The following is a 219,111-nucleotide window of genomic DNA, read 5'->3' as shown; positions in this document are numbered from 1 at the left end:
ATCCTCGCCGATCCGATCGCGATGTTCTTCGTCCGCACTCGCTGGGTCTGGTACGGGATGTCGGCCGTCTTCATCCCCGGCTTCATCGGCTACGTTTTCGGCGGCGTGCACACCATGATCGGCTGCGTGCTGTTCTCCGGCCTGCTCCGGGCCTATCTGCTGATCCTCGTCAGCCAGCTCACCGGCTCGGTCTGCCACGCCTACGGCTATCGCCGCTTCGAGGTCGACGACGCCTCGACCAACGAGTTCGTGACCACGATCCTCACCTTCGGCGAGGGCCTGCACAACAACCATCACCGCTTCCCGCGGGACGCCTATATCTCGCACGCCTGGTGGGAGATCGATCTCAACGGCCTGATCATCTTGGGCATGGAGAAGATCGGCCTCGTCCACGACGTCTTCCACGCCTCGCACCGGCAGCTGGAGCGGGCGTCGGAAGCGCAGGCGGCCTCGACGCGCTGACCGGCAGGCGGCGGCCCTCCGGGGCCGTCTTGCCTCCGCATCTCTGCCCTATCGCGGCCCCATTGCGGGATCAACTTTTGAGGGTCTGTGCCTCGCGCCGGACCTCATTTGCAGATTTGCGATCGGGGGACCGAATGGCAGTCGACAAGATCACCTGGGACAGGGTCGGCCGGGTTACCGAGCCCGGACGCTACATGTACACGTTCGGCTGGCTCACCATCACCGCCGGCGATCTCGAGATCTGGAAGCAATACCCGCAGGCCGCGTTCACGCTGCTCGCGCAGCACGCCGAGCCGGACGAATCCATCGGGGAGGAATTCCATCTCGGCGCCTTCGACATCGCCCCCGAGGCGGCGCCGCCGTTCACCACGCACTGAAGGCTGGCAGCGGCAGCCCCGATCGCCCTGCGCCAACGCGCCGATTCGAGCCTCCGCAAGCAACGCCTGGTAGGAGGCGCGGTCGCGCCGAGCGCAGGCCGCTGCAGGAACGCATGGCATGCACGTTGCTTGGCTATCGCCATGATCCATGTCGCCGCCGTCGATCAAGCCTTCCTGCTGCTGTTGATCGTGTTCTGCCTGGGCTCGTGCCTCGTGCGCGTCTTCTGGCAGCTGGAGCAGGTGCGGGCTCGCCGTACCGCCACATCGCCCCGCCGGCGCACAAGGAAGCGTGACTAGGCCGATCTACCCGGCCGCGCGTTGTTCTGGCGGACGGCACGCCTGCCAGACTCGCCGCCGGGAGACGTGCATCGTGAATCGAAGAAACCGGTGCATTTCCTTGATTTGGCTTGCCAATCGCGGCCCGATCCTGGACATGCGATCGCGACCATCCAGGACCAACAGGCGCGTTGATGACCAACAGGCCCGATACGCAAATGATTGTCCCTGCATTCGGTCCCAGCGGTGCGGATGAACGGGAGCTGTCACGCCCGTTAAGCGAGGCGACAGCAAGCGCATGACACATGGTCGCAGCGGTGATTGTAGATAAGCGGATCAAGGGAACCTATTTTCGGCGCCGATGTATCTGATTGAAGCTTTACCCACCGTCATCGGAACTGCCGCCATCGCCCCGGCGCTGCTGATGCTGTGGCTCGTCATTGCCGCCGAAGAGCGCCCGGGACCACCGGCCCAGGTCTGGACCGCGTTCCTGCTCGGCGCGGCCAGCATCTCGCTGCTGGGCCTCGCCCGCGCCCCCTTCGCCAAGATGGTTGCAGCCCCCGACAATCCCTGGGCGGCGCTGGCGATGCATTCGATCTTCGGCGTCGCGCTGCCCGAGGAGGCCGTCAAGGTGGTCGCCATCGTGCTGGTCTCCTCGACCAAGCGGCGGACCTTCGCCAATCCGATGGACACCGTGGTCTATGGCGCCGCGGTCGGCCTCGGCTTCGCCGCCTACGAGAACCTCGCCTATCTCGTCCAGCATGCCGAGATGTGGCGCTCGCTCGCCGCCTTGCGCAGCGTCCTCACCGTGCCGTTCCACGGCGCGCTCGGCATCATCGCCGGCGCTTACCTGACGATCGCCCGTGCCGGCACGGCGCTGGGCGCAAACCGGCACCATCGCGACTGGGCCCGTCTCTCCAGCCGCCTGCTGATCTTCGCCGGCCCGCTCGCGCTGCATTCGGCCTTCGACTTCCCGCTGCTGACCCTCCAGCGGATGCCGGATCTGGACCCAACGCTGCGGATGTGGCTGGGCGCCGCGAGCCTCCTGGTCGGCTTCAGCTCGATCGCCTTCGCCATCCGCCTGGTGCGGCGCGTCGCGCGCCACCACGCGCCCCGCACGGACGTTGCGCGGGAGCGGCTCAGCCAGTTGCGCCGGATGTGGGCGCTGCTGCTGGCCGGCGGCGGCGTCGGCTTTCTCGGCCTCGCCTTCGTGCTGACCTCGATCCACCACTGGCTGATCAACCCCGAGCGCAATCTGACGCTGGCCCTGATCCCGATCGGCTTCGTCTCGATCCTGCTCGGCCTCGCGCTTCTGATTGTCACAACGGCGATCTATATTCTCGGCCGCAACCGCATTCGCACCAGCGGCGAAGGTTTTTCGTCCGCGCACGGCGGCGGTTGAGCCGCGGGATGGCAAGCCCGCTGCGCGCATACTAGATTGAGCACACACCCTTCGATCCGGAGCCTGCCGATGACATCGCCTGAAGATCTTTCACGGCTGCAATCCGCGATGAGCAAGACTGTGAAGGCGCATTGGAAGGCCTTCCTGTTCGAGGGCATCCTGCTCGCCGTTCTCGGCGTCGCCGCACTGATCCTGCCACCGCTCGCAAGCCTTGCCATCGCGATCTTCCTCGGCTGGATGTTCTTGATCAGCGGCATCGGCGGGCTGATCGTGACCTATTGGGCGCGCAGCACGCCGGGCTTCTGGTGGTCGCTAATCTCGGCCGCGCTGGCCGTGCTTGCCGGCATGCTGCTGCTGGCGCGGCCGATGCAGGCCGTGCTGACGTTGACCATCGTGCTCGGTGCCTATTTCCTCGCCGAGGGCGTCGCCACCATCATGTACGCACTCGAGCACCGCCGCGAACTGAGCGGCCGCTGGTCGTGGCTCCTGATCTCCGGTCTCGTCGACATCGCGATCTCGTTCATGGTGATCACGGGGCTGCCGAGCTCGGCGGAATGGGCGATCGGCGTGCTCGTCGGTATCAACCTGCTGTTCGGCGGCGCCACCCTGATCGGCATGGCGCTGGCGGCACGCAACAGCAACACCTGAGGGGTCTCGTCGCCCGCCAAGCCGATTGGGGGGTGACAACCCGCCAATGGCACGCTATATGGCCTGCCATGATCACCGTTGCCACCAGCTATTTTTGGTACTTTAGCTACGACAGCTCGCTGGCGGCAGGAGGATCGCGCTCAATCTGAAATATTGAAGCAAACGTCCGAACAGCCGCCAGACCTGGCGGCTTTTTTATTGGCCGGCAGGTTCAAACAAGCAGGAGCCCGCCGTGCTGAGCACGACTGACGATCTTCGTATCCGTGAACTGAAAGAGCTGAGCACGCCGGATGAGGTGATGCGAGAGGTCCCGCGCACACTCACCGCAACGCGTGTGGTGATGGCGGCGCGCAACGCCATCCATGCCATCCTCACCGGCCAGGACGACCGCCTGCTGGTGGTGGTCGGCCCGTGCTCGGTGCATGATCCCCGGGCCGCGCTCGACTACGCTGAGCGTCTGACAAAACTGCGCGAGGACCTCGCCGACCAGCTCGAGATCGTAATGCGGGTCTATTTCGAGAAGCCGCGCACCACCGTCGGCTGGAAGGGCCTGATCAACGACCCCGATCTCGACGGCAGCTTCGACATCAACAAGGGCCTGCGGCTGGCGCGCAACGTGCTGTCAGCGGTGAACAATCTCGGCCTCCCGGCCGGCGCCGAATTCCTGGACATGACGACGCCGCAATACATCGCCGACCTCGTGTCCTGGGCCGCGATCGGCGCGCGCACGACCGAGAGCCAGATCCATCGCGAGCTGGCCTCCGGGCTGTCCTGCCCGGTCGGCTTCAAGAACGGCACCGATGGCAATGTGCGGATCGCGGCGGACGCGGTGAAGTCGGCCTCGCATCCGCATCATTTCATGGCGGTGACCAAGCTCGGCCGCTCGGCGATCGCCTCGACCGCGGGCAACGAGGACTGCCACATCATCCTGCGCGGCGGCAGCACGCCGAACTACGATGCGGCAAGCGTCGCGGCGGCCTGCAACGAGCTGGCGAAATCCGGCGTCGCGCCGCTGGTGATGGTGGATGCGAGCCACGCCAATTCGGGCAAGAAGCCGGAAAACCAGCCGCTGGTCATGGCCGACATTGCCGGCCAGATTTCCGGTGGCGAGAACCGCATCATGGGTGTGATGATCGAGAGCAATCTCGTCGCCGGCCGCCAGGACGTGGTTCCAGGCAAGCCGCTCACCTACGGCCAGAGCATTACCGACGGCTGTATCGACTGGGCGACCACGGCAACTGTGCTCGAGCAGCTCGCCGATGCGGTCGAAATCCGGCGCAACGCCCAGCGCGCGGGGCTGCACGAGCGCTCGGCGTAAGGCCAAAGCAAACGCGGGCGGGGCGAGCTGTCGCGCCCTGCCCGCACCGACGCGGCCTAGCAGCCGCGGCAGATGCTCTTGATCTTCTTGTCGAGCGCCTGGTTTTCCTTGCTGAGGGGATCGTTCGGGTCGCTCAAATTCTTCTCGTTCGGCACGTCGCCGGCGCGCGGCTGCCGATGACCGACGGGTGCAGGCGGCAAATTGCCCGCCGACGGTCCCGACGTGGTGGTCGATCCCTTGCTGCCGGTCTGCGCCACTGCCGCGCCGCCGAGCAAGATCACGAGCGACACGGCCACGATGATCCTCTTCATTTCCGTTCCTCCATGCTCAAACCGGCGTCCACTCCGTCACCACTCACGTCTCGGGCGGATAGAGATGAACGTCCCCGCAATAGTCCACGATACGATAGCGCGTTTCCGTCGCCGCTTCACGTGCGTCGGGTGCGGTATTTTGTGCCGCCAACACATAGTTCGGCCCCACCGGCGACTTGCCGGCCCCCCCGGGAATGTCGATGACGTAGTCAGGCTGACAAAGTCCTGACACCCGTCCGCGCAGCTGCCGCATCAGCTCCTGCCCCTCCGCCAGCGTGGTGCGCAGATGCGCAGTGCCCGGTGCGAGATCGCCGTGATGCAGATAGTACGGCTTGATCCGGCATTCGACGAAAGCTCGCATCAAATCCGACAAGGCCGTGACGTTGTCATTGACGCCGCGCAAGAGCACGGACTGGCTGACCATGGGAATCCCGGCATCGACGAGCCGCGCGCAGGCTGCGCGGGCGCCTTCCGTGAGCTCGCGTGCATGGTTGGCATGCAGCGCAACCCAGGTGGTCGCGCCCGCAACCTTCAGCGCTGCGACCATCTCGTCGCTGACGCGCGCGGGGTCGGCGACGGGCACGCGGGTGTGAAGGCGGATGATCTTGACGTGATCGATGCCGGCGAGATCGGCCATGATCTCGCTCATGCGGCGCGGCGACAGCATGAGGGGATCGCCGCCGGTCAGGATCACCTCCCAGATCTCGTCGTGCGCGCGGATGTAATCAACGGCAGCACGATAAGCGCTGTCCGAGAGCGCGTTGTCCTTGCCGGGTCCGACCATCTCGCGGCGGAAGCAGAAGCGGCAATAGACCGCGCAGACGTGAACGAGCTTGAACAGCACGCGATCGGGATAGCGGTGCACGATGCCCGGGACCGGCGAATGCGGGTGATCTCCGATCGGATCGGCGCTCTCGCCCGGCTGCATCTCGAGTTCCGCGGCGGTCGGCACGAACTGGCGGGCGATGGGATCGTCAGGATCGGATGTGTCGATCAGCTCGACCAGCGCCGGCGTGATCGCGACCGCATAGCGCGCGGCAACGCGCTCCAGTGCGGGCAGCGCCGCGGCAGGCGCGAGGTGCTCGGCCACGAGCTCGGCCGGCTCGCGCAAGGTGCGTGCAAGATTGGTCTTCGTCATGTTTCACTTAGCGTTTCATTTGCGGGCGGCGTCCACACCACCTGATCAATCCGCGTTGCGCCGCTGGCCAGCATCACCAGCCGGTCGAAGCCGAGCGCGACGCCGCTCGCCTCCGGCATTGCGGCGACCGCGGCCAGAAAGTCCTCGTCCAGCGGATAGGCTTCGCCATAGCGGCGCTGCTTCTCCGCCATCGATTCGGTGAAGCGCCGGCGCTGCTCTTCGGCGTCGGTCAGTTCGCCAAAACCGTTGGCGAGTTCGACGCCGCAGGCATAGACCTCGAACCGTTCGGCGACCCTGGGATCGCCGGCCTTCACGCGCGCCAGTGCCGCCTCGGGAGATGGGTATTCGAACAGAATGGTCAAACGTCCCTGTCCCAGATGCGGCTCAACATGCTCGACCAGAACCTTGCTGAAGATGTCCGACCAGGTGTCGTCCCCGGCCACGCGGATCTTGCCGCCGGCCATTTGGGCGAGCGCGGCACGGTTACCCTCGTCACCCGAGATTGTCGACAGCAGATCGATGCCGGCGAACCGTTCGAAGGCGCCTGCGACCGTCAGGAGCTCCGGCTCGGCGAAGGGATCGGCGGTCCGGCCGCGGAAGGAGAAGGTCCCGATCCCGGTCGCCTGCGCCGCGCGGGCGATGACCACGACGGTGTCGGCCATGATGGCGTCATAAGGCGCACCGGCCCGGTACCATTCCAGCATGGTGAATTCGGGCAGATGCAGGTCGCCGCGCTCGCGGTCACGGAACACCCGGGCGAACTCGAAGATTCGGGGCTCGCCGGCCGCCAGCAGCTTCTTGCAGGCAAATTCCGGGGAGGTCCGCAGGTAGCGGCTGGCCCGGCTGCCGTCGGGCCGCACGATCTCGGTCCGGGGGGCGTGCAGATGGGTCTCATTGCCCGGGGAGACCTGAAGAACGGAGGTTTCGACCTCCATGAAGCCCTGCTCGGCGAAAAAGCCCCGTAAAGCCCCGGTCACGGCTCCCCTCGCCTGGAGGAACGGCCGCCGGTCGAGGTGGCGCTCGGGCGACCAGAACGGCGAAATCGGCTTGTCCCCAGCCATTAACCGACCACCCCAGCCATCAGCAAAGTGCTGGCATCCAACGGCAAAATCAGTATGTTGCGGCCCGAAACGGGCGCCGAGGTCTGATTTGAGGCCCCAAGTCCCCCATCAATTTGACCACGTCCTGGCCGGAGCCGGGCCAAGCAAGCAGGAAATACAGCTTTGAGAGTCATCGCCAGTTCTATTCGCAAGGGCAACGTGATCGAGCAAGACGGCAAGCTCTATGTCGTCGTGAGCGCCGAGAACATCCATCCCGGCAAGGGCACCCCGGTCAGCCAGATCGAAATGCGCCGAATCTCGGACGGGGTAAAGATCTCCGAGCGCTACAAGACCACCGACCAGGTCGAAAAGGCGACGATCGAAGAGCGCAACTTCACCTTCCTCTATGAAGACGGTGACGGCTACCACTTCATGAACCCTGAGACCTACGACCAGGTCCAGGTCTCCAAGGACGTGGTCGGCGACGCGGCCGCCTATCTTCAGCCAGACATGACCGTCAAGCTGTCGACCCACGACGTCAACGTGGTCTCGCTCGCGCTGCCGCAGCGCGTGACGCTGGAAGTGGTGGAGACCGAGCCGGTGACCAAGGGCCAGACCGCCTCGTCTTCCTACAAGCCCGCGGTGCTTTCCAACGGCATCCGCACCACCGTGCCGCCGCACATCGCCGTCGGCACCCGCATCGTGGTGATGACCGAAGACGGCTCCTACTCCGAGCGCGCCAAGGACTAAGCCAGGGATCGAGGATCGGAACAGGTGCCGCCGGGGGGCGAGACAGTGGATAGGAAGAGTTTCCGCTTCGTCTCGCTTCTTTTGGCGTCGCTGTCGCTCCTCACCGCCACTCCGCTCGCTGCGGACGAATTCCGCAGCCCCTCGCTCACGGCCCTGCGCGTCGATTGGCGCGCAGCGCTCGACCAGCTCCGCACCGAGATCAACAGCCACCCCCGGGCCGCGGACGATTTCATCTTCGTGCCTCGCCGTTCCGTGCCGCGCTACGATCCGCGCGCGATGCCGGCGCTGGTGCAGCTCAACGCAATCTCCTCCCAATTCTTCACCGGCATTGCCCGCAGCTCCGTGCCCGTGCTGCTGCCGTTCGACGCCGGCGCCTATCGCGAGGCCCAGCGCAACGGCGCGCCGCCGAGCCTGTCGCTGTCGCGCTATCAGGCTGATTTCAACCCCGTCGATATGTTCGACGCCGGCCCCGCCGGATATAGCGCGAGCTTCTCGCTCGAACCCGGCGCCGGTGACGGCATGCCGACGCGTGTCTTCGCAAGACCCGTCGAGGTGCAGATCACGGGCTCTGCGCTGCTCTATGACATCGCCGATCCCGCCGGCGGCAAGGGTGAGCCGGTCAAGCCGCTTGCAGCCCATTATCCGGACCTGCGCAGGTTCATCCGCGAAGGCTATGTGCGCTACGCCTTCACTCGGTTCGGCGTCGCCTATGTCGTCTCCATCCAGTGCCTGGACAGTGTCGCAAAACCGCGGCGGCTTGCCTGCAAGGAGGCCTATCCGGTTGCCGAACGCTTCCTGAAGGCGCTGCGCGTCGCCGGCGGCCAGCGCATGCGGCCGCTGATGGACGTTGCCTCCGACATCGTCGATCGTCCTTCAGGGCGCTCGGCCGATTTCAGCTACCGGCCGAGCGGCGACATCATCCCGAACACCGGCTACCGCAACAAGAGCGGCCATCCGGACGTGATGGCCTATGCGCAGATCCGCTTCCCGCTGGAGAAGGCGCCCGCTTTCGTGCGCTCGCAATCCTACGGCAGGCGCGACAAGAACGAGAGTCCGACGGCCTACCCCTGGCGCGACAATTTCTGCGAGTCCCGCAGCTTCGAAGTCGGGCAATGCGGCGGCGGTTACGGCCACCAGGGCGAGGACATCCGCGCCGCCGAGTGCCCGCCGCCCGGCGAAGGTCGCGCCCCCTGCGATCCCAAGCAGCGCGCCGTCGTCGCCGTGCGCGACGCCATCGTGATCCGCGCGTCCAAGGACCAGGCCGCGACGCTCGAGATCAACAGCCGCACCGAGCACATGCGCTTCCGCTACATGCACATGAACCCGCAGGTGATGAACGCCGACGGCGTGCTCAACGGCCGCATCGTGACCGAAGGCGAGAAGATCGGCGTGGTCTCGAACTATCTCGACCATCCCGCCGGCACGTCGATGCATCTGCATTTCGACGTCCAGGTGTTCACCCGCGACGGCTGGATCTGGGTCAGCCCCTACGTCACGCTGGTCTCCGCCTATGAGCGGCTGATCCGTGCCCGCGGCCGCGAGGTCGGCCCGGAGATCGCGGGCGGCCCGCAGCCTGTGGCACATGCGCTGCCTGAGGACGTGATCAAGCCGGATCAGCGCGAGGGCTCAAGCAGCGAGGAGAATTGAGGCAACTCGCGCCTCACCGCGCGGCGCGCCTCGATGACGATCTCATGACGCCCCTTTCCCATGACGACCCTTTCGGCGAATGAGGCTCGACCGGATCGGCGTCCGGCCCCCCCGAACGACCCGGCCTTCTCTGGCCCCAGAATTGCTTGGCTTGCCGCAAGCAAACTGGAGAAAGGGAAGCACATGCGTTGTCTTACCACGGCGGTCATCGTGGCCGTCGCATTCGCCGTGCCGGCTCATGCGCAGGAATTGACCGGTACGCTGAAGAAGATCAAGGAGACCGGCGCGATCACGCTCGGGGTGCGCGACAGTGCAGTGCCCTTCAGCTATATCGACGAGAAGCAGAAGACCGTCGGCTACGCCATCGACATCTGCATGAAGATCGTCGAGGAGATCAAGGCCGAGCTGAAGCTGGACAAGCTCGCGGTCAACGAGAACCTCGTCACCTCGTCCAACCGCATTCCACTGATGGCGAACGGCACCATCGACCTCGAATGCGGCTCGACGACCAATAACGCCGACCGCCAGAAGCAGGTGTGGTTCACCAACACGCATTTCCTCACGGCGAGCCGCTTCGTGTCGAAGAAGGCTTCGAAGCTCGATCAGGTCGATGACCTCAAGGGCAAGGCCGTCGTCTCGGTCGCGGGCACCACCAACATCACCCAGCTCAACAAGGCCAACGCCGCGCGCGCGCTCGGGATCAACGTCATGAATGCAAAGGACGTCCCCGAGGCGTTCCTGATGGTCGAGACTGACCGGGCCGAGGCCTTCGTCATGGACGACATCCAGCTCGCGGCCATGATCGCCTCAGCGAAGGATCCGTCGCTCTACGCCATCAGCTCCGGCGCCTTCTCCGATCCGGAGCCCTACGGCATCATGCTGCGCAAGGACGACGCACAGTTCAAGGCCGTGGTCGATCGTGCCACGGCAAAACTCTACAAGAGCCCGGAGATCGAGAAGATCTACAACAAATGGTTCATGGAGCCGGTGCCGCCGCGCGGCCTGAACTTCCACGTGCCGATGCCGGTGTCGATGAAGAAGTCGTTCGAGCACCCGTCCGACAATCCCGATCCGGCGTCGTATGGTGGCTGACGAGATCGCGGAGCACGCCGATCGTATAGTCGGGATGCGCGAAGCGACATCCGGGATGTTCACGACAACTGTTCCCGGGTGTCGCTTCGCTCGCCCGGGCTACGAACTAGTCCAGAAACGTCGTTAGCTGCGCGCCCTCGTCCGCCACGAACACCGCGATCAATTCCGCCGGCTGCGTGGCGCTGGCATTCGCCGACACCAGATGCGTCGCGCCGGGCGGCTCGAAGAAGGACTGGCCGACGCCAAACGTCTCGACCGGGCCGCCACCGAGCTGGGAGCGGATCTCGCCCTTGGTGACGTAGGCGGTCACCGAGCCCGCGTGGCGATGCGGCCGCGTAAATCCGCCGGGGCCGTAGAAAACGCGCACGATGGTCACGCGCTTGCCCGGCACATTCGGCAATGCATAGGAGCCGATCGGCTCGACCTTGTCGAGCGGCGAACTCTCCGCGGCTGTCGCGCAGAGCGGCGCGAGCGCGCCGGATACGGTCTCCATCGTCAGCGGCAGCGCCTTGCCGATCGCGAGTGCGCAGGCGAGCCCGCCGACAACGGCCAGCGCCATTGAACGCGACGGCACCGGGCGTTGCGTGGTGGCCAGACTCATTGCTGTCATGACAACCTCCCCTTTTTCCCTGATGGCAATCAGGATGCGGCGGCATTCGTTGCGACCGGCCGCTTCGCCGGCGTCCAGCGATAGGCCGCGCCAAACCGGTTCCAGACGTTGATCGAGGCGACCGCCGAGGTCAGGTACATCAGCTCGGACTCGGAGAATTCGCTGGTCACTTCCGCGTAGACCTCGTCGCTGACGCCGTCGGGCAGGAAGGTCAGGGCTTCGGTCCAGGCCAATGCCGCACGCTCGCGCGCCGAGTAGATCGGTGCCTCGCGCCAGACCGCGACCAGATTGAGCTTGTCCACGGGCACGCCGATGCGCTCCGAGAGCAGGATATGATGCTGCACGCAGAAGGCGCAGCCGTTGATCTGCGAGGCGCGCAACTTGACCAGCTCGAGAAGCTGCTTGTCGAGGCCGGCCTTGGCCGCAGCCTGGCCCAGCGCCAGCACCAGATCATACGCATCGGGCGCGATCCGCTTGAAATCCTCATATTCGCTGCGGGCGTGTGACATTGCCGTGCACCTCATGTTATTGTAAGAGTACTTATACTGTATAAGAGCTCTTATATGCCGCGCAAGGCCGCTGACTTCACAAGATCGAAAAGCCCGCGGAAGGCCTCCGCCGCTTCCGACGGGAGTGCGGTCCGCGTGCCCGCCCCGGGGGAAGGCAAACGCGGCGAGCAAGGCTATCTCGGCTATCTGCTGCGCCAGGCCCATGCCGCGGTCCGCCTGACGATGGAACGGACGCTCGCCGATCTCGGCGTGACCTCGCCGCAATTTGCCGTGCTGACAATGCTGAACGCCTATCCAGGCCTGTCGGGCGCCGACGTCGCCCGCCTCACCTTCCTGACGCCGCAGACGGTCGGCGTCATCATCCGCAACCTCGAACGCGACGGCGCGATTGCGATGACGCCTCATCCCGTCCACGGCCGCATCCAGCAATGGACCCTGACGCCGCGCGGCGCGACGCTGCTGAAGGCCTGCCGGGATCGGGTGATCACGCTGGAGAAGCGCATCGCCCGGAATCTGGATAGCAAGGCGGAAACAACGGTCCGGCGCTGGCTCGCCGGAATCGCGGCCGATTTGCAGGACGACTAGACCGCGCCGGGACTAGCCCTGGTCGCCGAAGCCTCCGTCGCCGCCATCGGCATCCGACAAGTCGCCGACGGCGCCATCGCCCTGAATGCCTCGGCCAAAGTTTTCCGCAATGATCATCAGGATCACGACGAACAGCCCTGCGCCGAACGGCCAGGGATTGGCACGGATGATGTCGAACAGCTCCCGCATGCGCGCATTCTGCATGACAAGAGCGAACCGACCGTAAAGCGGCTGACCGAAAAATCGGGGAACGTGCGGCGGGGCGCCTGTTCCCTACGTTCCAGGAACCGGCTCACAGGAGCCTTGTTTCCCGCTACAATGTGTCCATGAAACAAGCTGATTCCTCGCCCACCCGCCGCACCTTGCTGAAATCCGCGCTCGGCGCGGCAGCCTTCGCCGCGTCACCCACCTACGCCCTCGCCACGCCGCCAGGCTTCGACGAATGGCGCGAGTCTTTTCGCGCACGCGCAATGGCGAAAGGCATTTCGGCCGCGACCTGGCAGCGCGCAATGGCGCGGGTCGAGCCCGACATGAGCGTGTTCAAGCAGATGCGCAACCAGCCCGAATTCCACGAGCAGGTCTGGCAATACATCAACCGCCGCGTCTCCGACTGGCGCATCATCAACGGCAAGATCGCGCTGAAGAACAACGAGGCCCTGCTCGCGCGCATCGAGCGCGACTTCGGCGTCGAGCGCGGCACGCTGCTGGCGCTGTGGGGCGTCGAGTCCGCTTATGGCGATCCGCTGGTGCAGCAGAACCACATGACGCCGGTGTTTCCCTCGCTCGCCGCGCTCGCCTGGAACGAGCCGCGCCGCAAGGCCTATTGGGAGACCGAGTTGATCAACGCGCTACGCATCGTCGACAAGGGCTGGAGCACGCCGGAGGAGATGAAGGGCTCCTGGGCCGGTGCGATGGGGCATTCGCAATGGATGCCCGAAGTCTGGCTCAATGTCGGCATCGACTATGACGGCGACGGCAAGGTGTCGCCATTCGGCAAGCCCGACGACGCGCTGGGCTCGACGGCAAAGTACCTGGTCAATCGCGGCAAGTGGCGCCGCGGCGAGCATTGGGGCTACGAGGTGCGCGCATCCGGCGACGTGAGCGGCAGCCGGACCTATGCGGCCTGGGCGTCAGCCGGCGTCACCCGCGCCGATGGCCAACCGTTCCCGCAGCCCAATGCATCGGCGCAGATGTGGACGCCGGTTGCGGGCGGACCGACGTTCCTGCTGGGGCCGAATTTCTACTCGGTGAAAAGCTACAATCCCTCGATGAACTATGCGCTGGCGATCTGCCATCTCGGCGACCGCTGCCTCGGCGCACCGCCCTTCATCCAGCCCTTCCCCGGCTCCGAGCGCGCGCTGACGCTCGCCGAGGTCCAGGAGATGCAGACGCGACTGACCAAGGCCGGGTTCGACACCGGCGGCACCGACGGCCGCGTCGGCAACGACACCATGAAGGCGATCAAGGATTTCCAGCAACGCGCGGGGATCACGCCGGCGGACGGCTATGGCGGGCTGAAGGTGCTGGCGAGGCTGCGGCAAGGGCCGTAGGAGCCGGTCATTCCGGGGCGCGCCACTCGGCGCGAGCCCGGAATCCATTCCTCCACGTCGCTCGCTGCGCGATGGATTCCGGGCTTGCGCTTCGCGCGCCCCGGAATGACGGCCCCAAGAGATCAGTGCCTGTACTGCGGCTCCTCAGCATCAAGCTGTCTACGGATCGCAGCCAGATGCAACCGCGCGGATTCGGAATCGCCCTCGCGCATCTGCTTGTAGGTCTCGGCCGCAATCGCGGGATCGACGGCCAGCACCTTGCGTCCCGTCGACATCGCCAGCACCTGCACCTCGGCAGCGCGCTCGAGGTAGTAGAGATCGTCCCAGGCTTCCGCGATGGTCGGCGCCAGCACCATCACGCCGTGATGCTTCATGAAGACGATGTCGGCATCGCCGACGGCGGATGCGATCCGCGCGCCTTCGCGGTTGTCGAGCGCAAGGCCGTGGTAGTCGCGGTCGACCGCGGTGCGGCCGTAGAATTTCAGCGCGGTCTGGCCGGCCCAGATCAGGGGATCGCCCTCGGTCATCGACAGCGCGGTGGCGTAGGGCATGTGGGTGTGGAACGCGACCTTGGCGCGCGGCAGGCGCTTGTGCATCTCGGCGTGGATGTAGAACGCCGTCGCCTCGGGCACGCCCTCGCCGTCGAGCACGTTGCCTTGGAAGTCGCAGATCAAAAGCTTTGACGCGGTCAGCTCGCGGAAGGCGTAGCCGTAGGGGTTGACGAGGAACAGGTCGTCGTGGCCCGGCACCACGGCCGAGAAGTGGTTGCAGATGCCCTCCTCAAAGCCGTTGCGCGCAGCCATGCGGAAGCAGGCGGCGAGATCCTCGCGCGCGGCGCGGATCGCGTCGGTGGCAAGGTCCGGCCGGTTCGAGCGGAATGGCGCCGGCGTGGATGACGAGGAGTGAAGGCTGTGCGCCATGGCGAAGGACACCTTTGTCGGTCGAGAGCTGCCCGCCTTGTACAGGGCCGACGCCTGCGCGTCAGCCCCCGCGGGCGCCACCCTGCCCTTCGCAGCCCGCGCGGCGGCTTATTGCCGCCGCGGCACGCCGCCGGCGTTCATACCGCCGTCGATCACGAGCTCGCTGCCGGTGACGTAACGCGAGGCATCTGACGCCAGATACAGCACGCCGCTGGCGATCTCGGCGGCCTGCCCGGCGCGGGCAAGCGGCGTGACGACCCGGGCCCGTTCCTCCGGATCGATCGGCGCATTGCCCTGGTTGCCGGTCGCGCCCGTCGGGATCTTGCCCCAGATCGGGGTGTCGATGATGCCGGGATGAACGGAATTGACGCGAATGCCATCGCCCACGGCCGCGCACTCCATCGCGATCGATTTCGCAAACAGCCGCACGCCGCCTTTGGTCGCCGAATAGGCCGACAACCCCGGCGCGCCGCGCAGGCCCGCGAGCGAGGACATCATGACGATCGAGCCGCCGCCGGTCTTGCGCATCAAAGGCAGGCAATGCTTGACCGAGAGAAACACGCCGTCGAGGTTGATCGCGTTCTGCTTGCGCCAGTCACCGAGCGTCATGTCGACGATCGAGGGCACGGCAATGCCGATGCCGGCATTGGAGACCATGATGTCGAGCCGGCCGTAGCGCTTGGCGATCTCGGCGACGATCTCGATCCAGCGTTCCTCGCTGGTGACGTCCTGCTCCAGGAAGATCGCCTTGCCGCCGGCCTTTGTGATGCGCTTGGCGAGCTCGGGGCCGCGCAACTCGTCGACGTCGGTTGCGATGACGGTGGCGCCCTCGCGCGCGAACAGCTCGACGATCGCCTCGCCGATGCCGGAGGCGCCGCCCGTCACCAGCGCGACCTTGCCCTCAACCTGCCCTGCCATGTTCACTCCCTTTTCTTGTTGTTTGAGGCCGCTACTTAATCACGGATGGCCCCTGGTCCGGTAGCGCGACGTCGATGACGCGGAACTGCACGCGCTCGGCGCCCTGATAGCGGTCGACCGACAACGATCCCGCGACATGCAATTGCTGACCGCGATTGGCGAGGAGCGCATTGCCGAGTTTTTGTCCGACCGAACGGAAGGCGATGCCGTTGACGATGGCGCCATCGCCGGACTTGAAGCGCAAACGCAGATGCGCCTGGCCGACCTCATCGGCATAGACGAGCTGATGCGCCGGCAGCGCCAGCACGGCTTCCGGATTGCCGCTGCCAAAGGGCCCTGCGCGGTTGAGCGTCGCCGCAAGCTCCGTCGTCACTGCGCGCGCAGAGACGGCGCCGTCGATATAGAGCTCGTTGACGTGGCGCGCCTCCGCGACGTCGCGCGCCAGCGCATTTTCGAGATAGGCGCGGAATTCGGCGAGCTTCTCCTTGCGCAGCGTCACGCCCGCGGCCATCGCATGGCCGCCGCCTTTGAGCAGGATGCCGTCGGAGACCGCCTGCCGCACCGCCTTGCCGATGTCGACGCCGGCGATCGAGCGGCCCGAGCCGGTGCCGATGCCGCCGGGCTCGAGTGCAATCGCAAAGGCGGGCCGCGAAAACTTCTCCTTCAGACGGGAAGCGACGAGGCCAACCACGCCGGGGTGCCAGCCTTCGGACGCCGTGACGATGACGCCGAGCTTGTCCTCCAGTCCGATCGAGGCCAGCGCCTCGGCCTCGGCTTGCGCTTCCGCGGCCTGCTCGATGACACGGCGTTCGGTGTTGAGGCGATCGAGTTCAGCCGCGATCCGCGCGGCTTCGACGCTGTCGCCTTCGAGCAGGAGCCGCACACCGAGATCGGCGCGGCCGATCCGGCCGCCGGCATTGACCCGCGGCCCCAGCATGAAGCCGAGATGCCAGGCCTCCGGCGGGCCGTTGAGCCGCGCCACGTCCATCAGCGCGGTGTGGCCGACATGATCGCGCCGCCGCATCGCGATCAGCCCCTTGGCGACGAAGGCGCGGTTGAGTCCGATCAATGGCGCGACATCGGCGACCGTGCCGAGCGCGACGTGATGCAGCATGCCGAGCAGATCGGGCTCGGGCATCTCCGCATTCCAGAAGCCACGCTGGCGCAGCTCGCGGTTCACCGCGACCAGCGTCACCAGCACGAGGCCCACGGCGGCGAGATGGCCAAGGCCCGAGAGATCGTCGAGCCGGTTCGGATTGACCAGTGCGTCGACCACCGGCAGCTCCGTGCCGGCCTGATGATGATCGATCACGACCACGGACATGCCGAGGCGCTTGGCCTCAGCCAGCGGCTCGATGCTGGTGGTGCCGCAATCGACGGTGACGAGCAGCGTGGCGCCCTTCGCCGCCAGCCCCCGAACGGCTTCGACGTTCGGGCCGTAGCCCTCGAAAATCCGGTCGGGAATGTGGATCAGCGGATCGAGCCCGCAATGGCGCAGGTGCCAGGCCAGCAGCGCCGCCGAGGTCGCGCCATCCACATCGTAGTCGCCGAAGATCGCGACCTTCTCGCCCTTCGCCGCGGCATCGGCGATGCGCTTTGCGGCGGCCTCCATCTCCGTCACCGTGAAGGGGTCCGGCATGAGCTTGCGGATGGTCGGGTCCAGGAAGTCCGGCACCGCGTCGATATCGACCCCGCGCCCCGCCAGAACCCGCGCCAGCAGTTCCGGCAACTGGTGCCGCTGCACAATGGCGAGCGCCTGGGCCGCCCCGCGGGCGTCCAGCCGGTCGCGCCAGAGCTTGTCGGTGAGCGAGCGCGTCACCCCCAGGAACGCCTGGGGCGCTTCGACGGGCAAGGCAGTGGTAGGCGGCGTCATGACGAGCGGCAATCTGTTGGGAACTCGAGGTTCGGGCGAACACGCGAGGCGCCCGGTCACTGGCTTAAGGGGATTGGCCAGGAAACCCCGGCGATTTGCAACGGCCGGGCTGCACAAAGCGGTGGATGGCCAGCCGACGGGCCGGAGTGACTATCATTTGGGCATTCCACCGAACAGCAAATTAAGCAGGCGTTAGGCGGAATCCTCGAAAAAGAATCGTATTCGATCTGTAAGCGATTGTTCCGGGTTCATTGCAGATCAGGCCTCATTGCCAAGGGAACTCCCCGATGTCTGCTGCGCTGGGTCTGAAAGCCAAGCCGATTGCCGCCGAACCCGCTGAAGACGATTCCGACATTTCCGCGCTGATCAACCGCCTCACCGCGGAGGTCAACCAGATCGCGGTCGACAAGACCAAGGCGATCCAGCAGATCACCAACCAGATGAAGATGCTGGCGCTGAACGCGCTGATCGAGAGCTCGCGCGCCGGCGCGCAAGGCGCGGGCTTCGCGGTGGTGGCGCAGGAGGTGCGCGGCGTCGGCCAACAGGTCGAGAGCATCGCGCGCGAGCTCGAAACCCAATTGACGAAACGCACCGGGGATCTCGTCGCCTCGATCGACCGCATGAGCCAGCGCTCGCGCGGCGAGCGCATGGTCGATCTGTCGCTCAATGCGGTCGAACTGATCGACCGCAACCTCTATGAGCGCACCTGCGACGTGCGGTGGTGGGCCACCGACTCCACCGTGGTGGATTGCGCGGCCTCGCCCGCTCCGGCGGCAGTCACCTACGCCTCGCAGCGCCTCGGCGTCATCCTCGGCGCCTACACCGTCTATCTCGACCTCTGGCTCTGCGACCTCGACGGCAACGTCGTCGCCAATGGCCGCGCCGACCGCTTTCGCGTCGTCGGCCAGAACATCGCCCACACCAAATGGTTTCGCGAGGCGCGGACGTTGCGCTCCGGCGACGACTATGTCGCCGGCGACGTCGAGAACCAGCCGCTGCTCGGCAACGCGCAGGTCGCGACCTATTGCGCCAGCGTCCGCGCCGGCGGCCAGGCCAACGGCTCGCCGATCGGCGTGCTCGCCATCCATTTCGACTGGGAGCCGCAGGCCCGCGCCATCGTCCAGGGCGTACGCGTCGGCGACAGCGACAAGGCGCGCGTGCTGCTGGTCGACTCCAATTTCCGCGTGATCGCGGCCTCCGACGGCCATGGCATTTTGAGCGAGCGCATCTCGCTGTCGCTGAACGGCCAGCGCTCCGGCTTCTATCACGACCGCTCGGGCATGATGATCGCGTTCCATGCGACACCCGGCTACGAGACCTATCGCGGCCTCGGCTGGTATGGCGTGATCATCTGTGGAGCCTGAGGCCAGGATCCGTCCGCTCGATAAAAAATCGCAAAACAACCCCATACACAGTAGCCGGGCGTTGTTTTCATTAGTGTTTTCCTGCAGCTCAAGCTGTTTTGACACGTCGGGCAAAACAGTTGCATTATGCGACTATTCCGAAATCCGAAAACGCGCTCGTTGCCTTGGGCCGGCGACCGCCGTGTGAGCGCCCCTCACTTGGCGCCCTCCACAAAGGCGACCGGCGTGCCTTTCGCGACGCTCCCAGCGACGCGTTCGGCGTCCCAGTTGGTGAGACGCACGCAGCCGTGAGATTCCGCTTTGGAAATCTTGTCCGGCGAAGGCGTGCCGTGAATGCCGTAGCCTTCGGCGGACAAGTTGATCCACACCGTTCCAACCGGATTGTTCGGACCTGGCTTGATGGTAAAGGGCTTGCGCGAACGGACGCCCTTGAAGTGATAGGCGGGATTGTAGCGATAGAGCGGATTCTTGCTGACTTCGGTGACCTTGAGCGTGCCTGAGGGCGACGGCTTGTCCTCGCTTCCCACAGTCGCCGGATAAAATCCGATCAGCGCATTCGACTTGTCGAACAGTTTGACGGTCTGCCTGACCTTGTCGACCTCGACCCTGTCCGCCTTCGCAGGCGCACCCTCTCCCGCACTGGCAGTGTCCACCACGACGATGGTGTCGCCGGCGCGATCAAAACGGCGCCCGGGGTTGAGCGCCGCCAGAAGCTGCTCGCTCATGTGAAATTTCTCGGCCAGGGCTTCGCGCGGACTGGTGAAGCCGAGCTTCGGGATGTCCTTCATGTCCTCCATCTTCGACGGCAGCTTGTTCAGGAAAGGACCCGCCGCGTCCCGCTCGGTGATGGTGTAGGTCAGCGTGACCGGCCGCTCGTCCGCCCGCAGCGCCTTCCAAACCTCCTCCGTCGGAGCCTCCGAGCCCGGCAACTGCCGGGCTTCCGCATAGGCGCGTAGCGCCTTCTTCGCATTCTCCCCGAACCTGCCGTCGATCTCGCCGGGCGAGAAATGCGCCCTGTCCAGAAGCACTTGCAACCGCACGCCCGCCGGAGTCGGCTTTTCGTTCGAGAGAGTCTTCTTCGATGGCTCGGCGGACTCGATGACGGCCGGGCTGATCTCGGCCGCGAACGCGGGTGCTGCCGCCAGAACAAGGATCAGAACGATGCAGAATACCTGGGCGCGATCGACCGACCGGGCGCTCGTCATCGTCCTTCGCGACCCGCGATCGCCCATGTGCCAGCTCCGGGATGGAGACATTCACCGAATTGGCAACTCGGAGCGACCACGGAAGTTTCTAGTTTTTCCCGAGGGCGACTGGCGCAGCCGACGGGCTAGTGCCCGTGGTCGATCACCCAGCACGGCGCCCGGCCATCTCCGCCGCGAGCAGCAGCGCGGCGCAGCTGGCGCCGATCGATGCGATGCCCTGGCCTGCGATGTCGTAGGCGGTGCCGTGCGCGGGCGTGCAGATCGGGAATGGAAAGCCGCCGAGCAAGGTCACGCCGCGATCGAAGCCCATCAGCTTCATCGCGATCTGGCCTTGGTCATGATACATCGTCAGCACCGCATCGAAGGCGCCGCCCTTGGCACGCAGGAACACGGTGTCGGCCGGGAACGGCCCCTCCGCGGCAATGCCCTCGCGCTGGCCGGCCGCGACCACCGGCTCAATCATGTCGATCTCCTCGCGGCCGAAATTGCCGCCGTCGCCGGCGTGAGGATTGAGACCCGCAACCGCAATGCGCGGGCGCGCAAAGCCGGCGTTGCGCATGCAAGCATCGGTCAGTTTCAGCGCGCGGTGGATGCGTTCGCTGGACAGCTTTGCAGCCACATCCCTAAGCGGGATGTGGGACGTGACCCGCGCGTTCCAGAGCCGGTCCAGCACGTTGAACTCGCTGGCCGGCGTCTGGAGGCCGACCACCTCCGCGGAAAACGCGATCTCGTCGTCATACTCGGCGCGGGCAAGGCGCATCGCCTGCTTATTGAAGGGGGTGAAGCAGACCGCATCGACGCGGCCGTCGCGGCCGAGTTCGAGCGCGTGCCGGTAATTGGTCAGCGCGAATTTTCCGCCGGCAAGCGTCGCGGTCTTCGGCTCGACGTCCCTGGGGTCGAGGTGGCGAAGATCGACAAACAGCGCGTCGCCCTGCGCCGATCGAAGGTCGGCCCCCTGCTCCACCATGGTCAGGTCCGGCTTGACGCCCGCAACGTGCGCGCCCTCGTCGAAGATGCGGCGGTCGCCGATCACCACGAGCCGGCAGCTCGCGCGGATGTCGCCCTCCACCACGAGCTTCGCCGTCAGCTCCGGGCTGATGCCGGCGGGATCTCCCATCGCCAGTGCAATGAGCGGCTTTGCGGTCATATGATCACCTTCTCCTGAGCTGTCGTCTCATTCCTGTCGGATGGCGTGGGCTTGCGCAGCAAACGCGCGAGCTGCAACGCGAGCGGAAGCAGCAGCAGCGCGATGCCGGCCACGATCAGGCACGTCACCAGCTTGTTCGCAAAGAAGATCCCGAGCGATCCCTTCGACATCAGCATCGACTGCCGGAACGCATCCTCGGCCTTGTCGCCGATGACGATCGCGAGCACCAGCGGCGCCAGCGGATAGAACAGCTTCTTGAAGAGATAGCCGACGACACCGAAGCCAAGCATCATCACCACGTCGAGATAGGAGTTCGACACCGAATAGGCGCCGACGACGCAGATGATCACGATCAGGGGCGCGATGACCACGAACGGGATTCGCATCAAGGCGGCGAAGACCGGAACGGTCAGCAGCACCAGCGCAACCGCGACGATGTTGCCGACATACATCGAGGCGATCAGGCCCCAGACAAAATCCTTCTGGTCGACGAACAGCATCGGCCCTGGATTGAGGCCCCAGATCATGAGCCCGCCCATCATGACGGCCGCGGTCGCCGAGCCTGGAATGCCGAGCGAGAGCATCGGCAGCAGCGCGCTGGTGCCCGCGGCATGATCGGCCGTCTCCGGCGAGATGATGCCTTCGACCTCGCCGGTGCCGAAATATCGGCCGCGGCGCGAGAAGCGGCGGGCGATGCCGTAGCTCATGAAGGATGCGGCGGTCGGGCCGCCCGGCGTGATCCCCATCCAGCACCCGATCGCGGCGCTCCGCAGCAGCGCAACGCTATGCCGCGGCAGGCGGCCGACTGCGCGAAACACCTCGCGCCAATCGATCTTCGAGGAGACGGCGCGGGCATGGAATTCCTCCTCGACGGCAACCAGCAGTTCGCCGATGCCGAACAGACCCATCACCGCGACGACGAAGTTCACCCCTTTGACCAGCTCGTCGATGCCCATGGTCAGCCGGACGCTGCCCGAGACGGTGTCGATGCCGATGGCGGCGATCGCAAAGCCGATCGCGAGCGCCACGACGGTCTTGATCGGGGCCGCCCCGCCCATGCCGACGAAACTTGCAAAGGCCAGGAAATAGACCGCAAAATATTCCGCCGGCCCGAAGGCGAGCGCGACCTGCGCCACCCAGGATGCGAGGAAGGTGATCAGGATGACACCGACCAGCGCGCCGAACGCAGCCGACCCGAAGGCGGTCGCGAGTGCCGTCGTCGGCCGGCCGTCGCGCGCCATCGGATAGCCGTCGAAGGTGGTTGCGACAGAGGACGGCTCGCCGGGAATGTTGAACAGGATCGAGGTCACCGAGCCGCCGAACAGCGCGCCCCAGTACATGCTGGAGAGCAGGATGATCGCCGACACCGGCTGCATGCCGAAGGTCAGCGGCAGGAGCAGCGACACCCCGTTCGGCGCGCCCAGCCCCGGCAGCACGCCGACGAGAATGCCGAGCAGCACGCCGACCGCCATCAGCAGCAGATGCGGCACGGTGATCGCGATGGTGAAGCCGTGCAGGAGTTCCCCAAGATTGTCCATCGGCCTCTCCGTCAGATGCCGAACGCGGCGGCGAGCGCGCCATGCGGCAGGCTGACCTGGAACATGCGCTCGAACACGACGTAGAGCGCGAGCGCCGTTGCCGCCGCCATCGCCAGCGCGCGTGGCACGGATTGGTGCCTCGGGATCGCCAGCACGGCGAAGACGTACAGGCTTGAGGCGATGTACATCCCGACCAGCGGGATCGCGGCAACGAAGATCGCGGCCGGCACGAACAGGCCGGCAAGCCGGCGCAGCTCGAGCGGTGTGATCGCGATGGGAACGCTTGCGAGCGTCGTCGCCGGCAGAAGACCTCTCACCAGATTGTAGAGGCTTCCGAGCACGATGATGATTCCGGTCAGGAACGGGAACGTGCCGGCATCCACGCCAGCGCTCGACCAGCCGATGCCGTTGTCGAGGCTGGAGACGACGACGGCCACACCAAAGCTGCCGGTGAGGATAGCGGTCGCAAGCTCAAGCGCGCGGCGTGAGATCATCGAGAGCTCCGTTCGAGCGGCGTGCCACGGCCAGTGAATGACGCACGCGTCTTCCAAGCCATCAAGTGTCGTCCCGGCGAAAGCCAGGACCCATAACCCCAGGGAGAAGTTTGACGAGGCCTGGAAGCCAAGTCGGTACCACCACCAACGCTCCGCGATAGATCACGCGGTGTGGGTCCCGCCGTTCGCCGGGACGACAGTGGAGATTGTGGCACGATGGTCGCCTCACTTGACCAGCCAGCCCTGCTCGCCCGCAACCTGCTTGACGTGCTCAAGGTCCTCCTTGATGAACTTGTCGAGCTCGGCGCCGGTCAGGAACGTGTCGACCTGGGAGGTCTTCTCGATGTAGTCCTTCCATTCCGGCGTCGCCTGCACCTTCTTCATGAGGTCGACATAGAACGCGGCCTGATCCGGCGTGACCTTGCCGGGCAGCCACACCGTCCGCGGCTGCTCATATTGCTTGATGTCGAGCCCCTGCTCGGCGCAGGTCGGAACGTCACTCCAGCCTTCAGTCGCGGTGACCTTGGGACCCTGCGGCAGCCGTTTCGGGCTGAAAACGCAAAGCGGTCGCTGCGTGCCGCCACGCCATTGCCCGAGGCTCTCGCTGGGATTGTTGACGTGGGAGTCGAGGTGTCCGCCGGCGAGCTGCACGGCGGTCTCGGCGCCGCTCTTGAAGGGGATGTAGGTCAGCTTGACCTGACCGGCCTTCTCGATCATGCGGGTCAGCACCTCGTCGGTGTCCTTCGACTGCGCGCCGCCCATCTTGAATTCGCCCGATGCGGCCGCCTTCAGATAGTCCCCTGCCGTCTTGTAGGGCGCATCCTGCTTGACCCAGAGCAGGAACTCGTCCTGCGCCATCGCCGCGATCGGGGTGAGATCGGTGTAGTTGAAGGCGACCTTGGAGACGAGCGGCTGCTGCCAGGCGTTCGACGTTCCGAAGATCACCTTGTAGGGATCGCCTGCGGACGCCTTGCCGTAGACATAACCTTCGGCGCCGCTGCCGCCGCCCTTGTTGACGACGACGATGGGCTGCTCCGTCAGCTTGTACTTGGTGACGATGTTCTGCACCGCACGGGCGAGATTGTCGGTGCCGCCGCCCGGTCCGGCGGTGGCCACGAACTCGATCGGCTTTTGCGGTTGCCAGGCCGCAAACGCCGGGACCGTGCCGGCGAGCACGGTCGCGGCTGCGGAAAGCAGAAGTGTTGACGTCCGACCCATGATTTCCTCCAGCTCTTATGTTCTGTTTTGTTTGTTGTATCGAACCGGTCAGGCGACGCGTTCCTCGCGTCTGTCTGCGGCTGAAACGATTGCGCCTTCTTGCTCGAGCGCTTCGATCTGCTTCTGGTCGAACCCGTGCTCGGCCAGCACCTCGCGGGTATGCTCACCGTAGACCGGGGCGCCCGAGAGCACTTTGCCTGGGGTCTCCGAAAACTTGACGGGAAGCCCGATCGTCTTCACCGGGCCGAGCGTGGAGTGCTCGACCTCGACGACCATCTCGCGCGCCAGCGTCTGCGGATCGCGGAGCGCCTCCAGCATGTCGTGCACGGGGCCGCACGGCACGCCCTTCTCGTCGAGTGCCGCAAGCCAATACGCCCGCGACCGGGTGCGGAAACGCTCGCTCAGGACGGCCTCGAGCTCCTTCAGATGCGCCATGCGGTCGGCTCCCGTGACGAAGCGCGGATCGGAGGCGAGCTCGCTGGCACCGAGCGCTTCCAGCATCAACAGCCAATGCTTCTTGTTGGCGCCGCCGACCACCAGCCAGCCGTCCGAGGCCTCGAAGGCCTGGTACGGCGCGTTGAGCGGATGCGCCGAGCCCATCGCGCGCGGCGCGGTGCCCGCGGCCAGCGCGATCGTGGACTGCCAGTAGGTCTGCACCAGGGCCGCCTCGTAAAGCGAGGTCTCGACCCACTGCCCTTCGCCAGTCTTGAGGCGATGCGTATAGGCGGCAAGGATACCCATGCTCGCGAGCAGGCCTGCGGTGATGTCGGACAGCGGCGGGCCGCACTTGACGGGCGGACCATCCGGGCGTTCGCCGGTAAAGCTCATGATGCCACTCATCGCCTGCGCGACGAGGTCAAAGCCGCGGCGGTGCTTGTAGGGGCCGGTGCGGCCGAAGCCGGACAGCGAGCAGTAGATCAGCGTTGGATACTGCTTGTGCAGCTCCTCGTAGCCGAAGCCGAGGCGCTCCATGGCGCCGGGAGCGAAATTCTCGACCAGCACGTCGGCGTCCGCGATCAGCCGCCGCAGCACCTTCTTGCCGCCATCGGTCTTGAGGTCCAGCACGATGCCGCGCTTGTTGCGGTTCATCATCAGGAAGGAGGCCGCCTCATCGCCGATCTTGGGCGGCACCGAATGGCGGGTGTCGTCGCCGTTAGGCCATTTCTCGATCTTGATGACGTCCGCGCCCATGTCGGCGAGCATCAAGGCGCAGGTCGGCCCCGCCATGACATGGGTGAGATCGATGACCTTGAGGCCGGCAAGCGGTCCCGAATGGCGAGAGGTGGATTGCGATCGATCGCTTTGCATCGGCCCGTCCTATTGGCCGCGCCATTGCGGCGCGCGCTTGTTGAGGAAAGCATCGAGCCCTTCGCGAAAATCCTGGCTCGTGTAGCACATCAGGATGAGGTCTTCCCCCTCGTCCCGGGTCAGCCGCCTTTGCAGGCGCGCCACTGCCTGCTTGGTCGCGGTCAACGTCAGCGGCGCGTGGCTGGCCAATAGCCGGGCGACCTCGTCGGCGCGCCTGTCCAGGGCCGCAAGATCCTCGACGACCTCGCCGAGCAGCCCGACGCTGGCGGCTTCAGCGGCGTCAATGAGGCGCGCGGTGAAGATCATATCCTTGACGCGCGCGGCGCCGATGAGCGCGGTGAGACGGCTGACATTGGACATCGACAGGCAATTGCCGAGCGTCCGGGCGATCGGAAATCCGATTCTGGCGCTGTTCGTGCCGATGCGCAGGTCGCAGGCCGCGGCAATGCCCGCCCCGCCGCCGGTGCAGAACCCGTTGATCGCGGCGATGGTCGGGACCCGGCACTGCTCGAGCGTGGTGAGCACGCGGTCGATCCGGTTCTCGTAGTCGATCGCGTCCTGTGGCGTCTTGAACTCGCGGAACTGGTTGATGTCGGTGCCGGAGGCGAAGGCCTTGTCGCCGGCCCCGCGCAGCACCAGCACCTTGAGCGAATGATCGCGGTCGGCCTCTTCGCAGATCGCCGCAAGCCGTTCGTACATGGCGAAGGTGAAGGCATTGCGCGCCTGCGGACGGTTGAAGGTGATCCGCCCGATGCCGTCCTGACGTTCAAAAACGAGGTCGTCCGCCTCCGCCGGTAGGTCCATTTCCTCATATCCTCTTGTTTTTTACATTTTTGAATGCAGAATCTGCGACTAGCAAGCTGGAACTTGCCTATTTCGACTGATTACTGAGCTTTTGCATTCAAATTGGAGCCGCCTGCCATGCTTCATGAGGAGGTCGTTGGCCGCATCCGCGCCATCCTGCTCGACGGCGAAATCCCGCCGGGCGCGCGGATTCCCGAGCGCGAGCTGTGCGACCGGCTCCAGATCTCGCGCACGCCGCTGCGGGAAGCGCTCAAGGTGCTCGCCGCCGAAGGTCTCGTGCAGCTCCTGCCTCATCGCGGCTCGCGCGCGGCGAAGCTGACCGACAAGGACATGCGCGACCTGTTCGAAGTCTGCCAGGGGCTCGAAGCGCTTGCCGGCGAGCTCGCCTGCGAGCGGATCAGCGACGCCGAGATCGACGAGATCGCCGCTGCGCACACGGACATGGTGCGGCACTATCGCGAGGGCGACCTGATCCAGTACTACCGCGGCAACCGCGCCATCCACGAAGCCATCGTCGCCGCGGCCGGAAATCCCGCACTGACCGGGCTCTACGCCTCCGTGACGGCGCGCATCCGCCGCGCGCGCTACGTCACGCCGATGACGCCGCAGCGCTGGGCGTTCGCCGTGAAGGAGCACGAGGCGATCCTGAACGCGCTGCAGCGGCGCGACGGCGCCGGCCTCTCCCACATCCTGCGTGCGCATCTCCGCCACAAGCGCGAAGAGGTCTTGCAGGCCGGCTTTGCCGAGACGGAAGCAAGCGACCTCGCGCTGAGGATCACGTGAGGCATTCGGCTTCTGGCCATCGCGCCGTTTCGCTGCGATAACCGCCTGGCACGTCGATCACGCCATCAGGCCCGCCGCAATGAACACGCCGCTGCTCTCAGACCCCGGCGCTCGCGCCAGCTCCGACAGCACCGGAGGCGCGCCGCAAGGCGGCTTTGCCGACCTGGTTCCCGAACTCAGCGTTTCCGACATTCAGGAGAGCCTGTCGTTCTGGCGCGACCTGCTCGGGTTCGAAGTCGCCTATGACCGCCCCGATGCGCGGTTTGCGTATCTCGTCAGAGGGCGATTGCAGGTGATGCTCTGCGAATTGAACGGACGCTGGGAGACGGCCGAGATGCAGCGGCCGTTCGGGCGCGGCATCAATTTTCAGATGGCTGTCGATCGCATCGAGCCGATGCTGAAGGCTCTCGACGATGCCAGATGGCCCCTCTACGAGCAGCCGAACGAAGTCTGGTACCGGGTCGGCGACCTCGAAGTCGGCCAGCGTGAATTCCTCGTGCAGGATCCGGACGGCTACCTGATGCGCTTCGTCGAACGCCTGGGGACACGCGTGCCGTCGTGACGCGAAAAGATTCCTGCAGTCCTGCCGCGTCGGGCGGTCAGGAGACACAATCGCGACACAATCATTGATTGCATTGCGGCACCGCGTGGCTGGATCGTGCTGACGAAAGCAACGTCGGCAACCGGTGTCTTTTGTCGCGCGCCGGAATTGCATCGCGCACTTTGACAAGCCGCGCTGACCCGCAAATCAATTCCACTTGCTAGCTTGTCTGAACCGGCGCAGCATTCCACCGCTGGCCTCAGGCCGAACACAACGCGCGAGACAATCGCGCAGCTCAAAAGAAGAATGGAGGAAACGAATGACACTCGATGTCTCACGTCGATCCCTGCTCGCACTCGGCGCCGGCCTTGGCGCCAGCGCAATGCTCGGCAGCAGTGCGATGGCACGCGCTCCCAAGCTCGGCACCCAGACTCCCTATTGGCACCGCTTCATTCTCGGCGACGCCGAAGTGACCGTCGTCTCCGACGGACCGTTGCCGCTCGGCGATCCCTCCGGCACCTTCACCGGCGTTTCCAAGGAAGAGGTGAAGAAGATGCTCGCCGACAATTTCCTGTCGCCGGACAATGTCGTGCTCGAGCAGAACTCGCCGATCGTGAACACCGGCGACAAGCTCATCCTGTTCGACACCGGCATGGGCAGCTCCAAGATGTTCGGCCCCACGACCGGCCGGCAGCAGAAGAGCATGATGGAGGCCGGTATCAAGCCGGAGGACATCGATGCCGTGGTCTGCTCGCACGCGCATATCGATCACATCGGCGGCATCGTGGATGCCAACAACAAGCCGCTGTTTCCGAACGCGCAGATCTACATCTCCCAGACCGATTTCGATTTCTGGACCGATGAAGGCAAGATGGGGAGCCCGGCAAAGGACTTCGTCGTGCACGCCCGCAAGAACCTGCTGCCGGTCCGCGACCGCATCGTGTTCTTCAGGGACGGCCAGGAATTCCTGCCCGGCGTGCAGGCCATCTCCGCGCCCGGCCACACCGTCGGCCACACCATCTTCATGGTCAGCTCGGCCGGCAAGTCCTTCGCCTTCCTCGGCGACCTCTCGCACCATTCCGTGCTGCTGCTGGAGCGGCCGCGGATGGAATTCTCCTACGACACCGACCCGAAGCAGGCAGCCGAGTCGCGCGTCAAGCTGCTCACCATGCTCGCGGCCAACAAGACGCCCGTGATGTCCTATCACTTCGCCTGGCCCGGCTACGGCCACGTCGCCAAGGCGGGTGACGGGTTCCACTACTATCCCGAACCGATGCAGATGACGTTGTAGCCGGTGATACCAAGCCCGGGTCGCGCATGTGCGGCCCGGGCCGTTCGCTTGATCTGACCGACAGAGGGGAATGATCCCTGACCGGTTCCTGTCGCGTCGCAACGACACTTCTGGAGCATTTTTCGGCAAGGCAGGCCCGTTCCAGGCAAGAGCTCGCCTCACTGCTCGGATAAGAGTCCCCTCGCATCACTTTCGTCGACGAGAGCTCGTGACGCCCCTTTGGCCTGACGCCGCTCACGCTCGCAAAATGCTCAGGAGACATGCCATGAAGATCGTCGTGATCGGCGGCAGCGGATTGATCGGATCCAAGCTCGTGTCGAGACTCAAGCAGCAAGGCCACGAGGTCATAGCGGCCTCTCCAAAAACAGGCGTGAACGCCGTGACCGGGGAAGGCCTCGCTGCCGCGCTGGCAGGCGCGGATGTCGTGGTCGACGTCGCCAACGCGCCGTCCTGGGAGCCCGCCGCCGTGCTGGAATTCTTCCAGCGTTCGAGCCAGAACCTCGCCGCGACCGAGGCCGCAGCAGCCGTCAAGCATCATGTCGCGCTGTCGATCGTGGGAACCGATCGCTCGCCCGACATCGCCTATTTTCGTGCCAAGCTCGCGCAGGAGACCATCGTCAAGGCATCTCCGGTCCCCTACTCGATCGTTCGCGCCACGCAGTTTTTTGAATTCCTCGGGGCCATCGGCGAAGCGGGAGCGATTGACGGCAAGATCGTCGTGCCATCGGCGTCGTTTCAGCCGATCGCATCCGACGACGTGGTTGCTTCCCTCGCGGAGGTCGCGACGGGACGGCCGCTCAACGGCACGATCGATATCGCGGGACCGGAAAAAGCTCCCTTTAACGAGTTCGTTGCGCGCCGCCTGAAAGCATCCGGCGATAGCCGTCCGGTGGTGGGTGACGCCAAGGCAGGATATTACGGCGCCCCCATCGAGGACACCTCGCTGGTCCCGCTCGGCGAGGCGCGGCTCGGGAAAACGTCGCTCGCAAAATGGCTCGCGACGGCTTGAGGATCTGCGATCCCAAGGTCGCTGCAACCACGGCAATGAAGGAAATCCCATGCGCAGATTGCTGATCGCAACGGCGGCTTACGCCGCATTCGTCCTGGCGGCCCAGGCAGCCGAGACGCAGCCCGCAGCGAAGTCGGCCAAGGTGACTGTCGTGTTTGACCAGGTCCTGCCGAATGCTCCCGGCAAGAGCATGAAGGGCGTGCTGGTCGAGTATGGTCCCGGAGGCTCCTCACCGGCCCACACCCACGCGCGCTCCGCGTTCATCTATGCCACGGTGCTCGAGGGAGCGATCCGCAGCCAGGTCAATGACGAGCCTGCCAAGGTCTTTCACAAGGGAGAGAACTTCTCCGAGAAGCCCGGCGATCGCCATGCCGTCAGCACCAACGCCAGCGATACCGAGCCGGCGAAGCTGCTGGCCGTCTTCGTGGTGGACACAACCGATACCGAGCTGACAACGCCGATCGCGAAGTAGCGCGCGGGCCAAGGCGCTTCGGCGCAAGATGTCAGCAGCCGAGCCTGTCGGCGATCCCGCCGAAATCCTTGGCGACGATGTCCCAGTTGCCGGTGGCTTCGAAGTCGACCTTCTGCAACGGCCCGTACTCCGTCGGCCGCGCCACGAACGCGGTCTTCAGGCCGTTGTTCTGCGCGGCGGCGAGATCGCCGTTGTGGGCGGCGACCATCATCACCTCGCCCGGCTTGAGGCCGAGCAGGCGCGCGGCGCCGAGATAGGTCTCGGGATCGGGCTTGTAGTGCTCGAACAGCTCGGCGGACATGACGAGGTCCCACGGCAGGCCGGCGAACTTCGCCATGTTGGTGAGCAGCGCGACGTTGCCGTTCGACAGCGGCGAGATGACGAATTTCGACTTCAGCCGCGTCAGGCCAGCGACGCTGTCGGGCCAGGGATGCAGGCGATGCCAGCCCTTGGTGAGGTAATCGAGATCGGCTTCGGTGAGGCCCTTGATCGAGAATTGCGCGACCAGCTTTTCCAGCGAGCGGCGGTGCAGATCGTCGAGCATCACATAGCCGCGCTCGGGATGTTTGCGCACGTCGTCCATCGAGGCCATGTACATGCCGCGCCAGCCGTCGACCAGGGCGGTCCAGTCGGCGCTGATGCCGCGCTGCCGGCTCCACCACATGAAGTCGGTGATCAGGCTGGTCCGCCAGTCGACGACGGTGCCGAACACGTCGAAGACCAGGGCTTTGACGGCGGAGAGATCGGACATGGGCGCTTCCTCTTTTTGCTTTTGTCTTTGTCATTCCGGGGCGCGCGGAGCGCGAACCCGGAATCCAGAGGTTGTCGGCGCGAGATTCCGGGTTCTCCGGGCCGCGCTTCGCGCGGTCCCGTTCGCCCCGGAATGACGGCAAACGTCAGTCCAGGTGGAACTTCGCCAGCTCGCGGTGCTCGGCCTTGATGTAGCGGACGGTGCCGGTGACGGAGCGCATCACCACCGTCTCGGTCTCGATCACGCCGTCCTTGCGGAACTTGACGCCCGACAGCAGCGAGCCCGTGGTGACGCCGGTGGCGGCGAACAGGCAGTCGCCGCGCGCCATGTCCTCGATGCCGTAAATCATCTTGGGATCGTTGACGCCCATCTTGGCGGCGCGCTCGCGCTTCTCGTCGGAATCGAGGATGAGGCGGCACTGCATCTGGCCGCCGATGCATCGTAGCGCCACGGCCGCGAGCACGCCTTCCGGCGCACCGCCGGTGCCGAGATACATGTCGACGCCGGTGTTGTCGGGGTCGGCGCAATGGATCACGCCGGCGACGTCGCCGTCGGTGATGAGGCGCACCGCCGCGCCGGTCGAGCGCACGCTCTCGATGATGCTGGCATGGCGCGGGCGGTCGAGCACGAGAACGGTGATGCCGTCCGGTTGGACACCCTTGGCCTTGGCGAGGCGGCGGACGTTGTCAGCCGGGCTCGCATCGAGATCGACGACACCCTTGTCGTAGCCCGGTCCGATCGCAAGCTTCTGCATGTAGACGTCGGGAGCGTGCAGCAGCGTGCCGCCGTCGGCCATCGCCATGGTGGCGATCGAGCCCGGCATGTTCTTGGCGCACAGCGTGGTGCCCTCGAGCGGGTCGACCGCGATGTCGACCTGCGGGCCGGCATTCATGCCAACCTTCTCGCCGATGAACAGCATCGGCGCCTCGTCGCGCTCGCCCTCGCCGATCACGATGGTGCCCTCGATCGGCAGCTTGTTGAGCTCGCGCCGCATCGCGTCCACGGCGGCCTGGTCGGCCGCCTTCTCGTTGCCGTGGCCGCGCAGCCGCGCCGAAGACACCGCCGCCCGCTCGGTCACCCGCACGATCTCCAGCGTGAGGATGCGCTCGAGCAACGCGTGCGGCGGGACTGAAATATGGGTCGACATCGGCTAACTCCTTCGAAACGGTTCTGGACGGAAATCTCCGCCCGCATCAACTCGTAACACCCACAGTTCGTTCGAACCGTGTCATTGCTTGAGCCTGCTCTTTCCGGAAAACCGCTTCACACTTTTGCGCGGGCGCGGCCCTCCGGGTCTGGAGCATGCTCTAGTTCTTCTCGATCCGGATCACCTGCGGCCGTCCGCTGATCACCTTGTCGCGCTGCACGGCGGCGAGCGCGCGGCGCACCGCGTCCTCGTGCGTCGCATAGGTGATCAGGATGACGGGCACGGGGACCGCCTTGCCGTTCGCCGACGCAGTGCCGCCATTCGGATGACGCTGCACGATCGACTCGATCGAAATCTTCTGTTCTGCCAGCCGGGTCGCGATTGCCGCCGCAGTGCCCGGGAAATCGCGCGCCAAAAGGCGGATGTAGTAGCCGCCCTCGTGGCGCTCCATCGGCGCCTTTTTGGTGTCGCGCAAATGCGAGATCGGCCGGCCGAACGGATTGGCGCGGATACCGCGCGCGACGTCGGCGATGTCGGCGACAACGGCGGATGCAGTCGCGGCACCGCCTGCACCGGGGCCGACCAGCGTGATCGGCGGAATGCCCTCGCCATCGATCGTGACCGCATTGGTGACACCCATCACCTGCGCGATCGAGGAGGATTTCGGAACCATGGTCGGGTGCACGCGCTGCTCGATGCCCTTGGCGGTGCGAACGGCAACGCCGAGCAGCTTGACGCGGTAGCCGAGATCGGCGGCCGCGCGAAGATCTTCCGGGGCGATGGAGGAGATACCTTCGACATACACCGCGCTTTGAGCAACTTTCGTGCCGAAAGCGAGGCTGGCGAGAATGGCGAGTTTTTGCGCGGTGTCGTGGCCGTCAACGTCGAAGGACGGATTGGCCTCGGCATAGCCCAGCCGCTGCGCGTCCTTGAGGCATTCGGCAAACGACAGCCCCTCCTGCTCCATCCGCGTCAGGATGTAATTGCAGGTGCCGTTGAGGATACCGTAGACGCGGTTGATGCCGGTTCCCGCCAGGCCCTCGCGCAGCGTCTTGATGACGGGAATCGCGGCGCCGACGGCTGCCTCGAAATTCAGCGCGCCGCCGTGCTTTTCGGCGGCCTTGGCGAGCTTGAGGCCGTGCTTGGCCAGCAGCGCCTTGTTGGCGGTGACGACGGACTTGCCGGCATTGAGCGCAGCCTCGACCGCGGAGAGCGCGGGATCGCCGGCGCCGCCCATCAGCTCGACGAAGCAGTCGACCTCCGGATGGGTGGCGAGCGCCATCGGATCCTTCACCCATTCGACGCCGCGCAGGTCGACAGCGCGCTTCTTGGCCTTCGAGCGCGCGGTGACGGCGACGACGCGGATGCCGCGGCCGCTGCGGCCCGCGAGCACGCGTCCCTGCGTTTCAATCAAACGGACAACTTCGGCACCCACGGTGCCGAGCCCCGCTATGCCCACTTTCAGGGGTGCGACCATGATGCTTATCGAAAACCTGTCGAAGAGAATTAGCGCCGATTGGCGAGCGGAACGACGTTGTGCAACGTTTCGATGCCGCTTTCAAGGAAGCGGCGCACGCCGCGCGCGGCTTGCCTGATCCGTTGCTCGTTTTCCACCATGGCGATGCGGACATATCCTTCACCATGCTCGCCGAAGCCGACGCCGGGCGACACCGCGACGCCGGATTTCTCCACCATCAGGGTCGCGAACTGCATGCTGCCGACGCTGCGGAACGCTTCCGGCAGCGGCACCCAGGCGAACATCGAGGCCTCCGGCGGCGGAATCTCCCAGCCGGCGCGGCCGAACGACTCCACCAGCGCATCCCGGCGCTTGCGGTAGGTGTCGCGCATCTCCTTGATGCAATCGTCGGGGCCGTTCAGCGCCGCGGTCGCGGCGACCTGAACCGGGGTGAAGGCGCCGTAATCGAGATAGGATTTGACGCGGGCGAGCGCCGCGATCACGCGCTCATTGCCGACCGCAAAGCCCATGCGCCAGCCGGCCATCGAATAGGTCTTCGACATCGAGGTGAACTCGACGGTGACGTCCATCGCGCCCGGCACCTGGAGCACCGAGGGCGGCGGGTTGTTCTCGTCGAAATAGACCTCGGCATAGGCGAGATCGGACAGGATCAGGATCTCGTGCTTCTTCGCGAAGGCCACAAGGTCCTTGTAGAAGTCGAGGCTCGCGACATAGGCGGTCGGGTTCGAGGGATAGCAGACGACGAGCGCCAGGGGCTTGGGGATCGAATGCACGATCGCCCGTTCCACCGCCTCGAAGAACTGCGGAGTCGGCTCGGAGGGTACCGAGCGGATCACGCCGCCCGCCATCAGGAAGCCGAAGGCGTGAATCGGGTAGCTCGGGTTGGGGCACAGGATGACGTCGCCCGGCGCGGTGATCGCCTGCGCCACGTTGGCGAAGCCCTCCTTCGAGCCCAGCGTCGCCACCACCTGGGTGTCGGGATTGAGCTTCACGCCGAAGCGGCGGGCATAGTAGCCGGCCTGGGCCCGGCGCAGGCCGGGGATGCCTCGGGAGGCCGAGTAGCGGTCGGTGCGCGGCTTGCCGAGCGTCTCCTTGAGCTTCTCCAGCACGTGCGGCGGAGCCGGCAGGTCCGGATTGCCCATGCCGAGGTCGATGATGTCGGCGCCGGCGTTCCGCGCGGCCGCCTTGGCCCGGTTGACCTGCTCGAACACGTAAGGCGGAAGGCGGCGGATGCGGTAAAACTCTTCCATGGCTCTCTGGGCTCCGGGCACCCGGTCAGGACAGAATCGACAGGCTAGAACGGCCGTTCGGAGACGCGCTCGCCCCCTTCGCAAAAATTGCTCAAAATCAAACGTTTAGAGCAACTTCCGACGACGGGGGCTGAAGTCGTTCGCCCTGACTCTCGGCTGAACTGAGGTCTTTTTAGCACGCCAAGGCGGTCGCGCCAGCGATTACCTTGCACCGCCTCATTTGGCGTCCTTGGCGGCGACCGCCTGGCGGTCGCGCGCGGCGGCAAGCTCGGCCTCGATCTTGGCGCGCTGGTCCGGCGGGATGACCGCCTGATCGCGCTCCGGCGGCAGATCATGCACCGGCAAATAGGTGCCGGGCTCCCTGGAATGCGCCTGCGCATCCGCAGGCGTCATATCCGCGAGCTGACTCGAGCAGCCGCCCAGCGCGAACGCCACGCTCAGCAGCGCGCCGCAGATCAGCAGCGACTTTTGCAGGTCCCTCAACGCCAACACTTGGGAAAATCCCCTACTCGTCCCAAAGCACGGCCCCGGGCAACCTTACCCAAGACCACGCCCAAGCTCAAACCATTGCTGCCCAAATGGTCCGAGCGAGAAAACACCCCGGCACTACCAAACCGAGCGGTGCGGCTCGATTGTGACGGAACCAAGAAAATTTGTCGCAGTGCAACACATCTTCGAGAGTGTTTAACGTCAAACATGCGAGCTTCGCGGTGACGAATACGGAATGAATCGTTACTGTTCTGCTCATGAGTATGGCCACGACCGACACGCCCAAACCCGACACGAAGTTCGATGCGGAAGCCTTCGCGATGAATGTCGCGCGGGCGATGGAGAGCGGCGGCAAGGCGCTGGCCGCCTTCCTCAAGCCGCGCGAGAGCGGCGAGGTGCAGGACCGTCCGCCGGCCGAGCTTGCCGAAGTCATCAAGGCCTTCACATCGGTCGCCGAATACTGGCTGTCGGACACCTCGCGCTCGTCCGATCTCCAGACCAAGCTCGCCAAGGACTATCTCGACCTCTGGGGCGCGGCGGCGCGCCGCATGGCCGGCCAGGACGCCCCGCCCGCGATTGCGCCCTCGCCGCGCGACAAGCGTTTCGCCGATCCGGAATGGAAGTCGAACCAGTTCTTCGATTTCGTGATGCAGCTCTATCTGCTCACGACCAAATGGGCGCAGGAGCTGGTGCGTGACGCCGAGGGGCTCGACCCGCAGACCCGCCGCAAGGCCGAGTTCTACGTCCAGCAGGTCACCAACGCGCTGTCGCCCTCGAACTTCGTGCTGACCAATCCGGAAGTGCTGCGCGAGACGGTGGCGAGCAGCGGCGAGAATCTGGCGCGCGGCCTGAAGATGCTGGCCGAGGACATCGCGGCCGGCAAGGGCATGCTGAAGATCCGCCAGTCCAACCCGGACAATCTCGTCGTCGGCGTCAACATGGCGACGACGCCGGGCAAGGTGATCTACCAGAACGAGATGATGCAGCTCATCCAGTATTCGCCGACCACGGAGAACGTGCTGCGCACCCCGCTCCTGATCGTGCCGCCCTGGATCAACAAGTTCTACATTCTCGATCTCAAGCCGGAGAAATCCTACATCAAGTGGTGCGTCGACCAGGGCATCACCGTGTTCGTGATCTCATGGGTCAATCCCGACAAGCGGCTCGGCAACAAGAGCTGGGAAGACTACATGAAGGAAGGCCCGCTCACCGCGATGGACGTGATCGAGAAGGTCACCGGCGAGATGAAGGTGCACACCGCCGGCTATTGCGTCGGCGGCACGATGCTCGCGACCACTCTGGCCTGGCTCGCCGAGAAGCGCCGCCAGCGCGTGAGCTCGGCGACGTTCTTCGCGGCACAGGTGGACTTCACCCATGCCGGCGATCTCCTCGTGTTCGTCGACGAGGATCAGATCGCATCGCTCGAGCACGACATGAAGACCGCCGGCGTGCTCGAAGGCTCGAAGATGGCGATGGCCTTCAACATGTTGCGCTCCAACGATTTGATCTGGTCCTACGTCGTCAGCAATTACCTGAAGGGCCAGCAGCCGAGCGCGTTCGACCTGTTGCACTGGAATTCGGATGCGACGCGCATGACCGCGTCGAACCATTCCTACTACCTGCGCAATTGCTATCTGGAGAACCGGCTGTCCACGGGCACGATGGTGCTCGACAACACGCTGCTCGATCTCTCCAAGGTCAAGGTGCCCGTCTACAACCTCGCCACCCGCGAGGACCACATCGCGCCGGCCGAGTCGGTGCTGTACGGCTCGCAATTCTTCGGCGGCCCGGTGAAATACGTGCTGTCCGGCTCGGGCCACATCGCCGGCGTCGTCAACCCGCCCGCCTCGAACAAGTACCAGTACTGGACCAACGATACCATCAAGGACGTCAACGTCGCCGAGTGGATGAAGGGCGCGGTCGAGCACAAGGGCTCGTGGTGGCCGGACTGGCGGCAATGGCTCGGCGAGCTCGACCCCGAGGAGGTCCCGGCGCGCGCAGTCGGCAGCGAGGCGCTCCCCCCGATCGAGGATGCACCCGGCAGCTATGTCAGGGTTCGCGCATAGCGGAATCTCCTGCGCTTGTATAAGCTCGCCTTCAGCACAGTGATGAATGAGGGGACCGGGTTATGACGCGTGAATTGTTCTGGCTGACACTGACGGTGATTTTCACTGGCATCCTGTGGGTCCCCTACATCCTCGACCGCTGCCAGGTTCGCGGGCTGTCGGGCGCCATGGCAAACCCCTCCCGCAGCGACAAGCCGCAATCGCCCTGGGCGACGCGACTCATGTTCGCGCATGACAACGCCGTGGAAAATCTCGTGATCTTCGCACCGCTGGTGCTGATCCTGAACGCGATCGACTATTCGTCGAAATGGACCGTTCTCGCTTGCGCGGTCTATTTCTGGTCGCGCGTCGCACATCTGATCGTCTACGCGATGGGAATCCCGGTGTTCCGCACCCTGGCCTTCACCGTCGGCTTCCTCGCGCAGGCCGTGCTGGCGCTGGCGATCTTCAAGGTGCTTTGAGCATCCGAAAAGCGGGCGCAGGCCCCTGCGATCTGCGATATTGTCACGCGGGCTGAGGCAGCCGAAGCGAGGATTCCGGATGCGGACCCTTCTTTCAGCCATCGCGATGATCGCGCTCGCCGGATTTGGCGGCGAGGTGCAGGCGCAATGCTCCGAACTGATGCGCCTGCGCAGCGAAGCCATCGAAGCCACCAAGCCGATGAACCGTGGATTGATGCCGGACCGCTGTAACGCTTACATCCGCGCATCGCTCGCCTGGAGTTCCCTGCACACCTACGCGCAAGACCATCAGGAGGCGTGCGACATCTCCAGCCGCTCGCTCGGTGAAATCGAAAAGTCTCACCACGACGCGGTGGCGGCGCGTGACAATGTCTGTGCCGGCCGTCCCGTTCGGCCGTTTCCGGCGGACGTGATTTTGCGCTGAGTTTTGGCGCGGCACGAAGAGCCCCTGCAGCCGCGTAGCTTGCTGCCGAGCATTCCCGGCGTCATGGCGAGGCGCGAAGCAATCCAGACTGTCGCCGCGGAAAGATTCTGGATTGCTTCGCTTCGCTCGCGGCGACGGTGGAGAGAGAGCCTTGCCCCTACGCCTCCGGCAGGCCCAGCATCAGCCGCATGTTCTGCACGGCCGCGCCCGAGGCGCCCTTGCCGAGATTGTCGAGCCGGGCGACCAGCACGGCCTGGTGATATTTGTCGCTGGCGAAGACGTAGAGCTCGAGCATGTTGGTCTCGTTCAGCGCTTCCGGCTCGAGCCGGCCGCCCCTGCTCGCCTCGTTCTGGAGCGGCATCACCGAGACGTATTTCGAGCCGGCGTAGCGTTTCGCCAGCGCGGCCTGGAGATCGGCACCGCTGGGCTTGCCCGGCAGCATGTCGAGCTGGAGCGGCACCGAGACCAGCATGCCCTGCCGGTAGTTGCCGACCGAGGGAATGAAGATCGGCCGCCGCGTCAGGTTCGAATAGAGCTGCATCTCCGGCAGATGCTTGTGCTCGAAGCCGAGACCGTAGAGCTCGAAGGACGGCGCGCTGCCGTCTTCGAAGCTCGCGATCATCGACTTGCCGCCGCCGGAATAGCCGCTCACCGCGTTCACCGTGACGGGATAGTCTGATGGCAACAGCCCGGCATCGACGATCGGCCGCAAGAGCGCGATCGCGCCGGTCGGATAGCAGCCGGGATTGGAGACCTTCTTCGCGGCCTTGATCTTGGCGGGCTGATCCGGCGTCAGTTCCGGAAAGCCGTAGGCCCAGTCGGGCGCAACCCGGTAGGCGGTCGAGGCGTCCAGCACCTTCGGGCCCGACGGCCCCATGCTGTCGATGAGCGCAACCGTCTCCTTGGCGGCCTCGTCGGGCAGGCAGAGGATGACGAGATCGACCTCCTCCATCAGCGCCTTCTTCACCGCGGGATCCTTGCGCTTGTCGTCGGCGATCGTCTTCACCGCGACGTCGCTCTGGAGCTTCAGCCGCTCGTTGATGCCGAGCCCGGTGGTGCCGGAGCCGCCGTCGACGAAGACGGTGGCGAGCTTCTTGGCCGCGCCGGTGGTCGGGGCTTTGCTGGTTTCCGTGAGGCTCATGGCACGCTCCTTTCGAGCTTGTGGGTTTCGGCCGCGAAGGCTTCCGGCCTCACGTCCTGCATCAGTTGCGCGATCTCCCTGGCGTCGGCGGCGGGTTGCGCACCGAGCGCGTTGGCGATCGCCGTATAGTCGGCGTCCGATTTGTGCTGGTTGAGCTTGAAGCTGCCTTCGACCTCTTCAACCGTCATGACCAGGCCCACGATCCCCTTCTTCATTGCCTCGAGCCGGCCCGCCGTCATCTTGCCCGACGTCCACGGCTTCTTCGGCAGCAGCCAGCTCTCGAACTTGTCGCTGAGCGTATCGATCTGCACCGACAGCTCGTCATCCGACAGCAGCCGCACCGCCCCGGTCAGATGCACCGACTGGTAGAGCCATGTCGGCACCTGGTCCGGCGAGACGTACCAGTCCGGCGATACATAGGCATCGGGGCCGTTGACCACGAGCAGCCAGGAGGTCGCGCCGTCCGCAAGCTTTAGCAGCGGATTGTGACGGGCGACATGAAAGGCGGCCTGCGGCGTGCCGTCGGCGGCATAGGTCAGGTAGAACGGCAGCGGCGAGGCGACCGGCTTGTGGCCGTCGAAGGCGCACATCGTGCCGAAGCCGCGCTCCTCAGCGAATTTCAGGCTCGCGGCGCGGTCCTGCTTGAAAAAAGGTGGGGTGTACATCGTGGTCTCCTGCTGGGCCTCCTTGGGGGGCCGCCGGATCAGATCGCGCTGACAGGAGAAAGAATGCCGCGGATCGGGTCCAGCGGCAAAGACGATGATCTCAAACGCGATCGACCGCCCAAACCGCTAAAGAGCGGCGGCGGCGACGGGCGAACAGGATGGTCGCGGCGTTGATCATGGCGCGGGGCTATAGGGCCAGATCCGGTTCCCGTCAAGGTTCAGGCGTCAGATCACGCGCCAGATCCATTCCATGATCTTCGCGATCACGTCGCCGAACAGCAGCAGCGCCGCCGACCAGACCAGCGCCGAGACGAAATTGGCGGCCTGGAAGCTCCAATAGGGCATCTCGAAAATGCCGGCAGCAAGCGGCACGGACGCGCGCAAGGGGCCGAAGAACCGGCCGATGAAGATGCTGGGCACGCCCCAGCTCCGCACGAAGGCCTCGCCCCTGGGCAGAAGTTCCGGAAAGCGCGAGAGCGGCCACATCTGCGCGACATGCTCCTTGTAGCGATAGCCGAACCAGTAGGAGACCCAGTCGCCGAGCGCCGCGCCGAGGCCGCCGGCAATCCACACCGGATAGAAGCTGATGCCGCTGACCCCGATCAGCGCGCCGATCGCCACCAGTGCGCCCCAGGCCGGAATCAGCAGCGAGATGAAGGCGAGCGACTCCCCGAACGCCAGCAGGAACACGATCGGAGCCGCCCAAGCCTCGTGAGCACGCACGAAGTCGGCCAGTGCGTGCGCAAACTGCTCCATGCCAGAATAGCCTTCCCGCCCCGTCTCAAGGTCCTGCTCAGTGAAAAAGACTGGTAAGCCAGGGACTTGTGTGACATCAAGTCACAAAACCCGGCTGAGCGTCGACCTCACCGTCAAATTGCCGGGAACGGAGCGGCCCGCGGCGTAAAATCGCCGGGATTAGCTCCCAATCCCAGCCCCCGCCGGCCCTGCGGTGACCTTTCCAGGCCAGCCGTGTCATAGTCGCCCGAACCGATTCGCCGCCCGCGCGGCCCTCAAAACACATCAAAATTCATGTCCAAGCAGTTGAAACCAAAAGCAAAAGACGACTTTTTCGGCGGCAACGAGCCGAAGCCCCGCGCCGCCGCCAAGGCGTCGCCACGCGCGGGCGGCGCGGAAGCCGACTACACCGCGGCCGACATCGAGGTGCTCGAAGGCCTGGAACCGGTGCGGCGCCGACCCGGCATGTATATCGGCGGAACCGACGAGAAGGCGCTGCATCACCTGTTCGCCGAAGTCATCGACAACTCGATGGACGAGGCGCTCGCAGGGCACGCGACCTTCATCGGCGTCGAGCTCAGCGCGGACGGCTTTCTCACCGTCACCGACAACGGCCGCGGCATCCCGATCGATCCGCATCCGAAGTTTCCGAAGAAGTCGGCGCTCGAAGTCATCATGTGCACACTGCATTCGGGCGGCAAGTTCGACAGCAAGGTCTACGAGACCTCGGGCGGCCTGCACGGCGTCGGCATCTCCGTCGTGAACGCCCTCTCCTCCCTTCTCGAGGTCGAGGTCGCGCGCAGCCAGAAACTCTACCGCATGACGTTCGAGCGCGGGCACCCCAAGGGCAAGCTCGAGGATCTCGGCAAGATCAACAACCGCCGCGGCACGCGCGTGCGCTTCAAGCCCGATACCGACATCTTCGGCGCCAAGGCCGCGTTCAAGCCGCAGCGCCTGTTCAAGATGACGCGTTCAAAGGCCTATCTGTTCGGCGGCGTCGAGATCCGCTGGAACTGCGCGCCCGAACTGCTCAAGGGCATCGACGACGTGCCGGCGGAAGCGACTTTCCACTTCCCCGGCGGCCTGAAGGATTATCTCGCCGCCGCGATCCACGCCGACACGCTGGTGCATCCCGACATCTTCTCCGGCAAGTCGGGCCGCAACGGCGCGCATGGCGCCTGCGAATGGGCGGTCGCCTGGACCGCGGATGCCGACGGCTTCCTCTCGTCCTACACCAACACGGTGCCGACGCCCGATGGCGGCACGCATGAATCCGGCCTGCGGAGCGCGCTGCTGCGCGGCCTGAAGGATCACGCCGAGCGCGTCGGCCAGGGCAAGCGCGCCTCCTCCATCACGTCGGAAGACGTGATGGTGGGTGCGGCGGTGATGCTCTCGGTGTTCGTGCGCGAGCCTGAATTCCAGGGCCAGACCAAGGATCGGCTCGCTACCGCCGAAGCGCAACGCATCGTCGAGCAGGCAATGAAGGATCCGTTCGACCATTGGCTGTCGGGCAATCCGAACCAGGCCAACAAGCTGCTCGACTTCGTGATCGACCGCGCCGAGGAGCGCCTGCGCCGCCGCCAGGAGAAAGAGACCGCGCGGAAAACCGCGGGCAAGAAGCTGCGCCTGCCCGGCAAGCTCGCCGACTGCAGCGACGCCGGCACCGAAGGCTCCGAGCTGTTCATCGTCGAGGGCGACTCGGCCGGCGGCAGCGCCAAGCAGGCACGCGACCGCAAGACCCAGGCCGTGCTGCCGCTGCGCGGCAAGATCCTCAACGTCGCCTCCGCCGGCAAGGACAAGCTGACGGCGAACGCCCAGCTTTCCGACCTCGTGCAGGCGATCGGCTGCGGCACGCTCGCGCAATATCGCGAAGAGGATCTGCGCTATCAGCGCATCATCATCATGACCGACGCCGACGTCGACGGCGCCCATATCGCCTCGCTGCTGATCACCTTCTTCTACCGGCAGATGCCGCGGCTGATCGACGAGGGCCACCTCTTTCTCGCGGTGCCGCCGCTCTACAAGCTCACCCACGGCTCGAAGTCGGTCTACGCCCGCGATGACGCGCACAAGGAGGCGCTGATCAAGAGCGAGTTCAACGCCAACGCCAAGGTCGAGGTGAACCGCTTCAAAGGCCTCGGCGAAATGATGCCGGCGCAGCTCAAGGAGACCACCATGGATCCGGCCAAGCGAACCATGCTGAAGGTGGTCCTGCTGGCGGACGACCGCGACACGACCGCGGATTCGGTCGAGCGTCTGATGGGCACCAAGGCCGAGGCACGGTTTGCCTTCATCTCGGACAAGGCCGAATTCGCGAACGAGGATCTGCTCGACGTCTGAATCCGCGCCCCGACGTCGTATCGCGCGTCCGACAAAGGCCCCGGCATCGTCCGGGGCTTTTTTCGTCAGGCCCAGGCCCTTTCCAGCGACGCCTCGGCCGATTCGGGCGGGCGACTCGCGGGTACCAGGACCGAAGCACACGTTGCCTTCATTTCGGACGACCTTGAATTCGCCAAGGGAAGCGTCGCTGGACATCCGAGCGACATCCTCCGAGGATATTGTAATTCCAAGAGAATTTCGCCTTTATCGCTTTGTCGGCCAAGGTGTGTCTGTCGTACAACTACGGAGGCTTTTCAGGCGATTGTGTCCGCGCAGCAACAGCTTTTCGGCAGGAAGCGGCTATAGTCCGGGCATCAGATGACTCGGACTTCAGTGCGCTCGCGTCTGCCACACAGACCAAAGGTTGGGGATTTCAACATGAAGAAGTTTTTGCTCGCTTTGACCGCCGTGGCGGCGATGACGGGATCGGCCTCGGCGGCCGACCTCGGTGCGCGTCCCTACGTTAAGGCCCCGGCCCCGGCCCCGGTTGCCAGCTGGACCGGCTTCTACATCTTCGGCGGTGCCGGCGGCGGTCTGTGGAATGCCGACAGCAGTGTCCAGACCTTCCCTGGTGCTGTTCTCTCCTCGCGTGACCAGCGGCTGGGCGGCAGCGGCTGGTTCGGAACCGTCGGCCTCGGCTATGACTGGCAGTTCAACGGACGCTGGGTGGCTGGCCTCTTCGCCGACGGTCAGTTCGGCGACATCCGCGGCTCGCTCAGCGATCCCAACTTCGCAACCGAAGGTCGCGAAAAGCTGCGCACCAGCTACGCAGCGGGCGCACGGTTGGGCTACCTGGTCGCTCCGAATGTTCTTTCCTACGTGAATGCTGGTTACTCAGGTTCGGAGTGGTCGGGCACGACCCAGTCGTCCCTGTTCACCCCGTTCGCTGCGGTTGATACCACGAAGTCATTCCGTCGCGACGGCTGGTTCATCGGCGGCGGCGTCGAGAACAATCTCGACCTTTTCGGCATCTCGGCACCGGGCTGGTTCATGAAGACCGAATACCGTTCGGCTTTCTACGATCGCGTGACGCTGCCCCAGACCTTTACCGCTGCCAACGGCGGTGGTCCGACCGGCACCGCCCTCACCTTCAAGCCGTGGGTCCAGACCATCAGCACGTCGCTGGTCTACCGCTTCAACTGGAGCGGCCCGGTCGTCGCCAAGTACTGATCCGAACGCAAGTTCAGACGTCAAAGCCCCGGCATCGTCCGGGGCTTTTTCGTTGCGGGAATGCCCGCGGCCGACGACCGCCTTCAGCGACTTGCAGGCGCAGGCGAGCTGACTTCGATCTCCGCCCGGTCCGTATTGGTGATCGCCCTACCCCGAGCAGCGCGCATCGCCGTGGCTCCCGCTTACGCCGGACGCTTGTGCGAGCGCCGCCGTTGTATCCGAACCGCAGCTACGGTTACTGTGCGCCCAAGTTTTCGTGGCCGCGGCAGTCGTTCATGCCTTAGGCCGCGGCGGAACCAGACCAACGGGGAGGAATGCATGCGCAGATTTCTGCTGATCGCAGGCCTGTTTGTCCTCGCCGTCGGGCTGCTCTGGATCGGACAGGGCACGGGCACCGTTCCCTGGCCGCGATCGAGCTTCATGGTCAACCAGCTGCAATGGGCCGGCTATGGTGCTGCCATGGCCGGGTTCGGGCTGGTCCTGATCTGGCAAAGCAACCAATAGAAGAAACCAGGAAGTGAAAGCATGACATCCAGCCGGTTCGATCTCCGCGGCAAGGTCGCGATCGTCACAGGAGGCAATGGCGGCATCGGGCTCGGCCTGGCGCACGGGCTCGCCGATGCCGGCGCCAATATCGCCGTGGTCGGGCGCAACGAAACCAAGTCGGCCACCGCCGTTGCCGATCTCAGACAGCGCGGCGTGAAGGCAATCGCCGTCACCACCGACGTGACCGACCAGGCGGCGGTCGCAGCCATGGTCGACCGCGTCGTCAAGGAGTTCGGCCGCATCGACATCCTCATCAACAATGCCGGCATGAGCATCCGCAAGCCGCCGCACGAGCTCGAGCTCGACGAGTGGAACAAGGTGATCGACACCAACCTCACCAGCGCCTTCGTGTGCTCGAAGCTGGCCTATCCGGCGCTGAAGGCGTCCGGCAACGGCAAGGTGATCAACATCGGCTCGATGATGTCGATCTTCGGCGCCAGCTTTGCGACGGCCTATGCGGCGAGCAAGGGCGGCATCGTGCAGTACACGCGCGCCTGCGCCAATGCCTGGGCGCCCGACAACATCCAGGTCAACGCCATCCTGCCGGGCTGGATCGACACCGACCTCACCCGCGGCGCGCGGCAGCAGGTGTCGGGCCTGCACGAGCGCGTGCTGGCGCGGACTCCTGCGGGGCGCTGGGGCGAGATCGACGACTTCGCCGGCATCGCGGTGTTCCTCGCCTCACCCGCCTCGAACTTCGTCACGGGTACCGCGATCCCCGTTGACGGCGGGTTCTCGGTGATGGCCTAAAACGCACGCTCGCTGCACGAAAAAAAGAGCCCCGGCAATGCCGGGGCTTTGAATTTGTCGGTGATCGTCTTTTTTGCTGCTTGGTCGTTCGTTGCTCAGTAGCGCGCGATGGCCGGCGCGTCGAACTTGTAGCTCGCGCGCACGACGGCCCACTGGATGTCGCGCGGCTTGGCATCGAAGGTGTAGTTGCCCGCGAGGCCGCCGAGCTGATAGGTCTGGCTGCCGAAGGCCGCGTAGTTGTATTCGAGGCCGACGATCCAGTTGCGGGTGACGCCGTATTCCCAGCCGGCGCCGACGGTCCAGCCATTGGCCCAGTGAGTCTGGCCGCCTGTAGCCGTCACAACCGGGTCGGTGACCGAGAGCCGATTGTTGACGCCCGCGTAGCCGCCCTTGATGTAGAAGAGGTTGTTCTGCACGGCAAAGCCCGCGCGACCGACGACCGTCGTCAGCACATTGGCACGCCAGGAGAACACGTCGTTCGCCGGGGCGAACGCGGTGTTCACGACGGTGCCCTTATTGTCGAGGCCGGAGATGGTGCCTTCCATGCCGAACACATAGTTGTTGGCCTGCCAGTTGTAGCCGATCTGGGCGCCGCCCATGATGCCGGAGCCGCGCTGACGATAACCCTCTCCCGGGAGCAAATCGCCGAACGCCGCGCCCGTCCCGTTGTTGATGAACTGCTCGTTGGTCCAGGCGCCACCGATGTGGCCGCCGACATAGAAACCGGTCCAGTTGAACAGCGGCTCGACATAGGCGGGCGCCTTCGTGTAGCGCGCACCGAGATCGGCGGCGGCAGCGCCGGTCGAAACCAGCGCGGTCGTGCAGGCGAAGGCGGCAATCAATTTGTTACGCATGGTACACCCCGTGTCCTTTGATGGGCGCACGCTCACATGCAGGTCTTACTCAAATTTGAATCAACAAAGTTAAGACGCCGGATTGGCAGGTTGCGGTGCTTGAATCCGTCTGCGCTGTTGCACGCCCGCAACGCGCCGCGCGCGATTTAACGCGAAATTATCCCTACCCGATTACAGCGCTACGATGCCGGCGCGGCCTTGGACTGAACGTGCTCGGGCCGCACGCCGAGCGCGATCAGGCGCGCCGGGATGCCCTGGAGCCATGGCAGCGCGGTGATCAGGCGCACGATCAGCGGCACCTTCAACGGCCGGTCGCCGCCCTGCAGGGCGCCGCTGATGATGTTGTTCTGCACGATCACCTGCATGGCTTGCGTCATCTTCACCGGGAACTCGCGCCGGCGGCGCACGGCGTCGAGCTCATCCTCGGACGGGCAGCCGTGCTGAAGCTTGTCCGCGAGCAGGTTGGCGGTCGCGACCGCATCCTGCACGGCGAGATTGACGCCGACGCCGCCGACCGGCGACATCGCATGCGCGGCGTCGCCGATGAGAAGCAGGCCCGGCCGCGTCCAGCGCGCCAGGCGGTTGATCGCAACGGTGAGCAGCTTGATGTCGTCGAAGCTCTTCACGTCGGCAATGCCGCTTCGGAGGATCGGCGCCATGCGCACGACGTCGTCGAGCAGCGCCTGCAATCCCCTCGCCTTCACCGCATCGTGCTGCCCCTTGGCGATGACGTAGGCGCATTGCCAATAGTCGCCGCGGTCGAAGGTGATCATCATCTTGCCGGGCTCGACGCGCGCGAACACACTTTCCGTCTCGTCCGCCTTGCGGCCGGCGCGAAACCACAGCACGTCCATCGGTGCGCCGATTTCCACGACCTCGAGACCGGCGCGCTCGCGCACCGTCGAATGCCGGCCGTCGCAGGCGATGGTGAGATCCGCCTCGATGTCGATCGGTCCCTCCGGCGTCTTTGCCCGCACGCCGGCGAACGTCTCACCGCGGCGGATCAGGTCGACGGCTTCCGTGTTCATCATCACCCTGAGCGAGGCGAAGCGCTTGCCGGCCTCGCGCAGGAAGTTCAGGAAGTCCCATTGCGGCATGAAGGCGATGAACGGGTACTTCGTGTTCAGCCGGCTCAGATCGGCGATGCGCACCGGCGTACCGCCGAACAGGCCGTCCATCTTCTGCAAGCGCTGGTGCGGCAGCTTCAGGAAACCGTCGATCAGGCCGAGCTCATCCATCACCTGGAGCGTCGATGGATGCACGGTGTCGCCGCGAAAGTCGCGAAAGAAATCCGCATGCTTCTCCAGCACCACGACGTCGATGCCCGCGCGCCCCAGGAGATAGCCGAGCATCATGCCGGCGGGTCCGCCGCCGACGATGCAACACCGGACTTTTACGGAGGAACTCGGGTTCAAGGCCGCCCCTCATTTACGACTTAAGTTTTCTGTGCGGTGCAGCAAGCAAGTTTAATTTGCCGCAGCTGTGAATGCCCGTTAGCGTTGCAACGAATTTCGATTTCTTTCAGGAAATTGCGGTGCGGACTATCCTCATACTGCTCGGCGTCTGGATCCTGATCAACGTGCTTTTCGTCGTGATCATGATCCCGCCGCGGAAGTCGCATCGGCGGCAGACCGGCACGCTTGCGCCGGTGCCCATCGACCAGAACGGCTATCCGTTCGAGGAGCCGGAGAAGCTCCTGCTTCGCCACGTCATCATTTCGATCGCGATGGGCGCGCTCTTCTCGCTCGCTCCCCCCTTGATCGAAGCCGTCGAGTCCATCAAGCGCCGCATCAGGAAGCGCCGCGCGTAGCGGCGGCGGACGCCGCCTGCGCGACACCTCAGTTGTTGCTGCGGTTCGCCGCGCGAAAACTCTTGATCTCCGATACGCTGCCGTCGCGATAGGTCAGCTCCACCGAGACGAACTGCGTGGCCGGAGCGAGCTTCATGTAGAGCGGCATGCCGGCGGTGATCGCGCTGGGGTCGCGCATGTCACACCCCGGCATCTTCAGCACCTGATTGGGTACCGCGGTGTCGATGCCGATGCGCACCTCGCGGATGGCACAGCGGTAGGACACGAGGTGCGTGTAGTAGACGAGCAGCCCGTTGAACTCGCGGAATGACAGCCAGCTCGTCGCGGTCATGTCGAGGATCTTGCGCTGGTCGCGGATCAGCGCGGCCTCGGGATCGAACCTGATCGGGAAAGGGCCCTGCATGTCGCCCGACTGATCGACATAGCGGACCTCGATGGTGCCGGCCTGTGCATCCGGTGGCAATTCGATCGACGGGTTCGGCATCCGCTTGCGCGTGCGCGGATCGAGCGTGTCGATGAATCCGGTCTCGCGGAAATCGCCATTGCCGGCCATGCGCCAGGAAATGCCGAGCGTCGGATCGGCGAAGGAGAACACCACGCTCCAGCCGCCATTGTGGCGCGAGAAGCTCGCGATCGGCGCGTTGGTGGTTTCCTCCTTCTGCACGCGCGGCACCGACACCGGCGGCAGCGCCGCAAGCTTCTGCGCCGGCGGATCGGCCGGCCGCGCAGCCGCGTCTTTCGCGATACCGCTCAAGAAGACGTCGTCGACCATCTGGTCGAAATAGACCGGCACCTGCCTGTGCTTGACGGTGTCGGCCATCTCGCTGACGAGACGGCGGGTGCGCTGCGCCACCTGCACGAGGTTCTCGCCGGGTTGCAGCAGCTCCTTGGCGAAGGTGCGCGTGAACACCGAATTGGGATCGGCGTCGTCGTTGGAGAGGCGATCGAGCGCGGTCTGGCGGGGACCGGCCGAGAACACGGAGAACACGCCTTCGGGCAGCTGCATCATCGGCGCGAGCCCGCCGCCGCCGGCGACCGCGCGGGTCCCTTTGCGCTCGAACGGATTGTTGCGGCAAGCGTCGAACACCAGGATCGAGGTCCGCGCCTTCTTGTTCTGAAGGCGCTCGACGATGCGGTCCGCCAGGATGGAGGCGTCGCGCACCAGCTCTTCCTGCCCTTCCGTCGCCGCCGGCACGTCGGTCGGCAGCAGGTAGTTCTGGCCCGCGATCTCGAAACCGTGGCCGGCATAGAAAAAGAAGGCGGTGTCGCCGGGCTCGATCGCCCGGTCGAACGCGAGCAGCGTCTCGGAGAATTGCTGCCGGCTCTGGTTCTCCGCGACCATCACCGAGAAGCCGAGCTGCTTCAGCGTGTCGCCCATGGTGCGGGCGTCGTTGACCGCCTTGAGCAGTTTCGGGACGTTCCTGTAGTCGTTGTTGCCGACGACGAGCGCGACGCGCTTCTCGGCGCAGGCGGGAAGCGCGAAGCCGCCAAGGCTCGCCGCGAGGCCAAGGGTCGCCAGAATTCTGAAAAGCCGACGCGTCATCGAAAAATTCCCGTTGCAGGACGGCTTACCGCCGGCGCCCCTCGTACAGTCCATTGGCGACCTTCGGCCGTTGTTGTCATAGTCGGTCCAGCCATAGCGGCGGTTCAACCGGCACAGCCACCGGTTCCATCGTCTGGGCCTATGGCAAGAACAGCTGGAATCTGCTTTCTCTTAGGCGCAATTCCGTTCGCGGACGAGGGGCTATCGTGTATCGCTGGTGCACTGACGAGGTCGAGCCGCAGGAGCGCTTCGACTATTGGCGCGAGGTGCGCGCCAAGGGCCTGTTCGGCGTCACCGCCGAGCTCGAGCGCGAACGGCGCGCGGACTTCTTCGGCGAATTCTCGCTGCGCCAGCTCGGCGGTGGCGGTCTCGTCGAGCTGAAGGCCTCGCACTACACGGTCGAGCGCAGCACCTCCGACATCGCCTACACACCCGGCGACAGCATCTGCGTCTATCAGCAGCTCGGCAGCGGCGGCTGGTTCGGCGGCATGCGCGGATCCGACTTCGCGATCGCCAATGGCAGCTTCGCCACCAGCCATACCGACCTGCCCTATCGCACCGCGCCACTCGGCGCCGGGGGCTTCCACCTGCGCATCCTGAAGATCCCGGTGAACCACATCCCGGCGCAGGACAGGCGCATCCGCGAACTCACGCCGAAGACCTTCAATGACCATGCGCTGGCGCCCCTGCTCGCGGCCTGCTTTGCCGATCTCGGCGAGGCCGCCGCTGGCGATGACAGTGCTGCCGATGCGACCTCCCTTGTCCAGACCTCCTTGGTTCAAGCGCTGGCCCATCTGGCGCTGATCGAGCGCGGCATCGTGCGCCCCGGCAGCCGGCTCGGACAGGCTGCGCTGCGGACCGCCCGTCTCTCGCAGGCGCGGCGCCTGATCGCGCGCCAGTTGCAAAACCCGGATCTGGCGCCGGCGATGGTGGCCGATCTGCTCGGCGTTTCCGTGCGCCACCTGCACATGCTGTTCGAGGCCGCCGAGAAGAGCTTTTCGCAGACCGTGACCGACGAGCGCCTGAAGAGAAGCCGCCGCCTGCTGCGCGAGGCGCCGGAGCGGTTGATCGCCGACATCGCGACCTCCTGCGGCTTCGAGAGCCTGGCGACCTATTACCGGGTCTTCAACGCCGCCTATGGCATGGCCCCCGGCGACTTCCGGGCCCGGGTCCCAGAAGGGCATTAGGCGCTCGCTCCGCCCGGCCAACGGCCGAGGCGGAAAACCCCAGCCACGCCCGCTATTTGGGTAAAACCTCAGGGTTTTTAGGGCCTTCCCGCGCCTGCTCCATTGACTTTGGCCAATTCCCGCCTATGTTCCGGTGCGACGCAGCTCGGATCGAAGAGCGATTCCTGAGCCTTGCGCTTTGTTCGCGTGAGTCAGCACCCCCAGCTTCCTAGAGAGCGCGCCGTTTCGGGGTGGAACGCGACCAGCCTTATTACCCTCGATTCCGAACGGCGGTTTCGACCAGAGGCTCAATGTCCTTTTCAAATCTCGGACTATCCGAAAAAGTCCTCGCCGCAGTGGCGGCCACCGGTTACACCACCCCCACCCCCATTCAGGAACAGGCGATCCCTCACGTCCTCGCACGCAAGGACGTCCTCGGCATCGCCCAGACCGGCACCGGCAAGACCGCGGCCTTCGTGCTGCCGATGCTCACCATCCTCGAAAAGGGCAGAGCCCGGGCGCGCATGCCGCGCACCCTGATCCTGGAGCCGACCCGCGAGCTCGCGGCACAGGTCAAAGAGAATTTTGATCGCTACGGCGCCGGCCAGAAGCTCAACGTCGCCCTGCTGATCGGCGGCGTCTCGTTCGGCGACCAGGATGCCAAGCTGACGCGCGGCGTCGACGTGCTGATCGCAACCCCGGGCCGCCTGCTCGACCACACCGAGCGCGGCGGCCTGCTGCTCACCGGCGTGGAACTGCTCGTCATCGACGAAGCCGACCGCATGCTGGACATGGGCTTCATTCCCGACATCGAGCGCATCTGCAAGCTCGTCCCGTTCACGCGGCAGACCCTGTTCTTCACCGCGACCATGCCGCCGGAAATCCGGCGCATCACCGAGACCTTCCTGCACAACCCGCAGAAGGTCGAAGTCTCCAAGCCCGCCACCACCGCCGTCACCGTCACGCAGTCCCAGGTCCCGGCCGGGCGCGAGGCGCATGAAAAGCGCGAACTGCTCCGCCGCCTGCTGCGCGAGGCGAAGGATCTCAAGAACGCGATCATCTTCTGCAATCGCAAGCGCGAAGTTGCGATCGTTCACAAATCGCTCCAGAAGCACGGCTTCAGCGTCGGCGCGCTGCACGGCGACATGGACCAGCCGGCCCGCATGGCCGCACTCGAGCAGTTCCGCAAGGGCGAGCTGCCGTTGCTGGTCGCCTCCGACGTCGCGGCCCGCGGCCTCGACATTCCCGAGGTCAGCCACGTCTTCAATTTCGACGTCCCTCACCATCCCGACGACTACGTCCATCGCGTCGGCCGCACCGGCCGCGCCGGCCGCAGCGGTACGGCGATCTCGATCGTCACACCGCTCGACCAGAAGTCGATGGTTGCGATTGAAAAGCTGATCGGCCAGAGCATTCCGCGCGCTGAAGGCGACTACGAAGTCCACGCAGAAGCCGGCGATGCGACCGACCGTCCGCGCGAGCAGCGCGGCCGCGAACGTTCACGCGGCGGACGCGGCAAGCCGCAACGCGGCCGCGACCGTGAGCGCAGCCACGAGCCGCGCGAGGCGCGTGGCGAGGCGCGGCCTTCAGCCGAAGCACGCCCCGCCCCCGAGGCGAGGCCCGCACGCGAGCCGAGACCTCCGCGCGAAGCCAGGCCATCACCCGAGCCGCGTCACGGCTCGCGCCCGCAGGCCAATGCGTCGCATGTGCCGTCGATCGGCCGTCCCGAACCGCGCCGCCAGCGCGAGGCCGACACCGAGCCGGGCGATCATTCCCACCTTCCGGCGTTTCTGTTGCGCCCGGTCCGCTCCCCCGCCGGCGCCTGAAGCGCGACGCGCTTCAGGCTGGTTGAGACAGAGCGCCGCACACGTTTTCAGACGCATTCGTGAACGTATATTTACGGGTCGTTCACGATCGTCCGTTAGCCTACGAACATAATTTAAGCATTGCTGCGGTCGACGATGCATTGGCCGCCGTGGGGTATGTTCCGTGGTCAAGGTGCTCGACGAACACGAACGCACGATGGCGTTCGCCGAGGTGGCGCTCGGTCAGATCCGATCGCTTCGGCAGACGGCAATTCCCCGCAATTACGAGATCTGGTACGGTTACGCGACCGGCTACAACGCACCGCTCAACAAGATCATCAACGAGACGCTGGCCCGCCACGGCAAGCTGACCGAAGCCGATCTCGAGCAGATCTACGAGACCTATCTCTCCCACATCAAGACCACCGACCGCATCGACAAGGTCGGCGCGCGCGTCATCGGCGAGATCGATGACGTGATGAAGGTTCTCGGCGATGCGCTCGGAATGACCGGCTCCTACGACGCCAGCCTGTCGGGCGCGACAGAACGGCTGTCGTCGGCCAAGAGCCGCGAGCAGATCAAGGCGATCGTCGAGACGCTGGTGCGCTCGACCAGTGAGATGCGCGAGACCAACAGGGCGCTGGAAGACCGGCTGACGCTGTCCAGGAACGAGATCAGCAATCTCCAGCAGAGCCTGGAGGCGATCCGTGCCGAGAGCCTGACCGACCCGCTCACGGGCCTCGGCAACCGCAAATATTTCGATCGCATGATCGGCATGGCGGTACAGAGTGCGCTCGCATCGGGCGAGCCGCTGTCGCTGCTGCTGTTCGACATCGACCACTTCAAGTCGTTCAACGATTCCTACGGCCATCTCACCGGCGACCAGGTGCTGCGCCTGGTCGGCCTGTCCATGAAGCAGACCATCAAGGGCCAGGACATCACCGCGCGCTATGGCGGCGAGGAGTTCGCCGTCCTGCTGCCCAACACCGCGCTGCGCCAGGCCCTCACGGTCGCCGACCACATCCGCCGCGCCGTGATGGCAAAGGAGTTGAAGAAGAAGTCCACCGGCGAGATTCTCGGCCGCGTCACCATCTCCGTCGGCGTCTCCATGCTCAAGCCGGGCGACGACACCGACGCGCTGATCGAACGCGCCGATGCCTGCCTCTACGCCGCCAAGCGCAACGGCCGCAACCGCGTGATCTGCGAAGCGGATCCGGAATTCGCGGTGGAGACGCACAGCCGGGTGGCGTGACGGAAGCACCGCGCCGAACCGCGCGCGCTTGACATTCTTTCCTGACGGGCGACATCTTCCGCGCTGGCTCAACGCGCCTGACGCGAGGACATGTCGCCTTGCCCAACCCTCATGATTTCCACACGCCGCAACCGTCCTACACCAGGGACGAGCTGCTGAGGTCGAGCGAAGGCGGCTATTTCGGTCCGGGCAACGCGCAATTGCCGGCACCGCCGATGCTGATGATGGACCGCATCTCCGAGATCAGCCTGGACGGCGGCGAGTTCGGCAAGGGCCATATCGTCGGCGAGCTCGACATTGTACCGGGCCATTGGTTCTTCGACTGCCACTTTCGCGGCGATCCGCTGATGCCGTCCTCTCTCGGGCTCGACGCCATGTGGCAGATGATCGGCTATTGGCTCGGCTGGTCGGGCTCACCGGGCAAAGGCCGCGCCATCGGCGTCGGCGAGGTGGAATGTACGGGCGAGATCACACCGACCGCGCGACGCGTGCGCTACGAGGTCGCCATGCGCATGGTCCGGCGCGGCAAGCTGGTGCTCGGAATTGCCGACGGCCGGGTGCTTGCCGATGGCGCCTGCGTCTTCACGGCCAAGGACATGCGGGTAGGCCTGACCAAGGCGGTGGAGTGAAGTCCTGTAGGGGTGGGCAAAGGCGCGCAGCGCCGTGCCCACCATGTCTCTCCGCACCAGCACCTCAACGGTGGGCACGCTTCGCTTTGCCTACCCTACGAACCGCTTTCTTGGCTGGCCGCTTCCTCGCAACGGGCTTCTTCGGCGCGACCTTCTTCGACGCCTTCTTGCCCTTGGGCCGCTGCTTCACCTTGGCGCGCTGGGCGGCGGCGAGCGCCGCCCTCGCCCATTGCGCAAGCTCCTGGGAATCGTCGAACAAGCGCGCGGGCAGCTCCCAGTAGGAGTTGACCGTCACGGTCTTGGCGCGGGTCGAGTACTGGAACGGCTTTGAGCCTTCTGTCTCGAAGTCCGGGATGGTCAATTCGTCGGCACGCAAGAACAGGCCCGCGCGCAGGGCGAGCGCGAAGTTGGTACCGTCGGCGGAGATGCCGTAGCCGGAGAACATCTTGCGGATGGTGACAGGGCCGAAATCGGCGAACAGGTCGATCAGGAATTCGCGGTCCATGGCCCCCCTCTCCTCATCGTCGTCCTGGCCTAGCGCGCAATTGCGCACGGGAGCCAGGACCCATTACCCAAGGAGGAGTTTAGCGAAGACTCGAAGTCACGCTACGCGGCACCGGCACTTCCCACAATCGAGAGATCACGCGGTATGGGTCCTGGCTTTCGCCAGGACGACGGCGGAGTGAAACGAGAGAGCCGGGCCTACCCGTCGATCTTGGCCGGCCGCAGCTCGACCGATTCGCCGCAGCCGCAGGCGGAGACCTGGTTGGGGTTGTTGAAGACGAACTGGGCCTGCATCTTGTCGGCCTTGTAGTCCATCTCGGTGCCGAGCAGGAACAGCACGGCCTTGGGATCGACCAGGATCTTGACGCCCTTGTCCTCGACGACCTCATCGGTCGGGCGGACATCATGGGCGTACTCGACGGTGTAGGACTGACCGGCGCAGCCGCCGTTCTTCACACCGACGCGCAGGCCGACGATCTCGGAATCGGCGCGCTGGGTCAGCTCGCTGATGCGCTGGGCGGCGGCATCCGTCAGCCGCATCACCTGCGGGCGCGGCCGCCGCGGCTTCGGAGTGGAGGATGCTGGTGTTGCCTGTGTCATGTCAGTGATGTGGTCCGTTGCGGAGCAAATTCAATGCCAGGAATGAAAAGCAGAACGTACGCGTCACCACATGTTGAGCACGAGGCGGGCCTCGTCGCTCATGCGTTCGGGCGTCCACGGCGGCTCCCAGACGACCTTGACGTCGACCACGCCGACGCCGGGGACGCTGGCGACGGCGTTTTCGACCATGGTCGGCAGCTCGCCGGCGGCCGGGCAGTTCGGCGTCGTCAGCGTCATCTGCACGTCGACGGAGCGGTCGTCCTTGATCTCGACCTTGTAGATCAGGCCGAGCTCGTAGATGTCGGCCGGAATCTCCGGATCGAACACGGTCTTGAGGCCCGCGATGATCTCGGTGGTCAGCCGCTCGGTTTCCTCCGGCGGCAGCGCCGACCGGGTTTCCATCGGATTGGCTTTGATTTCGGCCGTGTCACTCATGCGAACAAATCCCGCGCCTTCAAAAGCGCCTGTGCCAGATGATCGACTTCTTCCCGCGTATTATACATGCCGAACGAGGCCCGGCATGTAGCCGTCACGTTGAACCGCTCTAAAAGCGGCATCACGCAATGGGTGCCGGCGCGCACCGCGATGCCCTGGCGGTCGATCACGGTGGCGACGTCGTGGGCATGCGCGCCCTTGAGCTCGAAGGAGATCACCGGGCCCTTGCCGCGGGCGGTGCCGATCAGCCGCAGCGAGTTGATCTCGCGCAGCTTCTCCTGGGCGTAGGTGACGAGATCGTGCTCGTGCGCGGCGATGCGCTCCTTGCCGATCGAATTGACGTAGTCGATCGCGGCGCCAAGGCCGACGGCCTCGACGATCGCGGGTGTGCCGGCCTCGAACTTGTGCGGGGGATCGCCGTAGGTGACGACATCGCGCGAGACCTCGCGGATCATCTCGCCGCCGCCGTTATAGGGGCGCATCGCGACGAGATGGTCGTACTTGGCCCAGAGCACGCCGATGCCGGTCGGGCCGTAGACCTTGTGGCCGGTGAAGACGTAGAAGTCGCAGCCGAGATCCTGGACATCGACGGGCATATGCACCGCGCCCTGGCTGCCGTCGACCAGCACGGGGATGCCGCGGGCGTGGGCGATCTTCACGACGTCCTTGATCGGGACGATGGTACCGAGCGCGTTCGACATCTGCGTGATCGCAACCAGCTTGGTCTTCGCCGTCAGGAGCTTCTCGAACTCCTCGATGAGGAAATTGCCCTCGTCGTCGACCGGCGACCATTTGATCACCGCGCCCTGTCTTTCCCTGAGGAAATGCCAGGGCACGATGTTGGAGTGGTGCTCCATGATCGAGATGACGATCTCGTCGCCCTCTTTGATGTTCGGCCCGCCCCAGGACGAGGCGACCAGGTTGATGGCCTCCGTCGCGTTGCGGGTGAAGATCACCTCTTCGGTGCGGCCGGCGTTGATGAACTGCGCGACCTTGGTGCGGCCGCCCTCATAGGCTTCGGTCGCGGCGTTGGCGAGGTAATGCAGGCCGCGATGCACGTTGGCGTATTCGCTCGTATAGGCCTGCGTCATGCGGTCGAGCACGACTTGCGGCTTCTGCGCGGAGGCGGCGTTGTCGAGATAGACCAGCGGTTTGCCGTAGACCTGCATGGCCAGCGCCGGGAAATCCTGGCGGACGCGGGCGACGTCGTAGGAGCCGTTCCTGACTGCCGGATGCGTGCTCATGACCGCCGCTCCAGCCAGCGCTCGGCAATGCCGATCACGTGCTCGCGCAAGCCGTCATCGGCGATCTGCTCGATCGCCTCGCCCACGAAGGCCTGGATCAGCAGCGCCTGGGCCTGCTTCTCAGGCAGGCCGCGCGCCTTCAGATAGAACAGCAGGCTGTCGTCCAGCGCGCCGGCGGTGGCGCCGTGGCCGCAGGAGACGTCGTCGGCAAAGATCTCGAGCTCGGGCTTGTTGTCGGCCTCGGCTTCGTCCGAGAGCAGCAGCGCCCGCGTCATCATCTTGCCGTCGGTCTTCTGCGCATCGGGACGGACGATGATGCGGCCCTGGAACACCGAATGGGCGCGGTCGTCGATCACGGCGCGGAAGATCTCGCGGCTGACGCAATTCGGCACGGCATGGTCCACCACCAGCGTGGTGTCGCCATGCTCGGTCTTCTGCAACAGGTTCACGCCATTGATCGCGAGATCGCTGCCCTCGCCCGCCAGCGTGATGAAGCCCTGGAGGCGGCTGACGGCGGCGCCGCTGGTCATGTTGAAGAAATTGACCTTGGTGTTGGCGCCGACGGTGACGAATTGCGAGGTGATGTTCACCGCGTCAGGCGCGTCGTCCATCAGGCGGATATGCGCGACGTCGGCGTTGTCGCCGATCGTCACGATCACGGCGTCGCTGACCTGGTAGGCCTTTGCACCGGCCGCAACGAAGCTTTCGATGATGGTGGCGCGCGCGCCATTCCCGACCGCGACCTGCGAGCGGGTGAAGGCCGAAGCGGAAGCCGCGGTCGCGATATGAATGATCTGGATCGGCGCGGACAGCTGCGCGCCATCGGCAATCGACAGCACGACGCCGTCGGTCGCCAGCGCCGCGTTCAGTGCGATCACGGCGTCGATGGACGCCGTCATCAGGAGAGCGGCATCCTTCTCCAGCGTCTCCCGGAGCGTCTTGAAGCCTACCTCGGAGGCAAGCGCCTTGACGTCGGAAAGGTCGGCCGCGAACACGCCATCGACCAGCACCAGCTTGCGCGCGCCTTCGATCGCGTGCGCCTTCACGGCGTCCGCAGCGCGCTTCAGCGCGGCCGCATCGGGCGCTGCCGCAAGCGGCAGCACCTCGCCGACCAGCGCGCGCAGGTCGGTGTATTTCCATTCCTCGATCCGGCGGTGCGGCAGGCCGAGACGCTCATAGGTCTCGAACGCCTCGCGGCGCACCGCTACAACCGCCGGCGAACCCGGCAGGCGGCCTTCGGCGCTGGCGAAGAGATCGCTCACCGCGCGGCCGTTTCCGGTCTTTGCCACAGCAACGTTCATCTCCAACAATCCTTACGCGTCCTCGAACTGGGCGTAGCCGGAATCTTCCAGCTCCAGCGCCAGCTCCTTGCCGCCGCTCTTCACGACGCGGCCCTTCGACATCACGTGCACGAAATCAGGCACGATGTAGTTCAGCAGCCGCTGATAATGGGTGATGACGACCATCGCGCGCTTGGGCGCGCGCAGCGCGTTGACGCCGTCGGCCGCAATCCGCAGCGCGTCGATGTCGAGGCCGGAATCCATCTCGTCGAGAATGCACAGGCTCGGCTCGAACAGCGCCATCTGAAGCACCTCGTTGCGCTTCTTCTCGCCGCCGGAGAAGCCGACATTGACGCCGCGCTTGAGCATGTCCTGCGGGATGTTCAGCGACTTCGAGACTTCGCGGACCTTCTTCAGGAAGTCCGGGGTCGAATATTCGCTCTCGCCGCGCGCCTTGCGCTGCGCGTTCAGCGCGGTGCGCAGGAAGGTCATGGTGGCGACGCCGGGGATTTCCACCGGATACTGGAACGCCAGGAACACGCCCTTCGCGGCGCGCTCGTCCGGGGCCATCTCCAGGAGGTCCTCGCCCTTGAACAGGATCTGGCCGCCGGTGACTTCATAACCGGGCTTGCCGGCGATGACGTGGGAGAGCGTCGACTTGCCGGAGCCGTTCGGCCCCATGATCGCGTGCACCTCGCCTTCGTTCACGGTCAGCGTCAGCCCGTGGAGGATCTCACGCTCCTCGACACGAACCTGCAGGTCTTTCACTTCAAGCAAAGCCATTTTGGTGTCCAGTCTATTCAAATGATGCATGGAGCGCCGAAGCGCACCCGCGAGGGTCGGTGTTAACCGACCGACCCTTCCAGCGAGATCGAGATCAGCTTCTGCGCTTCCACCGCGAACTCCATCGGGAGCTGCTGGAGCACGTCCTTGACGAAGCCGTTGACGACGAGGCCGACGGCTTCCTCCTGGGAAAGGCCGCGCTGGATGCAGTAGAACAGCACGTCCTCGGAGATCTTCGAGGTCGTCGCCTCGTGCTCGAACGTCGCCGAGGAGTTCTTCGCCTCGATATACGGCACGGTGTGCGCGCCGCATTTGTCGCCGATCAGCAGGGAATCGCAGGCGGTGAAGTTGCGCGCGCCGGTCGCTTTGCGATGCGCCGTCACGAGGCCGCGATAGGTGTTCTGCGATTTGCCCGCCGCGATGCCCTTGGAGATGATGCGGCTCGATGTGTTCTTGCCGAGATGGATCATCTTGGTGCCCGAATCGACCTGCTGGAAGCCGTTCGAGATCGCGATCGAGTAGAACTCGCCGCTGGAATTGTCGCCGCGCAGGATGCAGCTCGGATACTTCCAGGTGATGGCGGAGCCGGTCTCGACCTGGGTCCAGGAGATCTTGGAGCGGTCGCCGCGGCAGTCGCCACGCTTGGTGACGAAATTGTAGATGCCGCCCTTGCCTTCCGAATTGCCGGGATACCAGTTCTGCACCGTCGAATATTTGATCTCGGCGTCATCGTGCGCGACGAGCTCGACCACGGCCGCGTGCAGCTGGTTCTCGTCGCGCTGCGGCGCGGTGCAGCCTTCGAGATAGGACACGTAGGAGCCCTTGTCCGCGATGATCAGCGTGCGCTCGAACTGGCCGGTGTTGCGCTCGTTGATGCGGAAATAGGTCGACAGCTCCATCGGGCAGCGCACGCCCGGCGGCACGTAGACGAACGAGCCGTCGGAGAACACCGCCGAGTTCAGCGTCGCGTAGAAGTTGTCGGAGGTCGGAACCACCGAGCCGAGATACTTTTGCACTAGCTCGGGATGCTCGCGGATCGCCTCCGAGATCGGCATGAAGATCACGCCGGCCTTCTTCAACTCCGCCTTGAAGGTGGTGGCGACCGAGACCGAATCGAACACCGCGTCGACCGCGATCTTGCGCCGCGCCGGGTCTTCCTCGCCCACCTTGGGCTCGACGCCTTCGAGCATGGCGACTTCCCGCAGGGGAATGCCGAGCTTCTCGTAGGTCTTCAGGATCTCCGGATCGATCTCGTCGAGCGAGGTGATCGACTTCTTCGGCTTCGGCGCCGAATAGTAATAGAGGTCCTGGAAATCGATCTTGGGATAGTCGACGCGCGCCCAGGTCGGCTCGGTCATGGTCAGCCAGCGCCGATAGGCCTCGAGCCGCCACTGGAGCATCCAGGCGGGTTCGTTCTTCTTTTCGGAGATGAACTTGACGGTCTCTTCCGACAACCCCTTGGGGGCCTTGTCGGACTCGATCAGGGTCTCAAACCCATAACGATACTGATCGACGTCGATGCGCTTCACGCGCTCGACCGTCTCTTGCACGGCTGGCATTCTATCCTCCGCTCGCGGTTTCAAGGACCGCGGTGGATCAAACTCGGACGAGTATTACGATGTTTTCTGGCCGAAAGCACGCGCTTAGAACCGTTCAAGCCGTGTTTCGTCGCTTAGTCTCTAAGTAGGGTATTACCGAGCTTTCGCCAAGCCTCTAACGCCCTATTGATGTCGTCCGGTTCTGTAGACCAGCCCAGACTGAGGCGCACCGCTCCCTGGGCCACGGCTGGATCGAGTCCCATGGCGGACAGCACGTGGGACGGCTGGACCTTGCCCGAGGAACAGGCGGAGCCGGAGGAAACAGCGATGCCTTCGAGGTCGAAGCCGATCACCGCGGTTTCGGCCTTCAGGCCGTGGGCGGTGAACAGAATGGTATTTGGTAACCGCTCTGTGTCGTCAGAGAAGATCGTCGCTCCAGCAATCGCCCGGATGCCATTTTCCAAGCGATCTCTGAGGGTTGCCATCCGCTTCGCATCCTCCGGCAAAGCCTGAAGCGCAGCCTTCACCGCCGCGCCGAAGCCGGCAATGCCCGCGACATTCTCGGTTCCCGCGCGCCGGTTGAGCTCCTGCCCGCCGCCGCGCAGCACCGGCTCCAGGCCAGCGAGCCCTTCGGACACGACCAGCGCGCCGATACCCTTGGGGCCACCGATCTTGTGTGCAGAAAAGGTCGCAAGGTCCGCGCCTACCGCGTTAATATTGAACGGAATTTTGCCCAGCGCCTGGATCGCGTCGATATGCAGAAGGCCCCCGGCGTCGTGAACGATCCGGGCGGCTTCCGCGACCGGCTGGAGCGCGCCGGTCTCGTTGTTGGCCGCCATGATCGAGACCAGGGCCGGCGGGCCGTCCTTCAGCAGCGCCTTGAGGTGGTCGAGATCGACCACGCCGGCGCGGGTCACCCTGATATGACCGACCTTGTCCGCCGGGAACCGGCCACCCGCCAGCACCGAGGCATGCTCAACGGCGGAGACCAGAAGCCGCTCGACAGGGCCGCCGGATGGCCCCCGCAGACCGGGCGACAGCGCCAGCGCATTGGCCTCGGTTCCGGCGGAGGTGAAGATGACGTTCCGCGGCAACGCCCCCACCGCCGCGGCAAGCGTGACGCGAGCCTCCTCGACCAGCCGCCGCGCCTGTCGCCCCTCGGCATGAACCGAGGACGGATTGCCGATCAGGTCGAAGGCAGCGACCATCGCCGCCCGCGCCTCGGGGCGCAGCGGCGTGGTCGCATTCCAGTCGAGATAGACGCGGCTTGGCATGGCGCCCTCTTAGCACCTTTTATCATCGCGCCAATCGCGAGCCGTCGCAGATCAGGCCGGCTGTTGCCGCGCAATCCCCGCCGCGGAACGGGACTCCATTCGCAATCCGAACAGCGGCCGTAGCCAGGCGATCCGGCGCGCGATCTCGTAGCTGACCAAACACGTGAGCGCGGTGCCGGCAATCACGATTGCGGCCTCGCTTCCGGCTGACAGCCCGCTGTCCCGCAGCGCGTGCGCAATCACGATAATCGCGGTCTGATGTACGATGTAATAGGGAAAGATCGCATCGGTCAGATAGCGGCGCACGGGGCTGTCGGCCGTCAAATGGCGTCGGGCAAAGCCGAGCACCGCCGCCATCGCCAGCCATTGGTAGCAGCCATAGACCGAGCCGGCGAACCAGCTCAGCATCGGCGACCGCGGGAACAAGCCGGCATAAACGAGGACGAAGGCGGCGAAGCAGGCGGCTGCAAGCGTCAGCGCCACCCACCGTTGCCGCTCGATGTCGCGCCAGGTGCTGTTCTCGCGCGCGAGCAGGAAGCCGATCAGAAACGCGGTCGCATAGTCTGCGTGATTGTACCAGTCGCCGAACAGCGCATGGGTCGACGGGAAGATTGGCGAGAGAAACAGCCGCCAAGCTGCAAACAGCAGGCACGGCAGCAACAGCAGCCATGGTCCGGCGAGCGCGGCCGCCACCCTCTCGCCGATCCAATCCGCGGCTGCCGGCCACAACGCCAGCACGCCGACCGAGACCATGGTGTAGATCCAGAGATAGACCACGAACCAGAGATGGTTCCAGGTCGGCTGTACGATGCAGGGGTTCGGACAGAATTGCGAGCTGAACGCGAGGTAGTGCCGGATGTAGAAATCGACGAAGCCTTCTGGATAGCCGAGGCTCTCGACGATCTGGAGGTAGGATTGCGGCGACACGATCACGAGCATGCCGAAGATCAGCGGGATCAAGAGCCGCGCCGACCGCGCGCGGGCGAAGGCGGCGAGCCGGTACTTTCCCAGCATGAAGCGGCTGGCGACCCCGGAGACCAGGAACAGCAACGACAGCCGCCAGGGATTGAGGAACAGCATTACGGGCTCGAGCCAGGTCAGCCGATGCACGCTCTTGATGTGAAATCCCCACGACACGTAGAGCATGCCGACGTGGTAGAAGATCAACAGCCCGAAGGCTAAAATCCGCACCCAATCCAGATCGATGCGCCGTTCCGAGATCGAAATTTGCTGCGGTGTTGACATGGTGTTCTGCTCCTTCACGGGACGACAAACGCGGTTTTCGGGCCATGGCTGACGGCCAAAATGCCCCCGAAACGAAGCGCGTCGAGACGGTTTGGGATCAGGACCGGGCGCGCGGGGACGAGGCGTCGGCGCCCGGGACAAGCGGTTGGCGCGGCGGGATCAGCGGCGGCGATTGGACGATTTTCGGTGCGATCGCGGCCGTCGCGTTCGCCATCGGAATCGTCAATGCACTCTCCGGCGCGCAGGACGCCGCCTGGCGCGGCGACAGCTATGACATTGGCCGGCGACTGTTCTGGGAACTGTCGAGCATCATCGTCATCCTGCTGCTGGTGCCGATCCTGGTGCTGGCCGTCCGGCGCATGCGCCAGCCACGGGGGCTGGCGATACGCATCGCAATCGCTGCGGTCGCCCTGCTCGGCTTCTCGGCCCTCCACATCACCGGAATGGTCTGGGTCAGGAAGCTCGCGCTCTGGCTCGCGGGAAGCGCCTACGACTTCCATTTCTCGCTCGCGGTGATCCTGTACGAGTTCCGCAAGGATGCCGTGACCGCTTCGCTGCTCGGAGCAACACTCTGGCTGATCGAAAGCCGACGAGAGCTGAGGAAGGCCGCGCGCGCGGCGATGTTTATGCCTGCCGCTCCACTGGAGCAGCCGCCCCCCGGTTTGATCTGGCTCCGGGACGGCGCCAGCCGTATTCGCGTCGCACCGCGCGACATCCTGTGGGTCGCCTCCGCCGGCAATTACATCGAATACAGCCTCGCCGACGGCACCCAGCGCCTGATCCGCGGCACGCTCGCCGCGACCGAAAACGACCTCGCCCGCTTCGCCATCGTGCGCGTTCACCGGACAAGGCTCGCCAATCTCGACCGGGTGCGTGGCGTGGAGTTCAAGCCGTCAGGGGATTTCGAGCTCACCTTCGACACCGGGCAGACGCTGGGAGGCAGCCGCCGCTACCGGCCCGCGGTCGCCTCGCTCGGAGACCGCACCGCCTTGTGTGAATCGCCTCCGAAGGCGCCCGACAGCCGATAAACAATCGTGATTCCAATTGGTTGTCGGCGCAATGGCGCTCCCCGTCATCACCTTGTTCGATCTCGGCCGCTGTTGGCGTGACATGCGGACGACAGGTTAAGCTCTTGAGCCCATTGCGATATGTCGAAGATGCTTGCTTTTTGACCCACGCCTCATGTTAGAACGCGCGCGTCAGTTCACCGCGCGCCGCTCGCGCATCATCCGAGGGCGCCACCGCTTCCTTCCATTCGCGCTTTCGTCGGCATCACTGTCGATGAGGCCACAATCGGTTGATTGCCAAGGACCGCTTCTCCACGGAATCAACCAAGAGATCATCGATGCCTGAAGTTATTTTCGCCGGCCCCGCCGGCCGTCTCGAAGGCCGCTACCACCCGGCCAAGCAGAAGAACGCGCCGATCGCGATGATCCTGCATCCGCATCCGCAGTTTCACGGCACGATGAACCATCAGATCGTGTACCAGTGCTACTACGCTTTCGCGCACCGCGGCTTTTCGGTGCTGCGCTTCAATTTCCGCGGCGTCGGCCGCAGCCAGGGCTCGTTCGACCACGGCACCGGCGAATTGTCGGATGCGGCGGCAGCGCTCGACTGGGCGCAGACCATCAACCCCGAAGCGCGTGCCTGCTGGGTCGCCGGCTTCTCCTTCGGCGCCTGGATCGGCATGCAGCTCCTGATGCGCCGTCCCGAGGTCGAGGGCTTCATCTCGATCGCGCCGCCCGCCAACCTCTACGACTTCTCCTTCCTCGCGCCCTGCCCGTCCTCGGGCCTGATCGTGCATGGCGAGAAGGACGCGGTGGTGCCGCCCAAGGACGTCAACACGCTGGTCGAGAAGCTGAAGACGCAGAAGGGCATCGTGATCGACCAGCAGGTCATCCCCGGCGCCAACCACTTCTTCGACGCCAAGCTCGAGCCGCTGATGGAAACCATCACGGCCTATCTGGACATGCGTCTGGCGAACGTGCGCTGAGGCCCCAAATGGGCTCGTTCGTCGCCTTGCTGCGTGCCGTGAATGTCGGCGGCACCGGCAAGCTGGCGATGAGCGAGCTCAAGGCGATGTGTGAGGATCTCGGCTTTGCCGCCGTGCGCACCTATATCGCCAGCGGCAACGTCGTCTTCACCAGCCGCAAATCAGAAGCTGCGATCAAGAGCGCACTCGAACAGCGCCTCCATGCCTACGCCGGTGCGCCGGTTGGCGTGCTTGTGCGCAGCGCCGCCGAAATGGCGCAAGTCGCGACCGATAATCCCTTTCCGAAAGCCGCGCCCAACCGCACGGTTGCGATCTTCCTCGACAAGGCTCCGCCCGCGGATGCGCTGTCCGGGATTCGCGGCCAGAAGAACGAGGAGCTGCGCCTCGGCCGCCGCGAGATCTACGTCCACTATGGCGACGGCATGGGGACATCGAAGCTCGTCATCCCCGCCGCGAAAACCGGCACCGCGCGTAACATGAATACGATCGCGACGCTGGCCAGGATGGCCGCGGAGCTCTAGGCCAGCTTCAGCGCGGCGATCCCTGTCAGCACCAGCACGATACCGGCGATCTTCATTGCACTCAGGGTCTCGCCGAACAGCACCACGCCCATGACGAAGGTGCCGGCAGCACCAATGCCGGTCCAGACCGAATAGGCGACGCCGACCTCGAGCACCTTCAGCGCGCGTCCGAGCAGGAACACGAAGGCCGCGAGCAGCGCGAGCGACGCGATGCTCCAGCCCGGCCGCGTGTAGCCTTCCGCATATTTCATCGAGATCGCCCAGCCGACATCGAGCACGCCGGCGATCACCAGCATGAGCCAGGCCAATGATGGTGACATCGGTGCGGGCTCAGGCCGCGAGCTTGAGCAGGTGCGCGTCGTGGCGCACGAGGAAGGCGCGGAGCAATTGCGGATAGTCCGCGCCGACCGCGCTCCGCACGCTCGGACGCTTCGTAAGCTCAGTCCGCCACGCCCGCACCTTCGGCACATCTCTGAAGATGCCGAGCTCGGTCAGGTCGTCGAACACGTCGAAATAGCGGAAGATCGGGGCGAACACCGCATCGACCAGGCTGAACTGCGCGCCGGCGAAGAACGGACCTGTGCCGAGCGCAGCCTCAACCCGTGCGAACTTCGCGGCAAGCGCCTGACGCTTGCTCTCGAACGTCGCGGGATCGGTCGTCGTCTCCAGCCCCCAGAGATCGCCGAGGATCGCCGAACCGAACTCCATCCAGGCGCGGTGCTCGGCACGGCTCAGCGCATCCGCCGGATGCAGCTTCGCGCCCGCTTGCGTCTCCTCGATGTATTCGCAGATCACGTTGCTCTCGAACAGCGCGACCTCGCCCTTGTCGGTCGTCACCACCAGCACCGGCACCTTGCCGAGCGGCGACAGCGTGAGAAACCAGTCGGGCTTGTTGGCGAGATCGATGTCGACGCGCTCGAACGGCACGCCCTTCTCTTGGAGCGCGATCACCGCGCGCTGCACATAGGGGCAAAGCTTGTGGCTGATCAGTTTCAGCGAAGCGGTCATGGCCAATCCCGGCGGTTGGATGCAACTGCACCCATAATAGATGCATCTGCATCTATCCGTCAAGATCCATGCACTTGCATTAACCGACCTTGTTCTTTGGGCCTGGACCTCAGGGCCGCGCGATCACCCCGCCCGTCATCGGCATCGGCACGCCCGTGGTAGCCGGATAGGACAGCGGCAGGCCCTTCAGGCCACGCGCGGCGAGGAAGCCGAAGGCTTGCGCCTCGATGGCGTCGGAGGCCCACCCGAGGGCCTCGGCGGCCTCGACGGTGGCCGACCCCACCCGCTCCCGCAACATCCGCAGCATGGTGAGGTTGCGTGCGCCGCCGCCGCAGACGATCCAGCTCCGCGGCCGCCGCGGCAGCAGCGGGATGATGCGGGCGATCGCCGCCGCGGTAAAAGCTGTCAGCGTCGCGGCGCCGTCGGCCGGCGGCACGTCGCCAAGTTTCAGCGCGGCAAAATCGTTACGGTCGAGCGATTTTGGCGGCGGCAGCGCGAAGAACGGTAATTCCAGCGCCCGCGCGATCCAGGCCTCATCCGCCGTGCCGAGCGCGGCGAACTTGCCCTCCGTGTCGAACGCCTGGTTCATGGTGCGGTACATGAAATCGTCGAGCAGCGCGTTGCCGGGCCCGGTATCGCAGGCGATCAACGTGTCGTTGCCGTCGATATAGGTGATGTTCGAGACGCCGCCGATATTGACCACGACGATTGGTCCCTCGCGCTCCAGCGATTGTGCCAGCGCCCGGTGGTAGACCGGCACGAACGGCGCGCCCTGCCCGCCGGCCTCGACGTCGGCGGCGCGGAAGTCGTGCATCACGGGGATATGGATCGCCCTGGCCAGCGCCGGCGCGTCGCCGATCTGCACCGTCAGCCGCTTCTCGGGCCGATGCAGCACGGTCTGGCCGTGAAAGCCGACGATGTCGATGTCCTCCGGCCTCATCCGGTTCTGGGCCACGAAGGCGGCGACGGCTTCGGCATGCGCCTGCGTCACTGCGCGTTCGGCCTCGGCCAGTATCCCCGGCCGGGCATCGCGCCGCGTCAGGTGCACGGCCTCGCTCAGCGCCTGGCGCAGCAGGTTGCGCTCGACCGGGCTGTAGGGCCGGTAGCCGGACGGACCGAACGCCTTCACTTGCTTTCCGTCGGTTTCGATCAGCGCGACATCGACCCCGTCCAGCGAGGTGCCGCTCATCAAACCGAGTGCCGTCAACATCATGGATCAGCGTCCTCAGTACCCCCCTCTGGCATGCCGATCTTGTGCCAGAGGGACACATCTTATAATGCCACAGCGCCAAGTGGCGGGCAGCAATCGAGTTCCCACGGAAGACCGTTAAATTGCTCCCGAAACAGTAAACCAAGAATTGTCAGGCACGCCGACAGATGACTGCATTTAAATCGGATTTCCTCAATATCCTGCAGGAACGTGGATTCATCCATCAATGCTCCGATTTCGAGGGGCTGGACGCGCTCGCCGCCAAGGGCGAGGCCACCGCCTATGTCGGCTACGATTGCACCGCCCGCTCGCTGCATATCGGCAACTACCTGACCATGATGATGCTGCACTGGCTCCAGCAGTCCGGCAACAAGCCGATCACCCTGATGGGCGGCGGCACCACCATGGTCGGCGATCCCTCCGGCAAGGACGAGACGCGTGCGATGCGCACCGTCGCCGAGATCGAGGCCAACAAGGAATCGATCCGCGGCGTGTTCGCAAAGGTGCTGCGTTACGGCGACGGCAAGAGCGACGCCATCATGCTCGACAATGCGGAGTGGCTGACCAAGCTGAACTGGATCGAGATGCTGCGCGACGTCGGCCGGCACTTTTCGGTCAACCGCATGCTGACCATGGACTCCGTCCGGCTGCGCCTCGAGCGCGAGCAGGAGATGAGCTTCATCGAGTTCAACTACATGGTCTGCCAGGCCTACGACTTCGTCGAGCTCGCCAAGCGCACCGGCTGCAAATTGCAGATGGGCGGCTCGGACCAGTGGGGCAACATCATCATGGGCGTCGACCTCGGCCGCCGCATGGGCACGCACCAGTTGTTCGCGCTGACGACGCCGCTGCTGACGACGGCCTCCGGCGCCAAGATGGGCAAGACCGCGCAAGGCGCGGTGTGGCTCAACGCCGACCAGTTCTCGCCGTACGACTTCTGGCAGTACTGGCGCAACACCGAGGACGCCGACGTCGGCAAATTCCTGAAGCTGTTCACGACGCTGCCGATGAGCGAGATCGGCAAGCTCGAGGCGCTCGGCGGCTCGGAGATCAACGAGGCCAAGAAGGTGCTTGCGACTGAGGCGACCGCGCTCTTGCACGGCCGTGACGCAGCGAATGAGGCGGCTGAAACCGCGCGCCGCACCTTCGAGGAAGGCGCGCTCGCCGAAAGTCTGCCAACGGTGGAAATTCCGCGCGGCGAGCTCGACGCCGGCTTCGGCGTGCTCAACGCCTTCGTCAAGGCGGGCCTCGTTACGTCCAACGGTGAGGCGCGGCGCCAGATCAAGGGCGGCGGCCTGCGCGTCAACGACGAGCCCGTCACCGACGAGAAGATGGCGCTCTCGGCGGCCCATCTGACGCCTGAGGGCGTGATCAAGCTGTCGTTCGGCAAGAAGAAGCACATCCTCATCAAGCCTGCATAGGCGTATGAGCTTTTCGCTGCTTGTCAGGGCGCGCCGAAGCGCGCTCCCTGACCGGCAATGGATCAGAACACGCCCAGGGAGTCGCGCAAGGATGGCGTCGCGGCGACGCCGGAAGGCGCCGTGCGCGTCGCACTCACCGTGCTCGCACTCTGCTTCACGCTGGCCGTGCTGGGCCGTGGGCTCGGCGACAGCTTTACGGTATTCCTGAAGCCGATCTCGGAAAGCTTTGGCTGGGACCGCGCACAGATCGTCTCGGTCTATTCGCTCACATGGCTCGCGAGCGGTCTCACCGCCCCCTTCGTCGGACGGCTGTTCGACCATTCCGGACCGCGCATTGTCTATGCGCTCGGACTATCGCTGCTCGGCGCGGCATTCCTGATTGCGGCGCACGCACAGCACTTGTGGCAGTTCCAGCTCTCGATCGGCCTCTGCGTCGGCATCGGCGTCGCCTTCATCGGCATCGTGCCGAACTCGATCCTGCTCGGCCGCTGGTTCGGGCCGCGCCTGCCGACCGCGATGTCGGTGGTGTATTCGGCCATGGGCGGCGGCGTGCTGGCGCTGCTGCCGGCCTCGCAGCTGCTGATCGATCACATCGGCTGGCGCGACACCTACCAGCTGTTCGGCTTCGCAGCATTGGGCCTGCTGGTGCCGCTGCTGCTGCTGCCGTGGCGGCTGTTCGCCACGGGCTCGCCGCATGTGGTGAAGAGGACCGATCCTGACTTCATCGACAACGGCTGGACGCTTCTCGGCGCGATGCGCCATCACGCCTTCTGGGCGCTGTTCTCGACCTTCTTCTTCACCGCCGTCGGCATGTACGCGATCGCCGCGCAGATCGTGGCCTATCTGATCGACGCAGGCTTCCCGCCGCTCCAGGCCGCGACGGCCTGGGGCTTCTCCGGCGTCGTGCTTGTGTTCGGCATGTTGGGGGTCTCCGCGCTCGACGGCCTGATCGGGCGCAGGCCTTCCGTGCTGTTGAGCTACGCGATCTCGATCCTCGGCATCGCCCTGCTCTGGCTGCTGCAATACGTCCCCAACATCCTGGTGCTCAGCGGATTCGTCGTCTGCTTCGGCAACATGATGGGCTCGCGCGGCCCGCTGATCAGCGCGACCGCGATGCGGATCTTTCAGGGCAAGCGGGTCGGCACGATCTACGGCACCATTTCGATCGGCAGCGGGCTGGGCTCGGCGTTCGGCTCCTGGAGCGGCGGCCTGATCCACGACGCGACGCACGGCTACAACGCGTTGCTCGCCTTCGCACTTGCGAGCGTGGTGCTCGGGATGATTCCATTCCTGGTTGTCCCCGCCTTGCGGCGGTAGGTATGTCCGAGGTAACCTGCACCCCTCCGCGCCACCGGGAAATTACGGGCTCGCGCGACATGGCCACCCGCGAATAATCCGAACTCGCCGGGCTCTGCGGCGTTTTGTCCGACATGACGAAAAAGTCAGCGCGGATTCCGCGCCTACAGCTTGCAGGGTGGAACCGAATGCGATTCAAGTCGCTTGGGAATTGGATGGAAGGGCGCAAATCATGAACTTCAACTATCTCTCTCGCTATCAACCGGCTCTGCTGAGCCTGTTTCGTTTCATCACCGGACTGCTGTTGTTCCAGTACGGCATCGCAAAACTGTTCAAGTTTCCGGCGCTTCCCTACTTCGCCGACATTCCGCCGCTGATCTACGCGGCCGGCGCGCTTGAGCTGGTGCTCGGCGCGGCCCTGATGCTCGGCCTGTTCACGCGGATCACGGCGTTCATCCTGTCGGGCGAAATGGCCTTCGCCTACTTCATGGGCCACATGCTCAAGACCGGCTCGCCGGTGTTCCTGCCGCTGCTCAATGGCGGCACCGCCGCGATCCTGTTCTGCTTCGCCTGCCTCTATCTCTCGGCAGCCGGGGGCGGCTCGATCAGCGTCGATGCCGTCATGGGCAAGGAGAGCGACGCATCCGGCGAGGCCTACGCCCGGCGCTGACGCGCCCGCGGATCAATCCGCAAGCAGGACGGCACCCGCAGATCTGCCGGTGCCGTCCTAGCGCGCTCCCAGCACGTTCCAGATGAGAACGAGGGCCGCGACGAGCAGCACGGACATGATGATGCGATGAACGAATCGATTCATTGCAGGTCCTGCCAGGCTCCGTAGCCACCAAAGTCCAAGATCGATTTTTTCCAGCGCATGAACCGGTGCCTCCCGGCGCGTGGCGGTTTGCCTGCACGGTTGCGCACAAGCCTGCGAATGCCGTTCCGCGCGGCAGGCCGCCGCATGCCTCCATTCATGATTGGTAAGAACTTCATGCTACCGATGCGAGCAATAATAACCATTCCGTAGAGGCTGCGATGAAGCTGCTGAGTCATCTGAAGATCCGCACCAAGCTGGCCAGCATGGTCTGCCTCGCGGCGCTCACGGTCACGGCCATCATCGGGGTATCGACCGTTCTCAGCAAGAGCCGCATGATGGAGGACCGCGTCCAGCAGATGCGGACCGCGGTGGAGCTCCTCCACAACTACGCGCAATCGCTCCAGGACGAGGTGACCGCCGGCAAGCTGACGCAGGCCGAGGCCAAGGCCCTGTTCCACCAGCGCGGCCGTCGCATGAGCTTCAATAGCGGCCAGGGCTATCCGGTGGTCTACAATCAGGACACGTCCCTGATGGTGAACGGCGCCAATCAGCAGCTCGAAGGCAAGATCACGGGCGCCAAGGACTCCAATGGCGTGCTGATCGCCGACGCCATCCTCAAGGCTGCCGACCAGGCCGCGCCGGGCGGCGTGACCTCCTATCTCTATCCCCGCCCCGGCCAGACCGAGCCGGTCCGCAAGACCGTGTTCGCGCGCAAATTCGCGCCCTGGAACGTGACCATCAGCTACGGCCTCTATGTCGACGACATCGATGCCGACGTGCGTGCCTTGACGCTGGAGCTCGCCGTCATCGGCGTCGGCCTGATGCTGCTGATGGCGACACTGTCCTGGCTGATCGCCCGCGACGTGCTCGGCGCGCTCGACCGCCAGAAGAACCGCATGCAGGCGATTTCCGAGGGCGCCATCGACAAGCCGGTCGAGGAGACCGGCCGCGGCGACGAGATCGGCCGCATGGCCGAGACGCTCGAAGTGCTCAGGCAGACCGCGCTCACGGCGCGCAACCTCGAGGCCGAGCAGGTCGCCGCCAAGACCCGCAACGAGCAGGAGAAGCGCGACGCCCTGATCGCACTCGCCGACCGCTTCGATGCGTCCGTCGGCCAGCTCGTCGGCCTGATGGCCTCGGGCTCCGGTGAACTCGAGACCACCGCCAAGTCGATGTCGTCCACCGCCGAAGGCACCAACCGCCGCGCCGCATTGGTCGGCTCGGCCGCCACCGAAGCCAGCCAGCGCGTCCAGACCGTCGCGGCCGCCGCCGAGGAGCTCTCCTCCTCGATCACCGAGATCAGCCGCCAGGTCGCGCAATCGGCCGAGGTCACCGGCCGCGCCGTGGACAACGCCCGCCGCACCGACACCATCGTCCGCGCACTCTCGGACGGTGCTCAACAGATCGAGCATGTCGCCGAGCTGATCTCCAGCATCGCGGCGCAGACCAATCTGCTCGCGCTCAACGCCACCATCGAGGCCGCGCGCGCCGGTGAAGCCGGCCGCGGCTTTGCCGTCGTCGCCTCCGAGGTGAAGTCGCTGGCAAGCCAGACCGCCGAGGCCACCCGCGAGATCGGCGACAAGATCGCCCAGATCCAGGGCGCGACCAAGGAGGCCGTGGACGCCATCGGCGGCATCACCGCCACCATCGAGGAAGTCAGCCGGATCGCCACCTCGATCGGCGCGGCCATCGAGGAGCAAGGCGCCGCCACCGCCGAGATCGCGCGCAGCGTCTCGCAGACCGCGGAGGCGACCAAGGAGGTCACCACCAATATCGGCGGCGTCAGCACCGCGGCGAACGAGACCGGCAACGCCGCCGGCATGGTGCTCGCGGCGGCCAGCAGCCTCTCCAAGCAGGCCGAGCAGCTCTCGGGCGAGGTCGGCACCTTCCTGGCAGGCGTGCGCGCGGCGTAAGTTTCCGGACGCCTAAACCTCCGCATTCGTCATGGCCGGGCTTGTCCCGGGCATAACGAGCTATTCAAGCTTGTCGCTAGCGCCGCGCGAGGCTGCAACCGCTCGACAGCGGCCTTGCTGACCCCGTCGGGCTGTCGCCGGATTGTGCCGACGGCAACTGCTCGTCGAACGGCGTGTTCTGCTTGCCGGTGTTGAATTCGAAGATCTTGCGGAACAGGCCGGGCGCCATCGCCGAGATTGGATTGACGCGCATCACGGGCGCGGCCGGCGTGCCGACGACCTCATAGGTCACGCCTATCAAGCCCTCGTTGTTGCCGCCGCCGAGGAAGATGCCGAACAACGGGATCTGGCCGAAGATGTTGTTGACGCCGTACATCGGCACGAAGGTGCCGCTCATGCAGACCTGGTTGCCGGGATAGTCGATCGAGCCTTCGATGGTGCCGCCGATCATCGGTCCCTTGACGACGCCGTCGCGGATCGTGAGCGCGCCGTTCTGCCGGGTGAACTCCGCTCGCAGCGCCGTGAAGGACACGCCGCTCTGCGCGCCATTGGGACCGCCCGCCGCCACGCGATCGAGCTGATCCATTCCCTTGACCGTGAAGTCGCGCACATTGATCAGGCCTTCCCTGGTCGTAGGCTCTGACGTCGGCGGCTCCATTGCCACCACCATCTGGCCGCCGAAGACCTTGTTGGTGGTGTCGGTGAAGCGCAGCAGCGCGCCGGCATCGTTGGTCTGGAGATAGATCACCTCGCGGGCACCCTGGGCGCGGCCGCCGCGCAGATCGGCCGCCACCGGCGTGTCGCGGCCGATCTTGCCGCTCAGCGTGAAGGCTTTGACGGCGCCGCTGCGCCGCGACATCTTGGCATCGACGCTGCGCATGGCCTCGCCGTTGAATCCGGCGACGGCGCCGAGCTTCACGTCGATGTCGAAATCGACGTTCTTCATCTTGCTCTTGGCATCGTCCTTGGAATTGCCTGAGATCGCCGACTTCAGGAAACCGCGGCCGTCGAACACGTCGCCGCGCATCGTGCCGCGCACCACGCCGTCCTGGCTGCGCTCGACCTTCAACGACGCCTTGTCGCCGTCGGATGGCGCGTAGATCGGGAAGTTCGCGTTCATGAGGTCGCCGTTCGGGTCCACCTCGAGCGAGCCCTTGATCGAGGCGCCGCCGCCTTCGATGACGATGTCCTCGAAGCGCGTCGATTGCGCGGTCGGCACCACCTTGAAGCTGGCCTTGCCCGACTTGCCCGGCAGCTTGACCCAGCCAGGCAGGATGTTGTCGAGCTTGACCGAAGTCAGGTCGGCCTCGACGCCGAGCTTGGTGGTCTGGTCCGCGCCGCCCGCGATCTTGCCCGAGAGCTTGATCGGCAACGAGCCACTGACGGCCGGGCTGAGATCGAAGCCGAGACGCGCGCGGCTCGCATCGTCCAGCGTCGCCTGCAGGCGGACGTCGGCATCGCCCTCGGCCTGCTTGCGATAGTCGAGCGAGGCCGCCTGCCCGTTGATCTTGACGTCGCCCTTGACCTGGTAGCCCTGGTTGCTCGCGACGATCTTCAGATTGTTGGCCTCCAGCTTCTGGTTCATCACCAGCTTGTCGGCGGCAAAGCCGTTGAGATCGGCGGTGACGGCGTAGGTGGTGTCGGCCTTGGTCAGCTCGCCCTTGACCGGCAAGCCGAGCTGGATGTTCGCCGAGAACGTTCCCTTGCTGGTGTTGGGATCGACGACGGTCGCCGACAGATCGCTCAGCCGGTCATTGGCGAGCATTTCGGCCGCCGCAGGCACGGGTCCGTCGACGCGAAACCTGGTGCGCGAGGGCGAGGGTTTGGGTGCCATGTCCGGCACCTCGAAGACGAAGTCGGAGATCGTGACCTTGCGGCCGGCGGGCGTGTCGGCAATGCCCTGCCCGATGCTCACGGTGGCGGTGCGCCCGGTCACGCGCGCCTTCAAATCGGCATCGTGCACGACAGGCATGCCGTCCACCGGGCGGACCGCGACGCCGCTCGCCACGATGTTGACCGAGAGGCCGTCGTCGGGAATGGGCGGGCCCTTCCGTGGAAGGTTCCTGGTCGGCGAATTGACGCCGATCTCGATGCGCTGGAGCGTGCCGCGCTCGATCCGCTCGATCACCCATTCGCGCAATTCCGGAACGACGAGCGTCGGCCACATCCGCTTGAGCGCGGAAGCCGACATCGGCGTTCCCGCAAAGCCCAGCGTGAGCCGCGGCTCGCCGGAATAGTCGATGGCGCCGGTGCCGGCGACGCCGATCTCGCCATTGCTGATATCGGCCTGCGTCAGCAGGAGGCGCTTGTGGTCGGTATCGAAGCGAAGACCGATCGCAATGCGGTTGAAGACGAGCGGCGGCTCGTTGTCGATGCCGCCCAGGAGGATCGAGCCGCCGCTGAAGCCGAGCTGCCAGTCGTTGATGCTGCCGTTGGGCGGCTCCAGATGCGCCAGCAGCGTCAGGCGGTTCGCACCCGAGAGAATCTTGAACGGTGCGACCAGCACGCGCCGATTGGAGTCCCACTCGACATTGATCTCGGCCGAGTCGATCGCCATCGGATAATCGGGCGTGTCGGTGTCGATGATGTTGCCCGCGCCGACCGTGATCTTGCCGCGGAAGAAGGTCGGCACGCCGTCGCGGCCGAGCTCGCCCTTGAGCTCGCCGGTCAGCGGCAGGTCGGCGGTATAGGTGAGATCCTTGACCCGTAGCGCCAGCAGGATGTTGGCGGTGGAAACCTTGTCGGCGCGGATGTCGACCGAGCGCACGCCGTTCTCGGCGGGACCGATCGTGGCACGCAGCGACCATGGACGCGCGCCCTCCTCGCCGAGGCTGAGCGCGACGCCGCCGCGGCTCGGCCGGCGCAGGCTGAGCGTGATGTTCTCGAACGTCCATTTGCTGCCGCGCTGCTGATCGTCGACGATCAGATTGCCGTTCTTCAGACCGATCTCGTTGAGGTTCTGGCCGTCGAGGCCGGTCATGCTCAGGCTGTCGAGCCAGTCGAGGCCCTGGAGAATGCCGCTCTGCGCAGTCGCCTGAGGTGCCGCCTGGGATGCGTCGGGGCTTGCAGGCGCGGTCGCGAACGGCGGCGGCGGGACACCGTTGCGCGGGAATGTCGGCGGCAGGCCGGCATCCTTCTTGGAGGCCACGCCGGTTGCCAGCGGTTTTGCGGTATCACCGGCCGACACCGTGACGGTCCCGTCGGGCGCGATGCGGATCGCAAGCTCGGCGTCGACGAGATTGAGGCTTTCGGCGCGCAGGTGCCCCATCAGCAGACCCGCACCCGACAGCTTGACCTCGGCCTTCGGCGCAGTGGCGACGATGGCGTGGTCGTGGTCGCGAACGACGATGTCGCGGATGCGCACGGCGATACGGATCCGCCCGGCCCGCTCGATCTGTGTGCCGCCGACCTCCACGGTATTGCCGTGGCCGATGTTGTCCTCGATCGCCGCTGCAAGCCAGGGCGTTGCGATGTCGAGATTGATCGGACCGGTCCCGAGCCGCCACCACAGCGCGCCGAAACAGCCGACGAAGATGACGGCCAAGGCGCCGACGACGATAGCCAGCCGCTTCAGCCAGCGATCGGCCGCCAGCCAGCGGCGCACCGCCCCAAACCCGTCACCGAAGCGATGGAAGCCCGAATTGGAACGCGACAACAGCCGGCGCGCACGATAGCCCGCCGCCGCTTCCTGATCAGGGTCCCAGTCGGCATCGTCCCATTCCTGCGGCTCCGAATGACCGCCGCGCCGATCGAAATCCCGATTGTAATCCTGGGGCGACTTATTCCTTGCCATTGCCTCTCGATACAGGCGCCCATCGTGGGATTGAGCGCCGCCGGGACCGCAGCCGTCGACCGGGAGCGAACGCCCCTGCGCCGGCGTTGCCGCCATACCTCGAATATTCCTGCTGTTCGTCATTTCGCCCCGGGAGCGCGTTCAACGAGCAGTGGGGTGGTGCGTGGAATTCCTTGTAACCATACTCCGGCGTCGTCAGACTTGCCCAGCCGAGGGCGCGAGTCCGGTACACCGGACGAGAGCTGCAATACCGCTTTGGTTGACCCGCCGAAAGCGTCGAAAGGAAGGCGTATGTCCAAGAAATCCCAAAAGAAATCGTCCAAAACGCCCTCCGGCACGACAGCGGCAAAAAAGAAGGCCTCGAAAACCCGGGCAGCGACTCAAACAAAGTCCGCGAAAACACAGCGGACACCGGCGAGCAAATCAACCGGGAGCATAGCAAAAGCAGCATCGCATGGCGCCGCATCGAAACAGTTAAATTCCTCCAGATCGGCCCCTGCGTCTGCGGCCAAGCAGGTCCTGGCCGAGGGGCAGAAGGCCCCAGCCTTCCGCCTGCCCCGCGACGGCGGCGGCGCGGTCACGCTGTCGGATTATGCCGGCCGGAAGCTCGTCCTGTTCTTCTACCCCCGCGCCGATACGCCCGGCTGCACCAGGGAGGCCATCGACTTCACGCGCCTGGCCGACGCCTTCACCGCGGCCGGGACGGCCGTGATCGGTATTTCCGCGGATTCGTTAAAGGCCCAGGAGAAATTCCGCGACAAGCACAGCCTCGGCATTCCACTGATCTCGGACGAGAAGCACGAGATGCTGGAAGCGTATGGCGCCTGGGGCGAAAAATCCATGTATGGCAAGAGCTTCCTCGGGATTCTTCGCACCACGGTGCTGGTCGGAAGCGACGGCAAAGTGGCCAGGATCTGGCGTAACGTCCGGGTCGACGGCCATGCCGACCAAGTGCTGGAAGCGGCAACAAGTCTTTAACCAGACCTTTAAATACGACTGTTCCCGTTTCCGGAAAATTAACCATGACCGGCCCAGATTGCTGCGGCAATTAGGCCGTACGGACTCATCCGACCGGCGCGGGAGTGCCGATGTCGAAAAGTTCTGCCCAATACTCGCAGTACCCCCAACATCATCCTCACGACCACGGACGGGCCCTCCATCGCCGTCCAGCCGCCGCAGCAGCGGCAATTGCGATTCCCCTGCCCGCGACCGACGACGCCTACACCATCGTCCATGCCGGCAAGCAGGTGCGCTTCGGGCCCGTGGTGTTCTGGATCGTGGTCGGCACGGTCGTGCTGCTCGGACTCTGGTCGGCCGCGACCGCCACCTACTTTGCCTTTCGCGACGATGTCCTGACCCGGCTGATCGCCCGCCAGGCCGAGATGCAGTACGCCTATGAGGACCGCATCGCCGAACTGCGCGCCAAGGTCGATCGCACCACCAGCCGGCAGCTGCTCGACCAGGAACAGTTCGACCAGAAGCTCGACCAGATCATGAAGCGCCAGACGGCGCTGGAGTCCCGGGCCACGGCGCTCGGGGCCATGCCTGACGTGACAGGCTCGATTCCCCGTTCGACCCCGCAGCGTGGCGACGCCGGCCAGAGCACGACGCAGGGCACGCCAAAGCCGTCGCCGATCAGCGACACCGTGATCTTCGTGGCGCCGCCGGATCGCGAAGCGCGGCTCGAGTCGCGCGCGCCGGCGGTCATGGCCCCACAGGCCAATCAGTTCGCCAAGAACCAGGGTTTCGACAATGTCCTGGTCCGCCTCACCACCTCGCTCGATCAGGTCGAGCGTCGTCAGATGGCGGCGCTCAGCGCCGTCGAGGACGGCATGGATTCGCGCATGCGCCGGATGCGCGGCGTGGTCAGCGATCTCGGTTTGAACCTCGCCAGTCTCGAAGCCGCCGTGCCGCGGACCGCGATGGGTGGGCCGTTCGTGCCCGTCAAGCTGACGCCCAATGCCGGGCCGTTCGAGAAGCAGCTCAATCGCATCAACGTCACCCGCGCCGAGATGGACCGGCTCAATCGCACGCTGGCGCTGGTGCCCTATCGCAAGCCCGTCATCGGCGAGGTCGAGTTCACCTCCGGATTCGGCGTGCGCAGCGATCCGTTCCTGGGGCGGCCTGCAATGCATACCGGCCTCGACTTCCGTGCCGCCACGGGCGATCCGGTACGCGTCACCGCCAACGGCAAGGTGGTCTCGGCCGGCTGGTCCGGGGGCTATGGCCGCATGATCGAGGTCGATCACGGCAACGGACTTGCGACCCGCTACGGCCATCTCTCCGAGATCAACGTCAGGGTCGGCGAGATCGTGAAGATCGGCCAGGTCGTCGGTCTCGTCGGCTCGACCGGCCGTTCCACCGGTCCGCATCTGCACTACGAAACCCGCATCGACGGCGAAGCGGTCGATCCGCAGAAGTTCCTGCGCGCGGGCGTGCGTCTCAGCGCGGGCTAGAACGCGCCCCTGCCCTCATTGAACATTCGTGAGCGCTTCAGGCGCGAGGCTGACACGCCTTCAGGAAGAATTTGAGTCCTGCTTCGATCTCCTGCTCGATCGCCTCCTCCGTGAGATCGCTGAGGCCCAGTACAATCAGCAGCGGTAGTTCGCCGCGGACCAGGCTCAGGAATTGTTTGGCGGCTTCCATCGGATCGTCAAACTCCAAGACCTTCGCAGCCCTGGCTTCTTCGAGGAATTGAGCGAGCCGCCGAATCGTCGCCTCGGGTCCGCTTTCATAGAAGAGCCGGGCGAGCACGGGAAACCGACCGCTCTCGTTGGCTATGATGCGGACGAAGGCAACGTCCTTTCGATGGATGAAGGTGTGGAGGTATTGCCTGGCGAAATCCCGCAGCGCCTCAGACAGTCCGGCGGACAGTTTGGGCACCTGCAAATCGCGTTGCAGGCTCTCGCACTCCGCCACGATCAGCGAGGCGAACAAAGCCTCCTTGCTCGGGAAATACGCGTAGAGCGTGGCCTTCGACACGCGGGCGGCTTTCGCGATGGCGTCCATACTGGTTGCGGAAAAGCCCTGCTCGAGAAAAAGCTGCCACGCCGCTCGGATGACGATGTCCATCTTGCGGCCCGCTGGTGCGCTCTCCTTCTCGTGAACAGGATGGGCGATCGTTTCGATCAAGGGTGACTCTCCGTCGGCTCGCGAATCGGTGTCGTAGGCGTCAACGCGCACAATGGCTGCGTCTCAACAGCTTGAAAGAACTAAAGAGACGCCCTGAGCACGACACAGGTAGCAAAACTTCTTTACGGTACACAACGAAACTAAACAGTTCAGTACCATTGACAACACCTGCTTGCTCGGTCAAGTACTGAACGGTTCAGTTTCGATATGAGCCTTGGATGCCGTTCAGAACATTCCTCCGTAGAGGCGCCATAATACCGTTAGCCCAAGCCGCGATCGCCCTCGCCGGCTGTGCCGTCGGCCCGAATTTCGAGGCGCCGGACGCCCCGCCGGTCAGCGGCTACACTGCGGGCGGATTCTCCGCGACCAAGGGCGCAGACGGGCCTGGCGGAACGGCACAGCGGATCGTGAACGGCGCGGACGTGCCGGCGGTCTGGTGGCAGGTGTTTCGCTCACGGCAGATCGAAGCCTTCGTCCGGGAAGCAATCGACAACCATCCGGACCTTGCCGCGGCGCAAGCGGCGCTGCGCCAGGCTCGCGAAGTTGCGGCGGCAGACACCAGCGCCCTGATGCCGTCGATCACCGGGGAAGGCAGTGCGACGCGCAGCCAGGTGCCGCTGGCACAGTCCGGGCAGACCGGACCGTCATCGCTGTACACCCTCTACAAGACCTCGGTCCCGGTTTCGTTCACGCCGGACATCTTCGGTGGCAAAGCGCGCGGGATCGAGGCGGATCTCGCCAATGCGGACTATGAGCGCTTCCAGCTCGAGGCGACCTATCTCTCATTGACGGCAAACGTCGTGACGACCGCGATCAGCGATGCGTCCTACGCGGCGCAGATTCGCGTGACCCAGGAACAGATCGACGGTCAGCGTCAGCTGGTCGCGTTGCTCGAACAGCAGTTTGCCCTCGGCGCCGTCGCCAACAGCGATGTCCTGACTCAGAAGGCCCAGCTGGCGCAGACGCTTGCGACGCTGCCGCCGCTGCAAAAGTCGCGCGCGCAAAATCGCAACCAGCTGATGGCGTATCTCGGCAGACTGCCGAGCCAGGACAGAGGCGAGGCCGTGCCGCTGGCAAACCTGCGCCTGCCGCGCGATCTGCCGGTCAGCGTACCGTCGCTGCTGGTGCGGCAGCGTCCGGACATCCGAGCTGCCGAAAGCCAGATGCATCAGGCCAGCGCGAATGTCGGTGTTGCCACGGCCAACATGCTGCCGAACGTGACGCTGTCAGCTTCGGGCGGCAGCTCTGCGCTGGCGCTGTCGGGACTCTACGGCCCGCAATCGGCGGCCTGGAGCGTGGCGGCAAGTGTCACCGGCCCGATCTTCGATGCCGGCTCGCTGTTCCACACCAAGGAGTCCAAGGTCGCTGCACTGGAGCAGAAAGGCGCGCAATATCGCTCGACCGTGATCACCGCGTTCCAGAATGTCGCCGACGCGCTCCGCGCCATCCAGTCGGATGCTGATCTGCTGAAGGCCCAGATCGAGGCGGAGAAGACCGCCGCGGAGAGCCTGAAGATGTCGCAGGCCCAGTTCAAGGCCGGCTCCACCACGTTCATCTCCGTCATCAACGCCGAACAGACGCTGCTGACCGCGCGCATCAACCGCGTGAAGGCGCAGGCCTCGCGCTATGCCGACACCGTCTCGCTGTACCAGGCACTCGGCGGCGGCTGGTGGAATCGCGTCGATGAGTCCCCCGCCTCCGAAGTAAAGCCCGCGGGCGTTGCCGCGATATTCACCCCCGCGGGGGCCCTGCCGGCTCAGCCGACCCCGCCCGCCAACTGATGCGAAAGCCCGAAGCCATGTTGAAGCGCATGATTATCATGTTGTGTGTCGTCGGTGCGGTGTTCGCCGCCCTCGCCTGGTTCGTCAGCTTCCGCGCCGGCATGATCAAACAGGCCATGGCCGCGCTCGCCGATCCCCCGCAGACGGTGTCGACGACCGCCGCGCAGCTCAGCGACTGGCAATCCGCATTGACCGCCATCGGCACGTTTCGCGCGGTGAACGGCGCCGATCTGTCGCTGCAACAGTCAGGCATCGTGGACGGCATTCATTTCGAATCCGGCAAGGATGTCGGCGCCGGTGACGTGTTGCTCGACCTGCGCAAGCAGGACGACGTCGCCAAGCTGCAGTCGTTGCAGGCCACCGCCGACGGCTACGCCATCACGTTGCGGCGCGACCAGGGTCAGCTGAAGATCAATGCGGTCAGCCAGGCGACGGTCGACAGCGATGTCGTGAACGAGCGCAACGCGCTGGCGCTGGTCGCCCAGCAGCAGGCGCTCATGGACCAAAAGACGCTGAAGGCACCTTTTGCCGGGCGTCTCGGCGTGCGTCAGGTCGATGTTGGCCAGTATCTGACCGCGGGCACCACCATCGTCACGCTACAGGCGCTCGACCGGCTCTTTGTCGACTTCACGCTGCCGCAACAGGCACTCGACCAGGTCAAAGTCGGACAGGAGGTCACCGCTCGCATCGACGCCTTTCCGGACCGCAGCTTCAAGGGCGTGGTGCAGGCGTTCAATTCCAAGGTCGATCAGGCCAGCCGCAACGTTCAGGTCCGCGCGATTTTCGACAATACGGATCGCAAGCTCCTGCCCGGCATGTTCGCGCGGATCGATGTCCGTGTCGGACACCCCACGAGCTATCTCACGCTGCCGCAGACCGCCATCGTCTACAACACCTATGGAGAGTCGGTATTCCTCGCCGTCAAGAGCGACGCACCGGACAAGCAGGGTTTGATAGCCCGCCAGACCTTCATCAAGACCGGCGCCACCCGTGGCGATCAGGTGGCGGTGATCTCGGGTCTCGATCAGGGCGCAACCGTCGTCACCGCGGGCCAGGTCAAGCTGCGCAACGGCACCCTGCTGAAAGTCGACAACTCCATTCCCCTGGCGAACGATCCCAATCCGGCACCTGCCGATCAGTGAGGAACGAGAACGTGTCCTTTACCGACATCTTCATTCGCCGGCCGGTGCTTGCGATCGTCGTCAGCCTGATGATCCTGGTGCTGGGTCTGAAGTCGATGACCTCGCTGCCGATCCTGCAATATCCGCGAACCCAGAACGCGATCGTCACCGTGACGACGACGTACTACGGCGCCGATCCGGCGGTCGTTGCCGGGTTCATCACCACGCCGCTGGAAAACGCCATCGCCCAGGCCAATGGCATCGACTACATGACGTCGACCAGCCAGCCCAGCACCTCCACCATCACCGTCAACCTGCGGCTGAACTTCGACTCCGGCAAGGCGCTGACCGAGATCAACACCAAGGTGAACTCGGTGCTCAATCAGCTGCCGAGCGGCGTCCAGCAGCCGGTGCTGACGGTCAAGGTCGGCCAGACCATCGACGCCATGTATCTCGGCTTCAGCAGCGACGTGCTGGCGCCGAACCAGATCACCGACTACCTGATCCGCGTGGTGCAGCCCAAGCTGCAGGCCGTATCCGGCGTGCAGACCGCGGAGCTGCTCGGCAACAAGACCTTCGCGCTGCGCGCCTGGCTCGATCCGATCAAGCTTGCCGCCTACGGGCTGACCGCATCCGACGTATCGACCGCGCTGTCCAGCAACGACTACATCGCCGGGCTCGGCACCACCAAGGGCCAGATGGTGCAGGTCAATTTGACGGCCGCGACCAACCTGAAGTCGTTGCAGGAGTTTCGCGACCTCGTCGTCAAGCAGGCCGGCGCTTCCAACGTCAAGCTGTCCGACGTGGCGAACGTTACGCTGGGCTCCGAGGATTACGACTCGTCGGTCGGCTTCAACGGCAAGCGCGCGGTCTATATCGGCATCCAGGTGGCGCCAAACGCCAACCTTCTCGACGTCATCAAAGGCGTCCGTGCCGTCTATCCCGACATCAAGGCGCAGCAGCCGGAGGGGCTGAACTCCGAGATCATCTACGACTCCACCGATTTCGTGAACAGCTCGATCGACGAGGTGATCCATACCCTGCTCGAAGCGCTTCTGATCGTCACCGTGGTGGTCTTCCTGTTTCTCGGATCGTGGCGTTCGGTGCTGATTCCGGTGATCGCCATACCGCTGTCGCTGGTCGGCACCTTCACGATGCTGCTGGCGCTAGGCTTCTCGATCAACCTCCTGACGCTGCTGGCGCTGGTGCTCGCGATCGGCCTCGTGGTCGACGACGCCATCATCGTCGTCGAGAACGTCAACCGGCATCTGGCCGAGGGCACAAAGCCGTTGCAGGCCGCGATCATGGCCGCGCGAGAGCTTGCGGGTCCGATCGTGGCCATGACCATCGTGCTGATCGCGGTCTACGTGCCGATCGGCTTCCAGGGCGGCTTGACCGGTGCGCTGTTCACCGAGTTCGCCTTCACCCTTGCCGGTGCCGTTGCCGTGTCGGCCGTCATTGCGTTGACGCTGACGCCGATGTGCTGCGCCTTCATCCTGAAGCCGGCGAACACCGGCAAGCCGACGCTCAACGACCGCATCGTCGGCTTCATCGATGCACGCATGGAGACGTTGCAGCATCGATATCGGCGCCTGCTTGCCGGCAGCCTGACAACAATTCCGGTCACGGTCGTATTCGCTGCCCTGGTCTTGAGCAGCATCTACTGGCTTTATTCGAACTCAAAGAACGAGCTGGCGCCGGAGGAGGATCAGGGTGCGATCCTGATGCAGTCGACGCTCGCGCCGAATGCGACCTTACAGCAGAAGTTGCTGTATTCCGCCGAGGTCTACCGGCGCATCTCCGCCTATGCTGAAACCGCCGGCGTGTTCCAGCTCGATCTCACGGGCAGCTCGATCGCGGGCTGGGTGCTCAAGCCCTGGGACAAGCGCGACAAGACTGCGGCCGAACTACAGCCGGTGCTTCAGCAGGAGATGGCGGGAGTTGCCGGCGCCAAGATCGTGGCGTTCCAGCTGCCGCCGCTGCCCGGAGCGAGCGGCCTTCCGATCCAGTTCGTGATCCAGACCACGGACCCGTTCGACCGGCTCGATGGCGTCGCGAAAGCGTTCACCGCCGAGGCCCTGAAGAGCGGTAAGTTCATCTTCCTCGACAACGACCTGAAGGTGGACCAGCCGCAAACCACGGTGCTGATCGATCGCGAAAAGACCGCTCAGCTCGGGTTGAAGCTCAGTGACGTCGGCGGTGCGCTCGGCAACATGCTGGGCGGCGGGTATGTCAACTATTTCGGCCTGGACGGCCGCTCCTACAAGGTCATTCCCCAGGTCGAGCAGCGCCAGCGACTGAACGCCGATCAGGTGCTGAACTACTACATCAAGACCTCGGACGGCACGTCTGTTCCGCTGTCGACGGTGGCGTCGCTGAAGACGACCACCGTTCCGCAATCGTTGAACCATTTCCAGCAGGTCAATGCCGCCACCATTTCCGGCGTGGCCATGCCCGGTGTGATCACCGGCGAAGCGCTCGCGACGCTGAAGGAGATCGCGGACCGGACCCTGCCCAAGGGCTACACCATCGACTATGGCGGTCAGTCACGGCAGTTCATCCAGGAATCATCCGGATTCGCCGCCACCTTCGGGTTTGCCCTGATCATCATCTTCCTGGCGCTGTCGGCGCAGTTCGAGAGTTTCCGTGATCCCCTGATCATCCTGGTCTCGGTACCGATGTCGATCGCGGGCGCGCTGATCTTCATCATGCTGGGAATCAAGGGCGCGAGCCTCAATATCTACACCGAGGTCGGCCTCGTGACTCTGATGGGGCTGATCAGCAAGCACGGCATTCTCATCGTCGAGTTCGCCAACGAGCTGCAGCATGCCGGCCGCTCCAAGCGCGATGCGGTCATCGAAGCAACCGCGATCCGGCTGCGCCCGATCCTGATGACGACAGCGGCCATGGTGATCGGCGTGATGCCATTGATCACCGCTACCGGTGCGGGCGCAGCCTCACGCTTCAACATGGGGCTGGTCATCGCCTCGGGACTTTCGATTGGAACGTTGTTCACCCTGTTCGTGGTGCCGGCGTTCTACATTCTGCTTGCGGCCGACCATTCCGCGGCGACGGGCGACGACGCGGTGAAACTCGATGCGGCCGGACTCGGAACGAACGGCGAGCCGCGCGCCGCCCTATGATGAAGCAAGGCTCGCCGCACCATGCGCTCCACCTGGGTTCCTTTAGCGCCGGCCACCGCCCATCCCGCCTCCGGGACCACCGAAGCCGCCACCACCCATTCCACCGCCAGGTCCCATGGACCCGCCGGGGCCCATGGGACCAGTGGGCGAGCCAAGACCGCCGGGGCCCGACGGACCGCTCGGTCCCGTCGGTGCAGAGCCGGGCGCCGGACCGGGGCTCGATCCCGGCGCAGGCGCACCGGGGGCGCCGGGCTGGCCGCCGCCCGGAGTCACGGTGCCGCGATCCGGATGCATGATAGAGCCGCCGGGCGACCGGTTGGGATTGCCGGCACCACCCGGCCCCTGCGTCGGCGATCCCGGGAATTGGCCGACAGCCTGTGCGGAGTCGACCTGAAGGCCGCGCGCGCGATCGAACGCGCCGTTGACCACCATGCGGGCTTCGCCGGCCGCGGGCCCGAAACGCGAGCCGTCACGGGCGACGAGCCCGGAGCCGAGCTGGAGGTTTGCGCCCATCCGCTGCACATAGGCCTCGATCGACAGGCGGCTTGCGCCGACGAGATCCGAAAAATCATCGATACGGGTGCGCGCGGCCTGCATCGCGCCCTGGTTTGCGCTGCCTTCGATCTGGACGCGGTGGCCGACGAGCAAGGGATCGACACCGTTCAGCCTCAGCCCGCCGATATGCAGACCGTCAGGGCCGCGCTCGACCAGGCCCGTGACGCGCGCAGCCGCATCGCGTCGCGGCTCGACCAGGCTTGCGACGATCACGCCGTCGGTACGGCGCAAGCCGTAGACCGCGACCTGCGCGCCCGCATGGAGCTTGCTCTCCTTGCCGCTGGTGACGATCTTCTGACCGAGCACCGTCAGCTCGTTGCCCTTCACCTGTTCGATCGGACCCGAGACCTCGCTCGCGATCGCGATGCTGCGCGTGACCAGCGTGCCGTCAGCCCGACGGGTCGCGACCACGCGCGCAAGCTGGCCGATGCGCAGCGAATTGGCGCTGGCCGCCTCGCCGTCGATTCGGACCGGAACGTCGCTCGCATAGGTGATGCGCTCGCCATTGACGTAGATACTGCCGAAGCGCTGGATCACGCCGACGATGCCGGTGCCGCCGATGCCGTGATCATCGCCTCGCGTGATCCCGGTGCCGCCGATGCCCTGATCGGTGCCGCGCCTGACCTGCGCGTGGGCAATGGCCGTGCCGGCGAGCCAGAATCCCGTCAGCAGCAGACGGCGGGAGATGAGCGGCGCCCGGCTCATGAAGAACCGCCTTCTTTGCCGCTATCCTTGGCGCTTTCCTTAGCGTTTTCCTTGGCCTCGCCCTCTTCGTCGGCGTCCTCGCAATAGATGTAGATGCCGAAATTCCAGCGGGCGTCGCCGCCCTTGTCCTTGGCGAGCGCGCGGTTGGCTTCGCGGTTGGCGGTCTTCAGCGCGTCCATGGCGAGTTCGCGCGAGCGCGCCTCGAGGCGCCGCGCCAGCTTCGGCGAGATGTTGTTGTAGTGCACTGCGCGTTCGAGGAAGCGCGGCGCGGCGCCTGAGACGTTCTGCGCGGCGGCCGCGATGTGGTCGTGCAGGTTGCGGCCGAGATAGTGCCATTTGCTGTCGTCCTCGCCGCTCGGAACGAAGGCGGCCTCGACCAGCTCGATCTCGTCAGCCTCGTTGATGGTGACGAGCTTGCGGTCGACCCATTCGTCGAGCACCGCACGCGGGCGCACGTCCTTGGTGACGGAGGCGACGAGCTGCTCGAACGACGGCGCATCGCCCTCGGCCGTACGCGGCAGCGCGAGCGGCTCGCCTTTCGCGTCGGTGAACTCCGGCGCGGCGAGCCAGCGCGCGATCACGGCGCTGGTCAGCGACACCGCCGCCGGGGCTTCGTGCACCGGCGCGCCTGCGCCACGCAGCCGCGCCACCTCCTTGCGATGGATGCCGGTGAGCAGGCTGACCCGGCTGTCGGTCTGCTCCTTTCCCTCGAGCGCGAAATCGTGCTCGGCGACGTTGACGAAAAGCTCGCGAAGCAATTGCGCCAACGCCGGAAAGGTCATGCCGCTGCGGATGCACAGCCGCACGAGCGGGCGCAGCAGCCGCGCCAGCGGGGCGTGCAGCTTCCCCGCAGCATTCGGCTGTGGCGCGCTCGACCTGTCAGCCGCCTTGGACCCGGACTTGGCATTCATGTCTGAATTGTACCGATGCATCACGTGGGACACAATCCCACTCTTTTCATTCTCCAATTGACGTGGTAAATTTTCCCACATATACGAGACGCCACTGAGGGCGCGACGTAAAGGGACTCACACCCATGGCTGACCGCTTGGTCCGCAATTTCATTTCGCTGCGTGCTATGCCGGCCCCCGATCGGGGGCGCGGCGTCATCGAACCGATGCTGCCGGCGCTTCTGCGCGGCGTCATCTTCATCTCGGTGCTGGCCGCACCGTTCGTTGCCGCGCTACTCGCAGGCTGACCGCTGCCATGCATCACATCAGCGAGTCCCCGCGCCGTCCGTCGGTGCTGCACATCTTCAAGATCTACTATCCCGACCTGTTCGGCGGCACGCTCACGGTGATCCGCGACATCTGCGCCAGCCTGAAGGACGCTTTCGCCTCCGCCGTGCTGGTCTGTTCGCAATCGGCCGAGCGGCGCGAGATCGTCGTCAACGACATTCCGGTCGAGCGCGTCCGCTCGTTCGGCAACGTGCTGTCGCTGCCCGCGGCTCCCACCTATCCCTGGCGGCTATGGCGCAAGATCGCCGAGCACGACCTGCTCGCGCTTCACGCCCCCTTCCCGCTCGCCGACCTCGTCTTCGCCTTCGGATTCGGCGCCAAGCGGCCCCTGGTGGTGCATTGGCACGCCGACATCGTCACCCATGCCGGCCTGCGCTGGTTCATCGACCCCCTGATGCGGCGAACGCTGCGTCGCGCCAAGGCGATCATCGTCTCGGACCGCGTGCTGGTCGACAACACGCCGCTGCTGCGCGAATTCGAGGACAAATGCCATGTCGTGCCGTTCGGCATCGACATCACGGGTTACGACTGGCCGAAGATCGAGCCGCACCATGTCAATGATCGCGGCCGGCTTGTGCTCGCCTGCGGCCGGCTGGTGCCCTACAAGGGCTTCGACGTGCTGATCCGCGCCGCGGCGGCACACAATTTCGAAACCTGGATCATCGGTGAAGGTGTCGAACGGCCGCGGCTCGAGCAACTGATCCAGGAGCTCGGCCTCGGTGACCGCGTCCGCCTGCTCGGCTCGGTGGACGATTGCGAACGCATCAAGCTGATGTGCCTGGCCGACGTCTTCGTGATGCCGTCGGTGACCAATGCCGAGACCTTCGGCCTTGTCCAGCTCGAGGCCATGGCCGCCGGCCGGCCGGTCGTGAACACGGCGCTCGACACGGCGGTGCCGCACGTCGCCCGCCACGGCATGGAGGCGATCACCGTTCCGCCCGGCGATGCCGAGAAACTGGGTGAGGCGATCGACACCCTGATCCGCGACCCCGAGCGCCGCCGCAGCATGGGACTTGCGGCGCGCACGCGCGCCCTCACCCGCTATTCGGCCACGGCCTTCAAGCAGGGCATGGAGACCGTCTACCGCGACGCTGTCGCCGCCCCGAGCGAGGAGCGATCGGCAATCTCCGAGCCGCCGCAAGCTGCCGGCTGGCTGGACACGGTCCGGATCGCGGCGGCGCTGGCCTGGTCCGACATGCGGCACCGCTACGTCCGCTCGCTGCTCGGCCCGTTCTGGATGTCACTGCAGATGGCGATCGTGGTCGCCGTGCTCGGCTCGGTGATCGGCCAGATGTCGAATGGCAACATGATGACACGCCTGCCGATGCTGGCGCTGTCGATGACGGCCTGGACCTTCCTTAACGGCGTGGTACTCGATGCGACTACGGCGCTCCAGAACTCCGCGAGCCTGATCCGCGACCGCGCGCTGCCGCCCGTCATCTTCCTCCTGCAATGCACCTTCCGCCAGGCGCTGTTCGCACTCCACAACGCCTGTGTTCCGCTGGTGCTGTGGCTCCTCCTCTCGCCCCACGACCTCTCTCACGCGCTGGCGGCACTGCCCGGTCTGCTGCTGTTCGTGGCCTGCACCTTCGCCCTGAGCCTCGTTCTCGGCGCCATGGCGACGCGCTATCGCGACCTCAAGCCGATCATCGAATCCACCCTGATGCTCGCCTTTCTCGCTTCGCCCGTGATCTGGTCGTCGGACATGATCAACCACCGCTCGACGGTGATGCGGCTCAATCCGCTGACGCATCTGTTCGCGGTGTGGCGCGAGCCGCTGGCGGGCGGCGCTGTCGATCCGGTCAGCATCGTCTACGTCCTCGTCGCGCTGGCGCTCCTGGTCTTTGCGAGCGTGCTGACGCTGGTCCACCTGCGCAAAGCCGCATTCTGGATCTGACGCATGGTCTCGATCAACCTTCGCAACGTCTGTCTCGACTATCCGCTCTACGGCGCCTACGACTTCTCGCTGAAGCGGCGGCTGCTCGGGCACATCATCCGCGAGCCGGGCGAGATGCGGATCATCCGCGCCGTCGACAATGTCACGATCAAGGCCGAAGCAGGCAGCCGCATCGGGCTTGCCGGTCCCAACGGCTCCGGCAAGTCGACGCTCCTGCGACTGATCGCCGGCGTCTATCCGCCGAGCAGCGGCAGCGTCTCGCTCCAGGGCAACGTCGTGCCCCTGCTCGGCCTCAACGCCGGGGTCAACCTGGATTTCGTGGCCGAGGACAACATCGCGCTGCTGCTGCGGATCAGCGGCCGCAAGCCGACCCGCGCCGTGATCGACGATATCTGGGCTTTCACCGAGCTCGAGGCGCGCATGCAGCGGCTGCCGCTGCGGATGTTCTCCTCGGGAATGCTGATGCGGGTGTTGTTTGCGACCGCGACGGCCTTTCCGGCCGACATCCTGCTGCTCGACGAATGGCTCAGCGTGGTCGACGAGCACTTTGCGGAGAAAGCACAGGAGCGGCTGCTGCACATGGTGTCGCAGGCGGCGATCGTAATCATCGCCTCGCACGACCAGCCGCTGCTGCGCCGCACCTGCACCAGCATCATCAACCTCGATCACGGCCGCATCGCCTCGACCGTCACGGTCGAGCCGCCGGCAACGCACTCTTTCGAGCTCCGCGAGAAACGCGCATGAAACAGAACATCCTGGTCGTCTCCGAGTCGCTCGGACAACCAAACCACAAGCGCGGCATCTTCCATTTCACCCGGGAGTTGGTGCGTTCGCTCGCCTCGGAGGGCCACGAACTCACGCTGTTGGTCGAGACCTCGAAGCGCTACCGCAAACTGTGCCGGCGCGAGCGACGCACAAAGCTGTTCGCGGCGCAGGCGCGCAACATCGAGCTGCTGGCGCTTTATCGCTTCCTTGACGAGATCAACGTGAGCGGGCCGGTGACGCTCAGCGGCACGCGCCGCAAATTCGACTGGCTCCGCCAAAGGGGCGGCATGTTGCTGTCGCGGGACAACATGCTCTGCCTCCTGCGCGCGATCGGCCTGCGCAGCCTGAACGCGCGACTGATCGAGAACCGGCCCGCCGCGCTCGAATACATTCCGCCGGATCTGAGCCACCTCGAACTGTTCGGCGACTTTCAGCTCGAGCCCGGATTCTTCAACTATCAGGATTCCTCGGCCTTCTTCCTGCTGCCGCCGCCGCGGATAGATGCGCGCGACTACGACGTGATCGTCGTGGACACCCCGACCCGCGTGACGATCAAGCGCAGGCCGGACGCCAAGGTGATCTGCGTCGTCCACGACCTGTTGCCGCTCACCGATCTCAAGCTCAGCGACATCGCCACGCGGCAGTTCCTGGCGCGAATCCGCACCAGCCTGCGCCAGGCCGACGAGCTCGCCTTCGTTTCGAACTACAGCATGATGCGGTTCAGGGAACTGTTGCCGCAATTTGCGCACCTACCGGCGCGGGTCGTGTATCCCCGCACCCGGTTCGACGCCCCGGATGTCCTGCACCTCCCAGCCCCGTCGGGGCGTCCGGGGCGGCCGAGCTTCGTCGTCATCGTCTCGAACGAGCCGCGCAAGAACGTCGCCGCCGTCATCCGTGCCTTCCGTGGTGTGCCCCAGGCCGATCTCGTCGTGATCGGCTATGCCGGCGAGATCAGCCGGATGCGCAACCTCCCGCCGAACGTCCGCTTCGCCGGCTATGTCGACGAGCACGAGAAGGCCGCCCTGATCGCGGAGGCGCATGGCCTGATCATGCCGAGCCTTGCCGAAGGCTTTGGCGTGCCGATCATCGAGGCGCTGGCCGCGAACACGCCGGTGCTGTGCTCGGATATCGCAGTGTTCCGCGAAGTCGCGGGCGAGCTCGCCGATTATTTCGACCCGTTCTCGACCGACTCGATCGCCGCCTCCGTCACCCGCGTGCTGACGCGGCAGGAGGAGTGGCGCGGCAAGATCCGCGCGAGGCGCCACGAGCTTGCCGAACGCTTTGGCTATGAGACCCAGGCCCGCGATTTCCTCGGGCGCGAGATGCGCACGGAAAGCCTCGTCGCCGCACCGCTCGCATCGTACGGATGACGGCCGAATCCGCTGCGTGGTCCGGGCCTGCCGATCGGCAAGGCGGCCGGAAAGGATGGCAGAGCTGGCGCAACTCGGCTGCGCTGCTCCGGGCGGCAGATGTGCTCGTCATCCTGATCGCGGCATCGCTGCCGTGGTCCACAACGGCACCTTCGATCTTCGTCGGGCTGTGGCTGCTGGCGGTCACCCCGACCGTCGACTGGCGCGACTATGCGTACGAGCTCACGCGGCCGGCGTTTGCCCTGCCGTTCGCGCTCCTGCTGCTCGCACTCCTCGGCGTGCTGTGGTCGGACGGCGCCTGGCCGGACCGGCTGCATGCGATCAAGCCGGTCGCAAAGCTCGTGCTGATTCCGCCGCTGCTCTACCATTTCAGCCGGTCCGAGCGCGGCTTCCAGGTTTGCCTTGCTTTTCTCGCCTCCTGCGCGCTGCTGGCGGTATTCTCCTGGGTCGCGCTGCTCAATCCGGCCTGGAAGATCGCCGCGACGGCGTCGGCAGGCGTTCCCGTCAAGAACTACATCGACCAGAGCCAGGAATTCACGCTCTGCGCCTTGGCACTTGCACTGCCCGCGCTCACGTTCTGGCGCAGCGGGCGCGCGATCGCGGCGACCGCCTGCCTCGCATTGATCCTGCTGTTCGCGACCAACATGGTGTTCGTGGCCTCGGCCCGCACGGCGCTGCTCTACATCCCGGTGCTGCTGGCCCTGTTCGCCTGGAAGCATCTGAGCCGGCGGGCAGCGCTGGTCCTGCTCGCGGGCGCGGTCGCCGCGAGCGCGCTCGCCTGGACGACCTCGTCCTATCTGCGCCAGCGCATTACCGACATCGCCGTCGAATATCGCCACGGCCATGAGGACATCAGCCGCGCCTCGACCGCCCAGCGGCTGACCTATTGGCGCAAGTCACTTCATGCCTTTACCGAAGCCCCTCTGATCGGCCATGGCACCGGCGCGATCAAGCGTCAGTTCGAACGCGCCGCCACGGGCGAGAGCAGCCTCGACGCGGAGATCGTCAGCAATCCGCACAACCAGACCCTCAACGTCGCGGTGCAATGGGGCCTCTTGGGCGTCGTCCTGCTCTACACGATGTGGATCGCGCAGCTTCGCCTGTTCCTGGGCGAAGGGCTTGCCGCCTGGATCGGCCTTGCGGTCGTCGCGCAGAACATCGCGAGCTCGCTATTGAACTCGCATCTGTTCGATTTCCACGAGGGATGGATGTATGTGCTGGGCGTCGGCGTGGCCGGGGGCATGGTCCTAAAGGTTCAGGCCCGCAGCCGGCCGTGACTATGGGCTGCGCTCGTGGCCGACTTCGCCGGTGATGACGTCGCCGAACAGCTCCCAGGCCTGCCCGTTGAAGCGCATCAACTGCATCTGCTCGATCGGGAAGTAATCATCGGGCGAGGTGTTGACCATGATGCCCGGCAGCATCAGGTCGGTGTGGAAATCCTTCAGGTTCGCGGCCTGCTTCATGACGTTCTCGCGGGTGAGATTGTCGCCGCACTGCTTCAGGACCTGCGCCATCGCCTCGGCCTGCACGTAGCCGTAGATGTTGTTGGAGTTGGCCTTGTCGCCATCGGGATAATATTTGTCCATGAATTCGCGCCACTTCACCACCGCCGGGTCCTTGTCCCAAGTCGGATCGGTCGGGTCCTTCAGATAGACGGTCGAGATGATATCCTTGGAATAGTCGAGCCCGGCGGGCTTGAGCACTGAGGCAACCGAGGTCGCGGTGTTGGCCAGGAAGAATTTTGGCTTCCAGCCGAGCTCGCCGACCTTGCGGATCGCCTGCGCCGACCCTTTCGGCGCCGCCCACGAGAAGAAGATATCCGCGCCGGAATCATGCAGCGCGACGATCTGCGAGTCGATCGAGGGATCGCTGACCTCATAGGACTTGTCGGCGATGATCATGCCGGCCTTGTCGCCGAGCCCGTCCTTCAGACCCTTGAACTGGTCCTTGCCGGCGTCGTCGTTCTGCCAGAACACCGCGATCTTGCCGTTCGGAAAGTTATCGCGGATGTATTTGGCGTAGATCCGGCCCTCGCTCTGGTAATTCGGCTGGAAGCCCATCGTCCAGGGAAAGTTCCTGGGATCGCCGAACTTGGTGCCGCCGGACGCGACGAAGACCTGCGGCACCTTCTTGGCGTTCATATATTTCATGATCGCGGAGTTCGAGGGTGTGCCGAGCGGCTGGAAGATCAACAAAACCTCGTCGCTCTCGACCAGCTTGCGCGCCTGCTCGATCGCCTTCGGCGGCGAATAGGCGTCGTCATAGCTGATGAAGTTGATCTTGCGGCCGTTGATGCCGCCCTGGTCGTTGATCATCCTGAAGAACGCGGCCTCAGTCTTTCCGATCACGCCATAGGAGGACGCCGGCCCGCTATAGGGCATGATGTTGCCGATCTTGATGTCGGTGTCGCTGGCGCCGGGGTCGTATTTCTTCTGCGCCGAGGCCGGTGTCGTGGCCAGCACTCCGGCAGCAAGCATGGCGAGGGCAGCAAGGCTCTTGCGACGACCCGGCATCGTTCTCTCCCCTGTGTTTGTAGTCCTGTTTTGCAGAGAGTGTCGCAAGCAGGCTTGCCGCTGGCAAGCGCCGCAATTTTCCGCGAGGTGAAACGGTGGAGCTAGAACTTACGCGACGCGCTGCAGCATTCTCAGAACGCGCCCGTCGATCACGAGCAACGCACTGCCAATGACAATGGCGCCTGCGATCTCGCGCATGGAGATCGGCTCGCCCAGCAGCAGCCATCCCAGCAGAATGGCGGTGACGGGAATTAGCAGCGTCACCAGCATGACATTGGTCGCGCCCGAACGGCGCAGGATCTGAAAGAAGACGATGTAGGCGAGCGCCGTCGACAAGCCGGCAAGTCCAAGCACCGCGAGCCAGGTTGTAAGGCCCGGCGCCGGCAGATGCCATGGCTGTTCCATGACGGCGGCGACGACCGCCATCATCACCGTGGACGCCATCAGTTGAAAAGTCGCCGTTCCCAGCGGAGCTGAGTCCTTCAACAACCGCCGCGCCGCCAGCGCCGCAAAGCCATAGCTGCACGCGCCACCGAGGCAGAGCAGAATGCCGAACCCCTGCCCCGGCCGCGTCTCGATGCCCCATCCGCGCAGGATGACCACGCCGACGACGCCCAGAACCACGCCGGCGACCCGCCGCATCTGCAGGGCTTCCTCGCCCGCCATCGCCATGACGGTCACCGTGAACAGCGGCGTGGTGGCATTCAGGATCGAAGCCAGCCCGCTTGGAATGAAGGTCTGGCCGATCACGATCAGCGAGAACGGGATGACGTTATTGAGCAGCCCGATCGCGAAGAACGGTTTCCAGCCCAACTTGCCCCTGGGAAAGCCGATACCTTGAACACGGAGCAGCGGCAAAAGAATGGCCGCACCCAGCGCGACGCGCAGGAGCACCAGCGTCAACGGCGGCAATTCCCGCAGCGCCGCGCCGTTGAAGAAGAACGAGCCGCCCCAGAGGATCGAGAGCACGGCAAGCAGCGACCAGTCTCGCGCGTCGATCCGGTTGTCGTTCGGGGGCATGGCGTCTCACATCGGCAGTTGACCTCCGCCTAGTATGGCGCGACGCGCTTTGCCACCCGATTTCCGAAAAGCGAAGACTGAGAAAGCGCGGCTCGCCGTCAGTCGGAGCGCAGCTTGTGAATCAACGCATTTTCCGGAACAGGTTCGAGAGTCCATTCAGCGGCAATGCACTCGAACGTCATCGCGAAAATAGAACAAGAAGTGACGCGACGAGGTCGACCCCCCGCTCGCAATCCTCCAATCTAACGGATCCATCAAATGGGGATCAGGACCTGCGATCTCGTAGAATTCGCCCCACGCCGGCACCAGCTTGCTGTAGCGGCATTGGCCGCGATACCAACCTTCGTCATTGGTTGCTCCGAGGCGATACCGAACGCAATTCACGAAGCGGAGGACACCTTCATCGTCCTCTGCAAACGATGTGAAGCGAAAGGGGTTCAGCAGGAAGCGAAGAACGACATCATGACCTGATACGGCTACGTGCGGATACGGGGCGTTCGGCTCCGCATTCCACCCCTCGTTCAACTTTCGAAATGACAACCGCCCCGACATGTCGCCTCAGACAGTAGTGAATGAGCGAGAACACCGGCTTAAGACGGCTTCTTCGGCCGCGACACCAGCTCGATCATCTTGCCTTCGTCGTCATCAGGCATCGCAGCTTTCGCCCGCGCATAGGATTCGACCGCCGCGCGCGCCACCAGCGGCTTGTCGGCGAGCAGGCTCTCGGCGAGCTTCACGGCGTAGGCGGCATCCTTGTGCCGCAGCGCCGAGGTGAAGGTCGCGCCGCTGAAGTCGCGGGCGACCATGCGCTTGGAATGACGCTGGACCTGCGGGCTCGCAGCAACGCTGGCCTGAATCGATTCCAGCACCAGGGTCATGTCGAGCCCAGCCTGCTCGGCGATCGCGAGCCCTTCGGCGAGTCCGGCAATCTGGATCGCGCCCATCAGATTGTTGATGAGCTTGTAGACCGTGCCGGAGCCGACCGCGCCGAAATGGCGGATGGTCGAGCCGATCGGTTCGAGATAGGGCCGCGCGCGTTCGAGGTCGGCGGCATCAGCCCCGACCAGCAAGGTCAGCTTTCCGGCGGCCGCGGCATCCGGCAATCCCGTCACGGGACAATCGATGTAGATCAGCCCGCGCGCGTTGAGTTCGCGGCCCATCTCGCGCGCGTGGTCATAGGAGACGGTGGAGCATTCGATCGCGATGGTGCCGGCCTTCGCCGTCTTGGCCGCGCCCTTCGGCCCCAGCCAGACCGCGCGCGAGGCCTCGTCGTCGGCGACCATGGTCACGACCGCATCGGCATCGATCGCGGCATCCTCAGGCGAGGTCGCCCAATGCGCGCCGCGCGCGATCAGGTCTTCCGCTTTTGTCTTGCTGCGATTCCACAGCGTCACCGTGAAGCCGGCATCGAGATAGCGGCCGGCCATGCCATGGCCCATCCGTCCAAGCCCGATGAAGGCGACGCGGGGCATGGCTAGTCCACATCCTCGATGTCAGCGCCGGTGGTTCCGAAGGCGCGCTGCGCCAGCGTCGCGGCCATGAAGTCGTCGAGTTCGCCGTTGAGCACGCCCGAGGTGTCGGAGGTCTGCACGCCCGTGCGCAGATCCTTCACCATCTGATAGGGCTGCAGCACGTAGGAGCGGATCTGGTGGCCCCAGCCGATATCGGTCTTGGCGGCCTGGTCGGCGGCGGCCTTCTCCTCGCGCTTCTTCAACTCCATTTCGTACAACCGCGCGCGCAGCATGTCCCAGGCCTGCGCCCGGTTCTTGTGCTGCGAGCGGCCGGCCTGGCAGACCACCGCGACACCGGTCGGGATATGCGTCAGGCGCACCGCGGATTCGGTCTTGTTGACGTGCTGGCCGCCGGCGCCGCCCGACCGCATGGTATCGACGCGGACGTCGGATTCCTTGATGTCGATCTTGATGCTGTCGTCGATGACCGGGAACACCTGCACGCTGGAGAAAGACGTGTGCCGCCGCGCGTTGGAATCGAACGGCGAGATGCGCACCAGACGATGCACGCCCGCCTCGGTCTTCAGCCAGCCATAGGCATTGTGGCCCGAGACCTGGATCGTCGCCGACTTGATGCCGGCTTCTTCGCCCTCGGACTCTTCGAGATACTCGACCTTGAAGCCGTGCGTCTCCGCCCAGCGCGTGTACATGCGCAGCAGCATCTGCGCCCAGTCCTGGCTTTCGGTGCCGCCGGCGCCGGCGTGGACCTCGAGATAGGAATCGAAGCGGTCGGCTTCGCCCGACAGCAGCGCCTCGAGCTCGCGCCGCGCGACTTCCTTCTTCAGGGCCTTCAGCGCAGCTTCGGCTTCGGCCACGACGCCGTCATCGCCCTCGGCCTCGCCGAGCTCGATCATGCCGATGTCGTCTTCGAGCTCCTGCTCGACCTTGCCGATGCCCGACAGCGAATCCTCCAGCGAGGTCCGCTCCTGCATCAGCTTCTGGGCCTTCTGGGGATCGTTCCAGAGGTTGGGATCTTCTGCGAGCTTGTTCAGCTCAGCGAGGCGCGCCGTCGATTTCTCGACGTCAAAGATGCCTCCTCAGCAGCCCGACTGACTGCTTGATCTCTTCTACCAACCGTTCGATTTCGGCGCGCATGTCGTTCTCGTGTCTCGCGGAATTGGTTCCGCGTGCAATTCAAGATCGGGATGTAGCGGCGACGGCTGCAAAGCGCAACCGCCGCCGCGACAAACGTCTGCCTTGTCCTAAGCCTTAGTACAGCCCGCCGGTGCCCGGCCGCATGAAGAAGCCGGAATCCGGCTGCTGCTGCTGCGACGCCGGCACGCCACCGCGTCCGTCGGCGTCGGCAACGCCGATGACCGAATAATTGTCCGGCGGCGCCGTGCCCGGCTTGAAGGCTTCGAGGATGGTGCCGCCGGTCTCACCCGGGCCGGCGCGCATGCCGGTCTTGGCGACGACGCGCACGAGCTTGATGCCGGCCGGCACCTTGAACGGAACGGCGGGCTTGTCGGCGAGCGCGAGCTTGAGGAAATCGCGCGCGATGGGAGCAGCCAGATGGCCGCCGGTCGCAGCGTTGCCTTTGCCGAGCGCACGCGGCTTGTCGTAGCCCATATAGATCGCGACGGCGACGTCGGGCGAGAAGCCGACGAACCAGGCGTCCTTGGCCTCGTTGGTCGTGCCGGTCTTGCCGGCGATCGGCTTGCCGACCTCCTTGACCACGGTCGCGGTACCGGCCTGGACCACGCCCTCCATCAGCTCGGTGATCTGGTAGGCGGTCATGGAATCCAGCACCTGCTCGCGGCGGTCGATCAGCTGCGGCTCGTTCTGGTTCTTCCAGCCGCCCGGCGCGTCGCAGCCGCGACATTCGCGCTGGTCGTGCTTGAAGATGGTGCGGCCGTAGCGATCCTGGATACGGTCGATCAGCGTCGGCTTCACGCGGCGACCGCCATTGGCGAGCATCGAGTAGGCCGTGACCATGCGCATCGCCGTCGTCTCGCCGGCGCCGAGCGCGTAGGAGAGATAGTTCGGCAGCTCGTCATAGACGCCGAAGCGGCGGGCATATTCGCCGATCAGCGGCATGCCGATGTCCTGCGCAAGGCGCACCGTCACGGTGTTGAGCGATTGCCGCAGCGCGTTGCGCAGCGTCACCGGCCCCTGGAACTTGCCCGAGGAGAAGTTTTCCGGCCGCCATACGCCGGCGCCCTGGCCCTGGTCGATTTCGATCGGCGCGTCGAGCACCACTGTCGAGGGCGTATAGCCGTTGTCGAGCGCGGCCGAATAGACGATCGGCTTGAACGACGAGCCTGGCTGCCGGTAGGCCTGGGTGGCGCGGTTGAACTGGCTCTGGTCGAACGAGAAGCCGCCGACCATCGCGAGCACGCGGCCGGTCCACGGGTCCATCACCACCATCGCGCCGGACACTTCGGGGATCTGGCGCAGCCGGTACTGTCCCTCGACCGGATTGCCGTCCTTGTAGAGCGGATCGGCGTAGATCACGTCGCCGGGCTGGAGCACCTGCGACACCGCCGTTGCCGCCCTGCCCTTCGCAGGGCCGATCGCCGCCCTTGCCCATTTGATGCCGTCGAGCGTGATCAGGCCGGTCTCGCGCTGCTTGCTGACGGCGCCGCCGAGCTCGCGGCTCGGCTGGAAGCCGATGCGCGCCGACTGGTCGCTGGTCTCCAGCACCACCGCCATGCGCCACGGCGAGATGTCGGAGAGCGACTTGATCTCGGCGAGCTTGACGCCCCAATCGCCCGAAATATCGAGCTTGCTCATGGCGCCGCGATAGCCCTGCTGCTCGTCATAGTTGACGAGGCCGGCGACCATGGTCTTGCGCGCCATCACCTGGATCTTCGGATCGAGCGTGGTGCGGACAGACAGACCGCCCTCGTAAAGCTTCTTCTCGCCGTAGCGCTCGAAGATGTCGCGGCGGACTTCCTCGGCGAAATATTCGCCGGCGAAGGTGTGGGCGCCGTTGGACCGGTTGGTGACGGCCAGCGGCTCCTTGCGCGCCTTGTCTGCGTCGGCCTGCTTGATCCAGCCGTTCTCCTGGAGGCGGTCGATCACGTAGTTGCGGCGCTCGATGGCGCGGTCGCGGTTACGCACCGGATGCAGCGTCGCCGGCATCTTCGGCAGCGCCGCCAGATAGGAGGCTTCCGCCACCGTCAGCTCGTTCACCGACTTGTCGAAATAGACCAGCGAGGCGGCCGCGATGCCGTAGGCACCGAGGCCCAGATAGATCTCGTTCAGATACAGCTCGAGGATCTTGTCCTTCGAGTAGGTCTTCTCGATCCGCATCGCCAGCAAGGCTTCCTTGATCTTGCGGGCGAAGGAGACCTCGTTGGTCAGAAGGAAGTTCTTGGCGACCTGCTGGGTGATGGTGGAGGCGCCCTGCGGACGCCGGTTGGAGCCGTAGTTCTGGATATAGACCAGACCTGCGCGCGCCATGCCGGTGTAGTCGATGCCGCCGTGCTCGTAGAAATTCTTGTCCTCGGCCGCGAGGAACGCGTTGATCACGAGCTTGGGCACGGCCTGGATTGGCAGATACAGCCGTCGCTCCTTGGCGTACTCGCCGAGCAGCGAACCGTCGACCGCGTGCACACGCGTCATCACCGGCGGCTCGTAATCCTGAAGCTGAGAGTAGTCCGGCAAGTCCTTGGAGAAATGCCAGATCAGGCCTGCCACGGCCCCGACACCGACAAGGAACACCACCGTTCCCGCGGCGAACAGGAAGCCCATGAACCGCACCAGCAAGCGCATTATCTGTTTATCCGTTCAAACTCTGGATCAGCCCAGTATCAGCCCCTTGGCGCTCAAAAACAGGCGCCAACCTCACGTCGCGCATTCACCGGCCTACTCAATTACGTCAGGGCCGGACCTAAGACGCTCGCCGAACGGGATTCTCGCCGATTCCGGAACCCCCTGCGGCGTTTTTATAAATCGCCCGCTGTGGCCAAACTAGGGCTTTTGCGGCGGGACGGAAAAACCCTTTGTCAATTCTCTCAATTCGACGCCCCCCCGGTCGTCAATTCGACGATCCGGCGGTCGCCAGCCGCTTGGCCAGGAACCCGTCGATGGCTTGCGCCATCGCGCCCACGGCACGGGATCGCCATCCCTCGGAGACCAGATGCTCGAGATCGCCCTTATTGGAGACATAACCGATCTCGACCAGCACCGACGGCACGTCGGGTGCCTTCAGCACCCGGAAACCGGCCGATTTCAGCGGATGCTTGTGCATCCGCACAGTCGACTTCATTTCGCCCATCAGCACATGCGCAAAACGGTTTGAAAACGTGCGGGTTTCCCGCTGCGTCAGATCGATCAGGATGTCCGCGACGTCGGTCGGCTCCTCCGCGAGATTGAAGCCGGCGATCGCGTCCGCGCGGTTTTCCGCGTCCGCCAGACGCTGGGCCTCGGCGTCGGACGCCTTGTCGGACAGCGTATAGATGGTGGCGCCCTGGGCATCCCCCTCGGCGCGCGGCAGCGCATCGGCATGAATCGAGACGAACAGCGCCGCCTTGATGTTGCGGGCGACTTTGACCCGGTCATTGAGCGGGATGAACGTGTCGTCGTTGCGCGTCATCACGACACGGTATTTGCCTGCCTTTTCCAGCCGGTCGCGCAGCGCCAGGCCAAAGGCCAGCACCAGGTTCTTCTCGCTCTCGCCGCTCGACTGCGTGCCGTTGTCGATGCCGCCATGGCCGGGATCGATCACCACGATCGGCCGGCCATCGGCCTTCTGCTGCGCCGTTTCCGGGCCCGCCGTCGCGGGGACCGTGGCGGGCGGCGCATCGGCGATCGCGGGCCGCAGCTCGGGGCGGTTTTCCGGGGCGAGCGATTGCACGAAGGCGGCGCGGTCGACCTCCTCCAGCTCGAGCACGAGCCGGGCCGGCTGGCCGTTGGCCGCCTCCAATACGTAGGAATTGGCGATCTTGGCCGGCCCCGTCAGGTCGAACACGATTCGCGAGCCGCCGGGCATGACGAGCCCGTAGCGGAAGGCCTTGACCAGTCCCCGCCCGCCGGACCCGGTCCCCGCGGGCAGCTGAAAATTGACCTGGGGCACGTCCACCACCACCCGGTACGGGTCGGCGAGCGTGACGGCGCGGAAGCTGACGGTCCGGTCGATGTCGAGGATGAAGCGGGTCTGCTTGCCGTCGCCGGCCAGCCGAGCGGCCGAGGCGGTTGGAAAATTCGCTACCGCAGCAGAGGGTTGCGGCTGGCTTTCCGCGGCGCTCAGGCGGGAGGAATCAGCATATGGCAATGCCGCGGCGCACAGAAGCACGCATCCCAGCAGGACTCTTTGTTTTGCGCGGCTCGCCACCGATTTCGTGCCTCCGAGCAGCTTGTTTAACGCAATAGAACCACAGGGTTAATCGATCCTTAATGACAGGCGCGCGAAACTCGCTGACTGTGACCGCCGTGCGACGCTCCCTTGCACGGATGGCCCATTCCTCGTATGTACGGAATGCTGACGGCCGATATTTTCGGTTGTGTCGCATTCAGCCTCCCGGTGCAGCGCCGGAACTCTCAAGGTTTGGGAATTCCAGCGTTTTCCGTTCTCCTCTAAGACCAGCGCGGTGCGCGGCAGCGAGGTGGAGCGGGCCAAGCCCCGGCGGCGGACGGTTCCCGGGTACCACGTTTCCGGGACAGTTCGGACAGCGACGTAACCCATTACCCGGTCCCTTGATCCCAAGGGAGCGGTTCGTGATCCCCAAGGCGAGCGCGCTCGCGCCATGCCTGGCCAGCAGCAACTGATTGAGGGGCGGCCCCGCCGCCCAATGTTTCATACGGGCCGACGCTTGATGCGCCAGACTGTGCCGACGAATTCTGAAGGACCATTCGCGACGCTGCGGAGTGATAATCCCGCGCGCCGCCACGGCCCTGAGGCTTCCGGTCCGGCAAGGCGCGAGAGACGGCGTTTCGGCCTTCCCCTCACCCCCGAATCAGGTGGACCGTCGCGTCTCCCGGCGGCGCGATACGCGCCCACGGTGAATCGCGCCCGCCGCCGCCAAGAGTTAAGACATGCCCAACAAGATGTTGATCGATGCCACCCACCCGGAGGAGACCCGGGTCGTCGTGGTCCGCGGCAATCGCGTCGAAGAGTTTGATTTCGAGACGGCGCAACGCAAGCAACTGCGCGGGAATATCTACCTCGCCAAGGTCACCAGGGTCGAACCCTCGCTCCAGGCCGCCTTCGTTGAATATGGCGGCAACCGCCACGGCTTCCTCGCCTTCAGCGAAATCCATCCCGACTACTACCAGATCCCCGTTGCCGACCGGCAGGCGCTGATCGAGGCCGAGGAACAGGCCCATCGCGAAGCCGAGGAAGAGAGCGAGAACCGCTCGCACGGCCGCCGCCGCTCGCGTCACCGCAACGCCCGCCGCCGCGGTCACGGCGAACGCGTCCGCAGCGACATCGTCGAAGGCCTCGACGCCGGCGCCGATCCCGCGGCGCAGCCGGTCGAGGGCCAGATTCTGCCTGAGCACGCCGAGGGCGCTCCGCAAGAGGGCGAGCATCTGCACGCCGACGCGGAGCATCACGGCGAGCACGATGCCCATGATCACCACGAACATGATCACCACGATCATGATCATCATGAACACGCGCACGACGACCATCATCACGATCACGCTCACGATCATGACGACCATGGCCATGACGGCGGGCACGATCATCACGACCACGATCATGCCGACGAGACGCCCGCGCCTGTCGCGGCCTTTGGCGCCGAACCGGTGGTCGCGGCCGAGGCCGTTGCCGAACCGCAGGAGGCGACCTCCGAAGCGCACGCAGAGGCTCTGGCCGAAGCCGTAACCGCCGCCGCTGAACCGGCTGATGCCGTGTACGCTGCCGGCGAAAGCACCGAAGCTCCGCATCACGACGCTGACGCGGCGGCCGAGGACGACGACGACGAGGATGACGACGGCGAGGAAGCCGAAGAGGAAGTCGTCGAATCCGTCGGCGGCGACGACGTGATGGAGGAAGTGCCGGAGCGCACCTTCCGTCCGCGCCGCCAGTACAAGATCCAGGAAGTCATCAAGCGCCGCCAGGTGATGCTGGTGCAGGTCGTCAAGGAAGAGCGCGGCAACAAGGGCGCGGCGCTGACGACCTATCTGTCGCTCGCCGGCCGCTACGCCGTGCTGATGCCGAACACCGCGCGCGGCGGCGGCATCAGCCGCAAGATCACCAGCGCCCAGGACCGCTCGCGTCTGAAGGAAGTGGTGCAGGATCTCGACGTGCCCGAGGGCATGGGCATCATCCTGCGCACAGCCGGCGCCGCCCGCACCAAGCCCGAGATCAAGCGCGACTTCGAATACCTGATCCGGATGTGGGAGACGGTGCGCGACCTGACGCTGAAGTCGCAGGCCCCGACCCTCGTCTATGAGGAAGGCTCGCTGATCAAGCGCTCGCTGCGCGACCTCTACAACAAGGAGATCGACGAGATCTCGGTTGCCGGCGAATCCGGCTACCGCGAAGCGCGCGACTTCATGAAGATGCTGATGCCCGCCAACGTCAGCGCGGTGAAGCAGTATCGCGACGGCCAGCCGCTATTCTCGCGCATGGGCGTCGAAAGCCAGTTGGACGCGATGTTCTCGCCGACCGTGCAGCTGCGCTCCGGCGGTTACATCGTGATCAACCAGACCGAGGCGCTGGTCTCGATCGACGTCAACTCCGGGCGATCGACGCGCGAGCACCATATCGAGGACACCGCGCTCAAGACCAATCTGGAAGCGGCCGAAGAGGTCGCCCGCCAGCTCCGCCTGCGCGACCTCGCCGGCCTGATCGTCATCGACTTCATCGACATGGACGAGAAGCGCAACAACCGGGCGGTCGAGCGCAAGCTGTCCGATTGCCTCAGGCAGGACCGCGCCCGCATCCAGGTCGGACGCATCTCGCATTTCGGCCTGCTCGAGATGTCGCGCCAGCGCATCCGTGCCAGCGTGCTGGAATCCTCGACCGATCCCTGCCCGCATTGCGGCGGCACCGGCCATGTCCGCTCGGTGTCCTCGGTTGCGCTCCAGCTGCTGCGCGGTCTCGAAGAGATCCTGATGAAGGGCGCGACCCACAATCTCGTGGTCCGTACCCGCACCGACGTCGCGCTCTACGTGCTGAACCACAAGCGCGGCCATCTGCGCGACCTCGAAAACGGCTTCAAGGTCACCCTGGCGGTCATCGCAGACCCGAGCGTCAGCGGACCGCAGGCCTACCTCATCGATCGCGGCGAGCAGGTGCATACGCTCGAAGCCGCCAAGGCGCTGCTCGCGGCGCAGGCCGCGGCAAGCCCGCCCCCGGTGGTTGAAGAGGCCTATGACGACGAGGAGTTCGATCCGGAGCTGGAATCCGAGATCGAGTCCGAGGAGACCGAAGGTCTCACTGAAGAGCAGGCTGCCGGCGAGGCGGCCCCCGAGCAGGACGGTCAGCGCCGCAAGCGCCGCCGTCGTCGGCGCGGCCGCGGTGGCCAGCGCGACGGCGAGTTGCGCGAGGATAGCGCGCCCACGCTTCCCGAGCCGGCAATGGTCGCTGGCGAGTCCGAAGAGGACGCCGAGTCCGAGCAGGACGGCGAGGAAGGCGAGGAACAGGCAGCCCGTGGCGAGCAGCAGGGCGGCGGTGAGCGCCGGCGCCGGCGTGGCCGCAGAGGCGGACGCCGTCGGCGTGGGGGCGGCGAGGAAGGTCTTGCCGGCTCCATCGGCGACGAGCTCGGCACCCAATCACCATCGGAAGCGACCGAAGCGGTGGCCGATTTCGACGGCTTTGGCGGCGAGGCTGCGCCTTCGATCGCGCAGGCCGAGCACACCGCCGAGCCGCAAATCGCGCCGCCTGAGTTGCGTGCCGAAGTGCAGGCCGAGGCGCCGGCTCAGCCGGAGCCAGCTCCTGCTGTCGTAACGGCGGAAGAAGAGCCCGCTGACGAGAAGGCCGCGCGGCGGCGCTCCACCGTCAGGGAAAAGGTGAGCTTCCTGTCGAGCAGCCCGAGCGAGCCCGCAACGCCGGTTGCGCAGGCGAGCGAGCCGGTCGCGTCGCCGGCACCTGCGCCCGCACCCGAAGCGGCCAGCGAAACGCCGGCCGCCCCGCGCCGCGCCGGCTGGTGGTCCCGCCGTTTCGGCGGCGGCGAATAAAGTCGGACACAGAATAAAAAACGCCCGGCCAAGCCGGGCGTTTTTCGTTTCACCGCTCGCCAATCCGCTATGGCGGCAGCTCGTCATTACCGAGCGGCGCCACATCGCGCGAGGCGATCTGGCGGAGCTGGTCGTAGAGATCGGGCGCCTCGCTGGTGCAGAGGCAAACGCCTTTTGCGGAAGCTGCCTCGCCGGCGTTGAGGTAGGCGTGGCCCATGGTGCTGTCGAGATAGATGCCGTCGCCCTCACCGAGGATCTCCGGCGCGTAGAACTCGGTGTGGACGGCGACGCGTCCGCTCGTCACCAGGAAATATTCCTCGCCGCCATGGCGCAGCAGCGGGCCGAACTCCTCCAGCGAGCGCGCACGAACCTCGGCCACGATCGGCACCATGCGTTTGCCGATCAGATCGGTGCATTGATAGGTGTAGGTGTAGAATTTCGTGGTGATCACCTGCCCCTGCCCGGCCCGGCTGATGCTCCGCCGCGCGGTGACCGGCCGGCCCTGCACAGGCGCCGCGACCGCTGGATTGAACAGCTCGGCGATCTCCATCTTCAGGCCGGAGGTGAGCTGGAGCAGCTTGTCGTAGGTCAGCGACATCAGGCCGTTCTCGACCTTGGACAGGGTCGACAGCGCCATGCCGGTGCGCTCCGCGACCTGCTTGAGCGTCAGGCCGCGGGCCTGACGGGCCGCCTTGAGGCATTGGCCGAGCTGGGAATTGGCACCTTCGGGCGTCGTTATCTCGCTCATGCAGCAATCCTACCACGGCGATGGAAATATTGTTGGCCTATCCATCTAATCTTTTCGGCCAAGACGCCCCTTGAGGGGCCCATTTGACGACCCGTTGGGCAGCAGCGCCAGCATTTGGGCACGAAATGCCCCGCTTTGACGATTATTGGTGCGTCGCCTTCACTTTCCGATATGCTAAATTGTTTTCATAATTTGAAAGGGGATTGGCATTGTCCGGACTTTGCGATTCCAGCGCCGTTGAGCTGCGCCGCCTGCTGGCCGCGCGGGCGATCTCGCCCGTCGAGCTGCTGGAGGCCTGCCTGTCGCGCATCGCCACCATCAATCCTGCCGTGAATGCCGTCGTGACGTTGGACGTATCAGGCGCGCGCAAGGCGGCAACGGCCGCCGAATCCACCATCCTGCGCGGCGAGGATCGCGGCGCACTGCACGGCCTTCCGGTGCTGATCAAGGACACCCAGGACACTGCCGGGCTGCGCTCCACCTATGGCAGCCCCCTGTTGCGCGACAATGTACCGGTCGCCGACCAGGGCTCGGTCGCGCGGCTGCGCGCAGCCGGCGCCATCATCTTCGGCAAGACCAACACGCCGGAATGGGCGGCCGGCGGCAACACCCGCAATCCGGTGTTCGGCGCAACCGGCAATCCCTTCGATCCCATGCGCTCGGCAGCCGGCTCCTCCGGTGGCTCGGCGGTGGCGCTCGCCTGTGGCATGGCGCCGCTCGCCTCGGGCTCGGACACCGGCGGCTCCTTGCGCAATCCGGCAGGCTTCTCCGGCATCGTCGGCATGCGCCCGTCCTACGGTCTCGTGGCCAGCGAGAAGCGCGCCTTCGGCTGGTCGAACCTGTCGACCGACGGACCGATGGCGCGCAATGTCGCCGACACCGCGCTGATGCTGTCGGTGATGGCGAGCGACGATGTCCGCGATCCCCTGGCCTATACGCTGCCCGGCGAGCCGGTGCGCAGTCGCGCCGAACGCTGGGCCGCACCGCGTCCCGCGAACCTTGGCAAGCTGCGCCTCGCCTTCACGGAGGACTTTGGCTTCGCCCCGACCGAGCAGGCCATCCGTCGCGTATTCCGCGATCGTGTGGCGAGGCTCGCGCCGCTGTTCGCCGACTGCCGCGAGGCGACGCCGGATTGCTCCGGCGCCGACGACGCGTTCGCGGTTCTGCGCGCCGGCCTGTTCCTGGCGATGCACGGGAAGAACTACAAAGAGCGTCCCGAAATGCTCGGCCCGAATGTCCGCGCCAATGTCGAGGAAGGCCTGAGCTACACGCTCGAGGATCATGGGCGCGCCGCCACGACGCAGACGCGGATCTATCGCGCCTACCAGACCTTCTTTGAAACTTGCGATGTGCTGATCAGCCCGACCATTACGCTGAGCCCGCGCCCCTGGTCGGAGCTCTATCCCGCCGAGATCGACGGCGTGCCGACCAAATCCTATTTCCACTGGCTCGCGCTCGCTTATGCCGTGACGCTTCCCGGCCACCCCGCGATCAGCATTCCGCTCGGCCTCGATGAAGCCGGCCTGCCGTTCGGTCTCCAGATCGTCGGCCCGCGCGGCGGCGACGCCATCGTGCTTTCGGTCGCCGCGAGCATCGAGGCCGCGTTCGCGGGCGATGCGCAATTGTGCCGGCCGGTGCCCGACCTGGCGCGGCTCGCCGCAGCGCCGCCGCTGTCGGCCGCGCCCGGTTTCCTCACCTGGGAATAACCCGACACCAGCCCTGGATGCACCGCCGGCGCAACGGAGACGAGCATGACGGAACTGCCGAGGAAAACCAGCGTCATTGCCTTCGTCCTGCTCTACATCGCCTACTGCATCTCCTACATCGACCGCGCGGCGATCTCGCTGGCGCTGGCGCAGATCGGCAAGGACTTCAATCTGCAGGCCGCCGATCTCGGCATCGTCATCAGCGCATTCTTCCTCGGTTATGCCGCGATGCAGGTGCCGGGCGGATGGCTCTCCGACCGCTTCGGCTCGAAATATGTGGTGATCGTCACCATCGTGATGTGGTCGCTGTTCACGGCGTTCACGAGCCTTGCCTGGTCGCTGACATCGCTGATCGCGATCCGCTTCATCTTCGGCATCGCCGAGGGCGGCTTTCCGCCGGCGAGCATCCGCGCCATCGCCGAAGTGTTCAAGAAGGACAGCCGGCCGAAGATGTCGGGACTGCTGCTGTCGTCGAACTATGCCGGCAGCATGGTCGCGCCGCTGATCATGGCCCCGCTGATCCTCTGGCTCGGCTGGCGCCATGCCTTCAACGCCATCGGCATCGCGGGCATCGTCTTCGCGGTGGTCTATTTCGTCTTCGTCCCCTATCTGGGACGCCCGGGCAAGGCCGATGCAGGCGCGCCAGTGAAGGCCGAAAGCCGCGCGCCGATGCGCGAGCTCATGAAGAATCCGCTGCTGTGGCAGTTGATGGTGGTGTGGTTTGGTCTCAGCTGCGTCAACAAGGGCCTGGATTCCTGGATGCCGCTCTACCTGCTCCAGCAGCGCGGGCTCGACCTCAAGACCGTCGGCGTCCTGGCGCCGATCCCGTTCGTGATGGCGACGATCGCGACCGCGATGGGCGGCTGGATGATGACGACGTTCTTCTCCGAGCGCGAAAAATACCTGCTGATCGGCAGCTCCGCATTGACCGGCATCTTCCTCTACGCCATGTACAAGTCGGAGACGATCACGATGCTGATCGCGTTCCAGTCGCTGGTCTACTTCTTCAAATCCTTCGTGCTGGCCTCGGTGATTGCGCTTCCGACCAAACTGCTCCGCGACGACCAGATCGGATCAGGCGTCGGCATGGTCAATCTCGGCGGCCAGAGCGCGGGCTTCGTCGCCCCCGTCGCGATCGGCTTCATCGTGACCGGAACCGGATCGTTCGATGCCGCCTTCGGCTTCCTGGTGGCGATGACGGCGTTGTCCGTCGTGGTCGCGGCAACCATCAGCACGGCGCAGCCGAAGCTCGTAGCACAACCGGCCTGACAGGAGCATTCTGCCCATGCAAAGCGCGATCGTTCTCGGCGGCGGCATGATCGGCGTGAGCGCGGCGCTGCACCTGCGGCAGCGCGGCTGGACCGTCACGCTCGTCGACCGCAGGGAGCCGGGCCGCGAGACCAGCTACGGCAATGCCGGGATGATCCAGGCGGAAGCTGTCCGCCCCTATCCGATGCCGCGCGACCTCGCCTCGCTCCTGAAGATCGCGACCGGCCGCACCAACGACGTGCGCTACAGCCTGTCGTCGCTGCATCTCCATATCGAGCCCCTGCTCCGCTACTGGTGGCATTCGGCGCCGAAGCGGCATCGTGAGGCGATCGACGCCTGGGCCAGGCTGATCGCCTATGCGACGGCAGAGCACGACATTCTCATTCGCGAGGCCCACGCCGACAATCTCATTCGCCGCGCCGGCTACCGGGCGCTGTATCGCGACGCCGCTGCATTGGATCTCTCGATCAAGGCCGCCGAAGAAGACCAGCACGAGTTCGGCGTGAACTTTCGTGTTCTTTCGGGCAGCGAGCTCGCCAAGGCCGAGCCGGTCCTGCGCGACGATCTTCCGGGCGCGATCCATTGGCTCGACACCTGGACCGTGTCCGATCCCGGCGCGCTGGTGACAGCCTATGCCGAGCTGTTCGAGCGCCTCGGCGGCAGGATCGTGCTCGGTGATGCGCAGTCGCTGCAGCAGACTGCAGCCGGCTGGTCGGTCGATACCGATCAGGGACGCATCGATGCCGCGACGGCCGTCGTGACACTCGGGCCGTGGTCGCCCGATCTGTTGCACAAATTCGGCTATCGCATTCCGCTGGTGCGCAAGCGCGGCTATCACATGCATTACAGCGGCGGCGCTTCGCTCGACCTGCCGCTGATCGACAAGGCCGGCGGCTATGCCATGGGGCCGATGGCCAAGGGCATCCGCATCACCACGGGTGCGGAGCTGACGAGCCCGGACGCACTTGCAACGCCGGTTCAGCTCGCCAGCGCCGAAGCCTCCGCGCGGGAGCTGATCGACCTCGGCAAACGCGTCGAGCCCGACCCGTGGTTCGGCACCCGCCCGTGCACGCCCGACATGCTGCCGGTGCTCGGCCCCGCCCCGCGTCACCCCGGCCTCTGGATGAATTTCGGCCACGGCCACCAGGGCTTTACGCTTGGCCCTGCGACCGGGCGCCTGCTCGCCGAGATGATGAGCGGCGAGACGCCGGCAATCGATCCGACGCCGTACCGGCCGGAGCGGTTCTAGCTGCCGGCGTTGCGTCGCGCAGGGCGAGCGCGGCTGAGATGCGCAGCAGCGGGCCAGATGCAGGTTAAACGCGAAGCGGCAAATTCCATCAGTCGGCGCGCTCGGCCAGCAGCGTCCTGATGCGGTCGGCATCCTCAGGCGTCGCCGGATTGTAGACGATCATGCTGAGATCGGAGCGGCCCTCGACATTGAAGCTCGAATATTCGAACGACATGGTGCCGTGAACGGGATGCCGCAGCCGCTTGGTGCCATCGCCATGATGGCGCACGTCGTTGTCGCGCCAGAGCGCCGCGAACTCGGGACTGGTGCGGCAGAGCTCGTCGACGAAATCGGCGACATGCGAGACCGCGCCCGCGCGGGCGGCGTCCGCCCGAAACGCCGCCACCACGAAGCGGGCCACACTGTCCCAATCGTACTGCGCGGCACGCACGCGCGGATCGCAGAAGATGAAGCGCAGAATGTTGCGCTGTCCCGGCGGGATCGCGCCATAGTCCGTCAGCACGGCGGTCGCGGCCCGATTCCAGGCGACGACATCCCAGGTCGCGGTCCGCACCAGCGCCGGGCTGAATGCGAGTGCATCCAGCACGCGCTGCAGCCGCGGTGAGACGCCGTCGCTCGCCTGGTAGCGCACCTCGGGCGGGCGGCCGAGGCCGATCAGGAACAGATGCTCGCGCTCGACATCGGTCAGCATCAGGGCGCGGGCGATGCGGTCGAGCACGTCGGCCGATGGCGCGCCGCCGCGGCCCTGCTCAAGCCAGGTGTACCAGGTCGGACTGATATTGGCGCGCTGCGCCACCTCCTCGCGCCGCAGCCCGGGCGTACGCCTGCGGCTGCCACTGAGGCCGAACGCGGCCGCATCCAGCCGGGTGCGGCGATCCTTCAGATAGGCCCCGAGCAGGTTTTCGGCCGAAGCGGTTTCGCTCATCCTGTTAGCTATTATACCCCGATAAGGTCACTACTTTACCCGGATAACCCTAGCGCAGATGGTCCTCTCCACCAACCCTATTCCGATCCCTGGAGACTGCTTATGCGTGTATTCGTCACTGGCGCCACCGGCTTCGTCGGCTCCGCCGTCGTTCGGGACCTGATCGCCGCCGGCCACAGCGTCACCGGTCTTGCCCGAACGGATGAAGGAGCGGCCGCCGTCACCGCGTTGGGAGCCGAGGTCCATCGCGGCTCGCTGGAGGACCACACCTCCCTGCGCGGCGGTGCGGCCGCCTCCGATGGTGTGCTCCACCTCGCCTTCAATCACGACTTCTCGAAATTCGCAGACAATTGCGAGCTCGACCGCCGCGCCATCCTCGCGCTCGGCGAGGCGCTGAAGGGCTCCGAGCGTCCGCTCATCGTCACGTCGGGCGTGGCATTGCTTGCGCCCGGGCGGCTCGCGACCGAGGACGATGCGGCGGCCCGCAACTTTCCGCGCGTCTCGGAAGCGACCGCCGAAGATCTCAGGGAACGCGGCGTCCGCGCCGGCATCGTGCGGTTGCCGCCCACGACCCATGGCGAGGGTGATCACGGTTTTGTGCCGCGCCTGATCGCGATTGCTCGCGAGAAAGGAGCCGCAGCCTATATCGGCGACGGCATGAACCGTTGGCCAGCCGCCCATCGCGTCGACGCCGCACGCGTCTATCGGCTCGCGCTGGAGCACGGTGTATCCGCTCGCCGCTATCACGCGATCGCCGAGGAAGGCGTGCCGTTCAAGGTGATCGCGGAGGTGATCGGCAAACGGCTCGGCGTGCCCGTGGTCTCGAAATCCGCTGATGAAGCCGAGCAGCATTTCGGCTGGTTCGCGCGATTTGCCGCCATCGACGTTCCGGCCTCGAGCGCGAAGACGCGCGCCCTGCTCGGCTGGGCGCCGCAAGAAAAAGGGCTGATCGAGGATCTCGACCAGCCCTATTATTTCCAGGCCTGACGGCGCTCAGCGCCGCCGTCAGCAGCCTGCAGATCAGTCCGTCGTAATTGCGGTTTCCATGTCGGTCGGATCGATCTGCCGGCTCAGCCCCGCGTTGAGCTTGTCGCGGTCGAGCTCACCCTCCCACCAGGCGACGATCACGCAGGCCACGCCGTTGCCGCAGAGATTGGTCAGCGCGCGGCATTCGCTCATGAACTTGTCGATGCCGAGCACGATCGCCATGCCCGGCACGAGGCGCGGGTCGACCACGGCAAGCGTCGCGGCCAGCGTGATGAAGCCCGCGCCGGTGATGCCGGAGGCGCCCTTCGACGTCAGCATCGCCACGACCAGGATCGTGAGCTGCTGGCCGAAGGAGAGATCGAAACCGAGTGCCTGCGCGATGAACAGCGTCGCCAGCGTCATGTAGATGTTGGTACCGTCCAGATTGAACGAGTAGCCCGTGGGCACCACGAGGCCGACCACCGACTTGGAGCAGCCGAGCCGTTCCAGCTTCTCCATCAAGGACGGCAGCGCGCTTTCCGACGACGAGGTGCCGAGCACGATCAGGAGCTCGTCCTTGATGTAGGCCAGGAACTTGAAGATCGAGAAGCCGGCCAGGCGCGCGATGATGCCGAGCACGACGAACACGAACAGCGCGGCCGTGACGTAGAAGGTCGCGATCAGCCCGATCAAATTGAGGATCGCACCGGTGCCGAACTTGCCGATGGTGTAGGCCATCGCGCCGAACGCACCGATCGGCGCCGCGCGCATCACGATGGAGATGACGCCGAACACCGCGTGCGCGGCATCGTCGATGAACGAGCGGATCGTGTGGCCGCGCTCACCGAGGCTCATGATCGCGAAGCCGAACAGCACCGAGAACAGCAACACCTGGAGGATCTCGCCTTGGGCAAAGGCGCCGACCACGGTGTCCGGAATGATGTGCAGCACGAAGTCGACGGACTTCTGGCCGGCTGCCTGCTTGGCGTAGGTCGCAACGGCCGCCTCGTTTGCCGCCGCATTGCCGAAGCCCGCGCCCGGCCTCACCAGGTTGCCGATAATGAGTCCGATCACCAGGGCGAAGGTCGAGACGACCTCGAAATAGACCAGCGCCTTGACGCCGATGCGTCCGACCTTCTTGGCGTCCTGGATGTGGGCGATGCCCGAGACAACGGTGCAGAAGATGATCGGGGCGATCACCATCTTGATCAGCTTGATGAAGCCGTCGCCGAGCGCCTTGATCCAGTCGTTGGTGGCAACCGTCGGCCAGAGCCAGCCGACGATGGCGCCGAGCACGATGGCGATCAGCACCTGGACGTAAAGAACCTTGTACCACGGCTTGGCAGCGGCCGGCGCGACCGGCGTCCCCGCCATCGTTGTCGTTGTCATTGTTTCACTCCCCCTCGAAACGCCGGGCCAGCCAAGATCAACTTGGCCGGCCCTGTCAATTGGAACTGCTCGTTCTTGCGCGCTTTACCCGCGGCGATCGACAATCCGGCGAGCCGCCGGCATCAGCGTCGCGCCCAGCGCGTTCTTGACCAGCGAGGCCGCGATGAACGGCGCAAGCCCGACCTGCCAGGCCTTGGACGCGCCAAGACCGAGGCCAAAGGCCAGCCAGCCGAACCCGGCGGCCAGAATGACGATATGGCCAACGGCCATCGCGGCAAACAGCAACACCACGCTGCGATCCCAGCCGCGCTCGGCGAGCCAGCCGGTCACAAAAGCCGCAGCGATGAAGCCGAACAGATAGCCGGCGGTCGGGCCGACCAGCGGCGCAATTCCACCCACGGGACCTGCGAATACCGGCAGGCCGAGCGCGCCCTCGGCGAGGTAGGCGATCATGGTTGCGCTGCCAAGGCGCCAGCCATAGGCCGCGCCGATCATCAGCACCACCAGCGTCTGCAACGTCATGGGGACGTAAGGCAGCGGCAGGTTCACCTTGGCCGACAGCGCCAGCAGCGCCGTGCCGAGCGCGACCAGCACGAAGGCGCGCAGTGCCCCCACGGTTTCACCCGGCCGGGTTGGCCACATCAATGCGGCGAGAGAAGAATGCGGTGCAGCAGCGGACGGGACGGATCGGTCAGACAAGATGAACTCCGGAGGTGGGACGAAAACTTCCGGCTATTTAAGCCAGTGAGCGATCCGGTCAACGGCCTCCCGCATCTCCGCCGCCGAACGCGCATAAGAGAACCGGATGAACGAGCGGCCATGGATGGGATCGAAATCGAGGCCCGGCGTTGCCGCGACATGGGCCTGTTCCAGCATCTGCTTGGCGAACTCGAAACTGTCGGAGGTGAAGTCCGAGACATCGGCATAGAGATAGAAGGCGCCGTCGGCCGGCAGGAACCTGGTGAGGCCGGCCTTGGGCAATCCCTCGATCAGGATGCGCCGGTTTTCCTGATAGCCGTGCTTGATCTCCTCCATTTCGGCCGCGCCGTCGAAGGCGGCCTCGGCCGCGATCTGCGACAGCGACGGCACCGAGATCGACAGGTTCTGCTGCAGCCGCTCGATCGGCCGCACCAGGATCTCCGGCACGACCATCCAGCCGACGCGCCAGCCCGTCATGCAAAAATACTTCGAGAACGAGTTGATCACGAGTGCGTGGTCCGACAGCGCCGCCGCCGTCACCGCCGGAAACGCATAGTCGAGCCCGTGATAGATCTCGTCCGAGATGAAGCGGATCTTGGCGTCTTCGGCCGCCGCGATCAGGCCGGACAGCGCCTCGCGGGACATCATCGTTCCCGTCGGATTGGCGGGGCTGCCGACCAGCACACCCTTCAGCGGCGCCTTGCGATGGGCGGCAAGCAGCGCCTCGCCGGTGAGCGCGTGACGCGTCTCGTTCGTGGTCTCGATCAGCACCGGCTCGCAGCCGAGCGCGGTGAGGATGTGGCGGTACGGCGGATAGCCCGGCACCGTCACGGCGACGCGGTCGCCAGGCTCGAACATCGACAGGAAGGCGAGGATGAAGCCGCCCGAGGAGCCCGTCGTCACCACGATCCGCTCGGCGCTGACGTCACAGCCATGGGCATCGCGATAGTGCCGCGCGATGCGCTCGCGCAGGCTGGGGATGCCGAGCGCGGAGGTATAATCGATCCGTCCCGCCTCGAGCGCCGCGTGAGCGGCCGCAATCGCGGTCTTCGGCGCGCCGGCCGCGGGCTGGCCGACCTCCATATGGATGACATGGCCCCCGGCGGCCTCGATTCGGGCCGCCGCGGCCATCACGTCCATGACCATGAACGGGGGAACATCGCTACGGCGGGAGGGCTCGAGCCACTGCCCCAACCGGTTCCTCAATGTCGCATCGTGCATCGATTTCTGCTATTTCGCTGGCGGACCGGCCCGTCCGGTCCGGGAAACGGGGCGCTTGCGCCCCAGACTGGCCGCATTGTACGGCTCATAAGGGGTAAGGCTCATAGGCCATATCGCGTATCCGGTCCGCCGCCAATCGCCAAAACCAATCACGAAACTGCTTGCCAAGATCTCTTGCCAAGACCGCTTGACCAAGACCGCTTGATGTTGCTCCAGATCGCATTGCGCAAAAAGGCCTCCGCCCTCACCGCCGTCGTCACCGCCGCGGCGATCGCTTTGCTGCCGCTCCCGGCGGCGCAGGCACAGCAGAAGGGCCCGCCGGTCCTGCGCGACACCGAGACCGAGCAGTTGCTGCGCGAATATACCCGCCCGATCCTGCGCGCCGCCGGTCTGGAGAAGCAGAACATCCAGATGGTGATCATCAACGACGGCTCGTTCAACGCGTTCGTCGCGGACGGCCGCCGCATCTTCGTCAATTACGGCGCGATCCTCCAATCGGAAACGCCGAACCAGATCATCGGCGTGCTCGCGCACGAGACCGGGCATCTGGCCGGCGGCCATCTGTCCAAGCTGCGTGAGCAGCTCGCCAGCGCGCAGACCCAGATGATCATCGCGATGCTGCTCGGCGCCGGCGCGATCGCCGCAGGCAGCGCCCGCGGCGGCAACGCCGGCAACAACGGTCTCGCCAATGCCGGCGCGGCCGCGATCGCCGGACCGCAGGAGATGATCCGCCGCACGCTGTTGTCCTATCAGCGCCAGCAGGAGGAGAACGCCGACCGCGCCGGCGTGAAATTCCTGACCGCGACCCAGCAGTCGCCGAAGGGCATGTACGAGACGTTCAAGCGCTTCACCAGCGAGAGCCTGTTCGCGGCGCGCGGCGCCGATCCCTATCTCCAGTCGCACCCGATGCCCGCCGAACGCGTCGCCTCGCTCCAGGAGTTCGCCAGCTCCAGCCCCTATTGGGACAAGAAGGACGATCCCGCACTCCAGCTCCGCCACGATATGGTGCGCGCCAAGATCTCCGCCTTCATGGAGCGGCCGGAGACGGTGTACCGTCGCTATCCCCAGACCAACGACAGCTTGCCGGCACGCTATGCCCGCGCCATCAGCACCTATCTGCACGGCGATCTGCGCAGCGCGCTCGCCCAGGTCGACGCACTGATCCAGGTCCAGCCGAACAACCCGTACTTCTACGAGGTGCGCGGCCAGGCCCTGCTCGAGAGCGGCAAGCCGGCCGAGGCGATCCCTGCCCTGCGCAAGGCCGTCGCGCTATCGAGCAATTCACCCCTCATCGAGATGTTACTTGGGCAGGCTCTGGTTGGAACCGATAATAAGGCTTACACCGACGATGCCGTTCGGATTCTCCGCGCCGCGGTGGCGCGGGAGCCCGAGGCGCCGCTCGGCTATACCCAGCTCGCGATGGCTTATGGCCGGAAGGGAGATTATGCCGAGGCGGATCTCGCGTCGGCGCAGGCCGCCTACTTGCGCGGCGACAACAAGACCGCCCGCGAGCTCGCCACGCGCGCGAAAACCCGTTTCGCCGTCGGCACGCCCGGATGGGTCAAGGCCGACGACATCGTGGCAGCCAAGCCGCCGCGCAACTAGCCAGAACGACGCCAGACACCACGACGTCACGACACCGAACTTTGAGCCCGCCGGGACGTTTTCCGAAACCTGCTTTGGATAAGAGGATTTGCCTATGCCTTCGCTGCGTCTGCTTGCTCCCGCGCTGTTTGCGCTCGCCATGTTCGGCGCAGCCGCGCCCGCGTCGGCCGACAGCTTCTCCGATGCCCAGCGCACCGACATCGAGGCGATCATCAAGAACTACCTCGTCACCCATCCCGAGGTGCTCGAGGAGGCGATGACCGAGCTCAGCAAGCGCCAGGCCGCGGCCGAAACCCAGAAGCACGAGGCCAGCATCGCGCAGAACGCGGACGCGATCTTCAACTCGCCGCGCCAGGTCGTGCTTGGCAACAAGGAGGGCGACGTCACCTTCGTCGAGTTCTTCGACTACAACTGCGGCTACTGCAAACGCGCGATGGGCGACATGCTCGATCTCATGAAGAGCGATCCGAAGCTGAAGGTCGTGCTGAAGGAGTTTCCGGTGCTGAGCCAGGGCTCCGTCGAGGCCGCCCAGGTCGCCGTCGCCGTGCGCATGCAGGATCCCACCGGCAAGAAATATCTCGACTTCCACCAGAAGCTGCTCGGCGGCCGCGGCGCGGCCGACAAGGCACGCGCGCTGCAGGCGGCCAAGGAGGCCGGACTCGACACCGCGAAAATCGAGAAGGATCTCGCCAGCCCCGAGGTGCGCGCCACCATCGAGGAGAACTTCAAGCTCGCCGAGGCGATGGGCATGAACGGCACGCCGAGCTACGTGATCGGCAAGCAGATCGTGATTGGCGCCATCGGTCTCGAAGGCCTCAAGGAGAAGATCGGCGTTGCCCGCTGCGGCAAGGCAACCTGCTGATCACGCGCTTCACAACTCACGCACGCAACGAGGCCGGCTGAAAAGCCGGCCTTTTTGCTGCGCCAAACAATGGCGCGATCCGGCACAATCATTCATCCGGCGTTCAACAAACAAATGCCGCGGAACCGCCGATGTTCCGGAACAACCGATATCTCCTTTCGTTGTTGGCGCGGGCAATGACGCAAATAAACACGTGAGGAGAATCTAAATGTTGAACCGCTTTATGATCTCTGTTGCCGCGCTTGCACTCGTCGCCGGCACCGGACTGGCGAACGCACAGGGCACCATGAACCGCGAGAGCGGCGGCGCCGGCGCGCAGCCCGCGCAGCAAACACAGCCGTCGGGCGGTGCGGCCGAGCGCGGCGCCACGGGCAAGGACTCCGTGACGAAGGAAAAGGGCACCGTTGGTCAGGCTGGCGGCGCCAGCGCCTCGAAGCCGGGTGCAGCCGCGGAAGACAAGGCGTCCGGGGCGATGAAGGACGAGCGCCCGGGCGGCGCGATGCACAAGAACGCCGCCGAGGACAAGGCCGGCGCGACCAAGGGCCAGCGTACCGACGAACGCGCGCAGGGTCAGATGGACAAGTCGCAGCAGGACAAGTCCAAGAGCATGAGCCAGGATACGACCAAGTCCGGCACCAAGGACCACAAGGACATGAAGGCTGAGGACAACAAGGCCGGCACGTCCACCAAGAGCAACGCCGAGAACCGCCCAGGCTCGGGCACCTCGACCGACATGAAGGCCGAGGGCAAGAGTTCGACCTCGTCCTCGACGACGGTCGGCCAGGCCGGCGCTGCCGCCAAGCTCTCGACCGAGCAGCGGACCCAGATCACGTCCGTGATCCGCGAGGAGCGCGTGGCCCCCGTGACCAACGTGAACTTCTCGATCGCGGTCGGCACCCGCGTGCCGCGCGAGGGTATCGAGCTGCATGCCCTGCCGTCCCGCGTCGTGTCGATCTATCCGGAGTGGCGCAGCTACCGCTACGTGCTGGTCCGCGAGCAGATCGTGATCATCGATCCGAATACCTATGAGATCGTCGCGATCCTCGACGTCTAAGGCCGGATGACGGCAACCTCAGGGGCGGGCAGCGATGCCCGCCCCTTTGCGTTCGGCCGACAGCCATGCTTTTGACTGGTTAACAAGCAATTTCCATAGCTTCCGCACAGGTTTTTGCACCCCGGATGAGGTGCCTGAAGGCCTCTGGGAGGTCCTTCAAGGCTTCCCCTAGGGCGCTTTGTTACCTATAACCCCGCCACGCCGAAACACCTCTTACGGGATTGGAATGGCCGAACCAGCAACCGACACGATCCTCGTTCTCAACGGGCCGAACCTCAACATGTTGGGGACGCGCGAGCCCGAAAAGTATGGTCACGCGACCTTGGCCGACGTCGAGGCGCTGTGCCGGGAGACGGCGGCATCATTCGGTCTCAAGGCCGACTGCCGTCAATCCAACCGCGAGGGCGAGTTGATCGACTTCATCCACGAAGCGCATGCGCGCAAGATGAAGGGCATCATCATCAATGCCGGCGGCTATTCGCACACCTCGATCGCCCTGCACGATGCGCTGCTCGCTGTGCAGATCCCGACGGTCGAAGTGCACGTGACCAACATCCACGCCCGCGAGAGCTTCCGTCATCACTCCTACACCGCGCGCGCGGCCTTCGCCTCGCTCTGCGGTTTCGGCATCGAGGGCTACCGCCTCGCCATCCAGGGCCTTGCCGCCAAGCTCGGCCTCAAGCCCAAAGCCTGACGCTCCCTCCCCACACAGAACATTCGGATCAAGAACATGGCGCGCCAGCCAGACGACAAAGCAGCCGCAAAGTTTTCCAGCGAGGATTCCGCGCTCGTCCGCGAGCTCGCCCTGCTGCTCGATGAGACCAGCCTCACCGAGATCGAGATCGAGCGCGCGGGCCTGCGCCTGCGCGTCGCCCGCAACATCAGCGTTGCCGCGACCATGCCGATGCCGGTCGCTGCCGCTGCCGCCGGCCTGCCGGTGGCCACGGCCGCGCCCGCTGTTGCCGCGGCGGCCGACCTGTCGAAGCATCCCGGCGCCGTCACCTCGCCGATGGTCGGCACCGCCTACTGGGCGCCGGAGCCCGGCGCCAAGCCGTTCATCGAGGTCGGCAGCAAGGTCTCGGTCGGTCAGACGCTGCTGATCATCGAAGCCATGAAGACCATGAACCAGATCCCCTCGTTGCGCGCCGGCACGGTGACGCAGATCCTGGTCGAGGACGGCCAGCCGGTCGAGTTCGGTGAGCCGCTCGTCATCATTGAGTAACGGCCAGGGCAGCTCAGCTGCCCCCGTCGCATTTCGCGCGCCAGTCCCTTAAGGACATCATGTTCGACAAGATCCTCATAGCCAATCGCGGCGAGATCGCCCTTCGCATCCTCAGGGCCTGCAAGGAGCTCGGGATCGCGACCGTCGCTGTGCACTCCACCGCCGACGCCGACGCGATGCATGTACGCCTGTCGGATGAGAGCGTGTGCATCGGACCGCCGCCGTCCAAGGACAGCTATCTCAATGTGCCCGCGCTGCTCGCGGCCTGCGAGATCACCGGGGCGGACGCCGTGCATCCCGGCTACGGCTTCCTGTCCGAGAACGCGCGCTTCGCGGAAATCCTCTCCGAGCACAATCTGCATTTCATCGGCCCCAAGGCCGAGCATATCCGCCTGATGGGCGACAAGATCGAGGCCAAGAAGACCGCCAAGAAACTCGGCATCCCCGTGGTGCCCGGCTCCGACGGCGCGGTCGGTCCCGACGACGATGCGGTGGGGATCGCCAGGAAGATCGGCTTCCCGGTGCTGGTGAAGGCGGCGGCGGGCGGCGGTGGCCGCGGCATGAAGGTCGCGCACAGCGAGGCCGACCTCCTGATGGCGCTGTCGACAGCGGCCAATGAGGCCAAATCCGCCTTCGGCGATGCGTCCGTCTACCTCGAAAAATATCTCCAGAAGCCGCGCCATATCGAGATCCAGATCCTCGGCGACGGCCGCGGCGGCGCGATCCATCTCGGTGAGCGCGATTGCTCGCTGCAGCGCCGCCACCAGAAGGTCTGGGAGGAAGGCCCCTCGCCCGTCCTCTCCGCCGCCGCGCGCGCCAAGATCGGCGAGACCTGTGCGAAGGCGATGCGCGAGATGAAATATCTCGGCGTCGGCACCATCGAGTTCCTGTTCGAGGACGGCGAGTTCTACTTCATCGAGATGAACACCCGCATCCAGGTCGAGCATCCCGTCACCGAGAGCATCACCGACATCGACCTCGTGCTGGAGCAGATCCGCATCGCCGCCGGCGGCGAGCTGCCGGCGAGGCAGGAGGAAGTCCAGGTCATCGGCCACGCGATCGAATGCCGCATCAACGCCGAAAATCCGGTGACCTTCCGCCCCTCGCCCGGCCGGATCCTGCAATATCATCCGCCAGGGGGCCTCGGCGTCCGGATCGATTCCGCCGTCTACCAAGGCTACACGATCCCGCCTTATTACGACTCGCTCGTCGGCAAGCTGATCGTGCACGGCAAGACGCGCGCCGAATGCCTGATGCGGCTGCGCCGGGCGCTGGACGAAATGGTGGTCGAAGGCATCGAGACCACGCTGCCGCTGTTCCGCGCGCTGGTGCGCGAAGACGACATCATCAACGGCGACTACCACATCCACTGGCTGGAGCAGTACCTGGCCGGCAAGGCGGAACCCGCTGCGAAATAGTCTTCCCGCCCCGTGGAACCCTCTCGCCCCAATCGCGTTCTGGACGGTTGGGCAGTTCCAAGGGGGCGTTTTGAACTCCACCGGCGTAACAGGGCGAGACCGTCGTGACCGCTGAGGCGCAGCGGCGGCGCGCATTTTGGCAGATCCTGCTGTTCGCTGCGGGCCTTCTGGTGCTGACCGTGATCAGCGCCGGCTCCGTCTATCTCGTCAACAAGGCGCGGGAAGACAGCAAATCGGTCGTCCACACCATCGAGGTGGAGAACCAGATCAACACCCTGCTGCTCGAAGTCCGACGCGCCGAGAGCAGCGCCCGCGGCTTTCTCCTGACGCAGGGACCGGATTTCCAGTCGGATCACGAGAAGGCCGTCGCGGCGATCATTCCGGCGCTCGACAAGCTCACGCGCCAGATCGGCGACAATCCGGCGCAACGCGACAGCATCGAGAAGCTGAGCGCGGCGATCGAGACCCGGCTCGACCAGTTCTCGCGCGAGATGAATTTCGTGAAGCAGGGTCAACCCGACAAGGCCACGGCGCTGATCCGCGAGGCCGCCGCCGGCAACACTACAACCACGATCAGCAACCTGGCCAACGCGATGACCCGCGAAGAGGAACGACTGTTCCGGATTCGCACCGCCAACTCCGACCAGAGCCAGACGCTGGCCGCGTCGATGACCGGCATCGGCTCCGGCCTCGTCGTGGTGCTGGCCCTGATCTCGATCTGGCTGGTGCGGCGCTCGGCCCGCGCCCGTGACGAGGCCGAAATGCGCCTGCGCGATGCCAACGTCAACCTGGAGACCGTCGTCGACGAGCGTACGGCAGACCTGCGCGAGGCCAACAACGAAATCCAGCGCTTTGCCTATATCGTCAGCCACGATTTGCGCTCGCCGCTCGTCAACATCATGGGCTTCACCAGCGAACTCGAAGAGCTCGGCGGCGACATTTTCCGCCGCATCGGCAGCCTTACCCGCGTCCCGGCCGACGGGCCCCCCCTGGCCCCGGGCGAGATCGCGCTCGAAGGCCCCGACCAGCAGCTTTCAGCGGACTTCTCCGAGGCGCTCGGCTTCATCAAATCGTCGATCGCCAAGATGGACCGGCTGATCTCGGCGATCCTCAACCTCACCCGCGAGGGCCGGCGCGAATTCCAGCCGGAGAAGATCGACATCCGCGAGTTTGTCGAGGCCATCGTGTCGACACTGGCGCATCAGGCGGTGGAAGCGCAGGCCGAGATCCACATCGCGCCCCTGCCGAATATCGTCAGCGACCGCCTTGCGCTGGAGCAGATCTTCTCCAATCTGATCGACAACGCGATCAAATATCTCAAGAGCGGGGAGCCCGGAGAGATCAGAATTCGCGGGCGCACCAAGCTCGGCTACGCTATCTTCGAGATCAGCGACAACGGCCGCGGCATCGATCCAAAAGATCATCAGCGGATTTTCGACCTGTTCCGGCGCGCGGGAACCCAGGATAAGCCCGGACAGGGCATAGGTCTTGCACATGTGCGTGCACTTGTGCGCCGTCTCGGCGGCACCATGTCGGTATCGTCGGAACTGAACGCGGGCAGCACATTCACGATCACGCTGCCCGTCGCCTGGAACGCCAGCAACCGGAACGTAGATCGATGACGCAGCCTGTTACCATCATCATGATCGAGGACGACGAGGGGCACGCCCGGCTGATCGAGCGCAACATCCGTCGCTCCGGCGTCAACAACGAGATCATCCCGTTCGGCAACGGCACCGACGCGATGAGACACCTGTTCGGCGCCGACGGCAGCGGGCTTTCCCAGAAGGGAAATGCCCTCCTGATCCTGCTCGACCTCAACCTGCCCGACATGAGCGGGATCGACATTTTGAAGCAGATCAAGGAAAACAGTCATCTCAAGGCATCGCCCGTAGTCGTCCTCACGACCACAGACGACTCCCAGGAGATCAAGCGCTGCTACGAGCTCGGCTGCAACGTCTACATCACCAAACCCGTCAACTACGAGAATTTCGCCAACGCCATCCGGCAACTCGGGCTGTTCTTCTCGGTCATCCAGGTCCCGCCCGCCGCCACATGAACCAGAGAACGCCGACACTGCTGTATATCGACGACGACGACGCACTCGCGCGCCTGGTCGACCGCGGCCTGACGCGGCGCGGCTACAGGGTCGTTCATGCCGCGAGCGGCGAGGAAGGCCTCGAGCACATCCGCCGCGCCGGCGCCCAGGACAGCATCGAAAGCGGCATCGACGTCGTTGCGCTCGACCAGTACATGCCGGGTCTCGACGGCCTCGAGACGCTGGAGCAGATCATGGCGATCCCGGGCGCCCCACCCGTGGTGTTCGTCACCGCCTCGCAGGATTCCAGCATCGCGGTCACCGCGCTGAAGGCGGGCGCGGCCGATTACCTCGTCAAGGACGTCAAGGGCGACTTCATCCCCCTGCTTCACGTCGCGGCGGAGGGCGCGCTGCGCCAGGCCGAATTGCAGAATGCGCGCGAGGAGGCCGAAGCCGAGATCCACGCCTCGCGCGACCGCTATGCCGCGCTCGCCGCCGAGCGCGAGATGCTGCTGCGTGAGGTCAATCACCGCGTCGGCAATTCGCTCCAGATCATCGCCTCGCTGCTGCATCTTCAGGCGAGCTCCGCCGGGCAGGAAGAGGTCAAGGCCGCGCTGACCAACGCGATGGGCCGCGTCGCCGCGGTCGCGCAGGTGCACCGCCGCCTCTATACCTCGCAGGATCTCAAGAGCGTCGTCCTGAACCAGTACCTGGACTCGCTGCTCGAGGACCTGCGCCGTTCGGCCGAAGGTAACCGGATGTCGCGCCTGACGCTGAAGGCCGAGCCGATCGAGATCGATCCGGACCGCGCGGTCGCCGTCGGCATCATCGTCAACGAGCTGGTGATGAACGCGGTGAAATACGCCTATCCCGACGGGGCCGGCCCGATCCATGTCGAGCTGACCCTGCAGGGCGAGAATCTGCTGCTGGCGATTGCCGATGACGGCGTCGGCGACAACGTCAAGGCCGATCCGCGCTCCACCGGCATGGGCCAGCGCATCGTCGCGGCCATGGCCACCAAGCTCGACGCCTCGGTCGAGCGCGACCCCGCCCACAGCGGAACCCGCATCTTGCTGAGGTTCCCCCGCGTGCCCGTCGCGCCCGGCACGAGCAACAGCGCCGCCGCGAGCTGACCCGCGCCCCCATCGCAACCGCATTGCGATCCTGCTATTGTTGCACCATGACTTCGCGCGACTCCGCTTCGTCTGAAATTACGCCGGCCGTGCTGCTGCGCGCCTATGCCTGCGGCATCTTTCCGATGGCCGAGAGCGCCGACGATCCGACCCTGTTCTGGGTCGAGCCGGAATTGCGCGGCGTCATCCCGCTCGGCGGATTCCGCGTGGCCTCGCGGCTCGCGCGCACCGTGCGCTCGGATGGGTTTCGCGTGACCGTCAACACCGCGTTCAAGGCCACGATTGCCGGCTGCGCCGCGCCGCAGGCCGGGCGCGAGGACACCTGGATCAACAAGCGCATCCGCGACCTCTATGGCGGCCTGTTCGAGCTCGGCCATTGCCACAGCGTCGAGGCCTGGCAGGGCGACGACCTCGTCGGCGGACTCTACGGCGTGAGCCTGGGACGCGCCTTCTTCGGCGAGAGCATGTTTCACACCGCGCGCGATGCCTCGAAGGTCGCGCTGGTGCACCTGGTCGCGCGGCTCATCCATGGCGGTTTCGAGCTGCTCGACACGCAATATGTCACAGAGCATCTGAAGAACTTCGGTGCGGTCGAGATTCCGCGGCGGCGCTACACCGCGCTGCTCGACAAGGCGCTGGCGGGCGAGCCCGGCGATTTCCTCAAGCTCTCGCCCGGCGAGGCGATCCCCGGCGCTCGCGCGCTCGAGATCATCGCCTCGCGGCAATAGTCGATAGCCGGCTTAGCGGCCGAATCCGGGGATACCGAACAGGCCTGGCCGCTGCTCCGGTGGCGGGGGCGGCGGCGGTGCCGGTTGCTGCTGCTGGATCGGCGGCAATGGCTGCGGCGGACGCTGCTGCACGGCCTGCTTGGGCGCGGCCTTCTTCTGCGCGGGCGGCGGCGGCGCAGCCGGCTTGGTCGCGGGATCCGGTGCAGCCGTCGCAATGGTCTGCTGCGGCTCTTTGCAGTCGGTCAGCCAGATGTCGTAGATCGGATGCTCGACGCCGTGCAGGCCGGGGCTTGCCGCGTACATCCAGCCCGAGAAGATCCGCTTCACCTCGCCCTGCAAGGTGATCTCGTCGACCTCGACGAAGGCGTCGGTGTTGGCGGCTTCCGTCGCCGGCCTAGTGTAGCAGGCATCGGTCTTGACGCGCAGCGCGCCGAACTGGACGGTCTCGCCGATATCCTCGTCGAAATTGATGATGCGTCCGGTGATCTTGTCGAGGCCGGAGAAGGTCGCCTTCTTGTTCACGATCTTCTGGGCCGGCGGCTCGGTCACGACCTCGTCGCCCGGCTGCAGGCTCGCCGGCGTCTGCGGCACGGCACCGCCCGGCCCGCCCTTCTGCTGGGGCTGGCGCTGACCGGGCGCGCCCGGCTGGGGGGCGCCTGGCGGCGCGACCGCCACGGGCGGCGGCTGGTTCGGCGGAGCGACGGTGGAGCCTGGCGGCGGCGCCAAAGGCTGGGTCTCGACCGGCCCCGGCATGACATTGCCCTGACGTCCGGGCGGCGGCGCCATCGGACGCGATGGCAGCACGCGGCCCTGCGGCGGCAGCTCGGGGACCTCCTCGTCGTCGTCGGGCACCTGCGGCTGCGGCTGTCCGCGCGGAATGCTGCCGGGCGGCCGCAGCGGCGGCGGATCGGAGAAGATCGTGCCGATCTGCGCCTGTGAGGGCGTCGCAGCCGTGAGCGCAGTGGCGGCAAGAAGCGCCGCAAGACCTGTCAGGGTAAGGGTTCGAACCATCTTCTCGCGCGGCTTCAACAGCGAATCGGGCTTGCTGGACATTCTACAGGGGATACCGCCGCTCGCAGGCCATCCGGTTAACACGCCGAATACGGCGGGGAAAGGGCGGCATCCCTGCCCTGCCCGGCCCCGGCTGGCCAGACCACCGGCCGAATGGGATAGTCGGACGACCCTTCCCTGGGGGCCGAGGCAGGTCCCGCCCCCCGAACATGCCGTCCAACGATAACCAGAAGCCCCAAGGTCGCCCCCCCATGCCCGTTGTGCTCGATCCCGATGCCGCCGCCGTCTACATGGCCTTCCAGGAGGCCGGCCGCCCCGCCTACGAGACCCTGACCGCAGCGGAAGCGCGCGCCTATTACGCCCAGGCGCGCTTTGCCACCAACCCCGAGCCGCCCGAACTTGCCCGCGTTGCTCCGCTGGCGATCCCGGCGCCGCACGGCACCATCCCGGCCCGCATCTACGTGCCGAAGGACCCGCGCCGGCACGACGGCCTGTCGCCGGCGCTGGTGTTCTTCCATGGCGGCGGCTGGGTGATCGGCGATCTCGACTCCCATGACGTCGTCTGCCGCCAGCTTGCCGTCGAAGCCGCGCTGATCGTGATCTCGGTCGACTACCGCCTCGCGCCCGAGCACAAATTTCCCGCCGCGGCCGATGATGCGATCGCCGCGACCAAATGGATCGCCGCGAATGCGCGCGAGCTCGGCATCGACGCCTCCCGTCTCTCGATCGGCGGCGACAGCGCCGGCGGCAATCTCGCCGCGGTCGTCGCGCTCGCTGCGCGCGATGGCAACGGCCCTGCGATCGCCGGCCAGATCCTCATCTACCCGGCCGTCGATTTCGCCATGACGCACGGCTCCCACAGCGAGCCCGAGACCAGCGTGCTGCTGACCCATTCGGTGATCCGGTGGTTCCGTGACCATTACCTCAACGGCGCCGCCGACATCCACGACTGGCGCGCCTCGCCTGCGCGCGCGGAAAACCTTGCCGGCCTGCCGCCCGCTTATGTGCTGACCGCCGGCGCCGATCCCCTGCGCGACGAAGGCGACGAATATGCCGCGCGCCTGAAGCAGGCCGGCGTCAGCGTGACCTACAAGCACTTTCCCGGCCAATTCCATGGCTTCTTCACCATGGGCAAGTTGTTGCGAGAGGCCAATGTCGCGGTCAGCGAGATCGGCGCGTGGTTGAAGGGATTGGGCTGACGACGCCGTTGCGCATGGCTTCCAATCTTCAAACGATCTTCGCCATTCCCCTGCGCGGGCTGACATGGCTCGGCGACCAGGGCACGCGCGCCGTGGCGGCCATCGCCTTCATCGCGGTTGCGGTGCCGCCGCTCGGCGCGCTGCTGCGCCCCTACGTCACCGAAGCGATCTTCCTTCTGCTCTGCATCTCCTTCATGCGGGTCGACCTGGCGGCGCTCTACGGACATCTGCGCCGGCCGGCCCTGGTCGCGGCAGCCACGGCCTGGACCACGATCGGCGTGCCGCTGATCGTCGGGCTGCTCGCACATGTAAGCGGGCTCGACAGAAGCTCGCCCGGCCTCTTCCTCGCGCTGATGCTGCAGGGCATGGCCTCGCCGATGATGGCCGCCCCGGCGCTCGCAGCGCTCATGGGTCTCGATGCGACGCTTCCCCTGGTCGCGCTGGTGACCGCCACCGCGCTGGTGCCTTTCACGGCCTCGTTGTTCGCAAGCCTGTTTCTCGGCGGCATGCTCAGCATCTCGCCGCTCACGCTCGGCCTGAAGCTGCTCGGCATCCTCGCGGCATCGCTGCTGGCCGCGACCGTCATCCGCCGCTTGTTCGGCACTGAGACGATCCAGCGCCACAAGCGTCCGATCGACGGCATCAACATCGTCATCCTGCTGGTGTTCGCCTCGGCGGTGATGGGCGACGTCGCAACCGACTTCCTCGCCGCCCCCCTGTTCACGATCGGTGTCGCGCTGCTCGCCTTCGCGGTCTATTTCACCCTGCTCACCGTCACGACGCTGATCTTCCGCCGCGTCGGCTATGAGCGCGCCTTCGCGATCGGCCTGATGGTGTCACAGCGCAATCTCGGGCTGATGCTGGCCGCGACCGCGGGCGCACTGCCGGCCACAACCTGGCTCTACTTCGCGCTCACGCAGTTTCCAATTCATCTTGCGCCCTACCTCCTGACGCCGATCGCGCGCCGGCTGACGGCACACGCCGGTACCTCCGGCCGGGCAGCTGCAGATAGCCCGACCTAGGCATGTGCTCATAAATCCGGGGATGTCTGCTTTCGAGGGTGAACGGGACAGGCGGTCCCACTCTCGGAACTTCACACCCTGTGCCCCAGAGCGGCCATCAAGGAGACGACCCCAAAGTGGCTGGAGGAGTGGCGGCTTACGCTCGCTGGCGCTCAGGCGGGGTACTCCCGCCAACATGCGTCAATCCGCCACATAACCCCGGAGGATGATTCTCCCCGAGCGATGCGAACGCTATCCAACGTTGCCTGCGGCTTGGTCGTCGCGTGCCACCTAGAGGCGGGTTTGGAGGAAGTCGTGTTCCGTCCCGATGCTCATGGCATCGCACATTCTCAGCTCACTGCTTTCGGCCAATGGTGTGAGGCCCGAACGGGGCAGCAGCTGAGCGATCACGCTGCGATGGACCGCTTCTCGGTGGAGGATTTCCACAGCTTCTGGCGTCTGTTCCTTGAGTGGTCCGACGTGCCGCGGGACGGTGCAGCCGAGCCCGTCTGCGTCGGCGATGCCTGCGAGACCGCGCGCTTCTTCCCGGATCTTCGTCTCAACTACGCCGAGTGCCTCCTCGCCGGCAGTCCCGGCCAGCCGGTCCTGACAGCCTGCCACGCTGACGGCAGCCGCGACCGGTTCACGCGTGGCGCGCTACGCGTCGCGGTTGATCGATTGGCAAAGTCGTTGCAGCGGCTCGGTGTGCGCCGCGGCGACCACGTCGTGGCAATCGCACGCAACAATGCCGAGGCGGTCATTGCCTGTCTGGCGACCGCCGCGATTGGCGGGACGTTTGCCAGCTGCTCGCCGGAGATGGGCGTACCCGCTATCCTGGCGCGGTTCGCCCCTCTCGAGGCCGTGGTGCTCTTCGGCTGCCTTCGAGCGGAGCGATGGGATGCGGGAATTCCGGTCGCCGAGCGCGTCCTCGAAACGGCGGCCGGCCTGCCGAGCCTCGCGGCGATCATTGCGCTGGACGATGGCTCGCTGGACGTCGATGAGGGGACGGCACCTCTGCACAGGCTTGCCGATCTGCTCGGTGATGATGATGGTGGCGAGATTGGGCCAGGCTGGCCTCGTCACCCGTTCAACCATCTGCTGTTCACGATGTTCTCTTCGGGCACCACGGGCCCGCCAAAATGCATTCAGCACGGCGCCGGGGGCACCTTACTGGAGCATCTGAAGGAGCACCGGTTGCACTGTGATCTCAGCCACGGCGACAGGCTGTTCTTCCAAACCTCCTGCGGTTGGATGATGTGGAACTGGCAGCTCTCGGCGCTGGCGTCCGGCGTCGAGATAGTCCTCTACGACGGGCCGCTCGCAGCGGCGGACACGTTCTGGCGGATTGTTGCCGAGGAACGTGTGACCGTGTTCGGCACCAATCCCGCCTATCTGCACTTCTGCGAGGAGAAGAGTTTCTCCCCGGGGCGGGTGCTCGACCTTTCTGCCCTGCGCACCATGCTCTCGACCGGCTCGATCCTCTATCCCCGCCAGTACGACTGGGTCAGCAGCAAAGTGAAGTCGTCGATGCCGCTGCAGTCGATCTCAGGCGGCACGGACATCATCGGCTGCTTCGTCCTTGGCAATCCGAATCTGCCGGTCCATCGCGGCGAGGCACAGTGCCGCAGCCTCGGCCTCGATGTCCGCTCGCTGCCACCGCCCGACGATCCGCGGGCGAAGATAGGCGAATTGGTCTGCGCCAACCCTTTCCCCTCGCGGCCCCTCGGCTTTCACGGCGATGCCGACGGCACCCGCTTCCACGCCGCCTACTTTGCTCAGAACCCCGGCTATTGGACCCATGGCGATCTGATCGAGGCCACGCCTCATGGGGGCTGGCGCTTGCATGGTCGTTCAGACGGCGTCCTCAACGTGCGCGGCATCCGCATAGGGACCGCGGAGATCTACCGCATCCTCGATGACGTCGGCGGGATCGTCGAGGCGATGGCGGTCGAGCAGCAAGCGGAAGACGAGCCAGGCGGCACACGCATGGTTTTGTTGCTCGTGTTGCGCGAAGGCGTGGTGCTCGACAGCGCTCTCGCCAAGCACATCCGCTCCGAGCTTGCACGCTGCGGCTCGCCGGCCTTCGTGCCGGCGCGTATCGCACAGGTCGACGCGCTTCCTGTCACCTTTAACGGCAAGCGGTCCGAAATCGCAGCGCGGGATGCGGTGAACGGCCGCCCTGTACGGAATCGCGACGCCCTGCAGAATGCCGAATGCCTTGAGGCCATTGCCAACCATCCGGTTCTGCGAGCGCCTCCGACCGCCAGTGTGTCTCGGGAGCCGACCCCGGTCTGTGGAGTGCTCCCAGACGTTGAGCAGCTGCGGAAAGACCTGCAGGCGATCTGCCAGCGCGTGCTGGACCTGGCTCCCATCGGCTGGTCCGATAATCTTCTGGACCTCGGCGCGGACTCGCTGGCCATAGTCAGCCTGCTCCTGGAGATCGAGAGCTATGCAGGGCATCCGGTGCCACTTTCGGCCTTTCTGCGGGCGCCGTCGATCGAAGGCCTGATCGCGGTCCTCTCCGGCGCGGAGGCAATGACGGCCCAGCAGCTTGGCCGGTCGGGCCTGCACGTCCGTGCCCTCGGTCCGGAGGACGTGGAGCCGGTCTGCCGCTTTCTTGAGGAATCGTTTCGCGGGGCGGGCATCGATGCCACGAGATGGCGCCGTCTGTTCGATCATGGCTGGTCGGATCACACCCGCGGCTTCATGCTTTTCGACGGCAACGCCTTGGTTGGATTCATCGGGGCAGTTGCTGCCCGGCGGCAGGTGAACGAGGAGGCAGTCCTCGTCTGCAATCTGTCCTCTTGGGTTGTACGCGCGCAGTACCGCGGCTGGGGCATGGCGCTGCTCGCATCAATGCTGGATGACGCAAACGCCACATACACGTGCTTCACTCCACAGCCGTCGTCTTGGGCCGCCCTCATCGCACAGCGTTTCAAACCGCTGGACTCGCAGCGCATCGCCATACCGCCACTGCTACAGGCCGCGACCTTGTTCGGCTCGACCCGGCCGATGATCAGCTTCGATCCGGCCGTGGTCCGCGAGAGACTGACCAGCCACCAAAGGCAAATCTTCGACGATCACGCGGCGTATGATTGCCTGCAGCTCATCGTCGTCGACGGGCCTGATTACGCCTATCTCGTGGTGAAGCGCCGCGATCAGCGTCTTGCAGCAAGTCGATTGGGACGACTGGCACGGTTTCTGCCGCTCAAAATCCCCTATTCGGACATTCTGCATTGTAGTGCGCCGGTTCTGTTGTTGCGGCATCTCGAGCGCGTCAAGCTGGCGATCTTGCGCCGGCAGCGAACGGTGGCGCTCGTCGCGGAGGCGCGAATCTTTCCGGTCCCACCACGAGGCATGATGCTCCCGATGATCACGTGCTTCCGTTCCCCGTTGATCGCCGACGGCGAGCTCGACAGGCTGTATTCGGAAATCGTACTCCTGCCCATCTGAAGGCGGACATTCGCTTTGCGCATTGTCGACGTCCGCTTTCGTGGCAACGCTGATCTCGCTATCACGCACGCGCGCGGCACATTTACGAGCACACCACCTACCCCGCCCGCGCCGCGCGCCGCAACGCCTGGGGCGGCTGGCCGAACGCGCGGATGAAGGCGCGCCGCATCCGTTCGGGGTCGCGGAATCCGGTCGCCTCCGCAACGAGCTCGATCGCCTCGCGCGAGGATTGCACGCGCTCGCGCGCGACCTCGATCCGCAGCCGCTCGATCGCTTTCGACGGCGTCGTGCCGGTCTCGGCGGCAAAGGCGCGGGCAAAGTGCCGCGCACTCATGCCGGCGCGATCGGCGAGCTCTTCCACTGTGAGCGGCGCGTCGAGATTTTCGCGGGCCCAGGACAACAGCGCACCGAACCGGCCGTTCGGCGCCTTCAACTCCAGCAGCGATGAGAATTGCGACTGGCCGCCGCTGCGGCGATGATAGAGCACGAGCTGGCGCGCGGCCGCCTGCGCGATCTCCTCGCCATGGTCCTCCGTGACCATCGCCAGCGCGAGGTCGATGCCCGCCGTGATGCCTGCCGACGTCCACACATTGCCGTCGCGGGTAAAGATCTGGTCCGGCTCGAACTTCACCTTGGGATAGCGCGCGACGAAATCGCGCGTGCGGCCCCAATGCGTGGTGGCGCGGCGTCCGTCGAGCAGACCCGCTTCGGCGAGTACATAGGCGCCCGAGCAGACGCTGGCGACCCGAACGCCGCGCCGAGCCAGCCGCTGCACGAAGGCACGCGTGACCTCGCAGCGCGCGGCATCCGCCACACCCGCACCGCCCGCGATGACGAGTGTCGTGATGGCGTTCGCCGATTTGAAATCACGCGCCATCATCTCGACGCCCGAGGAGCTGCGCACCGGCCCCGCATTCATCGCCAGCACCCGCAGCGCAAGCGGCTTGCCGGCGCAGCGTGCTGCGACCTCGAACACCGAGATCGGGCCCGCCGCATCGAGCAACTGGAAATCCGGGAAGATCAGAATGCCGATCATGGTTATGTCCGAAATTGAGGGAATTATGCCATTTTGGACAGAAGGGCATCATGCCAGTGTGCCCGCGTCAAGCCCATGATTGGAGGATCTCCCAATGTCGTCCCCGCTCCAGATCGGACTTCTGGTGTTTCCGCGCGTCACCCAGCTCGACTTCACCGGCCCCTTGCAGGTGTTCTCCGCCGTTCCCGGCGCCAAGCTGCATCTGATCTGGAAGCGGATCGAGCCGGTGCCGAGCGATTCCGTGCTGACATTGACGTCCACCACGACATTCGCCGACTGCCCGCAGCTCGACGTGATCTGCGTGCCCGGCGGCGGCGGCACCAACGATCTGCTCAATGACGAAGAGGTGCTGGATTTCCTGCGCAGGCAGGCCGAAGGCGCCAGGTACGTCACCTCGGTCTGCACGGGGGCGCTGGTGCTCGGCGCCGCCGGCCTGCTCAAGGGCTACCGCGCCGCCACCCATTGGAGCGCGATGGAGATGCTCGGCCAGTTCGGCGCAACGCCGACCAAGACGCGCGTCTGCATCGACCGCAACCGCGTCACCGGCGGCGGCGTCACCGCCGGGATCGATTTCGCGCTGACGCTGGTGTCGATCCTAGTCGACCGCACCACGGCGGAAGCGATCCAGCTCCAGATCGAATACAACCCCGCCCCGCCGTTCACGTCCGGCTCGCCCGACACCGCGCCCGCCGAGGTGCTGGCCCTGCTGAGAGAGCGCGGCGCCGCAAATCAGGCCCGCCGCCTCGAGGCGGTCAAACGCGCGGCTGAACGGGTCATCTGATTCCACGCAATCAGTCTCGTGTCCCGGACGCGCAACTCATCCCAACAGAAAAAGGCCGCTCGGTTTCCCAAGCGGCCTTTCCTGTCTTACGGCGGCTGCACATTTCATCGGGCGATTTCGGAACTTCCAGACCGGGGGCCTATCTCCCGATCGAGTCCTGGTCGGCGGCCGCTGCATTTCGGGACAGTCGCGAACTGTTGCCCGAACCGAACGCGATGGTCTCCCATCTCCGTAAGATGGGACCATTGAGCCGCATCGCCGGCGCGAACACAACGGCCGCGCAGCCGGCATCCCCGCTGTTCCCGTTGTCCACAGCGGGATCAGCCGGATGCGCCTGCATCCAATCCGAAGATGTCGATTCGACGAAGGCTGGAAGCCTAGCCGGGGGTCCAGGGCTGATAGTCGCCGGTCGCCTTCGGCCGCTTGCCGCCGGCGAGCGTCGAGCCCGAGGGGCGGTAGGCGTTGGCCGTGCCCGTGAGATTCGGCTGGTGCGGCTTTTCCCACTCGCGCGGCTGGTAGTTGTCCTGCGTCGGCGGCACGTCGACGACGTGATGGATCCAGCCGTGCCAGGACGGCGGGATCCGGCTCGCTTCCGCATAGCCGTTATAGATCACCCAGCGCCGCTCGAAGCCGAGCGTCGGGTCGATCGCCCCGCCGCGGGTGCGATAATAGAGATTGCCCTGCTCGTCCTGACCGACCAGCTCGCCGTATCGCTTGGTCCAGAGCTGGGTGCCAAACGTCTGGCCACTCCACCAGGTGAAAAACTTGAGGAAGAACTGTTTCATGCGGCAAGGGCCCTGCTTCGTCGGGTCCTGATGCCATCCGGTCACGGAAATGTCCAGTTCGGCGGCTGCGGCCGTGCCCCACGCGAACGTCGGAGCGCGGCAGCGCCGCCGCAAAGCTGACGCGATCCGTTCATGCCGGGTACAGCGACCGCGTGAAAATCTCCCCTTCACACGCGCACACCCGCGTGAATCCAGGAACCTCCGCCCTTTCAAGGGGTTTGCTCCCTGGAAAAGGAGTTTGAACATGAACAGTCTGAGAGTTCTAGGCGCGGCGGCAGCCCTGGCGCTGGTCCTTCCGATGGCGACACCGAGCTTCGCGCAGGGCCGTGGCGGTGGCCATTTCGGCGGCGGGGGCGGTGCTCACTTCGGCGGTGGCGGCGGCGCTCACTTCGGCGGCGGTGGCGGCGGCGCCCGAATGGGCGGGGGCGGCTTCAGCGCCGGTCCACGGATCGGCGGTGGCGGCGGCAATTTTGCGGCTGGTGCAGTGGCGCGTCCCGGCCTCGGCACTGCTCCGTCGTTCAGCGGTGGCGGTGGCCGCAACTTCGCAGCCGCCGGCAGCAACTGGCAGGGCGGTGGCGGCAATTGGAACGGCGGCTGGCGTCATCATCATCGCGGCGGGTTCTGGCCCGGTTTCGCGGCAGGTGCTGCTATCGGCGGCCTCGGCTCATACGCCTATTATGGCGGCGGGTATTACAACGATCCCTACTACTACGGCGACGACAGCTACTACGACGAGCCGTCGGTGGCGGTCGTTCCCGACAGCGGCGGCGATTCCGCGGGCTACTGCGCGCAGCGCTACCGCTCCTACGACCCGGCGTCGGGCACCTATCTCGGTTATGACGGCCTGCGTCATCCCTGCCCGTAACCGCAACTACAATGCTTGACAGAAACGGCGTCGCAGTGATGCGGCGCCGTTTTCGCGTGTGCTCCGCTTTCACCAGTTGCGCGTGCACCTGTTCCCGCGACGATATGTACAAGTCGACGCAAACGGACCTTTATTCACCGCACCGTGCATATCTACCCTGATCCAATCCAAAATTGACCCGACCCACGATTCGCGGATATCACCAATGCGGGGACTTCGATCTACTGGGAAAGGTCATGCCGCGTATTCTCGTGGTAGATGACGATCCGATGGTCGGCGCGACCATCGAGGTCCTTCTCCAACGTCAGGGCTTCGACGTTACGCTGGCCGACGGCGGTGAAGCGGGACTGGCTGCGCTGGAAGCGCAGACGTATCACGTGATGCTGGTCGACATCTTCATGCCGCATATGCGCGGCTTCGAATCCATCCGCATCTTTCACGAGCGCGCGCCGGCGATCCCGCTGATCGCGATGTCCGGTTACGCCTTTGCATCGTCGGCCTCGCCCTCTCCCGATTTCCTCCGCATGGCGCTGGAGCTCGGCGCAACGCGTTGCCTGCGCAAGCCGTTCACGCCGGAAGCGCTGCTGACGACAATCCGGGAATGTCTCGCGGGCGAGAGCGCACAGCCGAAGGACAAGAAAGAAGCCCCTTGATTCCAACGCAGCGCGTCATTCTCGGTGCTGGACTTGCAATCCTCCTGATCATCACCGCCGCCTCGATCGGCCTCGACGTCAAGTCGCGGTCCGACTCGGCGTGGGTCAGCCGTACCGTCCAGGTCCAGAAGAAGATATCCGATCTGCGCGTCCTGATGCGCCGCGCCGAGAGCGCCGCGCGCGGCTACGAGATCTATCGCAGCCCGGCCTTCAGCGACGAATTCCAGGCGGTGCATGCCCAGATCGCGCCGGCACTCGCCGACCTCAAGCGCGGCGTGGGCGACAACCCCGATCAGGTCACGCTGCTGGAGGGCACCGAGCCGCTGGCGCTGCGCCGGGTCGAGATCGCTGCCGAGGCGATGCGCCTGCGCGCCATGAATGACCAGGCCGGCATTGCCGCGCTCAACGGCAAGGCCGAGGGCCGCGGACTGATGGACACGGTGATGGGCAATCTCGACCATCTGAGCGCAGAGCAAGAACGATTGCTCGCCGCGCGCTCCCAGGATTCGCGTCGCACCGGCATCGTGCTGCTCGGCATCGATGTCGCCGGCGCGCTCGTGATCCTGCTGCTGGTGGTGATGGTGATGCGCGAGAGCCGGCGCACCGAGGGCGCGCTCAAGAGCACGCTGCTGGAGACCACGGCCGCCAAGGAGCAACTCGAGGCGGCGGTGGCCGAACGCACCGAACATCTGGTCACCGCGCATGACGAGCTCCGCCTGTCCGTCAACGTGCTCCAGAGCACCTTTCGCAGCATGGCGGAGGCGGTGCTGGTCATCGACGTCGACAGCAACGTTCTTCTGTCCAATCCGGCCGCGGAGCGCATGCTGCTGCACCGCACCGGCATGAACCTGAGCAGTCTGCGAGTGCTGTCGGACGTCTTTCATGGCGACGGCGTCACACCGATGAAGGCCGAGGAGCTGCCTTCCGTGCGTGTGCTGCACGGCGAGGAGTTCGAAGACCTGGAGATGATCGTCCGCCCGCACAGCGGCAATCAGGTGCGCCACCTCATGATCAGCGGCCGTCCGATGCGGGACGGACAAGGCGAAATCTCGGGCGCCGTGCTGGTCTATCACGATGCGACCACCTCGCGCGAGACCGAGCGGCAATTGCAGCAGTCGCAGAAGCTGGATGCGATCGGCAAGCTGACCGGCGGCGTCGCGCACGACTTCAACAACATGCTGACGGTGATCTCGGGAAATACCGAGACGCTGGTGGCGAGCCTGAAGGAGCAGCCCGAGCTCCAGCGCGTGGCGCGCCTGATCGACGATGCCGCCGAGCGCTGCGCCGAGCTGATCCAGCACCTGCTCGCCTTCGCACGCCGGCAGCCGCTCCAGCCGCGCAACGTCGAGATCAACGCCGCGATCACGGACATCGCAAAACTCCTGCGCCCCACCCTCGGCGAGCAGATCCAGATCGAGACCGTGCTGGAACAGGGGCCGATGACCGCGCACATCGATCCGTCCCGGCTCACCAATGCCGTGCTCAACATGGCGATCAACGCCCGCGACGCCATGCCGAACGGCGGCAAGCTGCTGCTGGAGACCCACCGCGTCGTGCTGGACGAGGCCTATGCGCAGGCCAATGCGGACGTGGTGTCCGGCGCCTACGTGATGCTCGCGGTCAGCGACACCGGCACCGGCATGCCGCTGGACATCCAGGAGAAGGCGTTCGAGCCGTTCTTCACCACCAAGGAGGTCGGCAAGGGAAGCGGCCTCGGCCTCTCCATGGTCTACGGCTTCGTCAAGCAGTCCGGCGGACACATCAAGATCTACAGCGAGGAAGGCCACGGCACCACGATCAAGCTCTATCTGCCGCCGGGCGAAGGCATGGCGGAAGTGGCCGCGACCGTCGCGCCTCAGGCCGAAGGCGGTGCCGAGATCATTTTCGTGGTCGAGGACGATCCGCTGGTGCGCAACTTCGTCACCGCGCAATTGCAGAGCCTCGGCTACCAGACGGTTGCCGCGCCCGACAGCCGCGCCGCGCTGCTATTGATCGAGGCCGGGCAGGCCTTCGATCTCCTCTTCACCGACGTCGTCATCCCCGGCGGCATGAGCGGGCGCGAGCTCGCCGAGGAAGTGGCCAGGCGGCGGCCGGGCCTGAAGGTGCTCTACACCTCCGGCTACACCGACAACGCGATCGTCCACCACGGCAAGCTCGACGACGGCGTGCTGCTGCTGACAAAACCCTATCGCCGCAACCAGCTCGCCGAGATGATCAGGAAGGCGCTGGGCGGCGGCGGGATGGCGGTCTAAAGCGTTTTCAAGCGAAGTGGATACCGGTTCGCGTAAAGAAAACGCGTCAAACAAGAATCTAGCGCGTCGCCAGCACCACGGCTGCGAGCGTGAAGACCAGCGCCGCGATCTGCCCTGGCCCGAGCGGCTCGTGCAGCGCGATCGCCGAGGCCACGACGCCGATGACCGGCACGGCCATGGTCCCGATCGCGGCAACCGAGGCCGGCAGGCGGGCCAGCGCGGCGAACCAGCTCACATAGGCGATGCAGAACTGCACCACGGTCGAATAGACCAGGAGCCACCAGCCGACCGGCGTCACCAGCTCCAGATGCGAGGTCTCGATCAGCAGACCGACGATCGAGATCGGCAGGCAGCCGATCCCGATCTGCCAGGCCGCGGCCGTGATCGGCGGCAGGCGGATCGGGTACTTTTTCGAGAACACGGTGCCCAGGGCAAAGCCGAGCGCGCCGAACAGCGCCATGATGATGCCTGGCAGCTGCGCCGCGCTGGCGGCAATGCCGTTGCCGCCCATGATCGAGGCGAGGCCCACGAAGGCCATCACCAGCCCCAGCGTGCGCAGAACGGTCGGCCGCTCGCCCAGCACCGGCCAGGCGATGATCGAGGCCCAGACCGGCATGGTGTAGGCGATCAGCGCCGCCTCGCTGGCCGGCAGCCAGAGCAGCGCCAGCCCCATCAGCACCATCCAGCCGGTGACGTTGAGGACGGCGGCGGTCAGCAGCCGCGGCCAGATCTCGCGCGCCACCTTCAGGCTGTCGCCGCGGACCAGGGCGAGCGCGGCCAGCAGACCAGCCCCGAGCACGCCGGTCACCCCGCGCAAGGTCAGCGGCGGCAGCTCGGCGAGCAGGAATTTCGTCACCGGCCAGTTGAAGCCCCAGCCGATCGAGGTGATGGCAAGGAACATCAGGCCGGCCGGGGCGATGCGCGGTCGCAGCACCGGCCGAGTCGAATCAAGCATGTGGGGTACCCGGCAAAATCGAGGTCAGCTTGGCGCGGATTCGCGCCCCCCACCACCACCTCGGCGGGCATGCCTGCCCTCACCTTCCGTAAGGCTACGTGAGTCCTGCTGGCGCAACCCCGCCGGCCAAAAATATACCTGCCCTGTGAAGAGCGGGGTGAAGGGTTCCGATCACTACCGGACACAAATTTTTTCAGTTGGGAATCCCTGAGGACTCACTGATACTTGCCTCCACAACAGGCGCGGGCTTGCCCCCTGTTATCCCCCGCAATCCACCATATTTAGTATTTGATTCAGGAACTCGCACTAGTTCTTGACGGGCGCAACGGAGAGTCCTAGCTTTCGGTCCGTTCGGCGCGAGTGAGTTTGCGTCCCGCCGGCACTCCCCCAAAGGGTCTCGCAAATCGTCACTCCGCCAGCCAGCCAAAGGCAGCGGGATGAGGGCTTGTCTGCCCGCGGTAAGCGGACTTTTCGGGCGCCAGAACGGGCCGGCAACAGGCTCGGATGGCATCGATAGAAGTTGTGACGTTGTGGGGCGTTGAACGCATGTCGCGCGCATCCCGTTGGGGCGGATGAGCGTGGACATGCCGGCGGGTGATCGATGCACGCATCGAGAAACCGCGCCGGGAGAAACTGGGCCGGATCCACCGGCTGAACTGCGAAGCCTTAAGGCCGGACGGCCCGGGAGGAATCGCGAAGCGAAATGTCGACCCGGCTGCCTGAACGGAGGCGGTTCGGTCAAAGATAAGGACGGGGCAAGACCATGCGGATTGAGCGGCGGCACACCACCACGGGACAGTCACCTTACGCCGGGATCGATTTCCGGCTGACCACGTCGGAGATTCGCAATCCCGACGGCTCGGTCGTGTTCAAGCTTGATAATGTCGAGGTGCCGACCGAGTGGTCGCAGGTCGCCTCCGACGTCCTCGCCCAGAAGTATTTCCGCAAGGCCGGCGTTGCCGCGCGCCTGAAGAAGGTCGAGGAGGAATCCGTCCCCTCCTTCCTGTGGCGCTCCGTGCCCGACACTGAAGCTCTTAGCCAGCTGCCCGAGAAGGAGCGCTATGTCAGCGAGCTCAGCGCCAAGCAGGTGTTCGACCGCCTCGCCGGCTGCTGGACCTATTGGGGCTGGAAGGGCGGCTATTTCACCAACGACGAGGACGCCCAGGCCTTCTATGACGAGCTCCGCTACATGCTCGCCATGCAGATGGTCGCGCCGAACTCGCCGCAATGGTTCAACACCGGCCTGCACTGGGCCTATGGCATCGACGGCCCCGGCCAGGGCCACTATTACGTCGACCCCTTCACCGGCAAGCTGACCAAGTCCAAGTCGGCCTACGAGCATCCGCAGCCGCACGCCTGCTTCATCCAGGGCGTCGGTGACGACCTCGTCAACGAGGGCGGCATCATGGACCTCTGGGTCCGCGAGGCGCGCCTGTTCAAATATGGCTCCGGCACCGGCTCCAACTTCTCGCGCCTGCGCGGCGAAGGCGAAAAGCTCTCCGGCGGCGGCCGCTCGTCCGGCCTGATGAGCTTCCTCAAGATCGGCGACCGCGCCGCCGGCGCGATCAAGTCGGGCGGCACTACGCGTAGAGCCGCCAAGATGGTCGTCGTTGACGTCGATCACCCCGACATCGAGACCTATATCGACTGGAAGGTGAAGGAGGAGCAGAAGGTCGCAGCTCTCGTCACCGGCTCCAAGATCAACCAGAAGCACCTCAAGGCGGTGCTGAAGGCCTGCGTGAACTGCGAAGGCTCGGGCGACGATTGCTTCGACCCCGAGAAGAACCCTGCCCTCCGCCGCGAGATCAAGCTCGCGCGCCGCAGCCTCGTGCCCGACAACTACATCAAGCGCGTCATCCAGTTCGCCAAGCAGGGCTACAAGGACATCCAGTTCGACGTCTACGACACCGACTGGGATTCGGAAGCCTATCTCACCGTGTCGGGGCAGAACTCCAACAACTCGGTCTCGCTCAAGGACGACTTCCTGCGGGCCGTGGAAACGGACGGCGACTGGAATCTCAACGCCCGCACCTCCAAGAAGGTGACGAAGACGCTGAAGGCGCGCGACCTCTGGGAGAAGATCGGCTACGCCGCCTGGGCGTCGGCCGACCCGGGCCTGCACTTCAACACCACCATGAACGACTGGCACACCTGCAAGGCGTCCGGCGACATCCGCGCCTCCAATCCGTGCTCGGAATACATGTTCCTGGACGACACGGCGTGCAACCTCGCCTCCGCCAACCTGCTGACGTTCTACGACGTCGCCACCAAGCACTTCGACGTCGAGGGCTACGAGCATCTCTGCCGGCTCTGGACCGTCGTGCTCGAAATCTCCGTGATGATGGCGCAGTTCCCGTCCAAGGCGATCGCCGAGCTCTCCTACGAGTTCCGCACGCTCGGCCTCGGCTACGCCAACATCGGCGGCCTGCTCATGACCATGGGCCTGCCCTATGACAGCAAGGAAGGCCGTGCGCTCTGCGGCGCGCTGACCGCTGTGATGACCGGCATCACCTACAAGACCTCGGCGGAGATCGCCGCCGAGCTCGGCACCTTCCCCGGCTACAAGAAGAACGCCGCGCACATGCTGCGCGTGATCCGCAACCACCGCCGCGCCGCCCACGGCCAGTCCAACGGCTACGAGGCGCTCAGCGTCAACCCGGTGCCGCTCGACCTCGTCTCCTGCCCGCAGGCCGACCTCGTCAGCCACGCGCAGGCGGCCTGGGATGCGGCGCTCGAGCTCGGCGAGAAGCACGGCTATCGCAACGCCCAGACCACGGTCATCGCGCCGACCGGCACGATCGGCCTCGTCATGGATTGCGACACCACCGGCATCGAGCCCGACTTCGCGCTGGTCAAGTTCAAGAAGCTCGCCGGCGGCGGCTACTTCAAGATCATCAACCGCGCGGTCCCCGCGGCGCTGCGCGCGCTCGGCTATCGCGAGAGCGAGATCGCGGAGATGGAAGCCTACGCCGTCGGCCACGGCTCGCTGTCCAACGCGCCGGGCATCAACGCCTCGACGCTGAAGGCCAAGGGCTTCACCGATGAGGCCATCGCCAAGGTGGAAAAGGCCCTGCCGACCGCCTTCGACATCAAGTTCGCCTTCAACAAGTGGACCTTTGGCGAGGACTTCATTCGCGACCAGCTCGGCATCGGTGCCGAGGCGATCGCGGCCCCCGGCTTCGACCTGCTCCAGGCCGTGGGCTTCACCAAGCGCGAGATCGAGGCGGCCAACGTCCACATCTGCGGCGCGATGACGGTGGAAGGTGCCCCGCACCTCAAGGCCGAGCACTATCCGGTGTTCGACTGCGCCAACCCCTGCGGCAAGATCGGCAAGCGTTACCTGTCGGTCGAGAGCCACATCCGCATGATGGCGGCCGCCCAGCCCTTCATCTCGGGTGCGATCTCCAAGACCATCAACATGCCGAACGACGCCACGGTGGAGGACTGCAAGTCCGCCTACATGCTGTCGTGGAAGCTCGCGCTGAAGGCCAACGCGCTCTATCGCGACGGCTCCAAGCTGTCCCAGCCGCTCAACTCGCAGCTCATCGCCGACGATGAGGACGAGGACGATGCAGTGGAATCGCTCTACGAGAAGCCGATGGCGGCGCGCACCGCCCAGGTCTCGGAAAAGATCGTCGAGAAGCTGGTCGAGCGCATCATCGTGATGCGCGAGCGCGAGAAGATGCCGGACCGCCGCAAGGGCTACACCCAGAAGGCGGTCGTCGGCGGGCATAAGGTCTATCTCCGTACCGGCGAGTATGACGACGGCCGTCTCGGCGAGATCTTCATCGACATGCACAAGGAGGGCGCGGCGCTCCGCTCCTTCATCAACAACTTCGCCATCGCGGTGTCGCTGGGCCTTCAGTACGGCGTGCCGCTCGACGAATATGTCGACGCCTTCACCTTCACCCGCTTCGAGCCGGCGGGCCCCGTGCAGGGCAACGACAGCATCAAGTACGCGACCTCGATCCTCGACTACGTCTTCCGCGAGCTGGCGGTGAGCTACATGTCGCGCTTCGATCTCGCCCATGTCGATCCGACCGAGTCGAACTTCGACGCGCTCGGCAAGGGCGTCGAGGAAGGCAAGGAGCCGGACGAGAGCCACCACGCCTCCAAGCTGGTGTCGCGCGGCCTCACCCGCTCCCGCACCGACAACCTCGTCGTGATGCGCGGCGGCTCCGCCGCGGTCGCGCAAGGCAACGACAGCGCGCCATCAGGCGGCAGCAAGGTCACCGCTCTCGCCTCCCACGGCGCGAGCGCCCGTGTCGGCGATGTCCTGGAAGGCGCCGTCGCCTTGAAGCAGGAAGTGAGCCACGACCTCTCCCCCACGGAGAAGCTCGAAGCCCTGCAGTGGAGCAAGTCCGGCACCGCGCAGACCCTGGTGCCCTCCAAGGCCGAGCGCCGTGCGGAAGCCAAGGCCAAGGGCTACGAAGGCGAGATGTGCTCGGAGTGCGGCAACTTCACGCTGGTGCGGAATGGCACCTGCATGAAGTGCGATACTTGCGGAAGCACGACGGGGTGTTCGTGAGGGGGTAGAACGTCTCGAGGATCGTTAGATCCAGACATTTGCAAAGGGCGGCCGAAAGGCCGCCCTTCTCATTTCAGCAACCTCATCCGCTTAATGCGTCGGATCGCTCTTGCGCTGACTCGCGTTTTGCCCGCTCCATCTGCGTGAGGTTCCCGCAAGCGTAGCCCGGATGCCCCACAACCTCCATCCGGGCCACTCGCTCCTCACCGCTCATCATTGGCCACCGCATTGCAGCGTGCCCGTCTCGCAGCTCGCCTCGCCGCCTTCCTCGCAACCCAGCGCGCGCGAAACTGCTTTGCGGCACGAAAGGTTCGTGGTGCCACGACCTGAAATGCCATTGAGGCTATTCCGGCGACCATTCCTTTCACCACGTCGAAAGCGAAATCGGGTCCAAAATACTCCCACATGACCCTGCCTCCTTCTCGCGAAGGCTCCGCCGGGCGGAATGGGCAGATTGCGAACATGAAAAAGCCCCGTCCGTCACCGGCGGGGCCTCGGGAAAATCTCTGTGCGCCTTGTTCAGCGCACGCGAAATCTCTCGGTACACCCGCTCATGGTGGACTCGATGAACCAGCTGCAAAGCATGGCCGTGCGATAAAAAACGCCCATAGCGATCACCCAGAAATTTCGAAGAACGAAGGCGCCAGATGCGCAAGGCCAAACGCGCGCACGAGGGGCCGGTTGGCGGCAGATAAACAGACTGGACGGCCGCCGTCTGTGGAGCAATTCACAATTGCGGTATGACTTTTTTCGATGGGTTTCGCTACGCTCTACCCATCCTACGTGATCCAAATTACGGTGACAGCGCACTAAATTCACTCGCTCCGTCCCGCCGATCTGCGGCTTCGGCTCGCGCTTGGTGGGCGGCGTCAATTAAGTGTATTGTCGCCGTAATCGCAGATTGGTTCCGGCTTCGATGCTCATCAATGCTCTACCGCCGAAATAGCCTTTGCGGTCGAGCTCTTCCCTCCTAAACTCCCAACCCACCGGCATGGGTTCCGACGGGCCCGGTAGAAGCGGAGTCGAGTTATGCCCAAACCGGAGAGCTTCCCGATCGAGAAGATCTTCGTTCCCACGAAGCAGAAGAAAGCTATCAAGCCCGAGATCGTCGGGGAGATCGCGGAAAGTATTCTGGACATCGGACAACAGGCTCCCATTTCCGTTCGGCTCGACGGAGACCGCCTCGTTCTGGTCGAGGGACTGCATCGGCTCGAGGCCTGCAAGGCGCTCGGTGAGACAACCATTATCGGTGTCCTGGTCCCGGCCGAGCTTGCTCAACACAAGCCGCTGCTGTCCGAAGGACCCGGAGTCGAGGCAGAGCGCATCAAGATGGCGCGATTGAAAAAGCTGCGCCTCGAGAAGGAAGCCGCAGAGACATCGACTGCTGCCTTGAAGAGCGTCAACGAAACGGAAGCACCGCGCGCCAGTCCGGCGAAAGGCGTCCGCGGCAATCCGAAGGCATCACTGGGCCGGACTGCGAAATCGACACCGAAAACATTGTCGGATTGGATCACGCAGCAAAAGGGCAACGGCGGCCGCTATTGATTGTCGGCTCCAGAATTTCTGCGACTACGGTGACGGTGCACTTAACCGACCCACCAACTTAGATTGAATGCACTGTCACCGCCACCAAGCCCGGCTCAACCGGTTACTCGGTGACCGCTGCGCCAAGACCGGCTAGTAGCAAGGGGGGTAAGGTTCGTAGCCGCAGCGGCGATAGCCACCGTAGGCTCCGTAAGCCCCGTAAGCAGCAGCACCAACCGCAGCAGCTCCGACGCCCACGGCAACTCCACGGCGCACGGCTGCACCACGATAGACGCCACCGCGATAGACACCGCCGTGATAAACACCAGCGCGACCAACCCCAACGCCTCTTCGATACGCGAAGGCGTCCGTCGAAACAGTCACGATGCAGGCGATGCCAATGATGACGGATGCGGTAAGTGAAACGATGGTTCGGCGCGACATGACCACACTCCCTCCTGGACTGGAACGGTTCGTCAGCGTAAGTCGCCAATGAATGGGTTTGTTGATTTAGAACAATGCGGGCCGCGATCTGGCTGCCGAGGTCATGACGGGACAGTGAAGCTGTCACGCTTACCTTCATCGGCATCAGCGAGAACCACACCAATTTCGGCTATGTACCTGACTTGCGCGACGCAAGGCTCAACCCGCCCTACCCGCTCCCCACAAGACCCATGCCAAGAAAGAGCAAGAGCCTCCTCCCTCGCCTTCGCATCGTCCGACGGGCCGCACGGTGGGTGCGCAAGACGTTCGCGCGCGCACCGCGGGCGGTTCGGATTGCGGGCATTGCGGCGATCTTGCTTGCGGCTATCGCGCTTCTGAACGTCGGCTATCAAATGATCCGCAAGCCGACCGAGCTGTTCGTCTTCGTTGGCAATTCCCTCGACAAGGAGCCGGCCGAGACCTGGCGGCAATACGGGCCGCTCTTCCGCACTTATTCCACCGCGACGATCACGCCCGAATTGCTGGCCGCGCTGGCGCAGGTCGAGAGTTCTGGCAATCCGGTGGCGCGCACTTACTGGCGCTGGCGATTGAGCCTCAATCCACTCGCGATCTACCGGCCCGCCTCCAGCGCCGTCGGCCTCTTCCAGATGACCGACCCGGCCTACGCTGAAGCCGCGCGGTTCTGTGTCCGCGGCAACGCGGTCACGGAGACCGGCTGCGGTTCTACCTTCCTCTACATCCGCGCGATCCCGAGCCACGCCATCGAGCTGGCGTCGGTGTATCTGGACCGCCAGGTGGCCATGGTCCTCAGCCTCGCGGGCGATGTGAAGGCAAGTCGCGAGCAGAAGCAGGATCTGGCTGCCTTCATCCATCTCTGCGGCGCAGGTCCCGCCACGGCCTATGCGCGCCGCAAGTTTCAGATGATCGCGGGCGAGCGCTGCGGCGATCACCTTGTCGCGGGCTATGTCGCGAGGGTCAACGCAATGAAGCGGCAGTTTCTGCGGCTGGCGGCGGATGGCGACGGTTAGTCCGTAGACGGTTAGTCCGTAGGATGGGTAGAGCCCTTGCGAAACCCATCATTCCACGCCGGCTATTGATGGGTTTCGCTTCGCTCTACCCATCCGACACGTCTACTCCACGTCGCATCCGCCAGTGGCCTTCACCACCAGTACGGCCACCGCCACCCCTCATAGCGAACATACGACGACACCATCGGCGGGCCGTAGGGATCGACCCGGTCGTCTTCAGGGCGATAACGATAGCGGGGAATGACATTGTAATCCCACGGCGTTGGCCTCAGGACGGGCGCCGTGACGATGAGCCTCTCTTGCGGTGCACGAACGACTTGCGCCTTCCGCGCCCGGGCTTCAGCACCTGATATCCCGAGGTTGCACAGCACCAGCGCCGTTCCGAGAGCGCACGCGACGGTCATTTTCTTCATGCGTTGGCCTCCTTGCGACGAGAGTGCAAAAGGACTCAAGGCAAGGCAAGCGAATTCGCTCTCGACCTGCATGAATGACGCTCTCGGCCCTGCCGGATTTCGGCTGCCGCTCACAACACCTGAAGAGTTGGGTTTCACAACCTGCGGCGCCTGGCAGGTTGCGAAACCAACTCCACCGCTCGCCCGACCGGCGAAGCCGGACTTGTCTCGCCGAAGCTCGGCTCAGCGAGCGAAGGCGGATACCCATCATTCGGCATGACGGGTTTCGCCGGGGGCCCAACCTGTCCCACGTTCGACGTGCCGTTGGGTCCCGTCAGTGCCTGGACTTCAGTCCCCTCTGGACTTCAGTACACTCGCTTTGTGCTCGTGCCGGTGGTCGGCCTCGTGCTCGCGCCGGTCGTTTGACCTGGAGCGGCGTTCGTCGCGGCGGGGCTGGTGGTCTTCGAGGCCTTCGCGTGGCGCATCGCGTGACGCTTCTTATGTCCGGGAGCGTAACTGGAAGCGCCCGGCTCGCCTGTCTTGGACCCCATTTGCTGCATCTCCTGACCTGGCGCCTTGCTCGACACACCCTGAGCAAACACGGCTGGTGCCGTCGCCACGAGAGCGGCAGCAGAGAGCGCAATGATCTTTGCTTTCATGTCGTCCTCCTCTCAACATGCCCTCCCAATGCAACGAAATGAACCAGCGCCCGTTCCCCTGAACGGTTGTTCATCGGGACAACAGCCCTGCTCAACCCATCGCTTTCGCCGCCGCAACGGGACGATGGGTCTTTCGAAGCGGATCATGCCGCGAGACAAAACCGGATCACGAGGATTCGATCAGCATCGGTGAACCGAGCTCTTCGAAATGAAAGAGCTGAAAGACCCGCTGGCCGTTGAAGTCGAGCACTCTCAAATCATCGGTCTCGTGCAGATTGCTTTCGACCGCGTGAAAGTGCCCGCCGTAGCGCTCCCTGGCGAGCGACAAGGGAACCTCGAACGCGACGAACTTGCCAATACCTTTTTGCCTGAGCACCCCAAGGAGCTTTTGGTCGTTCAGGGACTGGTGCGAGGTGAGAATGAGCAGCGGACCGCTCGCCGTGAGCAGCAGAAGCGATTTCATCGGATCCTCCTTTGCGCCCCCGCCCTACCTGATCTTCGCCAGGCACTCCTTGAGGCGTTCCAGCTCCGTACGAACCTGCGCCTCCATGGCGTCCTGCAATGCGAGTATGCCCCTGCTGGACAATTCCGCGGAGGCCTTTTTGTCCAGATTCTGCTTCCAATCCCGGATGCCCTGCCTGGTCGCCCTTTGCGCCTCCGACGTCGTCTTGACGTACTCCTTCATGCAGGCGTCGGCCATCGCGCATGTCTGGCACTCCTGGGCGGCGGCCGGACTTGAAAGAAGCAGGGCGAGTATCGCGGTGGGGACCCTCATGGCGCTTCCTCCCCCGACAGCATAGCACGTCGCAGGGATTCCTGGGGGAGCACGGCTGTTTCAGCAACCGTGGCCCGCCATAATTTCTCCTTCGCACGCGCGTTGTGTTGGACAAATGTGAGGCCTATCCTTCCGACGATCGGACTGCCGCACTCCCATGAACGCCCGACTGGATGGAGCGCGCATCGATGCCTGAAGCGAACGACCCCAAACCTGATGTCCAGAAGCCCGATGCCCATAAGCCGGGCGAGGTGCGCGCCGATGGCGGACTGGCGCGGGCCTACGACCAGATCAAGAGCGCCAATGAAGACCTTGCGCGGCTGGACCGGCTGGTTTCCGGAATGGAACACGGCGGCGAGGCCCTGCGGACCTCGCAAGCCAGCGCCGGTACGACAGCAGCCGAGCCCCCTAAGGACAAGGCGCCGGATCGCAACGTACGCGATCAAGGCCTGAAAGGAGATCGGACCATGCTGCGCGCTTTGGTTGGCCTCGTGCTGGCGATCGGCATTCTCGGTGCCGCCTTCGCTTCGCAATATCGCGATGAGGCCAGGTCGATCAGCAAGTCGATCATGGCGCGATGGGCTCCGCCGGCCAGTCAGCCCCGGCAAACGGCCGCGGTTGAAACTCCGGCGCAGCCGACGGCACTGCACGTGGCGGCGGCGGATGAACCAAGTCCGGTGCCCGCACCGCCGCTCGGCAAGGAAACGCAAAGCGCAGCTCCAACGCCTGGCGCTCCAAGTCCTGGCCCTCCAACACCTGGCGTTCCAAGTCCTGGCGCCACACCGCCTGACCAGTCATCGCCCGATCTTGCGCAATCGCTCAAGACCATCACGAGCGAGCTTGCAAACATCAACGGTAAGCTCGAGCAACTGAAAAGCCGCAACGAGCAGACGCTGCGCGAGCAGGCCGACACCATTCAACGGCTCAAGGCGGCTCAGGAGAAGGATGCGGCGGACAATGCGCGCCTCGCCGCGCAGGTCCAGGCGCTACAAACGCAACTGACGGCGTCGTCCACGCCTGCAGCCGCGAAACCCGTCGTGCGGAGCGTGGTGAACAACGATACGGCCGCGCCTGCACGGCCGCACGTGCAGGCGGCCGCACCTCGGCGGCCCAGGCCGCCGCCGCGCGGCCCCTGGATGCCGCCGCCCTATATGGCCGACCCTTACGGCGATCCGGATTGGTAGGCCGTTAGCGAGCTCGCAGGACGGGCGAGCGCAGGCGCTCGACCCATCCTGCGAACGACGCTCTACGCCCGCCTCACCGGACCTCGCACACCGACACCTTGGCCGCGATCCCGGTCAGCTCGCGCTCTGGCATTGCGAGCTCCTCATCCGGATCGGGGGCCTCGCCGACCGAGACGTCCTTCATCCTGCGCTTGACCTCTTCGCAGGTCCTGCGGACGTCTTCCGTGAACAGCGCGCATTCCTCGATGCGCTTGAAGATCTTCCGCCCCTCTTCACGATACCCCGCCGCCGTTTCGCGCATGAAGGCAATGGCATCGTGGACCTGGGCTGTCAGCGCCTCGCATTTTTGCGCGGCGTCGATCAGCTCGGCGCCCATGGCCTCGATCTCCTTTGCAGCGGACTCGTAGTCGCGAACCACCGCCTCCGCACTGAGCGCGCCGACCCGCGTGACCCCCTCGGTGTGCTCGACGTAATCAGGAAGAGCAATTGAAGCGATCGAGCTTCCCGCGCGGACCGATGCAATGTCCGCCTCGAGTTGGACCAGGTTCACCCCGTCCCGTCTGCGCAATTGTTCAACACTTGCCATGATCAGTCCCTCCCAATACATGACCCCGAACCCCAAACGGCGATCAGTGTATTCCGTGGGTAAGCGGCCTCCTAACCCGATCTGCCGTTGACAGCCTCAGCTCTGCCATTTTTTCCCAATTTCGGGCGCGGCACGCAGCGATGATCGATGTCATCGGCGCTCAACCTGTCCTAGTTGCGGTTCGCGTGGCGGGCTCGTGGACGCGTGAGCGGCTCGCGGCGGGCTACGAGCCTCAGCCGCCGCACCTGCCCACCGTGCCATCATACCCCTCTCTTGCCCGACGGGTCAAATTCACTTCGGTATTTCAGAACCATTGAAATCCCTGGCGATTTCTACTGTGCATGGGGTTGTTTTCGACATTTTTGCCGGGAGCGCGCTCAATCACCTCTCAGGCTCAGAATGTAGCTCGACAGCGCCTCGGCCTGCTCCGGCGAGATCACCAGGTTGGGCATGTTCTGGTGGCTGGTCCGCCAGAACACCTTGAGCGACAGCGCGGTGGTTCCTTTCCGGTCGGCGACGGCCTGGAAGCTCGGAGCCAGGTCGAAGAATCCGGCCATGTGCGGCTCCACGGCGTGGCAGGTCTGGCACCACGCCTGCGCCAGGCGATGTCCTTCCTCTGCCGTGCGTGAGGAAGGCCTCGATGCCCCCGCGGCCGTGTGGACGACGCTGAACAGAAACAGCAACGACAACAGGATCAGGATGCCGAGGCCAATATAGATTCGAACGCTGCGCGACATGGTTTCACCTCGCCATTGCTGCGTAACTCGAAGCGTAGGTCGGTGCGGGCGGACCAGGTTGACCTGCATCAAGAGAGCGGATCCCGGCAGGGCAACTCCCTCAGCACGCCACAAGGTCGGTGTGGCCAAATCCCTTGGAATAGTCGAGCAGCGAGATCACGGTCGGCGTCAACGCGATCAGGCGAACCTCGGACGGTTTCGGCACGGCGAGGCCGGTGGCCTTCTGTTCCGGATAGCGTGCCATCAGCAGGCCGATCGCCTTCTCGGCTTCGGCCGGATCGGTCAGGGTTCGGGCCCGCGCCGCCATGGACACGCCGGTGATCTCCATCACCTGCGCCGGGTCGTCATCGATCGCAAGCGAGACCCGATCGTCCCGCGACAGGTTTTGCGCCTTCTGGCTGTCGATCCCGCACAGGAAATAGATGGTGAAGCCTTCGTTCGCGTAGCCGACGGTGGTCACCTGCGGCCAGCCGTCCGGCCGCAGCGTCGCGATCCGCATGGTGCGGTGCTGGTCCAGCAAGGTCTGGATTTTTCGTCTGATCAGATCGTCCATCGCGCCCTCCGCAGATCTTCCTCGAGAAGGATAGTGAGCGGCTCGCGCAATGGGGTTGATGCACCTCAAGTCACGGCGGCCGGCATTGACGGAATCATGGCCTCACGGGATGGGTGACGCGATGCCCATCGCGAAGATGACGGACATCGCATACGCTTGCGCCCATTCCACGATCGGGGAGATATCACCATGAACGGCAACCGCTACTACGGCGTCCGCGTCGAGGGCGCGAAATACGGCGTCGGCTTCGGCTCGGCGCTCGCCATCGCGATCTCCTACACCAACAACCATTCGATCCTGTGGGCGATCATCCACGGCATCCTGGGCTGGCTCTACGTCATCTTCGTTGCGCTGTTTCGGTGACATCGCACCGGCAGGCAGCCGCCTGCCCGCGCACGCCCCAGCTTTCCCTTGCATTCTCCGGTTCCGCCCCTACGGTGCGCCGCGCAACGCCACCCGAGACGAGACCTGCCATGCCCGACGCCATGAAATGCCCGAACTGCCAGTCGGAGCACGCCTATCAGGACCGCGATCTCTGGGTCTGCCCGGAATGCGCCCATGAATGGAGCGCTACGGCCGGCGCTGCGGCGGATGCGCCGCAGGAGGCGGGCGTGCGCGATGCCCATGGCAACGTGCTGACTGATGGCGACAGCGTCATCGTGATGAAGGACCTCAAGGTCAAGGGCTCCTCCTCCGTCGTCAAGGGCGGCACCAAGGTCCGCAACATCCGCCTCCAGGACGCCACCGACGGCCACAACATCGCCTGCAAGATCGACGGCATCGGCGCGATGAATTTGAAGTCGGAGTTCGTGAAGAAGGCCTAACGTTACGCGCCCAGCAGCGCGTCATATCCCTTCGCGCTGAACGCCAGCAGACAAAACCCGTGCCCGAACGGATCGGCCAGCATCGCGATCCGTCCATACGGCGCATCGCGCGCGGGCGCTTCGAGCACGGCACCGGCGCGCACCGCGCGCGCGACGGCGGCATCGACATCGTCAACGACGACGTCGACATGCAGCGGCGTCCAGTGCCGCTCGTAGCGGCGGCGGTCGCTGCCGGCGCCCAACGTGCCGGCCTGCTTGGTCAGCAGGTAGATCGGCGCCGGCCAGCCGAGCAGTTCGACGAAGTCGGCGCCGAAGCGGCGGCCGACCGTCAGCCCGAACGCTTCGGTGTAGAAATTCGTGGCGGCGGCGACGTCGGGGACGTCGATGTTGAGCAGCAAGGTCATGGCGGGCTCGTCAAGTTACGGCGTGCCCGGGAGCGTAGCCGGGATGGAGCGTCGCGCAATCAGGGATAGTGCCGCACGTCCCGCCCCGGATTTCGCTTGCGCTCCATTCGGCTTGTGCAGATGCGTTCACCGCTGCCGTTGCGCCAGATAAAACCCGCACAGCACCGTCACGAGGCCCGCAGTCTGCAACATCGTCGGCGGCTCGCCGAGCAGGAGCCAGCCGGTGAGCAGCGTCAGCGCCGGCACGCAGGCCGGGAACACCGCCGCGCGGGCGACGCCGAGCCGCTGGACCGAGACGGCAAAAAGATAGAGCGCGGCAGGACCCGCGAGCACGCCCTGCGCCAGCGCCTGGATCGCATTCTCCGTCACGCCGATCGCAGCGACGCGGGCGGGCCCGCCGGTCAGGAGATAGGCCGGCAGCAATAGCAGCGACAGCACGTTGATGACGAGCGCCGCCGACACGGCGGAAACGCGCCAGTGGCGCAGCAGCGCGCCAAAGCCCGCGAACATCAATCCGGTCAGCACGAAGATCAGATCGCCCTGCACGCCGTCGGCGCCGATATGGCCGATCGATTCGGCGCCGATCACGCCGAGACCGCCGACGATGACGATGGCACCGGCAAGGCGCGAGGCGGAGATCTTCTCTTTGAGGAACATGGCGGCGAGCAGCAGGCCGCCGAGCGTCGCGGAGGACGGCTGGATCACGCTGCCATGGCCGAGCGGCACGAACAGGAAGCCGGTGTAGGAGATCAGCGACATCACGGGGCCGCCAAGCACCATCAGCGCAAGGCCCCTGCCCCAGCCGATACCGCAGAGATCGGAGATCCCGGCGCGGGCTACCAGCGGCAGGAACACGATGCCCGACCAGACGTAGCGATGCACCAGCAGATCGACCGGCGTGAAGCCGACCTTCAGCCCGTGCCGCGTGCCGGCAAAGCCGAGCGCCCAGAACAGCGCCGCCGACAGGCCGCAGACGACGCCGAGAAGCGCCGGTGCCGCGTCGTTCTTCTGAATGAGAGCGTCAGCGCCGCTCGTCCGCTGATCCATCGGCAAGCCTTATGTCAGCGCGCTCATCCGCTCAACCCATGCGGTTGCAGGTCTGGCACGCGGCGGAGACGCGAAGATTCCCGTAGCAACTCGTCATGCATGTGGTCCGTGTGATCGAGCACGACCGCGGTGGCGTTGCCCTTCGACGCGATCCATTCCGCGTCGTCGGTGAACAGCGCGGCGATGCGCTCGGCGTCACGCGATGAAAAGGTCTTCCAGGCGTTCAGGACGACGTCTTTCGGGCAGGTCACGGCGGGCTCTCCGGCTGCATTGAATTGAGAGCCGCCTTCTAGGCCGCCATGCGCGGTGCGGCTCGCCACAATCGGACTCGGTCATCGCGCGGCCCTTCCGCCCGCACGGGCTTGCGCTATCATCCGGCCATGCTGAGCTTTGCGACCTGCGACGCCGCGCGCCTGCGCCGCGATCCCCGCTATGATGGCCGCTTCTTCACGGCGGTGAAGACCACGGGCATCTATTGCCGCCCGGTCTGCCCGGCCAAGCAGCCGCTGACGCGCAACGTCGCCTATTATCCAACGGCAGCTGCAGCCGAGGCCGCGGGTTTCCGGCCCTGCCTGCGCTGTCGTCCCGAGACCGCACCGTTCTGCCCGGCCTGGAACGGCACGCGCTCGACGGTCACGCGGGCGGTGAAGCTCATCAATGAGGGCGCGCTCGACGAGGCTTCCGTGGTGACGCTTGCGATGCGGCTCGGCATCTCCTCGCGTCATCTGGCGCGGCTGTTCGAGCGCCACGTCGGCGCAACGCCACAGCAGCTTGCCAGGACGCTGCGCGTCCAGCGCGCAAAACGCCTGCTCGATGCCGGCGGTCACACCATGACCGACATCGCGTTCCTGGCCGGTTTCGGCAGCCTGCGCCGCTTCAACGCCGCGTTCGCCGAGCTCTACGGCCGCTCGCCGTCAAGTTTGCGCGACTATCAGAAAAACCCGGGGCTGAGATCGAGGCCGTAGGTCAGGCTCAGCACGAACACGAACAACGCGGCGGCCGCGGACAGCGCAAGATGCCTGATGATGAACTCACGCGGCGAGGTGCTGGCAACAACGGCTTTTTGCGCAACGGGCATGAAACGGCCTCCAGTATGATTCCAGAATTGGCCGCTCAATATGCGGCGCGCTCATCAGGCGCCGTGATCTCCGAAACAAGTATTAAGGAGATCACACTCGTCTTGAACCGCCGTGCACAACGAGGCCGTCGCGCGATGCTTTTGTCGCGCCGGCTTCTCGATCCGCGCACGCAAAGAAAAACCGCGCTCATGCAGGAGCGCGGTTCCAACGTGACGCGGAAAATTCTGAAACCCGACGGTTGCGAATTCATGCACGCGACAGCGGCACGATGCGCACGCACCGTGCCTGTCGCATGAAGCTTAGCGGGCGCTGCCCACGGTCGCGGTCTTCAGCTTGCGCGGCGACAGAACGCTGGCCTGAAGCGCCGTCACGCTGGTGGCGGGCGCCGAGGCCTGCTGCTCGACATGCGCGGCACCGAGCACGCGAACCTGCAACGGGGAGACCGGGAAACCGTTGGCCTCATAGGCCGGCAGCTCGGCGGCGAAGGTGGCAGTCGAGCCCGCAATCGTGAGGGCGGCGACTGCGATCGACAGAGTCTTCTTGTTCATTGATGATGCTCCAGGAGGAAGTTTCGGAGCACATCTAAACCTGATTTGCTGCATTGCGACATGCGCCGCTGCATTGCAACAACGCGCTTGGCGCATGGCGATATGTTTAATGCGCACAAGGCCTTGGCCGAATCCCCGCCGGCCGCGACATGGCGCTCTTATGGGCGCTGCTCAGCCACCGAGCACGTTGCCCCAGCCGTCGAAGACATAGGCCTTCCAGGCCACGGTTCCATCGTCGCGCGGCCGGCTGGCGCGCCGATAATCATCCGCCTGTTCGGCGGTCCAGGTGATGATCCTGTCGGAGAGAAGATCGTGCAGGATGGCGGGCTCGGTGGGGTCGAAGGCGTCCATGGGACGAAGCGAGGAATGCGTCATGGCCGCACCAACGCGCAAGCCGCCGCAAGGTTGCAGCGAAAACAACGCGTCCAGACGATGCGCACAGACGAGCCTACCCGGCCCTGTCAGAGGGGGGCGCATCATGATCGTCACGAAGCGCGGGCCGGCCGCCCGCACGCCTCGCGCCTCAGCATGGCGGATGATTTTATTTCAGCGCGGTCGCCAGCGATTGCAGCTTCGCAACGAGATTGGTGCCGAGCGCGTAGATGATCTCGATGATCGCAAGCGCGATCCCCGCTGCGATCAGGCCGTATTCGATCGCGGTGGCGCCGGATTCATCGGCGGCAAAGTCGGCCAACAGGCATTTCAATTTCAAAACTCGTGTCCTTCCCAGCGAATACCGGACGTTACCGGTGCGAGAGAGATGCCAGACCTCAATCCAAGATTGAGTAAATTCAGCCGGCTCAATTTGACGACAATGAACGCAGCATTTGCAGGCCATTTCCCGCTCCAAAGCCCCACGAAGCCACAATGGAACTCGCGTTGCATCTTCGCAACACCCGCCGGAAAAGCCCGTTTTCAGCCATTTGCGCCATTGCGCCGCCACACCCTCCTCCGAACAATCGACGCGCTGCGTGCCTTTCTGTGCAAGACTGTTCGACGAGACGCGTTCGAACAGAACCGTTTGGAGGCAGGGATCATGGACGATCGGCGGTCTCTTCTGGTGGCAGTCGCATGCCCCTCGGCCGTCATGGCCGGCTGGCTGGCGCTCTCTCTGTCCGCCTATGCCCCTGCCCTCATCGAGAACAGCGGCGCCAATGCAGCAACCGTCTCACGCGCAAAGGATCTCGGCCGCCTCGACCTCGCCGACGTCCCGCGCGCTGCGACCATCGAAGATGGCATCGCCCTGACCGCCGACATCGCCGCAGCGGTGGCTCAAGCCCCCGAGCCGGCAAGCGCTGAAGCAGCAGTGCTCGAAGTGCCCGCCCCCGCCATCAAGCTCGCCTCGGCCGATCCCGCGCTGATCTTGCCGAGCACGCCGCCCGCGCCGCAGATCTTGCCCGAGCCGGCGCCCGTCGTCAGCGAGGCCGTACCGGTGCAGGAGCCCGTCAAGCTCGCATCCGCCGATCCCACCGAGATCGTGGCGACCGACGCGCTGTCGCCCGCGGCGATCGCAACCGGGCCGGCCGCAACCGAGAGCAAGGCCTCGCCGTCCGCCGACACCGTCGCCGTGCTCGACGAATGCTTCGTGATGGATGCGTGCATAGACCGCTATCTCTGGGCGCTCTACCAGCGCACTCCCAAGGAGGATTCGATCAAAGTCGAGGAGCGCCGCGCCGTCACCGTCAAGCGCAGGGGCAAGATGGTCACGGTGATGCGCAGCTTCACGAAGCTGGTCGACGAGGACTTCGGCTGGAAGGATCCGAAGGCGGCCGAGCACGCCGGCATGTCGATGATGGATTACGTCATCGGCGGCATGGACAAGAGTTTTAAGCGCAAGCTGTTCCGCACGCTGCTCGCGGCGGAAGCCGCCGGCCTCTCGCCGGGGATCACCAGCGCGTTTCGCGACGACTATCGCCAGTCGATCGCGAGCGGCCTGAAGGCCGCCTCAGACCGCTCCTATCATGGCGGCAGCACGCGCGGCGGCTACGGCCACGGCATGGCCGCCGACATCGTCTCGACCGCCGGCAACAACCGCGCGCAGCGCTGGGTCTCGACCGAGGTGCTGTGGAAATGGGTCGATGCCAACGGCAAGGCGCTCGGCATCGGCAGGCCCTATCTCGGCCGCGATCCGCCGCATGTCGGCCCGGTCGACGGCGCGGAATATGTATCGAAGCGCGGCTCGGCGGAACGCAGGGAAGCCGCCAACGCCAGGCCGAAGAAGATGCGGGCCATGGCCAGCGCCAAGCCGCCAAAGGCACAGGCCGCGCGCGAGCAGAAGGCGAAGCCGCAGAAGTCGGCGCAATCGACCGGCAAGCGGGCGACCTGAACCGTTACGGCGTCCGCGTCGGCAGCGGCACGAGACGCATCTCGGCTGATCCCGCTTCCTGCGTACGCACCAGCACGGCAAAGATGGTCTCGACTGCGAGCCGCACCGCCGCCTCCATCGCCTTTCCCTTGGCGAGATGCGCCGCGATCAGGCCGGAGAGGAGATCGCCGGTGCCATAGGGGCGGATCGGCAGGCGCGGCGTCGCAAAGCGCGACAATTGCCCGTCGGCGCAGAGGATCGTCTCCACCTGCCCGTCCGGCGTATCCGCGAGTGTGCAGCCGGTGGCGATGACGTCGATGCGGCCGGTCCCCGCCAGCGCCGCGCACGCCGCGCGCAAGTCCTGCGCGTCCGCGATCGTGATGCCCGAGAGCAGCTCGAGCTCGAACTGGTTCGGCGTGGTCAGGTTCGCCGCCGGCAGCAGGCGGTGCCGCACCACGTCCAGAATGCCGTCCGCGACATAGACGTGGCCGTCATCCCCGATCACGGGATCGCAGAGATAGACGAGCTTGGAATTGCGGTTCAAGGCGCGCTCGACGAAATCGGCGACAACGGCGGCATTGCCGGGCGAACCGAGATAGCCGGTGACGAGCACCGCGGCCTCGTCGACGAGATCGCGCTCCTCCACGCCTTTCAGGAGATCGGCGACGAGCTCGGTCTCCAGCACCCGCCCGCGCAGGCTCGGATAGCGTGGATGGTTCGACAGCAACGTCGTCGGCACCGCCGCGACGTTCACGCCCTCCGCCTGCATGGCATAGGCGGCCGCGCTGTTGCCGACATGGCCGTGGACCACCTGGCTTTGAATGGAGATGACGAGCATGGGGCGGTCCGTAAGGTTAAATGCCGAGCGAGGCAAGGGTAGCAAGCGCAGCCCGGATGGAGCGCAGCGTAACCCGGGACTGGCGCTGCGCGGTTAGCCCCCCGGATTTCCCTGCACTCCATCCGGGCGACAAGTCTAGAGCCTCTCATACCCAAGCTCCGGCCGCAGCGCCTGCATCTTCCGCGCCAGCCGCCGGTGCCCGGTCTCCTCCGACCTCGCCAGCCGGTCGGCGACCGCGACATGGTCCGCATCGCTCTTGTGCTGGTTGAGCTTGGCCTGCCCCTCGATTTGGTCCACCACGAGATCGATGACGCGGATCGCGGCCAACATGCTCTCGCGCTTGTCCGGCTCCATCTGCGCGAGGTCCCAGGGCTGCTTCGGCAACCGCGCCTCGGCGACCGCGAGCAGCGCATCGCCGTGCCCGCGGTTCTCGTCGAGCCCGCGCAGATGCGCCACGCCCGACAGGTGCACCGCCTCGTAGAGCCAGGTCGAGACGTTGTCGCGCGAGGAATACCAGTCGTTGGAGATGTAGGCATCGTCGCCGGCAACGATCAGCAGGAAACGCCTGGTACCGTCCGCGAGCGGCACGAGCGGATTCTTTGCGGTGAGATGCATCTGCACGATGACTTGCCCGTCGCGCTGATCCAGCACGAACGGCACGTGCGAGGCGCGCGGGCCGCGCTCATCCGCCGCAACGATCACGCCGAAGCCGCGCTGCCCAGCGAATTCCAGCGCGCGCTGCTCCTCGATGCGGAATTGGGGACGGAGGACATGCATGGCGCGGCGCTCGATGGCTGGACGAAAGATGTTGCGAGGCTACCTCATCATCCGGCGAAATCCGAAACGATATTGGGGTGCAAACGCGGATGTCAGGAATGATCTCGGCGCCGTGCCAGCTCGCCGAGATAGGCGCAGAACATGTCGGCGAGCCCCTCGGCATGGCGCGCGATCTCCGCCGCGCTGCGCGGCGTCTCCGAGAAGCGCTTGCCGACCTCGCTCAGCGTCGTCGTGATCAGTTCGCCGGCGAGAGCGCGCGTCGCATCCGATGCCTTGGGCAGCGCCTCCCGCATGAAGGTCGCGACGATGCCCTTGCCGGCGGCCCGCGCATCGTGTGCCTCGGGCGCATCGCGATAGAGCGGCGCGGCGTCGCTGAGCGCCGTGCGGATCGCAGCCTCCTCGCACTCGGAGCGAATAAAAGCGTGGACCAGCGCGCGCAGCCGCGCCGATGGCGGCTTCGCCCGGTCGGCGAGGATGCCGCGCAAGAGCTCGCTCGTGCGTTGCCACTCGTCGCGCTGGAGGCGGAACAGGATCGCCGCCTTGTTCGGAAAATATTGATAGAGCGATCCGACGCTCACCCCGGCCCGCTCGGCCACCCGCGCCGTCGTGAAACGCTGCGCGCCCTCCTTCGCCAGGACCTGAACAGCCGCATCCAGAATGGCCGCCACAAGCCCCGTGGAGCGGGCCTGTTGCGGCTGCTTTCGCGAGGAAATTGAACGGCTTCGACGATCGGCCATGGCGCGCCTGGGGAATGCGAATAGGAAATGCGACGAATTAGTCGTATTTCAGTCTTCGCGCAAGCACGCGCTTCTTCGCGAACCCTGGAGGCAACGAATGACCACCCCAACCATCACATCGCTTGCGCCGCTGCTGGACCGCCTGTTCCTCGAGGCCGAGGCAACACGGGGCGCAACGCTCGCAGCCGTCGCCGATTTGTCCGACGCCGACCGGGCGCGGATGATGCGAAGCAAGACCGATTACGCCGACCTCTACGGACGCCTGAAGGACGTCCCGCTCGCGGTCTCCCGCGAGACCGGCGCCCTGCTCTACATGCTGGCGCGCAGCTCCCGCGCCAGAACGATCGTCGAGTTCGGCACCTCCTTCGGCATCTCGACCCTGCACCTCGCCGCGGGCCTGCGCGACAATGGCGGCGGCCGTCTCATCACCAGCGAGTTCGAGCCGTCCAAGGCAGCGCGGGCACGCGACAGCCTCTCGGCCGGCGGGCTGCTCGATCTCGTCGAAATCCGCGAAGGGGATGCGCTGAAGACGCTCAAGGCCGATCTCCCTGACACGATCGATCTCGTGCTGCTCGACGGCGCCAAGGCGCTCTACCCTGAGATCCTGGATCTGGTCGAGGGCCATCTCAAGCCGGGCGCGATCATCGTCGCCGACAATGCCGACGACAGCCCCGACTATCTCGCGCGCGTGCGCATGCCCGGCAGCGGCTACATCTCCACGGCCTTTGCCGAGGATGTCGAACTCTCCGTGCGGATCAACTGACGCCACGTCGAGCCGCCGCGATGCCATGGAGCCGCTGCGCGATTCATCGCGCGGCGGCTTCGCGTCATCGGCGACAGACCGCGGAACATCACGTCCGCGTCCGTGTCGCACCCTCGTCACTCACATGTGATAGCAGCTACCGGCAGAGCGATGTTCCACGTGCTAAACATACCTACCGCGCGGTATCTTTCCTGCGCTACGCCCGAGCCCGCCATGACCTCCGCCTTCAATGCCTACACCGCGCTTGCCCTCGCCATCGTCTCCGAGGTCATCGCGTCCGCCTTCCTGCAGCAATCCGCACAGTTCACGCGGCCGTGGCCGACGCTCGCCATGGTCCTGTTCTACGTCGCCTCGTTCTACGCGCTGTCGGTCGCGATCCGGGTGATCCCCCTGAGCATCGCCTATGCGATCTGGGGCGGGGTCGGCATCATCCTGACCGCCACCGTCTCCTTCGTGCTGTTCCGCCAGATGCTCGACGCCGCGGCGTTCGTCGGCATCGGGTTGATCGTATCCGGCGTCGTCATCATCAACCTGTTCTCGGAGACGACGGTGCACTGATGCCGGCCAGCGCCTATAGCCGCGCCAAGCAGCCCGAGCAGGTGCGGCGCGCCTTGCTCGACCACGCTGCGGCCATTGCCACGGACCATGGCGTCTCCGGCATCACGGTGCAGGCCGTGGCGGCGGCGGCCGGCGTCACCAAGGGCGGCCTGTTTCATCACTTCGGCAGCAAGCAGGCGCTGATCGAGGGCCTGTTCGCCGATCTGCTCGCCCGCGTCGATGCCGAGATTGACGCCGCAATCGAAGCCGATCCCAAGCCGCGCGGCAGCTTTACCCGCGCCTATGTCAATGCGGTGTTCATCGGCAAGGCGTTCGGCTTCACCACGCCCTGGGCGGCGCTGAGCATGGTGGTCGTCACCGATCCGTCACTGCGCCGGCTCTGGAACGACTGGATGAAGGCACGCCTGAAGCGGCATCGCGCGACCGACGGCACGCCGGAGCTCCATGTCGTGCGCCTCGCCGCCGACGGCGCCTGGCTGTCCTATGTCACGACCGGACAGACGCGCATGAACGCCGAGCTGCGCGCCGTGCACGGCCGGCTGATCGCGCAGACCTATCGGCGCGGATAGCGACCTTTTTGTCGGCGCTGGCTACTGGCTTGTCACTGGCTTGGGCGGACGCGGCGCGGATCGGGAGGATTTTGCGCCGGGCTTGGCTGCGGCTCGCTGTGGCGGCGCATCGACGGACTCCAGATACGCGGCGAGCGCCTTGGCGGAGTCAGAGCTGGTCGCGTAGTGGTCCTTCAGGAACCATGACAGCGTCAGGCTGAAGCGCCCCTTGGCAAGACCGCGCGGGCTCCGGTGGCAGGTCGCGCAACCATCGGCAAACAGCTTTTCGGCCGACTTGCCGGCATCGAGATTTTGAGCGGATGCGACCGTCGCCGTCAGTGCGGCGGCGGCTGCGAGAATCATCAGGGGCGCGATCAGGTCGCGCCCTGGCCGAAAGTGCGAAGTCAAATGTCGTCCCCTAGCCCCGTCTTGCGGTCACGCCGCCAGCAATTGATCGAATTCGGGCGGCGCGTAGGCCTTGCCGTCCTGGTCGGTGATGACGACCCGCCATCCCTCGCTCGCCCACACCCTTGCCTTCGCCACGATGAGCAGGCGGCTCTCGCGGGCGAAACTGTACTTCTCGTTGTCGCGTTCTGCGATCATTTTGTAGGCCAATGCGTGTCCCCTTGCGTTGCCCCTGCACCCGCTTCCTCGTGGCAGCGGGCTTTGGCGGCAATTCGCCGGGAGCGTGGCAATTTGGTGCCATCCGCAGGCAGCATCGCACCGGCGCACCCGCAGCCGGGTGACCGGATCGAACGCGTGCCGCGTTCGGCAGCTGGGGGCCGGCCCGTCACATCAGCAACGGAACCGATCGCGCCACCTCCGAACTCCGCTAATGGACGCGGATGATGTGCGGACGGCCGAGATCGATCAGCCCCTGCACCGCCGACAGGCGATCGTCCAGGGCCGCGATCGTAAGCAGCAGATTGTTGCGCCGTTCGTCGAGAAGACCCATCTCGGCGCCGGAGAGTTTGGCGTTCGCCCGCTGCTTGTGGATGCTTTCGAGCGACTCGCGCAGTGTGGCGATCAAGCCGGTCAACTGCTTGACCTCTTTCGTCATGGACCGCTTCGCGACATTTTGGCGGCGCGTCTCCGCCTGGCTCTGTCTCATCGTCATCCTCCCGTGCCCCGCTGCCCCGAGTGGATGCTTACAGCTTTGGGTAGACATATTACGATCGATGAAATCTGCCCGCGAAGAACTTTCTTAAATTGTACGCGCAGGGAACCCGACTAACAGAAAGCCCGGCGCGAGGGCCGGGCTTTCGCAATGACGTTAGTGCTTCTCGTGACCGCCACCGGGACCGCCGGCCGGCGCGCCACCACGCGGAGCGGCGTTGATGTGCTGAGCACCGCCGCCCGGATGCGGCATCGCAGGTGCTACCGCGCGCGGCGCCGGCATCTGCGCATGGGCATTCATCGGCGCGCCATGGCTGACGTTCGGCTGCGCCACATGCGGCGTCGCGGGCCGGGCCGCAGGCGCGGCCGACACGCGCGGAGCTTCATGAGCACGCGCCATCGGCTGCGCACGCGTTACCGGCTGCGGCTGCGGCTGCGCACGCGTTGCGGCGCGGCTCGCCGCATGCTCGTGCATCATGCGCGCCTGCGCGTCGCGCGGGTTGCGGTTCTGCTGCACGGTCGTCCGCGCATTCACCAGGCGATCGCTTCGCCCGACGCGAGTCCGGTCGGCCGCAACCGCAGCGTCGCGCTTGGCGATGGCTGCGTCATGCCGTGCCGTCACGGCATCGCGTCCGGAGATCGCGGCGGCGCCCTTTGTATTCGCGCCATTGCGCCCCAGTGCGATCGCCGCATCGCGTGTCGCCGCACGGCCGATACGGGCCGCACTCGGATCAATCGTCATCCGCGTCGCGAAGCGCTCGTGCGAGCTCCAGTAACTATTCCAGTAGGCATGGCGGCGATACCAGGGCCGCCCCTGATAATAGCTCGACCAGTACGAGCTCAGCACGAAGGGCACGACGGGCACGTCGATCTCGTCGACATAGTCGGGGAGATAGACGTAGTGATTGCGGTAGAGATATTCGAGATATTGCGACGACACCCAGCCGCGATCGTCGGAGAAGCTCACGTCGCACCAGGCATTGCCGCGCAGGCAGCCATGGATGTTGACGCGGGCGCCCTCGGGGATGCGATCGACCACGGGGAATCCCGACCCCGGTCCGGCGCGCAAGCCGGTCGAGACGGTGACGATGCCCGGCGCGGCCAGCGCGGCCGTCGGGGCGAGTAGCAGTGCTGCAACCAAAATGCTTCTGAGTCTCATGGCGTATTCCTCCTCTGCGAGTCGGAACGCGCAGAAGGAACGAGCGTTCCTCCTAGAGCTGCCGCATCAGCCGAAAGATTGAATGCGCGCGGAGTTCAATATTCATCCGCCGTTCATCGGTACGACGAGCGCAACACGGCGAACGTCAATTCACCGGCAGCATGAACCCGTCGAAGTACGACGCGAGCCCGGCAAGATCGTCGAGCGGCAGCACGTTCGCGACGTATTGATCCGGCCGCACGACGACCATGCAACCGGCCTTCCGATCGATGCCGCGCATCGCAAACACATCGTGACCGCTCTTGAAATCCGGACAGAACATCTTTTCGTAGTCAAGCAAACCGTAGCGGCCTTTGCGCGGCAGCAGCAGCGGTGGCATCGCCTCGATCGCAAGCTCGCGATGATCTTGCTGAAACACCGCGCGCAGATCGATCACGGCGTCGATGTCGGCGCCTCCGGGGGTGTATCGCCTCACCGGCGATTCCCCTGCCTCGGTGAGAAAATTGCACAACGCACGAATGGCGGAGCCGGCCGCCGCCGGATTCTCCGCGCCGGAAAATGCATAGATGCGGAAGCGTCCGTCGGCCTGCGCCGCGTGGCCGAGATGAACGGGCTTTGCGTCCGCCAGCCGGATCACCGGCGCGGAATGGAAGCGCTTGCCGATCACGAGGCCTTCCGCAAGATGCTGATGGGACAAAGCCCCCGTGAGGACCGAGGGCGTGTAATGCGTCGCGGTGCCGGCCGTATAGCGGCCGTGCCGGACAAAATAGTCCTGCGTCATGGCGGCATCGGCGCCACCGGCCTTGGCCGCAGAGGCCAGAATCCCCGACCATTCGCGGTCGAAGTCGATCAGCTCTTTCGCGACCGCCTGGCGCTCCGCGGAATAGGAATGCAGCAGGCTTGGCGCACTCTGCTTGCGGAGCACGGCGGCGAGCTTCCAGCCGAGATTGAAGGCATCCTGCATCGAGACGTTCATACCCTGCCCCGCCTTCGGGCTGTGGGTATGGCAGGCATCGCCGGCGATGAAGATGCGCGGCAGGCGGGTCGCGGTCTCGGCTTCCGGCACGTCGTCGAACTTGTCGGTCAGGCGCTGGCCGATCTCGTAGACCGACCACCAGGCGATCTCCTTCACGTCAAGCGTATGCGGTTTCAGGATCCGCTGCGCCTTGGCGATCACGTCATCGGCGGTGATGTTGCGGCTGGCGACGCGCTCGCCGACGTCGAGCTTGGCGAGCTCGACATAGATGCGCACCATGTAGCCGCCTTCGCGCGGAATGATCAGCAGGCTGCCGTCCTTCGCCGACTGGATCAGGGCCTTGAAGCGGATGTCCGGAAAATCGGTCACCGCCAGCACGTCCATCACGCCCCAGGCGTGGTTGGCGGAATCGCCGTGCAGTTCGCGGCCGATCGACTTGCGCACGGTGCTGCGCGCGCCGTCGCAGCCGACGACGTAGCGCGCCCTGATCGTCTCGACCTTGCCCTCGTTTTCGGCGTCGACGCGTTCGAGGCGCACGGTCACGGCATGGTCGGCAGGCCCCGAGGCCGGATCGACCTGGAGGTCGAGCAGGCGGCGGCTGTAATAGGGCTCGAGCTTGGCCGGCGATTTGCGCATGACGTCGAGAAAGCCGTCATGGATGCGCGCCTGGTTGAGGATAACGTGCGGGAATTCCGACAGCCCGTCCTCCACGTCCTGCACCCGGCCGCTGCGGACGATGGTCTCGGGCCGCCGTTCGTCCGGCTTCCAGAACGTCGTCTCGTTGACCCAATAGGCTTCCTTCAGCACGCGCTCGCTGAAACCAAAAGCGTGGAACATCTCCATGGTGCGGCAGGCGACGCCGTCGGCCTGGCCGACCGACAGCCGGCCCGGCTTCTGCTCGACGATGCAGGTCTTGATGTCAGGAAATTGGGCAAGCTGGGCCGCGAGCGTCAGGCCTGCGGGCCCACAGCCGACGATGAGGACGTCGACCTCGTCGGGCACGCCGCCCGCTGCACCGGGGGCCTGAACGCGTTCAGCGGGATCGGCGATTTCAGGGTCGCCCGGCTGAAATCCATTGAGATGGAATTGCATGAGCACCTCTCCCGTCAACGTCTTCTTCGATATTGCTCAGTATGCTGACTATCAGTATACTTGTCAACGGATCCCGCCCTCCCTGTGACCTCAGGAGAATTCGGTGAAAGACAACAACGACATGCCCGGTCATCTGGCGCGCCGCTTCCAGCAGATCGCGGTCGCGGTCTTCCTGGCCGAGGTCGGGGATGCCGGCTTCGACCTCACGCCGGTGCAATACGCCGCGCTCGCGACCATCAAGGCCAATCCGGGGCTCGACCAGGTGACGCTCGCAGGGTTGATCGCCTATGACCGCACCACCATCACCGGCGTGATCGATCGCCTCGTGCAGAAGGGGCTGGCGGAGCGCCGCGCCTCGAGCCGCGACCGCCGCGCCCGCGAGCTCGAGGTCACCGACGAGGGCCGGCGCACGCTGCGCAAGATCACGCCGGCGGTCGAGTCCGCACAGCGCATCATGCTGCGCGGCCTCAGCGCCAGGGAAGGCGAGGAGCTGATGCGTCTGATGCGCAAGGCGATCGCTGCCGGCAACGAGCTCAGCCGCGCCCCGCTCCGCGATGTGCAGGCCTAAGCCGCATTCATGCCCGTAATTGTCGCAGCGCCGCGAAACCAGGAACTAACCTTCGGCTGCTACCGTCGGCCCCATTCGGCGCTTAACGCGCGATTAACTTTGCCGTTCGGGAGTTTCGGATGTTCAGGTTCCTCATTGCGGCCGCGGCCATCGCGCTCTCGACCGGCCATGCGCTCGCAAACGGCCATGGCGGCGGCGATACCCCTCCTCCGCCCAAGCCCGAGGCGACGACCGCGCCGGCGAAGGTGGTCATCACCAAGCAGGGTCCCAAGCTCGTCGATCCCAAGGGCATGACGCTCTATTATTACGAGCGCGACACCACCGGCAAGACGTCGAACTGCAACGGTAAGTGCGCCGAAAGCTGGGTTCCGCTCGCCGCAACTGCCGACGCCAAGGCCGTCGGCGACTTCACCGTGATCAGCCGCAACGACGGCAGCAGGATGTGGGCATACCGCTATCGCCCCCTCTACACGTCACCCGCCGACAAGGCGCCGGGCGATGCCAACGGCAACGCCACGACGCTGCAATGGCGCATCGCACGGCCCGGGGAGTAGGGCCCGAGCGGCAGCGCCGTGACGCGCTGGTCACCCGCGCCAGCGCGTGCCCGTCTCGACCTGCGCGTTCTGCCCGGGCGGCAGCACCACGACCATCGAATTGAGCTTCACCCGGTCGTAGAGATCGATCACGTCCTCGTTGCGCATCCGGATACAGCCTGACGAGATCGCCTGCCCGATATATTCGGGCTGGTTGGTGCCGTGGATGCGGTAGAGCGTGTCCTTGTTGCCGACAAAGAGATAGATGCCGCGTGCGCCCAGCGGATTGGCGGGACCGCCGGCGACGCGCGCCGGATACGGCCCAAGCCGTGCCTGAATGTCCGCTGTCGGAACCCAATCGGGCCATTCCGCCAGGCGGCCGACGCGCGCGACGCCCGAGAAGGCCATGGCCTCCTCGCCGACCGCGACGCCGTAGCGGATCGCCTTGCCCTCGGGCAGCACGAAATAGAGGTAGCGCGCATCGGTATCGACCAGGATCGTGCCCGGCTGCTCCTTGCGCTGGTAATCGACGATATGACGGAGATATTGCTCGGGCACGTTCGCCTGAGCGTATGGCGTATGCGCGAGCAACTGCCGGTCGCGCGGCGTCATGCTCGCATCCGTGGATGGCGAAAGCGTCGTCTGCATGCAGCCGCCGAGCGGCAGCATGGCAACAACGAAAAGAGCGAGAACAGATCTTGGCACCGCCGGCCCCCCCGATAGCGGATAGCAGCACCCCCAGCAGCGTCAGATATTGCCCAAATCGTGCTGAAAACAAGGCAATGCGGAACACGTCCGCGTGTTTTTCCGGCGGAGTTCCATCACCACAAACGGCAGAAGACCGTCGCATCATCTCCATCCCCTCGCCTTGCTTTGGTCAAACCCGGCTGGACTCGTGCGTCATCAGACTTGGGACGGGGCTCACCTCAACAGATCGGCTCGCGCCAATGCGGACGACGAAGGCTTCAAAGGAGCTGCGATGCTCGCGATGCTGAACAGCAAGCAAATCGTCGATGAGATCGTGAAGGACACGGTCAAGGACAACGATCCGCACGACGCGGTTCAGATCTCGCCGGATATCGTGCTGGCCTCGCGCCCCGTCGGCGCTGCCCCCGCGCTGGCGCCTGACATCACGCCGCGTCCGGAGCCGAAATTCGCGCCCGGGCCCAGAATCAATCCGGAGCCGAAGTTCAGCCCTGTTGTGGAGCCGCAGCCGGCGGCGCCCTCGGTCGACACCGCGGTGCGCGTAACCGCCGGCGATGGTCACGGCCGGCAGAAGCGATCCTCCGCCGGCAAGTGGCTGCGCGGCGCTTTCGTCACGTTTCTGTTCGCGGGCGGCAGCGCGGCTGCCACCATCGCCTGGGAGAGGCACGGCGACGTGGCGAGGCAAATGCTCGCCGACTGGAAACCCGTATTGGCGTCGCTGATGCCTTCGACGTCACAACCGGCGCCGGTCGCCGCTGCGCAGTCCGCCCCGCCCGCGGCGGAAGCTGCAACCGATCAAACAGCCGACCAATCCCCGACGCCGGCAGCGACTCAGTCGGCGTCTGCGGCCGTTCCCGCAGCAGCGCCGTCCGAAACAGCTCAGTCGGTGCAATCGATGACGCGGGATCTTGCCGCGATGGCGCAGCAGATCGAGCAACTCAAGGCCAACATCGCCGAGTTGAAGGCCGGACAGGAGCAGATGGCGCGCGAGATGGCGAAGCCGTCCGCACCGAAGCCGATGGCTGCGACGATGCCGGTCGATCCACGCGCGCGCGTTTCCGCGCTACCGCCGCGGCCTCCGGCTCCACCGGTTCGCAAGCCGAAGCCGGCCGTGACGCAGACCTACATGCCGGCGTATTCGCCCGCACCGGTCGCGTCTCCGCCGCCGCCGTCACAGGCTGCCGCGGTCCCACCGCCGGTCGCGCCGGCCGCCACGACACAAGCCGTTGCCGATGACGATGGACCCGTCGTGCGTCCGCCAATGCCGCTGCGCTAGAGCGTTTTCGAGCGAAGTGGATACCGGTTCGCGTAAAGAAAACGCGTCAAAACAAGAATCTAGAGCCTTTCCCGTTCCGATTCCATCGGAACGGGAAAGGCTCTAGACCAACGCCGGGCGATCGCATAACGCAGCGTCGCTGCAAGCTGTCCGACTCGATGCGATGCGTTGAGTCCGGGCGACTATGCTTCGATCGTCTTACAACAAACGAATCCGCCAAGAGAAAAGGCCGTCGGGATCTATGCCGACGGCCTTCTCTTGCAACTGCCGGTTCCCGGAGCCCGGTTCTGTTGCAATTCCATGCCTCATGATCACGCTGACATATTTAATAAAATCTTAACGCGCCTGCATGCTGCACATCATTTCTGCGCCATAAGCACAGAGATTGCGCGCTTCATTCATTCGATAAAGATCGACTCAGTGGTACCATCCGGGATGTGTTGAGACTTCCGTTGAAGACTTGTTTTCCAGACTTGTCGTCGAGACTTGGGTCGTAACACCGGGGAATTCGGATGCCTTACTACTACTTCGATCTTGTGGTTGGTGAAGAGTTCAAGAACCAGGGCGGAATCATCCTCGAGGATATCGAGGTCGCCTCCGATCGCGCCCACCAACTGGCCAACGAGCTGTCGCAAGTGAAGCCGGAGCTTCAGCAAAAGGGTTGCGCGGTGCGCGTCACCGACCGCGATCACAACGAGCTCTATCGCACGCCGCTCGATCCCGTGCCGGCCTGGCAGCGCTAGGCTACTCCAGCACCGGCGCCTCGAACCAGTTCGTCAGCGACAATCCACCGTCGACGACGAAGGCCGCGCCGGTGACGTAAGCGGAGAGCTTGTTCGACAGCACCGCGAGCGCCATCGGTGCGAGGTCTTTTGCCTCGCCCAGACGCCCGAGCGGGATGTGCCGCGCCAGCGAGGCATCCGCGACGAAACCGCCGGCAGCGATCGCACCGGGCACCAGCGCGTTGACGCGAATGTCGTGGCGCCCGAACGTCTTCGCCAGCTCCTTCACCAGCATCGCCATCCCCGCCTTCGCCGTCGAGTAATGCGGCAGGTTACGCGGCGTGCCCGCATGCAGCGAGGTGAGGAACAGGAACGAGCCGGGCCGCTTCGCCGCGATCAGCCGCTTGGCGATCTCGCGCGCCAGATGAAAACCCGCATCGAGGTTGACGGCGTGCATCTCCTGCCAGGTCCTGCGATCCACCGCGAGCGCATGATCGGCCTCGCGTCGCGGCGGCGAAGCGCTATGCACGAAATGCGTCACCTCGCCGAGCGCGGCGTGTGAGGCGGCAAGCAGCGCATCGCAGGCATCGAGCCTCGCGAGATCGCCGACCCAGGGCACCGCGTGTCCAGGCCTCTCGCTCGCGCCGATCGCGGCACTGACCCGCTCCGCACTCACGTCGGCGAACACGGTCCGGACGCCCTCGCCGACCAGCGCCTGCGCGATCGCGCGGCCGATGCCGTTGCCCGCGCCGGTGACGAGCGCCGTGTCGGTTGCGGGATCGAACGGCGCGCTGAACAGGCTCATGTCGCTCTCCGGGTCCGGGAGCAGCCAATTTAGCGCACCGCACGGAGGCGCGACAATTGCGTCCCGGCGCCATTGCGGAGCGGCGCGCCGGACGCTAGCCTCCCAAAAAAATCGAGGAGGTACCAAGGATGCGCTATGGTTTTCTGATGACGGGCCTTTTGCTGCTTGCCGCGCCGGCACAGGCGGGCGACGCGCCGCCACGCTCGACCTATGTGACGATGGTCTTGCAGGCCTTCGCCGCCAAGGTCGAGTGCCCCAACACGGATCTCGTCTATCAGGACCTCGTGCAGAAGGCGCAGCAGATGCAGCTGCCCGACGGCACCACCGAGAAGGTGCGCAAGGCGATCGCCTGGATGCATACCGGCGGCAAGATGGGCGAGAAGCAGGACGACGAGCTGATGGCCGAGGTCGCGGTGGCGACGCAGGCGACCGATATGGACCAGCGCCGCCTCGGCATGCCCGGCTGGTGCGAAGCCCAGAAGACCAACCTCGCCGGCCTGATCCGTAGCAAGGGCGGCTAGAGCGTTAAGCACACCGCGGCGGAACCGCCGCCGTGGCCAATAATCGTCACAATCCTCGCCAGCATGCGGGCTTCTTCGAACAGGAGATCCCTATGCGGATGGCTCATTTCGTCTTCGCCGGCGCCCTCGCGATCAGTGCCGTGCTGACCGCCCCGGCCTTTGCGAAGAATACCGACGCCCAGAAGGGCGAGGACAAATCGACCTCCTCGTCGTCCTGTAGCGCCTATCAGCAGGCGCCCGACGGTTCGTGGGAGCAGCTTTCCTGCAAGGAAACGAACGAGCGCGGCCAGCCGCAGACGCAACATCGCGCCCCGGCACAGGGAGCCGATCACGAGGAGCGCTGACTGTTCCCGTTCCCCATGGTCAGCTCTGGTGCGGCCCACGTATGACCTTCATGGCATCCTCGATGTGACGCCATTCCTTGGCCTCATCGGCCTCGCCGCGGCCCTCGCAGGCCTGGGCCTGCTCGGCGGCCTTCGCAATCGCAGCAAAGCCGTGCCGTTCGAGCATCTGGCGTGCGACGGTGTGGACCTGGAGCTCCGACATCATGGGTGCTCGCCCGTGTGATGAAACCGCGATGCACGCTTGGTGGAGCCGCGGATTTCCTACAACGATCAAGTCGCGGGTCTCGTTCCGATCACCCCAGCAACGATAAAAGGCGGCCCGCCATGCCCGGCGGACCGCCTTCTCACCCACCCCAAAACCTGATGCCGTCGGCCGCGTCCCCTACGCGACCGCCACGCGCTTGCGCTCGAGATCGTTTGGCACCTCGATATCGACCTCCAGGGTCGACACCTCGTCGCCGCGCTCGAGCCGCACGATGACCTTGGTCGGATCCAGCGTGACGTGCTTGGACACGACGGCGAGAATTTCCTCACGCAGCACGCCGAGCAGGTCGGGCTGGCCGCGCATTCCGCGTTCATGCGCGAGCAGAATCTGCAACCGTTCGCGTGCGACGGGTGCAGAAGCCTTGTTGCCGCGGAGAAGTCGGAGCAGACCCATGCTCATGCAGCCCTCCGTCGCAGCAGACGATCCATGAAGCCCTTGCGCTCCGACGGCACCTGCATGGCGACGGTCTCGCCGCACAGCCGCCGCGCCGCATCGATATAGGCCCGTGCGGGTGCGCCGTCCGCGTTCGACAGCGTCACCGGCGTGCCGACGTTGGAGGCCTTCAACACGTCCTGGCTCTCGGGAATGATGCCGAGCAAGGGCGTTGCCAGGATTTCGAGGATGTCGTCGATGGTCAACATCTCGCCGCGCGCCGCGCGGGAGGCATCATAGCGGGTGATGAGAATGTGCTTCTCGACCCGCTCGCCCTTCTCGGCCCGCACCGTCTTGGAATCGAGCATGCCGATGATGCGATCGGAATCGCGCACCGAGGACACTTCCGGATTGGTGACGATCACGGCCTCGTCGGCAAAGCGCATCGCCATGGAGGCGCCGCGCTCGATGCCGGCAGGGCTGTCGCAGATCACCCAGTCGAAGCGGCCGCGCAAATCGTCGATGACCTTGCCGACGCCCTCTTCCGTCAGCGCGTCCTTGTCGCGAGTCTGCGAGGCCGGCAGCAGCCAGAGATTCTCCAGCCGCTTGTCGCGGATCAGCGCCTGCGGCAGCTTTGCCACCCCCTGCACCACGTTGATGAGGTCGAACACCACGCGGCGTTCGGCGCCCATGACGAGATCGAGATTGCGCAGGCCGACGTCGAAATCGACGACGACGACCTTGTCGCCGCGCTGCGCCAGGGCAGCCCCCAGCGCGGCGGTCGTCGTGGTCTTGCCGACCCCGCCCTTGCCTGATGTCACGACCAGTACCTTACTCATCTGAAATGTCTCCTTTGCTGGTCAGTTCAGTGCTGTAATTCGCATGGTATTCCCCTGCAGCCAGGCCTGCGCCGGCTTGCCGCGCAAGGCGGCATCGATGTCGTCCGCAGTCTGGTAAAACCCATCAATTGCAAGCAGTTCGGCCTCGATCTTCTGGCAATAGATGCGGGCGCTCGTGTGCCCGTTAACCCCCGCCATGGCCCGGCCGCGCAGCGCGCCGTAGACGTGGATGGAGCCGCCGGCGACGACCTCGGCGCCGGAGCCGACGGAGCCGAGAATGGTGACGTCGCCTTCGGGGAAGATCACGGTCTGGCCCGAGCGCACGGGGTTTTCGAGCAGGAGCGAGGTTGGCTTGGCTTCCGCCTTCTCGACCTTCTTTGGCGCGCTCGGCTCGACCACGCAGCTGCGCCCGCCCGAGAGCAGCGGCGGCATCATGGGGGTCAGCCGGCCCTCCTCCACGCCCTCGATCCCGAGCACGCGGATGTTGCGGTCCTGAAGGCTGGTGAGCAGATGATTGATGCCGGACTGGCTGAGATCGACCGAGGACAGGTCGATCACCACGGGCCGGCCGGCGAAGAAGCCCGGCGAACGGGCGATGGTGGCGTCGATCTCCTGGAGCCAGTCCAGGATCGGAACCGTCGGCACGAACACGAAGGCCACGTAGGAGCGCCCGCGCAGGCGCACCATTTGGCGTTGGACTTTTGCTGCAGCCTCCATCGGCCGACTCGTTCCCTGTTATTGAATGGTTAACGATGCGGCGGATGTGGTTAACGGCTGGTTAATTTCTCCGCGGGGTTACGTGAGTTGGGTGTGGGTCTTGGGCGGCTCGTCCGCACGGGACAGCCGCCGTGACCTCCGGTGTCGTCCTGGCGAAGGCCAGGACCCATACCGCGGAATCCATCGATTACGGACGGTGGGGGTACCGAACGACGAGTCTTCGCCAAACGACGTCTTGGGGTAATCGCGGCTAGCGCGAGCGCTCGCGCGGGGGTCCTGGCTTTCGCCAGAACGACGATACGGAAGCCCCCCCCTACTTCTTCACCTTGCTCGCATCCATCTTGATGGCGGGATCCAGCATCCTGGTCGTGAACGCCGTCGTCACGTCGAACGGCTTCTCCATGCCGAGATAGGTCTGGACCAGTTCGTAGTCCTTCTTCATGCGCTCGCCGTCGATCCAGCCGAGGCTCTTCGTCGTCGTGAACTCGTCCGTCATCAGGAACTTGATGCGCTCCCACTGGCGCTCCTGGTTCTCCTTGTCGAGGCCGGAGACCTGGTCGAGCAGCGCCTTCAGGCACGGGGTGACGTCGGCGACGCAGGCTGCAAAGGCCTTCTGCGTGACGCGAACGAAATCCTCGACCACCTTCGGGTTCTTCTGCAAGTAAGCACCGTTGACGATCAGCGAGTTGCCATAAGGGTTGAGCCCGATGTCCTTCCAGTTGACATAGCCGAGGTCCTGGCCGAACTCGATCGCCTTCACATCGTGCTCGTTGTAGAAGTCGCTGATGATGTCGACGGTGTGGCTCTTCAGCGCCGCGACCTTCGCGGTGGGCCCGATATTGACGAAGCCGACCGCATCAGGCGCAAGGCCTGCAGCTTTGGCGAAGGCCGGCCACATCACGCGCGAGGCGTCCCCGGGCGGATTGCCGATCTTGTGGCCGGCGAAATCCTTCACCCCGTTCACGCCGTAGCTCTTCAGCCAGTAGAAGGTCTGGCCGGTGTTGGCGTAGACGCTCATCACCGCGACCGTGTCAGCGCCCTTGCTCTTGGCCACCAGCATGGTGGCGAGGTCGGCGACGCCGAACGGCGAGCCGCCCGAGCCGACCTTGGCGGCGGAGACGCCGGAGCCCTTGCCGGTCTCGATGGTGAGGTCGATGCCGGCCTTCTCGTACCAGCCCTGCGCCTTCGCGTAATAATAGGGCGAATGGTCGGCCGTGGGCGTCCAGTTCAGGATCAGGTTCACCGCCTCGCCCGCGTTCGCGGGCATGCCCGGCAAGCCGAGCATCAGGGTCACAACCGCCGACTGCAAACGCTTCATCGCTTGTCTCCTCATTGCCGCGACCCGGCTTGTCGCTCTCCCCATGTGAGGCTACCAATGCAACAAGCCCGCCCTCCACTTGTCAACTGTTTGGTTGGAAATGCCCGCAGAACGATCTGGCGACACCGTGCCGCAGCGGCGCGACCCGGTCGCCACCCGCAAGAAGCTGCTCACCGCGGCGCGCCTGGAGTTCGCCCGGCACGGCCTTGCGGGCGCCCGCGTCGACGAGATCGCCGAGCGCGCCGGCGTCAACAAGCAGCTCGTCTACCACTACTTCGGCGACAAGGACGCGCTCTACCTCGCCGTGCTCGAATGGGTCTATGAGGACATCCGCGAGCAGGAGCGCAGGCTCAATCTGGAAGGCCTGCCGCCCGACAAGGCGATCCGCCGGCTGATCGAAGCCTCGTTCGATCACCTGGCGGCAAACCCTGATTTCATCGTGCTTCTGAACGACGAGAACCGCGGCGGCGCCCGCCATGTCCGCGGTTCCACGCGACTGGAGGCGATGCATTCCCCGCTCGTGAAAAGCGTCTCCCACATCCTCCATGAGGGCGTGCGTTGCGGGCTGTTCCGCAAAGGGATCGACCCCGTCCAGCTTTACATCTCCATCGCGGGCCTCAGCTATTTCTTCTTCTCCAACACGCCGACGCTGTCGGCGATCTTCGGCAAGGACCTGTCGAGCCGCGCTCAGCGCCGTGCCCGGCGCAGGCATGTCGTCGACCTGGTGCTCCAGTCGCTCCGCCCTTAATCAACCAGATGGTTGAAACTTGCCCCCGGGACGGTTAGGCTGAGATCGTGGCCGAGAGCCGCGAACAACAGGGAGCAGAACGTGGCAGCCGACGGGGCACGCACAGCGCGCAGCTTTGCGATCATCCTGATCGTGCACCTCGCCGTGCTCGTGCTGTGGCAGGTCGCGGTCGACGCCTTCCACGTGCCGAAATTCATCCTGCCCTCGCCGCTCGCGACCGTGCAGACACTGGGAACCGCGAGCTACGCCTGGGGCTCCAACACGCTGGTGACGGCGATCGAGATCCTCGGCGGCTTCGCACTCGGCGCATTCGTCGGCGTCACCCTCGCGGTGATCTTCAGCTGGGCGCCGCTGGTCAGCATGGTGCTGCTGCCGCTGTTCGTGACGCTGAACATGATCCCGAAGGTTGCGCTCGGCCCGCTTCTGATCGTCTGGTTCTCCTACGGCATCGTGCCGAACATCCTGATTGCCTTCAGCATCTGCTTCTTCCCGATCCTGCTCACCACCGCCCGCGGCCTGCGCGAGGTCGAACCGGATCTGCTCGATCTCGTCAAATCGCTGCGCGGCTCGCGCTGGACGCTGTTCCGCAAGATCCAGCTGCCGGGATCGCTGCCTTACGTGTTCTCCGGCATGAAGGTCGGCGCCATCCTGGCGGTCGCCGGCGCCATCGTCGGCGAGTTCATCGCCTCCGAGCGCGGGCTCGGCTACCTCATGATCCAGGTGCAGTCCTCGCTCGACACCCCAGCGATGGTGATGGCCGTGGTGCTGCTGACGCTGCTCGGCGTCGCCCTCTACGGCCTCGTGCTCGCCCTTGAGCGCATGTTCGTGGTCGGCGATGCAAGACAGACTTGATAACGGCAGACCTGAAAACGGAAAACCTGACTGACCAAGGACCGACCGATGCTCCTCACCCGCCAGACGCTGCCGAAGACCATTCCTGACATCGCCGCGCTCGACGATCTCCTGTGCCGGCCGACCCAGGCGCTGATCGACGACCTCGACAAGGTCGAGGGCGACATCATGATCCTCGGCGTCGCCGGCAAGATGGGCCCGACGCTGGCGGGGCTCGCCAAAGCCGCCGCGCCGGATCGCCGCGTCATCGGCGTCGCGCGCTTCAGCGAGGCGGGCGTCAAGGACTGGCTGCATCGGCGCGGCGTCGAGACGATCAATTCCGACCTGCTCGACGAGGCCGCGATCAACGCGCTGCCGAAGGCGCCCAACATCGTCTTCATGGCCGGCCGCAAGTTCGGCGCCGAGGGCGATCTGTCGCTGACATGGGCGATGAACGCGCATGTCCCGGCCCTTGTCGCGCAGGCCTTTCCGTCGTCGCGGATCGTGGCGTTCTCGACCGGCTGCGTCTATCCCTTCGTGCCGGTCGACGGCAAAGGCGCGACCGAGGACATGGCGCCAAATCCGCCCGGCGAATACGCCCAGTCCTGCGTCGGCCGCGAGCGCATGTTCGAGTATTTTTCGCGCAAGTTTTCGACGCCGGGCCGGCTGTTCCGGCTCAATTACGCGATCGACATGCGCTATGGCGTGCTGCACGACATCGCCACCAAGGTCCTCACCGGCACGCCGATCGACGTCAGCCTGGGCCATGTCAATTTCATCTGGCAGGGCGATGCGTCCGCGCAGGCGCTGCGCTGCCTCGCCCATTGCACGGCGCCGACCTCGCCGATCAATGTCAGCGGTCACGAGATCCTGGCGGTGCGCGATCTCGCGGCGAAATTCGGCGCAAGGTTCGGCCGCGCCCCGATGCTGACCGGCGAGGAGGAGCCGACGGCGTGGCTGACCGACACCTCGCAGGCGGTCGAGCTATTCGGCCTGCCGGTCGTCGACACCGAGCAGTTGATTGCCTGGACCGCCGACTGGGTGTCCCGCGCCATGCCGAGCCTCGGCAAGCCCACCAAATACGAGGTGCGCGATGGCCGCTACTGACACCCCGCCCATCATCAAGCTCGGCGTGAACGATGCCATCGCCGGGCTCGTGCTGTCGGTCGAGGCGCACTGGAACCAGACCGAAGAGGACTGGCGCATTTTCCTGCGCGACGGCGTCGTGTTCGGCATTCGCGATGGCATGCGGCTGGTCGCGACAGCGGCACTGCTGCCCTATTCCGGCAGCAACGCCTGGATCAGCATGGTGCTCGTATCAGGCACGCATCGCCGCCGTGGCCTTGCGACGCGCCTCGTCGACGCCTGCCTGGAGACGGCGCGCAGGAACGGCCTGACCAGCTGGCTCGACGCGACCCCCGACGGTGCTGCCGTGTACGGGCCGCTCGGCTTCACGCCGACCCTGCAATTACGGCGGCTGAAATTGGTCAATTCAGCGCAAGCGTCGGCGCGACCGCCTTCGGCCGCGACGCTTGACGCGCTTTGTGCGCGGGACCGGCGGGTCACCGGTTTCGACCGGACCGCCCTCCTGACCGCCTTCGCACAGCGCTTCGGCTCGCGTATCGTCGCTTCGAATGGATGCATCGCGCTGGTCCGCGACGGCAGAACCGCGCGCCACATCGGTCCCTTGTTCGCAGATCATGCCGTCGAAGCGCTGGCCCTGGTCCAGGCGATCGCGCGATCCGAGACCCGCCCCCTCCTGCTCGACGCCGTCGCCTCGCAAGGCGCGTTCCTGGAGGGATTGACCGCTTCGGGCTGGACCGTCGAACGCCCGTTCCAGCGCATGCGCTTCGGCCCCGCCACCACTGCTGCCGAGGAAATGCCATTCGCCGTCGCCGGCCCTGAATTTGGATAGGACATCATGCACCACAGCCAGATCAACGCCGACGTTCGCAAGCTGATTGCCGACGGCACCGTGCTGCCGGCGCACCCTCTCGCGCTCACCGCCGAACGAAAGCTCGACAAGAAGCATCAGCGCGCGCTGACGCGCTACTACATCGACGCCGGCGCCGGCGGCCTTGCGGTCGGCGTGCACACGACGCAGTTCGCGATCCGCGACGTCGGCCTCTACCGTCCCGTGCTGGAGCTCGCCGCCGAGACCGCCGCGAGCTGGACCAGGCGTCCGCTGGCGATGGTCGCGGGACTTGCCGGTCCGACCAGACAGGCAACCGCTGAAGCGCGCACCGCGCGCGACATCGGCTACCACGCCGGCCTGCTCAGCCTTGCCGCGATGAAGAGCGCCTCCGAGGACGAGATTATCGCGCACTGCACCGCGGTCGCCGCCGAAATTCCGTTGGTCGGCTTCTATCTCCAGCCGGCCGTCGGCGGCGTCATCCTGTCGAGCCAATTCTGGCAACGCTTTGCCTCGATCGACAATGTGATCGCAATCAAGATCGCGCCGTTCAACCGCTACCGCACGCTCGACGTGCTGCGCGGCGTCGCAGCCGCGGGTGCGCTCGACCGCGTCGCGCTCTACACCGGCAATGATGACCATATCCTGCTCGATCTCATGCTGCCGTTCGACCTGCGCGACGACGGCGTCACCACGCGCACCTATTTCAAGGGCGGACTGCTCGGCCATTGGTCGGTGTGGACGGCGAGCGCCATCAAGCAATTCGAGCGCTGCAAGGCGGCGCGGCACAAGGACAGCGTGCCGGCCGACCTGCTCGCGCTCGATGCCCGCGTCACCGATTGCAACAGCGCCTTCTTCGACGTCGCCAACAATTTCCACGGCTGCATCGCCGGCTGCCACGAGATCCTGCGGCGTCAGGGCCTGATGCAGGGGCTGTGGTGCCTCGATCCGGCCGAGGGCCTCAGCCCCGGCCAAAAGGAGGAGATCGACCGCGTCTGCCGCGAGCACGCCGACCTCAGCGACGATGACTTCGTGGCCGCCAACCTCAGCAAATGGCTGGCATGACGGACGAGCCCTTCATCAGCCTGCGCGGCGTCCGGAAAGTCTACCGCAGCGGCGGCGCGGAGTTTCTCGCCGTCTCCGACGTCACCATGGACGTGCAGGAAGGCGAGCTCGTCTCGCTGGTCGGCCCGTCCGGCTGCGGCAAGACGACGGTGATGAAGATTCTGGCCGGCCTGCACGGCGCCGACGGCGGCACCGTGAAGATCGGCAGCGCCAGGAGCCCGTTCGATCCGACCCGCGACATCGGCATGGTATTCCAGCAGGCGCTGCTGCTGAAATGGCGCACGATCCTGGACAACGTGCTGCTGCCGGCCGAGATCGTGGGGCTACCGATGAAAGCCGCGCGCGAGCGGGCGCGCGATCTGCTCAATCTGGTCGGGCTTGCCGGCTACGAGCAGAAATATCCGCAGCAGCTGTCAGGCGGCATGCAGCAGCGCACCGCCATCGCGCGGGCCTTCATCCACGATCCCAAGCTGATCCTGATGGACGAGCCGTTCGGCGCGCTGGACGCCTTGACGCGCGAGCAGATGAACCTGGAGATGCTGCGGATCTGGCGCGAGAGCGGCAAGACCATCATCTTCGTCACGCATTCGATCCAGGAAGCGGTGTTCCTGTCCTCGCATTGCGCCGTGCTGACCGCGGGCCCGGCGAAGATGGCCGACTACTTCCCGATCGAGCTGCCCTTCCCGCGCGACCTTCCGCTCAAGACAACGGATGCGTTCGGTGCCTATGCGCGGCGCATCTACGCAAAGCTCGGGCTGGGCGCGGCGTAGACCGCTCCCTCCGCCGTCATTCCGGGGCGCGACGAAGTCGCGAGCCCGGAATCCATCGGGCGGCAAGACACGCGGTGAAATGGATTCTCAGATGCGCAATTGCGCATCATAGCTCCCGCCAAGAGGCGCGCCCCGGAATGACAGTGTCCTTCGGATCACGCCTGAAAACACCGCGCCCTCTTGCTGCAATCAGGTCTTGTTGCGCATCTTGCTGAGCAAATAGTTGTCGTAGAAGTTTTCCGCGATCTGCGTGTAGAACAGCAGCTCCTTCATATACGCGTCGTGGCTCTCCTTGGTCCGCTTGAACAGGTCGCTCTTGGCCGCGAGCTCGTTCAGGTGCTCCTGGGTCGCGTTGTAGCAAGCCTCCAGCACCGGCTGCGGGAACGCCTTCAGCTCGGCGCCGTTGGCGATCAGCCGCTTCAGCGCCGCCGGGTTCACGCTGTCGTACTTCTCGAGCATCCAGGCGCCGGCCGCAGAGGCCGCCTGGTTGACGATGGCCTGGTAGTGTTTGGGCAGCGAAGCCCACTTCTCGTCGTTGACGATCATGTGCAGCATGGCGCCGCCTTCCCACCAGCCGGGGAAGTAGTAGTATTTGGCCACCTTCTGGAAGCCGAGCTTCTCGTCGTCATAGGGACCGACGAATTCGGCGGCGTCGATCGAGCCCTTCTCCAGGGCCGAATAGACGTCGCCGCCGGCGAGCTGCTGCGGCACGATGCCGAGGCGCGCCAGCACATGGCCGCCCATGCCGGCGATGCGGAATTTGAGGCCCTTGAGATCGTCGACGGTCTTGATCTCCTTGCGGAACCAGCCGCCCATCTGGGTGCCGGAGTTGCCGCAGAGGATCGCATGCGCCTTGAACGGCTTCAGCGCCTCGTTGGCGAGATCGGCGCCGCCGCCGAAATACCACCAGGACTCCTGATGGCGATGGTTCATGCCGAACGGCGCGCCGGTGGCATAGGCCAGCGCCGGCTCCTTGCCGATGTAGAAGTAGAGCGGCGTCTGCGCCATCTCGACGGAGGCCGCGCTGACGGCGTCGAGCGCCTGCAAACCGGGGACGAGCTCGCCGGCCGCAAAGGTCTGGATCTGGAATTTGTTGTCGGTGGCGTCAGCGACGTATTTCGCGAAGGTCTGCGCCGTGCCGTAGATCGTGTCGAGCGATTTCGGGAAGCTCGAGGTCAGGCGCCATTTGATCTCGGGCGCGCCTTGCGCAATCGCGGGTGCAGCAACCAGCGTCGTCGCGCCGGCGACCGCGCCACCCTTGAGGAATGTACGGCGTTTCATGATGGGGTCTCTCCCTAAAGCAAGGCTTCAAATGGATGGCCTGGGCCACGGTCTTCGCAGACCGTTTGCCCGTTCCCGTCGCCGAGTTCAAGGTGTTCCGGATCAAGTGTCCTGGAGGAAGATCGACAGCGCTCGCTGCAATTCCTTGTACGCGCGCGGCCCGATCTTGGCGGCGAGGGTCTTCTCGCTTTCGGCGATCGACGGCCGCAAGCGGCCGAGGAGCGCGGCGCCGGTCTGGGTCACATACAGCACGTAGTAGCGGCGGTTGACGGCGGAGGCCGAACGCTGCACCAGCCCGCGCCGCTCCAGATGATCCACCAGCCGCCCGAGCCCCGCCCGCTCGATCGACAAGGATTGCGCGATGGCAAGCTGATTGACGCCGGGATTGGCTTCGATCACCGACAACACGGAGAACTGCGCCGGACTGATGTCGAAGGCGGCCAGCCGCCGGCTGACATCCCTGAACACCCAGAGCTGGGCCCGCCGGATGCGATAGCCGAGTGAACGGGACAGATCGTCCGAGGCAAGCAGCTTTGGCCGGGCGGGCTTTCCGGCCGGCGCGGCACGCGAGGCGGATCGCGCCGGCTTTGCAACCTGCGCCCTGCGCGACGCTCCCTTCGGGGATCGCTTCCTGACGCCAGCCTTCTCCGGCTCCATCGACGACCATCTTTCACAAGCCGGCGCGGCGGCATCCGCCCGGTGGTCCGGGATTCGAACGCCAAGTCTATCGCAGCGGACCGGGATCGAGAAGCCGCGCGGCGTCGCGCCTTGCCGATGCAGCTTCTACGACAGGTTGCACCGCGGACTCGCGTGTTGCGTCATGTTGACACGGCAACATCGCTTGCCTAAGGATCGGGAAAACCTGCCGTCGCACGAGCAGGCTTCAGGGGAGCTAACGTCGGTGCCTGCATCAGGGAACGGCGACGATCCGCATGCCATCGCGCATCGCGGCGACACGATTGCGGCCGTCGGCGCATTGCGTTCCGCGCGCTGCGATCCGCATCGCGAAGCTCCCCGGCCTCCCGACGACCAGGACGTCCCGACCGACAGCGACATCGCTTGCAGCCTTGACGACGCCTGCCGCAACGGCCGGCGCCGCACGATGTCGCGTGGACGACCGCTGCTTTCGACAATCATCAAGCTGGAGGGCATGACATGAAACGGTTACTTCTCGCCTCGACCATTGTTGCCGGTTGGACGGCTTTCGGCCCGCAGGCAATGGCCCACGGCCTGCCGCCGAGTGGTGTTGCCCCGCGCGCGTCCTGCACGGCCCTCACCGGCCTCACGCTGCCGAACACGCAGATCCTGAGCGCGACCCAGAAGGCGGGCTACTGCAACGTGATCGGCATCATCAACAAGCGCGTCTCGACGCAGGACCCCGATCATTTCACTTACGGGATCGGCTTCGCGCTCAACCTGCCCGATACCTGGCATGGCCGTTTCGAGATGATGGGCGGCGGCGGCACCGACGGCAGCCTCCAGGCCGATCCGCAGGGCGCCGCCGGCGTCGAGCTCGGTCAGGGCTGGGCCGTGGCCGCCGACGACGGCGGGCATGAAGACAACGCCAGCAATCCGGTCGGCGGACATCAGGACGACGATGCCAATGCCGGTGGCTCCGCGCATTTCGCGATCGACGCCCAGGCGCGCAGGGACTACGGCTACAACGGCATCGAAAAGACCGCGACGATCTCGAAGCAGATCATCTCCTATTACTACGGCCTCGACACCGTCTATTCCTACATCACGGGCTGCTCGAACGGCGGACGTGACGCCATGATGGCGTCGCAGCGCTTCCCCTGGCTGTTCGACGGTGTGATCTCGCAAAATCCCGGCTTCAACCTGCCACAGGCGGCCCTTGCGGAAGCCTGGAACGAGCAGGTGCTGGGCACGCTCGCCACCAGCAAGGACGTCAACGGACAGCCCTTCATTCCCGACACGTTTCCAGTGCAGGATCTCCAGGTGGCCTCGGCCGCGATCCTGAGCGCCTGCGACGCGCTCGACGGGCTGGTCGACGGCATCGTCGACAATTATCACGCCTGCACGGCGAAGAAGGTGTATCCGGCGCTCGCCAGCTACACCTGCGGCACCGGCTCGCACGGCAGCACGCCGCATGGCGGCACGTGCCTGACGGGCGCGCAGGTGGACGCGCTGAAGAAGATCTATGCCGGGCCGGTCAATTCCCGCGGCCAACGGCTCTATTCGAACTGGTTCTGGGATGCCGGCATCTGGACGCCGCCCACCGCGCCCGGCGCGGGCTGGCAACTATGGAACGTCGTCACCGCGCCGGTGCCGAACGTCAACACCGCGATCAACCTGACGCTCGGCGCGGGCGCGATCCCGATGATCTTCCAGACCCCGCCCGTCGTCACGCCCGTCAACGGGCCGAACGGCCAGGAAGCCTTCGTGTTCCGCTTCAACTTCGACACCGACGCGCCGAAGATCTTCGCGAAGACGCAAGCCTATCCTGAAAGCAGCATGGACTTCATGGCCGCGGTCTCGACCGACCTGCGGCCGTTCAGGGCGCGCGGCGGCAAGCTGATCGTCTCCTCCTCCGTCAATGACGGCATTTTCTCCGGCGCTGCCATCGCCCGCTGGTATCGCAACATGGACAGGCGCATGAACGGGCGCGCGACCGACTTCGCGCGGCTGTTCATGGTGCCGAACATGGCCCATTGCGGCGGCGGTGCGGCCACCGCGAGCTTCGCGCAGAACGAGGTCAAGGCCATCACCGACTGGGTCGAGAAAGGCATCGCGCCTGAACGCATTGTCGCGACCAATACCAACGCCACCTCGCCCTACCCGACCGGCGGACTTTTTGATCCGCGCATTGCCATGAACTTCCCGGCCAGCGGCACGAGGCCGCTATGCGTCTATCCGAAGATTGCAGCCTACAAGGGCAGCGGCATGACCAACGATGCCGGCAATTTCGCCTGCATCGACCCCGGCTTCAGGCCGGGCGGCGACCACGACTTCCATGATGACGACGATGGGCATGGCGACGGCAGGCCCTGATCGTCCTGCTTCCTCTCGTGCCCCGGACGCAGCGCAGCGTCTCCCTCGCGATGCGAAGCATCGTCGAGCGCGATGCGCTGCTGAGCCGGGGCCCATCCATCCGCCATGCCGAGTGGCCATCTGGGTCCCGGCTCTGCGCCGCAGCGCTGTAAGCGTTGCGGCTTGTCCGGGACACGAGCAGATTCTCACGAGGCCTCAGCCTGCTCATACATTCCGGCGACGAAATCGCCGAATGTCGGTGCGAGCGGCAGCACGTAGCCCCATTCGTTCGACATCGCCTCGGCAAGCGTCCAGGGCTTCTCGTATTCGGCGATCTCGTGATCGATGAACCAGATCTTGCCGAAATGCGCCTTGTCGATCGTCATGCAGATCGGGTTGCCGCCGTGGTCGCTCATGATCCAGAGGAGTTCATCGACGGTCGGCCATTGCGGAGTCTGACGCGTCTGGACCAGCGAGCATTCATCGCGCCGCAATCCCAGCACCTCCTGGACCGCGCCGGCCCAGTGCCCTTGCGGCCAGTTGAACTCGGCAGAGCCCTGGAAATAGCCGCCGGCGCAGACCATCAGGAACTGGCGATACTCGTCCGGCAAGCGGCAGCCGATGGATTTTTCGAATGCCTCGAGCGCTGCGAGCGTCGGTTGCTCCGCGCGGGCGCGATCAACGCCGGCAATGAAGTCTGCGATATTCATGCGATCCCGTTCCTCGGCGCAGAAGCGCGCCACGCCTTCGTCGCAGGCATTCGGGAGCGGGTTCGACGATTGGAGGGGAGTAACGGCTGTCTCAGAGCAGCTTCGCGCTGACGAACAGCGCGCGCACGGCGTTGGTCGCCTGCACCGCGAGCATGGCGTTGCCGGCGGCGCCTTCCAGGGCCGAGATGGCTTCCTCGTGCAGCGTGCGGAATTCCATCCACTCGACCGACTTGAAGTTGGTGAGGAATTGATAGGCCTGGCCGACGGTCGCGATCGCCAGCGTGTCACCGTTCAGCTTGATCTTGAACGTCGTACGCAGCGGGGTCTCGGAATTCTGGGGATCACTCATGGGCTGCTTCTGGACAAGGACGGCTTAACGAAGGGGAAACGGCAGCCCCGCCGCGGCAGGCAAATATCAGGAGTCGGTGCTGCCGCGCTGTGACGCGGTCGCCGATCCTCTCAGGCTCGGCACCACGACCAGGCGGTTGAACTCGCCGTTGTCGTAGGCCTTGAGGAAGCGCTCATAGTCCTTGATCGAGACGCAGCCGTTGGAATCGCCGCGCGGCCCGAGCATGTAGCTGTGGGTGAGAAGGCCGACGCGGCCGAGCGCGCTGGTGCCCTCGGCGGGCGTCAAGCGCAGCGCGCGGATGCCGTGGAACAGCTTTTCGCGCGGCTTCAGATCGTAGGTCGCCGGCGGGGTCGCGCCCACCATGCGCTGGTCCACATGCTGGGGGTCGTCCATCAGCGCGCCCATGCCCGAATGCGCTTCCAGCGCGAGGCCGCTCGGCAGGTAAAGCGCCTTGGCCGAGATGTCGTAGACCGCCGTGCGCGAATCATAGCCGAGGGCGGCGAGATCCGGCGCCTTGCTGAACAGGCCATCGCCGGGGGTCAGCGAGGCCAGCTTGATCTTGTCGGTGAATTTTTCGAAGAAGTTGCGGTTGTCGACCCTGGGGGTGGTGTCGGCATAGGCCTGGCTGGACGCGATCTGGGCCGAGAAGTCCGCCTGCACCGGCCGCGAACGCGGCATCGGGACCGCGTCGGCACGCTCCGAGGGCCGCCTCTCGTCAACCGCCGTCCGGTCATCTTCGGTCAGGGTCGAGCGCCAGTCGTCGCCCTGGAGTTTCTGGGCCAGCATCGCCTTGGCATCGCGCAGCTTGAGCTGGACCGCATTCAGGGCAGAGCGCTCCAGCGTCCGCAGGCCGAGCTCGCGGGCGGGCGCGCTGCCAGATGCCGAAGCAAAACGGTCCTCGAAGGAAGGGGCATTGGCCGGCGGTAGCGCGGCGGAAACCAGCGGGGTCGAATCGCCCATATCGGCGACCCAGGCGGCGGCACCGAGCGACAGCGCAACAGCGGCCAGAGACAGCAGAATCGTCTCGGCCCGCCCGATACGGCGGCGCGACAACAGCCTCTCGGCTCTTGCGGTGTCGGAAACCATCAGATCCCCAAATCGACCCCCGGGGAGACCCACCCCCACCCGGAGACTCTCTATACCAGCTACCACATTGGGAGCCAAAAGTTAGGCATAATCACGGCCGTCAAGGCACCCCCAAGGTATCCAATGACCGCTCCTTTCGATCTAGACCGGTTCGTCCAGGCCCAAAACCCGGTCTATCCCACCGTGACCGGGGAGCTGTCCCGGGGCCGGAAGCAGAGCCACTGGATGTGGTTCATTTTCCCGCAGGTCGCCGGCCTCGGCTTCAGCGCCATGGCGCAGCGCTACGCCATCGGCTCGCGCGCGGAGGCCGAGGCCTATCTCGCCCACCCTGTCCTTGGCCCGCGCCTGATCGCGTGCACCAGGCTCGTGCTCGCCGTTCAGGGGCGGACCATCAACGCGATCCTCGGCGCGCCTGACGACGCCAAATTCCGCTCCTCGATGACGCTGTTCGGCGCGGTGTCCGATGATCCCATTTTCAATGAAGCGCTTGCCCGGTACTTCGCCGGCGAGCGCGACGGCGCGACGCTGGAGATCCTCGCAAAGCTCGATCAGCCGTCCAGCTGAGCTCGCGCGGCGGCAAGCAGCGTAAACCCGGGATTAACACGGGCGACCTATCGTCCGTGGAAAATAATTCTCCCCGCGCCAATTGCCGGACAGAACATGAAAATCGGAACGCTCCTGACCACCGCCATCGTCTCGCTCTCGACCGTCGGCGGCGGCCTCGCCGTCTACGTCGCCGTGACGAAATATCAGACGATGGAGCGGATCACCGAAGCACAGGGGCGGCTCGCGATCGTCCGCGCCGTCGGCGACATCCCGCGCTATCTCAACCCCGAGCGCGGCTTTTCGACCAACATCCTCTATGGACCGGCGACGGTGGACCCGGCGCTGCTCGCCGAGCAGGACAAGCTGCGCAAGCAGACCGACGGCGCCCGCGACCGGATGAACGCGTTGCGCAAGGACCTTCCCGGCCCGTTCGACGACGGCGCCACCACTGGCAACAACATCGACGGCATCAATTCGAAATTCACCGCGCTGCGCGAGGCCATCGACAAGGCGCTCGCGGGACCGGCGGACGCGCGCAAGGACGCCGCCAAGAAGATCGTCGCCGACAACGCCGTGCTCAACGGCGCCGTGACCGCGCTGCTCAACGAGCAGGTCCGCCGCATGGCGATCCTCAACGGCGACGCCTACCGGCAGGCGAGCTATGCCAACATCGCGATGACGCTGCGCGACGTCGGCGGCTTCAACTCCAGCCTGCACAAGAACCTCGTCGGGGGCAAGAAACCGGCGACGGACACCGAGAAGGCCGAGATCAGCCGCTCGCAGGGCCGCAACGACCAGATCGTGATGGCGTTGCTGGAATTGCGCGGCAATCCGGCAACGCCGGCGAACGTCGCCGCTGCGCTGGAGAAGTTCAACGCGGTCTATATCGAGGAGTTCGGCCGCGAGCTCAAGCTGGTGAAGGACGGTGCGATCAGCGGCAAGTACGAACACGACATGGACACCTATTACGCCGCGACGCAGCGCGGCCTCGGCACCATCATCGAGGTCCGCGACGCGCTTTACGACAATGCGGAGCAGATCCTGGCGGGCGCCTCCTCGGCTGCACGCACCAGCTTCACCGTCGCGCTCCTCGGCCTTGTCGCCGTGCTGATCGCCAGCATCGGCCTCGTCGTGACGGTGCGCCGCCGCGTCTGCGCGCCCATCGTCGGCCTGACCACGCGGATGTCGCGGCTTGCCGAAGGCAACGTTGCCGAGGAGATCCCCGGCGCCGAGCGCTCCGACGAGATCGGGGCGATGGCCGCGGCCGTGCAGGTGTTCAAGGACAACATGATCCGGGCCGACCGGCTCGCCGCCGAGAAGCAGGCCGAGAACGACGGCAAGATGCGCCGCGCGCAGGCGCTCGACGAGCTCACCCGCGCGTTCGAAGCCAAGGTCACCGAGCTCGTCGGCGGACTTTCGAAAGCCTCCTCCACCATGGAAAGCACGGCGCAGTCGATGACCTCGACCGCGGCCCAGACCAACAGCCAGGCCGCGGTCGTCGCCGCGGCCTCCGAGCAGACCTCCAGCAACGTCCAGACGGTCGCCAGCGCGACCGAGGAGTTGACCTCCTCGATCTCCGAGATCGGCCGTCAGGTCGCACAAAGCACCGAGATCGCGGCCCGCGCCGTCGACAACGCCCGCCGCACCGGCGACACGGCACGTACGCTCGCCGAGGGCGCGCAGAAGATCGGCGACGTCGTCACCCTGATCCAGAGCATCGCCGAGCAGACCAATCTGCTGGCGCTGAACGCGACCATCGAGGCCGCCCGCGCCGGCGACGCCGGCCGCGGCTTTGCCGTGGTCGCATCCGAAGTGAAGTCGCTGGCCGGCCAGACCGCCAAGGCCACGACCGAAATCTCCGAGCAGATCACGGCGATCCAGTCTGCGAGCGACGAGACCGTCGCCGCGATCCGCAACGTCGCCGACGTCATCGCCGAGATCGACCAGATCGGCACCGCGATTGCCGCGGCGATCGAGGAACAGGGTTCGGCGACCAAGGAGATCGCCCGCAGCGTGCAGGAAGCCGCCCGCGGCACCCAGGAAGTGAACACCAACATCTCAGGCGTGCAGCGCGCCGCCGACGACACGGGAGCTGCCGCACGCGAAGTGCTGGGCGCGGCCGAGCAGCTCTCGACGCAGTCGCGCGATCTCGCCGGACAGTTCGACCGCTTCCTCGGCGAGGTCAGGGCCGCCTGACGCTGCCGCTCGCTCAAGCTCAATAAGGCGGCGCCTTGCGCGCCCGCTGCGCCTTGGCCGCCTCGATCCACCAGGCGAGGTCGTCGGCAAAGCGCGGGAACGAACGCTCCAGCGCCTTGCCGCCCTCGCCGATCGGCTCGGAATCCGCCGACAGCGTCTGCGCGATCGGGCCGACGCCGATGGTGCTCGACACCACCACCATGCCCATTTCCGACAGCGTGCCGTGCCAGGCGGTCGAGGCGCGCGCGCCGGACAGGCGGCCGGCGGAGTAGCTGACGATCGCGGCCGGACGCCAGAACCATTCTTCGAGGAAATGGTCGGTCAGATTCTTCAATCCGGGCTGAATGCCCCAATTGTATTCGCCGGTGACGAAGACAAAACCGTCCGCGTCGCGGATCTGCCCGGCCAGCTTCTCCAGCGCCTCGGGCGCTGCGCCCTTGGGATATTCCTTGTACATGCGGTCGAGCATCGGCAGGCCGATCGCCTTGGCGTCGATGAACTCGACATCCTCGCCGCGCTCGCGCAGGCGATTGATGACAAAATTCGCAAGGCGGATGCCCATGCGGTCGGAACGGTAGGAACCGTAGAGGACGAGGATGCGATTGCTCATGGCTGAAGGCTAGCACAAAACCGGAGTCCGGCCCCAACCCATTTGTCGTGCTAGCGCCTGCGTCCGCGCTCCAGCGTCTCCGACGGCGCCTCGCCGAACCGGTCGCGATAGCTTCTGGAGAAATCGCTGAGATGCCAGAAGCCGAAGGCCAGCGCGACGGCCTTGACGCTATCGGCGCCCGCCAATAGCCGCAGGCGGACCAACCACAGCCGCCGCAGGCGCAGGTAACGGTGCAGGCTCATGCCGCGATAGCGGCGGACGACATCATGCAAGGTGCGGACGGAAAGGCCGAGCTCGCGCGCGATCTCCTCGCTGTAGATGGGCTGGGCGAGATCGCCGGACAACAGCGCGCGGATGTCCTGAAAGATCTTGAACTGCCGCTCGTCGTTCGGCCTCACCGTCCATCGCGCCGAAACCAAGTTGGCGAAGACGGCGTCGACCGCGCCGAACAGGGACTCCTTCATCGCCGCCGCCTTCAGCGGCGCCTCGGTGGGATCGATGGGCTCGGACGCGGCGGCCACCACCTCCCTGACCACGTTCCGCAACCCATTCAACGCCAATGTGCTGGCCTCAAAGATCTTGAAATTGGAACGCGTCTCGGGCCAGCCGCGGTTCTTGACCTCTGGTCGGAAGACGACCGAGGCGATTTGCCGCTGCACTTCCTCGATGGTGTTGTAGGCCGCGCCGCCGCTGCCGATGACGACGACCGCGCGGTCGCGTTGCGCACCGTTGAAGCGAATGGGAACGTCGAGGTCGTCCATCGCAAAACCAACCGCCGTGCAATCCGCGATGAGTTCAGCGTCCACAACCCGCGGAAAAGCGCGCGTCACGTTCACGTCGCAGCCTGGCAATTGCAGGATGATCTGCTCAGCCGCGATCCTTCGCACAAACGGTGTGAACTCGAAGTTCAGACCGCGGATCGCGTTGCGAAACTCATCGACGTCGGAAAAGCGAAATATCTTTGGCGCCAGTGTTGGCGCATCATCATCGCTGGTCATGGCAAAATGAAAACCGCGTCAGGAAAAATACGCGTGTCCGGGGTGAAAGCGCGGACCTGAATTCCCCCCTTTCGGTTGCCCCGTTAGACCGAAAAAATCATCCTAGTCTGTCTCGATCAGTTGGCGAGGGTCCAATTCAAAGGACAAGTTGACGGTTGGCGTCCTGCCAAATTTCGATAGCGTTTCCGGTAAAGCGGGCGGTGCGCTGATACCTGAAGGGTCAAAGTCTAAAATCCAAATTAACAACTTTAAGGCGCAATAGAACTCGTTCATTCGTTTTTTTTGAGATTCAGGCCCTGCCGTGATGGCAAATTCGCCTGCAGATATTCTTTTGGAGTTGGAAGAGGCGATCGCGGCCTGCTCGCCAGAGCGCTGCGGGCGTATCCTGTCAGGCATTGTCCATCTGCTCACAACCAGCCGCGACCGGCCTCAGGAGCTGCTCGTCAACGTCGTCGACGGTGTCCTCCTCCGACTGGCAAACCGGGTCGCTCCGGATTCGCTGATTCAGCTCAGCCGAGCGCTCGCCGAGTTGCCTGTTGCGCCGCAAGAGACATTGAGGCACCTCGCCTCGCACGAGGACTCCGCCGTCGCATGTCCGATCCTGCTCAAATCGCAGGCGCTGTCCGCCGCTGACCTCGAGACGGTCGCAACGTCCTGCGGCGAAAGCCATCGACTTGCAATCGCGTCTCGCGCGCGCGTCGAAGCGGCTGTAGCCGAGGTGCTGGTCATACGCGGCGGCCGCACGGTCTGCCTTGCGCTGCTAAGGAACCCGGGAGCCCGGTTCTCCGACGCGGCCTATACTGCACTCGTCGAGAATGGCTCGGCGGATGACGCGATCACGAAGGCGCTGGCGCTGCGGCCCGGTACACCAGATCTGGTCGTGCGCAGGCTGCTCTCCATCTCGCCAGGCAAGGCCTTGGCCAAGCCCAGCGCCTTTGCCGCACCGGGACAGGGCGCCGCACCGGGCGTCGCGGCCGCCCTCATTGCTCCAAAGCGGCCTTGCTCGGCCGACTATGCGAGCGCAAGGCCGGAAATCGTCGCCCTCAACCGGGTCGGCAAGCTCAACGATTCGACAGTGAACCGCTTTGCGATCCGCGGCGAGACCGCCAACCTGTTCACGGCGCTCTCCGTGCTCTCGGGAGCCCCGATCGAGATCGTTGAGCATGTCATGATCGATGACGACTGCGAGGCCCTTGTCATGGCCTGCCGCGCTTCGCGCCTGAACTGGGCGACCACGCTCGCGATCCTGAGCAACCGAGGCGGTGCACGTCTCTCCTTTGCCGAGCGCGAACGCGCGCAGCAGATCTTCGAAACGCTCCTCTTGTCGACCAGCCAATGGACGGTGCGGTGGGGGGAAATCGCGGCAGGTGCCAACACCAGCGATGGGAGAAATCGCTGTACAAAAACGGGGGTTAGCCGATGAGGTTCGACGGTCGCAAGGCGCTTCGCGTACGGATGGATCACAAGCAGCCTGTCAACCTGATGGGTTCGGACGGCACCTGGCGACGCAGTTGCGTCCTGCTCGACGTCTCGCAAACGGGCGCCAAGCTCGAGGTCGAGGGCACGCTGGACGTTCTTCAGGCCAAGGAATTCTTCATGCTGCTGTCGTCGACGGGACTAGCCTACCGTCGCTGCGAGCTGGTCTGGATCGACGGCACCATGGCCGGCGTGCACTTCATCACCTCAGACGGCAAGAAAAAACCGGCCAGCGCACCGGCGGCCGCCGCGCAGACTTCCGTTCAAAGCAAATAGGCCCAGGGATCATCGATTTCTTTGAACTCCCGGTAGAAACAGGTGCAACGTGCAGAACGCGCGAACCATATCCCGCCCCGTCAAAGGCGACGGCGGCATTCGAGAGCCGGATGCGATACGCCCGTTCGTGCATGTTCTGGCCGATTCCTCCGACAAATTGTGGGGCGTCTGCTCGATGCTCGAGCGGCAATTTGCCGTCGCCGGCGAACGGCTCGACGCCGCGCCCAAGCTGTCGCAAGTTCCCTTCGCAATCGTCGTCCGCGCCGAGTTGCGTGACATCGAAAGCATCGCGGCTATCAAGAAGCGGGCTGCCAAGCTGGCGAAGGCCACGAAGCGGATCTTCCTAGTCGAGCACTCCTCTCACACAACTGTATCGCAAGCCTACGCGCTCGGCGCCACGCTCGTTCTCCCCGGGGCGATCAACAGGATCAAGCTGCTGGCAGCGCTGGCTGATCCGGCCGAGCCTGTGTCTGCTTCCTCAAGCGGCACAACGCAGCTGGACAATGCGGCAGCAGCCGCGGCAACCGCCATCGCGTCGATGTTCACGGCCGTCACGCTCGGCGAGCCGCTTGATGTCGCCGGCACCAGGAAAGCCGGTCGCCAGATTGCCGATCGTATCACCCAGCACGGCCTGTCGGAATGGCTCACGACGGTGCGGCGCCACCACGAGGGCACCTATCAGCACTGCCTGCTCGTGACCGGCGTCGCCATCGACTTCGGCCTCAGCCTCGGCGTCGGCAGGGCCGATCTGGAACGCCTCTACTCGGCCGCCATGTTCCACGACATCGGCAAGGCTCAGATCCCGCTCGCCATCCTCGACAAGCCGGGCCGCCTCGACGCCGAGGAGCGCGCTCTGATCGAAACGCATCCGACCGCGGGCTATGAGTTTCTGAAAGGGCACGAGGGGATTTCGCCTGAAATCCTCGATGCCGTGCGTCATCATCACGAATATCTCGACGGCAGCGGGTATCCGGATGCGCTCTGCGCCGAGAGCATCGGCGATATCGTGCGGATCCTCACGATCTCGGACATCTTCGCAGCGCTGATCGAGCATCGCCACTACAAGCCGACGATGCCGCGCGTGGAAGCCTACAATATTCTCTGTGGGATGACTGGAAAGCTGGAGAAGGCGCTGGTCGCCTCGTTCAAGCGGGTCGCGCTGACGCGATAGCCCGGGAAACCGGCGAGCGCCTCCATGCGATAATTGCAGCCGACAATTGCTGCCGAACGCTAGTGCGTCGCCCGGTATTTGGCGCGGCGGGGGATGGAGCGGCAGGCGAGGCCCTCGGCCAGCAGCTTCATGTCTTCTCGTTTGCCGCTGCGGATCAATCGGCCGAACTCGTCGGCTGAGAAAGGAAGACTTGGATCATCATCGATCGGGCGCCGCACTCGCGGACCGAAGAACCTTAGAATCAGGCTAGCCAGCCGCCGCATGCCTATTCCCTCGCGCCAGCAACAAACCTCTCACGAGGCACATTGTTCCTGCTGGCGCGAAGAGAATGCAAGTGCGATCTGAACGGTCGTCACCGAAATTTGCGAAGCGGCAGGCTCTGTGCCCTACCCAATCCGCTTGAGCGTCTCGATGTCGCTCATGGCGCTGGTCAACGCCCCGTTGCGGTCGCGCACGAAGCTCTCGAGGTCCGATAGCACGGTGTTGATCATCTGAAGATTCTTGAACATCTCCTCGATCTGCGTCACGATGCTGTTGTAGCCTTCCTGGGTCTGGATCAGCTGGCCCCGGGTGTCGTTGATATTGGCTCCGAGCGACTCGAGCGATGTTTCCATGCCTCCGATCGAGGCGTGGGTACGCGTGAGGCTGGTTTTAGTGTCCTGCGCGAGCTTCTTCACCTCGGTCGCCACCACCGAGAAGCCCCGTCCCGCTTCGCCCGCGCGCGCCGATTCGATGGTCGCGTTGAGCGCCAGCAGGTTGGTCTGGCCCGCGATCGTGTCGATGATCTTCAGGATGTCCCGCAGCCCGTTCATGGCCTGAGTGAGGCCGGCGAACTCCTGCGACAATGCCGTCGTGTCGGTCGCCCGCGCCGCCGATTGTGCGCTCGCCACGATGACCGAGCGGATCTCCTCCACGATCGCGTTGATCGAAGCCGTCTGGCGCAGCGCGCCCTCGACCTTCCCGCTCAGCGTGGCGCTGGCGCTGAGATATTCCGTCAGACGATGCACGATGTCGTCCTTGATCCGGTTCAGCATGACCATGCGGTTGAGATGGGTGCGCGTGAAATATTCGACGAAATGCGCGTAGTGGATCGGGAACGTCTCGATGAACGGATCGTTCAGCGGCTTTTCCCTGACGTCGAAGAACACGATCGCGGTCAGCGTCTGATTGATGTTGATCCCGAACAGCTCCCCGAAGGTGGAAAAACCCGCGACCGGCATCGGCCACATGCCGCTCATGTTGCGGAGCTGGCTCTCGTTGTTCAGGCGGCGCAGGATGCAGTCGTTGAGGATCGCGCCGATCGCCGGCGGCTTGTCGCGCAGGAAGGCCTCGAGGTCACGCCGCGTCTGGTCCACGAAATCGGTGGCTTCCAGCAGCTCGAGTCTGTCGCCCGAATTGACGTCGCAGAAGAACGACACGACGCCGCTGTCCGCATCGATGCCCGCGACCGAGCGCACGAACAGGTCTCCGCCGACCTCGATGCCGAAGGAGTGCTTCGTCATCATCGACATGAGGTTCGCCGGAATCGTGTTCAGCGCCTTCGCCACCACGGAGGCGAACGGCTTGATCTCGCTCCCTTCCATGACGCCCGAGGCGGTGCGACGATCCGGATCGGCGTCCATCACGACGAAGGATTTTCCGGTCTTCTTGAAGTTCTGCGTCTTGAAGATACCGTAGGCGCGGCCCGGCGCCAGCTTCATGAAGACGATCAGCGCATGGTTCTCGAGCACCTGCCTGCCGTCGTAGAGATGAGTATGCTCGAAGTCGAGCTTGCCGCCGGCGGATCCTCCGACGAAACCGCACGGAAACTTGCCGCTCCTGTACACGGCCTCCATGAAGTAGCTCTCCGACGCCGACACGCCGTCCACGAGCGCGAAAGCGATCGTATCGCGCACGTCGATCGCGAAGGGCGTCCTGATCGCGGCGACCTCGCGCGTGATCGCTTCGATGCGCGCGTCATGGGCCCTGGACGGCTCTCCCTTGCGGATGTCGTCGTTGTGGAGGCGGACGCTGTGGATGCTGACGGACTGAAACAGATCGGCCGGAAAAACCTGCACGACGACGGACGACCAGTTCGACCCCGTCGGCTTGTAGAGCGACTGGCCCGCCGAGCACAGCTCGCCCGCGGTCGACATCGCGATCACCGGCGTCGACCCCGCCAGCCTCTGCAACGACGATGCAACGCGCGCGAAGTCGCAGTGGGGTGAGATGAACGCGAGAACCAGCGGCGACCGCGCGCCCTCTACGACGAAGTCGCCCTCGGAAATATTTTGCAGCCGGTCGTCGCTCTCCAGCACCCGAATCGCGCAGGCCTCACGAACCGCCGGAGCCCCTTCCTGTGCCTCCGCAACGATCGACGGCGCGGGCTGCTTGTGACTTGCCTGGGAAAACAACGAGAGCATGGCAATATCCTTGTTCGACGCGCGACGCGTCTCAAAGGAGTGAACTACGGATTCGAAATTGCCATTCGGTTAGGAAGCGCGCGGCGCAGGCGCGTTTGTGCTGTGAATGCGCACCGTAGGATTACGGCGTCGCATCGTTTCGTGGGCTCATGATACCGATCGCATCGATGCATTTGATCCAGATCAAATCCGCGCGGCGCCCTCGCGCCGGCGGCATTGCAACGGACATCGGCACGATTCCGTATCGCCGACACATCTACGCCTGCGTGCACTACTCGGCGAATCCGACGAAGCGGACGAAGTCGCTGTTCGCCACGCGATCCGAGCGCACCGCGTTGGCGGCAAAGCCGTCGTCGGGATATCCCATCGCGACGCAGGTCATGATCACCTCGTCCTCCGGAATCTTCGCAACCTCGCGCACGATGTCGGAGCGCATGATGCCCTGCCCGTTGATCACCGAACCGAGCCCGCGGTCCCAGGCTGCGAGCACGATGCCGTAGCAGAGCGCGCCGAGATCGAAATGGCAGACCGCGCCGGGATCGAGCACGCGGTCATAGGTCAAGACCAGCGAGACCGGCGCGTCGAACTGGCGGAAGCCGCGCAGCACCCAGTCCTGTCGCATCGGCTTGTCGTCGCGTGCGATCCCCATCGCGCCGAATAGCTTCTTGGCGATATCGACCTGCCGGGTGCGATGCACGCCCTGGTACTCGCCATGGCTGATGATGTCGCGCTTGACCTTGGCGCCGCCGACCATCTCTTCCATGTTGCGGCGGCGCAGCTCTTCCAGCGGGCTGCCTGTCAGCACATGAACGTGCCAGGGCTGGGTGTTCATCGACGACGGCGCGCGCTTGGCGCTCTCGATGATCGCTTCGATCACGCTGCGTGCCACCGGCTTGTTCTTGAAACCGCGCACGCTGCGGCGCGACTGAACCAACGTTTCGAATTCCAACCTCAACCTCCCTGGCGCAGACCCGTCCGGCAGTTGCCGATGCGGCGCGCAAAATCTATGCTAACCCGCAAGCAAGACCAAGAACCCAGCCGTGGAAGGACCCGCAATGGCCGCACCGCTCGATCCCGTCATCGCCCAGATCATTCCGCTGCTGCCGCTGCGCGATCCGACCACGATGACGCCACAGAGCGCCCGTGATTCCTTGCGCGCACTGGCTGCCGCGCGTGCGGCCGTGCCGCCGCCACGGGTCGATACGGTGCAGGATATCAAGGTGAAAGGCGGCGCTGGCCCGCTCGATGCGCGCCTCTACCGTATCGGCTCCGATCCCGCGCCGACCGTGGTGTTTTTTCACGGCGGCGGCTGGGTCGCGGGCGATCTCGAGACCCATGACCGGCAGGCGCGCAATCTTGCGATCGAGACCGGCGCGGTCGTCGTCTCCGTCGACTATCGTCGCCCGCCGGAGACGCGCTTTCCCGGCGCCTTCGAGGATGCCTTTGCCGCGGCGCGCGACATCTTCAACCGCGTCGCGGAATTTGGCGGCGACTCAAGGCGCCTCGGCGTCGCCGGCGACAGCGCCGGCGGCAATCTCGCAGCCGCCACCGCGATTGCCTGCCGCGATGCCGGCATCAAGCTCGCCGCGCAGCTGCTGGTTTATCCCGTGACCGACGTCGCAGGCCACTATGCCGATGCGCGCGAGAACGCGCGCTTTCCCTCGCGCGCCGAGAATGCCGACGGCTACTTCCTCTCCCGCGCCGTGATGGAATGGTTCTGCGGCCATTATCTCGCCGATCCCGGCCACGGCGCCGACTGGCGCGTCTCGCCGCTGCGCGCGGCTTCGCTTGCCGGCCTCGCACCCGCGATCGTTGCCACCGCCTCGTTCGATCCCCTGCGCGACGAGGGTGCCGCCTATGCACGGGCGCTGGAGGCCGCCGGCGTGCGCGTCAAGCACCATGAGGGCCCAGGCTTGATCCACGGCTATTTTGGTCTCGGCGACGCCTCGGACGTCGCGCGGGCCGAGGCGCAGCGTGCGCGCGCCGACTTCAAGGCGCTGCTCGCGCGCGGCATATGAGGACCGACTAGACGCTCCGCGCCCGCTGGGCCGCCGTGTGGCCCCACGTTTCGTCCCAATCCTGACCGGCGGCATCGACGACGCGGCCGTCGGCTTCAAAGAACTTGTTCGGCACCTGGAAGATCGCAAGGATCAAGGCCCCGTCCGGACACCAGGCGGCGTGGCGGCTGCCCGCCTCGCGCCAGATAAATTCGCCGGCCTTGCAGGCGATGCCCTTGGCTGGGCCCTCCTTGTCGACGAGAGCGCCTTCAATGACGTAGCTCTGCTCGATGCCGACATGCTCATGATCGGGCAGCACCGATCCCGGCGCGAAGCGCATCAACGCCGTCATCAGCCCCGTGCCGCGATCGAACAGCAAGGTCTTGGCCTCGCAGCCGGGAAAGCGCGTCTTCTGCCATTCCATTGTCGCGGGTTGAACCAGATGAGAATGCTGGTCGGCGGTCTGCGGGCTCGTCACGGCATCCATGGCAACGCTCCGTTCCTGCTGGAATGGGATCAGCCTAACAGGTCTCGGCCGCGCGGTCAGCGCGCAGTGCAGCAAGCGGCGGGCGCGAATCCGGAGGCCGGCCCGGAGCCGCGCGCGTCAAGGCGGAATGCATTCATCGCGCGCAGCGAAAATATCAGCGCCCGCGCCCGGCACGCGCCGATCCTGCTTGATTGCGCCACGATTCCCGGCTCCAATCTCCGCACCATTTCTGGTTTAGGGAGACACCCATGCTGAAACGTATTTTCCTGGCTGCGATCGTCGCCACCTTTGCAGCAGGCTCGGCCTTCGCGGAGGACACCTGCGAGAGCAAGGCCGTCGGCAAGGACGGCAAGCCCTTGGCGGGAGCGGCCAAGACCTCGTTCCTGAAGAAGTGCAAGGCCGACGCCTGCACGCCCAAGGCCGTCAGCGCCGACGGCAAGCCGCTGGCCGGTGCCGCCAAGAACAGCTTCATGAAGAAGTGCGAAGTCAGCGCGTAACGCGGGCTGCGACACTCTCGTGCCCCGGACGCAGCGCAGCGCTTCTTCAGCGATGCGCTGCAGAGCCGGGGCCCACGCTTTCACGTGCATTCCGAGAGATGGGTCCCGGCTCAGCGGAGCGTCACTGCGCGCCGCACCGCGTCCGGGACACGAGACCTGCCTACGCGCTTACGAGTTTCGCCGCCATCACCCCCGCTTGAACCGGTAGTCGAACGCCCCGTCCAGCGGCTTGATCAGCCCGACCGTCGGCGCCGGAAAATGGATCGGCAGGATCAGCGTGTCGGTGTCGGCGACGGAGGCGAAGAACTTTCGCCGCGAGACCGCCGACTGTTTCGCATCCCAATCCGGCATCGCCGACCAGTCCGGCTCACGGCACTGGATCTGGTGATGCATGAGATCGCCCGCGACCACCGCGCGCTGGCCCTTCGAGAAGATGTTGACGCAGCAATGGCAGGGCGAATGCCCCGGCGTCGGCGTCAGCGTCACGGTGTCATCGAGCGCGTAATCATCGTCCACCAGCAGCGCCTGCCCGGCCTCGACGATCGGCAGGCAATTGTCGCGGAAGACGGTGCCGGGCGGGTTGCTGCCCTTGGCGTTCTCGGCCTCCCAGGCTGCATACTCACCCTTGTGGAAGACGTATTTCGCATTCGGGAACGTCGGCACCCAGCGGCCGTCACGCAGGGTCGTATTCCAGCCGGTGTGATCGATGTGAAGGTGCGTGCAGAAGACGTAGTCGATCTGTTCGAAAGAGATGCCGAGCGCGAACAGTTCGTTGCGCCAGCGCTCCTTGCCGGGAAAGTCGAACGGCGGCGGATGCCCCTTGTCCTCGCCGGTACAGGTATCCACCAGGATTGTGTAGCGCGGCGTGCGCACGACGAACGTCTGGTAGGTGATGACCATCATGCCGCGCGCGGCGTCGAACACCTCCGGCTCCATCGTCGGCAGATGGCGCCTGAATACGCCCTCATCGTAAGCCGGGAAAAAGTCCTGAGGCCGTCGCCAGGGCCCTTCCCGCTCGATCACCGCGTCGATGGTGATGTCGCCGATCCGGAGTTGCTTCATGGTTGCTTTGCTCCCTTTTTTGCTGAGAGCGTAGCGCGAGGCATCGACGCGTCAAGGCATGTATCGGAATGCTAGCTCAGCCCCCCGGTACATCGTTGTGCGAGCCGAACGGCATGTCGCTTCTTGGCAAACTCCACACCAATGTTAGCATAGCACGGTGCCCCTCGGAGAGATGCTGTGGCTGTCCCAGTCGAATTGCTAGCTCGGGTGATCGGTTCGCTACCGGCGAGCGAAGACGCCGAGGCGGCTCTTGGCTTCCTAAAGCGGTCGGACCTGACCAGAATCGTTCCGTCTGGAGAAGAAGCTAGCTTCGGGCAGGCAGACGAGTCCTTGCGAATTTGCAGGATCAGGCAAGTGAGCGCGACAGAGGCCGGCATTGTCACATACGGCTTTCATTCGCTGCTGTCCGCTCTAGAGAAATTGCATCCGACGGAGATCCTTACCCTAACGGCGTTCGCCACCGCCGAGTGGTACGGCACCTTTTGGTTGGACCAAGCCGATCGACTTGTGGGGTTCGTCCTCGTCCAGCGCCGCCCCCCTGAAGAAGAGCAAGAGCGCCTGGAGTGGCTTCGGCGAAACCTGACATAGAACGCAAGACGAGCGCCAACAGCGTTTTGATCCCGGAGCGCTACGCTCCATCCGGGCTACAGGCCGCCGCTACGACCGCAACCCCGGCGCTTCCTGCCCGGTCCGCGCGACATATTCGGTGTAGCCGCCGCCAAACTGGTGGATGCCCTCGGGCGTCAGCTCGAGCACGCGGTTCGACAGCGTCGCCAGGAAATGCCGGTCGTGCGAGACGAACAGCATGGTGCCTTCGAAATCCGACAGCGCCGTGATCAGCATCTCCTTGGTGGCGAGGTCGAGATGGTTGGTCGGCTCGTCCAGCACCAGGAAGTTCGGCGGATCGAACAGCATCTTCGCCATCACGAGGCGCGCCTTCTCGCCGCCCGAGAGCACGCGGCAGCGCTTCTCGACGTCGTCGCCGGAGAAGCCGAAGCAGCCGGCGAGCGCGCGCAACGAGCCCTGCCCCGCGGTCGGAAACGCGTCCTCCAGCGACTGGAATACGGTGCGCTCGCCGTCGAGCAGGTCCATCGCGTGCTGGGCGAAATAGCCCATCTTGACGCTGCCGCCGACCGCCACCGTCCCCTGGTCCGGCTCGCTGGCGCCCGCGACGAGCTTGAGCAGCGTCGACTTGCCGGCGCCGTTGACGCCCATCACGCACCAGCGCTCCCTGCGACGGATCATGAAATCGAGGCCGTCATAGATGCGCTTGCTGCCATAGCCCTTGTGGACGCTCTTGAGCGCCACGACGTCCTCGCCCGAGCGCGGTGCCGGCGGGAAATCGAACGCGATGCTCTGGCGGCGGCGCGGCGGCTCGACCCGCTCGATCTTGTCGAGCTTCTTCACCCGGCTCTGCACCTGCGCAGCATGCGAGGCACGCGCCTTGAAGCGCTCGATGAACTTGATCTCCTTGGCGAGCATCGCCTGCTGGCGCTCGAACTGCGCCTGCTGCTGCTTCTCGTTCAGCGCGCGCTGCTGCTCGTAGAACTCGTAGTCGCCGGTATAGGTCGTGAGCGAGCCGGAATCGATCTCGATCACCTTGGAGATCACACGGTTGATGAACTCGCGGTCATGCGAGGTCATCAGCAGCGTGCCTTCGTAATCGTGCAGGAATTTTTCCAGCCAGATCAGGCTTTCCAGATCGAGATGGTTGCTCGGCTCGTCGAGCAGCATGACGTCGGGGCGCATCAAGAGGATGCGGGCGAGCGCCACGCGCATCTTCCAGCCGCCCGAGAGCTTGCCGACATCGCCGTCCATCATCTCCTGGCTGAAGCCGAGGCCGGACAGCGCCTCGCGCGCACGGCCGTCGAGCGCGTAGCCGTCGAGCTCCTCGAAGGCGTGCTGCACCTCGCCATAACGCGCGATGATCTCGTCCATCTGGTCGGCCTTGTCGGGGTCGGCCATGTCAGCCTCGAGCTGGCGCAACTCGGCTGCGACCTCGCTGACGGGACCGGCGCCGTTCATCACCTCGGCCACGGCGCTGCGGCCACTCATCTCGCCGACGTCCTGGTTGAAATAGCCGATCGTGATGCCGCGATCGGTCGAGACCTGCCCTTCGTCGGGCAGTTCCTCACCGGCGATCATCCGGAACAGGGTGGTCTTTCCCGCGCCGTTCGGCCCGACGAGACCGATCTTCTCGCCCTTGTTGAGGGCGGCGGAGGCTTCAATGAACAGGATCTGGTGGCCGGCTTGCTTGCTGACGTTGTCGAGGCGGATCATGAGGTCTTTTTGGGGGGAATTTTGCGTTGCAGCGTCATAGGCCATGCCGGCTCCCAGGGGAAGCCCGGCGAGGCCCGGAGGCACCGGTTGCCAGCGGCTAAATATTGCCTGCCAGGGCCGGGACCGCAGCAGGAGCCGGTCGGGGCGACCGTCTGCGCCTCCTGGCAGGCTAAATCGCCATGCCTCCAGAAACCTCGATCCGCTGCGCATTGACCCAGCGATTATCGTCAGACAGCAACGATGCGATCATCGGGCCGATGTCATCGGGAACGCCAGCCCGGCCAAGGGCCGTCATCCCGGCAACCTGCTTGTTAAGCTCCGGATTGTCCCGGACCATCCCTCCGCTGAAATCTGTCTGTACCGCACCCGGAGCCACCGCGTTGACGGCAATCCCGCGAGAGGCGAATTCCTTTGCCTGGTAGCGGGTCAACACATCGATTGCGGCCTTCAGTGCGCCGTAGGGACCGCTTCCGGGAATGATGATCCGTGCGAGCCCGCTCGAGAGGTTCACGATCCGGCCACCGTCACTCATCAATGGAAGCAATTTTTGGGTGAGAAAAAAGACGCCTTTGAAGTTCACCCGGTATATGTCGTCGAGCTCTGCTTCGGTCGTCTTCTCAAGTGAATTATGGTGGGAAATACCGGCATTGTTGACGAGATAGTCGAAACGGATCGCGCCAATTTCGCCCAGTGCCGCTCGAACTTGCGAGACGAAGGTTTCGAATGTACTCGTTCGTCCGACGTCGAGTTGCAAGGCCCTCGCTCTGCGCCCCATTTGCTCGACCTCTCGCGTGACCATTTCGGCCTCGGCGACGGCCGAATGGTAGGTGAACATGACATCGACGCCTCGCCGTGCGAGATTGAGCACCGTGTTTCGCCCGAGGCCTCGGCTTCCGCCGGTGATCAACGCAATTCTTCCCCGCTGCTTCATCACGCTCTCCTGATAACCCCAATCCGGCAGATTGACGCTACCGCCGCTCCGAAGCGCGGCGCGCGTTAGAAGCTGTTAGAAAATGAAAAATTCCGATGTCTGCCGGGTCACCTGGAGACTGGCCAGATCGACATCTTGCACCCGAAGCGCTCAATGCAAGGGACGGGCAGTCGACCTCGATACTTCTGGACGTGCCTCGAAGACCCGTTGAAGCAGCGCGTGCGCATCAGCTCCTCGGCCTCGATTCTTCATCGACCGCGCCAGCGGAACAGCGGCCTTCAGCTCCCACCCTGATGCTCGTTGGCTTCTTGCACTATCCATCGATCGCCGAAGCGCCAGCTCTGCTGCCTTGCGGTCGGGATTTGGGCTCGTCAGGATGATTTGCGCCTGCGTGCGTAGCAATTCCGGCATCCAGAACGTCTGGCGCATCCGCTCCGCAAATAGAATTGCCGATTGAATGGTCTCGCGTGCCTCGTCGTACCTTCCGCTTCGGGCAAGTCCATCGGCGAGCGCGCGGGATGCCGCCGGTATGACCATGTGAAGTTGCTCACGGTGGAGCCCTCTCAGCGCCTGGCGCAGCGCCTCGACGCCGTCGGCGGGCCTCCCGCTCATGAAAAGCCACTCTCCCCTCAGAGCCTGAGCGGCTGCTGCATGACCTCGGAGAGAATGCTTCTCAGCCAGTGAGATTGCACGATCGACATGGTCGGCAACGTCACCGGTGTTCCCGCTCCACAGCAGCACCGGGACGGAGTGGACCACCGCCATGCAATAGTTCGCCGCCGGAGCCAACCGAGCTGCCTCGTTCATCGCCTCAAGCGCCTGCTTGCGAGCTTGCTTGCGGGAGCCCAGCAACCAAAGAGAACGTGCCAGTGCGATCTCGGCGCGCAGACGGTGATCATATCCAAACAGATTGATGTCGAGCCGACCAATTGACGTCTCCAGCTCGAAACCGCACTTGCAATGCGCCACCGCGGCGACTTGATCGCCAGCGAGGTGGCAAGCCGCCGCCAGCATCCATTCGGCAATAATTCTGTCGCTCAATGAACCGCTTAGCTCGGCTACAGTTCTGCATCTCGTCGCTGCAGCCAATGCTCCTTCAAAGTCGCCGAGCCTTGTGAGGAAAAGGTTGAGTCCGGCCAGCAGTCGCAGCTGTGGCAATGCTTCTTCGCTCGCCTCGTGAAGTGCCAGCCCGCGCCGTATGGCGGCCTGAACTTCGGTCGTATTACCCAAGGTATGCAGTGACGAGACTGCGTATGCCTCCTGCAAGCGTGCCTCTCGATGCGAGAGTCGGCCGAAATTCGCAATCGCTTTCAGTGCCAACCCCGACCAACGCCGGCACTCGACCAGCAACCACAGACCGAGAAACAAAGGGGCGGAATCTGCGGCAAGCTCGATGCCGATCGAGCGATCCTCTTTTGAGAAGCTCCACTCGAGTGCCTTCCGCACGTTTCCGATGTGAGGCGAATAACGTCCGATGTCAGCGTAAGCCCCCTGCTCGAGCGCGATTGCCTTGAAGAAAGCACCGAAATAGAGCGCGTGGCGCAGGGAAACCGGTTCAGCCTGCCCGATTTCCACGAGCTTGGCCGCAGCATACGTGCGCGTCACATCGGGTAAACGATAGAACACGGTTTCACCGACCAGATGAACCCAGACGAGCGATTTGTCCACCAACCTCGCAATCGCGATCTCGACTTCGGCGCTTTTTCGCTCCCCACTTCCGGCAACGGAGCAGGCAGCCTCAATCGTGAACAGACCGACAAATATGGAAAGATGGGAAAGAACTCGCTGTTCGCTTTCGGCAAGCAACCTGAAGCTCCAATCGAGCATCGCTTGAAGCGTGCGGTGTCGTGGGACAGCGTTTCGCTGGCCTGTCAGTGACAGCTCCATATCGCTGGCCAGCAGACCCGCAACACCCCGAAGGCCATAGGTCCCCACTCGGCTGGCGACCAGTTCGATCGCCAGCGCGATGCCATCGGTACGGCGACATATTTCGGAAACGACCGGCGCATCAGCGTCATTCAGCGCCCCCTCAAAACCAGCGGATGAGGCTCTATCCATAAACAGCCTCACCGCCGGGGTCGCCATCGCATCCGCGGCGCTCGGAACGTCGTCGATTGGGCAAGCAAGAGGGCTGAGAAGGTGCACAATCTCGCCCTCGACGTTCAATGCTTCCCTCGACGTGACAAGCAGACAAACGCCGGAAGTACACTGAAACAGTTGGCTGGCCAAATGCGAGGCCGCATCGAGAAGATGTTCGCAACTGTCCAGCACGATTAGAATTCGCTTATCGGCAACGAACCCCAGAAGTTCCGCAAGGGGCTCGGCTCCTCCGAGCGGGCAGCCGACCGCGGAGAGAACCGCCCCAGCGACTAGGCCAGGTTCGTCAACAGCGCCCAAATCGACAAAAACGGCGCCTTCATCGCCAAATTCGGCATGTAGCCGGCGAATGATAGCCCCGGCCACGGTAGTCTTGCCGATACCGCCAGCTCCAACGACGCTGACAAAACGCTGCTTCACGATGAGCGCACAGAGGTCGTCGACGACTTCGTCCCGTCCAACGAACAATCTGGGAATCGACGGGAATTGGCGTCCATGCCTGGGGGGCGGAACGTATCCAGAAGATGCAAGCCCATTGCTACGTTTGCGCTCGATCGGAGCCACAAAACTATAGCCCCGACCGGAAACAGTGACGATGTAGCGCGCGCCATCCTGACCTTCGCCCAAGGCCCGGCGAAGGGAGGCCACGTGCACTCTCAAGACGGCCTCGTCGACGACGACGTCACGCCACACGGAGAATAGGAGGTCGCGTTTGCTGACGAGTTCGCCGGCGCGCTCGGTCAGCGCAATCAGTATGTCGAAACCGCGCGAGCCGATCCGAACTTCAACTCCATCCTTCAGGAGTTGCCGACGACGCTTGTCCAGTTGGAAGCGACCGAAGAATACTTCCGCATCGGAACTTTCAGCAGAGTCGATGCTCATGACCATACCAGGCCTTTCCTTGAGCTTTCGTGCACAGGAATAGCCGCTCGTCTCGCAATCCTGCGCGTCAATCGGCAGTGGGCAGCAGTTGACGCACTGCTTTCAAATCATCGCAGTGCCGCGAGCGCTTCTTCCATGTGACAGTCAGTCACATCTTGGCGTCTTTGCAAATTCGCACGTTTTTATGACGCGCTTCGCGAGGTACATGCGGCCCTTCGCATCAGCTTGAGCAAGGCGGCAAGGCGCAGGCTGCGCTTGCCGGCGAGCGCGATGCCTTCGAGCTCGCCGCTACCCGCCGTGCAGGTCCCGGAGAAGCCGATCCCGACCTCATAGCCGCCGAAGACCGGATTTTCGCCTTTCGCCGGCGTGTGCTCCTGGTCGCCAAATTCCCGCAATATGCCCCAAGGTTTAGGGCTCATAGATCAGGGCTTGTGGAGCCCGACCCTCTGCACCAGGCCCATCTCCTCATGGTTCGTCATGTCGCCGTGGCGCTTGACGACACTGGTGAAATCGGGGACGCGGCCGCAAGACCTGCCGCGGCGACTTGCGCATCCTGGGTTGACTGCATGCCCGATACGCCGATCGCTCCGATCACCCTGCCGTCGCGCAGGATCGGAAGGCCGCCCTCCAGAGGCGTCAGGTTGGTCATGCCCAGCAGCCGCCAGTGAAGGCCGCCGTCCGCCAGCGCGGATTCGAACGCGCCGGTCGGCCGCCTGAAATCGACGGCGGTCTTCGCCTTCTGCTGCGCGACGAGCACGCTGCCGTGCTGCGCCTGGTCGAGACGGTACAACAGCACGAGATGACCGCCGCTGTCGGTAATGGCGATGACCATGGGCCAGCCATGACGTTGCGCCTCGGCACGCGCCGCATCGGCCACCAGCGCCGCCTCATCAAGGGTGATCGGGGCACCATAGAGCGGCGTCAGGGCCGCGAGGGGGACGTTTGCCACGCAGGCATCAGGCTTCGTCATGGGAAGCTCCAGGTGATCGGGAGCCCATTCCCAACACATGACACTTGTGATGATAATAGCCGCAGATGCGGACATATTATCTCACTTTTCGGGAGAATAGCGCTGGCCTCGCTTGCGGATTATGCGACGTTCCTCGCCGTCATTGACGAAGGCAGCCTGACGTTCGCGGCAACGCGTCTCGGCAGATCGCTGCAGTCGGTGAGCCGTTCGCTTGCGCGGCTCGAGGACGATCTTGGCGTGGAGCTCGTATCGCGAACGACGCGGCGCCTGCACCCCACACCCGCGGGCCTCGAATTCGCCGGCCGCATCCGCCTCGCACTGACGACCATCGACGCCGCGCGCGAGGACCTGCTCGCCAGCGACCGGCGGCTTGCCGGGACCATCCGCATCGGCACCTCGAGCCTTTTCGGCCCCGAATTTGTCACGCCCGTCCTGAGCCAGTTCCTGGCGCGGAATCCGGAGATCGACCTCGAGCTCGTCCTCTCCGACGAGCGTGTCGATCTCGTCGCCGAGAAGCTCGATTTTGCCGTTCGCATCGGCAACCTGCCAGACTCGAATTTGCGGACTCGCCGGATCGGTGGACTGAGCTGGGCGGTGTTCGCCTCGCCGGCCTATCTCGCCGCCCACGGGCGTCCCGAGCATCCGCAAGAATTATCCCGTCATGAATGCGTGTTGCGAGCGAGCGATGACGACAGGTGGGCATTCGGAGGCAACAAGAAGCGTATCGAAGTCCATGGTCGCTTTCGGTCGGAAAGCGCCGCGGCACGCAATGCGGCCGTCGCGTCCGGCTTTGGCATCGGGCTCGCTCCGCTCTGGCAGGTCCGCAGGCTCATCGATCAGGGGATCGTCGAGCAAATCCTCGTCGGCCACGAGCCGCCGCCCATCCCGCTCCAGATTGTCTGGCCCACGCGAGGAGCCGGCGCGATGCCTCGGCGGGTCCGCGCAGCCATCGACTTCCTCGTGGCCCGGCTTTCCGCCCTGCGGATATGAGCTGCGGCTTTCGCGCTGGCAGCGACCGCTTGCGCGACCTCGTCGCGTTCCGCGATTGGTATGAATTACTCACTTCCATCAGCCAAAGACGTCATCAGAACGTTTCAGCCTGCACATTCGCGTAGCAAAGCGGTGATTTTCGCATCGAGATTTTGGGCGACGGCAAGGGCTTCCGAACTGCCATAATGCCGCAGATAACTCTCCATTTTATCATAGGAGACGTGCACGCCGTCGGCACGCTCATCAATGAGCACTGTGACCGGAGCGTAAGATCCGGCGTCGGGCACGTGCTTGACCATTTCTTTCATGATGAGTGGATTTCCGACCACAAGCCGTATGATCCTCGGCGTCCTGGATCCATTTTCCCGACGCAAGATGTCGCCCAAGTCGAACTCAGCGAAGAGCATAAGGTCGGTGCGACCCAGGCCGCTCTGTACAATGCGCTTTAAATCCGGGAAGGATTCTGTGGCCCTCGTCGCCCTGAAAAATTCGACAATGTCAGGCTGACCGATCGCCGACTTGAGCGCAGCCACGACGGCGTCGAACGGCTTTGAACTCGTGAGGCTGAAGCGCTCAACTTCGACTTTTTGGATTTTCATCTTATCTTCCGTACCAACTGTCATGGATGAAGTGGCTCGATCGCATCGGAACGCGCCGGGTAGCGCGGCGATCGAAACCTTCCTTCAGGATATCGCTGGCGCTCCTGCGGCTTGGCCGACTCGCGCCGTCGCCCTTGCAGGCGCTCTGCGAGCGTGGGCGCTCCCGGCGCGACTGCGCCGGGAGTCGTACCGTCACTTCACGAGCGCGGCCTTTTCGATCACCTCAGCGACCACCTTCGCATGCACGACAAGCGAGGCATGGCTACCGGCGACTTCCGTCGTCTGAGCCTTCATCCTTGTCGCGAAGAATTTCTGGGCCTCGGGCGCGATGACTTTGTCCTTCGTGGTGATGACATCGAACGTCGGCTTGTCGTGCCAGGCCGCAATGCTGACGGGGGCTTCGAACGCAACGTGATTCAACGGAAGCTGCGAGTTGGCCAGGTGCTCAGCGATCTCCGGAGGAAGGTCAGCCGCGACGGCCGACGGAAAAATCTTGGGATCGATGTACAGATTGCCCTTCGCGTCGGGATGGATCGCGTTGCCGCCTTCGGTCGGCGGGCCGGCCTTTGCCAGCGACGCCAGGGATTCGCCGACCTCCGGCGCGAAGGCGGACACATAGACCAGCGCCGAAACCTTGGGATCGTTGCCGGCTTGCGTGATCACCATACCGCCCCAGGAGTGGCCGACCAGAACGGTCCTGCCGTCCTGTCTCGCCAGCGCCTGCTTGGTGGCATCGACGTCAGCGACGAGCGAGGTGAGCGGATTTTCCACGAGCGTGACGTTGTAGCCTTTCTTCGTGAGAATATCGGCAACCGGCTGCCAGCTCGTCTGGTCCACGAAAGCGCCGTGCACGAGCAAGATGTTGTGCGCTGCTCCCTTGGGCAGTTCGGCGGATTGGGCGGAGCCGACCAACGTCGATCCGGCCAAGAGTACAGTGGCGGCTGAGAGAAGGATACTTCGCATTGAATGTTCCTGTTGGCGTGTCGGACGAAATCAGTCCGGGGGGATGGACAGGCGTTTCCAGCAAGGTCGCGGTTCTTCCATCTGCCGTCGGCGAAATGGTTGCCGCACCTACCGTCGGCCCGCTGCGACATGATCTATTCTGCGGGCATTTCGGACGATAGGGATCAATCGTCCGCATGTTGTGTCCGATCGTCCACCGGTCTAATCTGGACCGCATGGACATCCTCACCCAGGTGCTCGATCGGGTTCGTCTCGGCGGGACGCTGCTCTTTCACTTCGAGCTCGGCCATCCCTGGCATCTTGAGTTGCCGGCGCGCCCCTACGCCCTGTTTCACTATCTCAGCCAGGGTTCGGCGACCCTCGCGCTCGAACAGGGAGAGGAAATCCAGATGACCGAGGGCGATTTCGTCGTGATCACGCGCGGCGAGCCCCATGTATTTTATTCGGATCGCCGGGCCGAGCCTTTGCGCATCGCGGATATCGAACGGTCGTCGCCACGCCTCGGATTCCTTCGTCACGGCAGCCGTGCAAAGCCGCTCTCGACCATGCTCTGCGGCAATTTCACCGTGTCGCGGCCGATGTTTGGCAGCGTGCTGGAGTTGCTTCCACCCGTGCTCTTGCTGAAGCCGACGGCGGACCGTGGTTGGCTTGAAGCCATCCTGCGCCGCATGATGAGCGAGTCCGCGCTCGAGCGTCCTGGCCAAGGCGTCGCGCTTTCACGACTGACGGAAGTGCTCTTTGTCGAGGTGCTGCGAAGCTGGATCGCGTCGCTCAGTCCCGGACAAGGCGGCTGGATCGGGGCCATTTCTGATCCCCATATCGGACCGGCGCTGAAGCTAATTCACGAAAGTCCGGAGCAGCTCTGGACGCTGAGCGACCTTGGCCGTCGCGTCGGGCTCGGCCGCTCGGCATTTTCGGCGCGCTTTACCAGGCTCGTCGGCCAGTCCATGCACCGTTATGTGATCGAACGCCGAATGGCCGAGGCGGCGTTTCTGCTCGAAACAAGCGATGAGCCCATCGCGCGGATTGCCAGCCGGGTTGGCTACGAGACAGCGGCGGCGTTTTCGAAGCTGTTTCACCGGCATCACGGACATTCGCCAGGCCGCTACCGAGCCTCTCGACGCGCCGACGGAGGCTACGCGCAATCGGGCAATTCGGAAGTACACGTATCCGATTGACCTCGAGCACGCGCGCCGTCGCCATGTCTGCAAGTGGCCCATCGCCGACAACGTCGCCTTCCAACAGCAAAGCAGACGCGACGAATTTATGAGTACCCGCCCTACGCCCGCCGCATCAGCTTGAGCCGAAGCCGCCAGCCGCAGGCTGCGCTTGCCGGCGCGCTGGTCGATGCCTGGGTGAAGACCGGGGCGGCGTGTCCGGCTCCGTGACGAGGCGCTAGGGCGAGTACTCATGACCGTCGGCTTCCGAAGATAAAGCGGACGTCGCCCCGCTTGGTCATCATCGCCGGCTTATGACCCATATCCGACGTACTACGGCCGTTGGCCCGATGTCGGCTTCTTGACCCTCAAGGACATTGAGGCTGAGTTAGGATATTGCAGCCCGGCAATGTCGCCCCTTCGAAGGATGCATGTTGCGATAGCTGACACTTGACGACATGGATCAAGCCGTTGTCGTCCAACGGCATGCACGTGATCATGCGAAATCCATGGCAAAGCGAGACTTGTAACTTTCGTGAAGCCCAAGCCAAACAGAACCGCGCCCGGAGGCCGGTCATTCATCTTCGATCACGAGAACAGAAAGGTCCCAATCAGCAGGCCCGCAGCGAAAGCGAAAAGCCCCAATGTGCAGCATGAAACGATACGGACGAGGATGCGAACTTGCTCCTCGTACTCCTCTTCTGCGGTCTTGTGGGACTGAGCCGTCACTGCAACTGCCCTGCCATCGCCCAGATTTGGCAAATATACGCTCGAAATCATGGTCAGCGCGAGGCATTTTAGTCCCGCCGCGATGCCCTGTTCGTGATCTGGCAGGCATCCCTTACGGGAAGGATCATTGAAGCCTCTCTTGAGGCTACTCTCGGCTCAGCGAGTTGGCGGGCAAATTGAGCACAATTGAATGTCCGCCGGTTGATGTCCGGCTTTGCCCCAATGCGGAGCGGGCTGCTTTCATTCCCCTGCGACGCAGATGTCGAGTGCAAGCGCCGACGAGGTGATCAAATAGCAGATCTCCGCAGCTAGCGCCGAAATTGTTCGCTTATCGGGGTAGAGAGAAAGCAACTGGCCGACCTTCCAAACGGCGCTTTTGACCCCAACCGGCCCTCCGGCATGAAAACTCCGCACCGACGCAGGATCTCGGGAAATTCACTGCGAACTCTACGGGTTTGATCGGATGATCATCCGGAACGCTGAAGCTACAGTCGACCTTGGTCCCGGTGCCTTTCCAACCCAGTGGAGCACAGGTGAGCACTCACCCAACGAGTACAGGAGGACTCCGATGTGCCGTATTCTGTTTGCTGCGGTCTCCACCATTTTGATCTTGGTCACAGTCGGATCACTCTCGCCCGCGGTCGCAGATCGCTACTGCCTACAAGGCCGCCGCTGGGGCCATCCCGGCAACTGCCAGTTCTCGACTCTCCAGCAGTGCAGGACGGCTGCCTCCGGCACACATGCGTCCTGCGGGGTCAATCCGCGCCATGCATTCGGACGCTCGCGGCAGGGCAGACAGTAGTTGAGCGCCGCGGGCGCACCGGGCCGATAATTGTTGGTGGGTGCGGCTTGATTATTGAGAAAATCGTCGACCTGGATGAGTCCCGTTCTGCCTGAATTTCAAGGAATCAAATGGAGGGATGAGAATGTCGGTCCCCTGCAAGTTCGAACGCAGCCTCCTCAGCCACGAAGAATATGAGACGATCCGCCTCACGCACCATCCTGCCATCTATGACGTCGAAATCGCTGAGCTTGAGGCCATGCGACCCCGCTTGCGCAAGATGCGCAATAAGGAGCGAACGCTCGGCCGACAAAGGCAGCGACAGGGGCGCGGAAAAGCCGAGGCTCGCGGAGCCAGCTTTCCAGGAACCGCCGAGCATGCATCAGAACGCAAGCAAGTCTTCGCCGCGGCGCTGAAGCGGTTGAACAACGAGCTTCGGCGTCTTCACAACCTGGCAGCTCGGACCGCGCATGTCGAAGCGGCTCGAAAGGCTCTCGCGCTGCATCGAGCGGCGAACTTCACGATTTATCCCCCAGCCGGAGCCACCGCGAACGAAGGCATGGTGCCGAAGGCAAGCACACGCCGAAGAAAGACCATTGCAGGCGCAAAGATCGGACGAGTGTCGCAGGCGACGAAAGTCGCGCAGGCGGTACGCGACGCGCGAGGCGGATGAGCCTGAGTTGACCCATAACGAACTTGATGCGCAACGCATGCCCTTGTGATCGACGAAGGGCGTGATGTCGCCTGTTGGCCCACGGCCGACATCCAGACGTATCGGATTCAACGTCGCCTTCCAACAGCAAAGCGGACGCGACGAATTTATGAGGACACGCCCTAGGCCCGCCGCATCAGCTTGAGCGAGGCCGCAAGGCGCAGGCTGCGCTTGCCGGCGAGCGCGATGCCTTCGAGCTCGCCGCTATCCGCCGTGCAAGTCCCGGAGAAGCCAATCCCGACCTCATAGCCGCCGAACACCGGATTTTCGCCTTTCGCCGGCGTGTGCTCCTGGTTGAGCATCTCACCCTTCCAGCGGCCGTCGGCCGATGAATAGGAGCCGAGATAGTAGAAGAACGCATCGCCGCCGAGGATGCGGCCGTCGATCAGCAGCATCACGCCGGAGAGTCCGGCATCGACACCGTCAAGCGCGCGCAGGCTCATCCCATAGAGCCCGTTGACGATGCCGCCAGGGCCGACCGCGCCGCTCGGAGGCACCGCCTCGTCGTCGAGCCGGGTGAGATTGGCCCAGAATTTTGCGCCCGGCATGGTGTCCGCGCCGCCCTCCAGACGGATCTGGTTGCCGTGCAGCCTCCCGCGTGCCCCGATCGAGGCGACGTCGGCGCCCATCAGCGGCTTGTAGTTCGGATCCAGATTATGCCGCTCGGTGATGACCTCGGCGATGATCTCGCCGTCGCGCTCGACATAGGTGCCAAGATGCGCGAAGCCCGAATTGCCGCCCAGCATCTTGCCGTCATGCAGGCACATGATGCTGCGGCCGAACGCATCGTTGACGCCGTATTCAACCTTGTAGAGTCCGTCCAGCAACGCAATGAACCCGCAAAATCGGAAAGGAATCGGAAGGCTACCTAGCACCGCCGCCGCACCAAGGCCATCCGGCTTTTGCGCGCAGGGCTGCTCGCCGGACCCTCCGCTGCATGATGCCATCATGCCCCTGTTTTGCCCGACGGGTCAACCGAGATTCGCCAAATCCGCAATCCGTGATTTCGTTGCGATTTCAGTGCCCCGGCTACTGTGCATGGGGTTGTTTTTCGACTTTTTTGTTCTGCGTGGTCCCGGCCGCCTCGCGACGCGCTAGTGACGCTTGAAATATTGCACCTCGCGCTCGTGCTTCTCGGCCGCCGCGCGGCTCTTGAAGGTGCCGAGGTTGCGACGCTTGCCGGTCTTCGGATTCACCTTGCGTGAGTAAAGGCGATACTCGCCGGATGCCAGTTTGCGGATCATGATCACGCCTCCTGTCGGGTTTTCGGATTCAACCCGCTGCGCGCGAAATCCGTTCCGTCACGGCTTGGATGGCGGCGCAAACTGCTGATTGGCGAATGGCGCCTGGTCGGAGGGAACCTTCATGACGACGAAGTTGCGCTTCATCGACCGGTGGCAGGTGTTGCAGCCCTCGGTCAAATCGCCAAAGGCCTTTGCGAATTTGCGGCCGTCCTTCGCCGTGAGCGCGTCGGACATCGATTGCAGCGATGGCTCCAAGGTCGTGACATTACCGACGGGAATGCCTGAATAGAATACGGCGGCCTCGACCAGGCTGGCCTTGAGCTGGCGCAGCTCATAGGCCGCGAGCTCCCAGTTCTGGGCCTTGCCGGCCAGCCAGAGTTTCTGGTGACGCGTCTGCGCGGCGCCCATGATGTCGCCGAGGCGCGGCACATACTGGTCCGAGGATGGCGATTTGAGGTCCTGCGCCGTTGCCACGGCGGTTAGCGCGCCAAAGCCGGCCAGCGCCAGCATCCACCCCCGAAGCCTCATCGCAGGTCTCCATTTCCCGTGAGAAGCAAGTGTACGCTGGCGCGGTGCCCGGGAGCCTTGCGCTCGATCAAGGGCGGCGTCGAACCCGTCGGCGCACGCGCACGACAAAGGGGCATGAACCGGACCGAACCATCCGCCGAAGAGCAGATCGAGGCCTTCATCGCCAGCGCGGCGAAGCAACCGCTGCTCGATGCCGCGTTCGAACTCTGGCGCTGGCGCTACCGACTGGATTCGATCGAGGGGCGCCCGACCGCCGAGGAGGTCCGCATCAATCGCACCCTCTCGCCGCAGCAGATGGCCGAGAAATATCGTTACGACCGCGACCATGCCCATGAGGGGTCGATGTTCGGCTATGTGAAGCGAGCTCATCCTCGCGCCGACGACAACGCGATCAGGCAGGCCATCATCACCGCCGTCAAATTCGAGGGCGCGGCCGAGGCCCATTTCAAATGGGACGGTGATTTCTGGGACTGCGTCGTACGCGCCGTGGCGCAGGCCGCCGCGGAATATCCCGATTTTCTCGAGACGACCTATCGCGACGCCCGCAACAATCTCGCCTACTACATGAAGTGAGCTACAGCATGATCCGGAAA

Annotated in this window: 217 protein-coding genes and 1 pseudogene (1 of these 218 running past the window's edge); 108 read left to right on the top strand and 110 right to left on the bottom strand. The window is 65.0% G+C overall.

What is annotated here, in order from left to right; all coding sequences use genetic code 11:
• From AAFG50_RS20840 to AAFG50_RS20815, 6 genes are all read left to right on the top strand, one after another.
• Positions 1–462, top strand: partial view of an acyl-CoA desaturase gene (locus AAFG50_RS20840; RefSeq protein ID WP_028171309.1) — the end only. It extends 543 nt beyond the left edge of the window; 462 of the gene's 1,005 nt are visible here — the last part of the coding sequence; its start codon lies off the left edge, out of view; it ends in the stop codon at positions 460–462.
• Positions 463–596: 134 nt separating this feature from the next.
• On the top strand, positions 597–839 hold the full coding sequence (locus tag AAFG50_RS20835; RefSeq protein WP_038967122.1) for a hypothetical protein: 243 nt from the start codon (positions 597–599) through the stop codon (positions 837–839).
• Positions 840–980: 141 nt separating this feature from the next.
• On the top strand, positions 981–1,136 hold the full coding sequence (locus AAFG50_RS20830) for a hypothetical protein (protein ID WP_165448156.1): 156 nt from the start codon (positions 981–983) through the stop codon (positions 1,134–1,136).
• 340 nt (positions 1,137–1,476) lie between these two features.
• On the top strand, positions 1,477–2,517 hold the full coding sequence (locus tag AAFG50_RS20825; RefSeq protein WP_011087163.1) for a PrsW family glutamic-type intramembrane protease: 1,041 nt from the start codon (positions 1,477–1,479) through the stop codon (positions 2,515–2,517).
• Positions 2,518–2,586: 69 nt separating this feature from the next.
• On the top strand, positions 2,587–3,165 hold the full coding sequence (locus AAFG50_RS20820; RefSeq protein ID WP_011087162.1) for an HdeD family acid-resistance protein: 579 nt from the start codon (positions 2,587–2,589) through the stop codon (positions 3,163–3,165).
• Positions 3,166–3,397: 232 nt separating this feature from the next.
• Complete coding sequence (locus AAFG50_RS20815; RefSeq protein ID WP_028171307.1) at positions 3,398–4,483, top strand: 3-deoxy-7-phosphoheptulonate synthase; 1,086 nt, start codon at positions 3,398–3,400, stop codon at positions 4,481–4,483.
• 56 nt (positions 4,484–4,539) lie between these two features.
• On the opposite strand, the gene AAFG50_RS20810 is transcribed toward AAFG50_RS20815, so the two are convergent.
• From AAFG50_RS20810 to epmA, 3 genes are read right to left on the bottom strand one after another with little or no spacing between them, the layout of a single operon-like run.
• The gene (locus tag AAFG50_RS20810) at positions 4,540–4,794 is read right to left on the bottom strand and encodes a hypothetical protein (RefSeq protein ID WP_028171306.1); all 255 of its coding nucleotides are present in this window, start codon (positions 4,792–4,794) and stop codon (positions 4,540–4,542) included.
• A 43-nt stretch (positions 4,795–4,837) separates the two neighbouring features.
• Entirely contained in the window at positions 4,838–5,932 is a 1,095-nt protein-coding gene (locus tag AAFG50_RS20805; RefSeq protein WP_028171305.1) for a lysine-2,3-aminomutase-like protein, read from the bottom strand.
• The gene (epmA, locus tag AAFG50_RS20800; RefSeq protein ID WP_028171304.1) at positions 5,929–6,993 is read right to left on the bottom strand and encodes an EF-P lysine aminoacylase EpmA; all 1,065 of its coding nucleotides are present in this window, start codon (positions 6,991–6,993) and stop codon (positions 5,929–5,931) included. The genes AAFG50_RS20805 and epmA overlap by 4 nt, the downstream gene beginning before the upstream one ends.
• 162 nt (positions 6,994–7,155) lie before the next feature.
• Here epmA and efp point away from each other — a divergent pair, with 162 nt between their 5' ends.
• From efp to AAFG50_RS20785, 3 genes are all read left to right on the top strand, one after another.
• Positions 7,156–7,722: an elongation factor P gene (efp, locus tag AAFG50_RS20795; protein WP_011087158.1), complete on the top strand. Its 567-nt coding sequence runs from the start codon at positions 7,156–7,158 to the stop codon at positions 7,720–7,722.
• Positions 7,723–7,746: 24 nt separating this feature from the next.
• Positions 7,747–9,369 (top strand): peptidoglycan DD-metalloendopeptidase family protein, encoded by a 1,623-nt coding sequence (locus AAFG50_RS20790; RefSeq protein ID WP_028171303.1) that lies wholly within the window; start codon positions 7,747–7,749, stop codon positions 9,367–9,369.
• A 183-nt stretch (positions 9,370–9,552) separates the two neighbouring features.
• Entirely contained in the window at positions 9,553–10,461 is a 909-nt protein-coding gene (locus tag AAFG50_RS20785) for an amino acid ABC transporter substrate-binding protein (RefSeq protein WP_011087156.1), read from the top strand.
• 106 nt (positions 10,462–10,567) lie between these two features.
• Here the strand turns inward: AAFG50_RS20785 and AAFG50_RS20780 are convergent, their stop codons facing one another.
• Positions 10,568–11,071, bottom strand: coding sequence for a cupin domain-containing protein (locus AAFG50_RS20780; protein WP_028171302.1), 504 nt, complete (start codon positions 11,069–11,071; stop codon positions 10,568–10,570).
• 29 nt (positions 11,072–11,100) lie between these two features.
• Positions 11,101–11,580, bottom strand: a complete 480-nt coding sequence (locus AAFG50_RS20775; RefSeq protein WP_028171301.1) for a carboxymuconolactone decarboxylase family protein — start codon at positions 11,578–11,580, stop codon at positions 11,101–11,103.
• A gap of 54 nt (positions 11,581–11,634) precedes the next feature.
• On the opposite strand from AAFG50_RS20775, the gene AAFG50_RS20770 reads away from it, so the two are divergent.
• Positions 11,635–12,165, top strand: coding sequence for a MarR family transcriptional regulator (locus AAFG50_RS20770; RefSeq protein ID WP_028171300.1), 531 nt, complete (start codon positions 11,635–11,637; stop codon positions 12,163–12,165).
• Between the two features lie 12 nt (positions 12,166–12,177).
• Here AAFG50_RS20770 and AAFG50_RS20765 read toward each other — a convergent pair whose 3' ends face one another.
• Positions 12,178–12,354 (bottom strand): hypothetical protein, encoded by a 177-nt coding sequence (locus AAFG50_RS20765; RefSeq protein ID WP_166466011.1) that lies wholly within the window; start codon positions 12,352–12,354, stop codon positions 12,178–12,180.
• Between the two features lie 137 nt (positions 12,355–12,491).
• Between AAFG50_RS20765 and AAFG50_RS20760 the strand changes: the two genes are divergently transcribed.
• Complete coding sequence (locus AAFG50_RS20760) at positions 12,492–13,715, top strand: lytic murein transglycosylase (RefSeq protein ID WP_028171299.1); 1,224 nt, start codon at positions 12,492–12,494, stop codon at positions 13,713–13,715.
• A 122-nt stretch (positions 13,716–13,837) separates the two neighbouring features.
• Here the strand turns inward: AAFG50_RS20760 and AAFG50_RS20755 are convergent, their stop codons facing one another.
• From AAFG50_RS20755 to recJ, 3 genes are all read right to left on the bottom strand, one after another.
• Positions 13,838–14,635 (bottom strand): aldolase, encoded by a 798-nt coding sequence (locus AAFG50_RS20755; RefSeq protein ID WP_028171298.1) that lies wholly within the window; start codon positions 14,633–14,635, stop codon positions 13,838–13,840.
• 108 nt (positions 14,636–14,743) lie between these two features.
• Positions 14,744–15,553 (bottom strand): glucose 1-dehydrogenase, encoded by an 810-nt coding sequence (locus tag AAFG50_RS20750; RefSeq protein WP_028171297.1) that lies wholly within the window; start codon positions 15,551–15,553, stop codon positions 14,744–14,746.
• Positions 15,554–15,584: 31 nt separating this feature from the next.
• Complete coding sequence (gene recJ, locus AAFG50_RS20745; RefSeq protein ID WP_028171296.1) at positions 15,585–17,426, bottom strand: single-stranded-DNA-specific exonuclease RecJ; 1,842 nt, start codon at positions 17,424–17,426, stop codon at positions 15,585–15,587.
• 287 nt (positions 17,427–17,713) lie between these two features.
• Here recJ and AAFG50_RS20740 point away from each other — a divergent pair, with 287 nt between their 5' ends.
• Positions 17,714–18,790: a methyl-accepting chemotaxis protein gene (locus tag AAFG50_RS20740; RefSeq protein ID WP_028171295.1), complete on the top strand. Its 1,077-nt coding sequence runs from the start codon at positions 17,714–17,716 to the stop codon at positions 18,788–18,790.
• A gap of 194 nt (positions 18,791–18,984) precedes the next feature.
• Here the strand turns inward: AAFG50_RS20740 and AAFG50_RS20735 are convergent, their stop codons facing one another.
• The 7 genes from AAFG50_RS20735 to AAFG50_RS20705 form a co-directional block, all read right to left on the bottom strand.
• Positions 18,985–19,995 carry a L,D-transpeptidase family protein gene (locus tag AAFG50_RS20735; protein WP_039184435.1) on the bottom strand — a complete coding sequence of 337 codons (1,011 nt, stop codon included), beginning with the start codon at positions 19,993–19,995 and terminating at the stop codon, positions 18,985–18,987.
• Positions 19,996–20,137: 142 nt separating this feature from the next.
• The gene (locus AAFG50_RS20730; protein ID WP_028171293.1) at positions 20,138–21,142 is read right to left on the bottom strand and encodes a 4-hydroxythreonine-4-phosphate dehydrogenase PdxA; all 1,005 of its coding nucleotides are present in this window, start codon (positions 21,140–21,142) and stop codon (positions 20,138–20,140) included.
• Positions 21,139–22,680 carry a tripartite tricarboxylate transporter permease gene (locus AAFG50_RS20725; protein ID WP_028171292.1) on the bottom strand — a complete coding sequence of 514 codons (1,542 nt, stop codon included), beginning with the start codon at positions 22,678–22,680 and terminating at the stop codon, positions 21,139–21,141. Before AAFG50_RS20725 ends, AAFG50_RS20730 begins: the two co-directional genes overlap by 4 nt.
• Before the next feature lie 11 nt (positions 22,681–22,691).
• A complete protein-coding gene (locus AAFG50_RS20720; RefSeq protein ID WP_028171291.1) occupies positions 22,692–23,174 on the bottom strand; it encodes a tripartite tricarboxylate transporter TctB family protein in 483 nt (160 codons plus the stop codon).
• 225 nt (positions 23,175–23,399) lie between these two features.
• Entirely contained in the window at positions 23,400–24,392 is a 993-nt protein-coding gene (locus tag AAFG50_RS20715) for a tripartite tricarboxylate transporter substrate-binding protein (protein ID WP_011087143.1), read from the bottom strand.
• 48 nt (positions 24,393–24,440) lie between these two features.
• Positions 24,441–25,700, bottom strand: a complete 1,260-nt coding sequence (locus AAFG50_RS20710) for a CoA transferase (protein WP_342714210.1) — start codon at positions 25,698–25,700, stop codon at positions 24,441–24,443.
• A gap of 9 nt (positions 25,701–25,709) precedes the next feature.
• Positions 25,710–26,504 (bottom strand): enoyl-CoA hydratase/isomerase family protein, encoded by a 795-nt coding sequence (locus AAFG50_RS20705; protein ID WP_028171289.1) that lies wholly within the window; start codon positions 26,502–26,504, stop codon positions 25,710–25,712.
• Positions 26,505–26,621: 117 nt separating this feature from the next.
• Here AAFG50_RS20705 and AAFG50_RS20700 point away from each other — a divergent pair, with 117 nt between their 5' ends.
• The 5 genes from AAFG50_RS20700 (at position 26,622) to AAFG50_RS20680 (ending at position 30,600) form a co-directional block, all read left to right on the top strand.
• Positions 26,622–27,287: a GntR family transcriptional regulator gene (locus AAFG50_RS20700; RefSeq protein ID WP_186363045.1), complete on the top strand. Its 666-nt coding sequence runs from the start codon at positions 26,622–26,624 to the stop codon at positions 27,285–27,287.
• A gap of 79 nt (positions 27,288–27,366) precedes the next feature.
• A complete protein-coding gene (locus tag AAFG50_RS20695; protein WP_074076982.1) occupies positions 27,367–27,849 on the top strand; it encodes a VOC family protein in 483 nt (160 codons plus the stop codon).
• 298 nt (positions 27,850–28,147) lie between these two features.
• Positions 28,148–29,119: an MBL fold metallo-hydrolase gene (locus tag AAFG50_RS20690; protein WP_011087139.1), complete on the top strand. Its 972-nt coding sequence runs from the start codon at positions 28,148–28,150 to the stop codon at positions 29,117–29,119.
• A 265-nt stretch (positions 29,120–29,384) separates the two neighbouring features.
• Positions 29,385–30,128, top strand: a complete 744-nt coding sequence (locus tag AAFG50_RS20685) for an SDR family oxidoreductase (protein WP_011087138.1) — start codon at positions 29,385–29,387, stop codon at positions 30,126–30,128.
• A gap of 49 nt (positions 30,129–30,177) precedes the next feature.
• Complete coding sequence (locus AAFG50_RS20680) at positions 30,178–30,600, top strand: cupin domain-containing protein (RefSeq protein ID WP_028171286.1); 423 nt, start codon at positions 30,178–30,180, stop codon at positions 30,598–30,600.
• A 31-nt stretch (positions 30,601–30,631) separates the two neighbouring features.
• Here the strand turns inward: AAFG50_RS20680 and AAFG50_RS20675 are convergent, their stop codons facing one another.
• The 5 genes from AAFG50_RS20675 to AAFG50_RS20655 all read right to left on the bottom strand — a co-directional run bounded on the left by AAFG50_RS20675 (position 30,632) and on the right by AAFG50_RS20655 (position 35,717).
• Positions 30,632–31,351, bottom strand: a complete 720-nt coding sequence (locus AAFG50_RS20675; protein ID WP_028171285.1) for a haloacid dehalogenase type II — start codon at positions 31,349–31,351, stop codon at positions 30,632–30,634.
• Between the two features lie 145 nt (positions 31,352–31,496).
• A complete protein-coding gene (gene glpX / locus AAFG50_RS20670) occupies positions 31,497–32,498 on the bottom strand; it encodes a class II fructose-bisphosphatase (RefSeq protein WP_011087135.1) in 1,002 nt (333 codons plus the stop codon).
• Positions 32,499–32,658: 160 nt separating this feature from the next.
• On the bottom strand, positions 32,659–33,975 hold the full coding sequence (locus AAFG50_RS20665; RefSeq protein WP_011087134.1) for a homoserine dehydrogenase: 1,317 nt from the start codon (positions 33,973–33,975) through the stop codon (positions 32,659–32,661).
• 29 nt (positions 33,976–34,004) lie between these two features.
• Positions 34,005–35,225 carry an LL-diaminopimelate aminotransferase gene (locus AAFG50_RS20660; protein WP_028171284.1) on the bottom strand — a complete coding sequence of 407 codons (1,221 nt, stop codon included), beginning with the start codon at positions 35,223–35,225 and terminating at the stop codon, positions 34,005–34,007.
• Positions 35,226–35,441: 216 nt separating this feature from the next.
• Positions 35,442–35,717, bottom strand: coding sequence for a hypothetical protein (locus AAFG50_RS20655; RefSeq protein ID WP_028171283.1), 276 nt, complete (start codon positions 35,715–35,717; stop codon positions 35,442–35,444).
• 254 nt (positions 35,718–35,971) lie between these two features.
• Between AAFG50_RS20655 and phaC the strand changes: the two genes are divergently transcribed.
• From phaC to AAFG50_RS20640, 3 genes are all read left to right on the top strand, one after another.
• Positions 35,972–37,780 (top strand): class I poly(R)-hydroxyalkanoic acid synthase, encoded by a 1,809-nt coding sequence (gene phaC / locus AAFG50_RS20650; RefSeq protein WP_028171282.1) that lies wholly within the window; start codon positions 35,972–35,974, stop codon positions 37,778–37,780.
• A gap of 62 nt (positions 37,781–37,842) precedes the next feature.
• Positions 37,843–38,241 carry an MAPEG family protein gene (locus AAFG50_RS20645; RefSeq protein WP_011087131.1) on the top strand — a complete coding sequence of 133 codons (399 nt, stop codon included), beginning with the start codon at positions 37,843–37,845 and terminating at the stop codon, positions 38,239–38,241.
• Between the two features lie 79 nt (positions 38,242–38,320).
• Positions 38,321–38,665, top strand: a complete 345-nt coding sequence (locus AAFG50_RS20640) for a hypothetical protein (RefSeq protein ID WP_028171281.1) — start codon at positions 38,321–38,323, stop codon at positions 38,663–38,665.
• 157 nt (positions 38,666–38,822) lie between these two features.
• Here AAFG50_RS20640 and argC read toward each other — a convergent pair whose 3' ends face one another.
• The 3 genes from argC to AAFG50_RS20625 all read right to left on the bottom strand — a co-directional run bounded on the left by argC (position 38,823) and on the right by AAFG50_RS20625 (position 41,227).
• Entirely contained in the window at positions 38,823–39,806 is a 984-nt protein-coding gene (gene argC, locus AAFG50_RS20635) for an N-acetyl-gamma-glutamyl-phosphate reductase (protein ID WP_028171280.1), read from the bottom strand.
• Positions 39,803–40,471, bottom strand: a complete 669-nt coding sequence (locus AAFG50_RS20630) for an FMN-binding negative transcriptional regulator (protein ID WP_028171279.1) — start codon at positions 40,469–40,471, stop codon at positions 39,803–39,805. The genes argC and AAFG50_RS20630 overlap by 4 nt, the downstream gene beginning before the upstream one ends.
• 225 nt (positions 40,472–40,696) lie before the next feature.
• The gene (locus tag AAFG50_RS20625; RefSeq protein ID WP_028171278.1) at positions 40,697–41,227 is read right to left on the bottom strand and encodes a DedA family protein; all 531 of its coding nucleotides are present in this window, start codon (positions 41,225–41,227) and stop codon (positions 40,697–40,699) included.
• Positions 41,228–41,500: 273 nt separating this feature from the next.
• Here AAFG50_RS20625 and parE point away from each other — a divergent pair, with 273 nt between their 5' ends.
• The 4 genes from parE (at position 41,501) to AAFG50_RS20605 (ending at position 46,051) form a co-directional block, all read left to right on the top strand.
• Entirely contained in the window at positions 41,501–43,546 is a 2,046-nt protein-coding gene (parE, locus tag AAFG50_RS20620; protein WP_011087127.1) for a DNA topoisomerase IV subunit B, read from the top strand.
• A gap of 417 nt (positions 43,547–43,963) precedes the next feature.
• Entirely contained in the window at positions 43,964–44,755 is a 792-nt protein-coding gene (locus AAFG50_RS20615; protein ID WP_028171277.1) for a porin family protein, read from the top strand.
• A 318-nt stretch (positions 44,756–45,073) separates the two neighbouring features.
• Positions 45,074–45,259, top strand: a complete 186-nt coding sequence (locus AAFG50_RS20610) for a hypothetical protein (protein ID WP_027542625.1) — start codon at positions 45,074–45,076, stop codon at positions 45,257–45,259.
• Between the two features lie 21 nt (positions 45,260–45,280).
• Complete coding sequence (locus AAFG50_RS20605; protein WP_028171276.1) at positions 45,281–46,051, top strand: glucose 1-dehydrogenase; 771 nt, start codon at positions 45,281–45,283, stop codon at positions 46,049–46,051.
• Positions 46,052–46,146: 95 nt separating this feature from the next.
• Here AAFG50_RS20605 and AAFG50_RS20600 read toward each other — a convergent pair whose 3' ends face one another.
• Together AAFG50_RS20600 and AAFG50_RS20595 are read right to left on the bottom strand one after the other, a co-directional pair.
• A complete protein-coding gene (locus AAFG50_RS20600; protein WP_028171275.1) occupies positions 46,147–46,905 on the bottom strand; it encodes an outer membrane beta-barrel protein in 759 nt (252 codons plus the stop codon).
• Positions 46,906–47,084: 179 nt separating this feature from the next.
• Positions 47,085–48,260: an FAD-dependent oxidoreductase gene (locus AAFG50_RS20595; protein ID WP_011087123.1), complete on the bottom strand. Its 1,176-nt coding sequence runs from the start codon at positions 48,258–48,260 to the stop codon at positions 47,085–47,087.
• A gap of 179 nt (positions 48,261–48,439) precedes the next feature.
• Here AAFG50_RS20595 and AAFG50_RS20590 point away from each other — a divergent pair, with 179 nt between their 5' ends.
• On the top strand, positions 48,440–48,715 hold the full coding sequence (locus AAFG50_RS20590) for a hypothetical protein (protein WP_028171274.1): 276 nt from the start codon (positions 48,440–48,442) through the stop codon (positions 48,713–48,715).
• Between the two features lie 28 nt (positions 48,716–48,743).
• On the opposite strand, the gene AAFG50_RS20585 is transcribed toward AAFG50_RS20590, so the two are convergent.
• Entirely contained in the window at positions 48,744–50,258 is a 1,515-nt protein-coding gene (locus tag AAFG50_RS20585; RefSeq protein ID WP_028171273.1) for a caspase family protein, read from the bottom strand.
• Between the two features lie 206 nt (positions 50,259–50,464).
• Between AAFG50_RS20585 and AAFG50_RS20580 the strand changes: the two genes are divergently transcribed.
• The 4 genes from AAFG50_RS20580 (at position 50,465) to fabA (ending at position 55,110) form a co-directional block, all read left to right on the top strand.
• Complete coding sequence (locus AAFG50_RS20580) at positions 50,465–51,445, top strand: helix-turn-helix domain-containing protein (RefSeq protein WP_028171272.1); 981 nt, start codon at positions 50,465–50,467, stop codon at positions 51,443–51,445.
• 290 nt (positions 51,446–51,735) lie between these two features.
• Positions 51,736–53,250, top strand: a complete 1,515-nt coding sequence (locus tag AAFG50_RS20575; RefSeq protein WP_028171271.1) for a DEAD/DEAH box helicase — start codon at positions 51,736–51,738, stop codon at positions 53,248–53,250.
• 163 nt (positions 53,251–53,413) lie between these two features.
• Positions 53,414–54,481, top strand: coding sequence for a GGDEF domain-containing protein (locus AAFG50_RS20570; RefSeq protein WP_028171270.1), 1,068 nt, complete (start codon positions 53,414–53,416; stop codon positions 54,479–54,481).
• A 98-nt stretch (positions 54,482–54,579) separates the two neighbouring features.
• The gene (gene fabA / locus AAFG50_RS20565) at positions 54,580–55,110 is read left to right on the top strand and encodes a bifunctional 3-hydroxydecanoyl-ACP dehydratase/trans-2-decenoyl-ACP isomerase (RefSeq protein ID WP_028171269.1); all 531 of its coding nucleotides are present in this window, start codon (positions 54,580–54,582) and stop codon (positions 55,108–55,110) included.
• Positions 55,111–55,174: 64 nt separating this feature from the next.
• Here the strand turns inward: fabA and AAFG50_RS20560 are convergent, their stop codons facing one another.
• From AAFG50_RS20560 to AAFG50_RS20520, 9 genes are all read right to left on the bottom strand, one after another.
• On the bottom strand, positions 55,175–55,615 hold the full coding sequence (locus tag AAFG50_RS20560; protein ID WP_028171268.1) for a TfoX/Sxy family protein: 441 nt from the start codon (positions 55,613–55,615) through the stop codon (positions 55,175–55,177).
• Positions 55,616–55,812: 197 nt separating this feature from the next.
• On the bottom strand, positions 55,813–56,214 hold the full coding sequence (locus AAFG50_RS20555; RefSeq protein ID WP_171463761.1) for an iron-sulfur cluster assembly accessory protein: 402 nt from the start codon (positions 56,212–56,214) through the stop codon (positions 55,813–55,815).
• A gap of 63 nt (positions 56,215–56,277) precedes the next feature.
• Complete coding sequence (locus tag AAFG50_RS20550) at positions 56,278–56,649, bottom strand: SUF system Fe-S cluster assembly protein (RefSeq protein WP_011087115.1); 372 nt, start codon at positions 56,647–56,649, stop codon at positions 56,278–56,280.
• Positions 56,646–57,893 carry a cysteine desulfurase gene (locus tag AAFG50_RS20545; protein WP_011087114.1) on the bottom strand — a complete coding sequence of 416 codons (1,248 nt, stop codon included), beginning with the start codon at positions 57,891–57,893 and terminating at the stop codon, positions 56,646–56,648. Before AAFG50_RS20545 ends, AAFG50_RS20550 begins: the two co-directional genes overlap by 4 nt.
• Positions 57,890–59,194, bottom strand: coding sequence for a Fe-S cluster assembly protein SufD (gene sufD / locus AAFG50_RS20540; RefSeq protein WP_028171267.1), 1,305 nt, complete (start codon positions 59,192–59,194; stop codon positions 57,890–57,892). The genes AAFG50_RS20545 and sufD overlap by 4 nt, the downstream gene beginning before the upstream one ends.
• Before the next feature lie 12 nt (positions 59,195–59,206).
• A complete protein-coding gene (sufC, locus tag AAFG50_RS20535; protein ID WP_028171266.1) occupies positions 59,207–59,956 on the bottom strand; it encodes a Fe-S cluster assembly ATPase SufC in 750 nt (249 codons plus the stop codon).
• Between the two features lie 62 nt (positions 59,957–60,018).
• Entirely contained in the window at positions 60,019–61,515 is a 1,497-nt protein-coding gene (gene sufB / locus AAFG50_RS20530) for a Fe-S cluster assembly protein SufB (protein WP_011087111.1), read from the bottom strand.
• A gap of 113 nt (positions 61,516–61,628) precedes the next feature.
• Positions 61,629–62,768, bottom strand: a complete 1,140-nt coding sequence (locus tag AAFG50_RS20525) for a cysteine desulfurase family protein (protein ID WP_342714209.1) — start codon at positions 62,766–62,768, stop codon at positions 61,629–61,631.
• 51 nt (positions 62,769–62,819) lie between these two features.
• Positions 62,820–64,013 carry an acyltransferase family protein gene (locus AAFG50_RS20520; RefSeq protein ID WP_028171264.1) on the bottom strand — a complete coding sequence of 398 codons (1,194 nt, stop codon included), beginning with the start codon at positions 64,011–64,013 and terminating at the stop codon, positions 62,820–62,822.
• Between the two features lie 44 nt (positions 64,014–64,057).
• Here AAFG50_RS20520 and AAFG50_RS20515 point away from each other — a divergent pair, with 44 nt between their 5' ends.
• From AAFG50_RS20515 to AAFG50_RS20505, 3 genes are all read left to right on the top strand, one after another.
• Positions 64,058–65,041: a LytTR family DNA-binding domain-containing protein gene (locus AAFG50_RS20515; protein ID WP_166466012.1), complete on the top strand. Its 984-nt coding sequence runs from the start codon at positions 64,058–64,060 to the stop codon at positions 65,039–65,041.
• A 317-nt stretch (positions 65,042–65,358) separates the two neighbouring features.
• Complete coding sequence (locus AAFG50_RS20510; RefSeq protein WP_008143006.1) at positions 65,359–66,006, top strand: alpha/beta hydrolase; 648 nt, start codon at positions 65,359–65,361, stop codon at positions 66,004–66,006.
• 8 nt (positions 66,007–66,014) lie between these two features.
• Positions 66,015–66,527 carry a DUF1697 domain-containing protein gene (locus tag AAFG50_RS20505; RefSeq protein WP_028171262.1) on the top strand — a complete coding sequence of 171 codons (513 nt, stop codon included), beginning with the start codon at positions 66,015–66,017 and terminating at the stop codon, positions 66,525–66,527.
• On the opposite strand, the gene AAFG50_RS20500 is transcribed toward AAFG50_RS20505, so the two are convergent.
• The 3 genes from AAFG50_RS20500 to AAFG50_RS20490 form a co-directional block, all read right to left on the bottom strand.
• The gene (locus AAFG50_RS20500; protein ID WP_011087106.1) at positions 66,524–66,847 is read right to left on the bottom strand and encodes a multidrug efflux SMR transporter; all 324 of its coding nucleotides are present in this window, start codon (positions 66,845–66,847) and stop codon (positions 66,524–66,526) included. The genes AAFG50_RS20505 and AAFG50_RS20500 overlap by 4 nt on opposite strands.
• Positions 66,848–66,857: 10 nt before the next feature.
• The gene (locus tag AAFG50_RS20495) at positions 66,858–67,535 is read right to left on the bottom strand and encodes a glutathione S-transferase family protein (protein ID WP_028171261.1); all 678 of its coding nucleotides are present in this window, start codon (positions 67,533–67,535) and stop codon (positions 66,858–66,860) included.
• Positions 67,536–67,644: 109 nt separating this feature from the next.
• Complete coding sequence (locus tag AAFG50_RS20490) at positions 67,645–68,748, bottom strand: anhydro-N-acetylmuramic acid kinase (protein WP_028171260.1); 1,104 nt, start codon at positions 68,746–68,748, stop codon at positions 67,645–67,647.
• Positions 68,749–68,912: 164 nt separating this feature from the next.
• Here AAFG50_RS20490 and tyrS point away from each other — a divergent pair, with 164 nt between their 5' ends.
• From tyrS to AAFG50_RS20475, 3 genes are all read left to right on the top strand, one after another.
• Positions 68,913–70,166: a tyrosine--tRNA ligase gene (tyrS, locus tag AAFG50_RS20485; RefSeq protein WP_028171259.1), complete on the top strand. Its 1,254-nt coding sequence runs from the start codon at positions 68,913–68,915 to the stop codon at positions 70,164–70,166.
• A 57-nt stretch (positions 70,167–70,223) separates the two neighbouring features.
• Positions 70,224–71,483 (top strand): MFS transporter, encoded by a 1,260-nt coding sequence (locus tag AAFG50_RS20480; protein WP_028171258.1) that lies wholly within the window; start codon positions 70,224–70,226, stop codon positions 71,481–71,483.
• 211 nt (positions 71,484–71,694) lie between these two features.
• Positions 71,695–72,132, top strand: a complete 438-nt coding sequence (locus AAFG50_RS20475) for a DoxX family protein (RefSeq protein ID WP_028171257.1) — start codon at positions 71,695–71,697, stop codon at positions 72,130–72,132.
• Between the two features lie 140 nt (positions 72,133–72,272).
• Here AAFG50_RS20475 and AAFG50_RS20470 read toward each other — a convergent pair whose 3' ends face one another.
• The gene (locus AAFG50_RS20470) at positions 72,273–72,512 is read right to left on the bottom strand and encodes a hypothetical protein (RefSeq protein WP_129557569.1); all 240 of its coding nucleotides are present in this window, start codon (positions 72,510–72,512) and stop codon (positions 72,273–72,275) included.
• On the opposite strand from AAFG50_RS20470, the gene AAFG50_RS20465 reads away from it, so the two are divergent.
• On the top strand, positions 72,495–74,189 hold the full coding sequence (locus AAFG50_RS20465) for a methyl-accepting chemotaxis protein (RefSeq protein WP_028171256.1): 1,695 nt from the start codon (positions 72,495–72,497) through the stop codon (positions 74,187–74,189). The two genes, AAFG50_RS20470 and AAFG50_RS20465, sit on opposite strands and share 18 nt — an antisense overlap.
• A gap of 76 nt (positions 74,190–74,265) precedes the next feature.
• Here the strand turns inward: AAFG50_RS20465 and AAFG50_RS20460 are convergent, their stop codons facing one another.
• Positions 74,266–78,078: a DUF3971 domain-containing protein gene (locus tag AAFG50_RS20460; protein ID WP_028171255.1), complete on the bottom strand. Its 3,813-nt coding sequence runs from the start codon at positions 78,076–78,078 to the stop codon at positions 74,266–74,268.
• A gap of 195 nt (positions 78,079–78,273) precedes the next feature.
• Between AAFG50_RS20460 and AAFG50_RS20455 the strand changes: the two genes are divergently transcribed.
• On the top strand, positions 78,274–78,960 hold the full coding sequence (locus AAFG50_RS20455; RefSeq protein WP_074076989.1) for a peroxiredoxin: 687 nt from the start codon (positions 78,274–78,276) through the stop codon (positions 78,958–78,960).
• 110 nt (positions 78,961–79,070) lie between these two features.
• Positions 79,071–80,438, top strand: a complete 1,368-nt coding sequence (locus tag AAFG50_RS20450; protein WP_028171253.1) for a M23 family metallopeptidase — start codon at positions 79,071–79,073, stop codon at positions 80,436–80,438.
• Between the two features lie 37 nt (positions 80,439–80,475).
• Here AAFG50_RS20450 and AAFG50_RS20445 read toward each other — a convergent pair whose 3' ends face one another.
• On the bottom strand, positions 80,476–81,114 hold the full coding sequence (locus AAFG50_RS20445) for a TetR/AcrR family transcriptional regulator (RefSeq protein WP_028171252.1): 639 nt from the start codon (positions 81,112–81,114) through the stop codon (positions 80,476–80,478).
• Between the two features lie 218 nt (positions 81,115–81,332).
• Here AAFG50_RS20445 and AAFG50_RS20440 point away from each other — a divergent pair, with 218 nt between their 5' ends.
• From AAFG50_RS20440 to AAFG50_RS20430, 3 genes are read left to right on the top strand one after another with little or no spacing between them, the layout of a single operon-like run.
• Positions 81,333–82,895, top strand: a complete 1,563-nt coding sequence (locus AAFG50_RS20440; protein WP_011087094.1) for an efflux transporter outer membrane subunit — start codon at positions 81,333–81,335, stop codon at positions 82,893–82,895.
• A 17-nt stretch (positions 82,896–82,912) separates the two neighbouring features.
• Positions 82,913–84,037 carry an efflux RND transporter periplasmic adaptor subunit gene (locus AAFG50_RS20435; RefSeq protein WP_028171251.1) on the top strand — a complete coding sequence of 375 codons (1,125 nt, stop codon included), beginning with the start codon at positions 82,913–82,915 and terminating at the stop codon, positions 84,035–84,037.
• An 11-nt stretch (positions 84,038–84,048) separates the two neighbouring features.
• Entirely contained in the window at positions 84,049–87,159 is a 3,111-nt protein-coding gene (locus tag AAFG50_RS20430; protein WP_039185124.1) for an efflux RND transporter permease subunit, read from the top strand.
• 42 nt (positions 87,160–87,201) lie between these two features.
• Here the strand turns inward: AAFG50_RS20430 and AAFG50_RS20425 are convergent, their stop codons facing one another.
• Entirely contained in the window at positions 87,202–88,419 is a 1,218-nt protein-coding gene (locus AAFG50_RS20425; protein ID WP_028171249.1) for a DUF5666 domain-containing protein, read from the bottom strand.
• Complete coding sequence (locus tag AAFG50_RS20420; RefSeq protein WP_039184419.1) at positions 88,416–89,330, bottom strand: DUF6502 family protein; 915 nt, start codon at positions 89,328–89,330, stop codon at positions 88,416–88,418. The genes AAFG50_RS20425 and AAFG50_RS20420 overlap by 4 nt, the downstream gene beginning before the upstream one ends.
• A 125-nt stretch (positions 89,331–89,455) precedes the next feature.
• Here AAFG50_RS20420 and AAFG50_RS20415 point away from each other — a divergent pair, with 125 nt between their 5' ends.
• From AAFG50_RS20415 to AAFG50_RS20395, 5 genes are read left to right on the top strand one after another with little or no spacing between them, the layout of a single operon-like run.
• Positions 89,456–89,617, top strand: a complete 162-nt coding sequence (locus tag AAFG50_RS20415; protein WP_165448155.1) for a hypothetical protein — start codon at positions 89,456–89,458, stop codon at positions 89,615–89,617.
• 8 nt (positions 89,618–89,625) lie between these two features.
• Positions 89,626–91,554, top strand: a complete 1,929-nt coding sequence (locus tag AAFG50_RS20410; RefSeq protein ID WP_028171247.1) for a glycosyltransferase — start codon at positions 89,626–89,628, stop codon at positions 91,552–91,554.
• 3 nt (positions 91,555–91,557) lie between these two features.
• Positions 91,558–92,298, top strand: a complete 741-nt coding sequence (locus AAFG50_RS20405; protein ID WP_011087088.1) for an ABC transporter ATP-binding protein — start codon at positions 91,558–91,560, stop codon at positions 92,296–92,298.
• Positions 92,295–93,689, top strand: coding sequence for a glycosyltransferase family 1 protein (locus AAFG50_RS20400; protein WP_028171246.1), 1,395 nt, complete (start codon positions 92,295–92,297; stop codon positions 93,687–93,689). The genes AAFG50_RS20405 and AAFG50_RS20400 overlap by 4 nt, the downstream gene beginning before the upstream one ends.
• On the top strand, positions 93,686–94,966 hold the full coding sequence (locus AAFG50_RS20395; protein WP_028171245.1) for an O-antigen ligase family protein: 1,281 nt from the start codon (positions 93,686–93,688) through the stop codon (positions 94,964–94,966). The genes AAFG50_RS20400 and AAFG50_RS20395 overlap by 4 nt, the downstream gene beginning before the upstream one ends.
• Here AAFG50_RS20395 and AAFG50_RS20390 read toward each other — a convergent pair whose 3' ends face one another.
• Positions 94,967–96,202 carry an ABC transporter substrate-binding protein gene (locus AAFG50_RS20390; protein WP_028171244.1) on the bottom strand — a complete coding sequence of 412 codons (1,236 nt, stop codon included), beginning with the start codon at positions 96,200–96,202 and terminating at the stop codon, positions 94,967–94,969. It lies immediately after the preceding gene.
• A gap of 108 nt (positions 96,203–96,310) precedes the next feature.
• Complete coding sequence (locus AAFG50_RS20385) at positions 96,311–97,222, bottom strand: DMT family transporter (RefSeq protein WP_028171243.1); 912 nt, start codon at positions 97,220–97,222, stop codon at positions 96,311–96,313.
• A 258-nt stretch (positions 97,223–97,480) separates the two neighbouring features.
• Here AAFG50_RS20385 and AAFG50_RS20380 point away from each other — a divergent pair, with 258 nt between their 5' ends.
• A complete protein-coding gene (locus AAFG50_RS20380) occupies positions 97,481–97,693 on the top strand; it encodes a hypothetical protein (protein WP_028171242.1) in 213 nt (70 codons plus the stop codon).
• Positions 97,694–97,812: 119 nt separating this feature from the next.
• Here the strand turns inward: AAFG50_RS20380 and AAFG50_RS20375 are convergent, their stop codons facing one another.
• From AAFG50_RS20375 to AAFG50_RS20355, 5 genes are all read right to left on the bottom strand, one after another.
• Positions 97,813–98,694 (bottom strand): NAD(P)-dependent oxidoreductase, encoded by an 882-nt coding sequence (locus AAFG50_RS20375; protein ID WP_028171241.1) that lies wholly within the window; start codon positions 98,692–98,694, stop codon positions 97,813–97,815.
• Positions 98,695–98,696: 2 nt separating this feature from the next.
• Positions 98,697–99,828 (bottom strand): peptide chain release factor 2 gene (gene prfB / locus AAFG50_RS20370; RefSeq protein WP_122975474.1). Its coding sequence is split into 2 segments (ribosomal slippage): positions 98,697–99,758 and positions 99,760–99,828, totalling 1,131 coding nucleotides; the frame shifts between segments, so codons are not numbered across the junction.
• A 114-nt stretch (positions 99,829–99,942) separates the two neighbouring features.
• Positions 99,943–102,450, bottom strand: a complete 2,508-nt coding sequence (locus AAFG50_RS20365; protein ID WP_028171239.1) for a penicillin-binding protein 1A — start codon at positions 102,448–102,450, stop codon at positions 99,943–99,945.
• Positions 102,451–102,715: 265 nt separating this feature from the next.
• Positions 102,716–104,011, bottom strand: a complete 1,296-nt coding sequence (locus AAFG50_RS20360; RefSeq protein ID WP_028171238.1) for an N-acetylmuramoyl-L-alanine amidase — start codon at positions 104,009–104,011, stop codon at positions 102,716–102,718.
• 611 nt (positions 104,012–104,622) lie between these two features.
• Complete coding sequence (locus AAFG50_RS20355) at positions 104,623–105,567, bottom strand: hypothetical protein (RefSeq protein ID WP_269466505.1); 945 nt, start codon at positions 105,565–105,567, stop codon at positions 104,623–104,625.
• Here AAFG50_RS20355 and AAFG50_RS20350 point away from each other — a divergent pair.
• Positions 105,532–107,805, top strand: a complete 2,274-nt coding sequence (locus AAFG50_RS20350; protein WP_269466506.1) for a ribonuclease E/G — start codon at positions 105,532–105,534, stop codon at positions 107,803–107,805. The two genes, AAFG50_RS20355 and AAFG50_RS20350, sit on opposite strands and share 36 nt — an antisense overlap.
• Before the next feature lie 67 nt (positions 107,806–107,872).
• On the opposite strand, the gene AAFG50_RS20345 is transcribed toward AAFG50_RS20350, so the two are convergent.
• Positions 107,873–108,553, bottom strand: coding sequence for an XRE family transcriptional regulator (locus AAFG50_RS20345; protein ID WP_028171236.1), 681 nt, complete (start codon positions 108,551–108,553; stop codon positions 107,873–107,875).
• 209 nt (positions 108,554–108,762) lie between these two features.
• On the opposite strand from AAFG50_RS20345, the gene AAFG50_RS20340 reads away from it, so the two are divergent.
• The 3 genes from AAFG50_RS20340 to AAFG50_RS20330 are packed head-to-tail and all read left to right on the top strand — an operon-like array spanning position 108,763 to position 112,777.
• Positions 108,763–110,259, top strand: a complete 1,497-nt coding sequence (locus AAFG50_RS20340; protein ID WP_028171235.1) for an amidase family protein — start codon at positions 108,763–108,765, stop codon at positions 110,257–110,259.
• 45 nt (positions 110,260–110,304) lie between these two features.
• A complete protein-coding gene (locus AAFG50_RS20335; RefSeq protein ID WP_028171234.1) occupies positions 110,305–111,528 on the top strand; it encodes an MFS transporter in 1,224 nt (407 codons plus the stop codon).
• Between the two features lie 16 nt (positions 111,529–111,544).
• Positions 111,545–112,777, top strand: a complete 1,233-nt coding sequence (locus tag AAFG50_RS20330) for an FAD-dependent oxidoreductase (RefSeq protein WP_028171233.1) — start codon at positions 111,545–111,547, stop codon at positions 112,775–112,777.
• 88 nt (positions 112,778–112,865) lie between these two features.
• Here the strand turns inward: AAFG50_RS20330 and AAFG50_RS20325 are convergent, their stop codons facing one another.
• Positions 112,866–113,702 (bottom strand): helix-turn-helix transcriptional regulator, encoded by an 837-nt coding sequence (locus AAFG50_RS20325; RefSeq protein WP_011087073.1) that lies wholly within the window; start codon positions 113,700–113,702, stop codon positions 112,866–112,868.
• Between the two features lie 102 nt (positions 113,703–113,804).
• Here AAFG50_RS20325 and AAFG50_RS20320 point away from each other — a divergent pair, with 102 nt between their 5' ends.
• Positions 113,805–114,689 (top strand): SDR family oxidoreductase, encoded by an 885-nt coding sequence (locus AAFG50_RS20320; protein WP_028171232.1) that lies wholly within the window; start codon positions 113,805–113,807, stop codon positions 114,687–114,689.
• A gap of 33 nt (positions 114,690–114,722) precedes the next feature.
• On the opposite strand, the gene AAFG50_RS20315 is transcribed toward AAFG50_RS20320, so the two are convergent.
• The 3 genes from AAFG50_RS20315 to AAFG50_RS20305 form a co-directional block, all read right to left on the bottom strand.
• Positions 114,723–116,057, bottom strand: a complete 1,335-nt coding sequence (locus AAFG50_RS20315; protein WP_011087071.1) for a dicarboxylate/amino acid:cation symporter — start codon at positions 116,055–116,057, stop codon at positions 114,723–114,725.
• Between the two features lie 84 nt (positions 116,058–116,141).
• Positions 116,142–116,699 (bottom strand): biotin transporter BioY, encoded by a 558-nt coding sequence (locus tag AAFG50_RS20310; protein ID WP_011087070.1) that lies wholly within the window; start codon positions 116,697–116,699, stop codon positions 116,142–116,144.
• 90 nt (positions 116,700–116,789) lie between these two features.
• Complete coding sequence (locus AAFG50_RS20305) at positions 116,790–117,977, bottom strand: aminotransferase class I/II-fold pyridoxal phosphate-dependent enzyme (RefSeq protein ID WP_028171231.1); 1,188 nt, start codon at positions 117,975–117,977, stop codon at positions 116,790–116,792.
• A gap of 204 nt (positions 117,978–118,181) precedes the next feature.
• On the opposite strand from AAFG50_RS20305, the gene AAFG50_RS20300 reads away from it, so the two are divergent.
• The 10 genes from AAFG50_RS20300 (at position 118,182) to aat (ending at position 128,037) form a co-directional block, all read left to right on the top strand.
• Positions 118,182–119,582 carry a M48 family metalloprotease gene (locus tag AAFG50_RS20300; RefSeq protein ID WP_028171230.1) on the top strand — a complete coding sequence of 467 codons (1,401 nt, stop codon included), beginning with the start codon at positions 118,182–118,184 and terminating at the stop codon, positions 119,580–119,582.
• 94 nt (positions 119,583–119,676) lie between these two features.
• Positions 119,677–120,444, top strand: a complete 768-nt coding sequence (locus tag AAFG50_RS20295) for a DsbA family protein (protein WP_011087067.1) — start codon at positions 119,677–119,679, stop codon at positions 120,442–120,444.
• A 208-nt stretch (positions 120,445–120,652) separates the two neighbouring features.
• Positions 120,653–121,498, top strand: coding sequence for a DUF1236 domain-containing protein (locus AAFG50_RS20290; protein WP_011087066.1), 846 nt, complete (start codon positions 120,653–120,655; stop codon positions 121,496–121,498).
• 226 nt (positions 121,499–121,724) lie between these two features.
• The gene (gene aroQ / locus AAFG50_RS20285) at positions 121,725–122,192 is read left to right on the top strand and encodes a type II 3-dehydroquinate dehydratase (RefSeq protein ID WP_011087065.1); all 468 of its coding nucleotides are present in this window, start codon (positions 121,725–121,727) and stop codon (positions 122,190–122,192) included.
• 36 nt (positions 122,193–122,228) lie between these two features.
• Positions 122,229–122,720: an acetyl-CoA carboxylase biotin carboxyl carrier protein gene (accB, locus tag AAFG50_RS20280; RefSeq protein WP_028171229.1), complete on the top strand. Its 492-nt coding sequence runs from the start codon at positions 122,229–122,231 to the stop codon at positions 122,718–122,720.
• Between the two features lie 59 nt (positions 122,721–122,779).
• Positions 122,780–124,138 carry an acetyl-CoA carboxylase biotin carboxylase subunit gene (gene accC / locus AAFG50_RS20275; RefSeq protein ID WP_028171228.1) on the top strand — a complete coding sequence of 453 codons (1,359 nt, stop codon included), beginning with the start codon at positions 122,780–122,782 and terminating at the stop codon, positions 124,136–124,138.
• Positions 124,139–124,242: 104 nt separating this feature from the next.
• Positions 124,243–125,760, top strand: coding sequence for a CHASE3 domain-containing protein (locus AAFG50_RS20270; RefSeq protein ID WP_028171227.1), 1,518 nt, complete (start codon positions 124,243–124,245; stop codon positions 125,758–125,760).
• On the top strand, positions 125,757–126,197 hold the full coding sequence (locus AAFG50_RS20265; RefSeq protein WP_011087061.1) for a response regulator: 441 nt from the start codon (positions 125,757–125,759) through the stop codon (positions 126,195–126,197). The genes AAFG50_RS20270 and AAFG50_RS20265 overlap by 4 nt, the downstream gene beginning before the upstream one ends.
• Positions 126,194–127,309: a histidine kinase dimerization/phosphoacceptor domain -containing protein gene (locus AAFG50_RS20260; protein ID WP_028171226.1), complete on the top strand. Its 1,116-nt coding sequence runs from the start codon at positions 126,194–126,196 to the stop codon at positions 127,307–127,309. Before AAFG50_RS20265 ends, AAFG50_RS20260 begins: the two co-directional genes overlap by 4 nt.
• A gap of 47 nt (positions 127,310–127,356) precedes the next feature.
• The gene (gene aat, locus AAFG50_RS20255) at positions 127,357–128,037 is read left to right on the top strand and encodes a leucyl/phenylalanyl-tRNA--protein transferase (RefSeq protein WP_028171225.1); all 681 of its coding nucleotides are present in this window, start codon (positions 127,357–127,359) and stop codon (positions 128,035–128,037) included.
• Positions 128,038–128,049: 12 nt separating this feature from the next.
• Here aat and AAFG50_RS20250 read toward each other — a convergent pair whose 3' ends face one another.
• On the bottom strand, positions 128,050–129,090 hold the full coding sequence (locus AAFG50_RS20250; RefSeq protein ID WP_028171224.1) for a DUF2155 domain-containing protein: 1,041 nt from the start codon (positions 129,088–129,090) through the stop codon (positions 128,050–128,052).
• 209 nt (positions 129,091–129,299) lie between these two features.
• On the opposite strand from AAFG50_RS20250, the gene AAFG50_RS20245 reads away from it, so the two are divergent.
• From AAFG50_RS20245 to AAFG50_RS20235, 3 genes are all read left to right on the top strand, one after another.
• Complete coding sequence (locus tag AAFG50_RS20245) at positions 129,300–130,247, top strand: alpha/beta hydrolase (RefSeq protein WP_028171223.1); 948 nt, start codon at positions 129,300–129,302, stop codon at positions 130,245–130,247.
• Positions 130,248–130,261: 14 nt separating this feature from the next.
• Positions 130,262–131,269, top strand: coding sequence for a Na+-dependent transporter (locus AAFG50_RS20240; RefSeq protein ID WP_028171222.1), 1,008 nt, complete (start codon positions 130,262–130,264; stop codon positions 131,267–131,269).
• A 294-nt stretch (positions 131,270–131,563) separates the two neighbouring features.
• Positions 131,564–134,701, top strand: coding sequence for an acetoacetate--CoA ligase (locus AAFG50_RS20235; RefSeq protein ID WP_162185835.1), 3,138 nt, complete (start codon positions 131,564–131,566; stop codon positions 134,699–134,701).
• A 97-nt stretch (positions 134,702–134,798) separates the two neighbouring features.
• Here the strand turns inward: AAFG50_RS20235 and AAFG50_RS20230 are convergent, their stop codons facing one another.
• Positions 134,799–135,737 (bottom strand): GlxA family transcriptional regulator, encoded by a 939-nt coding sequence (locus AAFG50_RS20230; RefSeq protein ID WP_011087054.1) that lies wholly within the window; start codon positions 135,735–135,737, stop codon positions 134,799–134,801.
• Between the two features lie 94 nt (positions 135,738–135,831).
• Here AAFG50_RS20230 and AAFG50_RS20225 point away from each other — a divergent pair, with 94 nt between their 5' ends.
• Positions 135,832–136,518 carry a DJ-1/PfpI family protein gene (locus tag AAFG50_RS20225; protein ID WP_028171221.1) on the top strand — a complete coding sequence of 229 codons (687 nt, stop codon included), beginning with the start codon at positions 135,832–135,834 and terminating at the stop codon, positions 136,516–136,518.
• A 377-nt stretch (positions 136,519–136,895) separates the two neighbouring features.
• On the opposite strand, the gene AAFG50_RS20220 is transcribed toward AAFG50_RS20225, so the two are convergent.
• Positions 136,896–137,303, bottom strand: a complete 408-nt coding sequence (locus AAFG50_RS20220; protein ID WP_011087052.1) for an NADH:ubiquinone oxidoreductase subunit NDUFA12 — start codon at positions 137,301–137,303, stop codon at positions 136,896–136,898.
• 244 nt (positions 137,304–137,547) lie between these two features.
• Between AAFG50_RS20220 and AAFG50_RS20215 the strand changes: the two genes are divergently transcribed.
• The 3 genes from AAFG50_RS20215 (at position 137,548) to AAFG50_RS20205 (ending at position 141,073) form a co-directional block, all read left to right on the top strand.
• Positions 137,548–138,168, top strand: a complete 621-nt coding sequence (locus AAFG50_RS20215) for a BA14K family protein (RefSeq protein WP_028171220.1) — start codon at positions 137,548–137,550, stop codon at positions 138,166–138,168.
• A gap of 236 nt (positions 138,169–138,404) precedes the next feature.
• Positions 138,405–138,821, top strand: coding sequence for a response regulator (locus AAFG50_RS20210; RefSeq protein WP_011087050.1), 417 nt, complete (start codon positions 138,405–138,407; stop codon positions 138,819–138,821).
• Complete coding sequence (locus AAFG50_RS20205) at positions 138,818–141,073, top strand: CHASE3 domain-containing protein (protein WP_028171219.1); 2,256 nt, start codon at positions 138,818–138,820, stop codon at positions 141,071–141,073. The genes AAFG50_RS20210 and AAFG50_RS20205 overlap by 4 nt, the downstream gene beginning before the upstream one ends.
• A 58-nt stretch (positions 141,074–141,131) precedes the next feature.
• Here AAFG50_RS20205 and AAFG50_RS20200 read toward each other — a convergent pair whose 3' ends face one another.
• A complete protein-coding gene (locus AAFG50_RS20200) occupies positions 141,132–142,028 on the bottom strand; it encodes a DMT family transporter (protein ID WP_028171218.1) in 897 nt (298 codons plus the stop codon).
• Positions 142,029–142,791: 763 nt separating this feature from the next.
• Between AAFG50_RS20200 and AAFG50_RS20195 the strand changes: the two genes are divergently transcribed.
• The 3 genes from AAFG50_RS20195 (at position 142,792) to AAFG50_RS20185 (ending at position 149,552) form a co-directional block, all read left to right on the top strand.
• Positions 142,792–146,556: a vitamin B12-dependent ribonucleotide reductase gene (locus tag AAFG50_RS20195; RefSeq protein ID WP_028171217.1), complete on the top strand. Its 3,765-nt coding sequence runs from the start codon at positions 142,792–142,794 to the stop codon at positions 146,554–146,556.
• A gap of 1,029 nt (positions 146,557–147,585) precedes the next feature.
• Positions 147,586–148,101 carry a ParB N-terminal domain-containing protein gene (locus tag AAFG50_RS20190; protein ID WP_028171216.1) on the top strand — a complete coding sequence of 172 codons (516 nt, stop codon included), beginning with the start codon at positions 147,586–147,588 and terminating at the stop codon, positions 148,099–148,101.
• A gap of 653 nt (positions 148,102–148,754) precedes the next feature.
• Positions 148,755–149,552 carry a transglycosylase SLT domain-containing protein gene (locus tag AAFG50_RS20185; RefSeq protein WP_028171214.1) on the top strand — a complete coding sequence of 266 codons (798 nt, stop codon included), beginning with the start codon at positions 148,755–148,757 and terminating at the stop codon, positions 149,550–149,552.
• A gap of 131 nt (positions 149,553–149,683) precedes the next feature.
• On the opposite strand, the gene AAFG50_RS20180 is transcribed toward AAFG50_RS20185, so the two are convergent.
• The 4 genes from AAFG50_RS20180 to AAFG50_RS20165 form a co-directional block, all read right to left on the bottom strand.
• The gene (locus AAFG50_RS20180; protein ID WP_028171213.1) at positions 149,684–149,965 is read right to left on the bottom strand and encodes a hypothetical protein; all 282 of its coding nucleotides are present in this window, start codon (positions 149,963–149,965) and stop codon (positions 149,684–149,686) included.
• Positions 149,966–150,309: 344 nt separating this feature from the next.
• On the bottom strand, positions 150,310–150,603 hold the full coding sequence (locus AAFG50_RS20175; protein WP_039184411.1) for a hypothetical protein: 294 nt from the start codon (positions 150,601–150,603) through the stop codon (positions 150,310–150,312).
• A gap of 166 nt (positions 150,604–150,769) precedes the next feature.
• On the bottom strand, positions 150,770–151,066 hold the full coding sequence (locus AAFG50_RS20170) for a hypothetical protein (RefSeq protein WP_028171212.1): 297 nt from the start codon (positions 151,064–151,066) through the stop codon (positions 150,770–150,772).
• A 24-nt stretch (positions 151,067–151,090) separates the two neighbouring features.
• The gene (locus tag AAFG50_RS20165; protein WP_011087017.1) at positions 151,091–151,378 is read right to left on the bottom strand and encodes a hypothetical protein; all 288 of its coding nucleotides are present in this window, start codon (positions 151,376–151,378) and stop codon (positions 151,091–151,093) included.
• Between the two features lie 188 nt (positions 151,379–151,566).
• Here AAFG50_RS20165 and AAFG50_RS20160 point away from each other — a divergent pair, with 188 nt between their 5' ends.
• Positions 151,567–152,562: a hypothetical protein gene (locus tag AAFG50_RS20160; protein WP_231166468.1), complete on the top strand. Its 996-nt coding sequence runs from the start codon at positions 151,567–151,569 to the stop codon at positions 152,560–152,562.
• 73 nt (positions 152,563–152,635) lie between these two features.
• Here the strand turns inward: AAFG50_RS20160 and AAFG50_RS20155 are convergent, their stop codons facing one another.
• From AAFG50_RS20155 to AAFG50_RS20145, 3 genes are all read right to left on the bottom strand, one after another.
• On the bottom strand, positions 152,636–153,148 hold the full coding sequence (locus AAFG50_RS20155; RefSeq protein WP_028171210.1) for a hypothetical protein: 513 nt from the start codon (positions 153,146–153,148) through the stop codon (positions 152,636–152,638).
• 377 nt (positions 153,149–153,525) lie between these two features.
• A complete protein-coding gene (locus AAFG50_RS20150) occupies positions 153,526–153,954 on the bottom strand; it encodes a cytochrome c (RefSeq protein ID WP_074077709.1) in 429 nt (142 codons plus the stop codon).
• Between the two features lie 31 nt (positions 153,955–153,985).
• A complete protein-coding gene (locus AAFG50_RS20145) occupies positions 153,986–154,438 on the bottom strand; it encodes a pyridoxamine 5'-phosphate oxidase family protein (RefSeq protein WP_028171208.1) in 453 nt (150 codons plus the stop codon).
• Between the two features lie 189 nt (positions 154,439–154,627).
• On the opposite strand from AAFG50_RS20145, the gene AAFG50_RS20140 reads away from it, so the two are divergent.
• Together AAFG50_RS20140 and AAFG50_RS20135 are read left to right on the top strand one after the other, a co-directional pair.
• A complete protein-coding gene (locus AAFG50_RS20140) occupies positions 154,628–154,801 on the top strand; it encodes a hypothetical protein (protein ID WP_018644642.1) in 174 nt (57 codons plus the stop codon).
• A gap of 110 nt (positions 154,802–154,911) precedes the next feature.
• Positions 154,912–155,262 (top strand): zinc ribbon domain-containing protein YjdM, encoded by a 351-nt coding sequence (locus AAFG50_RS20135; RefSeq protein ID WP_028171207.1) that lies wholly within the window; start codon positions 154,912–154,914, stop codon positions 155,260–155,262.
• Positions 155,263–155,264: 2 nt separating this feature from the next.
• Here the strand turns inward: AAFG50_RS20135 and AAFG50_RS20130 are convergent, their stop codons facing one another.
• The 3 genes from AAFG50_RS20130 to AAFG50_RS20120 form a co-directional block, all read right to left on the bottom strand.
• A complete protein-coding gene (locus AAFG50_RS20130) occupies positions 155,265–155,666 on the bottom strand; it encodes a VOC family protein (protein WP_028171206.1) in 402 nt (133 codons plus the stop codon).
• Between the two features lie 126 nt (positions 155,667–155,792).
• On the bottom strand, positions 155,793–156,713 hold the full coding sequence (locus AAFG50_RS20125) for a DMT family transporter (protein WP_028171205.1): 921 nt from the start codon (positions 156,711–156,713) through the stop codon (positions 155,793–155,795).
• A 23-nt stretch (positions 156,714–156,736) separates the two neighbouring features.
• On the bottom strand, positions 156,737–157,033 hold the full coding sequence (locus AAFG50_RS20120) for a hypothetical protein (protein ID WP_028171204.1): 297 nt from the start codon (positions 157,031–157,033) through the stop codon (positions 156,737–156,739).
• 60 nt (positions 157,034–157,093) lie between these two features.
• Between AAFG50_RS20120 and AAFG50_RS20115 the strand changes: the two genes are divergently transcribed.
• Together AAFG50_RS20115 and AAFG50_RS20110 are read left to right on the top strand one after the other, a co-directional pair.
• Positions 157,094–157,678, top strand: a complete 585-nt coding sequence (locus AAFG50_RS20115; RefSeq protein WP_028171203.1) for an Ada metal-binding domain-containing protein — start codon at positions 157,094–157,096, stop codon at positions 157,676–157,678.
• Positions 157,679–157,728: 50 nt separating this feature from the next.
• Positions 157,729–158,088 carry a hypothetical protein gene (locus AAFG50_RS20110; RefSeq protein WP_162185813.1) on the top strand — a complete coding sequence of 120 codons (360 nt, stop codon included), beginning with the start codon at positions 157,729–157,731 and terminating at the stop codon, positions 158,086–158,088.
• Positions 158,089–158,091: 3 nt separating this feature from the next.
• Here AAFG50_RS20110 and AAFG50_RS20105 read toward each other — a convergent pair whose 3' ends face one another.
• From AAFG50_RS20105 to AAFG50_RS20095, 3 genes are all read right to left on the bottom strand, one after another.
• Entirely contained in the window at positions 158,092–158,340 is a 249-nt protein-coding gene (locus AAFG50_RS20105) for a hypothetical protein (protein WP_028171202.1), read from the bottom strand.
• Positions 158,341–158,511: 171 nt separating this feature from the next.
• A complete protein-coding gene (locus AAFG50_RS20100) occupies positions 158,512–158,715 on the bottom strand; it encodes a hypothetical protein (RefSeq protein ID WP_028171201.1) in 204 nt (67 codons plus the stop codon).
• A 166-nt stretch (positions 158,716–158,881) separates the two neighbouring features.
• Positions 158,882–159,046, bottom strand: a complete 165-nt coding sequence (locus AAFG50_RS20095; protein ID WP_027542544.1) for a Flp family type IVb pilin — start codon at positions 159,044–159,046, stop codon at positions 158,882–158,884.
• Between the two features lie 330 nt (positions 159,047–159,376).
• On the opposite strand from AAFG50_RS20095, the gene AAFG50_RS20090 reads away from it, so the two are divergent.
• Entirely contained in the window at positions 159,377–160,666 is a 1,290-nt protein-coding gene (locus AAFG50_RS20090) for a hypothetical protein (protein WP_028171200.1), read from the top strand.
• Between the two features lie 4 nt (positions 160,667–160,670).
• Here the strand turns inward: AAFG50_RS20090 and pdxY are convergent, their stop codons facing one another.
• The 3 genes from pdxY to AAFG50_RS20075 all read right to left on the bottom strand — a co-directional run bounded on the left by pdxY (position 160,671) and on the right by AAFG50_RS20075 (position 162,997).
• Complete coding sequence (gene pdxY, locus AAFG50_RS20085) at positions 160,671–161,483, bottom strand: pyridoxal kinase (RefSeq protein ID WP_028171199.1); 813 nt, start codon at positions 161,481–161,483, stop codon at positions 160,671–160,673.
• A gap of 135 nt (positions 161,484–161,618) precedes the next feature.
• Entirely contained in the window at positions 161,619–162,260 is a 642-nt protein-coding gene (locus AAFG50_RS20080; RefSeq protein WP_028171198.1) for an FMN-binding negative transcriptional regulator, read from the bottom strand.
• Between the two features lie 92 nt (positions 162,261–162,352).
• Positions 162,353–162,997, bottom strand: coding sequence for a TetR family transcriptional regulator (locus tag AAFG50_RS20075; protein WP_028171197.1), 645 nt, complete (start codon positions 162,995–162,997; stop codon positions 162,353–162,355).
• Between the two features lie 97 nt (positions 162,998–163,094).
• On the opposite strand from AAFG50_RS20075, the gene AAFG50_RS20070 reads away from it, so the two are divergent.
• The 3 genes from AAFG50_RS20070 to AAFG50_RS20060 all read left to right on the top strand — a co-directional run bounded on the left by AAFG50_RS20070 (position 163,095) and on the right by AAFG50_RS20060 (position 164,887).
• The gene (locus AAFG50_RS20070) at positions 163,095–163,760 is read left to right on the top strand and encodes a class I SAM-dependent methyltransferase (RefSeq protein ID WP_028171196.1); all 666 of its coding nucleotides are present in this window, start codon (positions 163,095–163,097) and stop codon (positions 163,758–163,760) included.
• Between the two features lie 213 nt (positions 163,761–163,973).
• On the top strand, positions 163,974–164,318 hold the full coding sequence (locus AAFG50_RS20065; RefSeq protein WP_011087001.1) for a multidrug efflux SMR transporter: 345 nt from the start codon (positions 163,974–163,976) through the stop codon (positions 164,316–164,318).
• The gene (locus AAFG50_RS20060; protein WP_028171195.1) at positions 164,318–164,887 is read left to right on the top strand and encodes a TetR family transcriptional regulator; all 570 of its coding nucleotides are present in this window, start codon (positions 164,318–164,320) and stop codon (positions 164,885–164,887) included. Before AAFG50_RS20065 ends, AAFG50_RS20060 begins: the two co-directional genes overlap by 1 nt.
• 21 nt (positions 164,888–164,908) lie before the next feature.
• On the opposite strand, the gene AAFG50_RS20055 is transcribed toward AAFG50_RS20060, so the two are convergent.
• The 5 genes from AAFG50_RS20055 to AAFG50_RS20035 all read right to left on the bottom strand — a co-directional run bounded on the left by AAFG50_RS20055 (position 164,909) and on the right by AAFG50_RS20035 (position 169,209).
• Positions 164,909–165,229, bottom strand: coding sequence for a hypothetical protein (locus AAFG50_RS20055; protein ID WP_039184406.1), 321 nt, complete (start codon positions 165,227–165,229; stop codon positions 164,909–164,911).
• A 72-nt stretch (positions 165,230–165,301) separates the two neighbouring features.
• A complete protein-coding gene (locus tag AAFG50_RS20050; protein WP_178372734.1) occupies positions 165,302–165,469 on the bottom strand; it encodes a hypothetical protein in 168 nt (55 codons plus the stop codon).
• Between the two features lie 229 nt (positions 165,470–165,698).
• On the bottom strand, positions 165,699–165,977 hold the full coding sequence (locus AAFG50_RS20045) for a hypothetical protein (RefSeq protein ID WP_028171192.1): 279 nt from the start codon (positions 165,975–165,977) through the stop codon (positions 165,699–165,701).
• Positions 165,978–166,139: 162 nt separating this feature from the next.
• On the bottom strand, positions 166,140–167,141 hold the full coding sequence (locus tag AAFG50_RS20040) for an SH3 domain-containing protein (RefSeq protein ID WP_028171191.1): 1,002 nt from the start codon (positions 167,139–167,141) through the stop codon (positions 166,140–166,142).
• 145 nt (positions 167,142–167,286) lie between these two features.
• Positions 167,287–169,209: an FAD-binding monooxygenase gene (locus tag AAFG50_RS20035; protein WP_028171190.1), complete on the bottom strand. Its 1,923-nt coding sequence runs from the start codon at positions 169,207–169,209 to the stop codon at positions 167,287–167,289.
• A 103-nt stretch (positions 169,210–169,312) separates the two neighbouring features.
• Here AAFG50_RS20035 and AAFG50_RS20030 point away from each other — a divergent pair, with 103 nt between their 5' ends.
• Together AAFG50_RS20030 and AAFG50_RS20025 are read left to right on the top strand one after the other, a co-directional pair.
• Positions 169,313–169,777: a MarR family transcriptional regulator gene (locus AAFG50_RS20030; protein ID WP_011086994.1), complete on the top strand. Its 465-nt coding sequence runs from the start codon at positions 169,313–169,315 to the stop codon at positions 169,775–169,777.
• Positions 169,778–169,896: 119 nt separating this feature from the next.
• Positions 169,897–170,331 (top strand): hypothetical protein, encoded by a 435-nt coding sequence (locus AAFG50_RS20025; protein WP_028171189.1) that lies wholly within the window; start codon positions 169,897–169,899, stop codon positions 170,329–170,331.
• A gap of 30 nt (positions 170,332–170,361) precedes the next feature.
• On the opposite strand, the gene AAFG50_RS20020 is transcribed toward AAFG50_RS20025, so the two are convergent.
• On the bottom strand, positions 170,362–171,015 hold the full coding sequence (locus AAFG50_RS20020; RefSeq protein WP_011086992.1) for a L,D-transpeptidase: 654 nt from the start codon (positions 171,013–171,015) through the stop codon (positions 170,362–170,364).
• Positions 171,016–171,289: 274 nt separating this feature from the next.
• Between AAFG50_RS20020 and AAFG50_RS20015 the strand changes: the two genes are divergently transcribed.
• Positions 171,290–172,291, top strand: coding sequence for a hypothetical protein (locus tag AAFG50_RS20015; protein ID WP_028171188.1), 1,002 nt, complete (start codon positions 171,290–171,292; stop codon positions 172,289–172,291).
• A gap of 512 nt (positions 172,292–172,803) precedes the next feature.
• Entirely contained in the window at positions 172,804–173,034 is a 231-nt protein-coding gene (locus AAFG50_RS20010) for a hypothetical protein (protein WP_028171187.1), read from the top strand.
• A gap of 1 nt (position 173,035) precedes the next feature.
• Here AAFG50_RS20010 and AAFG50_RS20005 read toward each other — a convergent pair whose 3' ends face one another.
• Positions 173,036–173,818, bottom strand: coding sequence for an SDR family oxidoreductase (locus tag AAFG50_RS20005; RefSeq protein WP_028171186.1), 783 nt, complete (start codon positions 173,816–173,818; stop codon positions 173,036–173,038).
• Between the two features lie 128 nt (positions 173,819–173,946).
• On the opposite strand from AAFG50_RS20005, the gene AAFG50_RS20000 reads away from it, so the two are divergent.
• Both AAFG50_RS20000 and AAFG50_RS19995 read left to right on the top strand, forming a co-directional pair.
• The gene (locus AAFG50_RS20000; protein ID WP_011086989.1) at positions 173,947–174,339 is read left to right on the top strand and encodes a hypothetical protein; all 393 of its coding nucleotides are present in this window, start codon (positions 173,947–173,949) and stop codon (positions 174,337–174,339) included.
• Between the two features lie 92 nt (positions 174,340–174,431).
• Entirely contained in the window at positions 174,432–174,683 is a 252-nt protein-coding gene (locus AAFG50_RS19995; protein ID WP_028171185.1) for a hypothetical protein, read from the top strand.
• Between the two features lie 19 nt (positions 174,684–174,702).
• Here the strand turns inward: AAFG50_RS19995 and AAFG50_RS19990 are convergent, their stop codons facing one another.
• From AAFG50_RS19990 to AAFG50_RS19970, 5 genes are all read right to left on the bottom strand, one after another.
• On the bottom strand, positions 174,703–174,888 hold the full coding sequence (locus AAFG50_RS19990) for a hypothetical protein (protein ID WP_028171184.1): 186 nt from the start codon (positions 174,886–174,888) through the stop codon (positions 174,703–174,705).
• Positions 174,889–175,065: 177 nt separating this feature from the next.
• Complete coding sequence (minE, locus tag AAFG50_RS19985; RefSeq protein ID WP_011086986.1) at positions 175,066–175,347, bottom strand: cell division topological specificity factor MinE; 282 nt, start codon at positions 175,345–175,347, stop codon at positions 175,066–175,068.
• Positions 175,344–176,159 (bottom strand): septum site-determining protein MinD, encoded by an 816-nt coding sequence (gene minD / locus AAFG50_RS19980; protein WP_011086985.1) that lies wholly within the window; start codon positions 176,157–176,159, stop codon positions 175,344–175,346. Before minD ends, minE begins: the two co-directional genes overlap by 4 nt.
• A 21-nt stretch (positions 176,160–176,180) precedes the next feature.
• The gene (gene minC, locus AAFG50_RS19975) at positions 176,181–176,876 is read right to left on the bottom strand and encodes a septum site-determining protein MinC (protein WP_011086984.1); all 696 of its coding nucleotides are present in this window, start codon (positions 176,874–176,876) and stop codon (positions 176,181–176,183) included.
• Positions 176,877–177,189: 313 nt separating this feature from the next.
• Positions 177,190–178,194 (bottom strand): ABC transporter substrate-binding protein, encoded by a 1,005-nt coding sequence (locus tag AAFG50_RS19970; RefSeq protein WP_028171183.1) that lies wholly within the window; start codon positions 178,192–178,194, stop codon positions 177,190–177,192.
• Between the two features lie 100 nt (positions 178,195–178,294).
• Here AAFG50_RS19970 and AAFG50_RS19965 point away from each other — a divergent pair, with 100 nt between their 5' ends.
• The 6 genes from AAFG50_RS19965 to AAFG50_RS19940 all read left to right on the top strand — a co-directional run bounded on the left by AAFG50_RS19965 (position 178,295) and on the right by AAFG50_RS19940 (position 183,520).
• The gene (locus AAFG50_RS19965) at positions 178,295–178,942 is read left to right on the top strand and encodes a TetR/AcrR family transcriptional regulator (protein ID WP_028171182.1); all 648 of its coding nucleotides are present in this window, start codon (positions 178,295–178,297) and stop codon (positions 178,940–178,942) included.
• An 81-nt stretch (positions 178,943–179,023) separates the two neighbouring features.
• Entirely contained in the window at positions 179,024–179,794 is a 771-nt protein-coding gene (locus AAFG50_RS19960; RefSeq protein ID WP_028171181.1) for an ABC transporter permease, read from the top strand.
• Positions 179,795–179,842: 48 nt separating this feature from the next.
• The gene (locus AAFG50_RS19955; protein WP_028171180.1) at positions 179,843–180,880 is read left to right on the top strand and encodes an NAD(P)-dependent oxidoreductase; all 1,038 of its coding nucleotides are present in this window, start codon (positions 179,843–179,845) and stop codon (positions 180,878–180,880) included.
• A complete protein-coding gene (locus tag AAFG50_RS19950) occupies positions 180,867–181,688 on the top strand; it encodes a GNAT family N-acetyltransferase (protein ID WP_028171179.1) in 822 nt (273 codons plus the stop codon). The genes AAFG50_RS19955 and AAFG50_RS19950 overlap by 14 nt, the downstream gene beginning before the upstream one ends.
• Before the next feature lie 6 nt (positions 181,689–181,694).
• Positions 181,695–182,750 carry a dihydrodipicolinate synthase family protein gene (locus AAFG50_RS19945; RefSeq protein WP_028171178.1) on the top strand — a complete coding sequence of 352 codons (1,056 nt, stop codon included), beginning with the start codon at positions 181,695–181,697 and terminating at the stop codon, positions 182,748–182,750.
• Complete coding sequence (locus AAFG50_RS19940; RefSeq protein ID WP_028171177.1) at positions 182,738–183,520, top strand: ABC transporter ATP-binding protein; 783 nt, start codon at positions 182,738–182,740, stop codon at positions 183,518–183,520. Before AAFG50_RS19945 ends, AAFG50_RS19940 begins: the two co-directional genes overlap by 13 nt.
• A 189-nt stretch (positions 183,521–183,709) precedes the next feature.
• Here AAFG50_RS19940 and AAFG50_RS19935 read toward each other — a convergent pair whose 3' ends face one another.
• Positions 183,710–184,801: a TRAP transporter substrate-binding protein gene (locus tag AAFG50_RS19935; RefSeq protein ID WP_028171176.1), complete on the bottom strand. Its 1,092-nt coding sequence runs from the start codon at positions 184,799–184,801 to the stop codon at positions 183,710–183,712.
• Between the two features lie 102 nt (positions 184,802–184,903).
• Entirely contained in the window at positions 184,904–185,458 is a 555-nt protein-coding gene (locus AAFG50_RS19930; RefSeq protein ID WP_028171175.1) for a MarR family transcriptional regulator, read from the bottom strand.
• A gap of 244 nt (positions 185,459–185,702) precedes the next feature.
• Here AAFG50_RS19930 and AAFG50_RS19925 point away from each other — a divergent pair, with 244 nt between their 5' ends.
• On the top strand, positions 185,703–185,960 hold the full coding sequence (locus AAFG50_RS19925) for a hypothetical protein (RefSeq protein WP_028171174.1): 258 nt from the start codon (positions 185,703–185,705) through the stop codon (positions 185,958–185,960).
• The gene (locus AAFG50_RS19920) at positions 185,957–187,813 is read left to right on the top strand and encodes a tannase/feruloyl esterase family alpha/beta hydrolase (RefSeq protein WP_028171173.1); all 1,857 of its coding nucleotides are present in this window, start codon (positions 185,957–185,959) and stop codon (positions 187,811–187,813) included. Before AAFG50_RS19925 ends, AAFG50_RS19920 begins: the two co-directional genes overlap by 4 nt.
• 185 nt (positions 187,814–187,998) lie before the next feature.
• On the opposite strand, the gene AAFG50_RS19915 is transcribed toward AAFG50_RS19920, so the two are convergent.
• The 3 genes from AAFG50_RS19915 to AAFG50_RS19905 all read right to left on the bottom strand — a co-directional run bounded on the left by AAFG50_RS19915 (position 187,999) and on the right by AAFG50_RS19905 (position 189,868).
• Positions 187,999–188,502 (bottom strand): SMI1/KNR4 family protein, encoded by a 504-nt coding sequence (locus AAFG50_RS19915; protein WP_028171172.1) that lies wholly within the window; start codon positions 188,500–188,502, stop codon positions 187,999–188,001.
• A 91-nt stretch (positions 188,503–188,593) separates the two neighbouring features.
• Entirely contained in the window at positions 188,594–188,851 is a 258-nt protein-coding gene (locus AAFG50_RS19910) for a hypothetical protein (protein ID WP_028171171.1), read from the bottom strand.
• A 66-nt stretch (positions 188,852–188,917) separates the two neighbouring features.
• Positions 188,918–189,868, bottom strand: coding sequence for a DUF2778 domain-containing protein (locus AAFG50_RS19905; protein ID WP_028171170.1), 951 nt, complete (start codon positions 189,866–189,868; stop codon positions 188,918–188,920).
• Between the two features lie 192 nt (positions 189,869–190,060).
• Here AAFG50_RS19905 and AAFG50_RS19900 point away from each other — a divergent pair, with 192 nt between their 5' ends.
• Both AAFG50_RS19900 and AAFG50_RS19895 read left to right on the top strand, forming a co-directional pair.
• Positions 190,061–190,501, top strand: a complete 441-nt coding sequence (locus tag AAFG50_RS19900) for a DUF1810 domain-containing protein (protein WP_028171169.1) — start codon at positions 190,061–190,063, stop codon at positions 190,499–190,501.
• A 96-nt stretch (positions 190,502–190,597) separates the two neighbouring features.
• Complete coding sequence (locus AAFG50_RS19895; protein ID WP_028171168.1) at positions 190,598–192,679, top strand: HAMP domain-containing methyl-accepting chemotaxis protein; 2,082 nt, start codon at positions 190,598–190,600, stop codon at positions 192,677–192,679.
• 19 nt (positions 192,680–192,698) lie between these two features.
• On the opposite strand, the gene AAFG50_RS19890 is transcribed toward AAFG50_RS19895, so the two are convergent.
• Positions 192,699–193,289 carry an NAD(P)H-dependent oxidoreductase gene (locus tag AAFG50_RS19890; RefSeq protein ID WP_028171167.1) on the bottom strand — a complete coding sequence of 197 codons (591 nt, stop codon included), beginning with the start codon at positions 193,287–193,289 and terminating at the stop codon, positions 192,699–192,701.
• Positions 193,290–193,339: 50 nt separating this feature from the next.
• Positions 193,340–194,287, bottom strand: a complete 948-nt coding sequence (locus AAFG50_RS19885) for a helix-turn-helix domain-containing protein (RefSeq protein WP_028171166.1) — start codon at positions 194,285–194,287, stop codon at positions 193,340–193,342.
• A 301-nt stretch (positions 194,288–194,588) separates the two neighbouring features.
• On the opposite strand from AAFG50_RS19885, the gene AAFG50_RS19880 reads away from it, so the two are divergent.
• From AAFG50_RS19880 to AAFG50_RS19870, 3 genes are read left to right on the top strand one after another with little or no spacing between them, the layout of a single operon-like run.
• Positions 194,589–195,710, top strand: a complete 1,122-nt coding sequence (locus AAFG50_RS19880; protein ID WP_028171165.1) for a DUF2336 domain-containing protein — start codon at positions 194,589–194,591, stop codon at positions 195,708–195,710.
• Complete coding sequence (locus AAFG50_RS19875) at positions 195,707–196,039, top strand: PilZ domain-containing protein (RefSeq protein ID WP_028171164.1); 333 nt, start codon at positions 195,707–195,709, stop codon at positions 196,037–196,039. The genes AAFG50_RS19880 and AAFG50_RS19875 overlap by 4 nt, the downstream gene beginning before the upstream one ends.
• A 49-nt stretch (positions 196,040–196,088) precedes the next feature.
• Positions 196,089–197,210 carry an HD domain-containing phosphohydrolase gene (locus AAFG50_RS19870; RefSeq protein WP_028171163.1) on the top strand — a complete coding sequence of 374 codons (1,122 nt, stop codon included), beginning with the start codon at positions 196,089–196,091 and terminating at the stop codon, positions 197,208–197,210.
• A gap of 59 nt (positions 197,211–197,269) precedes the next feature.
• Here AAFG50_RS19870 and AAFG50_RS19865 read toward each other — a convergent pair whose 3' ends face one another.
• From AAFG50_RS19865 to AAFG50_RS19855, 3 genes are all read right to left on the bottom strand, one after another.
• Positions 197,270–197,473 (bottom strand): hypothetical protein, encoded by a 204-nt coding sequence (locus AAFG50_RS19865; protein WP_028171162.1) that lies wholly within the window; start codon positions 197,471–197,473, stop codon positions 197,270–197,272.
• A 123-nt stretch (positions 197,474–197,596) separates the two neighbouring features.
• Positions 197,597–199,612, bottom strand: coding sequence for an FIST N-terminal domain-containing protein (locus tag AAFG50_RS19860; protein WP_028171161.1), 2,016 nt, complete (start codon positions 199,610–199,612; stop codon positions 197,597–197,599).
• Positions 199,613–199,883: 271 nt separating this feature from the next.
• Positions 199,884–200,561, bottom strand: coding sequence for a nitroreductase (locus AAFG50_RS19855; protein ID WP_342714208.1), 678 nt, complete (start codon positions 200,559–200,561; stop codon positions 199,884–199,886).
• A 106-nt stretch (positions 200,562–200,667) separates the two neighbouring features.
• On the opposite strand from AAFG50_RS19855, the gene AAFG50_RS19850 reads away from it, so the two are divergent.
• The gene (locus tag AAFG50_RS19850; RefSeq protein ID WP_028171159.1) at positions 200,668–201,630 is read left to right on the top strand and encodes an alpha/beta hydrolase; all 963 of its coding nucleotides are present in this window, start codon (positions 200,668–200,670) and stop codon (positions 201,628–201,630) included.
• A gap of 7 nt (positions 201,631–201,637) precedes the next feature.
• Here AAFG50_RS19850 and AAFG50_RS19845 read toward each other — a convergent pair whose 3' ends face one another.
• Entirely contained in the window at positions 201,638–202,096 is a 459-nt protein-coding gene (locus AAFG50_RS19845; RefSeq protein WP_028171158.1) for a cupin domain-containing protein, read from the bottom strand.
• Positions 202,097–202,344: 248 nt separating this feature from the next.
• Here AAFG50_RS19845 and AAFG50_RS19840 point away from each other — a divergent pair, with 248 nt between their 5' ends.
• On the top strand, positions 202,345–202,593 hold the full coding sequence (locus AAFG50_RS19840) for a hypothetical protein (protein ID WP_011086960.1): 249 nt from the start codon (positions 202,345–202,347) through the stop codon (positions 202,591–202,593).
• 186 nt (positions 202,594–202,779) lie between these two features.
• On the opposite strand, the gene AAFG50_RS19835 is transcribed toward AAFG50_RS19840, so the two are convergent.
• Positions 202,780–203,655 carry an MBL fold metallo-hydrolase gene (locus tag AAFG50_RS19835; protein WP_028171156.1) on the bottom strand — a complete coding sequence of 292 codons (876 nt, stop codon included), beginning with the start codon at positions 203,653–203,655 and terminating at the stop codon, positions 202,780–202,782.
• Between the two features lie 177 nt (positions 203,656–203,832).
• On the opposite strand from AAFG50_RS19835, the gene AAFG50_RS19830 reads away from it, so the two are divergent.
• Positions 203,833–204,243 (top strand): hypothetical protein, encoded by a 411-nt coding sequence (locus AAFG50_RS19830; protein ID WP_129557568.1) that lies wholly within the window; start codon positions 203,833–203,835, stop codon positions 204,241–204,243.
• Positions 204,244–204,312: 69 nt separating this feature from the next.
• Here the strand turns inward: AAFG50_RS19830 and AAFG50_RS19825 are convergent, their stop codons facing one another.
• The 5 genes and pseudogenes from AAFG50_RS19825 to AAFG50_RS19805 all read right to left on the bottom strand — a co-directional run bounded on the left by AAFG50_RS19825 (position 204,313) and on the right by AAFG50_RS19805 (position 210,722).
• On the bottom strand, positions 204,313–205,935 hold the full coding sequence (locus AAFG50_RS19825) for an ABC-F family ATP-binding cassette domain-containing protein (protein WP_011086957.1): 1,623 nt from the start codon (positions 205,933–205,935) through the stop codon (positions 204,313–204,315).
• 169 nt (positions 205,936–206,104) lie between these two features.
• Positions 206,105–206,866 carry an SDR family oxidoreductase gene (locus tag AAFG50_RS19820; RefSeq protein WP_039184398.1) on the bottom strand — a complete coding sequence of 254 codons (762 nt, stop codon included), beginning with the start codon at positions 206,864–206,866 and terminating at the stop codon, positions 206,105–206,107.
• A gap of 150 nt (positions 206,867–207,016) precedes the next feature.
• On the bottom strand, positions 207,017–209,851 hold the full coding sequence (locus tag AAFG50_RS19815; RefSeq protein WP_049832374.1) for a winged helix-turn-helix domain-containing protein: 2,835 nt from the start codon (positions 209,849–209,851) through the stop codon (positions 207,017–207,019).
• A gap of 176 nt (positions 209,852–210,027) precedes the next feature.
• Positions 210,028–210,225, bottom strand: a pseudogene (locus AAFG50_RS19810) (hypothetical protein); the annotation flags it as partial.
• Positions 210,226–210,320: 95 nt separating this feature from the next.
• Positions 210,321–210,722, bottom strand: coding sequence for a heme-binding protein (locus AAFG50_RS19805; RefSeq protein ID WP_231166706.1), 402 nt, complete (start codon positions 210,720–210,722; stop codon positions 210,321–210,323).
• On the opposite strand from AAFG50_RS19805, the gene AAFG50_RS19800 reads away from it, so the two are divergent.
• Complete coding sequence (locus AAFG50_RS19800) at positions 210,687–211,805, top strand: LysR family transcriptional regulator (protein ID WP_231166705.1); 1,119 nt, start codon at positions 210,687–210,689, stop codon at positions 211,803–211,805. The genes AAFG50_RS19805 and AAFG50_RS19800 overlap by 36 nt on opposite strands.
• A gap of 104 nt (positions 211,806–211,909) precedes the next feature.
• Here the strand turns inward: AAFG50_RS19800 and AAFG50_RS19795 are convergent, their stop codons facing one another.
• Both AAFG50_RS19795 and AAFG50_RS19790 read right to left on the bottom strand, forming a co-directional pair.
• Positions 211,910–212,404 (bottom strand): DUF302 domain-containing protein, encoded by a 495-nt coding sequence (locus tag AAFG50_RS19795; protein ID WP_028171152.1) that lies wholly within the window; start codon positions 212,402–212,404, stop codon positions 211,910–211,912.
• 192 nt (positions 212,405–212,596) lie between these two features.
• Positions 212,597–213,367, bottom strand: a complete 771-nt coding sequence (locus AAFG50_RS19790) for an alpha/beta hydrolase (protein WP_028171151.1) — start codon at positions 213,365–213,367, stop codon at positions 212,597–212,599.
• 215 nt (positions 213,368–213,582) lie between these two features.
• Here AAFG50_RS19790 and AAFG50_RS19785 point away from each other — a divergent pair, with 215 nt between their 5' ends.
• The 3 genes from AAFG50_RS19785 to AAFG50_RS19775 all read left to right on the top strand — a co-directional run bounded on the left by AAFG50_RS19785 (position 213,583) and on the right by AAFG50_RS19775 (position 216,707).
• Positions 213,583–214,545, top strand: a complete 963-nt coding sequence (locus AAFG50_RS19785; RefSeq protein ID WP_028171150.1) for an AraC family transcriptional regulator — start codon at positions 213,583–213,585, stop codon at positions 214,543–214,545.
• 1,276 nt (positions 214,546–215,821) lie between these two features.
• Positions 215,822–216,055 carry a DUF3551 domain-containing protein gene (locus AAFG50_RS19780; RefSeq protein ID WP_074077712.1) on the top strand — a complete coding sequence of 78 codons (234 nt, stop codon included), beginning with the start codon at positions 215,822–215,824 and terminating at the stop codon, positions 216,053–216,055.
• Positions 216,056–216,179: 124 nt separating this feature from the next.
• On the top strand, positions 216,180–216,707 hold the full coding sequence (locus AAFG50_RS19775) for a hypothetical protein (protein ID WP_039184394.1): 528 nt from the start codon (positions 216,180–216,182) through the stop codon (positions 216,705–216,707).
• A 161-nt stretch (positions 216,708–216,868) separates the two neighbouring features.
• On the opposite strand, the gene AAFG50_RS19770 is transcribed toward AAFG50_RS19775, so the two are convergent.
• The 3 genes from AAFG50_RS19770 to AAFG50_RS19760 all read right to left on the bottom strand — a co-directional run bounded on the left by AAFG50_RS19770 (position 216,869) and on the right by AAFG50_RS19760 (position 218,518).
• The gene (locus tag AAFG50_RS19770; protein ID WP_028171147.1) at positions 216,869–217,573 is read right to left on the bottom strand and encodes a hypothetical protein; all 705 of its coding nucleotides are present in this window, start codon (positions 217,571–217,573) and stop codon (positions 216,869–216,871) included.
• 267 nt (positions 217,574–217,840) lie between these two features.
• A complete protein-coding gene (locus tag AAFG50_RS19765; RefSeq protein WP_007609497.1) occupies positions 217,841–217,990 on the bottom strand; it encodes a hypothetical protein in 150 nt (49 codons plus the stop codon).
• 57 nt (positions 217,991–218,047) lie between these two features.
• Entirely contained in the window at positions 218,048–218,518 is a 471-nt protein-coding gene (locus AAFG50_RS19760) for a hypothetical protein (RefSeq protein ID WP_011086947.1), read from the bottom strand.
• Between the two features lie 114 nt (positions 218,519–218,632).
• Between AAFG50_RS19760 and AAFG50_RS19755 the strand changes: the two genes are divergently transcribed.
• Positions 218,633–219,091, top strand: a complete 459-nt coding sequence (locus tag AAFG50_RS19755) for a hypothetical protein (RefSeq protein ID WP_028171146.1) — start codon at positions 218,633–218,635, stop codon at positions 219,089–219,091.
• Positions 219,092–219,111 lie beyond the last annotated feature (20 nt).

This window comes from Bradyrhizobium sp. B039 (assembly GCF_038965675.1).
GTDB lineage: Bacteria > Pseudomonadota > Alphaproteobacteria > Rhizobiales > Xanthobacteraceae > Bradyrhizobium > Bradyrhizobium diazoefficiens.
This window is presented reverse-complemented; position numbering and strand designations above follow the sequence as displayed.

What these genes read in the sequence shown, in the direction of transcription:
- AAFG50_RS20835 (WP_038967122.1), top strand. Translation starts at nt 597, where the DNA reads ATGGCAGTCGACAAGATCACCTGGGACAGGGTCGGCCGGGTTACCGAG.
- AAFG50_RS20830 (WP_165448156.1), top strand. Translation starts at nt 981, where the DNA reads ATGATCCATGTCGCCGCCGTCGATCAAGCCTTCCTGCTGCTGTTGATC.
- AAFG50_RS20825 (WP_011087163.1), top strand. Translation starts at nt 1,477, where the DNA reads ATGTATCTGATTGAAGCTTTACCCACCGTCATCGGAACTGCCGCCATC.
- AAFG50_RS20820 (WP_011087162.1), top strand. Translation starts at nt 2,587, where the DNA reads ATGACATCGCCTGAAGATCTTTCACGGCTGCAATCCGCGATGAGCAAG.
- AAFG50_RS20810 (WP_028171306.1), bottom strand. Translation starts at nt 4,794, where the DNA reads ATGAAGAGGATCATCGTGGCCGTGTCGCTCGTGATCTTGCTCGGCGGC.
- AAFG50_RS20805 (WP_028171305.1), bottom strand. Translation starts at nt 5,932, where the DNA reads ATGACGAAGACCAATCTTGCACGCACCTTGCGCGAGCCGGCCGAGCTC.
- epmA (WP_028171304.1), bottom strand. Translation starts at nt 6,993, where the DNA reads ATGGCTGGGGACAAGCCGATTTCGCCGTTCTGGTCGCCCGAGCGCCAC.
- AAFG50_RS20785 (WP_011087156.1), top strand. Translation starts at nt 9,553, where the DNA reads ATGCGTTGTCTTACCACGGCGGTCATCGTGGCCGTCGCATTCGCCGTG.
- AAFG50_RS20780 (WP_028171302.1), bottom strand. Translation starts at nt 11,071, where the DNA reads ATGACAGCAATGAGTCTGGCCACCACGCAACGCCCGGTGCCGTCGCGT.
- AAFG50_RS20775 (WP_028171301.1), bottom strand. Translation starts at nt 11,580, where the DNA reads ATGTCACACGCCCGCAGCGAATATGAGGATTTCAAGCGGATCGCGCCC.
- AAFG50_RS20770 (WP_028171300.1), top strand. Translation starts at nt 11,635, where the DNA reads ATGCCGCGCAAGGCCGCTGACTTCACAAGATCGAAAAGCCCGCGGAAG.
- AAFG50_RS20765 (WP_166466011.1), bottom strand. Translation starts at nt 12,354, where the DNA reads ATGCGGGAGCTGTTCGACATCATCCGTGCCAATCCCTGGCCGTTCGGC.
- AAFG50_RS20760 (WP_028171299.1), top strand. Translation starts at nt 12,492, where the DNA reads ATGAAACAAGCTGATTCCTCGCCCACCCGCCGCACCTTGCTGAAATCC.
- AAFG50_RS20755 (WP_028171298.1), bottom strand. Translation starts at nt 14,635, where the DNA reads ATGGCGCACAGCCTTCACTCCTCGTCATCCACGCCGGCGCCATTCCGC.
- AAFG50_RS20750 (WP_028171297.1), bottom strand. Translation starts at nt 15,553, where the DNA reads ATGGCAGGGCAGGTTGAGGGCAAGGTCGCGCTGGTGACGGGCGGCGCC.
- recJ (WP_028171296.1), bottom strand. Translation starts at nt 17,426, where the DNA reads ATGACGCCGCCTACCACTGCCTTGCCCGTCGAAGCGCCCCAGGCGTTC.
- AAFG50_RS20740 (WP_028171295.1), top strand. Translation starts at nt 17,714, where the DNA reads ATGTCTGCTGCGCTGGGTCTGAAAGCCAAGCCGATTGCCGCCGAACCC.
- AAFG50_RS20735 (WP_039184435.1), bottom strand. Translation starts at nt 19,995, where the DNA reads ATGACGAGCGCCCGGTCGGTCGATCGCGCCCAGGTATTCTGCATCGTT.
- AAFG50_RS20730 (WP_028171293.1), bottom strand. Translation starts at nt 21,142, where the DNA reads ATGACCGCAAAGCCGCTCATTGCACTGGCGATGGGAGATCCCGCCGGC.
- AAFG50_RS20725 (WP_028171292.1), bottom strand. Translation starts at nt 22,680, where the DNA reads ATGGACAATCTTGGGGAACTCCTGCACGGCTTCACCATCGCGATCACC.
- AAFG50_RS20720 (WP_028171291.1), bottom strand. Translation starts at nt 23,174, where the DNA reads ATGATCTCACGCCGCGCGCTTGAGCTTGCGACCGCTATCCTCACCGGC.
- AAFG50_RS20715 (WP_011087143.1), bottom strand. Translation starts at nt 24,392, where the DNA reads ATGGGTCGGACGTCAACACTTCTGCTTTCCGCAGCCGCGACCGTGCTC.
- AAFG50_RS20710 (WP_342714210.1), bottom strand. Translation starts at nt 25,700, where the DNA reads ATGCAAAGCGATCGATCGCAATCCACCTCTCGCCATTCGGGACCGCTT.
- AAFG50_RS20705 (WP_028171289.1), bottom strand. Translation starts at nt 26,504, where the DNA reads ATGGACCTACCGGCGGAGGCGGACGACCTCGTTTTTGAACGTCAGGAC.
- AAFG50_RS20700 (WP_186363045.1), top strand. Translation starts at nt 26,622, where the DNA reads ATGCTTCATGAGGAGGTCGTTGGCCGCATCCGCGCCATCCTGCTCGAC.
- AAFG50_RS20695 (WP_074076982.1), top strand. Translation starts at nt 27,367, where the DNA reads ATGAACACGCCGCTGCTCTCAGACCCCGGCGCTCGCGCCAGCTCCGAC.
- AAFG50_RS20690 (WP_011087139.1), top strand. Translation starts at nt 28,148, where the DNA reads ATGACACTCGATGTCTCACGTCGATCCCTGCTCGCACTCGGCGCCGGC.
- AAFG50_RS20685 (WP_011087138.1), top strand. Translation starts at nt 29,385, where the DNA reads ATGAAGATCGTCGTGATCGGCGGCAGCGGATTGATCGGATCCAAGCTC.
- AAFG50_RS20680 (WP_028171286.1), top strand. Translation starts at nt 30,178, where the DNA reads ATGCGCAGATTGCTGATCGCAACGGCGGCTTACGCCGCATTCGTCCTG.
- AAFG50_RS20675 (WP_028171285.1), bottom strand. Translation starts at nt 31,351, where the DNA reads ATGTCCGATCTCTCCGCCGTCAAAGCCCTGGTCTTCGACGTGTTCGGC.
- glpX (WP_011087135.1), bottom strand. Translation starts at nt 32,498, where the DNA reads ATGTCGACCCATATTTCAGTCCCGCCGCACGCGTTGCTCGAGCGCATC.
- AAFG50_RS20665 (WP_011087134.1), bottom strand. Translation starts at nt 33,975, where the DNA reads ATGGTCGCACCCCTGAAAGTGGGCATAGCGGGGCTCGGCACCGTGGGT.
- AAFG50_RS20660 (WP_028171284.1), bottom strand. Translation starts at nt 35,225, where the DNA reads ATGGAAGAGTTTTACCGCATCCGCCGCCTTCCGCCTTACGTGTTCGAG.
- phaC (WP_028171282.1), top strand. Translation starts at nt 35,972, where the DNA reads ATGAGTATGGCCACGACCGACACGCCCAAACCCGACACGAAGTTCGAT.
- AAFG50_RS20645 (WP_011087131.1), top strand. Translation starts at nt 37,843, where the DNA reads ATGACGCGTGAATTGTTCTGGCTGACACTGACGGTGATTTTCACTGGC.
- AAFG50_RS20640 (WP_028171281.1), top strand. Translation starts at nt 38,321, where the DNA reads ATGCGGACCCTTCTTTCAGCCATCGCGATGATCGCGCTCGCCGGATTT.
- argC (WP_028171280.1), bottom strand. Translation starts at nt 39,806, where the DNA reads ATGAGCCTCACGGAAACCAGCAAAGCCCCGACCACCGGCGCGGCCAAG.
- AAFG50_RS20630 (WP_028171279.1), bottom strand. Translation starts at nt 40,471, where the DNA reads ATGTACACCCCACCTTTTTTCAAGCAGGACCGCGCCGCGAGCCTGAAA.
- AAFG50_RS20625 (WP_028171278.1), bottom strand. Translation starts at nt 41,227, where the DNA reads ATGGAGCAGTTTGCGCACGCACTGGCCGACTTCGTGCGTGCTCACGAG.
- parE (WP_011087127.1), top strand. Translation starts at nt 41,501, where the DNA reads ATGTCCAAGCAGTTGAAACCAAAAGCAAAAGACGACTTTTTCGGCGGC.
- AAFG50_RS20615 (WP_028171277.1), top strand. Translation starts at nt 43,964, where the DNA reads ATGAAGAAGTTTTTGCTCGCTTTGACCGCCGTGGCGGCGATGACGGGA.
- AAFG50_RS20610 (WP_027542625.1), top strand. Translation starts at nt 45,074, where the DNA reads ATGCGCAGATTTCTGCTGATCGCAGGCCTGTTTGTCCTCGCCGTCGGG.
- AAFG50_RS20605 (WP_028171276.1), top strand. Translation starts at nt 45,281, where the DNA reads ATGACATCCAGCCGGTTCGATCTCCGCGGCAAGGTCGCGATCGTCACA.
- AAFG50_RS20600 (WP_028171275.1), bottom strand. Translation starts at nt 46,905, where the DNA reads ATGCGTAACAAATTGATTGCCGCCTTCGCCTGCACGACCGCGCTGGTT.
- AAFG50_RS20595 (WP_011087123.1), bottom strand. Translation starts at nt 48,260, where the DNA reads ATGATGCTCGGCTATCTCCTGGGGCGCGCGGGCATCGACGTCGTGGTG.
- AAFG50_RS20585 (WP_028171273.1), bottom strand. Translation starts at nt 50,258, where the DNA reads ATGACGCGTCGGCTTTTCAGAATTCTGGCGACCCTTGGCCTCGCGGCG.
- AAFG50_RS20575 (WP_028171271.1), top strand. Translation starts at nt 51,736, where the DNA reads ATGTCCTTTTCAAATCTCGGACTATCCGAAAAAGTCCTCGCCGCAGTG.
- AAFG50_RS20560 (WP_028171268.1), bottom strand. Translation starts at nt 55,615, where the DNA reads ATGGACCGCGAATTCCTGATCGACCTGTTCGCCGATTTCGGCCCTGTC.
- AAFG50_RS20555 (WP_171463761.1), bottom strand. Translation starts at nt 56,214, where the DNA reads ATGACACAGGCAACACCAGCATCCTCCACTCCGAAGCCGCGGCGGCCG.
- AAFG50_RS20550 (WP_011087115.1), bottom strand. Translation starts at nt 56,649, where the DNA reads ATGAGTGACACGGCCGAAATCAAAGCCAATCCGATGGAAACCCGGTCG.
- AAFG50_RS20545 (WP_011087114.1), bottom strand. Translation starts at nt 57,893, where the DNA reads ATGAGCACGCATCCGGCAGTCAGGAACGGCTCCTACGACGTCGCCCGC.
- sufD (WP_028171267.1), bottom strand. Translation starts at nt 59,194, where the DNA reads ATGAACGTTGCTGTGGCAAAGACCGGAAACGGCCGCGCGGTGAGCGAT.
- sufC (WP_028171266.1), bottom strand. Translation starts at nt 59,956, where the DNA reads ATGGCTTTGCTTGAAGTGAAAGACCTGCAGGTTCGTGTCGAGGAGCGT.
- sufB (WP_011087111.1), bottom strand. Translation starts at nt 61,515, where the DNA reads ATGCCAGCCGTGCAAGAGACGGTCGAGCGCGTGAAGCGCATCGACGTC.
- AAFG50_RS20525 (WP_342714209.1), bottom strand. Translation starts at nt 62,768, where the DNA reads ATGCCAAGCCGCGTCTATCTCGACTGGAATGCGACCACGCCGCTGCGC.
- AAFG50_RS20520 (WP_028171264.1), bottom strand. Translation starts at nt 64,013, where the DNA reads ATGTCAACACCGCAGCAAATTTCGATCTCGGAACGGCGCATCGATCTG.
- AAFG50_RS20515 (WP_166466012.1), top strand. Translation starts at nt 64,058, where the DNA reads ATGGCTGACGGCCAAAATGCCCCCGAAACGAAGCGCGTCGAGACGGTT.
- AAFG50_RS20510 (WP_008143006.1), top strand. Translation starts at nt 65,359, where the DNA reads ATGCCTGAAGTTATTTTCGCCGGCCCCGCCGGCCGTCTCGAAGGCCGC.
- AAFG50_RS20505 (WP_028171262.1), top strand. Translation starts at nt 66,015, where the DNA reads ATGGGCTCGTTCGTCGCCTTGCTGCGTGCCGTGAATGTCGGCGGCACC.
- AAFG50_RS20500 (WP_011087106.1), bottom strand. Translation starts at nt 66,847, where the DNA reads ATGTCACCATCATTGGCCTGGCTCATGCTGGTGATCGCCGGCGTGCTC.
- AAFG50_RS20495 (WP_028171261.1), bottom strand. Translation starts at nt 67,535, where the DNA reads ATGACCGCTTCGCTGAAACTGATCAGCCACAAGCTTTGCCCCTATGTG.
- AAFG50_RS20490 (WP_028171260.1), bottom strand. Translation starts at nt 68,748, where the DNA reads ATGATGTTGACGGCACTCGGTTTGATGAGCGGCACCTCGCTGGACGGG.
- tyrS (WP_028171259.1), top strand. Translation starts at nt 68,913, where the DNA reads ATGACTGCATTTAAATCGGATTTCCTCAATATCCTGCAGGAACGTGGA.
- AAFG50_RS20480 (WP_028171258.1), top strand. Translation starts at nt 70,224, where the DNA reads ATGGATCAGAACACGCCCAGGGAGTCGCGCAAGGATGGCGTCGCGGCG.
- AAFG50_RS20475 (WP_028171257.1), top strand. Translation starts at nt 71,695, where the DNA reads ATGAACTTCAACTATCTCTCTCGCTATCAACCGGCTCTGCTGAGCCTG.
- AAFG50_RS20465 (WP_028171256.1), top strand. Translation starts at nt 72,495, where the DNA reads ATGAAGCTGCTGAGTCATCTGAAGATCCGCACCAAGCTGGCCAGCATG.
- AAFG50_RS20470 (WP_129557569.1), bottom strand. Translation starts at nt 72,512, where the DNA reads ATGACTCAGCAGCTTCATCGCAGCCTCTACGGAATGGTTATTATTGCT.
- AAFG50_RS20460 (WP_028171255.1), bottom strand. Translation starts at nt 78,078, where the DNA reads ATGGCGGCAACGCCGGCGCAGGGGCGTTCGCTCCCGGTCGACGGCTGC.
- AAFG50_RS20455 (WP_074076989.1), top strand. Translation starts at nt 78,274, where the DNA reads ATGTCCAAGAAATCCCAAAAGAAATCGTCCAAAACGCCCTCCGGCACG.
- AAFG50_RS20450 (WP_028171253.1), top strand. Translation starts at nt 79,071, where the DNA reads ATGTCGAAAAGTTCTGCCCAATACTCGCAGTACCCCCAACATCATCCT.
- AAFG50_RS20440 (WP_011087094.1), top strand. Translation starts at nt 81,333, where the DNA reads ATGCCGTTCAGAACATTCCTCCGTAGAGGCGCCATAATACCGTTAGCC.
- AAFG50_RS20435 (WP_028171251.1), top strand. Translation starts at nt 82,913, where the DNA reads ATGTTGAAGCGCATGATTATCATGTTGTGTGTCGTCGGTGCGGTGTTC.
- AAFG50_RS20425 (WP_028171249.1), bottom strand. Translation starts at nt 88,419, where the DNA reads ATGAGCCGGGCGCCGCTCATCTCCCGCCGTCTGCTGCTGACGGGATTC.
- AAFG50_RS20420 (WP_039184419.1), bottom strand. Translation starts at nt 89,330, where the DNA reads ATGAATGCCAAGTCCGGGTCCAAGGCGGCTGACAGGTCGAGCGCGCCA.
- AAFG50_RS20415 (WP_165448155.1), top strand. Translation starts at nt 89,456, where the DNA reads ATGGCTGACCGCTTGGTCCGCAATTTCATTTCGCTGCGTGCTATGCCG.
- AAFG50_RS20410 (WP_028171247.1), top strand. Translation starts at nt 89,626, where the DNA reads ATGCATCACATCAGCGAGTCCCCGCGCCGTCCGTCGGTGCTGCACATC.
- AAFG50_RS20405 (WP_011087088.1), top strand. Translation starts at nt 91,558, where the DNA reads ATGGTCTCGATCAACCTTCGCAACGTCTGTCTCGACTATCCGCTCTAC.
- AAFG50_RS20400 (WP_028171246.1), top strand. Translation starts at nt 92,295, where the DNA reads ATGAAACAGAACATCCTGGTCGTCTCCGAGTCGCTCGGACAACCAAAC.
- AAFG50_RS20395 (WP_028171245.1), top strand. Translation starts at nt 93,686, where the DNA reads ATGACGGCCGAATCCGCTGCGTGGTCCGGGCCTGCCGATCGGCAAGGC.
- AAFG50_RS20390 (WP_028171244.1), bottom strand. Translation starts at nt 96,202, where the DNA reads ATGCCGGGTCGTCGCAAGAGCCTTGCTGCCCTCGCCATGCTTGCTGCC.
- AAFG50_RS20385 (WP_028171243.1), bottom strand. Translation starts at nt 97,222, where the DNA reads ATGCCCCCGAACGACAACCGGATCGACGCGCGAGACTGGTCGCTGCTT.
- AAFG50_RS20380 (WP_028171242.1), top strand. Translation starts at nt 97,481, where the DNA reads ATGGGGATCAGGACCTGCGATCTCGTAGAATTCGCCCCACGCCGGCAC.
- AAFG50_RS20375 (WP_028171241.1), bottom strand. Translation starts at nt 98,694, where the DNA reads ATGCCCCGCGTCGCCTTCATCGGGCTTGGACGGATGGGCCATGGCATG.
- AAFG50_RS20365 (WP_028171239.1), bottom strand. Translation starts at nt 102,450, where the DNA reads ATGCGCTTGCTGGTGCGGTTCATGGGCTTCCTGTTCGCCGCGGGAACG.
- AAFG50_RS20355 (WP_269466505.1), bottom strand. Translation starts at nt 105,567, where the DNA reads ATGCGGAGCTTCGGTGCTTTCGCCGGCAGCGTACACGGCATCAGCCGG.
- AAFG50_RS20345 (WP_028171236.1), bottom strand. Translation starts at nt 108,553, where the DNA reads ATGAGCGAGATAACGACGCCCGAAGGTGCCAATTCCCAGCTCGGCCAA.
- AAFG50_RS20335 (WP_028171234.1), top strand. Translation starts at nt 110,305, where the DNA reads ATGACGGAACTGCCGAGGAAAACCAGCGTCATTGCCTTCGTCCTGCTC.
- AAFG50_RS20330 (WP_028171233.1), top strand. Translation starts at nt 111,545, where the DNA reads ATGCAAAGCGCGATCGTTCTCGGCGGCGGCATGATCGGCGTGAGCGCG.
- AAFG50_RS20325 (WP_011087073.1), bottom strand. Translation starts at nt 113,702, where the DNA reads ATGAGCGAAACCGCTTCGGCCGAAAACCTGCTCGGGGCCTATCTGAAG.
- AAFG50_RS20320 (WP_028171232.1), top strand. Translation starts at nt 113,805, where the DNA reads ATGCGTGTATTCGTCACTGGCGCCACCGGCTTCGTCGGCTCCGCCGTC.
- AAFG50_RS20315 (WP_011087071.1), bottom strand. Translation starts at nt 116,057, where the DNA reads ATGACAACGACAACGATGGCGGGGACGCCGGTCGCGCCGGCCGCTGCC.
- AAFG50_RS20310 (WP_011087070.1), bottom strand. Translation starts at nt 116,699, where the DNA reads ATGTGGCCAACCCGGCCGGGTGAAACCGTGGGGGCACTGCGCGCCTTC.
- AAFG50_RS20305 (WP_028171231.1), bottom strand. Translation starts at nt 117,977, where the DNA reads ATGCACGATGCGACATTGAGGAACCGGTTGGGGCAGTGGCTCGAGCCC.
- AAFG50_RS20300 (WP_028171230.1), top strand. Translation starts at nt 118,182, where the DNA reads ATGTTGCTCCAGATCGCATTGCGCAAAAAGGCCTCCGCCCTCACCGCC.
- AAFG50_RS20295 (WP_011087067.1), top strand. Translation starts at nt 119,677, where the DNA reads ATGCCTTCGCTGCGTCTGCTTGCTCCCGCGCTGTTTGCGCTCGCCATG.
- AAFG50_RS20290 (WP_011087066.1), top strand. Translation starts at nt 120,653, where the DNA reads ATGTTGAACCGCTTTATGATCTCTGTTGCCGCGCTTGCACTCGTCGCC.
- aroQ (WP_011087065.1), top strand. Translation starts at nt 121,725, where the DNA reads ATGGCCGAACCAGCAACCGACACGATCCTCGTTCTCAACGGGCCGAAC.
- accB (WP_028171229.1), top strand. Translation starts at nt 122,229, where the DNA reads ATGGCGCGCCAGCCAGACGACAAAGCAGCCGCAAAGTTTTCCAGCGAG.
- accC (WP_028171228.1), top strand. Translation starts at nt 122,780, where the DNA reads ATGTTCGACAAGATCCTCATAGCCAATCGCGGCGAGATCGCCCTTCGC.
- AAFG50_RS20265 (WP_011087061.1), top strand. Translation starts at nt 125,757, where the DNA reads ATGACGCAGCCTGTTACCATCATCATGATCGAGGACGACGAGGGGCAC.
- AAFG50_RS20260 (WP_028171226.1), top strand. Translation starts at nt 126,194, where the DNA reads ATGAACCAGAGAACGCCGACACTGCTGTATATCGACGACGACGACGCA.
- aat (WP_028171225.1), top strand. Translation starts at nt 127,357, where the DNA reads ATGACTTCGCGCGACTCCGCTTCGTCTGAAATTACGCCGGCCGTGCTG.
- AAFG50_RS20250 (WP_028171224.1), bottom strand. Translation starts at nt 129,090, where the DNA reads ATGTCCAGCAAGCCCGATTCGCTGTTGAAGCCGCGCGAGAAGATGGTT.
- AAFG50_RS20245 (WP_028171223.1), top strand. Translation starts at nt 129,300, where the DNA reads ATGCCCGTTGTGCTCGATCCCGATGCCGCCGCCGTCTACATGGCCTTC.
- AAFG50_RS20240 (WP_028171222.1), top strand. Translation starts at nt 130,262, where the DNA reads ATGGCTTCCAATCTTCAAACGATCTTCGCCATTCCCCTGCGCGGGCTG.
- AAFG50_RS20230 (WP_011087054.1), bottom strand. Translation starts at nt 135,737, where the DNA reads ATGATCGGCATTCTGATCTTCCCGGATTTCCAGTTGCTCGATGCGGCG.
- AAFG50_RS20225 (WP_028171221.1), top strand. Translation starts at nt 135,832, where the DNA reads ATGTCGTCCCCGCTCCAGATCGGACTTCTGGTGTTTCCGCGCGTCACC.
- AAFG50_RS20220 (WP_011087052.1), bottom strand. Translation starts at nt 137,303, where the DNA reads ATGAAACAGTTCTTCCTCAAGTTTTTCACCTGGTGGAGTGGCCAGACG.
- AAFG50_RS20215 (WP_028171220.1), top strand. Translation starts at nt 137,548, where the DNA reads ATGAACAGTCTGAGAGTTCTAGGCGCGGCGGCAGCCCTGGCGCTGGTC.
- AAFG50_RS20210 (WP_011087050.1), top strand. Translation starts at nt 138,405, where the DNA reads ATGCCGCGTATTCTCGTGGTAGATGACGATCCGATGGTCGGCGCGACC.
- AAFG50_RS20200 (WP_028171218.1), bottom strand. Translation starts at nt 142,028, where the DNA reads ATGCTTGATTCGACTCGGCCGGTGCTGCGACCGCGCATCGCCCCGGCC.
- AAFG50_RS20195 (WP_028171217.1), top strand. Translation starts at nt 142,792, where the DNA reads ATGCGGATTGAGCGGCGGCACACCACCACGGGACAGTCACCTTACGCC.
- AAFG50_RS20190 (WP_028171216.1), top strand. Translation starts at nt 147,586, where the DNA reads ATGCCCAAACCGGAGAGCTTCCCGATCGAGAAGATCTTCGTTCCCACG.
- AAFG50_RS20185 (WP_028171214.1), top strand. Translation starts at nt 148,755, where the DNA reads ATGCCAAGAAAGAGCAAGAGCCTCCTCCCTCGCCTTCGCATCGTCCGA.
- AAFG50_RS20180 (WP_028171213.1), bottom strand. Translation starts at nt 149,965, where the DNA reads ATGAAGAAAATGACCGTCGCGTGCGCTCTCGGAACGGCGCTGGTGCTG.
- AAFG50_RS20175 (WP_039184411.1), bottom strand. Translation starts at nt 150,603, where the DNA reads ATGAAAGCAAAGATCATTGCGCTCTCTGCTGCCGCTCTCGTGGCGACG.
- AAFG50_RS20170 (WP_028171212.1), bottom strand. Translation starts at nt 151,066, where the DNA reads ATGAAATCGCTTCTGCTGCTCACGGCGAGCGGTCCGCTGCTCATTCTC.
- AAFG50_RS20165 (WP_011087017.1), bottom strand. Translation starts at nt 151,378, where the DNA reads ATGAGGGTCCCCACCGCGATACTCGCCCTGCTTCTTTCAAGTCCGGCC.
- AAFG50_RS20160 (WP_231166468.1), top strand. Translation starts at nt 151,567, where the DNA reads ATGCCTGAAGCGAACGACCCCAAACCTGATGTCCAGAAGCCCGATGCC.
- AAFG50_RS20155 (WP_028171210.1), bottom strand. Translation starts at nt 153,148, where the DNA reads ATGGCAAGTGTTGAACAATTGCGCAGACGGGACGGGGTGAACCTGGTC.
- AAFG50_RS20150 (WP_074077709.1), bottom strand. Translation starts at nt 153,954, where the DNA reads ATGCAGGTCAACCTGGTCCGCCCGCACCGACCTACGCTTCGAGTTACG.
- AAFG50_RS20145 (WP_028171208.1), bottom strand. Translation starts at nt 154,438, where the DNA reads ATGGACGATCTGATCAGACGAAAAATCCAGACCTTGCTGGACCAGCAC.
- AAFG50_RS20140 (WP_018644642.1), top strand. Translation starts at nt 154,628, where the DNA reads ATGAACGGCAACCGCTACTACGGCGTCCGCGTCGAGGGCGCGAAATAC.
- AAFG50_RS20135 (WP_028171207.1), top strand. Translation starts at nt 154,912, where the DNA reads ATGCCCGACGCCATGAAATGCCCGAACTGCCAGTCGGAGCACGCCTAT.
- AAFG50_RS20130 (WP_028171206.1), bottom strand. Translation starts at nt 155,666, where the DNA reads ATGACCTTGCTGCTCAACATCGACGTCCCCGACGTCGCCGCCGCCACG.
- AAFG50_RS20125 (WP_028171205.1), bottom strand. Translation starts at nt 156,713, where the DNA reads ATGGATCAGCGGACGAGCGGCGCTGACGCTCTCATTCAGAAGAACGAC.
- AAFG50_RS20115 (WP_028171203.1), top strand. Translation starts at nt 157,094, where the DNA reads ATGCTGAGCTTTGCGACCTGCGACGCCGCGCGCCTGCGCCGCGATCCC.
- AAFG50_RS20110 (WP_162185813.1), top strand. Translation starts at nt 157,729, where the DNA reads ATGCCTGATGATGAACTCACGCGGCGAGGTGCTGGCAACAACGGCTTT.
- AAFG50_RS20105 (WP_028171202.1), bottom strand. Translation starts at nt 158,340, where the DNA reads ATGAACAAGAAGACTCTGTCGATCGCAGTCGCCGCCCTCACGATTGCG.
- AAFG50_RS20100 (WP_028171201.1), bottom strand. Translation starts at nt 158,715, where the DNA reads ATGACGCATTCCTCGCTTCGTCCCATGGACGCCTTCGACCCCACCGAG.
- AAFG50_RS20090 (WP_028171200.1), top strand. Translation starts at nt 159,377, where the DNA reads ATGGACGATCGGCGGTCTCTTCTGGTGGCAGTCGCATGCCCCTCGGCC.
- pdxY (WP_028171199.1), bottom strand. Translation starts at nt 161,483, where the DNA reads ATGCTCGTCATCTCCATTCAAAGCCAGGTGGTCCACGGCCATGTCGGC.
- AAFG50_RS20080 (WP_028171198.1), bottom strand. Translation starts at nt 162,260, where the DNA reads ATGCATGTCCTCCGTCCCCAATTCCGCATCGAGGAGCAGCGCGCGCTG.
- AAFG50_RS20075 (WP_028171197.1), bottom strand. Translation starts at nt 162,997, where the DNA reads ATGGCCGATCGTCGAAGCCGTTCAATTTCCTCGCGAAAGCAGCCGCAA.
- AAFG50_RS20070 (WP_028171196.1), top strand. Translation starts at nt 163,095, where the DNA reads ATGACCACCCCAACCATCACATCGCTTGCGCCGCTGCTGGACCGCCTG.
- AAFG50_RS20065 (WP_011087001.1), top strand. Translation starts at nt 163,974, where the DNA reads ATGACCTCCGCCTTCAATGCCTACACCGCGCTTGCCCTCGCCATCGTC.
- AAFG50_RS20060 (WP_028171195.1), top strand. Translation starts at nt 164,318, where the DNA reads ATGCCGGCCAGCGCCTATAGCCGCGCCAAGCAGCCCGAGCAGGTGCGG.
- AAFG50_RS20055 (WP_039184406.1), bottom strand. Translation starts at nt 165,229, where the DNA reads ATGATTCTCGCAGCCGCCGCCGCACTGACGGCGACGGTCGCATCCGCT.
- AAFG50_RS20050 (WP_178372734.1), bottom strand. Translation starts at nt 165,469, where the DNA reads ATGATCGCAGAACGCGACAACGAGAAGTACAGTTTCGCCCGCGAGAGC.
- AAFG50_RS20045 (WP_028171192.1), bottom strand. Translation starts at nt 165,977, where the DNA reads ATGAGACAGAGCCAGGCGGAGACGCGCCGCCAAAATGTCGCGAAGCGG.
- AAFG50_RS20040 (WP_028171191.1), bottom strand. Translation starts at nt 167,141, where the DNA reads ATGAGACTCAGAAGCATTTTGGTTGCAGCACTGCTACTCGCCCCGACG.
- AAFG50_RS20035 (WP_028171190.1), bottom strand. Translation starts at nt 169,209, where the DNA reads ATGCAATTCCATCTCAATGGATTTCAGCCGGGCGACCCTGAAATCGCC.
- AAFG50_RS20025 (WP_028171189.1), top strand. Translation starts at nt 169,897, where the DNA reads ATGTTCAGGTTCCTCATTGCGGCCGCGGCCATCGCGCTCTCGACCGGC.
- AAFG50_RS20015 (WP_028171188.1), top strand. Translation starts at nt 171,290, where the DNA reads ATGCTCGCGATGCTGAACAGCAAGCAAATCGTCGATGAGATCGTGAAG.
- AAFG50_RS20010 (WP_028171187.1), top strand. Translation starts at nt 172,804, where the DNA reads ATGCCTTACTACTACTTCGATCTTGTGGTTGGTGAAGAGTTCAAGAAC.
- AAFG50_RS20005 (WP_028171186.1), bottom strand. Translation starts at nt 173,818, where the DNA reads ATGAGCCTGTTCAGCGCGCCGTTCGATCCCGCAACCGACACGGCGCTC.
- AAFG50_RS20000 (WP_011086989.1), top strand. Translation starts at nt 173,947, where the DNA reads ATGCGCTATGGTTTTCTGATGACGGGCCTTTTGCTGCTTGCCGCGCCG.
- AAFG50_RS19995 (WP_028171185.1), top strand. Translation starts at nt 174,432, where the DNA reads ATGCGGATGGCTCATTTCGTCTTCGCCGGCGCCCTCGCGATCAGTGCC.
- AAFG50_RS19990 (WP_028171184.1), bottom strand. Translation starts at nt 174,888, where the DNA reads ATGATGTCGGAGCTCCAGGTCCACACCGTCGCACGCCAGATGCTCGAA.
- minE (WP_011086986.1), bottom strand. Translation starts at nt 175,347, where the DNA reads ATGAGCATGGGTCTGCTCCGACTTCTCCGCGGCAACAAGGCTTCTGCA.
- minD (WP_011086985.1), bottom strand. Translation starts at nt 176,159, where the DNA reads ATGAGTAAGGTACTGGTCGTGACATCAGGCAAGGGCGGGGTCGGCAAG.
- minC (WP_011086984.1), bottom strand. Translation starts at nt 176,876, where the DNA reads ATGGAGGCTGCAGCAAAAGTCCAACGCCAAATGGTGCGCCTGCGCGGG.
- AAFG50_RS19970 (WP_028171183.1), bottom strand. Translation starts at nt 178,194, where the DNA reads ATGAAGCGTTTGCAGTCGGCGGTTGTGACCCTGATGCTCGGCTTGCCG.
- AAFG50_RS19965 (WP_028171182.1), top strand. Translation starts at nt 178,295, where the DNA reads ATGCCCGCAGAACGATCTGGCGACACCGTGCCGCAGCGGCGCGACCCG.
- AAFG50_RS19955 (WP_028171180.1), top strand. Translation starts at nt 179,843, where the DNA reads ATGCTCCTCACCCGCCAGACGCTGCCGAAGACCATTCCTGACATCGCC.
- AAFG50_RS19950 (WP_028171179.1), top strand. Translation starts at nt 180,867, where the DNA reads ATGGCCGCTACTGACACCCCGCCCATCATCAAGCTCGGCGTGAACGAT.
- AAFG50_RS19945 (WP_028171178.1), top strand. Translation starts at nt 181,695, where the DNA reads ATGCACCACAGCCAGATCAACGCCGACGTTCGCAAGCTGATTGCCGAC.
- AAFG50_RS19940 (WP_028171177.1), top strand. Translation starts at nt 182,738, where the DNA reads ATGGCTGGCATGACGGACGAGCCCTTCATCAGCCTGCGCGGCGTCCGG.
- AAFG50_RS19935 (WP_028171176.1), bottom strand. Translation starts at nt 184,801, where the DNA reads ATGAAACGCCGTACATTCCTCAAGGGTGGCGCGGTCGCCGGCGCGACG.
- AAFG50_RS19930 (WP_028171175.1), bottom strand. Translation starts at nt 185,458, where the DNA reads ATGGAGCCGGAGAAGGCTGGCGTCAGGAAGCGATCCCCGAAGGGAGCG.
- AAFG50_RS19920 (WP_028171173.1), top strand. Translation starts at nt 185,957, where the DNA reads ATGAAACGGTTACTTCTCGCCTCGACCATTGTTGCCGGTTGGACGGCT.
- AAFG50_RS19915 (WP_028171172.1), bottom strand. Translation starts at nt 188,502, where the DNA reads ATGAATATCGCAGACTTCATTGCCGGCGTTGATCGCGCCCGCGCGGAG.
- AAFG50_RS19910 (WP_028171171.1), bottom strand. Translation starts at nt 188,851, where the DNA reads ATGAGTGATCCCCAGAATTCCGAGACCCCGCTGCGTACGACGTTCAAG.
- AAFG50_RS19900 (WP_028171169.1), top strand. Translation starts at nt 190,061, where the DNA reads ATGACCGCTCCTTTCGATCTAGACCGGTTCGTCCAGGCCCAAAACCCG.
- AAFG50_RS19895 (WP_028171168.1), top strand. Translation starts at nt 190,598, where the DNA reads ATGAAAATCGGAACGCTCCTGACCACCGCCATCGTCTCGCTCTCGACC.
- AAFG50_RS19890 (WP_028171167.1), bottom strand. Translation starts at nt 193,289, where the DNA reads ATGAGCAATCGCATCCTCGTCCTCTACGGTTCCTACCGTTCCGACCGC.
- AAFG50_RS19885 (WP_028171166.1), bottom strand. Translation starts at nt 194,287, where the DNA reads ATGACCAGCGATGATGATGCGCCAACACTGGCGCCAAAGATATTTCGC.
- AAFG50_RS19875 (WP_028171164.1), top strand. Translation starts at nt 195,707, where the DNA reads ATGAGGTTCGACGGTCGCAAGGCGCTTCGCGTACGGATGGATCACAAG.
- AAFG50_RS19865 (WP_028171162.1), bottom strand. Translation starts at nt 197,473, where the DNA reads ATGCGGCGGCTGGCTAGCCTGATTCTAAGGTTCTTCGGTCCGCGAGTG.
- AAFG50_RS19860 (WP_028171161.1), bottom strand. Translation starts at nt 199,612, where the DNA reads ATGCTCTCGTTGTTTTCCCAGGCAAGTCACAAGCAGCCCGCGCCGTCG.
- AAFG50_RS19850 (WP_028171159.1), top strand. Translation starts at nt 200,668, where the DNA reads ATGGCCGCACCGCTCGATCCCGTCATCGCCCAGATCATTCCGCTGCTG.
- AAFG50_RS19845 (WP_028171158.1), bottom strand. Translation starts at nt 202,096, where the DNA reads ATGGATGCCGTGACGAGCCCGCAGACCGCCGACCAGCATTCTCATCTG.
- AAFG50_RS19840 (WP_011086960.1), top strand. Translation starts at nt 202,345, where the DNA reads ATGCTGAAACGTATTTTCCTGGCTGCGATCGTCGCCACCTTTGCAGCA.
- AAFG50_RS19835 (WP_028171156.1), bottom strand. Translation starts at nt 203,655, where the DNA reads ATGAAGCAACTCCGGATCGGCGACATCACCATCGACGCGGTGATCGAG.
- AAFG50_RS19825 (WP_011086957.1), bottom strand. Translation starts at nt 205,935, where the DNA reads ATGATCCGCCTCGACAACGTCAGCAAGCAAGCCGGCCACCAGATCCTG.
- AAFG50_RS19820 (WP_039184398.1), bottom strand. Translation starts at nt 206,866, where the DNA reads ATGAAGCAGCGGGGAAGAATTGCGTTGATCACCGGCGGAAGCCGAGGC.
- AAFG50_RS19815 (WP_049832374.1), bottom strand. Translation starts at nt 209,851, where the DNA reads ATGGTCATGAGCATCGACTCTGCTGAAAGTTCCGATGCGGAAGTATTC.
- AAFG50_RS19800 (WP_231166705.1), top strand. Translation starts at nt 210,687, where the DNA reads ATGACGTTGCGCCTCGGCACGCGCCGCATCGGCCACCAGCGCCGCCTC.
- AAFG50_RS19795 (WP_028171152.1), bottom strand. Translation starts at nt 212,404, where the DNA reads ATGAAAATCCAAAAAGTCGAAGTTGAGCGCTTCAGCCTCACGAGTTCA.
- AAFG50_RS19790 (WP_028171151.1), bottom strand. Translation starts at nt 213,367, where the DNA reads ATGCGAAGTATCCTTCTCTCAGCCGCCACTGTACTCTTGGCCGGATCG.
- AAFG50_RS19785 (WP_028171150.1), top strand. Translation starts at nt 213,583, where the DNA reads ATGGACATCCTCACCCAGGTGCTCGATCGGGTTCGTCTCGGCGGGACG.
- AAFG50_RS19780 (WP_074077712.1), top strand. Translation starts at nt 215,822, where the DNA reads ATGTGCCGTATTCTGTTTGCTGCGGTCTCCACCATTTTGATCTTGGTC.
- AAFG50_RS19775 (WP_039184394.1), top strand. Translation starts at nt 216,180, where the DNA reads ATGTCGGTCCCCTGCAAGTTCGAACGCAGCCTCCTCAGCCACGAAGAA.
- AAFG50_RS19765 (WP_007609497.1), bottom strand. Translation starts at nt 217,990, where the DNA reads ATGATCCGCAAACTGGCATCCGGCGAGTATCGCCTTTACTCACGCAAG.
- AAFG50_RS19760 (WP_011086947.1), bottom strand. Translation starts at nt 218,518, where the DNA reads ATGAGGCTTCGGGGGTGGATGCTGGCGCTGGCCGGCTTTGGCGCGCTA.
- AAFG50_RS19755 (WP_028171146.1), top strand. Translation starts at nt 218,633, where the DNA reads ATGAACCGGACCGAACCATCCGCCGAAGAGCAGATCGAGGCCTTCATC.